Origin of the sequence: Pirellula sp. SH-Sr6A (assembly GCF_001610875.1) — a bacterium.
GTDB lineage: Bacteria > Planctomycetota > Planctomycetia > Pirellulales > Pirellulaceae > JBKCUI01.
In genome coordinates this window covers 1,374,762-1,603,072 of record NZ_CP011272.1, presented here as the reverse complement: position 1 = coordinate 1,603,072, position 228,311 = coordinate 1,374,762, and the positions used below count along the sequence as shown (strand labels likewise).

The window sequence follows — 228,311 nt, the reverse complement described above, 5'->3', positions numbered from 1 at the left end:
TTGGCTTTACCTCTTTGTTCTTGCCGCATTGGCGGCGCCATCGGTCGCCATGTCGGTGGCCACGATGGCAGCCTTTTGGATCGGGACTTTGCCTCTCCTTTCCTTGTCCGCCTGGGCTTGGCAGCGGTTGGGGGCTCGTTACCAGCATCTGAGTGGTCCCATCGCGAGTTTGAGTATTCTTCTGATGGGGGGATACCTCGTCGCGACGAGGAGTTCGAATCGGATGGAGAGCTGGATGGATAACCAGATCACGGCATCCGGTTTGCAATCTCCCTTGCCAGCGAGCCAAGCGTCCAGTTCTTTGCAGGGACCATCGACGGAGACGTCGATGGAGGTTCTCCGTCGTATGACGAAGCAATTGAATGACGGTTTGCCTTGCTGCGACCCTAGCCAGGCGCCACGCGTTGACAAGGAATAAGCATTGATGGTGAACGTGGGAAAGAACACCTTAAGACCCAAGAAGCGCGCTGCATCGGTTCCGTGCGCTCATTGTGGGTTGCCATCGCCACCGACGGCAGATGGGGAGAGGGCGTTTTGTTGCAATGGTTGCCGGGGTGCTTTTGCGCTCATTCATGAGATGGGGTTGGAGGATTATTATGCTCTGCGCCCCAACGCGGCTGGAGAGTACGTACGCGAGTCGGAGCAGCAGATTGCGGCTTTGTCGGATTTGCACGTTGCGGGGGTCGAGGTTCAGCATTTGCCCGGCGGAATGGATTGTGTGCGATTGAACGTCGAGGGGCTTCATTGCGCCGCGTGTTCCTGGTTGATCGAGCGGATGCAGCCCAGCATTCCGGGGCTTCATTCGGCCCGGGTGCGCATGAGCGACCATTCCGTTGAGCTCATATACGATCCCGTTCAAACATCGGTGGCCCGCGTGGCCAGTCGATTAGCTCGGCTTGGGTATCCACTGAGTCCTTGGCAAGATGACCCTGAGTTCGATGCAGAAGTCATTCAAAGGCAACGCGACCATTGGATAGGGATCGCGTTGGCAGCCTTTCTCGCAGCGAATGCGATGTGGATTGGGATTTCTCTTTATGCTGGCGAGGCGACCGGTATCTCGAAGGAGAACGAGGCGTTTCTCCGATGGGTGGGTGCGATACTCGGGTTGTTGGCCGCGGTGTTTCCCGGTCGCATTTTCTTTCAGACTGCGTGGCAAGCCGTCCTCAATCGAACACCTCACGTCGACATCCCAGTAGCAATATCGTTAGCCATCGGGACGATGGGATCGTTGTTCGGTGCATGGAGTGGTTATGGCCACATGTACTTTGATTCGTTGGCATCGCTGGTATTGCTATTGAGGGTTGGGCGGTATCTGCAGTTTCGAGCACAATCGCAGGCGCGGCACTCCATCAGTCGGTTGTTGCGATGGAATACCAACATCGCAAAGAAGATCGAGGAGGGAGGACAGGTCGTGTCGGTCCCTTCCAATCGATTGCAAGCGGGGGATCGGGTGCAGATCGATGCAGGGGAGGTCATCCCTGCGGATGGCATCGTCCTGTTAGGAGAGAGCCAACTCGATACGTCGCTCCTCACGGGCGAGACCATTCCCGTGCCAATCGGTACAGGCGAGCGCTTGGTGGGTGGAACGATGAATCTGACTTCGCCCTTGGAAGTTTTGGTCGAAGCCGCGGGTGGGAAGAGTCGGGTTGGCAAGCTTATGGCGATGGTGCGCGATGCCACCACCTATGAAACTCCTTGGATTCAAGCGGCAGACCGGGTTGGAAAGTGGTTTGTTATCGTCGTCTTAGCGCTCGCCGTCTTCACATGGTGTGGTTGGGCGTGGTGGGTGAACGGGACGGTCGCCACGCAGCACACCATGGCGCTTCTCACGATCGCGTGTCCCTGTGCATTGGCATTGGCTGCTCCGTTGGTGATCACGATCGCATTGGGGCGCGCGGCCAAGAGACAAGTCTGGATTCGGGATGGCATCTGTTTGGAGAAGCTCGCGCGACCTGGGATGTTGTGGCTCGACAAGACAGGGACGTTGACGCTCGGGCGAGTGCATGTCCATGCTTGGATAGGAGACGATCGCTGGATTCCCATGATCGCGGCTGCGGAAGGAAAAGTGAATCATCCAATGGCGGCTGCGATCCTTCGATACGCCGACGCGTTCGAGGAGACGAATGAGCCGCGTCAAGTGACCGAGTCCGAGCAAGCGCAGGGGTTTGGGACGAAATGCCGTGTGAACGGAGTCTTCGTCGCGGTGGGGAATGTTCGCTGGATGAACCAGCTCGGCTTCCTAGTCCCGCCCCGCCTTGCGGAGACAGTCCAGCAAATTGCCAATCGAGGCCAATCGTCTGTCTATGCCGCGGTGGATCGAGATGTTGTCGGAGTGTTCGCCATGGGAGATGCGTTGCGGCCCGATGCGGTGTCGTCGCTCCGAGGAATCCAGAGCTTGGGCTGGAAGCTAGGGATCTTGTCCGGAGATCATCGCAACGTCGTCGAATCGATTGCAGAGAATTTGCGAGAGAATGGGATACACATCCAAGAGGTATTAGGCGAGCAATCCCCCGAGGAAAAGCTCGCGACCATTGAAACGAGCAAGCGATCCGGTGAAGGAGTGGTGGTGATGGTCGGCGACGGTGTGAATGATGCTGCGGCACTGGCCGCCGCGGATGTCGGGATCGCGGTGCGGGGGAATAGCGAGCAGTCGCTCGCCATCGCGCCGATTTACATCGCGAGTCAGAAGCTCACATCGGTGGTCGATTTACTATTCGCCTCCCAGCAAGTCGTGCGAGGTATTCGCGGCTGCTTCATCGCGTCGCTACTTTACAATACGGTTACGATCTCGCTGGCGATGTCCGGCTGGATTCATCCTCTCATTGCTGCATTGTTCATGCCATTGAGTGGCATCACTGTGTTGGCCATGGCCTTTCAAAGCCGCGCCTTTCGAAACAAGATTACTACACGAACCGCGATGGAGTCCCCATGAGCGTTTTGTATATCGCCCTTCCCGCCGCCATTTTGCTTGGAGCCGCCGGACTGATCGGATGTTTGTATTGCATCCGGAGTGGTCAGTACGACGACCTCGAGTCCCCTTCCCTCCGCATTCTGCAGGACGACAACGAATCATGAAACGACTGCGATCCCTCTCCCTCGCTGCTTGTCTCGTTGGATTCTCTGCCCCGATCGCTCGGTCTGGCGACGAATTCGAACATGCACCGATTTCGTACTACGACACCGAATCCCAGGACCCGGTCGCTCGTCTTTGGAAAGAGATGGAGAGTGGGCAGCGGAAACTGGAACCGGACGAGAAAGGGGAGTACTTGCAATCATTGCTCGACGCCTTAAAGGTTCCCATCGAATCGCAGTGTTTGGTTTTTTCGAAGACCAGTCTCCAGATCAATCACATATCACCGCGCACACCCCGAGCGATCTATTTCAATGATTCTGTTTATGTAGGATATGTTCTCGGAAGCTCGATCATCGAATTGGCCGCGATCGATCCGCAGTTGGGGTGTGTTTTCTATACGTTTGAGGCACCCGCATCGGGCGATGAGCCGGAGAAAGACGGACGACAGGAAGAGGTCAGCGACGACGAGGCCTATCCAACCATTATCCGAGATCGCGGTCAGTGCTTGTCCTGCCATGCCACCACCCGAACTGAGCGTGTCCCTGGCGTGTTGGTACGGTCGATTTATCCAGACAAAGCGGGGCGTCCTCGCTCGGGAGCATCCAGTTTTGTTACCGATCATCGAAGCCCATTTATCCAGCGGTGGGGGGGATGGTATGTGACGGGTAAGCATGGCGAAATGCGTCATTTGGGCAACCTCTTTGCGCTCGATCGACAGAACCCGGAACTCGTCCATCCCGATGCAGGTGCCAACTGGTCAACTCTCGCCAAGACGATCGACACCGAGCCCTATCTCAAGCCAACCAGCGATATTGTTGCATTGATGGTAATGGAGCATCAGACCCGTGTTCACAATTTGATCACGCGGGCCAATTACGAAACCCGGATGGCGCTCCATTTGGACGCCGCTATGAACCAAGCGTTGAACCGACCTGCGGAACATCGAAGTGATTCGACACTCCGACGCATTGCCTCGGCTGGAGATGAGTTGGTAAAGGGGTTGCTTTTTGCCGAAGAGTTCCCGTTGGAGACAGCCGTGGGGGAGGGGAGTGCATTCCGCGAACGGTTTACCCAACGAGGGCCAATCGATTCGCACGGGCGTTCCCTCTACCAGTTGGATTGCCAGTCTCGACTCTTCAAACATCGGTGCAGCTATTTGATATTGAGCGAGCAGTTCGATGCTTTACCGGAACCGGTGATGGCGCATGTTCGGGGGAAGCTAAGCGACATTCTGCGAGGGAAATGTGAGCCACCCGAGGGAATGATTTGGGACGAAGCCAGTCGTATGGAAACGTTAGCCGTTATCGAATCCGTCAAGCCGGGATGGTTGGGGAGCGATTAGCGGTTCGCCGTAATCGGTCTCCGGCCGGTGTTCACCGCGCTCCGCGCGGCGCCCAAATCGTTCATTCTGGGTTGGATGGGAATCAGAGATTGATGGAAAGCTTATGACGTTAGAAAAGGGAAATCTCAATGAACTGGATTCCGCATTGCTCGATGCGGTATTGAACACTGCGGTCGATGCGATCGTGACCATCGACGCGCGGGGTAAAATTCTGCATGCGAATCGATCGGTCGAAAAGTTATTCGGCTATAAGCCCCAGGATTTGATCAATCAGAATGTATCGGTTTTGATGCCCGAGCCGGATCGGTCTCGCCATGATGGATATGTTCAGTCGTACAACGAAACCGGCAAACGAAAGATTATCGGAATCGGTCGACAAGTGCTTGGGCAGCGAGCCGATGGAAGTCTGATCCCTATCGATTTGGCGATCAGCGAAGTACATGTGGGGGATCGAATTCTTTACACCGGTATCATGCGAGATATGACCGAGCGGCAGCAAAACGAGGCGGATCTGCGCGATGCTCAGTTGCGGTTGATTCAAAGCGAGCGATTGGCGGCGATTGGGCAGATGGTCACGGGGTTGGCCCATGAAAGCCGCAATGCGTTGCAGCGATCGAGAGCTTGTTTGGACATGCTCGATCTCGATTTGGAAACCGCGCCCGAGCAACAGGACTTGGTCCGACGCACCCGGTCGGCGTTGGTGGAATTGCAAACGCTTTACGAGGAAGTCCGGAGTTATGCTGCCCCCATTCAATTGGGAAAAACCAGGCAAACCGTTTCCGAACTCTGCTTGGACGTTTGGAACAATTTGAGCGAGGTCTGGACCCCAATAAAGATCAAGCTCGTGCTTAACTGCGAGGCCTGTCCGGCGATTTACTGCGATGCCAGTCGGATCTCGCAAGTGATTCGAAACATCTACGAGAATTCATTAGCGGTCGTCCCGAGCAATAGTGTTCTCTATACGACTTGCAGACCGATTTGCCATGGCTCGCAGCAATACCTGCAAGTTGCCTTTACCGACGACGGTCCTGGTTTGGATGACGAACAGAAACGACGCATCTTCGAGCCATTCTACACAACAAAAACCAAGGGCACGGGGCTTGGGATGGCCATCTGCAACCGGCTCGTGGAGGCGCATGCAGGGAAAATCTATGTAGGGAATAACGAGCATCGCCATCCCGATGCGCATGGTGCAGTCATCGTTATGGAGTTACCGATGTAGTGGACGGTGGTGATAGTTCGACCGATTCGAGTGCCCGCATCAGTGCATAATGTTCTTGAACGTCGACGGGGGCAATCCGAGGCAGGTTTATCTCTAAAAGAACGGTTTCCAGTGTCTCGATCAGTCGGCGGTACTTCACGCTTTGGAGCTCGTTCTCTTCTCCGATTGCGTCTGCTTTCTGTCTCTCTTCCATACGCTTTTGATAGGTCGCATACTCGGGCAGCTTTTCGATCTCCGACATCCAAGCTCTTTGATCGCGATCCTTCCAAGCGTCGGATTGTTCCCAGGTGTCGGGATCTTCCAGTTCGGGGGATTCCTTTGCGATGGCCTCAAGAAGTTCGCGCCGTCCCGAATTGAATCTTCCTCGGCGGCTGGGACCAAGGTTGCGACTGTTGCGGCGGTAGTTGTCCAACCGATTTGCCAGGTCTTCAATTCGCTCCTCGAGATCGATTTCCAGCGATCGACACAGTTCCTCGATCACGCGTTGATGCGAGCGGGGCGATTGCGACACCCAATGGGCGAAGGTGCCTTCGAAATGCTGAAGGTCAATCGGGTCCATCACTGAGTTGGCTGCGATGTCGTGATCCTCTTCGGATTCCTTTGTGTCCTTGGTGTCCCCATCTCGCGAGACAGGCGGTCCTCCTCTTCGATAGCGATCACGTGCTAGCGTGTAATCCGGGATATGACTCCATGCTCGCAAAAACAAATCGCTACCCCGAAGTGGAATATCGATGGTGTCCCCTTGGCAGACCGCGTACACGAAGGCTTCCTCGAATGAGATCCGACCATCCTCATTGAGATCTGCATTGACGATTTTCGTTCCATTTCGCATCTCCCCGAAGATCGCACCCCAGAAGTAGCTGCTGAACTCCTCGTCTCGTTCGATGTCGGGACGGCAACCTGCCGCTTGCAAGTCGTACTGTTGCGCAAAGAACCCGATACGAAGGTGGTCGCTTGGTTTCTTTCGATCTTCGATGTCGTCGAAGATGATGTTCGCGAATCCTCCTGCGTAGCACTGCGCCATCATCGAAATGACGGGGACATCCTTCGGGTAATCGTCAAGCCACTCCATCAGTTGCGAAACGGGCAGGCTGCTCCCCCAGCATGCGATGCGGGTGTTCTGGGGATTGCTTCGAGGGCCAGCGGAACCATGGGCTGTGACATAGAGGAAGACGCGATCGCCTGATTTGGCTCGCTCCCCGATGCCGCGAATCGCCCGCTCCAGACGCCGGACATGCGTCGATCCTAGTACGTCCGGAACGTCGTGGTTTCGATATTCGATCGTTTGCGAGTTGGCTCCTGGGCCGCGGCGATGAAGCCGACGGAGTAGATCGAGGACAGGGGTGTCGGACGGTGGGGTAGGCGAGATGATTTGCAAGTCGGCGTCGGGGTTTTCTCCGTCGGCGAAGAAGATCGATACCTCCCGATCCGGAGAAGCCTTGGACGCCAGGATTTTGTTGAGGAACAGAACATTGGCCTCCATGGAGGCTTGATTCTGCTCTTTGTTGGGACCCCCTCCGATGACGAGGAAATAGTCTTTGGCGTGCAGAGGGAGAGAGAACGCGAGCAAAATCCCTAGGGAAGCGACGGAGAGCCAGGAGAACCGTGTGCAATTGGGAATGGATGTTTTTTCTCGACACATGGCCCTGGTTTTCCTCGCATGGCTGGGGAATACCGTTGCAACCACCTGCAACGACTGAATCCGACGCAATGCATGATAACCCCTCGCCGACCCTTGGGTTTCGGAGAAGACGTTTCTAGTCACCTATCGGGTGGAGCAAGGAGCAAGGAGCAAGGAGCAAGGAGCAGGGAGCAGGGAGCAGGGAGCGAGTGGCGAGTGGCGAGTGGCGAGTGGCTGTAGTGTCGAACGGCTCGTCCTCGATCGTTCTTGCGCGAAGTACGACTATACTATCGACCAGACCACCTCTCCCGCACGCAGTCTTGGAAAGTCTCGCACGCTGTCTTGGAGAGATACTTAACTTGCGCGATACGTAAGGCGATGCAGATCTGTTGAGGAAAACAGATCGACAATGTCGAACGTTCTTCTCTTTTTGTCCTGAAAGGACTCGAGCCATTAGCCGGGGGTTGAGCGAATGCGATACCCCCGGTTGGATTCCCGATGGATTGAGCATCCCGACCGGATGCGAGCCGCACGAATGAGCATCTTCGCGTTGTTTTCTGGATCAAGCCATTGCATTTCTTTAATCCCTTTTGGATTGAAAAAGAGGTGGGGGGGACCGGGGGTATCGCTTGCGCTCAACCCCCGGCTACAAGCTTTGATCCTTTCAGGATCGACGGAGGGATCTGTTGAGGACAACAGATCGACAATGTCGAACGGCTCGTCCTCGACCGTTCTTGCACCGAGTACCACCCTACTATCGCCCAGACCACCTCTCCCTCATGCAGTCTTGGAGAGTCCCGCACGCAGTCGTGGAGAGATACTTATCTTGCGTGATTCGTAAGGCGATGCAGATCTGTCGAGGACAACAGATCGACAATGTCGAACGGCTCGTCCTCGACCGTTCCTGCACCGAGTACCACCCTACTATCGCCCAGACCACCTCTCCCTCATGCAGTCTTGGAGAGTCCCGCACGCAGTCGTGGAGAGATACTTATCTTGCGTGATTCGTAAGGCGATGCAGATTTGTTGAGGACAACAGATCGACAATGTCGAACGGCTCGTCCTCGACCGTTCCTGCACCGAGTACCACCCTACTATCGCCCAGACCACCTCTCCCTCATGCAGTCTTGGAGAGTCCCGCACGCAGTCGTGGAGAGATACTTATCTTGCGTGATTCGTAAGGCGATGCAGATTTGTTGAGGACAACAGATCGACAATGTCGAACGGCTCGTCCTCGACCGTTCCTGCACCGAGTACCACCCTACTATCGCCCAGACCACCTCTCCCTCATGCAGTCTTGGAGAGTCCCGCACGCAGTCGTGGAGAGATACTTATCTTGCGTGATGCGTTAGGCGATGCAGATCTGTTGAGGACAACAGATCGACAATGTCGAACGGCTCGTCCTCGACCGTTCTTGCACCGAGTACCACCTTACTATCGACTAAGCCACCTCTCCCTCATGCAGTCTTGGAGAGTCCCGCACGCAGTCGTGGAGAGATACTTATCTTGCGCGATGCGTAAGGCGATGCAGATCTGTTGAGGACAACAGATCGACAATGTCGAATGACTCGTCCTCGACCGTTCTTGCACCGAGTACCACCTTACTATCGACTAAGCCACCTCTCCCTCATGCAGTCTTGGAGAGTCCCGCACGCAGTCGTGGAGAGATACTTATCTTGCGCGATGCGTAAGGCGATGCAGATCTGTTGAGGACAACAGATCGACAGTGTCGAACGGCTCGTCCTCGACCGTTCCCTCGCAACGAAAATAAGCAGCGTTGTTTGGAGTAGTCTCTCCGGTAGTAACCGTTGTGACTAATGGTGTTTCGCTGGGGGAAGCACAGGGGTGATTAATGGTAAGGGGCGGTCGAAGGCGTAGTAGCGTGCATCGGTTTTGTTTATGGCTTTCAGCCAAAAGCGCCGTGTGGGAGCTTGGATCCTAGGGCGTTGCCCTAGGCTATGGTGTTCATGCCCTTCAGGCAAAATACCCTCGCCGGTCGGAGACCGGCTACTACTCGCTACTCGCTACTCGCTAGTCGCTACTCGCTACTTTTCCCCAAGGCTTTCAAGGATGGCTTCGACGTAGCGGTAGGACTTGGCGACCGAAGAAATGCTAACCCGCTCGCCTACGGCGTGATTCCCCTTGATCGTTGGCCCGAGCGAGATGGCGTGGAGGCCCGGAATCTTTTCTACTAACAGTCCGCATTCCAACCCCGCATGCACCGCGTGCACTTTCGGCGTTTCACCGAATAGTCGTTCGTAGGAGGAGACCGCGGCTTCGAGGAGTGGGGAGTCGAGATGGGGTTTCCAGCCGGGGTAACCGTCCGCGATCAAGGTTGTTGCATTGGCTAAACCTGCGATGGCGACGATGGTATCGGACACATCGGAGAGCGCTTCTGGAGTCGTCCCTCGGACACTGCAAACGATCCGCCCAGGCTTGTTCGGTCCCAGTTCGATGATCGCCATGTTGCAGGACGATTCGACCAATACGGGCAGCTCCGGGGTCATCTCGCAAATGCCTGTCGGAATGCTCTGAGCCATTCGCACGAAAAGAGCAGACTGGGCTGTCGATAGCATTGCGTGTACGGGTGGGACATCGCTCGATTCCATATGAAGGTGAATCGGGTTGTCACGCTGCGAGTACAAGCGATTGAAGCTCTCGACCTGCATTTCCGCGGCATTCTTTGCAGCAGCAAACGCGCTTTGGGGTATTACGAAACCGGCCTGGCTCTTGTCCGGAATCGCATTGCGTCGGCTGCCACCGTTCCAGTCGGTCAATTGAATGGGAGATAGGGACTGAATTGCGTGCAGAATGCGAGCGACCAAGCGATTGGCGTTCGCGCGCCCTTGATTGATCTCGATTCCGGAGTGCCCTCCTTTGAGTTCATCGATCTTCAGCTGGACGAGACAGCAATCTCCCTGTGGAGAAACCGGTTCCCAGTTGCCTTCCCATTGGACTTCCACATCGCGACCTCCGGCCGATCCGATCGTGATTTCGTCGTCCTCTTCGGTATCGATATTGAGAAGGAGTTTGCCAGTGATTCCTAGATGGGATGGGTTCATACCGATCGCGCCAGTCATCCCCGCTTCCTCGTCGACCGTGAAAAGCAGTTCCAGCGGGACAGGGAGATCCTTTTTCTCGGCCAATGCCATCATCATGGCGACGCCGATTCCGTTGTCCGCGCCGAGGGTGGTGTAGGGGGCGTTGATCCAATCGCCGGTTGGGTTGGGAATAAGTCGTTTCTCCCGCTTCGGGTCGACTTCCCCGCGTTCCATAGGGATCTTTCCGTTCGAAGCGTCCGCACCCAACGGGTTTCCTTCCTCGGTCACCGAAACGATATCGACATGGCACTGCAGAATCACCGGGGAGGCTGTGGTTTTGCGAGCCGCGGGGACGTGGACGCACAAGTTATTTGCGCCGTCGCGTTTGGCGGTCCGCCCCAGTTTGGAAGCCCATTTCTCGATGTGATCGATCGCCGCACCTTCGTTTTTGGAAGGACGGGGGATTGCTACGAGATCGAAGAAATGCTCCCACACCGCGCTGGGCTCAGGGATTGGAAACGAAGGCTTCATAGTCAACTCGGGTCAGGTAGGGGGCTTGAACAAGTCGCTGCGCCGATGCAAGGTTTTTTGGCGGGACTGATCGTCGCGCCAGGCGGCAATCTTTCCATGATCGCCGCTGAGAAGGACTTCGGGAACAGGGTGTCCGCGGAATTCCGGCGGTCTGGTGTATTGCGGAAACTCCAGGAGCCGATTGCCTCGCGAGAAGGAGTCATCCCAGGAGCTTTGTTCGTCGCCGAGCACACCGGGAATCATTCGCACCGTGGAATCGACCACGATCATCGCAGCGACTTCGCCGCCATTGAGGACGTAGTCTCCGACGCTCAGTTCCAAAGGTTGGAGGATATCGATCACCCGTTGATCGAATCCCTCGTAGCGACCGCACAGGAGCAGGATGCGGCCGGTCTGCGCCATGCTCTCCACGCGCGGTTGACGGAGCGGTTCTCCTTGGGGAGTGAGCAAAACAACGAGGCCGGGTCGATCCGCCATCTGCTGGACCTCTTCCACGCAATGGACCACCGGTTCGACGCGGATCAGCATGCCCGGACCTCCACCGTAAGGTCGATCGTCGATCTTATGGTGTTTGGGGTCGGTTGACCAATGACGCAAATCGTGGACAACGATTTCGATCAACCCTTTCGCGATGGCTTTGGCGAGCAAGCTCTGCGTGAGGTACCCCGAGAAGATCTGGGGGAAGAGAGTAATGATGTCGATCCGGAGCATCGTGGTTCCGACCTACAAAAAGCAAAGGCACGAGCGAATTGTGCGTGCGTCGGGGAAGCTCCTGACTGCGGACAGGAATAAGTCCGCAGACGGGCAGGCAGCGAGGTGTTCGTAGGAATACAGCTAACACCCAGCAACTTATGGTCGGTGACCGACGTCAGCACCCGTACCGGTCGGAGACCGGTCGTTACCTAGACACCGGTCGGGGACGGTGAACGCATTACCCGGGTTTGCATGGACAGGCGAGATGCGAAGGAGAACTAGCTCTGTGCTGCAGCAACGGGCTTGCGGCCAAGGCGTGTCAGGGCTTCGGATTGCTTTTCCAAATGCGTTCCCTTGGATCCGTACTTGGAGATCAAAACGACTGCGTTTTCGCTAGGCTGAGCACCTACGCTCAACCAATAGTCGATTCGCTCACCCTTGAGGATTGCGCGAGCATCTACTTCCTTGCACATCGGATCATAGTGGCCCAGCTCTTCCAAGACGCGGCCGTCGCGAGGACTTCGTTGATCAATTGCGCACAAACGATAGAAGGGGCGGTTCTTGCGACCCAATCGCTTCATTCGAATTCGTACCGACACTGTTTTACTTCTCCGTCAACAACTGAAAAATGGGAGGCGAGATAATAAACGGTCTTTGAAATCCTGACGAGTCGTAATTTCGAAAAAAGTTGGGAGCGGGGAGGAAATGCAATACTCAGTCCCCGCACGGTTTCGCTTTCCTCGGGTGGGGACTCCAGAATCCCCGCGATTTCTGCTCTTATCCTCTTCTGCTCTTATCCACTTCCGTGGAGTGCTCAGTGAATAGACAGGCACAAACGCGAACCGAACAGAACGCTTTGGGCATGCTTTCACCGCTCCAGTCTCCGTAGTGGTACATTGGGTGTCGCTGTGCCGAGCGTAAGGCTCCTTTGGACGCCTCAAGACCGGAATTCGGACATTTGCTCATGCTTTGGGCCGACGCCTTGTTTTTAGGCACAGGAGGAAATGTCCAAATAAGACTGAGATTTTTTGCTGGCTCAAACCCCGGAAAATGCTGGCGTTCGTGTAAACGGCAGTTTGCGGGCCATTGAATGGTCCTCTTTTTGCTATCAGCGGATTTTGGCACGTGTTGCGCATTCTCTCCGCACCGAAGCCGTCAAAACGCACGATGAGAGACAACGTTTAGTTCCAGGCGGAGTATTAAATGGTAAGAGCGTTCTTTGGATTGGTCCTCGGACTTGGAGTCCTGTGGACTGGAACCTGCCTTGGGCAGGAAGGTGCTGCGGCGGTTGCCGAGACAGCGGAGGTAGCGGCGACGCCGGCGCCGGAAGTCACTGAGGTGGTGGCGACGGCCGCATTGAACCAAGGGGACCAAGCGTGGCTGCTCACCAGCTGTGCGCTGGTTCTTTTGATGAGTCCGGGCTTGGCCTTCTTCTACGGCGGATTGGTCGGCCGGAAGAATGTGTTGAGCATTCTCATGCAATGTTTCATGTGCATGTGCCTCATTACGATCCTTTGGACGGTTTGCGGTTACAGCATCGCGTTTTCGGGCGAGGAAGTCGGCGAGGGTTTCTGCGGCAATCCTCTGACTCACTTTATGTTGGCGGGTGTTTCCGAGAGCGCTCCATTGCAACCTGCTAAGGAAGCGACGCTGGGGATCAGTCAGCAAACGTTTATGGTTTTCCAAATGATGTTCGCCATCATCACCCCTGGTTTGATCATCGGAGCCTTTGCAGAGCGGATGAAGTTCGTCGCGTTCTTGGTATTCACTGCATTGTGGTCCTTGATCGTTTATTCCCCAATTGCTCACTGGGTATGGTACGGACCAGCGCATCCGATTTTTGGTTTGGGTGCCTTTGACGATACAGCGACTCCGATCGGAGCTCTCGACTTCGCGGGTGGAACGGTTGTGCACATCAACGCCGGGGTAGCAGCCTTGGTCGCGTGCCTCGTCATCGGACCTCGGCGCGGTTATCCCGCACAAATCACACCGCCTCACAACCTTCCTTTTGCGGTTCTCGGGGCAGGTCTTTTGTGGTTCGGATGGTTTGGTTTCAACGGCGGTTCCGCGTTGGGAGCGAGCGATCAAGCCGTGCGGGCTTTTGTAACCACTCAAATTGCAGCCGCGGCAGCTGGATTTACTTGGTCGGTGATTGAATTGATCCGAAATGGTCGCGCGACCGCTCTCGGTATGATCACCGGTTGCGTTGCGGGGTTGGTTGCCATCACTCCGGCGGCAGGTTTCGTTACTCCTGGTTCCGCATTGATCATCGGAGCAGGTGGAACCATCATCAGCTACATCTTCGTGGCCTACGTCAAACCAGCGATGAAGTACGACGACTCCCTCGACGTTTTTGGAGTTCACGGGATGGCAGGGGTATGGGGCGCGATTGCGACCGGTATCTTCGCCATGAAAGGTTATGGAGTCGACAAAGCGGGTGGTTTGATTCACGGGAATTCCGCGCAAGTCACCGAGCAGGTGATCGCTGTCGCGGTGACCATTGTTTACTCTGGCGTTGTCTCCTTTATTCTCCTCAAGCTCATCGACTTCACCATTGGGCTTCGATGCACCGAAGATTCGGAAAAGATGGGATTGGATTTGAGCGATCACGCCGAGACCGCTTACACCGTTTCGTAAGCAGTTTGGGTCGATCAGTGATCGACACGGAGCTTAGTCATATCGATGAAGGGCAGCTTAAGAGAGCTGCCCTTCTTTTATTGGTACACACGACTCCCCTGGCCTACCCTCTGAACTCCGGTACATTAAGAGTTCGCGACGAAGCGGGATTGAGCTTCGTCAAAGCCATATTCTTTTCCCTCGCACATCGGGACTTGTTGTTATGTCGACTCCATTGGAGCTGGTAATTCATGGTGCCTCGGGCCGCAACGGGAAGCGATTGATCGCGTTGGGGAGCAGCGACGCAGAGCTGAAATTGGTGGGAGCCATTGTCCGTTCCAGCTCGCTTCACTTGAACGTCGACGCAGGGACCCAGGCTGGGGTGGAGCCGATTGGGTTGCCACTTTCGAGTCAATGGCCGGAGCGGGCCGATGCGGCGATCGACTTTTCCTCTCCGGAAGGATGTGCAGCAGCCATTGAGGCTTGCGTTCAACGAAAGATTCCCCTCGTTGTCGCATCGACCGGATTGACCCCCGCCCAAGTTCTCGAGGTGGAGGAGGGGGCACGGCACATCCCTATTTGTTATGCCCCCAACATGAGTGTCGCGGTGAATCTCACAATGAAGTTGGTGGAATACGCGGCCAAGGCGTTGCGGGACGTGAGCGGTGGAGCGGATGTCGAAATCATCGAGCGTCACCATCGGTTCAAGGAAGACAGTCCCAGTGGAACGGCATTGAAATTCGGTCAGTTGATCGGGCAAGCCATGGGGATTACCCAGCATGTCCACGGGAGGCATGGATTGTGTGGCAAGAGACCGCACAATGAGATTGGGTATCATGCCGTTCGTGTCGGCGACGATGCGGGGCAGCACACCATTGTGTTCGGCATGATGGGGGAAACCATTGAGCTTCGCGTGGCGGCGTCCAACCGAGATTGCTATGCGACGGGCGCGATCGCAGCGGCCAAGTGGTTGGTTGGAAAACCAAACGGGCTCTACAGCATGTTCGATGTATTGGGGCTATAGCAATCCGTCATGGCGCGATGCGATCAAGGGTACTTGTGCAAAGTATGCGGCGAAGAGGTCGAGCATATCACCGATAGCGAACTTTACTTGCGCTATGTGTTAGGAGAGGTCGATCCCGAGCTTTTGCATTTAGAGCCGGACTGCCATCTTCGGTGCATCCCGGCGCTCGCCCAGTTTATCGCGGACTCGAGATTTGAGCCGGTGCGCTGCGATCATGCGATCTTTGCCAAAGAGAATTTGGATGTCGCGTATGTAGAGGGGCGAACTCAAGCCGTCACGGTGGCGTATCAGCGGCTTTGGGAGATTCGCAGTGAGAGGCGAAAACCTCTCACGGTGGTGGAGTATCCGTTGCCTGGGGCAGCGGATCGCTGGAAATAGGGGGCTAGTCCTTAGAGGTACATGCCTTGGAAGGCAAAGTATCCGAGCGCTGCGATTGTCATCGGGATACCGTAGGGGAGCAGAAACATTCGCGACTTCCGTTCGGCGGCACGCTGATAGAGAGCTTCTGCGTCTTTGACTTCGACGAATTCGCCGAGCAGCATCTTGAATTGGTTGTAGTGTTTTCGCCAGCGGCCCGAGTACGCGATCATAGCGAGGGCCATGATTCCACCGACGATAGCGGTTGCGGCGAAGATATTCCAAGTGTGTTCCGCGTGGACCCATGCGCCGATACCGGCGAGGAGTTTGACGTCGCCTGCTCCCATACCACCCACCATATAGAGGCCGTAGAGGAGAGAGAGGCCAAAGAAGGTCGCGAGCAGGCTCCATCCCAATCCTGGCCATCCACCGGCAGCGTAGCTGTAAATCCAGCCGGTCGCGATCATGGGAAAGGTGATCCAGTTAGGAACTTTAAGCTTCCAACCGTCGATAACTGCGGCGACGACCAACACGATGGAAACGAACCAAATGTGCCAGTTCGAAATCACGCCATCCATCCAAGTATTTCCGTTCATCACGCACTCCCGACAATATCAACTTTCGAGGCCTTGAATTCGTAGACTTACCGCGGTGCGAAGAGCCACGCGGCGGCGACAGCCATCAAGGTGCCGGCAAAACAGATCATTTCCCACAAACTGCTAATCGCTTCAACAGGTAAAAACGTGTGGTCCATGGCTGCCTCCTTTTGGTCTGTCATTGCACCAAACCGGTGAGTTGCACGGAGAAGGTCCATGCAACTCCCGGAGTTGGTGTGCAACAAGAATAGGATTGCTCCTATGCAACCGGCGAATCATCGCGAGCGACGGTCGCCGGTCGGGTAACTAGGTACCCAACTGGTTTGCAACGTTGGTGAACGTCGAGCTTGCGTTCTTACCGATGCTGGTAACAGCGGTCAAGCAAACGACGATGATCAACGACAGCATCACTGCGTATTCCACAGCGGTTGGTCCGTCTTCGCTCTTCAGGAATCGCTTCAACTTCATGGCGAAATTCTTCATGGTACTACCCTCCGACAGGTAAACTCGGCGAACCGAGAACTAACAAATGGGCCCTCGAGAAGAAGTCTGATTTCATCGCCACGATCTCAGCTTTCCCAGGGCAACCGTGCCGCCGAAGCGACAAGCGTCTCAACTCGAAAACGCCACTCGAAACTTAGGACAGGAACAGGGGCAGTCAAATTTTGCGGCCTGGAATATTTAGGAAATCCTGGAAGAATCGAGGGATTGAGAAAACTTGGCGGCATCGCGCGCCTCTGTGTAGCGAATGCGAGGGTTGCGCCATGAATCCGCCACTGGAACCCTATCCCGTTTCCAGCGAGTTCCGCTACAATCCCGGTTTACGTCGGTTGAACCCCACCACCCGTTGCAGAACAACTATGACTACCGTCAACGAACGATTTCGCGAAGCGGAAAAGCTAAAGGACTCGGGACAAGTCGATGCGGCCAAGGAAGTCCTCATCTCGATTGTCGGAGAGTCTCCGGATCACGTTCTGTCTCATTTGACGCTGGCTCGCATCTACACCCAGACGGGTGATCATCTTGCGGCGGTTAAGCACGCCGAAGAGGCTTGCAGGCTCGAGCCGAACGAGGCATTTAACTTCACGATTTTGAGCGTGACCTATCAAAAGGCTTGGGCGGGAACGCAGGATACGCGATTCATTCGGGCGGCTGAGGATGCGATGGCGCGATCGCAGTCGCTTGGATAGCGAGCGTGCTGGCCGTCCCTCCCTTTTCCCTCCTCTATTTCCACATCCCACCGAACGGAATTCGAAATGACACTCCCTCCATGGTCCCTCGGCGTTTTCACCAGCATCGATGCAGGTTTGGGCGTCCGGCTTGAAGTCGCTCGAGAGCTTGGGATTCCTTCGATCCAGCTCCACACTCCCCACGCCGAAGGCCGAACACCCGCAGCCGCAGAGGCCTTTCTCAAAAAGCTGGAAGAGGCCGGTATCGAATTGACGTGCGTCTTCGGCGGATTTGAAGGAGAGAGTTATGCGGATATTCCCACGGTGGAGAAGACCATCGGCTTGGTTCCGCCCGAGACGAGGGTTTCTCGGCTGGTGGAGATGAAGGAGATTTCGGACTTCACGCGGTTGCTCGGTTGTTCCGTGATCGGTCTCCACGTCGGCGTAGTCCCGCACGATCGCAATTGCCGCGAATATGCCGATGTGATCGAGGTGACACGGCAGCTGTGCGACCATGCCGCGTACAACGAACAAAATGTTCACTTGGAGACCGGCCAAGAGACCGCGGAGGCATTGCTGCATTACATCGACGATGTCTCGCGAAACAATTTGTTCATCAACTTCGACCCCGCGAATATGATCCTTTATGGAACGGGCGAACCGATTCCGGCTCTGAAGCATGTAGGCAAGTATGTTCGGAGCGTTCACTGCAAGGATGGGACTTGGAGCGATCAACCCGGAGTGACGTGGGGACGCGAAGTGCCGCTTGGCGAAGGTGACGTGAATATTCGCGAGTACTTGCTGGCTCTCAAAGAAATCGGTTACACAGGGCCGCTCACGATCGAGCGCGAAATTCCGCAAGAGCCCGAGCGTCAGAAAGCAGAGGTCCTGCACGCGACGAGTCTCCTCGCGCAGCTGAGGAAAGAGATTCTCGGCAGTTAAGCACAGTTCAGAAACCCAACGCAAAGGCGTTGCGACGGATGTTCCGTTCGCCATAAGCCGTAGGGCGCGGCACCCGGTTGCTACTCCTCATCCATTCAACAGAGAAGGCTACATCCATGTCGACTACCAACTTATTTCAGCTGAAGAACCAAGTCGCAGTGGTCCTTGGAGGGACGGGTAGTTTGGGTGGAGCGATGGCGTCTGCACTAGGGAACGCAGGGGCTCGGGTCGCCATTCTCGGTCGAAGCGCCGAGCGTGGGATGCACCGAGCGGAGCAGATTCGAGCCGAGGGGGGGGAAGCGGTTTTTCACTCTGCCGATGCACTCCAACGCGAATCCCTTACCAAGGCTCGCGACATCATCGAACGAACGCTGGGGCCGGTTGATATTTTGGTCAACGCGGCAGGAGGAAATCAGGCCAAAGCGACGTTGCAACCTGGCGATGATTTTTGTCAGCTCCCGCTCGATGCTTGGAATAGCGTTTTCGATTTGAACCTCATCGGCGGCACGATTCTGCCTTGCCAAGTGTTCGGCGAGACCATGGTGGTGCGAGGAGCGGGGAGCATTATCAATATCGCTTCCATGTCCGGGATCGTGCCCCTCTCCCGCGTCGTCGCATACTCCGCCGCCAAGGCGGCCGTGATCAACTTCACTCAATTCATGGCGAGGGAATGGGCGCCGCGAGGGATTCGGGTGAATTGCATCAGTCCAGGATTTTTCCCAGCGGAGCAGAACCAAGGGTTGTTGTACAACCAAGACGGAAGCCTTTCTCCGCGCGGCCAGCAGATCATCGACCATACGCCGGCCGGTCGATTCGGGTACGCCCATGAGTTGTCAGGTGCCGTCATCTTCCTGGCTTCGTCGAGCGCTTCCTCCTTTGTCACAGGCCACAACTTGGTTGTTGACGGTGGATTTTCTTCGACAACAATCTAGCCCCCAGTTGGCAACGACTTTCAACGTAAGATTTCGCCTCATTCCCCTTGCTGGAGTTCTCCATGGCTCAACTATCCATTCGCAAAGACGCTTGCGATCTCGACTTCCTCTCCCTCGGCGCACTCGTTCATCGATTGGATCCAGGCATCATCCCTTTTCGCAAGGCGAAGTCGTTTGAAGTGCACGTGTCGGGTGGAGAGTACAACGTCTCCGCAAACTTGGCGGATTGCTTTGGATTGAAGACCGGTGTCGCTACCGCCATGGTGAACTACGGCATCGGCGAGTTGGTTCAGGCCAAAGTGCAGGAGATGGGCGTGAAGCCCTTTTACAAGCAATTCGAGCACGATGGAGTCCGCGGCCCGAACATCGCCACGGTCTATAGCGACCGCGGCCTCGGAGTGCGTCCCCCCGTCGTCTTCTACAATCGTTCGAATGAGGCGGGAGCGTTGCTCAAGCCTGGGGATTTCGATTGGAAGAAGATTTTCGCGAGCGGTGTTCGATGGTTCCATTCCGGCGGTATTTTCGCGGCCCTATCTGCGACTACATCCGAGTTGATCATTGAAGGGATGAAGGCGGCCAAGGAAGCTGGTGCTGTTACCTCGTTTGACTTGAACTACCGAGCCAAGCTTTGGGGCCCCATCGGTGGAGCCTCCAAAGCGCAAGAACAGATCAGCAAGATCGTGAAAAACGTCGACATGCTCGTCGGCAACGAAGAGGATCTCCAAAAGGGACTCGGCATCGAAGGGCAAGACGTCGAGTCGAAGTCGTCGTTGGATCCCGAATCCTTCTTCACCATGATCGAACGCGCTGTCGAGAAGTTCCCGAATGTGAAGATGGTCGCGACGACGCTTCGCGAAGTTCACTCGACCAACCGACACGAGTGGGCCGCTGTTCTTTGGTACGACGGGAAGCGTTATGTCTCCCCGACGTGCTCGCTCGATGTCGTCGATCGCATCGGTGGTGGGGATGGCTTTGCTGCCGGTCTCATCTATGGCATGTTGGCTGGAAAAGAGCCCGAACAAGCCTTGCGACTCGGCTGGGCTCACGGCGCGCTGCTCACCACCTTCCCAGGGGACACGACCATGGCGCGATTGCCTGAAGTCGAAGCCCTCGCGAAGGGTGGCTCGGCTCGCGTTCAGCGCTAGTGGTCGTGGGCTAGTCTTGTTTGGCTAGTCGTTCAAGACAGGACTTCCGCATGCGGGACCATGGAAACGCCCGATGACATGTGTCGAACGCGGGTGTGTTCGGCAGTCGAGTCGGTGTGGAAGTCCCGTTGAAGGGAAAGATTGGTGCGATGGCGATCGACTTGCCGGAAGCCCCGTGGGGCAAGATACACAACATGGACTGCGTCGCCGGATTGCAGTCCATGACAGAAGCTTCGGTGCACCTCGCGTTTGCAGATCCGCCGTTCAATATCGGTTACGACTACGACGTTTACGATGACCAGTTGGAGTCGAACGAGTATCTCAAGTGGTGCGGATCCTGGATGCGGGAGTTGCATCGCGTCCTCCGCCCCGATGGCACATTCTGGCTAGCGATAGGCGATGAATTTGCGGCGGAGCTGAAGGTGGAGGCTTGCAAAGCCGGTTTCCATCTTCGAAGTTGGGTGATTTGGTACTACACCTTTGGCGTGCATTGCAAAAACAAATTCACTCGATCCCATGCCCATCTCTTCTACTTTGTGAAGGACAGACGGGCGTTCTGTTACCACCCAGAGGCGATTGCAGTTCCCTCGGCCCGGCAGCTGATTTACAACGACAAACGCGCCAATCCCAAAGGGCGATCTCCGGACGATACGTGGATACTCCGTCCCCAGGACTGCCGCGATGCGTTTCAGCCAAACGAAGACATATGGTACTTCCCACGCGTGAATGGGACGTTTAAAGAGCGCGCGGGATTTCACGGCTGTCAGATGCCCGAGCAATTGCTGGGCCGCATCATCCGGGCTTGTTCCAACCCAGACGATGTCGTCGTTGATCCCTTTTCGGGGAGCGCGACAACGCTGGTCGTCGCAAAGAAACTGGGGCGTCAATTCGTAGGATTCGAGCTCTCTAGCGAGTATTCCTCGCAAGGGGCGGCGCGACTGAAACGAACGCAGGTAGGGGATCGACTCGAGGGAGTCGAGGATCCGCGGTCGAGCGTCAAATCGGTAGACGAGGTCGAGCGGGCACGAGCCGGCAGGAAGTCCCAAGGAAAAGCCACCAAACGGATCGAAGAAGGTTTTTTGCCAGGATTTTTTGATTCCATTCCGAAAGTGAAGCAGTCCGAGATTCTAGCCACCGCGTTCTACCGCGCCTCGAAGGGCTATGGGTTGGAACGCGTCCTTTTGGATCCCTATTTGAATCAATCGTTTCAATCGCAATGCGATCAGTTGGGAGTTCCGGGGTTAGCCGCGGAGCGAAATCGAAGTCTGTTTCGTCTTCGCTACGAAGGAGTGCTGACTGCCACTGTTGACGCGTCGATGGATTCTTCATCGACACGAGTGATCTCCGAATCGCGAGCTCCACTGTCTTGGTCCTTTGCGGATCCATTCCTTCCTGCATCCGAGATTGCATGGCGACGACTTTCGGATCGCTATCCCGACTCGACCTTGGAAGAATTGTTTTGCGACCCAGCCATTGCAGAGCTTTTCGATCGCGACGCGACGAGTTTGGCTCCTGGTTTCTCCCCTCTCGATTATCGACTCGGGGCACTGCTTCTGAGGTACGAGTGGAACCTCGAGCAGCAGCGCTTGGACGAAGCCCCAATCGACGCGGCCGAAGAAGCGTCGATTGATCCAATCCAATTCGAGTCCGTTCCCTTTCTCGACCTGCGAGCCGAAGATTTGCCCTCCGTTGCCGGTGTCTACCGTTGGGGCAATACCCAGGGCGAAGTATGGTACATCGGTGCAACGGAGTGTTTGTCTCGACGGTTTCAATTGCACCTTGCTCGTGATTCCCAAGAACTCCTCGCACGGTGGCTTGGTCCGCTATCGGCGGTCAAGGTGGAGTGGAGTGCGCAGGGCTACGATCGAACCCGACCACTCCGGTTCATGGTGAGTGCTACCAATGGGCATGGGACGATGTTCAATATCGCATCTCCCCTTTCCTAGCCGAGCCCCGACCTGTGTTGCCGTCCCCTCGGTACAGACCGCAGCCTTTCGAATACACGGTTCGCGACCAGTTTTCCCTAACCCTGCTCGACATACCTGTTTTGCTACCACCGTGCCGTTCGGCTAGACTGGGAAAATAGTCATCGCATTCCATCTTGCCCTCCCCTCTCCCTTCCCCCATCGAACCTATGAAAACCATCGCTTGTCTCTTGTCGCTTGTATGCGCGTTACCTTTGGTTGGTACCGCGCGATCCCAAACAACGGCCCCGCGGGTGCGAGAGGCGGACGTCATTGTCTACGGAGGGACGTCCGGAGCGATTACGGCAGCGATTCAAGCCAAAAAGCTGGGGCATACCGTTCTGGTCGTTTCCCCCGATAAGCATCTGGGAGGATTGACTGCAGGCGGGCTTGGATGGACCGACACGGGAAACAAAGCGGTCATCGGCGGCTTGTCGCGGGAATTCTATCACCGCGTTTGGAAACACTATCAAAAGCCTGACGCTTGGAATCATCAGCCTCGCGAGTCGTACGGCAACCAAGGGCAAGGAAATCCGGCGATCGATGGCCAACAGCGGACGATGTGGATCTTCGAGCCGCATATCGCCGAGTCCGTGTTCGAAGACTGGGTGAAGGAGGAAGGGATTGAGATTGTCCGCGAGGCATACCTCGATCGATCGTCTAATGGCGTTGTAAAAAAGGATCGAACGATCGAGTCCATCCGTACGTTGGATGGAACCGTCTATCGTGGCAAAGTCTTCCTAGATGCCACGTATGAAGGGGATTTGATCGATGCCGCCGGGGCATCCTTCCATGTGGGGCGCGAGGCCAATGCGCACTATGGGGAGAAGTGGAATGGTGTCCAAGTCGGAGTGCTGCATCATCGCCACCACTTCGGCATTTTCAAAGAAGGGATCAGCCCTTATGTGGTTCCAGGGAATCCACAAAGTGGATTGCTCCCTAAGATCAGTTCCGATCCACCCGGAGAGTACGGTGCCGCCGATCATCGCGTGCAAGCTTATTGTTTCCGGATGTGCCTTACCAATCACGCACCCAATCGCGTTTCCTTTCCCAAACCGGAAGGCTACGATCCCAAGAATTACGAGTTGATGCGGCGCGTGCTGCTGGCTGGCTGGCGCGAAGGGTTTGCGAAGTTCGATCCTGTCCCCAATTTCAAGACCGATACAAACAATCACGGACCCTTTAGCACCGATAACATCGGGATGAACTACGACTACCCGACCGCCAGTTACGAACGTCGCAAGGAGATCATCGACGAGCATCGACGCTATCAACAAGGACTTATGTACTTCCTGGCAAACGATCCAAACATCCCTGAGGATGTGCGAAAGGTTTTCGCCGAGTGGGGATTGGCGAAGGATGAGTTTGTCGACAACGGCAATTGGCCCCACCAACTCTACATTCGCGAAGCCCGCCGGCTCGTCGGTGAAATGGTCATGACCGAGAACGAGATTCTTAAAAACAATCCAGTGAAGGACTCGGTCGGAATGGGCTCCTACACCATCGATTCCCATAATGTGCAGCGATATGTCACGCCCGAGGGATTTGTGCAGAACGAAGGGGACATCGGAGTTTCCACCCGTGGGCCCTATCCGATCTCCATGCGTTCGCTTATGCCGAAGAAGAGCGAAATCGCCAATCTCTTAGTACCGGTCTGCATGTCGAGTTCTCACATCGCCTTTGGGTCGATTCGAATGGAACCAGTCTTCATGATCCTGGGGGAATCCGCCTCCACCATTGCTTCGTTGGCGATTCGCAACAAAACGGATGTCCAATCGGTCTCTTACAAGGACCTTCAGCCACTGCTGCTCAAGAACGGCCAAGTACTCGAGTACGAGGAGAAATTACCCGAAGACGTCGCAGTCGCTTCCTTGAAAGGGATTGTGGTCGACAATAAAGATGCGACGTTGACAGGTCACTGGGCATCGAGTCGCAGCACGAAGCCTTGGGTGGGCGTTGACTATCTCCATGATGCCGACGCCAAGGTTCCGGAGAGCACGGCCGAATTCGCGACGAAGTTGCCACTCAAGGGGAGGTACCTTGTTCGCATGGCTTATTCCGCGGGCGGCAATAGAACCCATCGGGTAACCGTCGAGATCCATCATGCGGCGGGCGTCGCCAAGGTGGATGTGGATCAGACCAAGGCCCCGAGTGAGAAGCCTTGGGTCGACCTCGGCGAATACACTTTCAATGGTAGAAGTGTCGGAAAGGTGACGATCACCAATGCCGGAACGTCAGGCCATGTCGTCCTCGACGCCTTCCAATGGCTCCCCATCGAGTAGCGCAAGCCACGCTGCGTATTTCCTCGGCGCAGGAACGGTCGAAGACGAGCCGTTCGACATTGTCGATCTGTTGTCCTCAACAGATCTGGAGCGCCTTACGCATCACGCAAGGTAAGTTTCTCTCCAAGACAGCGTGAGGGACTTTCCCAGACTGCGTGAGGGAGAGGTGGTTTAGCCGATAGTATGCTAGTACTTCGTGCAGGAACGGTCGAGGACGAGCCGTTCGACACTGTCGATCTGTTGTCCTCAACAGATCTGCATCGCCTTACGCATCGCGCAAGATCAGTATGTCTCCCAGAAAGCGTACGGGGCTTTCCCTGACTGGGTGAGGGAGAGGCGGCTTGGTCGATAGTATGCTAGTACTTCGTGCAGGAACGGTCGAAGACGAGCCGTTCGACACTGTCGATCCGTTGTCCTCAACAGATCTGCATCGCCTAACGCATCGCGCAAGATAAGTATCTCTCCCAGACCGCGTGCGGGACTTTCCACGACAGCGTGAATGAGAGGTGGCTTGGTCGATAGTATGGTGGTACTCGGCGCAGGAACGGTCGAGGACGAGCCGTTCGACACTGTCGATCTGTTGTCCTCAACAGATCTGCATCGCCTAACGCATCGCGCAAGATATGTATCTCTCCAAGACCGCCTGAGGGAGAGGCGGATTAGCCGATAGTATGGTGGTACTTCGCGCTGGAACGGTCGAGGACGAACCGTTCGACATTGTCGATCTGTTGTCCTCAACAGATCTGGAGCGCCTAACGCATCGCGCAAGATAAGTATCTCTCCCAGACCGCGTGCGGGACTTTCCACGACAGCGTGAATGAGAGGTGGCTTGGTCGATAGTATGGTGGTACTCGGCGCAGGAACGGTCGAGGACGAGCCGTTCGACACTGTCGATCTGTTGTCCTCAACAGATCTGCATCGCCTAACGCATCACGCAAGATAAGTATCTCTCCCAGACCGCGTGCGGGACTTTCCACGACAGCGTGAGGGAGAGGTGGCTTGGTCGATAGTATGGTGGTACTCGGCGCAGGAACGGTCGAGGACGAGCCGTTCGACACTGTCGATCTGTTGTCCTCAACAGATCTGCATCGCCTAACGCATCACGCAAGATAAGTATCTCTCCCAGACCGCGTGCGGGACTTTCCACGACAGCGTGAGGGAGAGGTGGCTTGGTCGATAGTATGGTGGTACTTCGTGCAGGAACGGTCGAGGACGAGCCGTTCGACACTGTCGATCTGTTGTCCTCAACAGATCCTATGTCGATCCTGAAAGGATCTAAGCTTGTAGCCAGGGGTTGAGCGCAAGCGATACCCCCGGTCCCCCCCACCCCTTTTTCTATCCAGAAGGGATTAAAGAAATGCCATGGCTTGATCCAGAAAACAACCCGAAGATGCTCATTCGTACGGCTCGCATCCCGTCGGGATGCTCAATCCATGGGGAATCCACCCGGGGGTATTGCATGCGCTCAACCCCCGGCTAATGGCTCGAGTCCTTTCAGGACAAAAAGAGAAGAAAGTTCGACACTGTCGATTTGTTGTCCTCAACAGATCTGCATCGCCTTACGCATCGCGCAAGATCAGTATGTCTCCCAGAAAGCGTACGGGGCTTTCCCTGACTGGGTGAGGGAGAGGCGGCTTGGTCGATAGTATGCTAGTACTTCGTGCAGGAACGGTCGAGGACGAGCCGTTCGACACTGTCGATCTGTTGTCCTCAACAGATCTGCATCGCCTAACGCATCACGCAAGATATGTATCTCTCCAAGACCGCGTGAGGGACTTTCCACGACAGCGTGAGGGAGAGGTGGTTTAGCCGATAGTATGCTAGTACTTCGTGCAGGAACGGTCGAGGACGAGCCGTTCGACAGGGTCGATCTGTTGTCCTCAACAGATCTGCATCGCCTAACGCATCGCGCAAGGTATGTATCTCTCCACGACAGCGTGAGGGAGAGGTGGTTTAGCCGATAGTATGCTAGTACTTCGTGAAGGAACGGTCGAGGACGAACCGTTCGACACTGTCGATCTGTTGTCCTCAACAGATCTGCATCGCCTAACGCATCACGCAAGATAAGTATCTCTCCCAGACCGCGTGAGGGACTTTCCCAGACTGCGTGCGGGAGAGGTGGTTTAGCCGATAGTAGGGTGGTACTCGGTTCTGGAACGGTCGAGGACGAGCCGTTCGACACTGTCGATCTGTTGTCCTCAACAGATCTGCATCGCCTAACGCATCGCGCAAGTTAAGTATCTTTCCCAGACAGCGTGAGGGACTTTCCACGACAGCGTGAGGGAGAGGTGGACTAGCCTAAGTATGGTGGTACTTCGCGCAAGAACGGTCGAGGACGAGCCGTTCGACACCGCTTCCTTGCTCCAAGAACTTCTCCGTGCGTCTGCGAAGATTCCTCTAGCATTGCCGGGACCGAATTCGTATTGTCGAACGATCACCGACGCAGCGCACGCGTACGTCTCGACCTTCCCTTCCGTCGATGGGAGGAGGTGTCGCGGGACTCCGACGTTTTGCGAAGGACGCCGTTTTGCGGAAAGCAAGGAGGAATCATCGAGATGAAACATCAAGGATCGCAGTCAGCAAAATGGAGTGGGGTTTCCGCCTTGTTCGGAGCGTGTTTACTCCTGAGCTTCGGGTGCTCGTCGCCGAACGTGTGCGCACCAAACGGAACCACGGGGCCTTATAACGGCTACCCCTATTACCCAGCTTACCCATACGCTCAGCAGCCCGGTGCACAGCCGATCTATCCGAGTCCTGCAGTCGGTACTCCGATTCCAGGAACCGGAACAATACCTGCAGGAACTCTCCCGGCCGGTACGTATCCCCCTGGCACCCCGTATCCTGCGGGGACGGCCTATTCACCTGGGATGGTACCTCCCGGCTATGTTGGACCTCCCACCAATTCGGCACCGCCACCCCTCATCGGCCGCTAAAGTAATCGCGGCCGCTCCATCGAGAGCCCGGATGACACGGGGCAACCCGCAAGACATTTTCCGGGCCTAGGGTAGTTCGGGAGAGGCGATTGGGAGTTTCAGTTCGAACACACTCCCCTCGTTCCATTTGCTTCGGACAGAGATCTCCGCATCGATCGATTGGCACACGTGCTTGACAATCGCAAGCCCAAGACCGGTCCCGCCTAGATCTTGCGATCGCGCTTTCTCGACTCGATAAAATCGCTCGAAGACTCGATCGATGTCGCCTGGCGGAATCCCAATGCCTGTGTCGTGAAAAAACACCGAACAAGTAGATGCGCCTGGGAGCACTCGGATATGCACCTTGCCTTCCGGTTTGTTGTAACGGATGGCGTTGCTGAGCAAATTGTTGACAACTGTCTGAAGCGATTCCAGGTCGGATCGAACCGTGATGACAGGGTCGCAATCTAGCAGCAGAGAAACTCCCCGCTTCTCCGCGATCGGACGATGGTCTTCCAAGGCGGCTTCGAGTAGATCGAAGATCTTGAGTGAGTAAAGCTTGGGCTTGTCTGGCTGCGACTGCAAACGGGTCAGCTGCAGCAAGTCTCGGATCAAGACATCGAGTCGCGTCGCTTGCTCGCTGATGCGCTCGATGAAGCGTGCCCTCGCCTCAGGATCCTCGCTCGCCCCCATCTGCAGCGTCTCCGCATAGGCCTTGATGGCAGACAACGGGGTCTTGAGTTCATGCGAAACGTTCGCAGTGAAATCGCGGCGCAGGTTTTCAAGTTGCTTCAGACGCGTTTCATCGGTGACGGTCAGGAGGACCGGATGGAGGTTCGTCTCTTTGGTTTGCGAATGCAATTGCCCGATGCGGAGAGGTTGGGTTCGAATTCGAAGCCAGCGTTTTTCCGAGGTGAGTTCGTATTCGATTTCCTTGGCCTGACCTGTCTCATGGGTCGATTGAACGCAATCGATGATGGCAGGTATACGCAGGACGTCCAAGATCTTTTTTCCCATCTCGGCCCGATCGATGCCCAGCAGTCGGGTGCCAGCCGGATTGGCGAAGTTCAATCGCAATTCCTCATCGAACGAGAGAATGCCAATCGGCATGTTGGACATCGCTCGGGATGAATTCTCGTACGAAGCACGCACGCTATCAATCTGCTGTTTCATCGAGTCCGAGATCGCATAGACACCATAGACGATTCGGTCGGGAACCCAGTTGGAAATCGGTTTCTCCAAATTCGATTTCCCTTCTCGCAGTGCCTTGGCGGTGGATTGCAACCAATTCACTTCGCTTTCACGGGCCTTGCGAAATACGAGGAGGACACCCCCGAGGAGAAGTCCTCCGATCGTCCCGAGGGCGATGCTGAGCGAGCCATCGCCTATCGATTTGCTTGTCTCTAAGTTCTCGAATCGCCGAATGAGGATGATATTGCGGGCTTGGTCGTCGGAATCGATCCAGCTGTGACGCAATCGCATCCGAGTGAAGCCGTTTGGTTCCTGCGACCAGGTCGGTGTAAGCGGTGGTTCGGCGAGATCGACCGATTCCCATCGGAGTTCTCCCAATTCCAAATCCTGGAGCAGCAGGGGCAATCGCTCGATCCCCAATTCTTGGGAAAGACGTTCGATCGTGCGAAGGTCGTGAATCGCATGCTGGGTTTGTTCGCTCCGCCAGTGTTCCAATCGCTTTTGGCGGATAGGAAGCTGGGCAAGGAATCCAATCGATGCGCCCCCCAAGGCGGTGATGGCGAGCAACACGAGGTCGCGGCGTACAAACGGGACCGAAATTTCTCAACCTACTTTCTTGCGGATCTTGCTAGGGAAAAAGGGATCAATCGCTGGACATAGAAGCTCGCTGGAGCCGGTCCATCAGAGCGGTACCCAGCCCAATCTCTGGCACTTGTTGGCACTCGATCTGATCGGCACCCAATCGGTCTGCATGGCGAAAAAAGTCGAACAGTACCCGGGCGTATTCGTCGAGGGTGCGCACCAAACAACATGCCATGTAACCAGTCGCGGGAGGTGGCGGTTCTATCCCAATGTAGCATGTCTTTTTCGGCGGAGTGGATCCAGGATGGAGAACGATGCGAACGCGTGCAATAGGTTGGTAGTGCCGGTGACGCAGGCCGGGAGAGTTCGGAGCATGCGGTGACGAGCCCTCGTGGTTCCCGATAGTGGACTCGCTCACGATCTCGCTGCCACGGTAGGGCTCGATGTCCGAACAGACTTTCATCAATTCTTCATACGAAACCTTGCCAGGGCGCAGGACGCGCGGGTGAAGCCCGGTCGTGTCGACGACGGTGCTTTCCAAACCGATATCGGTAGGCGGGCCGCAAACGATACCCTCCACACGTCCATCGAGGTCGTCTCGAACCGCTTCCCAGGTCGTCGCGCTGGGGGTGCCGCTTCGGTTCGCGCTCGGTGCCGCCACGGGTACACCCGCATGTTCAAGAAGCTCGAGGGCCCATGGATGTTCCGGCATGCGGACCGCGACCGAGTCCAGCCCTGCGGTGACCACATCCGGAACCGCATCGGTCTTAGGAAAGACAAGCGTCAAGGGTCCGGGCCAAAACCGGTCCATCAGTTTTTGAGCTACGGGCGATACCGCTCGGACCAGAGTTGCCAAATCCTCGGACTTCGAGATGTGAACGATCAACGGATTATCGGATGGACGACCCTTGGCGGAAAAAATCCGTTGCACCGCTTCTTGCGAGAGCGCATTGGCCCCAAGCCCGTAAACGGTCTCGGTTGGAAACGCGACCAGCGCTCCCTTCGCAAGCAATTCGCCTGCGAGGGGGAGGGAATCTCGGTCAAAATAGTGCGTTTTCATTCGGAGGATCTCTATGGCGAAGGGTGAGCCCAAAATCTAAACTCAAGAGCATGGATCGCAAACCATCGGATTCCCCAAGAAGCGAAGAAAACTTTGGTTTCACCGAAGTCACTTCTGCCATCACGGCCCGTTCTACCGGGTGGCTCAAATCGTTTTTTCCCAATCTTCGGGATGCCGCCATCCGTTGGTCGGAGGACGATGCTGGCTCGCTCGCGGCGTCGGTCGCCTACTATTTGGCCCTTTCCCTTTTTCCCATGATGCTGCTTTTGATTAGCGGCATCGGTCTTTTTTTGGAGTTCTCGAACACCGGTCGAGACGCCGAATCCAAGGTGATGTTGGCGGTAGAGCAGCAATCCTCCCCGGTGGTGAAGCAACAGATCGAGGAGGTCTTACGGCAGCTACGCAATCAGTCCATCGTGAGCGGACCGTTTGGGATCGCGGCTGCCATCCTTGCCGCCATTGGAGTTTTCGCCCAGATCGATCGCGGCTTCGATCGGATCTTTCGGATTCCTCCTCAAAAATCTGCGACGGTCCGAAGAACGATTTACCGACTTGTTCGCCATCGTTGTTTCGCATTTCTCATGCTGGTTTCGCTGGGCGGAACGATCTTGGTTCTGTTCGCATCGAGCATGGTCATGGCCCAATTCCGATCCTTGACCGGGAGCACGCTTCCTAGTTTGCAACACGTCTTTCGTTTCTTCGACACGGCCGTCACGGTTGGACTTAATGGTGTTCTGTTTGGATTTGTCTACCGTTGGCTACCCAAGAAAAAAGTCCATTGGCTCGATGCATTGCGAGGTGGCTTGCTCGCGGCTTGCATTTGGGAGTTGGGGCGGACTCTGCTCGGCATGTTCCTCATCGGTATGCGTTACACCTCCGCCTATGGGGTGATCGGGTCGTTTATTGCCATTTTATTGTGGTGCTATTACGGAATTTCCATTCTTTTCTTCGGTGCGGAGTATGTCCAAGTCCTCGAGATGCGGCGTCGAGCACGATCCGAGTCGACGGGAACCGCAGAGGACGCCGCAGCATCGACTCCGCGCGAAGGGAGCGGGGCGTCAGGAAAGGGACAGAGCGAATTGGCGGTTAATGCCGAGGCTGCGATCGACTATCATACGGAAGTGGGGAGGTCTCTCCCCTCGAAAACATCTTCCGACGTTCGCCAACAACCTCGTCGCAGTTTCCACTCGTAGCAATGCTCCGTCTATGTCCGGTCAATTGGTTTCCATCGGCACCGATATCATCGAATGCGTGCGCATCGCGCAGATGATCGAAAAGCACGGCGAGATTTTCTTGCAACGCGTCTTCACACCGCGCGAAATTCAATACTGTTCCAGCCGAAAAGCGGCCACCCAGCATTACGCAGGGCGCTGGGCCGCAAAGGAAGCTGTGCTGAAGGTGCTTGGCACCGGCTGGGCAAAAGGGATTCAATGGACGGATATTGAGGTCATCAACGAAGTCTCCGGTGCCCCCACGTTGACGATGCACGGCAAAGCAGCGGAGATTGCGCGCGAGCGGGGTATTCGCGAAGTGATGCTTTCGATCTCTCACTGCCGCGGCTACGCAACGGCATTTGCTAGTGGAATCACCTGATCGAGCCTCATTGAGCATGCCTGACTTGAACCCTCCAAAAAAATCCAAACGGAGCCCGATCCAGATGCTCAAGTCCGTTTTGAAGGTGCTGGCTACTTCCTACGCATTGCTTTTGCTCTTGCTCATCCTTTTCGAGCCAACTTTGCTTTTCCCCGCACCGCAAAGCGATATGGGGGAATGGGACAGCGCACGCTTTGGTGCAACGGAGTGTTATGTTCCTAGCCAGGATGGAGCACGGGTGCATGTCTGGATGTTGGCCCATCCGGCTCCTCGAGGGACTATTCTGTTTGCACATGGCAATGCGCAGCATCTCGGTACCCTGGGGGATACTTTGAATGATTTGCGCCAAAAGTGGGATGCGAACGTGATCGCATTCGACTATCGCGGGTATGGGAAGACGGGTGGCACTCCGAGTGAAAAAGCGATTCGCGAAGACACGGTCGCGGTCGCTCGCTGGTTAAAGCAACAAAAGCCATGGAACGAAGTGCCGGTGATTTGCTTGGGGAGATCGTTGGGTGGGTATGCGGCAGTTATCGCAGCTTCGGAGATCGACGCGGATGGGCTTATTTTGGATCGCACGTTTTCATCGGCTGTCGACGTGGCTGCCGAGAAATATTCCGTGTTCCCCGTCCGATGGTTGATGCGGAATCGGTTTCCAACGAGCCTTCACATTGAGGAGTACCGAGGACCACTCTTGCAGTTGCATGGGGAGAACGACGAAGTCATCCCGTTTCATTCCGGTATGCGGCTACATAGCAAGGCACCGTCGACGGACAAGAATTTCATCCAGCTCGCCCAATTGGGCCACCAACAGGACTGGCCAGAATCCTTTTGGGTTCAAGGATCCAATTGGATCGGAGCGATACGAGCGCGAGCGGAAAGCGAGTGAGCATGGAAAAAGGAGTCTCGGTCCCCTCTCAATCCCGTGGGAGTTTGCCCGGATCTACCAATGGGAGGTGGATCGAAGGGATCGTGGGTGGGATGTCTCTCAAATCGCTGGAGGCATTCTGCCGCCGCTTCGCAACGGGGCTGCGGTCCGGTATCGATATCCTCAAGTTGCTGGAGATGGAATCACGGTTTGGCTCGGCGCGCCACCGAGACGTCGCGCAGCATATGCGGGACGGGATCCTGCGGGGCGAGTCCTTGTCGGGAGCGATGTTGCAACAAGGGGAGTATTTTCCAAAACTGCTCATTCGGATCGTTCGCGCGGGAGAACACTCGGGCCGCGTTGAACATGTCTTTTTGGAAATGGCGAATCACTACGGCGAGCTCAAAAAAGCCCGTTCGCAGTTTCTGAGCCAAGTGACGTTTCCAGTCATCTCGCTCGCGATCGCGTTTTTCGTGATCACCCTGATGATTTATGTGAACGGATTCATGCAAGCCGGGTCTATGAACGACAAGCCGTTTGATCTGACCGGGATTGGGTTGAGAGGTGCCACCGGTGTGATATGGTTCTGGCTGTTTTCCGGTGCCGTCATCGGCACGATCCTGCTCGCATCGTTCGGCATTTGGAAGAATTGGTTTCAATGCCATCGCACCTTGGTTCCCATGGTGAGAAACATACCGGTGATTGGACCCGTCGTCACCAATACGGCACTGGCCCGCTTGTCGATGACTTTGTCCATGATGCTCGGCGCAGGGGTGGACGCCAAACGGACACTACGAGAATCGCTCTTAGCGACGGGCAATCAATATTACACGCAAGGAATTTCTCGGTCTGAGAAAGAAATTGAACTAGGCAAGTCGTTCGCCGAATCCCTCGCCGCGCCAGGACTTCTTCCCGATGAGTTCATTCAAGTCGTCGAGGTCGGGGAGGTCAGCGGCAGCGACAGCGAATCCCTGGAACGCCTCTCTGCAACCTATCGAGAGAAGGCGAGCGCATCGCTTCAACAACTGGCCATCTTCTCAGGGCTCGCGGTCTGGTTTGCGATCGCTGCTATTTTGATCATTGCGATCTTCACGATCTTCTTTCAGATCATGGAAGTTTACACCAACGCCGGAAAGATTTAGTTCACGATGTACGACGTGGTCACCCTTGGCGAAACCATGATTCGTTTCACCCCTCCAGGTTTCTGTCGACTTGGACAAGCCACGATGATGGAGGTCCACGTCGGTGGGAGCGAATCGAACACGGCGATTGGTCTGGCACGTTTAGGGCGAAAGGTGGCATGGCTCTCTCGATTGACCAACAATCCACTCGGTCAACACATCGAGTCGCAGATACGCCTTCATGGCGTTGATACCTCGCGCGTGGTGTGGACCGAGGAGGACCGTGTAGGTCTGTATTTTCTCGAGCCAGGTTCTCCACCTCGCAGCAGTCAAGTGATCTATGACCGAGCGAACTCCGCCTTCTCGCATTTTGACGCCTGCCGATTGCCCATCGAACTGTTTCAGCCTGGTGTGGCGAAGTGGCTGCATGTGACCGGCATTTCGCTAGGGGTGAGCGAGCACGCGTGCAGCTTGACCGAGCGCGCCGTGGAGTTGGCCCGCGAAGCGGGGTGGAAGATCAGTTTCGATGTGAATTATCGCGCCTTGCTTTGGCCACCCGATCGGGCAAAGCGTCAGTTGGACTCTCTTTTTCGATCTGCCGATCTTGTTTTTACGGCAGCTCGCGACTTGAAGAAGCTTTGGGGCATTCAGGTCAGCGAAAGCGAGCCAAGCAGTTTTCAAGATTTGCTGGCGTTGCGATCCGGTCGCACCTCGGTAGTCACCCTGGGCAACTTTGGTGCAGCGGCGTGTTCTGGGCAATCGGACCTTGTCCTCCAATCGATTCAGCCAGTGCAACCGATCGGTCGATTGGGAGGTGGGGACGCGTTTTCAGCCGGTTTTCTTCACAGTTGGCTCGATCGTGAAGATGTAGCGACAGCGCTGCGATGGGCGACGACTGTCGCGACCTTCAAGTACAGCATTCCGGGTGACATCCCGTGGATCGATCGGACGGAGATCGAGCGGGCGCTCGAATCGAACGAAGGGGCTAGGGATATCGTCCGCTAGGTCCGCGATGGATTGGAGGGACAGTAGGGGGAACGCAGCCCCTACCAACTGCCGTTTTGGTATGCGGCGACGGCGAGCTGGTCGCAGCGTTCGTTTTCCGGGTGCCCGCTATGTCCTTTGATGTGGTGGAAGCTGATTTTGTGGATGTTTTTCAGACGGTCCAGTTCCTGCCATAGATCGGCATTCTTGACCTCGACCCATTTGGAACCATCTTTGCGGCGCCATCCGTTCTTTTTCCAGTTAGCCATCCATTCCTTGAGTCCTTTGAGCACGTATTGGCTATCGGCATAGAGGCCGACATGGCAAGGACGGCTGAGCACTTTCAGGCCTTCGATTACGGCCCGAAGCTCCATGCGATTGTTCGTGGTTTCTCGTTCTGCACCCGACCCTTCCCGTTCCTTTTTAGATTGGACGTCTCGCAGAACAAAGGCCCAACCGCCGGGACCCGGGTTTCCGCTGCAGGCGCCGTCGGTATAGAGCTGCACCCGTCTTAACGATTCGGGCTGGGCGTTTTTGGATTCATCGTCAGTGGTCATGAAACGTGGGTTGGTTGCGTCGGGTGAGCGTGCAGGGGAGGAGCATGGTGTCGGTTCGGATTGTACCGTTCGGGGGAAGAATGAAAAAAGGCCGGTCACACAAGGTGACCGGCCTTTCTTATTGGATTCTTTCTCGTTTTCTCGCTCGCTGGTAAACAGATCCAGCGAGTCTCGTAGCGAGTGGATGATCGTTAGCGATTAGCAACCGCAAGCGGGAGCTGCACTGCATCCGCACTCAGCTGCTGCACAGCTGTTGCATCCGCCGTTGCATCGCAAGCCGCGGAGAAGGTTTCGGAGACGGCCGTTGAACAAGCCGCTACCGATTCCTGCGTTTCCGCATGGGTCGCAAGCTGGTGCACAAACCGTTACAGGAACTTCTTCGCAAACAACCTTGGCAACGCATCGGGTGTAGGTGCATGGAACACAGGTCTTGACGCACTTAGCAACCTTGATGGTTTCTTGGTAGCAAACTGGCTTGCAGACGGTGTAAGGAACAGTCTTGGTTCGGCATTCCTTCACGATCTTGCAGGTCGTGTAGGTGTATGGGCAGCTCTTTTGCTCGCAAACCATGTTGCAAACCGTGTAGCAAACGTCCTTGGTTCGTTGCTCGCAAACCATCTTGCAGGTCTTGTAGCAAACGGTCTTTTGTCGGCACTCAGGAACCATCTTGCAGGTGGTGTAGGTGCAAACCTTCGACTTTTGCTCGCATACCATCTTGCAGGTGGTGTAGGTGCAAGTCTTTTGACGGCACTCAGGAACCATCTTGCAGGTGGTGTAGGTGCAAGTCTTTTGACGGCACTCAGGAACCAACTTGCAAACGTTGTACTTGACCGTCTTTTGGCGGCATTCAGGAACGCACTTGGTAACCGTGTAAGGAACAACCTTGGTTGCGCATTCGGTTTCGTAGCGAACGCAGTTGATTTCCTTGGTTTCGCAGGTGGGAACCCAAACCTTCTTGCAAACCTTCTTCGGTGGGCACTGAACGCATTCTACTCGGCAAGCGCCTGGGCAGTAAACGTTTCGGCAGGTTGCAGGATCGAATGTCCAAGTACCTGGTTCGCGAACGGTTCGTCGCACAACAGGACCGGCTACTTCTTCCTCAACTGTGTTCCAGCTTCCACCGCGAACTTGTACCGTTTTGGTGTAGTTCACAGGTTTGGTAACGGTGTAGTTGACGGTTCGCTCACGTGTCTCGGTTACAGGAACCATGACCGTGTAGTTGATGACTTGCTCGCGAGCTTCCATCACCTTGTTCATGACCGTGTAGTTGATCACCTTTTCGTGTGTTTCACGAACAGGCACCATCACCGTGTAGTTCACGACCTTGCTGTGTGTTTCGTACACAGGTCGTTTGACGGTGTAGTTGATCACCTTCTCGTGTGTTTCACGAACAGGAACCATAACTGTGTAGTTCACGACCTTGCTGTGTGTTTCGTACACAGGGCGAGAAACGTTGTACGTTACTTGCTTGGTACGGGTTTCATAGACAGGTCGGCGAACCGTGTAGTTCCGAACACCTTGGTGGGTTTCTCGCACGGGCACATTGACCGTGTAGGAAACTTCTCGTTGGTGTGTTTCTCGCTCGTATCGTACTCGGTTTACGACTTTATCTTCGTAAACGACTTGATTGACCATCTTCGTACCGTTAACCGTTTCCGGTTCGTATACGACTTTACGGACTTTCTTCATGACGGTGTAGGTCGATGGACCCGTCGAGTCCACCACATTACAACCGCAATTTTCGTAGCTTACAGCACCGCCAAAGGCAGCGTGCGAAGCTCCAGCAAAAGCAGACATCATCGCTGCAACTGCTGGCAATGCCCAAAACTTCTTCATTCCCATTCTCCTTGAATGTTGCAATTCCACGCAGGACACATGTATCAGTCGGTGCGAACCAGGGGTCGCTTCTCCAACGTCGCGTAAGGGATGCTTGTTTCCGCTGCACTTGAATCCATTGAACTCGTCAGACCGCCAACAAGGTGCTCGGGCTGATCCCGTCCATGGACGCCCTCGTGACTAGGCGACAACACGATTAGTTGCGGCTCTTCGTGTTGACCTTCTCACTCGGGGCGACTCGTCCCCTCGGAAACGAGGGCGTACTTGACGAGACCGGAGCAATCAGCCTCACCAAGTTCAATGACTCTGTGCGTCAGGAAACAACTCCCCAACAGGCGACATAAATCGACTGGCCAAGAAGGATGGAATAGAAAAAATGCTCAGGCTCGGTAATTTAGACCGACGAGACAAAATAGAGATAGGGAGCAGTCTGTCTTTAACGATTGCAACGAGCTTTCAAACTCGGCTAAAGCGAAAAACGAGCGGCGAGAAGCGAGCGGCGAGTAGCAGGGGCCCAATGTCGAACGGCTCGTCCTCGACCGTTCTTGCACCGAGTACCACCGCTGCTATCGACCAGACCACCTCCCCCTTACGCCGTCTGGGAGAGTTCCGCGGAGGGAGAGATTCTGAACTGGCGCGATGAATTAGGCAGCGCAGATCTGTTGAGGACAACAGATCGACTGTCGAACGTTTCCCTAATTTTGTCCTGAAAGGACTCGAGCCATTAGCCGGGGGTTGAGCGTATGCGACACCCCCGGTGGATTTCCCAAGAATTGAGCATCCCGACGGGATGCAAGCCGCACGCCTGAACATATTCGCGTTGTTCGCCGAGATGCGTTCTATTGCAAGCAGCAAAGCCGATCTCGATCGAGCCGTGGCATTGCTTTAATCCCTTCGGGATAGAAGAAGGGGTGGGGGGGACCGGGGGTATCGCTTGCGCTCAACCCCCGGCTACAAGCTTCGAGCCTTTCAGGATCGACAATGTCGAAGCCGGAAAACCGGGCCTAGCTCAGTCGGTCCAACAATACATCCAACGCAGCGCTTAGCTTTTCGTCGGTGTCGTAATTGCCAGCCGCAATGGCTTCGCGAAGACTCGCTACCTTGTCGGCGCGAAAGACCTCGCCCGCAGCACTGGATCCTTCGACCCCGAGCGCTTCAGGTGAGAGCTCAAGCTGATCGACAGGCATCGATAAACCGGCCTTCGCTTCGCTGTGTGCCGCTTGGATTGCATTCGCTCGCGATGCGCCACGAGCCGCGTCGATGCCAGATAACGAAAAATTGCCTGAAATCTGCATAGTTGTCTTCTCCCCCGAGGCAAATAGAAACGCAGGGTGATCACGATCGATCATGTTCGCTTGGTTTGTTAGAGGACGGACTGCAACCTTGCCAGACAGCGAGGAATACCTCGCACTCGATCCCTATCATCTCGCAGTCCGTGCCGCAGAAGACCATCCATAACGGTCAAGGCGACTTTGCGAAGACATTGCTCTCGAGTAAAAGCCTGAGTCTTATCGTCCTCCACCCACCTCGCTGTGAGCGTTTCTATCTCCCTTCCTTGTATTACGACTGTCGAAACAAATCCTGCGATGCCAATTGTGACTGTTTTGTCACACCTGACATCCCGACAACGTCCATTCTAGGCAAGACTCGTGCCAATTGGAAATGATTCCTTGCATGCTCACCTAAGTACCTCCTTCTTATAGCGATTCGATGCACCCGAGAGCAAGGTTGACTGGGGCGAGATCCCTTCAGGCTTTCCTAGATTGCCCATAATCCCATCCGCGTCCTGTTCTATCCCTAGCATACTCCCATTCTATGAGGGCCATCGCTGACCCACGTGGACATTGGACTGCCATCCCTTACAAATCGCTTCAATCCTGACTCTCTTTCTCCAATCGCGAAAACTCTTCTCAAGTTTCGGGAGAATTTGAGAAATCGGAATTGACCTCGGAGACAACGTGCTCGTATCTTACGACCATCGCAGCCAACGCGATGCGAAAGAACAACTGACTAGTCGATACGTGCCCCAAAGGGCCAGTCGAACCTCCAACGCATGATGCGAAAAGAGGTCGATCTGCTCGATCGGTCCTTGCGAGTCATTACCACGGATGTGTAACGACTCGCTCCAAACCATTGCTCCCGGAAAAGTAGCTTCAAGTCCTCTGCCCCCCTAGGACTCGTTCACTTCCGGGAGCTTTTTTTATGCCTCCGCTTGAGCTATGCTAGCTCTCCTCCTCTCGCCCTCCCCCCGTCAAGGATGCTCTCGGGCTAATTCCGCGCTGGATCGCAATATTCCCTCCAGAATCCTCGCTCCGCGAACCAACCGATGCACCTTTTCCTTCCCCGCTCCCTCCGTCTGCTCTTCCACCCCCGCTTTTTGTTGATTGGGATTCTCGCATGTTGCCATGGGCAAGGGGGAGCCCAAGAACCCGCGGCTAGCGACCCGGCCGCCCAGCAACCCGGCCACTCCGTCCACGCACACTCCTTCAATGAAGGGCCCAGGCAGGCTGCCTATCTGATGACTGGCATGGGGAACTGCCGCTTTCCTATCTCCACCAAAAATCCGATGGCGCAACGTTTCGTCGACCAAGGCGTCTCGCAATTGCACGGGTTCTGGTACTTCGAAGCCGAACGGTCCTTTCGCCAAGCGTCCGCGATAGATCCCGATCACCCGATGCCCTACTGGGGTATGGCCCGCGCCAATATCGAAAACGAGGAACGCTCCCGCGGCTTCATCGAACTGGCCATGAAACGGCTGGACAAGGCTTCGTCGCGTGAACGCCGACTGATCGAAGCTTGGAACGCTCGCGTGAAATCCTCCGACTCGGAAAAAAACGAGAAACGCAAACAAGAGAAAACGGATCGACTCAAAGCCTACGCCGACGCCCTGGAAGGCTTGGTCGAGGACTTTCCCAACGACATCGAACTCAAAGCGATGCTCGTCCTCCAACTCTGGCAGAACAACGGCGCAGGAATCCCCATCCAGAGCCACGCTGCCATCGACGCGATGCTCAGCGATATCTTCCGAACCAACCCACGCCATCCCGCGCACCACTTTCGCATCCACCTGTGGGACTATCGAAAAGAAGAGCTAGCACTCACGGCTGCCGCGGCCTGCGGTCCCAGCGCTCCGGGTATCGCCCATATGTGGCACATGCCAGGCCATACCTACTCGCGGTTGAAGCGTTTCAGCGATGCGGCTTGGCAGCAGGAAGCCTCGGCTCGCGTCGATCATCACCACATGATGCGCGATATGGTCCTACCGGACCAAATCCATAACTATGCTCACAACAACGAATGGCTCATTCGAAGCCTCAATCTGATCGGACGGGTCGAGCCCGCTGTCTCCCTGGCCAAGAACATGATCGAGCTCCCCCGCCACCCCCGCTACAACATGCTCGGCGAAAAAGGGAGCGCTCGATTCGGTCGTGAACGCTTAATCCAAACCTTGACCCAATACCAACAGTGGCAAACCCTTCACGAACTATGCCAGTCTCGCTACTTGCAGGAAACCGATGCTCCCCACTTGGAGAGCGAGAGACTCGGTTTGCTAGCAATCGCCGCGTGCCATTTGGATAGGCAAGAGTCTTACCAAACTTCGGTGGACGCACTCCAATCGATCCAAAACGACCTGACCCAACAACTCCGCACGCTCCCCGAGCCGGTGTCGACAACCATTGATGAAGAGAAGGGAAAGTCGAAGAACCCGAGAAAACCACCTCAGCTGGATGAGCCAGCGCCACCCTCGCGCGATCCGTTCGGGGATGACAATGATCCCCTCGTTGCAAAGCCCATGTCGAAAACCTGGCAAGCGCCGAGCGGAAGCAAGTTGTCCAAAGAAGAGGAAGATGTGTCACGCCGTCGACACGATCTGCGATATCGCAAACAACGAGCCGACTTCTGGCTGAAGGCCGTGCAGGCGCACCGGAATGCCCAGCTTGGAAACTACAAGCAGGCACTTCGAATCTCTCACGAAGTTCGATCGATCGTCACCAACCTGCAACGCGTCGAGTGGCTTGCCAAGGCTTGTGAAACCAAGAACGCTTGGGATCGGATCTCCAAACAAGTGAAAGAGAACCCAAACGAATTCCTTTCGACGGCGCTGGCGATCGAGATTGGGGCAACGATCCCCGAGAAGAAGGACGAGGTGAAAAAACTGCTCGAACAGTTTATTCCCATCGCTCAGTCAGCAGATACCAACCTCCCCCAATGGGCTCGGGTCCAAAGCATTGCAGAGACGATGGGAATGGCGGAGGCGTGGGCAAAACCCGCTCCCATCCCGACAGACATTGGGGAACGCCCCGAGCTCGCCTCGCTTGGACCACTCCGATGGACTCCTCCCAGTGCACCCACTTGGTACGCGACCTCGCATGACGGGGCTGCTATCTCGTCGAAGCAAGTCGCGGGACGTCCCTATATCATGATTCTCTACCTGGGATTCGGCTGCCTCCACTGCGCGGAACAACTCGCTGCATTTTCTCCGCAGGTCGAAGCGTTCGAGAAAATGGGAATCGACGTCATCGGGATAAGCACCGAAACGGTCACCGAACTCAATGCTGGCATTCGGCAATACGACAAAGAAATGAAAATCAGACTACACGCCGATCCTGATCGGGAAGTCTTCCGCTCCTACCGAGCTTTCGATGATTTCGAAGGAACTCCCCTGCACGGTACCTACCTGATCGATGCTCATGGGCGAGTGCAGTGGCATGATATCGGCGCCGATCCCTTCATGAACGTCGAATTCCTCCTCCAAGAATCCAAACGCCTCCTCTCGCTGGGGAAGTAGTAGCGAGGGACCAGAAGCGAGGGACCAGAAGCGAGGGACCAGAGACCAGGGGCGAGGGGAGGTGGGACGGCAGGCTGTGCGTCAACCCTACTCAAATTGGTTAGGTTCGGCTATCATTCGCACGGCTAATTTGGTCCCTTCATCTTCTGGTTCAGTCTTTATGCAATCCCCCGAAAACCCACCGACCCCTACGAAGCATCTGTACATCGAGACGGTCGGCTGCCAGATGAACGTCTTGGACAGCGAGATGGTTGTGGCAGCACTGAGAAAAAAGGGATACGCGTTGACCCAGGATCCGGCCGTCGCCGACGCCATCTTGTTCAATACTTGCTCGGTCCGAGAACACGCGGAAGAAAAGGCCTACAACAATCTGCACCACCTGAAGCACTTGAAGCTGCAGAACCCGAACAAGATCATCGGCGTCATGGGGTGCATGGCCCAGAAGGATCAAAACAGCATTTTCCAGCGGGTCCCCTTTGTCGATTTGGTCGTCGGCCCTGGGCAGCTGCACAAGATCCCGGAGATGATCGAAAAGGCGGAGTTGGGCGAAAAGCAGCAGCTGGCCGTGAGCCTGGGACGACGGGAAGGAAACACCGAAGACATCAAACGGTCTCACGAGACGTTTGACCCACTCCGCGATCCCGAGATGCGCCCCACTCCTTTCCAAGCTTACTTGCGAATTCAAATCGGCTGCGACAAGTTTTGCACCTATTGCATTGTTCCAATGACCCGCGGACCTGAGCAAGGCCGTGCACCGGATCAGATTGTCGAAGAAGCCCGGATCCTCGCGGAACAGGGGGCGAAGGAAATCACGCTCCTCGGGCAAACGGTGAACTCCTACCGTTATGTGGAGGGGGAAAAGGTGACTCGGATTGCGGATCTCCTTGAACGCATCCATCCAATCCCTGGGATCGAGCGGATCAAGTTCGTGACGAACTACCCAAAGGATATGACGCGAGAGCTATTGGAAACCGTTCGGGATCTACCGAAATGTTCCCCGTATCTCCACGTTCCGGCTCAAAGCGGGAGCGACGCAGTCTTGAAGCGAATGAAACGGGGGTACACCATTGCGGACTACTACGAGATGATGGATCGCATCAACGAGATCATCCCCAATCCGTCTGTCTCCAGCGACTTCATCGTCGGCTTCTGTGGCGAGACCGAGGAAGAGTTCCAAATGACCGTCGATTTGGTTAAGCGATGTCGGTTCAAGAACAGTTTCATTTTCCAGTACAGTGTTCGGCCCGGTACCAAGGGGGCAGAACTGTACGAAGACGATGTGCCCGAGGATGTGAAGCACCGCCGCAATTTGGAGTTGCTAGAAGTGCAAAACAAAATCTCGCTCGAGGACAACATGCGGTTCCTTGGGCAAACCGTCGAAGTCCTCGTCGAAGGACCGAGCAAATGGTCTGTTCGCAAAGGGCAGACCGGGGAGTTTCGACAGATGACCGGGCGAACCCATTGCGATCGAATCATCGTGTGGGATGGAAACATGCGACAGACCGGATCGCTACTCCCTGTTCGTGTGACAGACGTCTATGCCTTCACTATGATGGGAGAAGTCGAAACACACGACTACGTCGCCGAACCGGAAGTATTCCAACTGCGATAGGGTATTCCAACTGCGAGAGGTAGGTACCGCTGGTTAGGTCAGTTGGTCAAGGGTTTCTAGTGCCCCGTCGCTGGCGAGCGGCCGATGGATCTATAAATCCATGGGACCTATTGGTCGAACAGGTCCCATGGTTCATGAACGTCCCATTCTGGCTAGTTGGCTGAGACTTTGATGTTATCGATGTAGAATTCCGCATCGGTCGAGTTCCCGAAGATTCCAGGGCTCCCCTGCGAGTTGGGCATGTCATCGGTTCCTTCGATGGTCCAAGCCTCGGGTTCGGCATCCCCCTTCTTCCAGACTTTTCCGCGTAGGATGGCTTTGCCGTCCTTATTTTCCGCGCGGAACTTCATGGTGTACCAAGTATTGGCGCTCCACTCAAAAGGAACTCCGACAGAGAACCGAGTGTCATGGGAGAGCCAAGTCCGAATCTTCAGCTGCTGCGAGCCCTCTAAAGCAAGGGTATATCGCTGAGCATTCAGCCCAAAATCAGGCAACTTGGTCGTCGGTACCTTGTTCTTGGTATCCAACGCATAGAACTCTCCCTCGATGGTGTAGTCGCTCATCTTCGGAAGGCCGATGAAGCCCTGGCTACGTGTTCCCTTAGGGATGGTGCTGATCTTGACCAAGCCATTTCCGCCGCTGGGGAGCTCGGCAGGTTGATGCCGATAGGCTGCTCCGATCCAGTGGTTGGGAATCTTCTTGTCCTCAAAATCGTAGTTCCAGGGAAGAGCTCCGATAACCCGTGCTCGGGCCGTGCTCTTCAATTCCCCAGAACTTGCAACGATTGAAAGGGTAGTTCCACCGGAAACTTCGTCTGGTGCTACGTAGACTTGCCCGTCCGCCACCGTGCCGGCACCGTCCACACTGATTTGCGCGTCGTCGAGCAGCTTGAGATACTGACCGGCTGCGTTGTAGGCGCGAACTTGCAGTTTGGCCTTCTGGCCGGGGACGAGGAGCATCTCGACTGGGCAAACTTGGATGTGTGCCACGGTTGTATCGGTGAGAGGCTCTTCCCTTTTGGGTTCGGGGATAGGATCGATCGCTGGAGCCGCGTCTTTGTTTCCAAAACAATAGAGAGCTCGGCTCGTAGGCAGATACATCTTGCCATTGGACACAGCAAAGGACGTGAAGACCTCGCTCTGGTCGTTCAATCGGAATCGCTGGATATCGACTCCCTTTTCGTTCGGCGTCAGGACTTGGATGATCCCCGAATTCTCGGCGATGAACATCTTTCCTTCCGAAACGATCGGAGAGCCAAACATGACTCGACCGAGTTTGGCCTTCGCTTCGATTTCTCCTGATTTGGCATTCACGCCAATGAGGGCTGCGCCGTCCTCAATGAAGTAGACTCGCTCTCCGATCTTGACCGGGCAACTGCGCGAAACCGTTTTCGCTGGGATCTTCCAAAGGAGTTTGTCTTCGGTGATTTCGCCAGTGGTGTTGCCGTCCAACGCGAAAACAGCACCGAGAACCGTACGATCCGATTCGTTCTGTTCGCCATGACCACAATAAACAATGCCGTTGTCGACCAACGGAGAGACGCTGAATCCCCGAGGTGAAACCTGATACTTCCAAATCACTTTGCCAGTCCGGGGTTGGACGGCATAGAGGGCTCCGTCCGCTGCACCGAAAACCATCGCAGCTTGGCCGTTGAGAACCGTGAAAACAGGAGTGCTGTAAGTCGTGTCCTCAGGACGAGGACGGGTGTTCATCATCCAAATCGGAGCCCCTGTCCTCTTGTCCATGGCGATCAAGCGATGGGCGGGAACAGCGTTTTCACCCCATGATGTCAAAACACCGCTGATGATGACCGTGTCTTCATATACCACAGGGAAATTCGTTCGGCCGCCGTAGGTGGAGAGCATGCCGTACTCTTCCAAGAGGGACTTCTCCCAAATCACTTTGCCCGTGGCACCGTCCAAACACTGGAAGATACAACCGAGGCCCAAAACATAGACTCGGTCCGAATCGGGATCGGCATAGACGCTTGACCAGCCGATTCGCTCCGCGGGCGCATCGGATAAAAAGATATTGTGGATGCTTTCCCAAATCAGCTCTCCGGTCTCCGCGTTCACGCAAACGGTCTTCTCGGCCTCTTGCGGAGTCTCTGGCTTGTGCCGACATACCAAGTACAAGCGTCCGTTCATCACGACCGGCGAGGAACGAGAGGCGAACTCCTCTTTACGCCAGAGGACGGTCTCGCCGTCCGCTTTGAAGGTGGTTGGCAGCCCCTTTTCGGTCGTTTGGCCATTTTGCTGAGGTCCGCGCCATTGGTACCAATCCGACGGCTTTGCCTTGTCCGCCGGTTCATTTGCGATCAACACTCCACCCATGAGAGGGGCAACGGCCAATGTGGAGAGCAACGTCCTTCGAAAGATCGATTTGCAAGTCATGATTTCGAACGAGGGTTCGTGGAGGGGGATGGTGAGATGTGGTCCGGAAATTATAGCAAAGTTCAAAGCGACACGGGGGACCCGTTTTGCGTGGAACTTGAACGGTGAAGGGAACTATGCAGCCCCTTCTCTCGGCAGATCCTGCTTCACCGCGAAATGTCACCAGGTCAAATGACGAACTCTCACATTGAGATACCCACCCCAAGCGATGGAATGCGAATCGCGGTGATGTGCGGCCCCTCCGGCGATCGGTCGCTGCATTTCAGGGGTGCTGTCTCTCTCTCTCATCGAAAGTGGACTATTGCATCGAAAGCGGAACCGACTCGACGGCCTTTTGGTCGGGATGTCCGAATAGGAAACCCAACTCCCTCCGATTCGCAACTGGCATTTCCCCCGGCGTGGCAATTTAGGTAATAACACGATCCACGTGCGAAACTCGTACGACGCACGCAACCCAACCCACTTGTTCACTCGCGCGGAAACACATGGCTCGAATCTTCTGCATCGCTAACCAGAAAGGTGGCGTCGGCAAAACGACGACAGCCATCAACCTGGCTTGGGCGATGGCTACCGCAGGCCAGAAGACTCTCATTGTCGACCTCGATCCCCAGTGCAATGCGACGAGCGGTCTGGGATTCTCACCCGCGCCGCGCCACCCCTTGCTCGTAGACGCTCCGCTCCGAGAAGGGATCTTGAAGACGAACCTAGATAACTTGGAGCTCATGCCAGGCTGCCGATCCTTTCAAGACGTTGATCGCCTCGCAAAAGGTGGTATGTCGCAGGGGGCCTTGCTTCGACAACATCTCGATGCCGGGCTCGGAATCTATGACTCCGTCTTCATTGATTGTCCCCCTTCGCTCGGTGAGCTCACGCAAGCGGCCTTGGCATCCAGTACCGAAGTACTCATGCCTATCCAGTGCGAGTACTACGCCATGGAAGGCCTCACGCAAATGATTCATGTCATCCGCGATGTCATGACCGCGAACTCGGGCAAGCTCACGTTTGGTGGAATCCTGCTCACCATGGTCGACCCCCGATTCGAACTCACACACGAAGTAGATTCCGAAGTTCGGGATTTCTTCGGAGACATAGTTTTTGATACAACGATCCCACGTGACATCGCAATCAGCGAAGCCCCAAGCCACGGGCTGAGTGTGCTAGCATATGCCCCGCGCTCGCATGGAACGCGAGCTTACATCGAACTTTGCATGGAGGTACTAGAACGTGACTAAAGACCGACGACTTGGACGTGGACTCGCTGCCCTTCTCGGAACCCCCGTCGAAGAAGGAGCAGGTGAAATGTCACCCGCTACGATTCCCATGACTGGCTCATCTTCCATGGAGACCGCACGCCCAATTCCTTCCGAGTCGTTGACCACACCCGATAAAGCCTCCCCACGCGCCGATATCATCAAACAATTTGCTTCGGAAGCTCGTGGCCAATCTCCGCGTGGAACTAGTTCACCGATCAGTATTCCGATGTCACCTGTCGCTGCCTCTTCCTCTGCAAAGCCAGCATCGGTGCATCCGGTAGTTAATCATCCTGATGGAGTTCAGCCGCATCAAGGCACGATTGATGTTGCGACCCATTTGATCGATCCCAATCCTTTCCAGCCCCGGCGTCACTTCAATGCTGCCGAGATCGAATCTCTGGCCGAGTCGCTCAAGCAGCATCAACAGTTGCAACCGGTTTTGGTCCGCAAAATTGGAGAGCGCTTTCAGCTCATCTCGGGGGAACGCCGTCTCCGTGCGACCATTCACGCTGGACTTCCTTCCATCCGCGCCGAAGTGCGCGAGGCGGACGACCGGTTGGTCGCAGAACTGGCGATCATCGAAAACCTCCAGCGCAAGGATCTGAACGCGATCGAAAAAGCGATGTCGTTCAAGCGATACATCTCGGAACATAAATGTACCCAAGAAGAGTTGGCGAGCCGCTTGAAAATCGACCGCAGCACGATCGCAAACATGATGCGATTGCTGGAACTTCCTGAAGCGATCACCGATGCCATCCAGCGTGAAGAAATCACCGCAGGGCATGCCAAAGCATTATTGAGTTTAGGAAGCACCAAAGAACAGCACGTTTATCTTCGGCGCATCCTCGATCATGGATGGAGCGTTCGAGAAACGGAACGGCAAGTGGCCGAAGCGGTTGCGAACGCCGAAGCGGCCGAAGAAGGCATTCTGGGGATGGCTCCGCGACGAAGGGCCTCGAAGACGAGCCAACTGCAAGCGCTCGAGAGCGAGCTGAAGATGACGCTTGGGACAAAGGTCGAGATTTCGCAATCCGGTCGTGGAAAGGGGCGCATCACGATCCACTTCACCAGCATCGAAGAATTCGAACGCCTCCGATCCATGCTTGCCACCGATACCAAACGAAAGGCAGCGTAACTGGACCGTCTTGCGTGTTTGTCCACTCTCCCATTTTTTGTCGAACGGTCGCACCTGATCGTTCCATCCCCGTCGAGATCCCCCCTGTCGGTTTGCGCCCTTTGAAGGTCCATTCGAAAAAACCTGTTGGAGCCGTTGGATGAATGCGTTGCCGTGGTCTTGGATGTTCTGGGGATTGGTGGTCTTGATCGCGGTGCGCATGCTCTTGACTCTTACGTTCTCCCTGCGCGATCGTCTTCGGCAGTTGCTTGTCGATCACTACGAGAATGCGAAAGAAGAGCTTCAAAAGAAAGAGAATATCGCGAGGCTCCAAGCAAAAGTTCGCCAGATTCGCGCGCAGCGCGACGATGACTCCGCCGACGCAACTTCCACCCCGGGCATTACCAAAAACGCTCCCGCAAGCGACCAACCTGCCCGCCGCGCCGCCTAACAATCGTCATCTCCAAGTGTCATCTCCAGGCGTGGAATGCCTCACAAATCCACGCCGCCCCCCTCGACCCGACGATCCCCCCGTCGAAGGTCGTCCTCCAACGGTTTTCTATGTCGAACGGTCGTCCTCGACCGTTCAGAATCGCCTAGCGGTTTCCAAAAGTCAGAAATTTCGACGGCCTTCTGGTTCGCGTTCTTTAGGAAGAGTGACCTACGGTGCGAATGCAGTCGAGTACGACGGCTCCCCCCGTCGAACGGCTCGTCCTCGACCGTTCTAGCGCGAAGTACCACCCTACTATCGACCAAGCCACCTCTCCCTCAGGCAGTCTGGGAGAGATTCCTATCTTGCGCGGTGCGTAAGGCGATGCAGATCTGTTGAGGACAACAGGTCGACATTGTCGAACGGCTCGTCCTCGACCGTTCTAGCGCGAAGTACCACCCTACTATCGGCTGAGCCACCTCTCCCTCAGGCTGTCTTGGAAAGTCCCGCACGCAGTCTGGGAGAGATTCCTATCTTGCGCGGTGCGTAAGGCGATGCAGATCTGTTGAGGACAACAGGTCGACATTGTCGAACGGCTCGTCCTCGACCGTTCTAGCGCGAAGTACCACCCTACTATCGGCTGAGCCACCTCTCCCTCAGGCTGTCTTGGAAAGTCCCGCACGCAGTCTGGGAGAGATTCCTATCTTGCGCGGTGCGTAAGGCGATGCAGATCTGTTGAGGACAACAGATCGACGGTGTCGAACGGCTCGTCCTCGACCGTTCTAGCGCGAAGTACCACCCTACTATCGGCTGAGCCACCTCTCCCTCAGGCTGTCTTGGAAAGTCCCGCACGCAGTCTGGGAGAGATTCCTATCTTGCGCGGTGCGTAAGGCGATGCAGATCTGTTGAGGACAACAGATCGACGGTGTCGAACGGCTCGTCCTCGACCGTTCTAGCGCGAAGTACCACCCTACTATCGGCTGAGCCACCTCTCCCTCAGGCTGTCTTGGAAAGTCCCGCACGCAGTCTGGGAGAGATTCCTATCTTGCGCGGTGCGTAAGGCGATGCAGATCTGTTGAGGACAACAGATCGACGGTGTCGAACGGCTCGTCCTCGACCGTTCTAGCGCGAAGTACCACCCTACTATCGGCTGAGCCACCTCTCCCTCAGGCTGTCTTGGAAAGTCCCGCACGCAGTCTGGGAAAGATTCCTATCTTGCGCGGTGCGTTAGGCGATGCAGATCTGTTGAGGACAACAGATCGACGGTGTCGAACGGCTCGTCCTCGACCGTTCTAGCGCGAAGTACCACCCTACTATCGACCAAGCCACCTCTCCCTCAGGCTGTCTTGGAAAGTCCCGCACGCTGTCTGGGAGAGATTCCTATCTTGCGCGGTGCGTTAGGCGATGCAGATCTGTTGAGGACAACAGATCGACATTGTCGAACGGTCGTCCTCGACCGTTCAGGATCGCCTAGTCCTCAAACAAGCGAACGCTTGTTCGTCTTAGCTTGATTTTCGCTGCGCAGCGGTCACCGAGCCAGCAGTGCTGGTCGCTTTTTTTCAATTGCTTGCTCTCCATTGTTTTATTTTATCTGGGTTAGGCGTTGCGGTTACGGTTCGCTTTGGACTTACGATGCCCCAAGCTCTTCTTGCTAGCTCGTTTCCGTGCTAGCGATTCGATGCTACAGATTGAGCACAGCACACAATCGGAAGAATGCTGATGTGTAGTCCGTCCAGTTCAGGAGCCGATGAATCGTTTTCCTGGCATGTCGTAGAATTTGGCATGGCACATGAATGAACACGGACAGAAACGTTTTAAATTCCATTGTTAGGAGCCGTTTCTTTTCTGCTTGATGTTCTTGCTCTTGACCAGTCACCACGGGGGTCAGTAGTGCAGACCAGGATTTTAGGTTCCACGCAATACTCGTTATCACCATATACGCCCAGTTGCTTTCCAAATTGTCCACCGGAGCGCACAGCGATCGAACTCCACCGGAGAGTTGTGCTATCAAATTTTCTTGGTCGCATCGGTCATTGCAGCCAAAAACAATGTCCTCGCTCGATACCGAGGGCATGTCGTTGCTGATGTAAAAGAAGTAGCGGATCTCGTCGATGAGCCGAACATCGCCCTGCTCTTTGGAGACGTTCTTCCGAACAACCACCATTCGATACGTTTTCTCGCAGGCGTTGGGTTGGTATTCGAACTCGGCCACTTCCTCATGTAGTAACTCCAGATGGACGTAATTGCGTTCCCGAATGATTTGGCGTTTGACATTGGTGGGTTTGGTACGAGTTTCATTGGTCTTGTTTTTTGGCAAGGCGCGGGTGAGTTTCTTCCATGCCGACGCATCCAAGTTGTCTGCGATTTCCTTCAGATTCGCTCGCGCCTCATAACCGAACTGGAAGCGTACTCCCAGGGCGTCCCATCCGTCGAGATACTCCGTCTGCGAGAACTTGCAGTCCCCTCGCATTCGAATGCGCCGGAAGCCTCCAGCGATACAAGTGCAGATCGCCTTATCTAAGTAGGCTGCCGCGTTGTGAGCGCTGTGAACCGAACCGCTGCGATTCACAATCGCAAGTACTTCTTTGGTGTTGGCTAAGCTGACCAGCAAAGGGTGGTATCCCCAACTCCCCTTGTACGAGATATCCATTCCTTCTTTGCACTCGGCTGTAGTTGCCACGATAACGCCATCGACATCGATAAGGGCTTGGTCAAAGAACGCATCATCCTGTTGTCTCCATACGTTGATCCTGGCTTCGTTAATAGCTTGCATCAGGGAGTCGATGTCGGATTGATGGAATCGACGGCAGAAATCGCCTGCCGTGGTTGGATCAGGAATCGAATCGGCACCGATCGCATCGAGGAATGTCGAATCGTTTCGAAGACGCTCCAAATGCTCCAGCCTCGTTCCGTTGCATAGAACATTCATAACCATCGCGAGGACGTGGTCGGATTCATGATAAGGAGCATGTGACTTTAAGAGTTGGACACGATGATTGATGGCATCGGTCAATCCGACATGCCCGGCGAGCTTGAGCATGGCGGAGACACCAGCGTAGCTGATGGCATGGGTGCGATCAGCAAGTTCGTATTTGACAGAGTTGGTAGCGAGAACGGGATTCGGATTCGAGATACCACGAGAGAAGCGATTCTCCCTTGCTACTGCGAGCCTTTTCAGGATTTGCTTCTTGCGTGCACCGATACGTTTTGCGAAACTTGACTTCACCTGAAACCCTCCGTGTGTGTGGCTTAATCGATTTGTTGTTACTTCGTTAAACCGCAAAAACACCGGGAGGTTTCAGGTTTTTTTACGAAAATCTCAAACGAACTCAACCAAGCTTCGCTTGATCGAGGCCTAGTGGTTTCCAAAAGTCAGGACTCTCAAAGGCCTTCTGGTTTGCGCGCTTTAGGACGGTGACCTACAGTGCTAAAGCAGACGGGGACGACTTCTTGACTGATCGGCAATCTCATTACACATTCTGAATATGGATATACGCATGCACGTGCGGTGCCCCTCGGAAGTGGATGCAAGTGTTCTTGCCGACGATCCGCCACATGTCCCACACACCATCCGACTTCAGGTCGTCGTTTGCATAAAATTGCAGGCTCAACGACTCCAGGCCCCCGACTTCGGCGAGTAGCTCTCGGGCTTCTTTAGCATCCTCTTCTCGATACACACCCAAAATCGAGGTAAGGGCTTCATTGACCAGCCCGACCTGATCAGCACTCAACGAACCAACGCGAAGCCCAGCATATTGATCCTTCTTTTCCACACGCACCGACGATTCGCTCGGAATGCTAGCTTTGAGTAATGCTTGCTGACGTTGCTCGGACGAGAGTGCTGCAAAGACTTTGTTGACCTTCTGGGTCTGGAAGAAAAAGAGGTTGTCTTCCGGAGCGGTTTCTTCCCCGTGGCCATAAACGATCGGACCACCGAATACGACTTTCTTTTGCGTGTTTCCATCGGCTCGCAGGGTCAAATGCCGACCGGTGAGCATCCACTCAAAGGACTCAGTCCCCGGCTTACCGAACCAAGCGACGCTGTAGGCATCGATCCCTCCGTCGTCGTCTTCGGTCTGTTTGCTAATCAATTCAAAACCGCTTTCGGACGTCAGCTGCTTAACAATCTCGTGCACCATGTTCCGTTGCGACTTGGTGTAGAAGTCCGATCCGATCAACGCCTTGACGACGTGCCAATTCGCGTTCACCTTCTGACGCAGCGCATCGCCGAACTCTTTGCAAACGACTTCTCGTTGGGGGCCTGTCAAGGTTTCGTAGAGCTCGCCGATAACCGTTTCCGCCTTGCTGCCACCCGGTTCGAACCCCCACAAGCTGCTTGGGGATAGTGCGCAACCGACGCCAAGCCCCCCGGTCGCGATCATAAAGTTGCGACGGTCTACCGAGGTGGGATGGGATTTCTTTCTCATGCTGTGTTCGATGGGAGAAGTCATCATTATGTCCTTTAATGGTGGGGAAAGAACTCTGGCGGATTGGGCTCTATTGTATAACTTGTTGCGGTCTGGAAGACGCCGATAGCCAGATTTAGGCAACTTCCAGGATCCTTTTTCGGTTCAGACTCCTCCCAAAGCGATTTCCATGAAAGCGTTGCAACTAGACCAAGTTCAAAGTTGGAAAATGATCGATATCCCACCTCCACGCAATCCGGGAGCGGGAGAGGCAATTGTCAGGGTGCATCGCGTGGGTGTTTGCGGTACCGATATCGCTTGCTATCTGGGCAAGTTTCCGTTCTTTGCATTCCCTCGCATTCCAGGCCACGAGCTCGGAGTGGAAGTGGTCGCAGTTGGGGCGGGCGTCGAACATTTGCAGGTAGGGGATCGATGCTGCGTCGAGCCGTACCTCAACTGTGGCGAGTGCTATGCCTGCCAACGCGGTTACACGAACTGCTGCGAGTTCAATCAAACCTTTGGTGTCATGTGCGATGGTGGATTGACCGAGCAAGTCGTCTTGCCCGCGCGAAAATTGCACCCTGCGAATAATCTGAGCTACGAGCAAGCCGCCTTGGTGGAAACCTTGGCCATCGGCTGCCATGCAGTCGATCGCGGAAATCCTAAACAAGGAGAGACTGTACTGATCCTTGGTGCCGGGCCGATCGGTTTGTCCGCTCTGGAGTTTGCAAAGCTCACTGGCGCCCGCGTTCTGATGGCCGATTTGAGCGAATCCCGGCTCGAGTTTGTTAATGCGAAGATGGGTGGATGCCACACCGTCCGATTTTACGGCGACGATCGTGATCTCACGACTATTTCGGATTTGACGAACCATCGATGGGTGGATGTCGTGATCGATGCGACAGGCAATAACCACAGCATGTCGCGCGCATTGGAATTCACCGCGTGCGCAGGCCGGGTTGTTTTCGTCGGTATCACGCAACAGAACTTGAGTTTCCCCCATGCTCCGGTTCTCCATCGACGCGAGCTTTCGATCCTCGCTAGCCGAAACGCCCCGTCCCGCGACTTCGGCCGTATCATCGGATTGATCGAAAATGGAACGATCAACACCGATCCTTGGATCACCCACCATGCGATGATCGATGAAGTTCCCGAGCGATTCGAACATTGGCTCGCCCCCGCGACCGGCGTCATCAAGGCGATGATCCACCTCACCTAACCTCAGGCCGCAGGCCCATAAAACTCCAACACTCCACGCCGCTCCCCCCTGTCGAACGGTCGTCCTCGACCGTTCAGGATCGCCTATCGGTATCTAAAAGTCAGAGCCCGTGAACGCATTGTGGTTTGCATGCTTTTAGGCAAGTTGGTCTACGGCGCCAAAGCAGTCGAGGACGAAGTCTTGACCCTATGTCGAACGGTCGTCCTCGACCGTTCAGGATCGCCTATCGGTATCTAAAAGTCAGAGCCCCGTGAACGCATTGTGGTTTGCATGCTTTTACGCACGTTGGTCTACGGTGCTAAAGCAGTCGAGGACGACGGCTTGACGTGTGTCGAACGGTCGTCCTCGACCGTTCAGGATCGCCTAGCGGTATCTAAAAGTCAGAAATCTCGACGGTCTTGAGGTTTGCTTGCTTTAGCGAGAGTGGCCGACGGTGCCGAAGCAGTCGAGGACGACGGCTTGACAGTGTGTCGCTACTCGCTACTCGCTACTCGCTACTCCCCCCACCCCTCGCCACCCTTCTACCATTCCTTGCGATTTCACTTTTCACATCCTTCTTTCGTTCGATCCAGGGAATGTACAAGCCCATTGTCCAATTGGTTTGGTTCAAGCGAGATCTTCGGCTGTCCGACCATGACCCTCTTGCGAGCGCCTCGCAAAAAGGGATAGTCATTCCGCTGTTCCTGTTTGAGCCTGAGTTTTGGTCTCAACCAGAGAACTCTCCTGAACACTTCCACTTCGTACGGCAATCGATCTTCGAACTCCGCGAATCCCTGCAAAAGATCGGTGCAGATCTCTTTGTTCGTACCGGCGAAGCGATACCCGTTCTGAATTCGCTGTTGGAGCAAGTGGAGATTGCCAAAATCTGGAGCCATGAAGAAACGGCCAGCATGTGGACATACCGTCGCGACCAATCGGTGGCGAAATGGGCTCGCAATCACAATATCTCTTGGGTGGAAGTTCCTTCCAATGGCGTGGTTCGAAAGTTAAAAAGCCGCGATGGCTGGGGCCGCTTATGGCAAACGCGTATGAATGCGGACCTGATCAGCATGCCAACCCGTTTGATTGTCCCTCGTCCCCTCGATCCAGGCCCAATCCCCAAAGCGAAGGAGCTATTCCCGCTTCATGCGACGGACGCGTCGGAAGCAAAACAACATTTACAACAGGGAGGAGAATCCGCTGGGCAATCCTATTTGAGTAGCTTCCTCACCCAGCGCGGGGCCGAATATCGCAGCAGGATGTCGAGTCCGCTTTCTGCTCCCAACGCTTGCAGTCGGCTCAGTCCCTACATCGCTTGGGGGTGCCTGTCGATAAGGTCGGTGCATCGAAGTGTTCAATCAAAGAGAATCGAGCTGACGGAAGCCAAATGGGTCTCCAAGGACCCTGCTGCTGCATCATGGACGCAATCCCTCAGTTCCTTCACCTCACGATTATCCTGGCACTGCCACTTCATCCAAAAACTAGAAGATGAACCGGAGATCGAGTTTCGAAATATCTGCTCGGTTTATGACGGTCTTCGAGAGAACGAGTTCCAGCAGGATCGCTTGGAAGCGTGGATGGCGGGCCGCACCGGCTACCCTATGATCGATGCCTGCATGCGGTATTTGCATCGGGAACGTTGGATCAACTTTCGGATGCGAGCCATGCTGATGTCCTTTGCGGCCTACCATTTGTGGCTTCATTGGCGATCTCCCGCTTTGCATCTGGCAAGACTCTTTCTCGACTTCGAGCCGGGGATCCACTATCCCCAATGTCAGATGCAATCCGGAGTTACGGGGATCAATACGTTTCGAATTTACTCACCCACGAAGCAAGCGATGGATCAAGATCCCGAGGGACGTTTCATTCGTGAAAATATCCCGGAACTTGCGCGCGTGCCCAAGCTCTTCATTCATGAGCCTTGGAAAATGGCGTTGGATGACCAAGTCCGATATGGATGTCGTATTGGAGTCGACTATCCTGCCCCCATCGTCGAGCACGCATCCGCCGTCCGATTCGCGAAGAACCGCATCTACGAGGTCCGACAATCGGAAGCCGCTAGGGAAATGGCCCGCCAAGTCTACGAGAAACATGGGAGTAGGAAGCATCGCGATCCTATCCCGGGTCGGCCTCCGAGCACGAAGACTTCTCGGTCGGCTCTGGACAAAACTAATAGGACAGCGAATGCAAATCGATCGAACCAACAGCTGTTCCTCCCAGGCTTGTTCGACGACACCGAACCTGCGCCCCCATAACGTCAAACGGTCGTCCTCGACCGTTTTTGCACCGAGTAGTACCTTTCTGACAACCAGACCACCTCCACCTCACAACATGTCAGGAGAGCTTTCTATTCGGCGCGATGTGTTAGGTGATCCTGATCTGTTGAGGACAACAGATCGACAATATTGTCAAACGGTCGTCCTCGACCGTTTTTGCACCGAGTAGTACCTTTCTGACAACCAGACCACCTCCACCTCACAGCATGTCAGGAGAGCTTCCTATTCGGCGCGATGTGTTAGGTGATCCTGATCTGTTGAGGACAACAGATCGACAATATTGTCAAACGGTCGTCCTCGACCGTTTCTGCACCGAGCACTACCTTTCTGAAAACCAGACCACCTTCACCTCACAACATGTCAGGAGAGCTTCCTATTCGGCGCGATGTGTTAGGTGATCCTGATCTGTTGAGGACAACAGATCGACAATGTTGTCAAACGGTCGTCCTAGACCGTTTTTGCACCGAGTAGTACCTTTCTGACAACCAGACCACCTCCACCTCACAGCATGTCAGGAGAGCTTCCTATTCGGCGCGATGTGTTAGGCGATCCTGATCTGTTGAGGACAACAGATCGACAATATTGTCAAACGGTCGTCCTCGACCGTTTTTGCACCGAGTAGTACCTTTCTGACAACCAGACCACCTCCACCTCACAGCATGTCAGGAGAGCTTCCTATTCGGCGCGATGTGTTAGGTGATCCTGATCTGTTGAGGACAACAGATCGACAATATTGTCAAACGGTCGTCCTCGACCGTTTCTGCACCGAGCACTACCTTTCTGAAAACCAGACCACCTCCACCTCACAGCATGTCAGGAGAGCTTCCTATTCGGCGCGATGTGTTAGGCGATCCTGATCTGTTGAGGACAACAGATCGACAATATTGTCAAACGGTCGTCCTCGACCGTTTCTGCACCGAGCACTACCTTTCTGAAAACCAGACCACCTTCACCTCACAACATGTCAGGAGAGCTTCCTATCCGGCGCGACGTGTTGGGCGATCCTGATCTGTTGAGGGCAGCAGATCGACAATGTTGTCAAACGGTCGTCCTCAAATGTTTCTGCGTTCAATCCACACCCACCCTTGACTACGGCAATCTACCCATTTCCATGAGCAAACAGCCAAAGCGACATAAGCCAAGCAAGTCCCACTTGCCGACCAAGATTTGCGAACGTTGCCAACGCCCGTTCGCTTGGCGCAAGAAATGGGAGCGGGATTGGGAACAAGTCAAATACTGCTCCGACGCATGCCGAACGTCGACCCGTCCCCATCCCATCGCCTCTCCCTGACGTGCTTCTTCTGTAGCAGCCTAACCTTTCACCTCTTCCATTGCCTTCTTCGCAATGGCGACGCATTCGCGAATATCCGCGATCGGATCCTTCGGATTCTCTTCATACTCAAGCGACAGTGCTCCATCGGCAGGGAAATTCGCACGGACCATCGCGTCGAACACTTCGCTGCACTGAAGATGTCCCTTGCCCAGGATTACTCCCTTTGCCTTTTCCTGCATCTCGGCAAAGTCCTTGAGGTGGATTCCGTACAACCGGCCTTGCAAAGTGCGAATCACGTCGGTTGGGCGTTCTCCCGAGCGGATGTAGTGGCCAAGGTCGGCGCAAGCCCCGATGCGAGGATCCCATTTCTCGACGGCTCGCAAAACGTCGACCGCCTTGTTGTAACGGTGCGATGGTCCGTGGTTGTGAATAGCGATCCGAATATCAAACTCCTTCACCAGTTCATCCAAGCTTGGAAACGCTTCGGGCGATGGGTCCGCCGAGAGGGTTCGAATTCCTGCTTTCTTGGCAAATTCAAAGACTTTGCGATTGGCTGCTGCGTCTCCACCAAAACCGTTGACGCCATGCGCGGAAATCGTCAGTCCCAACGACTTGACCTTTCCAACCAATGCGTCGATCTGCTCTTGGGTCGCATTCAAAGGAAACATGCCGCTATAGAACTCGACCTGTGCGAACCCCAAATCCTTGGCGTGCTGAAGCGCGACATCGACGGGAAACGAACGGAGCGAGTAGAGTTGGAGCCCTAACTGAAAAGGGACTTTGGAGGCTGCTGAACCCAAGGCGTTCCGGGGGTGTAACAACTGGTCTATAAGCAAGCTAGAGCCAAGACCCGCGCCGAGAGCCAAAGCGCCGCTCCCCCGCAACCAGCTTCGGCGGGACATTTGGGATTCGCAGGAAGGATTCAATGTGCGGAAATTCATGGTGATTTCATTAGGATGGGAGGAATGTGGGTACCGTACCAATCCCCATGATACTACACTTTTCAGGCTAATGGTTTGGGGCCATCGCCCCGCGTGCGAAGCAACCTCTCCCCGCTTTCCACCTACTAATGCCATTTCATCAAACTTATTCATGTCCAACCCCGCGACTTGATTGCTGGACACACCAGCCAACTCAGGTCCAGATCGCCATGGCCAGCAAAGACTTAGACATCGCACAACTCGCCGACTACCTCCACTTGACGTTAACGCAAGTAACCAAGATGGCGGTCCGGGGCAAAATTCCGTCCCGAAAGGTGAATGGGGAGTGGCGTTTTTCAGAATCCGAAATCCACCATTGGCTCGAAGACCAGATTGGTGTCGGGGACGCCGAAGAGTTGGAGCGAATGGAAAAAGTACTGCAGCGGAACATCGACGTCACCTCCGATGATCGCGCGATGCTCGCGGATTACATGTCTCCGCTCGCCATTGAAGTTCCCTTGCCGGTCCGGACCAAAAACTCGGTGATCCGAGAGATGTGCTCCCTCGCCGAACGCTCCGGACTCCTTTGGGATGCCGCTGCCATGGTGGAGGCCGTAGCCGCCCGGGAGGAACTCCACCCCACGGCCCTCGAGAACGGAGTTGCACTTCTTCACCCCCGCAGACCGCAGTCGTCGATTCTGGCAGAGCCGATCGTCGCGCTGGGTATCTCTCCACAGCCAATCCCCTTTGGCAACACGTCCGGGCATCTCACCGATGTGTTTTTTCTGATTTGCTCCACCGATGATCGCGTCCATCTCCGCATCTTGGCCAGGCTCGCCCGCCTCGTTACGGACGATGTCTTTTTGACAATGCTCCGTTCCGCCACCAGCCCCCAGGAAGCTCTCGATACTATTCGATCCGCCGAATTGGAACTTGAGGCCTCCGGAACTCGATCCGCAGACCGTTAATCGCTGCCAAAGGATCTTGTGGGATGGCCGTATCGAACGCATCGCAAATCGATCGCCCTGTCAATTGGGCTGCACCAACCGTCATTTGGGCTGCACCAACCGGCTCCTACTGGGATTGGATCCGAAACCATATCCAGCTCCCAAATGTTCGCGATCTTGACGCGATGGCGATTGGGAATCCGCCACAGGATGTCTTGGAACAAACGACTGCACCGATCTGGATACAAGGAATCGAGGGGCGCTACGAGGCGGATTGGCAAACTTGGCTAGCGACCTTCCGAATGCCCGCCCCTCAGGCCGCTCCTGCGAAGAAGGGAAGTCGCTCGGCAAAAGCGAACAGAACGTCGAAGAAAGACCTGGCGATCAGCCCGGATAGCCCCCCTGTTCGCCGCCCCAATATCGAGCTGGCGGTCGTTCTCGGCGAAGCGTGGACAGGGCATCGCCGCACGTTCCCCCTTCCCGACAGTTTCGTTCCCTTTTACTGGTACGAACTCTACGACCGACTCTTGCCATGGCTGTCCCGATTGACTCTTTCAACCCAACCGGGCGCTGATGCGAGGGGCTCCAGTCACCCGACAGGCGTCACGCATACGGATGTTTCACGTCTAGCTCCCCGGGTAATCGACTGGATCGCTCGCTCCCAGCAGGCCGACCAGATCGCAACGTCCCTCATCGATCGAGTAGGAGGCACCCCAACCCCTCCATTTGTTCTGGTCGTCGCCGAATCCTCTGCTACCACGCAGATGTGGCACTCGCTTCTCGAACAATGGGGAATGCCCTTCCTAATTGCCCGACCGACGGAGCTCCGCATCCAAACGACCCCAGACGTTGTCGTGCTCGATCTCGATATTCCCCCTCGAGCCTCATTCTTGGCGTCGAACCCCTCCGGTTTGCCGGTCACACCGGAGCCAAAACCGGTGGCACTCGAGGTGGTAACTCGTCTTCGTCGCCGTTTTCCCGAAGCGATGCTGGCCGTTTTTGACCCGTTCCCCCGCTGGCAAGACTGGCATCAACTGCAAAGGCACGGTGCCGATGCGATTTTTCCCAAGCCGTTTTCGACGTTCGGAGTGCGCTGGTGTATCCGCCGTTGGATCGAACAAGGAATCGCGGGTACAATAGTGCCAGGCGGCGTGTGATCCGGTGTTCGGGCCTGCTGCCTCCAGTTCGCATCTTCCCCTTCGGATCGTCCTCTCCAACCCATCCCGAGATAGACGGCTCGGTTCGATTCGCCCCAACGAATCCCCACCCCCCTACCCTCCGACACTCCGACCCTTCCAATTTATGTCAGCATTTCGCATCCTTCGCGTCCTCTCGGCATTGCTCCCCATTTTGGGGGGGCTTTCGTTTGCCACAACCTCTGCCATGGCTTGGGACGACCCCTCCGATGCAGCCGCTCAGCAGGCCAAAATCGATTTCTTTGAGACGAAAATACGACCCGTCCTGGTCGAGCATTGCTACGAATGCCACTCTGCCGCGTCCGGCGACCCGGGGGGCGAATTCCGCCTCGACTCGGCCGAGCTCCTGAAAAAAGGAGGGACAAGCGGTGCGTCATTGCAGCTCGATGCACCGGAGAAGAGCCTTCTACTGAAAGCCCTTTCCTACGACGACAATGCGCTGCAGATGCCCCCCACGGGGAAGCTTCCTGAAAACGTCCTCGCAGATTTTCGAACATGGGTGGAACAGGGAGCGGTGGATCCTCGCAAGGAGTCCGACGCAGCCCCGGCCGCACCCTCCAAAGTGGAGCTGGCCGCCCAGCATTGGGCCTTTCAAAACCTCAACCCCGCCGTGCACAAGAATCAGTCTATCGACGCCATCCTCGCTCGCTCCCAATCGGAAAAGAAGATTCAGCCCAACGGAACCGCAACCAAACGGGAATTGATTCGGAGGCTCTACAACGACTTGTGGGGGTTAGCACCTACCTACGAAGAGTTGGCGGTCTGGGAATCCCAGCCGATCGAAAACTACGAGTCTTGGGTCGACCAACTGCTCGACTCTCCACACTTCGGCGAGCGAATGGCTCGGCGATGGATGGACGTCGCGCGATACGCCGACAACAAGGGGTATGTGTTTCAAGAAGATCGAGAATACGCCCACGCCTGGCGGTATCGCGAATGGCTGATCCGGGCCTTCAACGAAGACCTTCCCTATGACCAGTTCACCCAATATCAACTAGCTGCCGATCGATTGGATCCGGGCCCCCACAATCGGAACTTGGACGCCATGGGGTTCCTCACCCTCGGCCGCCGCTTCCTCAATAATGAGAATGATATTGCAGACGATCGAATCGATTTGGTCACCCGCGGATTCCTTGGGCTGTCCGTCGCATGCGCCCGATGCCATGACCACAAGTTCGATCCGATCTCTATGGCCGATTACTACTCGCTTCACTCCATGTTCGTCAGCAGCAAAGAACCAAAAGATGCACCTGGGCCTCTGCGGATGGTCGATGCCGACAAGATCCGACCCGCGGTGATCTTCAAACGGGGACAACCCGGTGCACGAGGAGATCAAGTTCCCCGGAAGTTCATCGAGTTTATGTCGTCTGTCACCAGGCCGATGGAAACGGGAAGCGGGCGTTTGGACATGGCCCAAGCCATAACGGATCCCAAGAATCCTCTTACTCCCCGTGTGATCACCAATCGCATTTGGGGCTGGATGATGGGAACACCGTTGGTCGACACCCCCAGCGATTTCGGTCTTCGATCCGAAGCTCCCGTGCAATTGGAACTGCTCAACTTCCTTTCGGCCGAATTCATGGCGGATGGCCAAAGCATCAAACGACTGATCAAACGGATGGTTCTCTCAGAAGCGTACCGACGCTCCAGTGCCCACGATCCGGAGAAGCATTTGCAAGACCCGGAGAACCGATATTGGTGGCGGGGAGTTCGGAAACGACTCGACTTCGAAACCCTTCGCGATTCCGTTTTGGTCGGAACCCAACAATTGGACGATCGAGTGGGTGGCAAGAGTGTCAAAATGATCAATCGTCCCTTTTCCAGACGACGAACGGTCTACGCTTATATCGATCGACAAAACCTGGAGGGACTGTTCCGGGCCTTTGACTTTGCGTCACCAGATTCCCACGCTCCTCTTCGATTCGCGACCACCGTGCCCCAGCAAGCGCTCTTCATGATGAACAGCGGCATGATCGACCACTACAGCAGACTGTTCGCAGAAAAGCTTTATCTCTCCGAGGAAGGAAGGGACACTGCGTGGGCCATCGAGCAAATGTTCAAGTCCATTCTCAAGCGTTCCCCCTCCGATCGCGAATTCGAGCAGTTCACCGAATATTTGAGAGTCATCGGCGAGCCTCCCAAACCCACGGACGAAGGCGCGGAGGCTAAGGCACCGGAGAGCCAGAAGTCCGACGTAAACTCCAGCGGAAATACGACACCAAAGGTCGGAATCGACGAGTACGCGCAGCTCATTCAAATCCTCTTGTGTACGAATGAATTCTGCTTCGTCGATTAAGTTTCCATACAACTGCGGATCAAATCCTCACAAACACTTTTTTGGTGTAGAGCCAATAAAGAATCAACCAAAATACCGTCAGGGTACAGCCTCCCAAGAGCAGCTCCTGGATCATAGGAACCTGTTCTTGGCCGGCGCCGAGGATGGATTGAATGGATTCGGAAAAAGTGCGTATCCAACCGCCGAAGTGGCGCAGCAGCGCGTCGTGCGTCGGCTTCTCCAGCGTCCACGACAACACGTACGCGACGATCGAGTTAGCCCCGATCACGATCAAGGGGAATGCCCACCGCTGGAATCCCCGCTGATCCGCAATCCAGTGCAGAACGCCTAGCCAAAGCAAACAGATTCCACCGCTCCAGAGTGTCCAAGCCGGGGTCCAAATACGTTTTACGATAGGACAGACCGAGGTCCAGTCGAGCAGCCATGCTGCCACCATCAATCCTGCGCCCGTGCAGGCGAAGACGAGATTCTTGCGTGCAAAAGGATTGGGTGATTGCAAGAGGCGACCCGCGAGCAATCCGAGAACCATGGTTCCCAGAGTCGGGATAAAACTGAGCGTCGCATATCCACCTCCGGAGTACTCGAATGGCTTCTCACGGGGGAACAGATTCATCCACCATCGATCGAACGCCCATGCCGCATTTGCATTCTTGTTGAAGTGGACGGCAAACCCTTCGCGATAGTACTCATTCCAACTATCCGGCACACCCACCTGGCTGTAGGGGAAATCAGGGGACGGGGCCGGATAGAGAACGAAGATTCCCCAAGTGCCGATCAGAATGGCGGCGAGGGCGAGCAAGACCCAACGCGTCGACAATAGCGAGATCAAGAAAAGGCACCAATATCCCAGCCCGATTTGAGTGAGCGTATCGTCGAACGTGAAGTTCGTACTCGGCTTGCCAAGGCTCCGAAGAAAGATGCCGAGAAACACAAGGATAACGCTGCGAAGCACGGCATGCCGAAACAGTTGCCAACGAGAATCTCCTCTCGCGATGCGCGAAGCCAGTGAATACGCCATCGCCGTTCCAACCAGGAACGAGAAGCTCGGCTGGATGAGATCATGAAGAGAGCAGCCCGCCCAAGCGACGTGCGAAGTATGAAAGCGAATCCATTCCGCGATCCGGCCAATGGCGTTGTCCTCGTTAAAGACTTGTCGCAGCTTGGGAAGTTGAAGCACTTCCGCCAGCATCAAGAACATCACCATTCCACGGTAGATGTCGATCGAAGCCACCCTGCCTGCCGATGCCATAATCATTCCTTGTACAAACAGCTCAACCCATCTCGTGCTGAATTCACTTACCCCATTTGGCAAGCACCGATTGTAGTAGCCTTTCTCAGAAAGGGGTTCCGAGGTAATAGCCCTTCTCGAAAAGGTTCTTCTGTCTTCGCAATTCCCGTTTCTCCATCGCTCGTTCCGGTAAAATCCAACCCATCACTTGATGGGCGCGGAACCGGCATCGAATCGAACCAGTTCTTTTCCCAGTTCGTTTGCCTTGAGAAGACAGAGAAAGAGAGATTCGCATGAGTTATCAAGCCTGGGTGGCGGCCTCCGCCGGCGCCCCTTTCCAAAAGCAATCGTTGCATCGAGCACCCTTGGGACCGGAGGAGGTCGAAGTTGCCGTAGAGCATTGCGGTGTTTGCCATTCAGACCTTTCGATGTGGCAAAACGAATGGGGCATGTCGACTTATCCAGCGGTCTTGGGGCATGAAGTCATTGGGCGGGTGACGGCGATAGGGCCGCATGCCAAAGGGCTTGCCATTGGCCAGAGGGTTGGAATCGGTTGGAACAGTGGCAGTTGTATGCATTGCCGTCCGTGCATGTCGGGTGAGCACCATCTGTGCGATGGAGCCCAGCCCACGATTGCGGGTCATTTCGGTGGTTTCGCCAATTCGGTGCGAGCCCATTGGGCGTGGGCGATCTCCTTGCCAGAGGGGCTGAATGTCGCCGATGCGGGCCCCCTGCTTTGTGGGGGAATTACCGTCTTCAATCCCATAGCGACCTTTGCGACCCCGAAGAGTCGCGTTGGCGTGATCGGTATTGGAGGGCTAGGGCATATGGCGTTGAAGTTTGCGGCTGCATATGGATGCGAGGTAACCGCCTTCACTTCGAGCGAGAGGAAGTTCGAGGAGGCGCGGTCATTCGGTGCCCATCACGTCGTCGCGACGCGCGATAACGAATCGATCCAACGACTGGAGAAGTCGATGGATTTGCTCCTAGTTACGGTCAATGTTCCACTGGATTGGGATCCGTTGATCGCATCGTTGGCACCCAACGGGCGGATGCATGTAGTGGGAGCGGTCCTGGAACCGATTCCGGTCGCCGTATTTCCATTGATCATGCGGCAAGCCAGTGTAGGAGCGTCCCCGACGGGCTCGCCTGTTGATATGGCCGACATGCTTTCGTTCGCGGCGAGGCACAAGATTGCGCCGAAGACAGAGCATTTTCCGATGAGCGAGATCAACCAAGCTTTCGAGCACGTCTCCGCAGGCAGAGCACGCTATCGCGTCGTGCTCGATGCAGACCTTTAGATCCCTTCTCGTCATTGGAAGTTGCGAATTCGCTGGAACTCCGGCGGGAATGGTGGAATTACAGGGGCTAATACTGCAAGGTTCCGCCCCTAAACTCCCCACATTCTCTTTATCCGAAACGTCGTGAATTCGGGAACTTGAACAAGCCATCAATTAGGGTTGCAAGCGGCGGATCGTGTGGGTACATTTCGGGGGTTGTTGAGGGACTTCCTGCCATTGGAGGGTGCTGCAGAGCAGCGCGAACCTGAGGATGGTTTGGTGGTCTTTAAGCAGTGAAATTCCCCTGTAGCTCAGTCGGCAGAGCAGCGGACTGTTAATCCGCGTGTCGGTGGTTCGAGCCCACCCGGGGGAGCTCGACAGATTGAAGGATTAGTTACCCTTTGAAATGTCGTTGGCGGGGAGACCCGCCACCAACATAGCCAGCCCACCGGTTTTGTTTCACTCAAATCCGGGCTGGCTTTGTTCCAAGCAGGACCGGCCCCACGGTGTTTCTACTTAAAGCGGGCCGGTCCTGTTTTTTTCCGCCCCTGCCGACGATGTCTCAGAATTTGTCGGTGCCCGAGGATAAGCCATGTCGAGAATGAAGGCCCTCTTCCAAAAGGCTTGGACAGCTGTCACAAACCCTGGACAAGATGAGCGGGTCGCTCATCTCGTGATGCTCATTGGACGCGAGCTTCAGACAAAGAAGCAGGCTTTCAAATTGGAGGAAATCACCAACTCCTTTGATTGCCTACCGAAAGAGATCGCGCTGGCAGCGAAGCAATACTACGAGAAGCTTCTTACCAACTATTGGTCGGACGGAGTGCCTAAGGTTGAAAAGCAACAGATTTTGGCATTCATAGCGAAAAGATTGAAGCTCGATGCGGATATTGTTGATCGACTGAATATCGAAGTCGCAATGGTTTACTTCGGCGCTCAGCTTGGTGAATTCCTGGAAGATGGAATCATCACAGACGAGGAGCTCGCGATCCTTGAGGCGACAAGCCGAGCAGTGAATCGTTCCGTTCCACAATTGGTTTCGGAGCAATTGGCATCATCGAGTGTTGGGATTCTTAGAGGGCTGTTCGCCAATGCAATTGAAGACGGGTATCTAGAACCACAGGTATGGAACAACCTCGTTGCTTCGGCTCAGCGACTTGGCATTTCCGTTGAACAACTTCAAAAAGCCGTCCAGCCAATTGTTACGGGGTTCGCGGAACATGTGCTCGCGGATGCGAAAAGCGATAACGCTCTCGATAGTGACGAAGAGTCCTATCTAAAATGGATTCTAGAAACATTCGAATTCGAGCCGTCTTACTCTCAGTACTTCGCCAAAGAGATTGAATCTCTACGCGAGCGTACTCGTATCGCTGCTGGTGAAGTCGAACCCATTCCAATACCGCCAGGCGTCCATTTGCGATCCGGTGAAATCCTTTACTTTTGCGAAGAGGCAGTTGCAGGTATTGAACGCCATCGGCAGAGTGGTTCAACGATCAATCACCACGCCGGTCGACTACTCTTAACCGAGGGGCGATTGATTTTCGACTCGGCCACAAAGTCGATGAGTTTCCCTTACAAGTCAATCGTGTCGTGGAAGGCGGGCGAAGATTTTTTGTTGGCTCAGGTGACGAACAAGCCTCAAGTGATGTTCGTAATCCCGGAAGGCAACGAGCACTTCCTTAATGAAAAGTTTCGCGTGATCATTCAGATGTATAGCAGGGTTCTTCGGAAGCGGGTCGAAGGCCAGATCGATCGCCACATCCCACACGACATTAGACAAAGAGTTTGGCAACGCTATGGCGGCAAGTGCGTTGAATGTGGAGCTACCGAGTACTTGGAATTCGATCACATAATTCCGGTTTCAAAAGGTGGTAGCAACAGCGAACAAAACGTTCAGCTTCTATGCAGGAAGTGCAACCTCGCAAAATCGAACCACATCTAAAACTGCGTGATTTGCCTCTCTTTTTCGTGTCGTTTTGTGCGATTCGGTCCGTAGTATTTTCTTTTCCAACTAGTTGACAGTTCTTTTTTTCTTGCTTACGTTGGGCTGCAGTGAAACAAAACCACTCGCGTTGTTGCTCAACACTTCGGCCTAACTACCCGAACTCTGCTCAAGGCTTGTGGACCCTACAATCCTTTCTTTGCGTGCCGTCGCGTTCCTGCATGGAATTAACCGCCGCTGGAGCTACGTCCTATGTTGCTATGGGCTTTCGTGCAACTAGTTTACCTAACGGGGTGGGACACCCCTCGTATGGACCTTTCGTATCACGCCGCCAAAGTTGAGGAGCATAACGGATTCGTTTTGCGCGGCCATCATTTTGCAGGTGTCCGTTATGTCAACACTACCCGATCGTTCACTGCGGACCGAACCAACTCTTCGGCTATTTCACCCAAGCTCCGAAGCCCCAATTCGGCCTCCGTCACACCATCCTCCCAATCCTCCCCGAAGGCGGAAGAAACGCCGGTCGCTGCGGTTCGTTTACGAACGCTACGTCAAACCGGCGATGCTTACCGAAGGAGTTACCCCCAAGCACATGGCCGATGTCGAGCGACACTTGGCAAGCTGGGAAGCGTTCTGGGTAAGCTACAAAGCTTCCACGCCAATCGAGCAGCGGATCACTTATCCGCTGCTACCTGGCATCAAGCGCGAGCACCTCGAAATCTGGCGTCGACATCTCGTGTCGACCGGGTTGGCAAACCGAACGGTGAACAAGTACCTCGGCTCGATTCGCACATTGCTAGTGAACGCGGAAAAACACACGGTTCTGCGGTCTCGTCCGAAGTTGGAGCGACTTCCCGAGCGGAAGAAATTCAACGATCGGAAGCTCTACTTCCGCGATCAACAATTCGATGCACTGATGTTGTCCGCTGCTTCGCTCCGCTGGCCATCGCCCAAGGCGATCGGGATGCCAACCGGGGCTTGGTGGCAATGTGCTCTCGTCCTCTACCGATCCTACGGATTCCGGGTGCAGGAATTGCTCGCCTACGAGCGAGGCAAGCAACCGCTCACATGGGAGAACATCTGTCTGGACTCAGAGACTCCGAACCCCATGAGCGAAGAGACCAACGAGTTCGGATGGTTGTTTTACACACCACCCAAGACCAAGCGATTCAAAGCGGAGCCGATCTACCTGCCCTTAACGCGGTACACGCGAGCGGCAATCGATCGACTGGCAGCCGTGCCGCACGGGCCGACCGATCAACTCTTCCGGATGCCTCGAGCGCAGCAAAGCTTTTTCCGAGCCTGGTACGAGTTACTCGACCTGGCAAAGGTCAAGCCAAAGATTCCGGGCGTGCAGTTTTGCCCGTACCACTTTCGAAAAACGTGTGCGACGCATCTCAGTCGCCACAAGAACGGTCTAGCAACAGCAGTCTGTCGCTGGGGCTCCTCGCGAGATCACGACGGCGAGGGCTCGCGAGAGGCTCAGGTTGCGATGGACCATTACATCTGCGACGACATGCTGCTACGCGAGCTACACACGGCCCCATGGCCTAGCTCGTTCGAGCAGATTCTTAATCCAACGACCTGAGGATTCTCCACAGGTCAATGGAGGGCCATCGGGTGAGTTTCGGGCGTGACGCCCGGTGGCCCTTTTTTCCCCGCTTCAATCCAGGAGGGCTAGAGGTATGTCCATACAGAACAAACTTAGCAGCGATCCCTACTACGGCCTCGGCAAGAAACGAGGGATGCGTTGTACCTGCGGTGGGTTGATTACCTCGACTCACTGCCTCAAGTGTTCACTCGAAATCATGGCCAAGGCGGACAAGCTTGCCAAGGCGATCAACTCATCGAAGGAGAAGGTGCAGTCCCATGTCAAAGTCTAATTTTCCAAAGCAACTTCGAGCGGCCCTCGCCTGTATCGAGGCCCTCAAAATCAGCAGTAGCGATATCGCATCGGTAATCGTCGAACAAGAGACCCTCGGTGGAACAACCATCCAACTGAGGCCAAGTGCTTTTCTAGCACTCGTCCTTTCGCAATCGCTCGATCCTGAACGTCTGAAACGTAAGGAGAACGGAGACTGCGTGAGAGTGTCGTGTTTGTTTCGGGGGATCCAATGGGTCGCCTGGTTTGCGATCGCATCCCAGGCTTGGCATTCCCTCGAAACTCGCGATGGCGAGCTCCTGCAGAAGAAGGCCTCCAGGCTGGCAGGGCAAAGGAAATCTCCACGTCTCCTAGGAGCAAGAGAGGAGGTGGTCATCGAAGCCTAGGGGGCGAACCTTGGATCTGTAGCTCAGCTGGTAGAGCGCCGGGTTGTACCTGGAGGTCGCGGGTTCGAGTCCCGCCTGGTCCATAGAGTCTGACGTTTAAGCCTTTCATAGACTCTTTCAAAACGGAGAAGGCTGCTTGGCAACTCAGCGATTAGTTGCTGCCGCGATAGGGTTGCAGGCGACTGTGCGCAGGTCGCTGGGCTTCGCGTTCGATACGCGGGGGCGGTACTGGTAAGGAATAAAACCAGAGTTCACAAGGAGATTCGGCATGGAATTGGACCCGCCGAGCAAATCGGTCGACGCCCGCCAGGCGTCGCACGATTCTGCGATGGAGTTCTACCAAGAAAACCGCGACCGATTGATGGGACCATTGCCTCATCAATCGGATTCGTGCAACAGCGACATTTGGATGGGATTCTCGCTGGGATTCTTCAGCGGATACACGTCGGGTGTATTCGCTAGTCGTATTTATCCAATCGTCGCGGTACTGATCGCGTCGACACTCGCCTTTGCCATCGGCAGGGGGTGTCGCTAAATGAGTACCCTCCCGAACTTTGGATTTGCACCGAGGGATTGGTCTGATGCGATGCGAAGTCCTGCTCCCATGGTCTGCACCCGATCGCTCCATCCGAAATACGCAGTCCGACCCGCTGCACTGAGTGCCGATGGGGCACTGCATTGTTATGAATTCCGGTTCGATCGAACGACCTGGATCACCACCATTCTCCACATCGCGCACCTGGCTGGTTCAAGGGATGAAGCCTTGACCTTCGAGCTTGCGAAGTGGTGCGAAATCAAGATACGAACGACAGCACGCTACCACGGATGGATCTAGCACGATGGAACACATGGGAAGGAACTTCGTCGACCCGGCACACGTCCTGGTCGACTGTTTTTGGAAAGTACTGCTCGACGAATTTGGCGATCAAGCCAGATCCGTCCTGCCACCCTCCGTGCGAGAGCGGCTCAACGATGGTGCACATTTAGAGCGCTGCATCGAAACCATCATGAGTCTGCGAATCAAATCGGTCCTTGCCCAACGAGCCTTGGGATTGGAAGGGTACTTTGCAGGATGACGGACTCCATCAAGCAAGCGGAATTTGATTTCAACAAAGCGGATCGCTTGGGTTGGATCAATGAAGCGGAGCTACCCACCGGCCAAGCAGTGGACGGAGCCACGGTAGCACCGCAAACGATGAAACACATGCTCCGAGCGATCGAAAATCACTTGGGGAAGAACGAGTGGGCTTGGCCCTCTCAACAGACACTCGCTGGCGAGCTCGGATGCACAGAACGAACCATCCGGCGCGCAACCGAAGCACTTGAAGCGATGAGCCTCCTCATCACTCAACGACGAAAGAACCCGCACGGAACGGTATCACTCCACTACCGGATCGTGTGGACAGAACTCGCCATGCTTGAGCCCTCGCGAAGAGCACGATGGCGAGACCTTATGCAGAGCCAACGCGCGTCGCGTTCGATCCCTCGATCGACCGACAGCGACCAAACCCCTCGGCAGGTTGCGAGCGCGTTGGCCAACACGGATGAAACCCCTCGGACATCCCATGTTGGCCCTGCGTTGATTCATGCTGATCGGTCCCTCGATCGATCGGACATGCATCTACCTCAACCGGTCATGCGGTCCGACCGACCGGACATAGAGGAAGACCAACCGGACATTGTGACGAAGCAACCGGACACTATGTCCGGTAAACCATTATTAAACCACCAACCTAGAAACACTCCTCCTCCTCTCTCTTCAAGTCTGGAGAGAACTTGGGGGGAGGTGGAGGAGGAGATTCGTAAGCTCGGTGTCGCCAAGGCTCGCGAGTGCATCGCGGATGCTCGCATCGCAGGAGTGGAGCTCCACGAGATCGAAGCAATCCTAGCCCGGTATCGCGAGACGATTCGTTCCTATCGAGATCACTGGCAATGCCCACCCTACGTGTTGCTTCGCCGGATCCAGTCCCAACGGCCAGGAATGGATATCGCAATCGGATGGATCGGAGGTTTGGTACCCGCCTCAGAGCGGAATCGAATGCAGGTCGATCGAGCACGCGAGCAATCGCGTGAGTCCCGCACCAAGCTGTTCGAAACGATTCATAAGCCGGATAGACCGGCGAGTGCAGACGATCCCGAGTGGATCGAAGCAATGAAGAAGCTCGGAATTTCTAAATCGAAGTGAGACCCAAATGTTAGAGAAAACGTTGAACTGGCTGCGCGACTACTTTACCGACCAAGCAAAGGTTACTCCTACCGTGCTTGAAACCTTCAGGCCTGGCAAGCGGAAGCGGTTCATGTGGAATCCTGCGGCAAAAGAGCTCGCGACCGTCGAGATGGATCGCCCTGACAATACACACGTTTTGCATGGTGTCGATTCGTTGATCGACTATGTCAACAATTTGAAATCGGAGGCACGGACGAATATCTGGGTGGGGGTAGAACGGGTTACCGTGGAGGTGGTCGAGAATGATCCAAAAGACGTTCTGACAATGCCGTTCCGATTTCATCCTACCTTCGAAACTCTTCGCGACCTGGTGCTGCAAGCTTCGCTGCCCCAGCACGAGGCCATCAAGCTCCTGCGACAGCGATTTGCGGAGTTCGACCCTGGTTCGACGGCTCTCACCGCGATTCGCAATCTGAAGATTTCGACGCAGGACGATTTCACAACCGAGCAGGGACATACTGCCGCTCGTCTAGGGAAGTCTCTGGTGCAGGAAGCTGTTGGGGCTGCCAATCTTCCAGAGTCGATCGAGGTTCGCACACCCGTGTTTCTCAAGACCGGGACAGTGGACATTAGGTCGATTCGAGTTTGGTTGTCGATCGACTTTGCGAATCGAGGATATGTGAAGTTCGAGCCGGATGAGGCCCAAATGGAAGATGCCATCATCCGAGAAAAGATGGAGCTGATCGGAATCATCGTTGACGGAACGAAGGAACGACCAGTAGCCGTTTACGACGGCGAGTATGGCGTCGCGAACTAGTTCCATTCCCATCACGCCCGTTCTTTCACTCTCTTAAAGTCACAATCAAAATGAATGCTCAAACACAACTCCTGACTCTTGAAAACTTGGGTGCCTTCGATGATGGGCTCCTCGCCGCTGCTTTCGCTGCCAACCTCAAACTGATCATCTCCGACCTGAACGACCGTCCACACGACGATCGAACCCGGAAGCTCACACTCGTGATGTCGTTTGTCCCTTGTGCCCATCAGAACGACTTGGACCGAGTAAAGGTCGAATACAAAGTCACACACAACATCGCAGGCCACGAGGGCCGTGAGTGCACCCTCACTCCGAAGATCATGGACAAGCGAATGCACTTGGTTTTCGCTTCCTCCGGTACCGACGCCAGGCAGCCAGAGCTCGGGCTTGAAGACGAGTAAAGGAGCAGCCATGCAGCGGCCAAAGGCATGCGTCGAATGCGGTTCGGATTTCGCAATCGTCGATCGATACGAAGATTTCAGTACTTGTAAGTTCTGCGCGGAGAAGCTTCGCATTTCGAACGCGGGTGAGTGCGATGAATGTCATCGAATCATTGAGCCAGGCGAGAAGTACCACATGGAGTGGGTGAAGTACTGCGGAAAATGTGCCCGCCGTGAAAAGCTACCGCTTAACCGCGAGTCGCGGAGCGTACCGAAGAGTGAATATCAGTTCTAGAAGGAGTCGGAAATGAAGATATCAGTTACAGGCCCTCGGGGCTGCGGAAAGACGTCCACAGCCTTGTTCATAGCCGAGAAGTTAAGAAAAATTGGCTGTGTCGTTAGAATGGTTGGGGAGTCAGCGGAAAGGACCGTATGGCTTAACCGCGAGCATGCAGAAGGGTTCAAGTGGCCGTACAAACCATTTCCGAATCCTCCCGAGGGCATCGTTTCCGATGCCACCGGATCGCAGGCTACCGAATTGGATTGTGCGTTAACGCCGATTGCAGACGAAATCCCGAAAGGCTTTGAAGTTCATATCGCAATCGGTGTTCATTTCCGAATGGTGGAGTTGATTGGGCCTGAAGGGGAAACAATCGAGTTTGCGAGCAACCATGTTTCGATTGGGCAAGAGATTCGAGACGCGATCGAGCACGCCAGAAATGGGGCCTACTAGATGACTCGCGAACGAATTCGGCGATTGGCCCACGTGCTTTGGGCTGCCAACACGGCGCCTATTTCGAAGATGCACTTCTATCCGATCAAGTCGCTAATCTGCCAGCGATTTGGAGTGAAAGACGGAACCGATTTGCAACGCATCGTGCAGACTTGTTGGTCATGTGGAGGATCCGGCAGGCATTTCGAGTATGACGACTGCTACCGATGCGATGGTTCAGGCATCTACTCGTCCACCTACGTTGTGCTTCAGCGCTGGAGGGTTGCTGACAAATTGTTTCATCAGCCGATCGAACGAGTTCTCTACAACGATCTAGGTGGACGCGAACCAAACATTCATGATCGGATCAAGCATTCACCCTGCTCGTGGTCCCCAGCAGCGAATTTAGCGATCGGACGGTTGTTCGATCGCTGGTTCTATTGGGAATGTGCCCAATGGCTTCAAGATGACGAATTTGGCCTTCGGATAAGGCAATGCGAAGCGGCCTGCAAATGGGTGGTTGGCCCAGACTGGTCAGTCATGTATCACGCTCTGCCTGCGGCGAGGAGTTTGATCGATTCATGAGTGCATTCACAACTTGGACATCGAAACATCCGCCTGAGGTGGTTTACATGGTGCAATGGGACCACATCGAGGCGGAACGCGATGGAAAGAAAGACGTAAGGCGATTTCATGTTTGGTGCGACGCGGAGTCGTTGAAAGGTGAGATCGAGCACTTAGAGCGACGGAAGATGGAGTATTCGGTTACCGAGTACTCCAAGAACACTAGCCCGATCCCCGCCTACGATTCGGAGCAAGTACATGCAAAGAGTTAGGTCAATACGATCGCTTCCAGATGGTTTTCGTGAGTTCACACCTCCTCCGGGCCCAGAACCGATTTGGTCCGTACTCGCGGAATGTGTTGACGTCGCGAGACGCGTGGGAGCGCCGGACGTAACGGTAGAGGAAGTGTTCGACGGCCGTCGGACAAAAGTTTCAATTCGAGTTGCACAGATAGAAAAGCGGGCTTGCACCATCGCATCGGAGGAATGATGAGCGAATTAACGAAAGTCGAGTTGCCGGAAGAGTGGGTTCGTCTTTTGACGCACACGCTTGGGGCAGGAGCACGCGTTCGGAAATCAAAGCACGGCTATAGGAATCACTTCTGCGCGGTGATCGGAACTCCGACGTGCGATGTATGGGAGGAAATGGTGTCTTACGGATTGGCAGAACGAGGCGGGGAGATCAACAACAGCACGAATCGCTACTACCGGGCAACCGAGGCGGGCTGCAAGGCAATTGGATTGAGCAAGGCCGCTATCAAACGAGCTTTCGAAGATTGAGCAACAGCGGTCTTGAACAACGCATCAATTAACAACGTGCACCGAAGTGGGCCGCAATGGGGGAGCGTATTTATGCAAAATGAAAAGTCGAGCAAGCCGGTACAGTCTGTTCCGCGCCGAAATGAACGGTCGCGAATTGCGGAATCGGTTCATATGGCAGCGTACGAGGTCTATTCTCACGTCTTTCAACCTCAGCAAGCACTGGTAGAGGGTGAATGCCGTGGCGGGTTTGGTGTCGGTGAGTTGATCGCGTACTTATACGCACGTGGTTTTCCTAAACCCGAATGGAAGATGCGAGTCCACGAAGCGTTGAATGGACACACGAATCTTTAGATTGCAGTCAGTGCGGACTGAGTACGGGCAACGAAGAGGAGAGAGACTGGCAATGGAAAACACAAAAATTGAATGGGCCACGCACACATTCAATCCGTGGATGGGATGCGTCAAAGTAAGCCCCGCGTGCAAGTACTGCTATGCGGAACGCGACATGGATCGGAGATTAGGAATTGCGAGGTGGGGGGAGCATGGAACACGCGTTGTTACCGGCGAGGAGTACTGGCGTAAGCCGATGAAATGGGAGCGAGAGGCAAGAGAGAAGGGAGTTCGCTACCGGGTCTTTTGTGCATCCCTCGCGGATGTGTTTGAAGATTGGACAGGCCAGGTGCACCACTCCTCCGGAGTCCCAATGTGGCGAATGAATGTTCCGGATGGAAATGATGAGTGCTGGGGATACAAAGAAGTACTTGACGATCCGAACACGGGAACACCGCTGCATTTGGACGATATCCGGCGGCGTTTGTTTCAGGTGATCGACGCGACCCCAAGCATCGATTGGTTGTTGCTCACCAAGAGACCGGAGAACATTCCTCGGTTCTGGCCTTCATTGTGGGTTTCACACCCAATGCCAAACTATATGGGCCACGCGGATAGAATGAGATCCAGGTACCGGACAAACGTGTGGCTTGGTACATCGGTTGAGAATCAGGAGTTCGGGGAGAAGCGACTTCCTGAGTTGATGAAGTGCCGCAAATTCGCGCCTGTATTGTTTCTCTCCTGCGAACCCTTGTTGGGGCCGGTCGACCTTCGATCAATCGCTAACGCATGTCGCAACTGCGACGATATCGGAGGGTGCGATTGCGACTATCCGCCGTTGGGGATCGATTGGGTTATAGCGGGCGGCGAGAGCGGCTTAGAGGCTCGGCCAAGTCATCCGGCGTGGTTTCAAGGGTTGAGCGAACAATGCAAGAAGCACAACGTTCCGTTTTTGTTCAAACAATGGGGCGAGTGGCTACCTGCGAGCCAGGGCGGGAACAATGGAGCCGTTCACGAATGGCCCGATGGCGAGATTTCGATCAACGTGGGAAAGCACTACGCGGGCCGGAAACTAGACGGGGAAGTGCATGATGAATTCCCCCATTCATCGATCGGAGTTGAACATGTCTGACTTGATCACACAACCGATGCGAATTCAACGAAAGCGAGTCAAGGGATGGAGACTACCGGCGAACACGGTTTGCGTAACTCGTCCAGGTCCGTGGGGAAATCCATTCGGATCCGCATCAGAGTTTAACGAAGCGGTCGAGTGCTGTTCTGAACTACGCCATGTTCCGGAGTGGATGGATTTTGAGAAAGGGCAACGCATACTTTGGATCATTGAGCATATGGATGAGCTCAAAGGTAAAAACCTCGCTTGCTACTGTCCCCCGGAAAAGCGATGCCATGCAGATATGCTTCTAATTTGGTCAAACCTGTAGCGACTTGACGCGGGAGCTAATTCGCAGGTAAGCTCCGTCCCAGACTCCTGATCGAAAGATTAGGGAATTGGGGCCGGTCCGAGTTCGCGCTCTGGGTTAAACCAGTACTCGGCCCGGTTTTTTTGTTAGCTCGCCTCCAATCGCTTTGCTGCTTCTTCGCAGTAGGCTTCGTTGATTTCAATTCCAACGGCCGTCATGCCTAACCGTTTGCACGCAAGCAACGACGTTCCGGATCCAGCGAATGGATCCAAGACCGTGCGGGCATCTTTCGCAAACCCGAGGCACCACTCCATCAATGCAAGTGGCTTCTGGGTCGGGTGAACCTTTCCATCCTGTAGGGCTTTCGAGCGCGAGTACGTGAAAATTCGAGCCGCCTTTCGTTGATTGGTCCAGGCGAACTCACAATCTGCGAGCGAGAACTTGCGCTGGCCCTTGTCCCATACCAACCATCGCATGGAGGGCGTGAGGTAATCGGAAAAGTAGTTTCCGCCCCAAATGATCTGTTGCTTGGTGCGCTCGAGCATCAACGCAAAGACCGATGCCGGTGGGCGGGATTCGTCCCAGTTGGTGTCTCCATAGTCACGCCACGTCCCCTTTCCTTTCTTCGCTTGTTGACGTCCGCCACATCGGTCCGCTTTGATCCCATACGGCGGATCCGTGAGAAGCAAATCGAACGTGTCGAGGTACGGGAGGATGTGGCGATTGTCCGCGTGGTAGAGCGTGATACCCTCCTTGCTGTAGTAGGGCTTGAGCGGGAGGGGCGGGCGAGCTGCGGGACGCCAGGCAGTGTTCGCGCAGGGGGAAACCTTGCTTGCGGTTCGGGGCATGGTCAGAACTTTCGTTAGGAGTCAAGCTGTGCATCAATGGGGGCGTGTGTATCTCTGATGCGAGATTTCCACAGCAAGACCACTTCGACCTACTTTCATCGAGCACGCGCGCGAGTCTTATTCCGTTCCTTTGGCTTGGACCTAGCAGGCTTCGTTTGGGACGTTTGTTGAGGCCCGTACCATCGTTCTTTGTTTTTCATCCAAGCACCGATCACGATCAACACGCTGCTTGCAAGCTTAATCAACTCGATAGCCCAGTCTTGCCAATGTCTATTTCCGTCGTTCATACTGAGACTCCCAGGAGGCCGTCTCCCCATGTCCGAACATAGCAGCGTTGAGACATGGGGGGCGGCTTTCGTGTTTCTAAATATCCGATCACCCGAACGTAACACACGGTTGTGTGATTCTCAAAATGGGTGAATCTGCCTACCATTAAGAACGCGAGGCCCGTTCGATTTTTTACAATGGGACACGAATTCCCAAGTTTTTTTGGTGCCAATTAGCGATTGGCAATTTTAGAAGCTCAAACCAACTCGTAACTGCGATCGCAACGAGGGGTTTGGCATTTGGTGCAGGTGCAGTACCTCAACACGACCCGATTGAAGCGGTCCCCGTCCTTGGAAACGCCTTCGTAGGCGAATACGTGCTTTCGGTAGTACTTTGTCCGGAGAGAACTACAGCAGCGAGGGCAACGCGATCCCCTCACCGCACATTCTTCATACTTCCGATTGGGGATTCCCCGACGGCTCTTGATCGTTGGGCGTGCGGTCTTTCGCGCTTTCTTGCGTGGCATTCGTTGCTCCATTGCGATAGCGATACCCACGCCGATCGGGCAATCCTAGCCTCGAGCGCGCATAGGAGTTCAGGGACCGATTCTGCTCTTTGGCAGAATCGTGCATCTCGGCGAGCTCGCCGGGAGTGACCCGAACGAACAGAACGGAACATGCCGAGCCAACTTTGTTGAGACGCGCGCGTGTGCGATTCATTTGGCCTCCAAGGAGTCGATGATGGCACGGAGCAGATTTCGATTCATCGCGACATACTCCCCGGTAATCAGACCCCGGTTGAGCTCGATCCTATCGATCGTTGTCAGAACTGGCTTTTCGAGATGCTCGCCGGAGTAGTCGGGAAGCGAGCGATCTAGGGAGGTGAGAATCGAGCGGATGACGGATTGCCTCCGCCGCGTTGGTTGGCCTGTCGCTTTTCCTGCCCTGATTGGTTTGGCTGGCATCGCCTCTCTCCTATGCGATGAGTTTTGTTGGCCTTCGCTTTGGCTTCTTCACGCGTTTCGGTTCCAACTTGATGATCGAACCAAGTCGTGCACCGCGAATGCTCGCGAGTACTGCACTCCAATAAAGCCCGTCCCACCAGTGGTTGTCTGGTTTGGCTGGAGGCAATACCCACTTCTCAATACTTCGATCCCCGTCGGATCGGGTTTGCGGTTTTTCCGCTCGCCAGTGTTCCGCGATCAATCGATGTTCGGTGGCCAAACGTGGACGATAGAGAGAGAGCGACCCAGGGTCACCCGTCGCGACGTTTAGCCGTGCATTCACGAATGATTTAAACGCATTACTATCCGCGAGGCAATGGCGACCACCGTCGGTGCTGTGTTTCACGATCCAATTGTCACCTCGAAGCTCACCCGGTTTGATGGCCCACTCGTTGAGGTTCCTCGCCCCGACGTCGAAGGCCTTACCCTGGCATGGGAGCAGCAATTGCCTTTTAGGATGGCCAGCACAGATAGCCCTCACCGTTTTGGTCGACGGTCCCCAGGCCTGGTCGATTCCGATCAACTCGATTGACGCGGTGCGAGGGTCGGACTGTTGGGACGGTACCGAGTAACGGCATTCCGCCAAGTAGTTGATCAAATCATTCAGGCCAGCCGTCAAACGCCCTTCTAGCCCACGGCGAGGATACTTTCGAGTGAGCGTGGATTGTGCGTTTCGAAGGGAAAAATGTTTCGCGACTTGTTCCGGCCAGGTGCCATACTCCAGTACCCATCCGGAGTAAGTATCTTTCTCCCATCCCACGACGATGTAATACAGAAGTTGGCCCTGAACATCGATAAAGGCGGTGATGAGATTCGCTTCGATCGGGAGCTCGCTGCGGGCATAGTTCGAAATCTTCGATTCGATCGATTCGATCGAAATCATTTCGACATCGATTGTTTGATCCTGCGGACTGTTCTGAAACTCTGCGTCGAACGTCGCTGGGGATCGGAGCTTCTGATTGAACGCGGATTGGAGGGCGGATATCTCGCCAGGCTTGTACCGTCCGTCCCAAGAGACTTTGGAACCACGATCCATCTCGTCGCGATTCTGCAGATACCATTCGGTCGCTGCGGCAAACGAACCTTCGGTCCGGAGGCCTTCGGCCCGGAGAACAGCGTACTGTTCCCATAGGTCCATACGGTCTGGCCACTTGTATACCAGCTGGTAGCGTTTTCCTTGCCAATCGGGAAACTTCTCGCGGTCGAGCAATTGATCCGCGACATCATCCTTGGCGATCACGGTTACCGTTGCGAACCCTGCGATCGCGACATCGGGCCCCGCCAAACCGAGTACTGCACCGGTGATGATGGAAAGCCTTCGGTTGACCTGACTCGTCGAGACGGCCGAACGGTCCGTCTGGGGATCGTCCAGCACGAATAGGTCGGGCCGAATTTGCTCTCCGGCAGGCGTCGTGTGGTTCATTCCCCGGACTCTCCCGAGGATCCCGCAGCATTCGATTACCGCACCCGAGCATGGGGTGAGGTTTGCGCGATCGACTCCATTTTCCTCGCGATCGACCTCCGTTTCAGCCACAGGGGGTTCTTTGGTGCTCTTTCGCTTCGCGGCTGAGGGCCGTTTTGGGCCTTTTCCCGCGTCCTCGTCTACTTTGGCCCGAACGGTCGGGAAAACGATCCGAGGCCCCTTCCACTCGATGTGTGTGCGTTTGCCGAGGTGAAGTTGGCCAATCGCCTTGTTCCCGCGTCCCTGTAGGGCTCGGATCGGAAACACCGCTTCTGGGAAGAGTTCGAGCAGCCGGTCGTTAGATTCCAGTTCGGCTTTGAGGGCCACCAAGAGCTTGATTGCCGCGTCGCGATCGGCGCCGATGAGTGCGACGTACTTTCGACGGCCGGTGAGAATCGCCCAGAGGCATGCGACCTGAACAATGGTCGTTTTCCCGGATCCACGCGGCATGGCCAACGTGTAGAGCTGGCCGTCGACGATACAGGCCTGGATCCGGGCGAGAACCTCGATGTGATCCGGAGACCAGTCGATTTTGAATTTGGCAGGAAAGCAAACTTCGCAGAACGCTCGAAACGACTTGATGCACCGTTCCCGGAGCTTCGCATCCTTTACCTTCGGGATGGGGCCAATATCGCGACCCTCGCGGGACTGATCCGCCTGGCGTTGTCGTTCCCGCTCCTTCCGGCGTCGGTACCGATCGCCAGGCGAGTCATCATCAGAGGCGACCATGCTGTTGCGGGATCAGTTCTCGGAGCAAACGCGTTCGTGGATTTCTCCCACCATCGAACGAATATCGCGAAGGTTTTGACAAACCTCCTGATTGGTTTCCTGAACGGAAGTCAAAGTCTGATCGGTTCGCTTCAAGTGGTTGATGGCGGAATCCTTCAGGGGCAGAATCAACTCATCGAAGGTTTTGCGGCAGCCATTCGAAATGGCGCCTCCCGCTACGTGGGCGAGTTTCCAAGCTCCCACGCCGATGGCGATGAGGACAACGACTGCTAAGCCGTTGTTGAGATAGTTCATTGCAGAATCCATGGCGTGGACCTTGGGAGGCGTGGACATCGGGCATTCAAGACGAAACGAATCACTTCCAACGCAGGAAGCGAGACCGTTTCACCGTCGATTGTTTGGGCGGGCAGCCACCGGGGGGACATTGGGAGTACTGCACGCGTGGCGACTTTACCGGCCTCGTCTCGAGAACTCTCTCGAGTGAGGTTGAAACCGACGTTGATGGGCCAGGAACCGGGCAGCCCTCCGGTGGGCACACCTTTGGCGATTGATACGTTTTCGTGCCCGTTCCGACAGCGGACCATTTCGGTACCGACGGAACCAAGTTAGCCTCCGGATCGATCGTCTTATTCGCCGACGGCCGTTCGAGATGATCGACGCGTGCCTCGAGATCGTCGAGGCGTCCATCGGTTTCAACGCTTTGTTGCTCCAGTGCATCAATGCGCTCGTCGAATGCAGACTGGGGGCTTTTACTGCCGCTCCCATCTGGTGATGGGGAGGGTTCCGGCGACGAGGGCGGTTTCTCGAGGCGAGCTTCAGTGACAAGTGACATGTCGATCGAGCCATCCTCGCTAAGCGGGGAGAAAGTCATATGTCGCACATCGAAGCTGACTTGTTTTGCTGAAGCCGGGAGACTTGGGGGTGGCTCCGGAGCTCGCGGATAATCTGCGGTGGTCTGGCAGCCGAGAAACATTCCCAGTGCCAAGCATGCGAAGACAAGAAGTACCGAGCTACATCCCATTCGTTTGGTTTTCATCCAATCACACTTTCTTTCGAGAAATCGACGTTACGAGGTCGTGGGGTTGAGAGATCGCTCATACCTACGATTGCGGTGTAGGGGTGAGCGCACATTTGATCGATGGCAGCAGGTGATATCTCCGTGTAGGAGTCCTGGTGCGAATTGAGTCGCCAGAGATAGTTCCTGCCACGCGAGTCTTTTCGCTTGGAGTAACCGAGCACTGCGTATGCGTGGCCACCGTCGAAGCGAGTGAAACGCACGCGCTCGAGTTGTCCATTGGGCGCGTAGAACGAGTCGTTCCAAGAGGTACCGAACAACAGAGTTCCGACTCGCGATGCGAGGTAGTTGAAGCAATCGTCGTAGGACTCACACCAGGTGTGAGACTGAATCCGGTATGGCTCCGCAGCCTTTCGCATCTCCGCCGTTATTAAGGACCTGGCGTTACGCGGATACGGGGTGACGTAAGGGCAAAGCCGGAGGGGGCAGTAGCCTACCTCGCGAGCTGCTCGGAGATGTCCCGCGATTGTGGATCCATCGTCTCGACCAATGAGATCATCGAAGCGTTGAGCTTCGAGGTATTGGAACAACGGCGAAAATTGTCGCTCGGCCGAGTACTTGCTTTCACCCATTGCGTAGATGAACAGGCGTTCCCCGCAATTCGTGCTACCGAATCCGCCACACGATCCCATGTTGCCCTGCAGATCGTGTCGTACCAGTTGACGCGGGTCGATTTCCTCGGGCGGAGTGTAATCACGGACGGTGAACGGCAGGTTGATCGCCGTCGATCGGATTTCCTCACGTCTCTCGCGCTGGATCGCATAGCCGGTGAATACGGTCATGATTATTTGATCCTCGGGAAGGCTTTGGAAACGCGCTCGAGTACAGCACGAGCCTGGTCGTACTTCTCTTCCGGGATTTCACCTTGAAAAGGCATTGCCTTTTCAAACGCATTGTCGAAGCCACTCTTGGCCTCCTCTCGAACCGCTTTGGTTTTTTCGGCGAGGAAACGGAGCAGCTGCTCTTCCGTTTTGATCGCGGTTCCAATCTCTACGGCCGCATCGGCGAACACCCGGCGATAGCCCTCGCTCGTTCGACGCATCATCTCCACGGTTTCGTCCTCAATCGTCTTGGCGATCGGTACGTTGTCGGGAGTGGGGAGAGGTCCTGGGGCGGACGATTCGGGTAGCGAGCGCAAAAAAAGGATTGCGATCGCAATCGGGACAATGATCGCGATGGGAGAGACCGGCTGTGATGCTTTAGTCATCGATCGATTCTCCCATGACTCGCCATTCCTCCGCATCGATCACGGTGGATGGTTCGGGTTGCTTCCACCGTGACCATACTTGGTAAAGCAACCATGCGAGCTGAAGCATTAACAAGATCGTCTCGACATCCATCCCAGCGACTCTTGGATCCTTCTTCACGGCGACGATGAGAGGATGCTGGGTTTCGGTTCCAAACTCTCCTTCGAATTCAGCAGCGGATGGAACTCTGGCAGACTCGCAATGGCGATTCCACTTCTCGCGTGCAATATGTCGCAGGCGGATTTTTTGCAGTCGTCGTAGGGTGGCCATCGTGGTGATCCGCTCGGAACGAAGATGAAATTGTTCGGGCTGAGTTGCTTAACTCAGTGCTGGAGGATCCGGCTTTTTCGAATCCAAGAGTGACCGGAGCAGTTCAAGAATCGGAAGAGATCCGTCTTTCGAGGACCGAATGGTCTCGATCCCTGCGTAGGCCAACATCGTTTGCCAGATCGCTTGGACCTGGTCAGGCGTCATCCCTGTTTTGGATTGGAAGACCACGACGAGAACCCCGACAATGAGAGCCCAAGCGCGACGAGATTTGAGAATGGAAGCGATGGCATCATTCATTGGTTAGAACCTTAAAGGTGATGGATCCAGACTTAGTAACATTTGCGACCTGGCGTAGACGCTTTAGCACCAGGTCGATAGCCGCGATCTTTTCCGCCCCAACAGCCTTGAGGGCTTTGTGCTGTGCGAAGTAGGCCTCGACGTTTTGCAATGCTCGCTCAGCATTGGGATGATCGGCGAGCAATAACGCGATCAGATGGGCCGCGTTAGGAGCACTGGAGCATGCGGAGGTTTGATCCTCCGCGATGTTCAGCTTTCCAACGAAGGATTCTGAGATGGCCTTCTTGCGAAGTCCCTTTGCTCGAACTGTGCCCGATACGGTGAGCTCGACTTCGGCTTCGCCAGGTGGTAGCTGTTCGCGATCAAAGCGGTTCTTCGCCAGGTAGTTGATTGCTGCCCAGAAAGCCGATTTCGCATCCATCCTGTGTGCCCTATCGAGTTTGAAGAACGCGGGCGGAGCGAATCCATTCGCTGCATCATGCTTTTCCGCCCGCGTGACGGGTCCCATCCTAGCAGCGGACCATATCGGCGCATCATCGCGGTGCGCACTGCGGAGTTACTTTCTAACGACGGAGTCTTCAGCCCGAGGGGACACCACATGCGATTCGTGAGATGGTCTAGGCATGACTCCTCCGTTGTTGGCCACGTTCGTCCAACGTGGTGTATTCGCGAGGTTGGATGCCTTCGGCTCAACCTTGCGAATTTATTCTTAGAGATCCATCCACTTCGCACATGGCGACATCATGCAAACCGTTACCCTCGGCCAACTCCGTTCAATTGAAAAGACCATCGACCCAAAGCTCGATCACGGGATCGCCATTCGGAATACGGTCAAGGCCCATGAGGGTTACGGGGACGAAGTCGCGTTACCTGTGCACGACAAGATTGCCGAAGCATGTCTCAATCAATTGACACCGTCGAACCCCGACCCGATTCTCTCCGAACAACTACCTGGACCGATGCTGCAGGATCAAAGTGGGATTTCCGAATCACCATTTCCAAAGCTCGACGTCTAAAAGGGGATGGAATCGACGTTCTAAACCCCGAAACGGTTAAAAAGCTGTTCTCATCACCACTCTCGCTGATCGAATTCGTCGCCGAGATGATGCGAGATGAGTGGCAGCATAAAGGGATGTGCTACGAGCAATTCTCCGATCTGCTGACGCAGGAAGAGCATTCGTTTACATCCATGCAGTCCTCGATCGAGTACTCCTTTGCCGATTTTTTCCGCCGTCTCGGCCACAAGCATTACGCCGTCGTGGCCGAGCGGGCAATGGAATCGGCGAATCGGATCATGGAACAGGCCGCAGCGATCGCCGATCAGCGGACGCAGAAACTGGCCAGCAGAATGGAACGCGAAGCGATCGAGCGAATGAACGCCGAATTCGACGCGCTCGAGGCAAAGCCCGGAAGCTTGCTAGACAGTGCTGGAAGATGATTTTCGAATGGTCTGGGATTCTTCAAGTGGATCCCGGCCCTTACAGTGCTCGCGAGTTGCGAACGATGTACCTCGCGTATCAAAGAGAATCGTGGGATCGGATCGCGATGTTGCAGGTCATTCATTGCACGGAATCCGTGCATCCGTTTGATTTGAATCCGTATCGGAAACGTCGCAGTGAATACGGGTCCATTGCGATCGAACACGAATACGAGCGTCTGAAGAGACGTGGAAAGGTCGCCTGACCGATGGCAAAGATAGCGTCCGAGTTCAATATCCACGCGAGCGCGAAAGATCTCTTCTTCGATCGCGCTCGAGTTATCAACGCGATAACGGCAGAGAATCATAAACGGTTGTCGAAGGCCGGGGCGTTCATTCGGCAGAGAGCACGCACGGCCATTCTTCGCCGCCGAAAGCGAGTTTCGAAGCCGGGAGAACCTCCGAGCGTTCGTTCGCGAGATTCGTTCGCAAACCTTCGCAACATCCTGTTCTTTCTCAGCAAGGATTGGGAATCCGTTGTCATCGGTCCTCGTGTGGTACCGAGTGCCAGGCTAAAGCGGTCCAACCGCAGGACCGTCCCCGAGCTGCTCGAAAAGGGCGGTACTTCGATGGTCACCAAAACGAGGCTCACAGGAGAGAGAACCAGTTCGATATCGGGTGTGTGGCTGTACGGTGATCGAAAAGGGGAACGTTGGAAGGACGCTGAAAAGGTCCATTACATGGCTCGTTATGAACCTCGTCCATTCATGGGGCCCGCGTTGGACGCAGAAATCAAAGCGGGCACCATTGGAAATCTCTGGGTCACCAGATAGGAATCGAATTCGATGGCAGCCAAAGACATAGAAGCGGGTAGAGCTCACGTCCTCTTGAGTATTCGAGACCGCATGCAGCAGGGCCTCAAAGTAGCTGAGAAACGACTACGACAGTTCGGTACCATGATGGCAACGAGTGGCGGTGTCATTGGCGCCGGGATGGGGGCTGCGCTCGCATGGCCCATCAAGCTCGCTGCCAACATGGAGCAAACGAAGACATCCTTTGCGGTGTTCCTCGGCGATGCAAACCTCGCTGAGAAGAAGCTCAAAGAGATCGAGCAGTTGGGGGCTGAAACCCCATTCACATTCGACCAACTCAAAGACGGTGCACAAACGTTGCTCAATTTTGGGGTGAGCGCCGACGCCCTGTTACCAACGCTTAGGAATCTCGGAGATGTATCGGGAGGAGATGCCGAGCGTTTTTCCCGCCTCGCTCTCGCATTTGGCCAAGTCATGGGTAAAGGTCGTCTGATGGGCCAGGAAGTCAATCAGATGATTGAAGCCGGTTTCAATCCACTTCAGGAGATTTCGCGGATCACTGGCAAATCTATGGCCAAGCTTTCCGAGGAAATGGAAGCAGGTCAAATCTCCTCTCGAATGCTCGCCACGGCTTTTGCTTCCGCTTCCGGGCCCGGTGGTCGGTTCAATGGGATGATGCAGAAGCAGTCCGCGACACTCACCGGGTTGTTCTCCACGTTGATGGATAATGCCGCGATCGTTGCTCGGGCACTTGGCAATGCAATGCTCCCAACGCTGAAGACATTCACCCAGATTGGAATCACGCTTTCGAAGGTCATCACCAACTTCGTGGAGAAGAATGGGGAGTTGTTCCAAACGATTGGTACCGTGGCTCTCGTGGTCGTCTCGGTTGCGGGGGCATTCATGGGGCTCGGTGCTGTCATCATGGGAGCATCGTTCGCTGTCGGGCTGATTGGCTCCGCAATCGGGTCACTGGTTGCCGTGGCCGCATTTGTTCTGAGCCCGATGGGAATTCTCATCGGCATCCTCGTGGGGCTGGCTGTCGCCGCCTATTCGTTTCGGTCCGAGTTGGCCATCCTATTGGCTCCGCTGATCGCATTTATCCAGCCTGCGATTGACGCACTAATGGTTCTATGGGGGATCTTTACAAGTACTTTCAACGGAATCGTGGCCGCGATGCGATCCGGCGATATTGAAGGTGCTGCCGCGATCGCTTGGGCTGGGTTTCAAGCTCTCGCTTGGACTGCTCTCGATTCGTTGCTCGGTGGGGTATGGGAAGCGACTGGCTCCATCGGTAAAGCAATTCTCGCAGGGCGATGGGACCTGATGGCAGCCATCGCCATGGGCAACGTTCGTTTGACGGTCTTGAAGGCGTGGAATGGAATCAAGTTCTTTTGGGACATGGCAGCTACCGGTATGGGGACGGTTTGGGATGGCATCGTGTGGGGGATGCGCACTGCCTTTCGCACGATGGTGTTTGGCATCGCACAATCCATCGTTTGGATTGGCCAACGGTTCTATGATTTGCTCGGCTACCTCGAACCCATCTTTGAGTACATCGGTAAGAAAGACCTCTTCAATACAGTTCGAGAAAGCTTCAACGGTCAAGGGATCGGAAATGTCCTCTCGGAAATGCAGGCCCAAGCCCAACGAGAAGATGACAAGGCCTACAACGCCAGCATGAGACGACGTGACGCCGCGAACCTTAGCAATATGGGCCAACGAGCCGCTGCGGAGAAGAAGCTGCAAGACGAGTTGAATCAATACCAACAAGAGGCCAACCAAGCGGCAGCCGAGCAAGGTTTGAATACTCTCGGAGATAAGGCCCGGCAGGCCCAGGAAGCTCTTAACAACGCACTCAATGCCGCCAATGCGGAACGAGAGAGAAAAGAAGCGAGCGCAGAGCAAATGGCGGGAGGCCCGCAGGCACTCCTTGCAGGAGCAACGGGTGCGGTAAAGGGTGGTGCACCGAATTCCGGAACGTTCTCAGCACTCGGTTCGATGCTATCCGGATTAGGCAGGAATACCGCGATGGAATCCACGGCGAAGAACACCGGGGAACTCGTGAAGATCGCGAAAGAAAAGAAGCGTGAGGAACGCGAAGGGATGAAGGATTAGATCGATGGCGTTTCGAATCAAAATGCTTTGCGGTGCCACGGGTAGCGCGACGGACCGTGGTGCGGATGATGAAATGAATCTCTCGTGGGAGGTTTGGGCGAATACTCCAGCCGAAAGGAACGACGAGCAGTACTTCCCGAATTGCTTGAACCATTTGCGAAGCAATGTACCGGGCTTTTATGTACAGACTCCGAGTTCCAGTAGCGACGTTCAGACCCTTTATCGAGGCAAGATCTCATGGCGAGAAGATGACGACACAAAGCGATTCATCTTCGATGTGAATTACCGGACTGCCGAGATCAGCGAATCGATTTATCGGTGGTCGTTTGATACCCAGGGGGGGACAGTGAAGGTTTTCACCTCTCGGGCAACCCAGCGTTATCCTGCAGGAGCTCCGGACCATCAGGGCTCCATTGACGTCAACGACGAGAACGAAGCACAAGGCGTGGAGATCATTCTTCCCGCACTCAAACTCAGCGTTCGGAAGAGGTGGAACAAGAACAGCACGCTGTTCGGCCCAACGTCCTTTATCGACTATATGAAGGCCATGGCAGCCTACACCGGCAGAACCAATTCGGTTCCCTGGCAAACTTTCGGTGCTGGTGAACTGCTCTTCTTGGGGGCGAGTGGTGAGTACGTTCCCTACAAAGACAACGAGGTGGAGTACCATTTCGCGGCATCGCAGAACATCGCGTCCTATGCGATCGGAGCCATATCGGGCATTGCCAAAAAGGGGCATGACTACGTCTGGGTGAAGTACGAGCACAACGTAGTGAGCGGCAGCCGCGTGAGACGCCCGAAGTGGGCATATGTCGAACGTGTCTACGACGAGTTCGCACCGACCTTACTGGGGCTTTGAAATGCAATCTCGGCTTAAGAAGGGTTCGAGGATCAACGATGTCTCCGCCAGGGCGTTCAATCGCCTTCTGGCGATCCAGGGTGAACAAGCGGGTGCACGGGCGATCAGCGGTCGAACTTCCCACCGTTTTGTATCGGTCGTTGCCAAGAACAACTGCACCTACACCTTGCAGCCAGGTAGTCCCGTGATTCTGGGGACTTATACGGGCGAGGGAACGGGATGGGGGAATAGTCGCAACGGATGGTTGAATGTGCATCCATGTTACCTACCCATCAATATCACCGAAGCAAACGAACTAGCGAGCTCACTCTTCAACGTTGGAGTTGTGGTGGGAGATGCAATCGAGGCCAACGCATTTGGCGACGTTGCGGTATCCGGAACGGTCGAGATTAAGTGTGACTCAGGAGCCGGGTTTGTTCTCCCTCGAGTTAAAACGGCCAGCTACCAAGACTCTGCGGCCGTGAGCTCCGGGTTTGGGTTCGCGCGGAAGATTGCGGATCTCGGAAACGGATTCGCTTTGTGCGATCTCAACTGTGTCAGCAACTTCCTAACCTACACGCTGACGCAGAACCGCCAGGTGCCACCCGCCGCGACAAACGCACAACTGTCGCTCGGGCCCAATGCGTTCGTTGTCGATTCATACGGATGCGCCGCACTGCAGCTGATCGGAGACCAAGGAATCGCAATGTGGTTGGGTAATCGATTCGTCATCACGGTTCCATGGTGCATCGAGTAACGCGGAAAGGAAAAGGATGACTGAAACATTAGAACCAATCGGGGGACCGATCGGGGAAACTCCACCAGGTAGCTATGCTCCGTTGGAAGTTCCCCATCAATGTTTGTGGTGCGACGCGGAGCTCGTCGGTACCGGCGGATGCGTTCCATGCGGTGGCCATGCTGGAAAGTGCCGAGTACCCCGATGGGGGCAAGTTTCGATTGCGATCACCAACTCCTTGCGATCGCAGTGGACCGTGTCCGGGACCATGGGGAATACCAAGACATGTTGCGGAGCTGCACAATTCAGTCTCCCAGCTTTGGCTGGGTATGGACCCTATTACCAATGGGGCTACTGGAAGCATTACCGCAACCGTCGTTTGGAGACTTGGAACGTTTCCCAGCAGGATCGAATTACAGGAGGTGCTTACACTCCCGTCGATAAATGGACCTACACGACATTCATCACCATTTCGAAGGCGTTGGCCTGGTTCTATCATTTCACGCTAAATCAGTACCGCGTTACCGTGCACCCAATCATCGTAGGTGGCATTTGCAAGGTGCGTATTGCATTCACCATCTACGGCACCCACTTCGTCGAGACTCGAATTCTCAACAAGACAAACGATGGTCGCCCCAATACAGGGTGCCACTTCGAGACAGTGAACGGATTGACGGGATGGGAATCGGCCAGTTTCAATGTTCCCACGCCATGTGACCCAACCGAATACGGCACTGCCTGTTTTGGGATAGGCCCGTGGTTTAGTGGAGTGAATGCAAATGCCGGTATGATGCCGTGGATTTCCGAGGACACGCTCACACCCGGCTTTGGTACCACTTACGCATTCGCGAAGTCCTTCTGTAAAGACTTCGATTTTCTCCCCAGCGATGTTCTTCCGATCTCAGCATTCACTGACTCATGCGGGACAAAGTGTTCCATTCCGAGCTATGGGTCCGATGCTGCTCCTACGATTACATCCCCTGTCAGTTGGTCTTCTTCAGACACGACCGTTACCAGCACATGCCCTGCTTTCCTCACAGACACATTAGGAGCATCGCCCTATAGCGACTGCACACCGATTACTCCTACACCGCCCGGTGGATCCGGCTTCAATCGAGCGTATCGACATTGCCAAACTAGCTACCGATTTGTAGAAGAAACCATGGACGGTAGCTCTCCGGATCCAGTCATTGCACCATTGGACCTCGGCACATGGACGATCCAGTTTTCTCGGTTGTAAACCCGGTGCTGCGGTTGTTGCGTGGGGAAATCACTCCGAGTGAATTCGCCAGTTTGTACCCATCGCAATTGGACTCCGCGCCCACTCAACCATCGATCGCGGTTCCGGCTCCGCTCCTGCAGGATCACGTTTTTGACGTTGGGTGGGTGCCACTTCATCGAGTCGCGTTTCGACTGCAGACATGGGCCGATATCGAAGCGTGGTATCGGATGTGGGAATCGATATCGATTCCGTGCGGCGCCTGCCGACGGCATTGGGCCGGATTTAAGGAACTGGATCCACCGAGGTTTCATTCTCGAATCGAGTTCTTTTGGTGGTCGCATCGTGCACACAATTCTGTATCAAAACGAATCGGCCGCAGCGTGTGGAGCTGCGGCCGATTTTGGAGAAGGTATCGGTGCAAGTGAGGATGAACGAGCCGCACTTACGCGACTGCCAATTCCCCCAGCGTCTCGGCCAACCTGGTCTGCACGAGCGACATGTCGAGGTCGGGCCAGTAGACGGCTTTCAATGCACCGAGGATCGCCACCAGCAACGTCGGGAGCGATTGCTGCACGGACGCGTTGGATAGTAGATCGCTCATGAGTCCGTTCTCGACTGCGTCGCGTTGGGCCTTTTCGGCTTGGTATCCAGCGAGCTCCTGTTCCATTTGCGTTCGCGTCTCGCTTGGACCTTCAGGAAGTCCCGCGATCGCGGCCGTCAGCTGCGTGATGCGTTGAACGAGCTGCGCGTTGTAGGCCTCGCGTTGGGCCCGCGTCGCGGCGTCCTCGAAACTGAGCGTGTACAACGCAGGAGCGCCTTCCTCCTGTTCGGTATCGAACAGGCCCACTTTAAGGGTGATCGACTTGGCAGACTCGTAGGGGATGCGAGCGTCCCATTGCATCTCGCGCACGTAGAGTGGGATTCCACCGGCCGCTACTTCGGGTTCGCTCCACTCCGTGAACTCGTCGAGCGCGTCGCTAAACACGTCTTGCCACAATGCGGTGAGCGTTGGGAGGCCTCCGGCGAGCAGAATCGACTCGGCCCAAATCGTCTCCGGATTGGCGATCGTAGCTTGCAAGTTGGCAATCGCAGCGTTGTCCTGGTCGTTCTTCTGCGGCTTGGCTTGCAGCTTGGCCAAGTTCGCCTCGAAGAAGGCCTTCAGGGGGAATCGATACGTTGCGGCTGGCCCCTTCACGCTTCCCATGTAGGGCGTCACTTCGCACTCGATGCCGGGGAGATCGACCCCCTGGCGGTAAAGATCCTCACCGTTTTGAGCGTCGTAGCCGATAGGCTCCCACTTGATCGTGGGGCGCTTGGTCACGCGAAGGTGCGAAATGTAAGGCAATGCGGAACGAACTTCTGACATGGTTTCCTCGGTAGGTATAGCGTTTACTCGTTGGGTTCAGCTTCAGGCTCGGGCTCAGGCTCGGACTCGGGTTCAGGCGGGATCGTCATTCGGAGTGAATAAGTCTCCGGATCAATCGTGTATTCATAAGGAGGCATCCATTCTTCAGGCTCCATCGGTTCGCCCGAAATGGCTTCGATGAGGTCCACTAGTGCCTTCGCACTTGCAAAAAACCGAGCAGATTGACCGGGCGATGCCGCGTCCATTTGAGAGAGAATCTCGTTAACATCCTGTCGCGTCCGAAGCTGTTGGCGCGATTGGTACCAGAACCGTTGGAACTGCTCCCGTCTGAACTTGGCGAGGTTAGCGAGTGTCGAATTGCTGGAATCGAGCAACTCTTTCGCGATCAGCAAAGACTCGGGATTCGTAGGAATCGTCGGTGATGCAAACATTACGCTACCCATGCGGAGTTAGAAGGAAGAATGAAAGAACCGCTGGAGGGCTCGTCGCCTGCACCGATGCCTTTGCCCCAGTACGCGGAGCCTAGCTTGATTCGGTAGTCACCATTGAGAGCATCGACGAACTCATCGGCATCGGTCCCGGCTGCGGTGTAGTTGCTAGTGAATGGGACGTTTAGCAGTGAGTTGTAGTCAGCAGTTCCGTTGTTGCGAAATCGATTATTGAGGAGCCATACTTCGTCGTTGTTGGTTCCTAGCTCAACGCCATAAGTCGCGTTGCCAGTTATCATGTTCCCAGATAAAGTAATTGGAATACTTCCAGCTATACTTGCGTTTGGATCAACGTAATAACCTCTTCCGTTGTTGCTCAAAATGGAATTCGTTAGACCTTCTCCATACCAACTTGGACTGCCTGCGTTTATGTGAATCGCTGTACCCGGATTGTTCACGATAGTTAGGTTTTTATAGTTATTTGCCGGTTGCCATGAATTGGCGGTCAGTCCATGCCTTCCGCCGGATGAAGCAGACGCGTTTCCTTCTAGTCGGCAATTTATAATGTTGGCGTACCCTGAATCCTGAATGTCTATGATTCTGTCGTAGATTGAACCAGAGCATTTAAGTTTGTTATTTACAAAGTGCATACCAAGACGGGTTATGGAGAAGCATCTTGCAGACGCGTGGCTAGCCGTGTTTTCTAAATCACAAAACATAACTACTGGGGCACCGATGATGCTTCCGTTAGACGATACTATTGCTTTGATGAAAGCTACTTCCAGCCAGGTTACCCCGAACAACCCCACTCCGGAGCTAGACGTGAATAACGGGTAGTTAGTTGACGGGTAGATTGGTACTGGCGAAATCCAACCGCTGGGTTGAATCGGCATTCCCCACGAATCTGATCCAATAATGTATATTCGGTTAGATCTTGTAGGGGGGGTTGTAAATGAAGCGTTGGTCAACGTTGCTGTGTACGCATAAGTTCCTGGCCCAATTCTGCACTCAAGCGAATCACCTAAAGAGAAATTAAAGCCGGTGATTACACTCGACCACGTAGCACCACTCACCAATTGAGCACGATCAGCCCACGATGTCCCATCGCCTGCCCCTGCCGATGTCGTTGAAAACCATCGAGTCACCACTGCCATGCTATGTCCTCGTCACCGTGAGAGTGAGTACCGCGACATTTACGGTCGATGCTGATTCGACTTCGAGCTTGATGTAGTCCCCAGCGTTCAATGCGGTGGTCCATCCGGTCAGCGTCGACGATTGAGCCTTGACCTGGGAGGCGAGCGTGGGCTTTGCGGCCGCGACGATCGAATCCCCGTTCGTCGGTGGGAAGTTCGCGTACGAGTCCTTCCAGACGTCTATTACGATCGATCCGGATGCGTTCGCGACGAGCTCCCAGCCGGTGATTGTGCAGTTGTAAGGCACGCGGAAGAGGAGCGACTTTTCACCGACTGCGATCACAGAGCCTCCCCCATCGATCAGGAATGTTATGGCTCCATTGGTGATGCGCGCATCGTTCGAAGCGACAGCATCGGTAATCCCGTATCCCGCGAGCGTTGTTGGTTTGCTGAGGATCGACGACCAGGGCGGGCTCGTGGTGATCCTTCGAATCACGCCAGCATCGTTGATGAACTTGGCGATCTCGTTTGTGAGAGTGTTCTTAACGAGACGCCCTAAGCCAGTAGCAATATCAAGCGTGCTCGGATCGCCCGCAAGGGTTTGGAACGCCGAGGTGATGACGGCCGCTTCGAGATTCGCGAATGCGGAGTCCCCGCTGTTGCGTGCTTGGAGCGAGCCTGCGTTGTTCTTAAGGCGAACATTGGTACCGAGTTGGATTTGCCCGATTGGGAAATCAACTAGGCCTGACTGTCCAAAGATCGTTTGGACGGCAGTTGTCACGCCCGTGATGGTAGGAGTCACCATGAACGAGGTGTTTACTTCGCAAAGCGACGAGCCAATCACGCTTCCGATGGTGCTGCGGATTGCAAAGGACGGCGACCCAGATACCAAACCGTTGGTCCCGCCAGTCTTGAAGCTAAGAATGTTTCGGTAGTGCCCTGATACCGGAGTCGCCGGGGCGGACAGCGTTCCTCCGAGGTACGCGACATCGAATCCCGTTTGCGAAACCGCACTCGCGAATGCCCCATAGTCATAGACTCGCACGCCGGTTCGATCGCCTGTGTTTACGGGAAGGATCGAGACTGAGCGAGCTGATTGGCCCGCCATTCCAATCCCAAGGAGACCTCGATTGATTTCCACGTTGCCCGTGTTGCCGCGAATCGCGAGGTCATCGGTTAAGCCCGAGTAGTCGTTTTGACCCGTGGTCATGTTCACGGATGCCGAGATGATGACATCCCCGTGAATCGCATTACTGGAATAGGTCCTGCCAGAGATTGCCCCAGCAATGTATCCCCCAATTTGGGTCAGCAATCCGATGCGTGCATTCGCGGGGGTTGCAAAGCTACCGCCGAGATCGGCGATCGCTTGGAGCTCTCCGAATCGCATTTTTCTGTAGAAGGAATTCGAGGAGTCTCGTACTTCTAATGACGATGCGCCAGAGTTCCAACGGAGCAAATGGGCTCCCGCTCCGCCGATCTGCAATGTACCCGTGATCGACGCGTTGCCTGTCGCCGTAAGATCAGATATTTCGAGACCAGCCCGCGCTGAATCCGCGTTGTTGTTCAACCGGAAAACCCCACTCACTGCACGGATCCTCGGACCCGTCACCCCACCGACAACGATTGACGCGTCAAAGACCTGCGAGGCCTGGAACGTATTACCCGCCGAAAATACATTGCTCCCGTTTTTTAACGCGACATTACCAGACAAACGAGCATCATCGACGAACCCGGTTAGCTTCGATGCTGCGATCGCACTTATCCACGCAGGATCCGAGTAAGAGAAGTCGCTGCGGACAACCTGGGGCGAGAGCCGAGCGTTAGCGAGCGTACCGGTGATGAGATCGGATGCGCTGCCCGAGGTAGCGATGGGTGCGAGGTTCGCCGTCGGAGTGTATGCAGCGAGAGCGGCCGTGATCGCTGATTGCGTTTCGGACTGGGACAGGACCTCGAGAAAATCGCGACCGGACGCTGCAGAGAGCGACGAAACCGTACTACCGTTACCGTACAGGAGACCGGTCAAGTCCGTGGCAGTTTGCGCACCAATTTCACTTGTGCCCGATGCACCTTCGTCTCCCTTGTCGCCCTTGGGGCCACGCACGACCACCGCGTTGTACGTTGGAGTAGATTGAACAGCGAACTTGAACGAACTCACGGTCAGATATCCTTCACAACGGTAACCGGTCCGTAGAACGCTGGAACGACTTCTTGCCCATGCAGGAATTCGCAATCCCATTCATACGAGCCGAGTGAGTCGCTCAGAGATCCCGCCTTCAACAATGTTGTTTCACTCGCCGGCTTGGAAAGAACTAAGACACCGCCCGGTTCAAAATTGGCGGCGATCGCAGTTCGAGTCTTACCATTCGACATATGCGCCCGAGCGGTAAAACCGGTCGCATCAAAAGGTGTCTCACCGTCCTCTTCCGTGAGGATGATTCTCAATACAAAGTCCGAGCCCTGCCGCATAATCAGGGCCAGGTAGTGGCCAATATATCCGGCGGGCTCGGAGGACTTGCACATTAATCGACCTGCAAAAAGGGTGGAAGCATCAACTGGTAGTCGCTGTCGTTTAAGCCGGCGCAGTCACCGCTACCGAATAGGCCGCGATATCGCGAGCTGTTCCGGAAGGCTCCTCGTGTTCAATCTCGCGAAGTTCGACATCGTAGGTAACACCTTCTTCATCCTCCTCCGAGATGTCCATTTTCACAGCGACTACGAATCCCCGGACTCCGACTGCGTTAGCGCCTGGGGTGAATGTGCCGGTCGGTTGAACGATCTTCTGATTCAGGAAGCATACGTCCATTGGCGTTTCGTCTTCGTAAGAAGCTTCCAGCAGCGCAAGAACCGCATCGGTAGTGAATTTTGGTCCCTTAATGTGGTACTTGAAGGTGAAGGTGTTGGTTTTGTAACCTGTCACCGTCTTTACGTTCGGGGAGCCACGGTATTTTCGGTCGGAGGTGCCGCGAGAGCGACCTCGTTGCACTCCACTAATCCTCGACATCTCGGCCCATACAGGTGTCGAGTAGGTGCCCGTATTGACGTATGCCGCGCGTCTGCGTCCTGCACTCATGGTTTAATCCTTTGGTATTACCCTTCCAACCGAAATCGGACTCGGAACGAAGAGGTGAAAATGTTGTGTTCAGTCAGGTGATTTGGCAGATACAAAGGTCCGTCGAGGATCTCAATGGCAACGCAATCAGCCAGTGCATTTCCTCGCAGTTCGCCTCCCTCTTGGAACAACGCCTTGACCGTCGCGACCTCAATCACGCACGCGTCAAGAAAAGCGTTGTTCTCAAGAGGGTCGGGCTTTTCTTTTGTCGCTTCCGGAAGGCTCCTCTGGTATGCAACATCTATGAAGTAGTCTCGTTGGTCGACGTTCCGGAACTGCTTATCTGATTCACTCGCGATAGCTACCAAGTACTTTCCATCCTTCACCTCTCTTTTGCTTTTGTACTCGACGTACCTTGCTTCAGCTGACTTGTTCATCGCGATGAGCTTGGCAACGAGTGCATCCCGCAGCGTGAGAAGCGGATGGGACATCAGGAAAGCTCCTCGGTGTAAACGCGTCGCCAAGTATGGCTATCATCCGACCAGCGCCAGCAATTCTCACGCGGATCGCGAACGACTACGTGAATGAGCTTGTCGCAAAGTCGCTCAATTCGGTGTCCTACCGTCGGAACGATCGGTGCACCGTTTCCATCAACTAAACACTCAGGGGCAATCAGCCAATCCCATCGCAATGAATCGAAACCAATCCCATCGACGATGTCTTGTCGCTGCGGCTTTGGTTTTGTCCGGACTGCAAGCTCGATCGGGATGAATTGTTCGTCGTTGTAGTGGTAGCGAACAGCGACGCCGTTGAGTCTCTGCAAGGTGCGAAAGGTTGCGGGTATCAATCGCCCCAAAACGGTCATCGCGAATCAATCCTCGATCGAGCTTGCTCCAGGGAATTAAGCAACAGCCGTTTCGGCGTTACCAATTGACTCCACACAGACGATTGGAATTCCTTCCCAGTCGGTAGGAATGGGGGCGTGCTTGGTGATCAACTTGCTGTTTCCTCCCACGTTCACCGTCGCACGCGAGGCCTGGAGTTGGCCCCTGGATCGACGGTTCATTACGAAGTGCGTGGGTGGGGCACTCGATGGGAACAAATCGAACAGGCTTTGGAGAAGCACATCGGTTACCGAACCTGTACCAGAAGCCGGAATGTTAGCGAGGCGGGCGATTGACTTTGCCGCACCGACCTGGAGGCCAATCCAGCCTGCGATTGGAACGGTGTAGCCAACGAATGCCTTACCAGTCCCATCGGTTTGCAGAGACTCGAAGTATGGGTCAATCTTGATTTCGCCATCGTTCCCCATGATCACGCAGACATTCGCTTCGTCGGGAGTGCAGCGGATCGCGTACACGCTACTCCGAGCTGCAGCCCCTGCCGCATTCACTACCATAGGGTTGGCGAGTGCATTTAGAGCCTGCAGGAAACCATTGAACGCCGTACCATTAGCCGTACCGCCGTTAATGATTTGGTTTTCAGCGACGAAGAGGCCTTGGCGTAGGTTACGCTTCGATTGCCGTTCAAGATGGTAGTCGCGACCCTTGCCGGAATCGGCGAGCATTTTGTCCATCGTGACCCGAGCGTCCAAGTAGTGCAGGGCGAGATCGACTTTGGTATCGGTCGAACTGGTAACATCCAAGCCCGTGTTCGCCGCGCGGAAACCTACGACAGGGGCAGTTGCTTCTTTGAGGTAACTGTGGACGGTTCCGTTTGATGCAGTGATCGCATGAAGAGCTGCAAGGAGGGGAGCATCGTTGAAGATGTCCGTTGCACCCATATCACGGACCGATACATCGTTGATCTTGACAACATCCGCGAGGGTAATGAGGGTATCAGCCATGATTGCGTTGGATTCCTAGACGAAAATGAGAATGGGCGACAGGCAACGAAGTCGTTGACCGCTTATTTGGTTGGACTTGCAGGACGAATGAGGGAACCGAATGACTTGCCAGGGGCGCCGTTTGGAGCCGGTTTGCCGGTATCGACCGCTGTTGGCTCTCCCAACGAGATCTTGGCCGCTTCCAGTTTTGCTCTGAACTCATCACGCTCTTTGGCGACCGCGGCGAGTTGAGTGTTTAACCCAGCGATCGCTTCGGCGTGTTCCTTGTTGACTCGCTCGAGCTCCGTTTTGTGCTGTGCTGTCACCTTGGTGGAGTACTCGATAGACGCGTCGGCGAGTGACACGTTTCGTTGGAAGAAATCGACACCAAGTTCGAGGCCGAAACGCGACGTATATGCCTGTAGTTCGGCTCGTGCATCAACATTGGATGGGTTTGGATTGGATTCGGACATCTTTTCGCCTTGGCTGCCAGAAAGTTGATTGCGTGATGAATTGGAAGAGCCCACGGTAGAAGATCGAGCCCCCGTCTGCATTCGCGGATTGTCACTTCGTCGATACTTGTTCGACTGAGCATTGCAGTGGGTTACAAAACGCCCGAAGTAGTCATCGAACTTGCTCACACCGTCCGATAAGCCGAGCGCAACTGCATCGGCTCCAATCCAAACACGGCCGTCGGCAAGCTGCTTTGCCTTTTCTGCATCAAACCCGCGTCCTGACTGAATGGCTTCGAGGAAGAATCCGTTGATCTTTTCGATTTGGCTTTTTGCTTCAAGCAAATGGGCCTCTGTGATGGGTGCGCCAGGTACAAATGCACCTTTGAATTGGCCAGTACTGAGTACGTGAACTTTGATCCCTTCCTTTGACGCCTTTTCCGATAGATCAAATGCAACGTTCAACGTACCGATGGATCCGACCTTGCAAAGCGCATTCGTTTCGATCCTTTCACACTGGCTGCCGACCCAATAGCCGGCGGAAGCCAGCAGGTCGCAACCATAAGCCCAAACAGGCTTCTTTTCGCGAGCGAATAGAATTGATTCACCGAGTTCTGGTGTTCCCTGGACTGTCCCGCCTGGCGTGCAGAGCTTCACCATGATTCCCTGGACGGTCGGATCGTTTGCCAGAGAGATGATTGAACGTCGCGTGATGACAGTCGAAACGTTGTCACTCATGCTCGCCTGATGTTTCATCATCGGCCCTTCGATGGACACGATGGCGATTCCATCCACAACGTTGGGCTCGTAATTCTCAATCCTCTCCAATGCTTCTTTGCGATGCCCTTCGAGGTCAGCAAAGTGCACCGTAAAATTGGTACGTTGCATCTGCTCATACAAAGCATTGAAGTGTGGCTCGTACATCGCCCACGCGCCCACCCAGCATGCAAAGTGGGGAATAGCTTCACGTGGTACGGCAAGTTGCACATCCATGTTATTTGGAATCCTGATTGGCCGTGGTTACAGCTGCTGGGAATGGACCGGGATCGAAGTTCAGGCGGAGGGCGTGACCAAGAACCTCTTCACCCTTCTTGTTCGCGTAGGCGATCACTTCGCATAAGTCGTCGATGTTGTCGAAGATGTCACCCGTGCCACGACTCTTGGTGATGTTGATTGGGGAATCGAGACCACTAGCAATCGCTTTCAGGTCCCCTACGATTTCTTCGGACGGCTTCCACCATGGCATCCCGAGTGGGACCCATTCATAAATGACGTCTTCAACGCTCATACGGGATGGCAACACGAGCTCACCATTCAGCACCGCACCTTGGAGCTGAAAATCGGTCCATCGGGTTCGCATCTCGACTTGGTCATCGCGATTTGCGAGGGTCGATCGCTCGTAGTGAAGCCATCCCGTACGAGATCCGCTGTAGTTCGTGTGGGACTCGTCGAAGAATGAATACGGGATGTCCAGGGCTTTCAACGCGATCATGATCACGAGTCGCGTGAAGTTCTGAAACTCATTCGATGGATTCTTGCTCTCAATCACTTCGACTTTTTCACCGTCGTCGAGATCGAGCACGGTTGGACCGTGGGTCAAATCGATGGTCCGAGGCTGTGCCTCGTTGTTGCTGTCGTCGTCATCTTCGTCATCCGTCGATCCATTTGCTCCCGGCATCGCACCATCAAGGGAAGTTGCATCTTTGTCTCGCATCAACGCGAGCGCGAAGAGTTGCTGGAGCTTCGACTTCACCAACGCGTAATCAATCTTCTCGTAGACATCGCGATAGTTATTGAGACTCGAAACTATTGGGGAAATCCCACGATACTGGTCGCTCGCACATCGTTCAAAGAATCCGTAGTGAATGAAGTTTTTGGCCGGTACATTTCGACGCCATTGATACCCGACGCCTCCCCGGCTTCGTCCCCAGATAGAGTATTGCTTGGGTTCGCCGGCATAATCGGCCTCGATGCCATCAACCCATTCGTGTGGACCGAGCAGCTTCTCGGGTTGTCGAATCAAATCCGACTCGATGGTCTGCATCCGACGGTCGTTCAGGAGGATGAATCCGACGTCTCCGTCGAGCACTCGCCTGGCTTCCGCCATACGGAACATTCGTTCCCGATTCATGCGTCCACCGCGATCGCATTTCTTCGCCTGCGACTGGTTCTTGATGAGCTGCTCGACATCTCGATTCAATCCGCGATCTTTACACCGGGCGTGGAATGTAAAACGCGAGACGTAATCGAGATGTCGACGGACAGCCCAAGCCGCAATGGAGAAGTTGCGAGCGATGTCGTTTGCATTCGCCTGCAGCCTCGTTCGCTTTCCGCCCTTTACGATGGCGTCTTCGCGAACGACTGTTGCCGGCGGCGCTTTTCTTCGGCCCTTCGGTTCGAGAGCGTCGTATCCGGAGGAAGATCCTGGTGCGGTCGCGCTCGAGTATTCCGTTGCTCCAACAGAGAACTGAAACGTGGGATCGAATGTCATGTCAGCCCCCTAGATTCACTCGGTAGGCGACTGGCTTCCGCGTTTTTTTTCCAAGCTCCCCCTCGATCCTGGCTCGCTCGTTTTTCAGCGCGGCGTGGTCGAAGGAAACTGTCACACCGTCGACCTGGAGGGAGGTCGAACCTGACGCGAGAATCGCGTCGATGTCGTCGAGTCGCTGCTGGAGTTGTTGCTTGGTAGCCATGGGCGGAAGACTAGCGATTTACCTAGTCAACCACCCATCCGGAGTACCGAATTCGTCGCTACAAACTCGCCGCGAGCCTGCGAGCAAGCAAGTGTGTCATAATAGGCGGTTGTTCCCGTAGGGGTCGCCGGCGTGGCCGGCCGAAATGGGACCCACGCCGGCATGCGGACAGGCCTGGTCCCATGGTCCGCTGGCTGCTGCGGGATAGTATTCGCTCGATCGATACCCGAGCACTCCGCGAGGTTGCGATTTCATTGAAATCCGATACGATTCACCAACTCAACTCGACTCAACAAGTAGAGCTCCCAAGGCGGACTGTTAATCCGCGTGTCGGTGGTTCGAGCCCACCCGGGGGAGCCTTTCAAATCCTCGGAATTTCCGAGGGTTCGATTTAACAGAGAAGCCGAGGATTAAATCCCTCGGCTTTTTTCGTGTGCGTCAGGCATGACGCGGAGCGTCATTGACTGACGCTCGCAACTGGCAAGCGAAAGTGAACCAGGAAGTAACTTGTCGGGTGCAAGTCCCGATGGAGGCCTTGATGACAGGAACTCCTAGTCGACTGCAAGGGTGTCAGGGGCAACTCTGAATCTGAAGGAAGCAGCAGGCAAACTCTCGGTTCGAGGTACACGAACCGTATACGAGGCGACGACCCGGTGGGCGAGAAGGCACGAAGATTCAAAGCCCAATGTCATTCGGACCGAGTCGGCGTATATGCGGCGAATATACGAGAGGAAAGTTACGCGTCTTACCCTGAGAGATCTACGGGGATGCTGCAAAGCTAGTTGCCTCGCAAGAGGTTACGATGTCACCGTAGAAGTCAGCAGAGGCCATAGTAGTCGGAGGCTTTAGCTGACGAAGGGCCGAACAAGTTTAACCGTTTGGTGCAAAGTATTCGTGATGTGAGGTAGACGCAGAGATGACGGCTGAGAAGCCTGAGCGGCGAACAAGAGTATGCGGCGGAACCGCTGAGGGTAATTCGTACGCGCGTCAAACACTTCCGGCATGCAATGAGAACACTGAACATTCAGTCACCGTCACGATGGAGGAGGTGCTAAGCCGCAGCAATATGTTGCAGGCGTTGAGCCGTGTTGTCGGTAATAAAGGAGCCGCAGGCGTTGATGGGGTGACCGTCGATGAACTGCCAGGCTACTGCCGAGAGCATTGGGAACGCCACCGGGAAGAACTGTTCAGCGGAACGTATCGTCCGAGCCCTGTGCGAAAGGTAGAAATACCTAAACCCGGTGGCAAAGGGATGCGCATGCTGGGCATACCGACAGTGCTAGATCGCTTGATCCAGCAAGCTTTACTGCAAGTGCTCACGAGGCTCTACGATCCAATGTTTTCGGATTCTAGCTTTGGGTTTCGCCCAGGCCGGAGTACGCATCAGGCGTTGGATCGTGCCAAGGAACACATTGCTTCAGGGCATCGCTGGGTTGTCGACATGGACTTGGAAAAGTTCTTCGATCGCGTCAATCACGACATCCTGATGAGTCGCCTTGCACGTCAGATCCAAGACAAACGCATCCTGAAACTGATCCGCTTGTATCTGCAAGCTGGCATCATGGAAGGCGGCATCGTGAGTCCACGCAGCGAGGGAACGCCGCAAGGCGGTCCCTTATCACCGCTTCTGTCCAACGTCCTGCTCGATGAGCTGGACAAGGAGCTGGAACGCCGAGGCCACAAATTCGTTCGCTACGCTGATGACTGTAACATTTACGTTCGCAGTCACCGCGCCGGTGAGCGAGTGCTTAATGGTGTCGAACGCTTCCTGAGCGAGAAACTGCGACTGACAGTGAATCGAGCCAAGAGTGCCGTGGACCGCCCCTGGAACCGCAAGTTCCTGGGCTATACGTTCACGCACCATCACCAACCGAAGTTTAAGGTGTCTCCTGAATCGGTCAAACGCTTCAAGGGTCGCCTACGCGAGGAACTCCGCAAGGCACGAGGTCGCAATGTGCGTACGGTGCTTGCTCAGTTGCAGCCGGTCCTGATCGGTTGGGTGTCGTACTACCGGAAGAGTGAAGTGAAGAAAACGTTCGAGGAACTTGATAGCTGGTTACGCAGGAAGTTACGCGCCATCTACTGGCGCCAATGGAAGCGTCCGCCCAAACGAGCCCGCGAACTGACTCGCCTTGGCATTGACCGCGTGCGAGCGTGGGTCTGTGCTGGCAATGGTCATGGCCCCTGGTGGAATGCTGGCGCTAGCCACATGAATCAGGCCCTGCCTACTCGCCACCTCACGCAACTTGGGCTGATAAGCCTCGTCCAGAAAGGCACTGAGCTGAATCGTCGTTAGACCTGAACCGCCGTATACGGAACCGTACGTACGGTGGTGTGGGAGGACGGCGGGAGTAATCCCGCCTCCTACCCGATTGTTTTCTGGGGGTTTTCGGGTTTCTCGTCCCGCTGGCCGCCAAACAGAGAGCGCTCTCATTTCGCCCGAAAATCGCATTTCCGCGACCGGACCGCGCAAATTCGTCTGCAACTCTCAGATTCTCTGTTTGACAGAGTAGTTCTGTTTAACAGTCGAAGGAGGTGCCCACGACTTGTTTTCCGATCTAGATCTGAACCGCGAGAACTCTCTCGCAAATGGAGACGCCCGCAGGAACGAGTTGCGGAGGTGAATTTATCCCCAATTTTCCCCCCGACGAAAGATGTCCACCACGTTTTCAGGAAGACCAATTGCGGCTTCTTCGTTTCTCCAAATTCGATTGGAGTTAAAGTCTGTCCCGGTGGACGAAATGCTTTGCCCCCACTTTGACCGGACAACCAGAAGGTTCATACGCTGATAATGGTCGAGAAACTGTGCGGTAGAATCGAATTTGTGCTTTCGAAGGAAGTCGATATCCTTGTTGCGGACTCGTTGGACGATGGCGTTCAATGCGACGGCAGCGTCATAAAATTCGTGGACGGTGCTTTCGATCTTCACGTAAATCACATTCGGAACATCTGGCATCAATTGATGCATCGCAGCCATGATGTTACCAGTGAACTTAAATGACTCCTTCTGAGAGTAGTTGATCTCGTGAATTTGATCTTCTTCGTTGTAAGAGGTCGGCTCTGGAATCTCTCTGATTCGCTTGACTTCTATGCCTACATGCCCTGTCTGCTCGAACTCCGCAAGGAAGTCAATTTTCTTGCCTGTAGGAGTTGAGACTTGGTACTGAAGGGATGCAAAAAAATTTGCTGTCAGTGCCGCAAACTCAAGTTCAGAAAGAACGTCTTTGCAATCTTCGATGCCCCTCTGATTCCGCAGATCCTTTCCAATAACGCTGTGGTATCGCCGGATGAAACTATAGAAGTTGCCGCCACGAGGAAAGCGATCGATAATCCCGCCCGCAATACGGCGATGGACTTCGGGTACAAGCGAGTGAAGTAAAGCTATCGGCTCATGGATTGCATCTTCGTCCATTCGATTGGAGTATCCGTTCGCAACTAGTCAGTTTTAAATAAAATCTTGTGATCCTATTCCGGGCTACCAGAATCCAGGCACCTACGGATAAGCATCGATGATCAATGTGAGTTGCTCGATTGCATTGTTGGCACGTTGTGCCAAGACGTTTATGTTGACGTTGGTGACGCCGTCGAGCGTTCGATTGCCACTTGTGGTAAATGGATAACGAAAATCAAATGACCCACTATCGACATTTTCGAAGTCTTTGATGACCTCTCGTAGTCCCTTGAAGTCGATATAAGAGGGATTGCCCTTGAATCGCTCCTCCGCTTGAGGTGCGATTGCATCCCACCGATCAAGTAGATTATGTCCCTTTTCAATGACTCTCGAAGTACCCGTAGTTTGAGTGGCCTTCTTAAGTAATAGCTCAATCGTATGGCGGAAAAGAAAGGCGATCGGGTAAATCAAGATATCAATATCCGATTCACTAGTTCTCGCAAAATCCACGAGCTTGTTTGCGCTCAATTGAAAGCCCGACGCATTGGTTCCCCATGAATTTGGGTCATAACCCACGCAGGCATTCATATCGAAGTCGGTGTCACTTGGGCCGAAGGTCTTGTTGTATTTGGTTTTCATCGATCAATGCCTTTCGCTTTTTGCATTTTCTCTATCCATTGTGTTCTAAGTAGAAAGGCAGTTAGTGGCTCAAGGGTTCATTTTTCCTTCGACTCCAACCGTATATGCTGGAGCTTTTCACTCGCATCTGTATCTCCTGGGAATCACATGGTGATCATTCCGATCCATCGCCGCGTCGATCACTTGTATGGCCGCCGCCAGGAGCTAGGAGGTCACCGCAGAAGGCCTGAGTCTTTGCAAGCTTGAAGGAATGGGAACTTGAGAAAGTTTATTTCGGCCCACGGATTCGAATTGGCGTTTTGTTCAATCTTCTCGACGATCTTCTGAGGTGTCGTTCCGCCATTAGCGCATTCTTCAATCGCCTGCACAAGCCAGTACTTGCCGTCATTCTTAGCGCAAAGCTTAGCCTTATAGCGTTCTTCGATACCGTAAACATCCATCCATGACTCCAGTTCTTCATCTCGGCCGGCAGCATCGACGGTCAACGCAATCTCCGACGGGCTCAATTTGTTAACATCCGACGACGCAATCGTCATGCTAATCGTGATGGTGGGAGCCACGTTCGCAAAGCTGTAAAACGCCTTGCGGCGAGTGCCGCCTGCGGCTTTTCGGATTGGGTCGATATGACGAAGCGGGTCCTTTTGTAGTTTGTAGCTTGAGTTGCACTCGTGGCACATTAATGCCAGGTTCTTGAAATTCACGGAGTTGAATGGATACGTTCCCTTGGGTAAAAAGTGATCGTACGCTTCCTTCTTCGTATTATTTAGTCCCTTGATGTCGTTGTAGCCACAATAGGGGCACTTGCCTTCGTCGTTTTCCGTGACAAAGGCATCATAGTGATGCTCGATCGCAGCGGTTCGACTAGAGACCGCTTTCAGGTGAATCACGTCTGAAAATAGGCATTTGCAAAATGCCTTCAGCACCGTTTCTAAATCCGCATTGATTGCTCTGACATCCGCATACGTTCCTGGCGACTTACTGGGATCGTTTCCGCAGAGCGTTTCGATATCGTTGTTGTGATCGTACCACTGGCTCATTTGAGCTCGTTGAGCCTGGGTCAATTGACTCTGAAAGATTGCGTCGATCGTCTTGATTGGTCCGTCAAGGTGATCTTTGGTTATGCTGTCGTCGTTTGCGATTTCTTCGATGACAGCTTTCAAATCTGGATGAAGAAGACTGAGCGAATAAACGCCTCCGTTACGGCACCACACAGACTTGACCAGGTGATGGAGCCATGTTTGGAATTTCTCGATGTCGTGCGTTACATAGCGATAGTTAAAGAGCATAAGACTATTTGCCCTCTTTCTTCTTTAAGGCTTGGTTCACGAAGAGGACTTTCTCTACCGAGTCACCGAGTGCTCTATCTGCCTCTTTGATGAGTAATTCGGGATCTTCCCCAGCGTCTAGCCGGTGCCGTAAGGCATTCAGGATCGACATTGCATAATCACCGATCGTTTCGATTTGGCCGAACACCTTAATCGTGATTGCATTCGCAGATGCACCGAACGTTTCAAAGTCAGGCGGTTGCCAGCTCACCTTTTGGGTCTTCGGATCTTTGGTGAAAACACGCACGTTTTCTTTTCGGCAGTCTGAGACAATAAACGGTGAGTGCGATGTCAGCAGAACTTCCCGCATCACGTTCTTCGTGGCTGCGTCGGCTTCGAGGGCGGCTCGCAGAGTAGAGACATACGACGCTCGCCAGTCGGGATTGAGGTGGGTTTCTGGCTCGTCGAGCAGAAAGAGTGCAGACTCGTGGCGGTAGAGCAGACATAGGCCAATCGTGTGCAGGAACTGGTGTTCGCCGTCGGAAAGGGCTTTGACATAGAGAGGCTCACGAACGCCGTCTTTGATCAGCTCACCTTCTTTAAAGCGAGTGATTCGGTCATGAGACGCCGGCGTCGAGATCGTCTCGTTCACATAAAGACTGCGAGATTGGTACAACTCAAGCTTCGTCTTTTCGTCAACCGAATAGTGATTGAGCGTTAGCAGGGTCTGAAAAGCCTGGAACAAGTTCAGAGCAGACTTGGCTGTGTCAACTTCGCGTGATTCACCGGACGCTTCCCCAAAGTAGTACCGAAATGCCTTCTTGGTCTCATCGTCGATCCAGTAATCCAGATATAGGTCGTAGCTTTCATCGTCCGAATACGCAGAGTAGTCCTCGTAATGGGCGGTCGAGCATTTGATGAGCTTGTCGATGAGACCTGGCTGCAGGGCGTTGTTCTCGTCGTAATAGCCAGAAAGTTTCGAGGTTAATTCGATTGTGGTCTTCGAGGAGTCCTTCAGATCATCTTTCGTCAGCGTCTTGAGATGTTCTTCCGCTCGTTGAAGACGGTGATGTCGACGGATGATGAGTCGGAACCGCTGAATTCCCTTGAGTCCAATCTTCTCTTCAAATACGCGAATTACGGGATCGCTGGGAAACAGAAAGTGGCAGATCAGAATCGCTTGGCTGAACTGTTCGTCAAGGAAAACTAATCGTCCCTCAGGAGTAGAGTAGTCAGAACCTTGTAATAGTTTGGAGCGATATTCGTCAAAGTGAATAAACCGCATCTTTAGGAATGGAAGGCTCAAAACCTCGTTCCTTCCCGACGAGAACCCTACCACATGCGATGGTAGTAGCCACTTCACTCTTTTTCGAGGTACCTCCCCGTTCTTGTCATTAAGGAAGCCAAAGTTCACGCAACGCATGATGGGCGGTTGACCAACCCGTTTCGTCATAAGAACGTGAAATTTTTGCTTTCCCGACAAATCGAATTGTCTCGCCTGCTCCGATGAGAGACCATCGAGCGATCCAAGCCTTATCCCGATGAAGTATTCCAGTTCAAACGCATCCGGTGTACTGACTTTGGCGGTGAAGCCTTTCGGATTCGATTCCTCGTCGTATTCAAATCCCACTGGGCGATTTTCGAGATGAATGCACTCAATGTGGTAAAAAATGGAAGCTAGTGCTTCGAGGACATTCGACTTGCCGCTGCCATTGCGACCGGCGAAGCAGTAGGGATGGAATTCGAAGCTGCGGTCGAAGTCCCATTCGCGCAGGAAGTTAATCTCGAAACCTGGAGGAAGGCTGCGGAAGGGGACATCGAGTTTGAGGCGAATGAGTTTCATGTCCGGGGCCTGAATACAATCTCTCGCCGCTCCTCGTCGAACTCCTGCACCAGGAGTCCTGACGCAAGATACTTGAAAATTCTATCTTTGACCGTTTCGTAATCAGCCTCTTCCATGTCGTAGATCGTTTTCTGCCAAACGTCGTCGAATGAGAATGGAGGGACAAGAAGTTGGCTTAGCGTTCGATACTTGAAATAGTCTTCACTCCATGGGATCGAATCTCCCGGCCCCCATGAAAGTTGCTCCTCCATCGTTTTAAGCTTTGCTTCTATTTCAGGTGGTGCGATAAAAAAACCGGGTCGATTGTAAACTCCATCGTTATGGTGATGCCCCGGCAATTCAGGGGCAATTTCAGTCGCTGGCAATGCCTCGAGTGTGAGTCGACTCAGATCCAGTTCGCCACGAAAGGCGCGCTGTTGAGTTGCGGCGAATAAGCTTTCGCATTGAGCCAATGATGCGCGTTGATCAGCGAGAATAATGCGCCGACGACGGATCAAATCGCAGAACTTCTTCTCATCCTCGATTGGCGGGCGAGGAACGAGTAGCCGTCTAACTTGCTCGAAATTTAATCCCGGCTTCGTTTGTCCAGTCTGATGCTTCTGGATTTGGCGTTGACCTTCTTCTGTGGAAATCGCCCATGAGAGAAACTCCGGCTGAAAGCCCTTTGCTCGCAAGATCGCCACGTGTTGGCTGATGTATCCGCCCGAATGTTGGGCAGTAACCGGAGCCACTCGACCGATGAGTGAACCAGTCATCGTCAACAGTACGTCGCCATCGCGTGTACGAGTGCGTTCCGCTTCCGCATTTTTGGGTGCGTTTACGCAAACCATCTGCGAGCTATCGATCTCATTCATCCGCACATCCAAGGAACGAATGAATCGGGCACCCTCATTGGAATAATACTTGGCCCAGCCACGGCCACCAGTCGTAATGAACTCGAGGTGGTCCGCAAGCTTCACTCGTGGGCATTGCGGGGAATTCTCGGTTCCGAACATCTCCACGAAGACGGATTGCAGGAGCTTCTCGGTGAGTTGCAGTGATTCCTGGCGCTGGCGGCGGAGGGCATCGGCCTTGTCCAACACCGCCGCAATCCGCCGTTGCTCGTCCAACGGCGGAATGGGAATGGCTATACGTTCCAGTTTCTTTGAATTGAGTGTTTTCCCTTTTGCCGCAGCGTCTACTTCCTCATCAAGGCGTATGCTCTTCAAGCACCAAAACAGATAGTCTCGATTGAGCCTACTGGAATCACGAATCGGTAGCGCGGCAATTGCTTCATTGGTAAATACGTCAATGTCAGTGATCGACACTTTGCCGATGGAGAGCTTGAAGCTCAGTAGCACGGTGCCTGTGGGAATCAAGCGACTTCGTGACTCTGTGGCCCCGAGAGGCGTAATCGATTCCTTCGTCTTGCGAAGAAGTCGGCCCTGGTTCAAATCGGCAATTGAAACCCATGGAAGCGAGCCGTTCCAGTATGCTGCGTTGTTCCGACGCGGGGTTCGACCTATGACAATCTCACATAGATCGCCAAGCGGTTCTTCAGACCAATTGTCTCGGGAAGGAGGGACAAGGTTGCTCATCCGAGAATCTCCTGCAATTCCACGATTCCCGCCCGAATCTTGTCTTCTAGGGTCGCCAGCGTCTGGAGGATGGATTTGGGATCCTCGTGTTCTGTCTCGTCGTGCTCAACCTTGCCGTAGCGATTGAACGACAGGTCATACAACTTTTCGCGAATCTCCTCCACCGGAACAAAGAAGCAATTCGACTTCCGATCTCCCGGTTCATTCGGGTTGCGAGCATTCCACTGGGCGACAACATCAGGAAGTTCACTCCCAACAACGCGTTGGCGACGATCATCGAGCGTCATCCCGTCGTTCGTTAGGTTGTAGAACCAAGTATTTTGCGTCTTGCCGCCGCGAGTGAACACCAGAATCGCTGTGGCAACACCGGCATAGGGCTTGAAGACGCCACTGGGAAGCGAAATGACCGCCTTAAGTTCCGCCTCCTCTACAAGCTTTTTTCTCGCCTCGACGAACGCGTTGGCTGCGCCAAATAGTACGCCTTGCGGCACGATAATGCCTGCTGTACCTCCTGTTCTAAGCAATGTGAAGATACGTTCGGTAAAAAGCAACTCTGTTTTGGTGGTCTTGAGCGTTAGACTCTCATTGATGTCACCTTTGTCGATGCTGCCAGTGAATGGCGGATTGGCCATCACGATGTCGTACTTAGCTTCTTCCGTAAAGCTCTTGCTGAGCGTGTCCTGGTAGTCGACATGCGGATTGTCGATGCCATGCATCATTAGATTCATCAGGGCCAGTCGAACCATAGTGCTGTCGAAATCGAAGCCAAAGAGACCTTGTTCCAGGATGTCCTTATTGTTCTGGTCAAGCTGGCCGCTGACACTCGTACGAATGAAGCCATCTTCGTCGGGTTGGAACTGCTGCTTCTTGGACTTCTTCTGCGCGAGTTGGGTAACAATGTATTGATAGGCATCCAGCAAAAAGCCCGCTGTGCCGCAGGCGGGATCGCAGATGCGGTGACCGAGCTGGGGATTCGCCAACTCGCTAATTAGTTTGATGATGTGCCGAGGCGTGCGAAACTGGCCGTTCTTACCAGCGCTACTGATCTCGTTTAGCAGCATCTCATAGACATCACCCTGAATGTCCTGAAAAAGATGCCCTTCTTCCTTCGCATCGCGTTCGATTTCAACGAAGATCTCTTCGATGATCTGCACCGCCCCTTGCAATAGGTTGGCACTGGGAATGATGAATACCGCGTTTGCCATGTGCTTCGCGAAATTACTTCCGTCGCCGTTCAGCTCTTTAATGAACGGGAAGACCTTTTGCTGCACGTGCGGCAACATCTCGTCGGCTTTCATTTGCCGGAAGTGGCTCCAACGGAGAGTGCCCTTATCGATGGCAAGTCGCTTACGTTCGCTTTTTGCTTCGGCTTCTCGAGTTTTCTTCTGGGAAGCAGTTTCTCCTACTCTGGGCTTTTCCATCTCCTCAATGCGGGAACGATCATTCGGCAGGAAGTACTCCCCTGAGAATCGCGAGGTGTAGCTGTCTCCGGTGAACTCTGCATCTTGCTCGCGCTTAAGATCGAGGTCATCGATCTGCCTCATGAAAAGCAGATAGGTGATCTGTTCAATCGCAGAGAGCGGATTTGAAATGCCTCCGGACCAGAAGCGGTCCCACAACTTGGCGATCAGTGCACGGAGTTTAGCGTTTAGTTGGAGCATAAGTTAGGCGACCAGACTTTCGGTAAGGGCCAGAATTTCGTTGATTTCATTTGGGGGGAAGATGCCGCGGATTCCGCTGGGATGAATGACGGTAAACGGGGCTTGGATCAGGTCTCGCTTCTCGATGCCACCGCGTTCAATCAGGAAATCACGCAGCAGCCTCAAGAACTGAAGCTGATGGCTATTGAGTGCGGGATGTTGGGTGATGAACTGATCGATCGACTTGGAAACAGTATCTGGGAAACTCTCGAGGATTTCGATTCCGAGGATGTGACGGATGAAGCGAATGAATGAAGCTCGCTGATGTTGGTAGACTCTTCGGAGCAGTTGAAGCGTGATGTGCGGGTGTTCGTCGTGAAGCTGTGTCGCCAACTCTTCGGCCTCTTCTTCGGTGACAGTCAGTCCATCCCGAATCTTTTGCAGAATGCTATTACTAGCGGTCAGTTCGTTGACCTTTTCTTCGACTAGCTTGCGATATTGGGCAATGCTAAGCGACTCGTGTTCCGGACCGAATTCGATGTATTCCTTGGCTGTTAACACATCGGCAAAGTTGAAGTTTGCGGGGCCGTCGCTTGGGCCGCGTCCATCGCGATAGTGCATCAGTGGACCTAGCCGCTTTACAAGATCATCAAATCCTTGATCGGTGATTGTGGCCCAGTAGTGATTTGTTTGAGCCTTTTGAATTAGCCCTGCTTCCTGCGCAACAACATTGACGGAAAGCGGCAATTCACTGATCTGAGTGGTAAGACTCTCGGTCAGGGAGGCGTATTTCTCCTTTTCGCCCTTGAGATGCGCGAGAGATGCTTCGAGCACGTCTTTCTCGAATCGCATCGCTTTGAAATCGACCTGCGACAAAGCGCGGAATAGCGGCTGAATCACATGGCGAAGGAACGCGATGCCATCCGCCGTCAATGGCTGCCAGAAAGCATCAGCGCCGCATTTCGCGAGATTGGCCTTCGATTCCATGATGGCGACCGAATTGCCGGGGAGAACTGCAATTTGGCCGCGAAGGGCAGCGATCTCTTTGTCCGCTACGGACGAATTGCCAAGAGCCTGAGCGGCTTCAATCTTGTCGATGCGAGCGCCAACCAGTCGAACCGGTAGCGGAACCTGCGGCTTGGGTTCTTTACCCTTCGGAGAGAGTTGGAAGTAATCAAAATTGTCCCAGCAATCAATAATCTGGAAGACATCCTTCTCAGGACACCAAGCCTTGATCTTATTGGACTCCAGAAGTCTCGTACCACGACCAATCATCTGCCAGAACTTTGTGTACGAGAACACCGGCTTCGCGAAGACGAGGTTGACGATTTCACGAACGTCGATGCCGGTATCGAGCATGTCGACGCTGATCGCCACACGGGGCATATCGCTCCGAGTGAACTGGTCCAGCAATCCGCCCTTGCCGTAGACGCGAGGATCGTCGGAAACCAAGACCTTGGCGAGTTCGCCTTTGTATTCCGGATAGAGTGAATCGAAGATGCGCTCGATGCGTCGCGCGTGGGCGACCGACATACAAAAGAAAATCGTCTTTCCAGGAAGAACTCCGTTGGTGTCCTTGATGGATTCCTCCATGAACTCCTTTACGATGAGGGCGTTAGTAGCGTGGTTCGTGACCTTCTTTTCGAGGTCGGTGCCTTCGTAAACGATTTCCTCGATGTCCTTACCCTCGAGGATGAGACGCTTTTGGTCCTCGAGGCTGATTGTGCGTTTGCTGATGCCCTCGTCCTGGAATTTGGTTTTGATCTTCAGGACTCGGAAGTCGCATAGGTATGGGGGGACGTGATTGATGGCTTCATCGTAGGAGAAGGCGAAGCTGGGAAGTCCGTCCTCGCAGTGGAATACGGCAAAGGTGTTGTGATCTATGACGTCGCGTGGCGTGGCAGTCAGCCCCAGCGTGATTGAATGAAAATAATCGAGGACTTCACCGTAGGTGTTGTAAATAGACCGATGGCTTTCATCGACGATCACAAGATCGAAGAAATGCGGCGACAGAGAGTTCTCTTCATCCCGCACAATGTTAAGCATCGTTGGGTAAGTGGCAACATAGATTCGGCGATCCGTGGTGATTGACTTTTCACCGGGCTCCGGCCAGCGGGGTTCGTCAGGTATATGTTCCTTGAACGCATCGAGGGCCTGACCGCGAAGGGCAATGCGGTCCACCAAAAAGAGAACTCGCTGAACGTACCCCGCACGCATCAGAGCATCGACCAGAGCAATACAGGTACGGGTTTTTCCTGTTCCCGTTGCCATTACCAGCAGGAATTGACGGCGGCTCTTAGCAATGCCTTCCATCACTGTTCGGATGGCTTGGATCTGGTAGTCGCGTCCAGCAATGTCCGTGTTTATCAGCTCATCAACGAGTGGCTTTTTGTTCTTCCGAATATATAAAAGTCTCTCCAGATCCTGCCGCGTTGGAAATCCATGGACCCGCTGTGGTGGCCCTTCTCCGATATTCCAAAAGTAGATCTCGTGACCATTGGTGTAGAAGCAGAAGGGTAGTTCTCCGCCAATACGCGCCTGAATATTAATGCAATACTGTTTTGCCTGTTCACGCCCGAGTTCAGCATCCTTCGATGTTCGCTTCGCTTCGACTACCGCCAAAGGTTTGCCGTTTTTTCCGAGAAGGACGTAGTCGCTGAACTCTCGATTGCCAAAGGAAGCAGCTTCCTCCTTCACTTGCATCTCTGAGGCTTTTTCGATGGTGAATTCTTCCACAACCTGCGTGCGATCAAGAACGTCCCAACCGGCTTCCTTTAGCCGGTGGTCGATGATCTGTTGTCGCGTTGCGGATTCGTTTGACATGCTGCTTCAGCTCCCGGACTTCGATGACTGGTCGATCTTCTTCAAGAATCGCATCAAGTCCTCGCGTTTGAAGAGCCTGTATCCGTTTGCTGGATTCCGGTGCACAGGGATATCTCCCTGCTCAGCCCATTTTCGGAGCGTGTTTTGTGCGACACCAAGTATCTGGGCCGCCTCTGCAGTTTTCACGTATTCGCTCAGATTTTTCATGCGATTGGGTCCAAGAGCCATCGGGCTAGTCTTCATAGTCTAGCAAAGTCTTCAACTTGGCAATACGATGCTTGCACCTATTATGGATATTGTAATCGCCCGAATCTCCGTAAGTAGTTACGATGCTAAACGCAACCACAATCGAAATTCGGAACATTCAGTTTCCTCGCTGGCCAAGAGCTGAACTACGACGAATTTCTTGAACAGCGGAGGAAGCTGATCGCGTAGCGAATAAAGAGCTGGATTACGACGCTTTACCAAGGAGGAAGATTTATGAGTGAGCATATATTTGGTGGAGAATGGACTGTTGAAAAGCTTGAGCGTGTCCGCAAGTATCTCACCGCGTACACGACGATTATGCGTACCAACGTGCGAGCCAGATACTTCACCACCTACTTCGTCGACGCTTTTGCTGGAACCGGCGATCGACTGGACTCAAACATCGCGGGCATCAGCGAAACTCCTTTGCTTGATGTCGAATCCGATCCTGATTTCGTAGAACTACAAAAGGGAAGTTCGCGAATTGCTCTGGAAGTCGAGCCGGGATTCGATCGTTATCTGTTCATCGAGCATAGCAAGAAACGCATCGCTGAGCTGGAAAAGTTAAAGGCTCTTTATCCCGGCCGTGCGAGCAACGTACTCATCGAACACGGGGACGCCAACACGGTTCTAACGAACTGGTGCCGACAAACAAACTGGCAGAGTCATCGCGCGGTTGTGTTCCTGGATCCATACGGTATGCAGGTCAATTGGTCAACGATCGAGGCGATTGCGGCAACCAAGGCAATCGACCTGTGGATTCTTTTTCCAATCGGCCAGGCAGTAAACCGTTTACTTGTCAACCGAAAGCCACCACCAGAAAACTGGGCCAATGCCCTTACGAGAACTTTCGGTGAAGATGCGTGGCGACACAGGTTCTACAAGAAGTCCGTTCAGCCATCTCTATTCGGAGATGAGGAACTCGAAACAAAGACCGCTGACTTTGCGGATATTGAAGCCTACTTTCTAGAGCGACTGAGCTCGGTTTTTGAGAGCGTAGCCAAGAACCCCTTGTTGCTGTTCAATTCTCGTGGCACACCCATCTACCTGCTTTGTTTTGCCGTGGGCAATGAAAAAGGCGCACCGACTGCCGTTCGGATGGCACAAGACATTCTTCGCCCTTAGGCGATTGCTGCGACCGTCAAGCGAGTGTCTCGTGGCAAGTTTAAGCTTGCCTCTAATTCACGACGAACTGCTAGCTGTGGGAATGGCTGACGTATCACTGTCGGGTATTCATCATAGGTTCTGCCATCCAGCTCACGCCCATGTCGAGACTTTCTTACGCCTCCCCACTGCTTGAAAAAGAACGGAATGTTCTGTTTCTCGCATTGCGCTCGGATCGAAGTGACCCACTCGACTCGCATTGGCCTAGCTCCGTTCCCGCTCTCGCCACCCACAATTACCCACTGCATGCCTTTGAGATTGAGCGGGCCCAAGTCTTCAAGTAGCGGCTCAATGGAAAGGAAATTCATCTCTGCTTTTGCATCACGCAATTGCTGAATTCTTGGTACGCCCGACTTCTTGTTTTCGACGCTTGTGCCCCACCAAATGTGTTCCAGTTTGGCTGCGAAGCTCAGCTTGGTTTTCAACAAATCTCGCAAGCGTTCAGCTCGTTTGGTCAACACTTGGTAGATATGCCAGTTGGCCGTTGCCATCACTTGAGCAACTTGGACTATATAGTCGTCTGGGACATCTTCATGAAACAGATCGCTCATCGAATTCACGAAGACCATCTGTGGCTTCGTCCAATGAAAAGGCTCTGGCAATTTGTGTGGTACGAGGCGAAGGTCGAACCCGAACTCAAACGGATTGCCGGGGACTCCGCGAAAGCGTTCTGCAAAAGTTTCCGCATAACAGTGCTTGCAGCCAGCGCTTATCTTCGTGCAACCGCGCACTGGATTCCACGTAGTGTCTGTCCACTCGATTTTGGAGTTCACGCTCATCATTTATCTCCTTGCAACATAGCTACGGGGAATCGCACTTCAGGGAATACATTTTTTTCAATGCGGTGACAAGTTTGGTCCTTCGGCCGACCACCAAGTCAAAGCTAGCAAAGCGAAGCTTGTAAATCCACCGAGCTGGTCATCAGTACTTGGTAGCCCTGCTTTTTCTCCAGGATCGCCGTTGTAAGCTCCAATCAGTCATTTTGGCGATGTTTCTCGCTGAGCGTTCAATTGGAACCGCAAAAGTGGTCACAGAACCTCCAAAAAACAAGATCTCTTCCTGAATGTCTGGTGCAAGCAAGTTCAAATCCATGATCTGGGTAAGCCGAGCACGACTGACATGGCCAACTCGTGCGAGCTCGGCTTGGTCGGTAACTTGCCCGCTCTTGATCAAGTGATCGAGGCGGACGGCGAGGGCCATCATTTTGGTGATGCGAGGCAATCGGCCTGGCGTGGGTTGCTCTGGCTGCGTTCCGGCTTCCGCAATCGTCTTGGCGGTTCGCTTGCCGGACTTGAACTCCAATTTGTGCGTGGCGGTTAGCATGTGCCTGCTCCCACTTTACTTTGCTGTTCTTGACTGAATGTTCTGATCCCGATCGGGTGGTAGGAGATGGACAGCTCTTTGCTATGACCGTCGTACTGAATCGAATCGACGATCTGGCGGATGGCTTTGGCTTTCTCGGCAGGAGACAACGCTGCCCAGACTTCTTGGAACCGACCGAGCGACTCGCGGACGTCCGACTCATCGATCATCAGGCTGGATACGGAGGTCATCTCGTCAACGACCTCGGATACCCGTTGTTCCTTCTCGCGAATCTGGTCTTGGATATCGGCAACCGCCGACTCGTTGGCACCGTCCGCGATCGCTTGGTTCAGTCGCTCATAGTGGCCAAGGATTGCCCGTTCCAACGCGTTCTTTTCTTTCTTGAGTCGTTCTACGGTCGTCTGAGTTTGGACGCGACTCTGGGCCAACGTATCGCGAACAACGCCAGGGTCTTGACCAACGCTTCGTATTTGGTCAATCACGAAATTTTCGATCTCAGCAGCTGGAAGCGATGGTGATGGGCAACTTGCCCAGCCTTGCTTTTGCGCTTTGTGACAAATGTAGTAGCGATAAAGAGTCGAGCCTTTCTTTGTGTACGAATGGCTCATCCCACAATTGCAGGCAGCGCAGCGAAGTAGTCCCTGCAGCAAAGCATTGTGCTTGCATCGCATGAGGTCTTTCTTCATGCGGCTGTTCAGCTTTAGGATCTCCTGGACTCGGTCGAATAAATCTCGCTTGATGATGGCATCTTGGAGGCCAGGATGGAGCTGGCCCTCGTACTCGATCATACCGATGTAAGTCGCGTTGGTCAGGATGGCTGTGACCTTGTTCTTGTTGAACTCACCGCCACCGATCGTCCTACCCTTCTTGGTGGTCCACTCTTTGATTCGCCAACCACGTTGGTTCAACACCCGTGCAACCTGCAGAGTCGATTTCATTTCTAAGTACAATTTGAAGATCTCTTGAACTTGTAGCGATTCGAGAGGATCAACGACCAGCTTCGTGTTGACAACGTTGTAGCCAAGGATCGGCTTGCCTCCAATCCAACGCCCCTTGCGCCGAGCTGCCCGCATCTTGTCGCGTGTTCGCTCGCTGATCATATCGCGTTCGAATTGAGCAAATGACAAAAGAACATTGAGCGTCAATCGGCCCATTGAAGAGGCGGTATTGAATGACTGTGTTACACTCACAAACGTGACTTGATGACGGTCGAAGACCTCGATGATTTTCGCGAAATCAAGCAGACTTCGACTGAGACGGTCGACCTTATAGACGACAACGCAGTCGATCTTGCCGGCAGCGATGTCAGCCAGTAACCGTCGAAGACCCGGGCGATCCATATTTGCACCGGTGAATCCACCGTCGTCGTACTTGGTCTCGAGGCATTCCCAGCCTTCATGCTTCTGGCTCTTGACGTAGAGCTCGCCAGCTTCTCGCTGCGCATCCAGGGAATTGAACTCTTGCTCCAATCCCTCTTCGGTCGATTTGCGAGTGTAGATGGCACAGCGACAGGTCTTCCTCGCTTCGGGTTTTGCAGAATGTTTGTTCGACATTAGGCTTTGCCCCCATCAACGCGAAAGAAGTTGAAGCCGTTCCAGTGTTTACCAGTCACGGCCTTGGCAACGGCGGTAAGAGACTTGTACTTCTGCCCTTGCCATTCGAAGCCATCGCCTCGGACGACCACAACAATGTTCTGCCCTTTGTAAATCCGCTGGAGGGACTGGCCTACCGACAGACTACGAGTCGGCTTGGAATCAACATTCACGACAACCGTATTCGGCTGCTGGACAAACTCACGCGGCTTCCGTTCGCGTGGTGGCATCATGCGTATGTCCGCGTCGTTTGCAATCTCCATGGCCCGACGCCTCGCTCGTTCGGAGAGATCTCCTTCGATATTCGCCTGCATACGCCAAGCGATCCGTTTGATGAGCCAAACCTTATTTCGCGCATTGGTTGGCTCTTTGAAGACTTCGCAATATTTCTTGCGAAGCTCACCCACGCTCATGAGCTTCATGAGTGCGACTTCCCGATCGATGTTCATTCTTACCTCGACTTGGTAAATGGTTGAGAACTAAGACGGTAGTTAACCCGTGTGGACACACTGAGCGGTAGTTCTCAAGAATCTTCAAGCCCATCGTCGGGAGATTGTCGGGTTTCTTTGTCCTCTTCCGTTGCGTTGGATACCTTCTTCAACAGAGTGCGGATCAAGCCTGCAGCAAGCACCTTCGCAAGCTCAAGGCGTCTAGTCTCGACGCTCAATGTCGATAGTTCGGTCAGTTTGCTCATCAAGGTTCCGATTCGGCTACATAGACTCCGTTTAACACAAGCCCCTACTCCTTGAACTACTCAGCACGAGAAGGAACTGGCAACGATGAGCGCCAAAATTCTTGAAAACGGCGATTTTTCGATTTTCCAAAGAGCTGTGACCAGAGGAGTCAAAGCGGTGTCGAAGATTAGCGTTTTTGTTCCCGTCACCATTCACTTGGAGAGTTCCGAAATGGCTCAAGCCTCAACAACTGACAATGCACCTAAACTCGATCGCGCTAAGGTGCGAAAGTTCCGCGAGATCGCAAGGTACCGGCTAGAAGATTGCGTTCGCGAGTCCAACTTGCAGGAAGATTGGAGAAGAATCGAACGCGGCGAATTTAGCGAGGTTGGCCGAGATGTGGTCTATGACATCGCCGATTTCCTAGGTTGCGATGTCGATGACTTGCTCACGGAGAAATGCCCCGCGTTTAGACTGCCTGAAACGTTCTCTCTCTGCGATTCAGAGAATTGGGTCTACTCTTCCGAGTCGAGTTCTGGATTGCGTGTAAAGGTGGAACCCAAAGGTGGACAGAGTCTCTTGAGGATAAATTGCGAGGATGCGACTCCGGAAGAAATGGAAAGTTTTTGGAAGATGCTGACCAGTCGTGTCACATCGTAATGCAATGCTAGCAATTGCAGATTGAGCAAAGGGTCGATCGCTAGGAAGGCATCAGGAGCATGGCCAAGGATGAAGCGAATGGACGCAAGCTACAGGAGCGCACGGTGGTGGAACCGCCGTCGACCCTTCCTCAATCGGCATCTTGCCAGTTAGTCGGAGTCACTGGAATCCTATTTTTCCCATGGAAGTACGCATGATCTACTAATTTTTTTCGAGCATCACATGACCACAGCCAAGTACCAACGATTTACCAACTTGCGAGTGCTGAAATCCGTCCAAAACGATCGGTTATTGAAGTTTCTCTCGCCCCACAAAGAATATATCGCCTCACGAGGCCTAGAGCTTCCACTAGGAAGCAAGCTAACCGATTCACAGTTCGAGCTCTTGGGCCAGATACTTAGAGCTCCCGACGGTCAGACACCCGCCGAATTGATGCGTGCGGTACACATGGTCAATGAGTTGGCTCGCGAATCAATGATGGAAACCCTGCTCCATCAGATCGACGAGTTAGCCGAAGCCTTTCATCGTGACGAAAGAATCATGCCTGCCGATGTAGCGGTTGAAGCAATCCTTCGGCATCGTGACCATGTCGAGACGATTCATCGCCTGCAGTCGTTAGCGACTCGGCGAACGTACTCGTACTTTCAAGCAAACAGTGATTTTGTACCAAGCTTGCAAGAGCCACTGGAACGATGCCGCGTTGCTTTTGAGAGTGCCGTTGGATCGTACTTTGAATCAAAAAAGTGCGGCCGTGGTACCCATGCGGCGATGCTGCTGAGCGGCGATTCCCTCGATCTCACGGTTAGCCATGGTAGGCCTTGGCAATTACAAGATGTCTTAGTCGATGGAGTACGCGACATCTTGAGTTTTCAGCCATTGCATGAAGATTTGCTGCAGTTCAATCGACTAACCGGTGAGTTGAAAATCAATGCTGTAACTGCGATTCAGAAGGAGATGTATCGTTCCTCATTTGGCAGATTCTTCTTCGGTGACGAAAATTTGTTCCCGCCAGGTGACATCTGGACGACCGAACCACTGCGACAGAATAGCGAGGCTGCGTTGTCCGTGGTCAACGTACCTGAACTACTTTCAGCAACACTGACGTCAGTGACCCTCTTCATCGCGGGCGCGAAGCCGGAACTGGTCACAATGAAGCGAGATAACTTGATTGATATCCTCGATGAACGGATCGCGTACTACGAGGGTCTGGATATCGATGTTCGAATCGTAGAAGCCAGGATTGAATTGCGGTTCATCGATGGAAGAAGAACTCGATCGGTAACGATTAAGCCGCCGAATATCGCCGTCTACACCCGCGATGGTGATGCGGACATTATCGAGTTGTTTCTGAACGATCGAGGATTTACCAATGGCAAAATCATTGTGCCATTCAAGCTGGGTGGAGCGTCTTTGGCTCACAGCAGCCGCGGTGCCTGAGCAGCGAACGTCTCTCGCACACTGGCGGATCCTCTTAGATACTGATTTCGAACAAGCCAGACGCTGGCTCGTTCCCACTCAGGAGGTTGCCAGCGCGGTTCCATGGCAGGGAGATAGGAGCCGATGGCTCAAAGTTGCAGAAGATGAGCCTTATCGATATTTGATCTACGATGAGGACTCGCATCGTAGCCGATCCATTGACCGTGCTGAAGTTACAGTCTTTGGAATCGATTGGGTGCGAGTGGCCGATTCACTCTGCTGTCAAAGTGGTTTTCATCGCTCGGCAACCTCTGCGTGCACGAGGTCAGTTTGGCATTGGGGGACTGCGCATCCACAAATGGGATTCGCGTTCCCTCTGTTCTTAGCGTCAGGGCCATTGTTGGACACTCTAACTACCATAGGCGACCAAACGAATCAGCCGTTTGTAGTGTTGCGTCTACGAACCAAACCGATCGACTCTCTTTGTGGTCGTCTGTTGCATGAACGGCGCGGTTTGTTGCTATCTCTTGCCGAGGTAACTCAGCCTACGGAATCGAACGCGATTGCGTTTACCCAACCGGTTCTGGAGAGCATCACGTCCTTTCTACAGCAGTTTCTGCCGAAGCAATCAGCCAAAATCACCGCGCCAGGATTCCCAACTCCACCAAATTGTTCCTGGTCAGCAATCAAAATTCGGTTTCTGGATATTGATACTGTTTCCATTACAGCCAATGGTGTGGTTGGTCGCTACCACTTTACCGAGATGGGGTTCTCCCGGGCTGGCAACAAACGCTCGAATGTTCAATGGGAATTGTTGCGAGCGTTTGCGAAAAGCTATGGCACGTTGACTTGGACATCACCTGGTGCCAGCCGTCAAAACCAGAAACGTAAAGAACGGCTTAGCGAAACGCTTTGTGAGTTCTTCGGCATTTCCGACGATCCGATTCGTTGGATGCCCGATCGCTGCGGTTGGCAGACTCTTTTTGCTCTCGATCCAGAACCCTGACCTGGCTTGTCGCAGCGACATGTCGCTGAGTCGTTCGCAGATTTCTTGGATTTTCCTATCTTCGAAAGCCTCGCGATTTCGCTGTCCAATTCATTACCTGCCAAGCAACTTTCGAGATTCTTCGGCTTAGCAGCGACATGTCGTCAGTCATGAGCGACAGGCCAACGACGCTTCGACAAGTCTCCCTTGCCGCAGCAGATCAGCACCGCTTCCAAGCCCTTCGGGACGGTCTGTCGCTAGGACGCTGTGCTGGTGTGCCGGCCAAGGAATGGCACGCATGTCCCAGTCATTTGATGTTATCAACGACAAGTTCACCCGCGGCATCATTCGCCGCAAAGCAATGCAGATCGTGAAGAGGGCTGGCTTTTCAGAGCAGGATCTAGAATCGATCGAGCACGCTCTTCTGACAAAGGTCATAGAGGCAATGCCCTCATTTGACCCGCAGATCGCTCACCGAAACGTTTTTGTTACCACCGTCGTTGAACGACAAACCAGCACACTGATCAGGGACGGTGCGTCTCTGTTCAAAGGCCAGAGTCAAATCCAGTCATTGAATGTGCCTGTACCCATTCCCGGTGAGAGTCCCATCGATTTGCAGTACACGCTCGATGAGTCGATCTGTGACGCCAGGTTGCAAATCGACCGCAAGCCGGTCAACGAATTGAAAGACTTGGCTTCCGATCTTGCCATCGCGATTTCTCGACTGCCTGAACAATGGCAACAGATGCTTGAATTGCGAAAAACACACTCCCTACCTCGGGTGGCGGAACTCATGGGCGTCCCAAGGTCGACCCTTCGATGCTGGATCCGGCAGATCGCCGATCAATTCGAGGCAGAAGGACTCCGCGAGTACATCGCCTGAAAAGTTTTGAAAGTCTTTCGCCAGTTTGCCACTTTGCTGAGTAGTTCAAGAGGTAGAGGGCAAATCAACCCACCATTCCCAAGTGACTGCAATGAAGAGATCCATGTCAGCATCCACAACCAATGTCGAGACCCGTGTCAACGTTTCCCGTGCAGTCGGACGGTACCTGCGTGCTGTTGAGCATTTCGAAGCAGCATCCAGGGAGTTCAACGAAGCGTGTTCGGGACTGAGAGACCAACTGGTTGAGCCAAGCCGCTTCGTTACCAAGATCGACTTCAAGCATTACTTGGTCACTTCCGACCAGGAACGCAACTTCGAGGTCGAGGAACTCGAGCTGCTCTAGCTGCCTGGTTGATTCGCGTCCTCATCCCTGCCTCTTGAAAGTGACACCGTGAACAAGCCATTACGACCAACCGATCCCGGAGAACGACGCTGCCTCAAGTGCAATCAAGAGTTTCGATCAAGCGGCGCTGGAAACCGCATCTGCCGAGACTGTGCGCGAATCAACGCATCACTGAAAGTTAGCGAAGCGCAGCTGGCTCTTGAGCGTGGCGTGAAGCGACTGAATGGAATCATCATTGAAGAGCCATGCATATACGAAGTGACTAACACCGATTCCCAATTCAATTAGCCCGATTCTGTAACGGAAAAACCATGTCTCAAGTTATTGCGCCATCCGCTGCGAACGACAAGACGCTACTGACCTATTCAGCGCTGAATACGTTTCGCAATTGTCCAAGAAAGTATAAGAACCGCTATCTCGATAAATTGCGACCGCGTGAGCGTGCAGAGGCGTTGTCGTTCGGGAGCGTTATCCATACGGCGATCGAGCTTTGGTATCGGTCGCAAAATGCGGAATCGCGGCTACGCGATGTGCTCACGTACATTGATGATGCTTTTGAAGATCGCCTCGCTGATTCGAACCAGATGGTTCAGTGGCATCTAGCAACGGCGATGATCCGTGGCTACGCCGAACGCTATGCAATCGAAGAGTTCGAGATTGTCGAAGTGGAAAAGGAGTTCGTCGGCGAGATCCGCAACCCTGATACGGGTCGGCAAAGTCAAACATTCCGTATCGCTGGCAAGGTTGATGGCATCGTTCATTGCCACGATGGTTTGTACCTGATTGAGCATAAAACGGCATCCACGGTTGATTCGAGCTATCTCGATAAACTGTGGACCGACACTCAAATCGCCTTGTACTGCCATTACCTACGAGAGTTGGGCTATCCGATCGTGGGCGTCATCTACAACGTGTTGCTCAAGAGTCGGCTCAAGCAAGGGAAAGGCGAAACGCAGGAAGAGTACGAGGCTCGCAAAGCCGAATTGGCAGCCAAGAACAAGAGCGGCAAGTCAACCGCCAAGCGGCAGATGCCTGAGACCGACGATGAGTTCCAAGTCCGGCTAACGGAATGGTATTCCCGTCCCGAGGCCTTCCATCGCGAGTTCATTTATCTCTCCGAAGACCGTCTCGCCATGTTGCAAGACGAGGTCTGGGAGATCACGCAGCAATACCTCGATGCCCGCCGACGTGGCAAATGGCTGCTGAATACCTCGAACTGTTTCTCGTACCAACGACCCTGCGAGTACTTAGCGTATTGCCAGTCGGGATTCAATCCAAACGTCGCTGACAACCTGTACGAGATCGCTCTCCCTAACGAAGAGCTATCTCGTGTTGATTCTGAAGCACCCCCGTTCTGATTTGAAAGGAATTCTCATTTATGACACTGACTCTACCAACAGCCAAGACCAGGCCGACCACCGACTTGGCAAAGCAGTCGATCTTGCTCTATGGCGTTCCAAAACTAGGCAAGTGTCTCGCTGGCAATACAGTCCTATATGACCCAACTTCTGGGCAGCCAGTTACCTTGGCAGACCTTGTGACCAGCAAGGAAGGCACAGTCTTATCGATGGGGATGGCCGGCATCATCAAGTCAGCTGATCCAACCGACTACATCGACAACGGCGAAGCCATGTTGTTTCGGATCACGACGCAGTCAGGCCGCACTATCGATGCGACTGCTGAGCATCCCTTCTTAACCCGCGAAGGATGGGCACCGCTAAGCGTATTGAAAGAGAATGACAAAATCGGTGTCGTCGCTGAGTATTCGTCACTGTTCGGTACAGTCCGGACAGAACCCGAATTTCTCAAAGTCCTGGCTTACCTCTTAGCTGATGGGAGCCTCGGCGGTACGAGTCCAGTATTTACGAAGGTTGACGAAGAAGTTCGCGAAGATTTCAAGCAGGCCGTTGAATCGATTGGCGATGAATTCCTTGAGTTCGTCAATGATCAAGGCATCCCACAGGTGCGAGTGAAGGGTGGGCGTATTGGTCGCAATAATGTCTTGCGATTCATTCGAGAACATGGCATCGACGGCTTGCGATCTGGCGATAAATTCATTCCCGATTTTGTATTCGGTCTTCAACGAGAGCGAATGGCACTCTTTTTGAATCGCTTGTTTAGCTGTGATGGTTCGGTCGAAAAGAAAAAGGTCTCATACAGTTCGAAGTCAATTCGAATGGTGAGACAGGTTCAGCATCTGCTACTGCGATTTGGAATCGTCAGTCTCATGCGAGATCGATTTATCGATGGTGAGCTGTACGGCGCAGAGCTGTACATCGCCGCCAAAGAAGACATCTTGCGATTTCTGGACGACATCGGTGTATTTGGCGAGAAGCAAATCGCGGCTGAGCAACTTCGCCAAGGCTTATACTCCATTCGCGCCGCTTCAACACAGTTAGATCGTCAGGGGAACATACTTTTTGATCGCATCAAGAGTATTGTTCCATTGGGCACCGGTCGAATCTACGATCTCACAATTCCGGACACTCATAACTTCGTAGCCAACGACTTCGTCGTTCATAACTCGAGTTTTGCTTCCCAATTCCCGGAGGCGATGTTCTTCGAATGCGAGCCAGGTCTTAATCACTTGGAAGTGTTCAAGGTGCCAACCTATTCGTGGGAAACATTCCTGGAAGCTTGCAAACTCATCGCCAAGGGTGATCACAACTTCAAGACGTTGGTGATCGACACGGTCGACAACGCCTTCAAGATGTGCTCGGACTATGTCTGTGCCAAACATGGCATCGAGTACGAAGGGGACATGGGCCACGGCAAAGGCTGGGCTCTGGTCAAGAACGAATGGCATCGAGTACTGACGCGTTTGGCTAGTTTGCCATACGGCTTGATTCTCATTTCGCATGCCGTCGACAAGACAATTGAAACGCGAACCGGGGAATACACCAAAACGACCCCAAGCTTGCCTGATCGGGCTCGCAACGTTGTGTTGGGCCTAGTCGACATCATCCTCTACGGTGACTCGGTCTCGCGTAAGGACGCTGCAGGCAATCTTGTTGTCGATCGCGTGCTCCGAACCAAGCCGCATCCCACTTACGAAGCCGGCGATCGCACGGGTCGCTTGCCAGAAATGCTGCCACTGAGCTATGCCGCTTTCAATTCGGCATTCAGCGGCAACACATCAAATTCAACCGCACAGAGCCCTGCGCCCGGCAAAGGCTCTGCTGCGTCTTCTTCCAATCCGGGCAGCACCCCAGCAGGAAAGGCTGTTAAGTAATGAGCGATTACGAAGAATACGAACCCAACAATCCCTCGGTCGATTTGTCGTCGTTCGATGAAGAGTTCGAAACTGCGGAGGCACCGGAGTACGACGAAGTCCCCGATGGCAAGTATCAAGCTCGCATCGAGTCGGTGAAGCTTGAGTCAAGTCAGAAGGGCGATCCGATGATTAAGTTCGATTTGGAAGTGATGTCTGGCTCCCAGGCCGGCCGCCACATCTTCAAGAACTCGGTCATCACCCAAGCGTCGATTCCCTATGTAAAGGGAGACCTAAAAACGCTGGGGATCGAACTTTCCAAATTCAGCGAATTGTCTGGGCGACTCGAAGAACTGCTCGATGTGACCTTGGAAGTCACGAAGCGGACTCGTGGTGACTACACCAACGTCTACTTCAATCGACGCATTCGTCTTGCTGCGGCATCAAGCGGTGAAGTCCCATCATCAGGGGATATACCGTTCTGATCACAAGCGGCTTGAGTTCGCACGGGTGCGGCTGGGACGGGCAAAGCGAATGAGTCGTTGCTAATCGGCCATTCGCTCCGTTCCAGCTTTTTCTATTTCAGCAAAAGGAAGCAGGGATGGTTACCGAGCTCACACTCCCTTACCCACCGTCGATAAATCATTACTTCAGCTACTACCAAGGACGTCCCGTGCTTTCAAAGGATGCGAGGACCTATCGTCATCAGGTTCGACGAATGGCGATCGCCGCTGGTATCAAACCTTTGATGGGACCGCTAGCGATTCGTATCGACATAACCCCGCCGGATGATCGTCGGCGCGACGCAGATAACGTACAAAAATCTGTACTCGATGCGTTACAACATGCCGGCGCTTTCTGGGATGACTCGCAAGTTGTCTGGTTACTCTCGATCAAGCACGAAGCGCAGAAGAGCGGCACAATCAGGGTTCAACTCAGCGATGAGACGTCGCAATCGCTTTCTCCCAGCATGGAGATCGCCTAGCCATGTCGCAACTCACCCGTTTCAGTCGCCCAATCGTCCGGCATTTCCCAAGTCTAAACCTTGTTGTTCGTTTCGATGATTCTGGGATTGCCATTCGTGCATACCGCTGTCGCAAATGGAAAAGCGTTAGCTGGGCTCAGCTTGCATCACTATCAGATGAGAACGAGCCTGTGGTTCGGTTTTGTGAAACGGACCATGGGTTGCGAGTCTTGAAATCGATGGGAGTAAGGGTACCAGCCAGCGACCAAGCAAATAAGGGTGGCGCAGCTTGACTCATCCAGCGATCACCTTATTGACAACATTGTATGATCCGTCCGATCTCATCCTCTTTCGTCCCGTGGAGACTTGGAATGAAAGTGGACGAAAACGTAGCCGCGTCGATTATCGCAATGTTTGCTATCGGCCCGCCAAGGCGACGACTCTTGAACAAACACTGGCTCGATTGGAAGCAAGTTCCGAGTCGGAGCGCACGAACTTGTTTTTCGGAGTCTGCCCCCGAGTAGGAAACAAAGGGCGATTCGACCTCGCTTGGCAGATTCGCGTTATTCGATGCCTGTGGGCCGATATTGATGGATGCACCGTTGCACAGTCCCTTGAACGATGCGCATCGCAGTCGATGCCTACACCTACGGCGATCGTTAGCAGTGGGAACGGTGTGCATCTTTACTGGCTGCTGGATCGCCCATTCCTAATCGACGACGCGGGCGATCCGCCTCCCATTGAAACGGAATGGGCTCTCGGCAGCGATGGGCGAAAGAAGCCGAGACGATACATGCTGGATGGTAATGATCGTGTTTTTGTGGATCAACGCCATCATTTGACCAAAACAAGCCCGAAAGCACTTCAGGCCCAAGACCTTTTAACTGGCATCGCGTCTGCCATCAGCGCCGATCATACAACGGACCTCACTCGGTTGCTCCGGCTTCCTGGCACATTGAATCGCAAAGATCAACGTAATGGTCGCGCACCGGGCAAAGCAGAATTAATCGAATGTGATGGAACCAGGCGGTATTCCCTCGAGGCATTTCAGAAGTTTGCAAAGACGAGCGAATCTACCAAGCGCCGGCGGCAGATCGAGGCGATGCCCTTGCCATCTGTTCGCAAACTATCGGCTGGAAAATCGGACAAGCTCTCGGAGTTGATTGCGGCTTGTGCGATCGCTCCCGATGGTGCACGTTCCGAGGCTGACTTCGCAGTCTGCTGCTATGCGATTCGAAACGGGATCGAGAAGGATGAGGTTTGGCATCGACTGCAATCGGTGGGTAAGTTCGCAGAGCAAGGTCGCCGCTACTTCGACTTAACCTGGGAAAGTGGCGAGTACGATGTGCGGGCTACGTTGTGCGATCGCTTGCAAAAGCGTTTGCCAAAGGAAAGTCCTACAGTAGCTGCGCCAACGGATGGCCAGCAGGCAGATGAGTCCGAAGAACGACGAACCATTACGATCGACTCGCGATCAACGCCTGTTGCCACGACCATGGACCAGATCACCGACCGACTACTTGCCACCGGCTCCTGTTTCAATCGGGTGGAACAAATGGTCGTGGTGAGGGAGCAATCGATCTCGCCGGTTCTCTCCTCGGCGGAATTGACAGGTCTACTCAACCAGCATGTCGAGTTCTATTTCGTGAATGACGATGGGGGTGAGTACAAGCCGCTCCCATCCTCGTATGCGAACACCTGGCTCAACAATGTGGGGCAAAGAGAACGCCTTCCAGCCATCCGGCTGTTTAGCCACAATCCGATCTACACAGAGGATTGGCGATTGGTCAGTCCTGGTTTCGATCCCCAGACTGGTTTCTTTTATGCTGGTCCTAACATCGAGCCCGTTGAGGGGACCAAGCATCTCGACGCATTGCTGCGAGACTTCTGTTGGCGGAAGCCGGCCGATCGCACTAATTACATAGGTATCCTGCTAACGGGGCTGCTAGTCTCACGCTTCATCGGTTCTAAGCCTGCTGTACTGTTCAACGGGAATCAACCCGAGCTAGGCAAATCGGTTCTTGCACAGATTCTGGCAATCCTCCGGGATGGCCATCATGTGGAGACTGCATCCTATAACGCGAACGACGAAGAGTTCGAGAAGCGACTGGGAACGATTGTCAGACGTGGTGTAACGACTATCATCATCGACAACGCGAAGGCACGCGGCCGCAATCCAAAGATCGACTCCGCCTGCCTCGAGCGATCCATCACCGATCCGATTCTGTCCTTTCGTCTGCTAGGATTCTCGCAAGAGATTCGCGCTGAGAACTCGCATCTATTCTGCATCACCGCCAACTCGCCTGATGTGAGTCGCGACCTTATCACTCGCTGCGTTGTTATCAACCTGGAATACGAGGGCGACCCATCTAGGCGTTCATTCTCGATGGATGATCCCGAGGCATACGTTCAAACGCATCGGCTGCAACTGCTCGGTGAGCTGGTAAACATGGTCGAACGCTGGAAAGCCAGTGGCATGCCTCTAGCCAAGATCCAAACTCGATTCAACAAGAAGGGCTGGGGCAACATCATCGGTGGAATTCTTGAAGCCAATGGTGAACCGGACTTCATGACCAATGCCGAAGATGCCGCCAGTGAAATGGATGAGACGCGCCGCGAGTTCGAAGAGCTCGTTACGGCGCTTGCGCATCATCCACAGGGGATCTGGTCTTCGTCTGAGTTAACCGACCTCGCAAACAAGCACTTTGTGCTGCAATCCGAACTCGGTGACGGGACTCCTCGCTCTCAGACCACACGCATGGGCAAGCTGGCAGGGCGATTCGTTGGCGAGCGTTTCAAGCTTGATGACGGCACCTTCGCGGTATTCAAGCGCTCGTTCAACGGCCAATACAACCAGTACCAGGTCTTCGTTGAGTCGGCCCACAATGACCGCTTAGGACTTCCGGACGTTGAAAATCAAACGTCCGGGAACGTCCGGGAAATGGAGCTGTTTTCATGATCAGTATCACAATCGCTGATAGCAGTTCGGCGTTCGATCACTTTCGCTGCTCCCACATGCGAGGCTCAGTGTCCACTTCCGGACGTTTAGGACATTTCCCGGACATAAAGATTTCGAAACGTCCTAACGTTTTACCCAGCATTTTCATTGGCGGTTTAGGACGTTCCGGACGTTCCGGACGTTTGTCAGGAGTTAGTTATTGGACGGGTAAACGTATGTGTATTTTCCCGTATGTAGATCGTATAGGGAAACACGTCCTAAACGTCCGGACGTCCGGGAATGCCTCAAACCACATTTCTCAGTCACCCCAAAATCGAAAGGTACCCGCGATATGAATCACGCATTTGAGTCTCGGTCCACCTTCTACAACGGCGTCCAGTTCCGTTCCCGTTTGGAAGCGCAATGGGCGTGCTTCTTCGATCAAGCGAAATGGAAGTGGGACTATGAGCCGTTTGACCTCGTTGGTTGGACGCCAAGCTTCCGTGTGGAGTTTCCATGCGGGCACTCCGAGTGCCCTGACACCCATGTGCTTTTGATCGACGTGCAACCCTTTGACGAAGTTGCAGCGTTTGCTGGCCGGCGCTGCATGGACTTCTCCTTTGGCGCTAGTAACAAGCCAAACGGCGATGAGGAAACGATTCCTGCCGACGCATCAGCCGCATTCGGAATCAATCCCGATGTGACCTATTGGGAAATGGGGCATGGCGCCGGTGGTGGTGCCGAGAACGTTCGCAACTGGACGCCAACGAATGCAAACGAACTCTGGAAGGCAGCAGGCAATATCATCCGAGACTACTCATGAGTAACCAAGCGCAATCGCAACGAATCGCACACGTTAGCGCACGTCGCAACCGAAGCACCGCATTCGTATGGAACGCCAAACCAACCGGAGAACGCGTCAGTGGGCCAACAGTGGCCCCCACGTTGCGTCTGCCAAAGTGGCACTCAGCAGCTTCGGTGCAACGAATAGTAATGGGTCCTACCCCGCCCTAAAACGCGTTCTAGGGCCGCGGGAACAGGAGCCTTACTAGACAGAGTTTGTTTTTTGGGTCCGGGCGACTTCCGCCCCATTTTTACAAGGAGATTTTCATGGATTTCGGCACATCTATGCGCCGGAAATTGAAGCGATTCAATGCAGCAGCCAGACGCTCGATTGCAAAACGCGAAGCGGGCGAGGTGGATTCGAAGCCATCAGAGCCCCAGCCAACAACCTGGGATGAAGCGTTGAAACGTGCGCTTCGAAAAGTACGAAGCAAGGCGTCGAGAAACGTGAACGTCAACGCGTTGAAAGCGAAGCCCGAGCCCATCAACGCCAAGTAATTCCACCAAAGATTAGAGATCTATTTCCAACACGAGTCCATCACGGAAGGATACCAGTATGTCAACCATCAATGCATTGCAGATTGAAATGTGGACCCTCGATCGCGTTCGTCCCTACGAAAACAACCCCCGCAACAACGATAAAGCCGTTGACGCCGTCGCTGCTTCGATTAAGGAGTATGGCTTCTCACAGCCAATCGTTGTCGATAGTGATAGTGTCATCATCGTCGGGCATACAAGATTGAAAGCCGCGCAGAAGCTCGGACTCGAGCGAGTGCCCGTTGTTGTAGCGGCGCACCTGTCGCCTGAGCAAGTCCGAGCCTACCGCATCGCAGATAACAAGACCGCTGAGATCGCGGAATGGAATTACGATCTGTTGCCGATCGAATTGTCGGCATTGCAGGAAGCAAACTACGACCTCGGGCTGCTTGGGTTTAACGCGGAGGAACTTGCGAAGCTGATGGATACCGGAGTCAACGAAGGCTTGACCGACCCGGACGAAATCCCGGAACCTCCAGATGCTGCGATCACTAAGCCAGGGGATCTTTGGATCCTCGGAAATCATCGTTTGCTCTGTGGGGATTCTTCGAGTCCTGCGGATCTAGATCGCTTATTGGCCGGCAATGCGATTCATCTTTGCAACACTGACCCTCCGTACAATGTCAAAGTGGAACCACGATCGAACAACGCGATCGCGGCCGGCCTATCCTCGTTCACCAACGACGCTGCGTCGGGGAAACTTAAGCAAGGGCAAGGGAACGCTGCTTCCTTTGGTGTCGATCATGAGACGGGGAAACCAAAGCACGCTGCAACGCATAAGAAGCTCCGGCCTAAGGATCGCCCCCTCGCGAACGACTTTGTTAGCGACAACGAGTTCGATCGATTGCTCGATGCGTGGTTTGGGAATATCGCACGCGTTCTGTTGCCTGGCCGGTGCTTCTACATCTGGGGAGGCTACGCCAACTGTGGCAACTACCCTCCGTTCCTTGCTAAGCATGGTTTGTATTTCTCCCAATCGATCATTTGGGACAAGCAGCATCCTGTTTTGACACGCAAAGACTTCATGGGCGCGCATGAATGGGCGTTCTACGGATGGAAGGAAGGGGCGGGGCATAAGTACTACGGGCCCAACAATGCAACCGATCTGTGGCAAGTAAAGAAGGTCAATCCGCAATCAATGATCCACCTCACCGAAAAGCCTGTGGAGCTTGCGATACGAGCCATGCAGTATTCGTCGCTCCCTGGCGAGAATGTGCTTGATCTCTTCGGTGGTAGCGGCTCGACCTTGATCGGCGCCGAGCAATGCGGTCGCAATGCCTTTTTGATGGAACTCGATTGCCTCTACGCCGACGTCATCGTTGATCGCTACCAGCGATTCACTGGCAAGCCGGCGATCTTGGAGCGGACCGGCGAGTCTCCGATTCCGATGCGTGCTGCGGACGCCAAGTAAGAGCTAAAGCTTGTGGCAGTGCCAATGCCCGTCTTCGAAGACGTAAAGGTAGTTCGCATCGCAGCCGCGTGCAAACGTCATGAGCGACATCCGGTCGCAGAGATGCTTTGGGGGTTGTGCCCGAGAGAAATACTCGGGTGCCCCATCGCTCGAGTTCAAACTTCGCAGTTCTCCTCCGGCGATCAACGCCGAGGCCTTCTCGATGGAGTTGTACCATTGGTTGAGAATCACCCCTGCATGTTCCGGATATCCATCGAAATGCAGGTAGGTAGCGTGGTAGCTCCCATCGCTATCGGAATGGGCAATCGTTGCTCGCGTCGACATGGTGTGGTCCCTACAGGATTCGGAGTTCTGGGAATCGATGATCTCAATACAGTCATCGGGAAGGGTCAGCATCAGGGAGCGGCCGTTGTCCCAATCCACCTCAACCTGCATCCAGTCTCGATGCTCATGAACCTCGGTGACGGTTCCAAGCATCCCGACCGGGATTGGATCGGGATCATCAGGCATCGAGACCAACCGTATGCGGTCGCCACTCTTCAATCGAATTCGCATGATTGCATCGCCTTCGGCTTATTTGGTGGAGACTGTAAAGCGTCCGCGCTCGGCTTTTACAAACCGGCTCGAATCGCCTTTGGCCAAGTCGCGAAGGATCACGCTGTAGAGGGTCGCGTGGGGAGTTTTTCCACCCGGGCTCGACCAGTACCCCTTCGCTTCCATGGCAGCAATCATCTGTTGCGTGTTCATGGGTTCTGTGGATTCGGAGAGGACCTTCAATGCCGCTTCGATGCAGCTCATTCGTTTTTTCCCAGTCGCCGCTGTTTCGGCCGCCGCCGATTCGTTTGCAGCAGGTTTGGTTTTACGAGGCTTCTTAAGAACGGCCACCTTGGTCGCGGACTCCCCGAACGATTCGACAGTTGCCGGCTCATTCTCGACCACGGTGACATTTCCCTCGGTGGTCACCTTGGCTTGGCCGGCTCGCGTCGTCACCTCCCCATGAAGACGCTGTGCGCTTTTGATAAGAATCTTCTTGCCTGTGGCCAGATTCGTGGCATCCCATCCGCCACGCGGTTTCTCAGCATCAATTCGGATTTCACAACGGTTGCCGGAAACATTCGCGTAATACTTGCCGCCGATCTTTACGTCTGCCTTCTTCATCTTGATCACCTCTTGTTCATGTTCGTGGTTGGCTGCCGTCTTCAGGCCGATCGAACCACCGATCGGCGACGCGGATCGCTTCCGCGTTTCGGCTTAGGAACCAAAGACCAAGTCGGAGAGTCCTTCGCAAAGAAAATCAACCACCACCTGAACCTCGGTGTTGACCGCAGCGACATCCAACCCGCGGTCGAAGTTGAACATCACCGCGCGATCGGAAAGGCGTTGGATCCAAAGCTTCGAAATCTTGCTCCTTCCCAATTCGTACGATTCGCATTCCGCGTGTTCCGAGAAGACCAGGGCATCGAATCGGTATTCGTTGTTGATCTTCCCTTGGACCCAAGAACCTCCTGCTCCAGGGGTTCGGTGGCTGATCTTGGTAATCGTCAGGTCGAGGTCGTGTTGAGTCATCTATGCATCTCTTCGTTTGGGTTATCAATTCGTTGGGGCGTATACACACATGAGCCATGCACTTTGATAAACAGCAAGGCAATTCAAAAAGTAGTTCGATGCTTTTTTGAAGAATGTTTCCGAGCCCCACAGTCGCAACCGTTTGGCCACAGTCGCATCGCATTGCATCTGGGGGAAATGACGCCAATCGAGAAAAGAACGCCCTCACGTCGCAAACGTGGGGCGATGTCGCGAAGCGGGCAATCATCATCGCTGTGGCGGCTTTCGAACCGCGTAAAGTTCGTAACCATCGACGCCCGAGACGGCGTAATCCCGTCCGTTGTATCCTCTTGCAATCAGCCGATTCCCTCGTCGCTCGACATACGCGACGGTCGTATTGAGCGAAGAGTCGTCAATCGATTCGATTTCGTACGAGACGTTCGCCTCTGGATAGGCCCGATCTCCGTCTTCGAGGTCGGTTACCAAATGAAGTTGTCCGATATACATTTGCGTTCAGCTATCCTTGTAGTTTTCCCAAGCCCTCTTGCTGCCGTAGCAGATTTGCCCCCCTTCGACGATGTAGACCGTTTGGTCGTCAGCGACATCTTGGTCATCGTCCTCATCCGATTCGTTCATGTCGCGCCCGCTCGTTACACCGCAGATACGGTTCTCAAAGGGCCAATTTTGCTGGGTCATCAATCGCACTTCCGCGTCGCCTCCGAACTCTTCGCGGTAGTCGTTCAGGATTTCGATCAAGGTGTCGAGCTTCATGTTGATTTCTCCTTCGTTATGTTCTTGGGTTTAGAGGATCTTGCCGAGGCGGCTGTTCTTCATGGCGTCCAACGCTTGGACCGCGTGGAAGTGTTCGGTGAGAAGCGGGCCGGCGCTGGGGGTTTGTTGTGCGTCGGCGACTTCGAGGGTTTCAGCCAAGGTCATCAGTCCCTCGATCGCCTTGTAGTAGGCTTCGCGGATCTCTTGGGCTTGGTGGGCGTCCATCGCCTTGAAGATTTGGCGAAGGGTCGCGTCGGTCGCTGCGTGTGGGTTGCTTGCGTTGGTCATGTTTGTGTCTCCGTTGGGAACTCGGTTTCGAATCGCTTACGCGATGACACCATGGAGCCATGCGGTTTAGATAACCTCAAGCCGAACATGCGAGGATTAATGGCAAATCTCACAGGTTTCTCTGATCTGCGACATGTCGCACAAAACGCGATATGCGACGACGCCGAAGACGATTGCCCACTATCTTTGAACTACTCAAGCCGACGCCATACTGGCGAAATGGTGGGCCAGAAAACGTCAAAACGCCGGGATTGTTTTCCCGGCGTTTCGTCTGGATTAGTCCTAGGCCGCGCGGTCGTACTTGCGGGCAAGCTCGATCAGCTTGGTCTTGATCGCCTTCCAATCCGGTTTGGTTTCCCCTGTGATCTCCCCGTAAACCTTGTCGCGAAGAGCGCCCTTGTACCAACCCTTGGTCCAACCGAGGCGGTAGAACAATCGGTTGATCTCCGTTTCCCCAAGGCCGGCGCCTGGTCTATCCCAGCAGCTTTTGGTTCCTTCCTTCTTGATGTAGTCCCAATCGCTGCAGCGTTTGGTGTTCAGGGCCAGCTCTACCAATCCCAAAACCATCATCAGGTATCCGACCACCTTGGTCTTGTTGAGAGTTCCTGCGAAAGCCCGAAATTCGATACGGTTTCTACCGGCAGCGAGGTGGGTAAGGTTCAGCAGGTGGTAGCGATCCGCTTCACATCGATTCTTCGCAGCGTCTTTGTCGCCGTATTGCTTGATCTGCTTGGTGTAGATCGTTTGTTCGCGGCGGCGAGTCCCAGTACTCGCGAAAATCGCTTTCTCGTGGTTGCCAACCAGGGAGATCAGTCGTGCGAGTGCCGCTGCGTCGCCACGCCAATCTATCGAAAGATGGAGACCACAGCTCGAATTGACTCGTCCCCCACGAGCGTTGATTTGGTCGATCGCTTCCTCGATTTCCTTGAGGCCATCGTAACCTTTCAGCTTGGGGCTTACGAACTCGCATCCTTTGCGGCATGGGCTCTCAGGGCGGATGCTACCATCGCGTTCCGCTTTCCATCCGTTTGGCAACCAAGGGACTTGGTATCCGTTGTGGTAGGGGCCGATTGGTGTGGTGTCACTGTTCGGAAGCGTCGTCTCAAATTCCAGACCAAAGAAAATTTCGTTTGCGTTCATGGTGATGTTCCTCTGGGGTGCAAGGTTTGTGTTTCGTCGCGTTCTTCGCGTCGCGACAACACACATGAAGCCTTGCGGGAGAGGAATCATCCAGCGAATTGCATCATGTTTTTCCAGCAATTTCGCATGTTCTTCGAGAAGCCACCGGTGCCCCAACATTACGCCACCGTCGCGTTCAAACATGCTTCGCATAACCAGGCGAAGTGGATGGGGAAACGCGACACGGCGCAAACAGTGGCCCCACGTTTTGAACTACCAAGTCACGGAGGAATGCGATGAGTGAAGACAAACAGCCGGTCGATCCGACGAGACTCTCGATCGAACAAGCCGCGAAACTTCTGTCCGCTGCCTACCGAGAACGGATCGATGCCGAGAAGATCCGAAGCGATCTCCATGAAGGTGCGCCCGCGAACGCCGATGGCACGATCAACCTCGTGAACTATAGCGCTTGGCAAGCAAAGGAGATGGGCCGTGGCGAGTGATCCTCGAAAACTAAAGCCAAGTGAGCTATGCCGGCTGCTCAACTCAACGCCGCTAGGCGAGGTGATCAGCGAGCGGCAGTTGTATCGTCATCGGCAACGCGCCGGCGCCCGTATCGGTGACAACAAGACGGTCGACCTCCTTCGCTACTGCGCCTGGATGCACGTCGTACGCCATACTCCCAAACAAAACTCAGGGGTCGATTCGTACGAAGCGATGAAGGAGCGAGCTCGAGCACGCAACGCAGCGCTCGCGCTAGCCGGCCGAGATATCGGTGAACTTCCGGTGGTAGACAATCCCGATCGGAAAGATCGCGCATCGCGAGACTTCCGATACTTTTGCGAGACCTACTTTCCGCTCACGTTTCATCTCGCATGGTCTCCGGACCATATCAAGGTCATCAACAAAATTGAGCAAGCTGTTGTCCATGGGGGATTGTTTGCCTTGGCGATGGCACGTGGCAGTGGAAAATCGTCGATCGCAGAAGTCGCTTGCATCTGGGCAGTGCTCTACGGACATCGGAACTTCGTCTGTCTGATCGGTAGCGACGAAGGCCACGCCTGCGACATGCTCGATTCGATCAAAACCGAACTCGACAGCAACGAGCTGCTTTTAGCCGACTTCCCCGAGGTTTGTTTTCCCATCCAAGCCCTCGATGGAATCTCAAATCGCGCGAATGGTCAGCTCTATAAAGGCAAACGCACGCAGATCGGATGGACCGCCAAAGAGGTTGTGCTGCCAACCATCGAAGGTAGCAGTGCCAGCGGAGCGATTATCAAGGTCGCTGGCCTAACCGGTCGTATCCGTGGAATGAAGTTCAAGCGCCCCGATGGTCGAACGGTCCGTCCAAGCCTCGTGGTGCTCGATGACCCGCAAACCGATGAGAGTGCGCGTTCGCTTTCGCAATGTGCAAATCGCGAAAGCATTCTTGCCGGTGCAGTGCTCGGTTTGGCTGGCCCGGGGAAGAAGATCTCAGGCATCATGCCCTGCACGGTGATTCGCCCTGGTGATATGGCCGACAATATCCTCGATCGCAATCGACATCCCGAATGGAATGGCGAACGAACCAAGATGGTTTACTCCTTCCCAAAGAACGAAACACTTTGGGAACGCTATGCCGAGATCCGCGCGGAAGGGATGCGAGGTGGTGATGGTGGTGAAGCAGCCACCGAATTCTATCGTCAGAACCAAGCGGCTATGGATGACGGCGCTGTTGTCGCTTGGCAGGAGCGATTTAACTACGATGAACTTTCGGCAATCCAGCATGCTATGAACCTCAAGCTTCAGGATGAAGCTGCGTTCTTCGCTGAATACCAGAACCAACCGCTGCCAGCCGAGACGGTTAGCGATGGGATGCTCAAACCCGCAGAGGTTGCAAGCAAGATCAACCGCTTGGATCGCGGCTTGGTTTCCATCGGAGCAAACCACCTCACCGCATTCATCGACGTCCAGCAGAAATTGCTCTTCTATGTAGTCGCTGCCTGGGAGGATGATTTCACAGGCTATATCATTGACTACGGTTGCTATCCCGATCAGCAGCGTCCGTACTTCACATTACGGGAAGCTCGGCAAACGTTGAGTTCCGAGGCAATGGGAACTGGGCTCGAGGGATCGATCTACGCCGGCCTTGAATCGCTGACATCCAATCTACTCGATCGCGAGTGGCAACGAGACGATGGGGCTGCAATGCGAATCGGTCGCTGCTTGATCGACGCCAACTGGGGCCAATCGACTGATGTGGTCTATCAGTTCTGCCGGCAATCCAAACATGCCGCCGTGATCATGCCGAGCCACGGGAGATTCGTAGGTGCTTCAAGTCAACCGTTCAGCGAGTATCGACGTCGGCCCGGAGACCGGGTCGGTCTCAACTGGCGCGTGCCCAACGTAAATGGCAAGCGCGCCATCCGACACGTGCTCTATGACACCAACTGGTGGAAATCATTCATCAACGCTCGAATGCGAGTCTCCATGGGCGATCGCGGCTGCTTATCGCTTTTTGGTAGCAACGCCGAAACCCACCGTATGCTCTCCGAGCATCTCACGTCCGAATATTTCATCAAAACGGAAGGGCGTGGCCGATCAGTTGACGAATGGAAGCAGCGACCCGAGCAGCCCGACAACCACTGGTTCGACTGTTTGGTAGGCACTGCCGTTGCGGCATCCATGCAAGGCGTTGTGCTCTTTGGTACCGATCGAGATGTTCCCGAGAAGCGAAATCGACTGAGTTTCAAGGAAATGCAGGGGCGACGACGGGTTTGATGTGGTTTCTCGCTTTGGAAGCGAAACCCATTCAAATTGACTTGTACGGAAATATGCCGTACAGTAGTAGTGAATCAAGGAGCAAGTGATGGCAACTGTGAACGGTACCTCAAAGTCGGCTCGAATCGAGACTCGAGTGTCTCAAGAGCAGAAAGATCTAATCGAGCGGGCTGCCGCATTCAGTGGTCGGACTGTTTCTGAATTTGTACTCGCTCATGTTGAAGTCGCTGCAAAGAAAGTGATCGATGAGCATGAGAAGGTGCACTTGGACCAAGCGCAAAGCAAAATTCTGGTCGAGGCACTTCTTGCACCCAAGAAGCCAAACAAGAAGTTGAAGCTTGCCATGGAGAGCTATCGCAAGCAGGTCGAAAGTCGATGAGCGACTTCGTTTGTGAACCGCTTGGCAATCAACACGATCGATCGCAATTTGATTGTGGCGTGCCAGTTCTCAACGAATACCTAGCCAAGTATGCGAAACAAGATGTGAAACGAAAGGCGTCGGCGGTCTTTGTCTTGGTCAAGAGCATGGAGCCGAAGCGAGTGATCGGTTATTACACTCTGTGTGCGACATCGGTAGCCCTTGCTGAGTTACCCGATGAGGTTACAAGAAAACTTCCCCGCTATCCCGAGATTCCCGCGATACTCATAGGACGACTGGCTCGAGACATCAATCAGCCTGGCGTCGGCACGCTACTATTGTCCGATGCAATCACACGATGCGTCCGAGTGGCAAGTGAGATCGCGGCAAGCCTTATCGTTGTCGATTCCAAAGGGGAAACCGCAACGCATTTCTATGAGAAGTTCGGTTTTATCTCGCTACCGAAATTACCTGATCGGATGTTTCTTCCAATGCTGACGGCAGAGACACTCTAATCTAGCGGCATTCACCGCGCTAAGTCCCACAGTCATGGCTCTCGTTCACGTCATGTAGGCTGTGAATCAAACTATTTCCCAAATTCTGTCCGTCGCTTTCGCCAGTTTGCATGTTTCGTGAGTAGTTCAAGGGGTAGAGAGACACAGCTACCTTTGACAATGGACGGAACTTCTAATGCCAGACGATCTGAGGGACTCCATTCGCGAGAGTGCGAAGGCACCCGCGAAGGCATCGGGCGATGCCGGAAGCGTCGAGCAGCATAAGCTCACCGAGCAGATCGCGGCAGACAAGTATCTAGCGTCCAAGGCAGCCGCCTCTCAACCAAAGCGTGGTCTTCGATTCAACAAGCTCGTGCCACCGGGTGCGGACTAATCGTTCGCACCTGATCGAGCTTGTTTCTATTGGCAGGGGTGTCGGGTTTCACAGTAGGGATTGATTCACGGATGTTGAAGTTGTTATCAAGGATGTTGAGCAAGAACGGTGATCGAGTTGATCGATCGCTCGTCCGTGGACGCTCGACCCGACACCCCTGGTCGATGATGAGACTGCTGGGACGCTATGACGCTGCGACCACCACGGTCGACAACGTTCGCCACTGGGCAGCCGCTGACGGACTATCGGCCAGTGCGGCCAATAGCCCTGAAGTGCGTCGCACGCTACGCAACCGTTCGCGATACGAGATCGCTAACAATTCTTATGCTCGCGGTATCTCGCTGACTCTGGCCAACGACTGTGTTGGTACCGGACCTCGATTGCAGATGCTGACTGCGGATGCGTTTGCCAACCGTTTTGTTGAACAGGAGTTCTTTGCTTGGGCTGATGCAGTTGGCCTCGCAGAGAAACTACGCACGATGCGGCTTGCTCGCGTTTCAGACGGTGAATCGTTTGGTTTGCTAACCAGTAACCCGAGAATTGATTCGCCGGTTCAACTTGATCTAAAGCTGGTCGAGGCCGAACAGGTTAGTTCGCCTCTCTTGGCCTTTGACAGCTATCGCTATCTCGATGGCATCCGCTTTGATGAGCATGGCAATCCGATTTCATACGATGTGCTCCGAGAACATCCAGGTGATGACGCATTCTCATTGACAGAGAACTATGACACGATCGACGCCAGTTCGGTCCTTCACTATTTTCGCAGTGATCGGCCAGGGCAGATTCGTGGTATTCCTGACATTACGCCAGCGCTGCCACTCTTCGCACAACTTCGTCGATTCACTCTAGCAGTGCTTGCTGCCGCAGAAACAGCAGCTGACTTTGCCGGGATTCTCTACACCGACGCGCCCGCAGGTGGCGAAGCCGACGCCGCGGAACCGTTCGAGCCGATCGAACTGGAGAAGCGAGCGCTCCTAACGATGCCTGGCGGTTGGAAGATGGCTCAGATGCACGCTGAGCAACCGGCGACCACGTACGCCGAGTTCAAGCGTGAGATTCTCAACGAAATCGCACGTTGTTTGAACATGCCGTTCAATGTCGCCGCTGGAAATTCGTCGGGCTACAACTACGCATCTGGGCGACTCGACCATCAAACCTACTTCAAGTCGATCCGTGTCGAGCAGTCTCAAATGGCTCGCACCATTCTGGATCGCATTCTGTACGCATGGCTGCGCGAAGCGGTTCTCATCGAAGGCTATCTGCCTAACTCGCTTCGCACTCTCGACTCGTCGTTCGAGCATCAATGGTTTTGGGACGGACATGAGCATGTCGACCCAGCCAAAGAAGCCAATGCCCAGAAAATCCGCCTCGCCAATCATACGACCACTCTGCGCCCTGTGCAAAAACTAGATTGCATCGAGCAAGGTGATTTTCCGAACGAAATAGGTAAGGGATCGAGAGCAGTTGGAATCACGTTTGAGATAGCACATTGATCATTTTTGGACACAGATGGCTGCGGTGCAGATGGATGTTCGCGTCGTGCGCAGCAGTAAGCACAAACCTGAAGTGAACGTATCAAAGGAAGTGGAACGATGACTTGAGCTACGCCGCTCTGCGGCTATAGCTCTTGAGCAGTCCACCGAGCCGTTCTTTGCAACGAATCTCAGAAATCGGAATCGATACGGCTTCGGATTGTGTCGTTCCAGACTTCGATCGTTTCTTCGTTCTCGTACCGTCAATCACAAGCTCGTTCTCCAGTCCCTGATGCGGCCGTTCTTCGTGATAGTAGTCTTTGAATTCTTGGCACAGGAGGTCCATGTGTTTGTGGCCAAAAACGACGAAATGGTCGAGACATTCTTGCTTGATCGTTTGAACGAATCGTTCGGCAAAGGCGACCATGTTCGGGGATCGGATCGGAGTTCGTTGGATTTTGATTTTTCCCTTTTCAAATACGTCCATGAACAGCTTGGAGTACTTTGCGTCGTTGTCGAGCATCAGGATCTTGCATTTCGGACCTCCCGCCTTTGTCGACTCGATAAACGTTGTCGCTTGCTGAACCATCCATTGCTCATCTGGCTTGTAGGTCGACGGCGAAATGTAGACGCGACGTGTTTCAACGTTGATAAAGATCAAAACAAAGATGTCTCGAAGGCCAGCCTTCGAAACGATCTTCTTCGAGAAGAAGTCGCATTGCCAAAGCGTTTTCGCATGGCGATTGACGAACTCGTCCCAAGTGCCCGGTCCTCGCTTAGGGCCTGACTCGAAGCCATTGCGTTTGAGAATGTTTTTGACCGTGTTGCGCGTTACCGATTCGATCCCAAGTTTCTTTAGTTCGCCGAGGATCCTGGTGTAGCCCCAGGAATTGTCTTTGGCCAGTTTAAGGATCAGTTTCTCGATATCCTTTGCAGTCCGGGGACGGCCGCTTTTGCCTTTTCGGCGCGCCTTGGATTTTGCTGCGGCTTCGCGAATCCAGCGATGGATGGTCCCGGGGTGAACAATCGTGGCCAACTCATTGAGTGCCGAACCAAGATTTTTGGCAAAACGAATCAGGCGGTTCTTCTCGCGTTCAGTTAGACTGATCCGACCAGGAAGCCGACTGCGAAGGATTTGGTTCTCCGCCTTGAGGTAGTTGACCTGGCGGGCAAGTTCCCTGTCCGTTGACCCGGCAATGACGAGCAAGAGGGATGTGTAAACGTTGCGGAAGCTTGCCATGATGAAAAGCCGTGAATTCCCGAGAAATACATAGGCGGAGCGCACTTTTTGCACCCCGGATGTGGGTCTAGGATAGTTCGACGGCTGCATGTAACAACTGCTTCATGGCGGTGCAGCCGGTTCGCAGTGATTGCTAAGTAGTATGTCGCATGCGTTCGAGACCGATGCGGGGCACCGATGTAACCCGAAAGCGGTTAACGACTGTTCAAACAAGAACTTATGTGCAGGTCGCGGAAAGCTAAAATGACTAAAAACGCGCGCAGCGAAAGTCCTGACTGTTAAGCAGATTTTCCGTAACGCGGCACACCTTTTACGACCGAGCGATTCGGTCTCGAACTCCGTAAGCCCTCGTTTTTCAAGCAGTTGCGAAATCGACTTCTCCGAGAAGGTTCCTTATCAGGGTCGGTCCGGGGAGGTTCCGCACCCCAACCGCCTCTTGAAGCTATCGACCAGAATTGTCCAAGTTGCATTCGCGATCGGAATCAGTGGGTTGCCTGGAAGCTCACCGATCCAGACGATGTGCCGGAGCCGCCAGACGAAGCGGTTACCCAACCAGGCGATCTTTGGATCCTCGGAAACCATCGGCTACTCTGTGGTGACTCGTCGTCGCCGGCGGACTTAGATCGGCTCTTGGCCGGCGCTGCGATCCACTTGTGCAACACAGATCCGCCCTACAACGTAAAGGTCGAACCGCGATCGAATAACGCGATCGCTGCGGGTTTGTCTTCGTTCTCGAACGATGGGGCATCGGGCCGGCTGAAGCAAGGACAAGGCAACGCCGCTTCGTTTGGTGTCGATCACGAAACGGGCAAACCAAAACATGCAGCGACTCACAAGAAGCTTCGTCCAAAGGATCGACCGCTTGCAAATGACTTCGTCAGCGACGAGGCGTTCGACAAGCTGCTTGATGATTGGTTTGGAAACATTGCCCGAGTCTTACTGCCAGGTCGCTGCTTCTACATCTGGGGTGGCTACGCCAACTGCGGCAACTATCCACCGGTACTGAAGAAGCATGGGCTGTACTTCTCGCAATCAATCATCTGGGACAAGCAGCATCCAGTTTTGACGCGAAAAGATTTCATGGGCGCGCATGAATGGGCGTTCTATGGCTGGAAAGAAGGTGCCGGCCATAAGTTCTATGGACCGAAGAACATCACGGACCTTTGGCATGTCAAGAAGATCCCTCCGCAACAGCTTGAACATTTAACGGGCAAGCCGGCTGAACTCGCTGTCCGCGCGATGCAGTATTCGTCGGTTCAAGGCGAGAACGTCCTCGACCTGTTCGGTGGCAGTGGCTCAACGCTGATCGGCGCTGAGCAGTGCGGTCGCAACGCGTTCTTGATGGAACTCGACACGCTGTATTGTGATGTCATCGTTGATCGCTTCCAGCGTTTCACAGGTATCCCTGCGGTCTTGGAACGAACGGGCGAATCTCCGATCCCCATGAAGGCGCGAGAGGAGAACATGCGATGACGCAACGGTCACCGGCCAGAGGTTCAATCACGCCGTTCGGCTATCGACGGATCACGTGCAAGGATCGGAAGCAAAGGTTTGAGCATGTAATCGTCTGGGAGACGCACCATGGGCCTATCCCTGAAGGCATGGAGCTACACCATCGCAACGGTGACAAGCTCGATAACCGACTTGAGAACCTCATGCTGGTGACTCGCTTGGAGCACAAGCGGATTCACAGCGGTTGCATCCGAGTTGGCAGCCGCTGGTTGAAACGCTGTCGGCGCTGCCAATGGTATCGGCCCGTCGACACGGAGTTCTACGAATACAAGGGACGCAACGGTGTGATGGGGGTGTGCAAGCGCTGTCTATCGGACCTCGCCGTCATCGCGAAACGCAATCGGAAACTTCGTGCAAAACAAAACTCATCGAATCAGTAAAGCCCATCAAAGCCTATGACAATGCCAAGCGTCGTCCTCGAAAACGTAAACATACTCGGTGCCGCAGTTCCTCGCGAACTCGTGGAGAGCCGCGCGCGTCGGCATGACAACCGTGCGATTACCGTCGGTGAATCGTTCGGGCGTTCCGTCGTTAGCGAGCGATCGAATATCGCCACCTGCGACCAGCGTTCGTGCCGACTCGATCGATGTGTAATGTTCTTTGAGGACTCTGCCGGCGTGGTCTTGGTAGCCATCGAAGTGAAGGTAGATCGCTGCGTAGCGACCGTCTTCTTGCTTGCAGGCAATCGTTGCTCTTGTGGACATAGGTTGGCTTCCTTACTTCGATGGTTCGTGGTGGTTGGGTTCGACGATGGCGACACAATCGTCGGGCATCGTCAGCATGAGGGAGCGGCCGTTGTCCCAATCGACATCGACCTGCATCCAATCGTGATGCTCGTGAACATCAATGACGGTCCCGAGCGATCCAACGGGGATCGGGTCTGGATCTTGCGGCATCGACACCAAGCGGATGCGATCGCCTTTATTCAGTCGTGTGTGCATGGTCATTGGTTCCTTGTTTCATTTGGTGGTTGGGTTGAGTTTGTCGAGCAGTTCGCCGGCTTGAGCCAGGCGTGCGTTGACCTGTGCCATCGTGTGAACTTTCCGCCATCGCAGATTTGGGTCATCTGGTTGTTGCATAGCATCGAGCGATTGACGCAGTCGATCGAGGTAGTCGCGTGCTACGAGGTGCAGGTTCTCGTAGGGAGCTGCCGGCTCAAGGGCTGGTTTGGCCATAGTTGGTTCCTGGTTGTTGGAGAAACGAAAGACGATCCTCAACAGTCAGCCAGCGAATCGCAAAAACATCAAGCCAACATGCGAGCATGTTTTGTGAATTTCTTCCAAACATGTGGCTGCGCCGGCGAACCGCAGTTCCGCGACGTGTCGCGTTGTGTTGCTGGTTGGGCTTATGTTCGCATCAACGAGAAAACGCCCACACGGTGTAAACGTGGGGCGATTGGTGGGAAGCGTTCCGTGCTTCGGGCGTGTCTACAAGTCGTGCGGTACCAAGATGGCAGCGCCGTGGCCGGAGACGGCAATCGAATCTCCGCTAGCGGTTCGGGCGAACAGCGTGGGACCTTGGCGGATCACGTCCACCACGCTGCCGACGTCGAGCTTGCGATTGTTAATCGTTCGCAGGTCGTAGGTGATGCCTGGCTCTGGCACTGCGATCTCGCCTTCGGCCAAGTCATCCACCGTTCGCAAATCGTAAAAGTGTTTCACCGGCTGGGTCTCCTAGTCTCGAACGGTGAAGCGTCCGCGTTCGGTCTTCACGAACTTGCTATCGTCGCCCTTGGCCAAGTCACGAAGGATCGCGCTGTACAAGGTCGCGTGGGGAGTCTTGCCACCGGGGCTGCTCCAATAGCCCTTGGCTTCCATCGCGGTGATCAACTCTTGAGCGTTCATCGGTTCGCTCGATTCGCTGAGAACCTTCAAGGCCGCAGCGACGCAGCTCAATCGCTTCTCGCCGGCGTCGGCGGTCTCGGTGGATGCAGCCTTTGCCTTGCGTGGCTTCTTGAGAACCGCAACCGCTGTGGACGTTTCGCCTCCGATCGTTTCGACGGTGGCTGGTTCGTTCTCAACCACCGTTACGTTACCTTCGGTGGTGACCTTCGCGCGTCCGCGTTTCGCACCCACTTCGCCCTGCAGGCGTTGGGCGCTCTTGATCAAGATCTTTTTGCCGGTCGCGAGGTTGGTTGCGTCCCAACCGCCCCGAGGCTTCTCGGCATCGATCCGAATCTCGCAGCGATTGCCCGAAACGTTCGCATAGTACTTGCCACCGATCTTTACTTCTGCCTTCTTCATCTTCGTATCTCCAAATCTGTGTTCGTGGTTGGCTGCCATCGTCAGGCCGATCGAACCACCGATCGACTACGCGCGTCCGTGCTGCGTTTCGGCTTATTGACCAAAGACCAAGTCCGACAATCCCTCGCAGAGAAAGTCGACTATCACCTGCACCTCTGTATTGACCGCTGGCACATCCAACCCGCGATCGAAGTTGAACATCACTTTGCGGTCTGCCAGGCGTTGAACCCAAAGCTTCGAAATCTTGCTCTGGTTCAATTCGTACGATTCGTGTTCTGCGTGTTCGGCGAAGACCAAAGCATCGAATCGGTATTCGTCGTTGATCTTGCCTTGCACCCAAGACCCGCCAGCACCGCGGTTGCGATTGCTGATCTTGGTGATCGTCAGGTCGAGGTCGTGTTGGGTCATCTGCTGGTCTCCGTTTTTTGGTTGGTGAATCGTTTTCGCGTTAACACACATGAGCCATGCGGTTTGAACCGCATCAAGCCGGATTCAAAAGGAATTCGAATTCTTTTCTTCGGTGCATACCTGCGTTCGGAAATGTTGGGCGAGTTTCGCTGCGGTGGCCTGCACATCAGCCAGTTCGTCGAAGAACTGTTTCATGGTCGATGGGTCGGAAGCGGCGAGGATCGGCATCTCTTCGACCACTGCGTACAGGTCGCTGATTGTTTCCAGCGCTCGCCGGTGCGCTCCGAGGAACTGGGCCGAGGTCAGGCGTGGTCGGTTGGTCATGGTTGGCATCGTGTCTCTCCGGTGTTGGGTTGGTTTGAAACCGCGTTTGGTATGCACACACATGAGCCATGCGGTTTGAACAGCATCAAGCCAATTCCAGCAGCTTTTCCGAGTCTTTTTCCATGTTTCTCCCCATCGCCCAATTTTGCCCACGTTCGTTTGTGTCGCGTTCGTATTCTTGTTCCATCATTGGGCGCAGGCAGAAGAAAGAACGCGACACGTTTGATGTGTCGCGTTGTGTTAGCCAGTCAACGCGGCACATGCATTCGCCGCGGTTCTGATTTGACGCTGGGTCTACTAGTCGGCGATGCCGAGATACTCGCGCAAGCCCTCGAGCGCTCGTGCCACCTCTCGCAGGGTGAAGCTTTGGTGCTCGTAGAAACTGAAGTTCTCATAATGTGGATTTGGGAACTGGTCAATCCGTTCCTTGATAGAGGCCAGTTGGTTTTGAACCTCGGCCCAGTTGTCGTTGTACGATTCGTACTGTTGTGGTGTGTGACCAGCCATTGTGTTACTCCTATGGTTTGTAGATGTGAACTCGCAAGTGCGTTGACACACATGAGCCATGCGGCTCAACCGACAGCAAGCCGAAGAAGAAAAGATTCTGAAGGTTTTCCAGAATCTTCTCCTTGGCGCATCGATGTGTCGCGGTCAACTATCGCGACACGTTTCCCAAGCCCGCTTGCTGCCGTAGCAGATCTGCCCGCCTTCGACGATGTAGACCGTGTAGTCGTCGGCAACGTCTTGGGCGTCGTCGTCTTCATCCTCATCGTCGGACGCGTCGTTTATGTCGCGTCCGCTGGTAACGCCGCAGATCCGGTTCTCGAAGGGCCAGTTCTGCTGGGTCATCAGTCGCACTTCGGCGTCGCCTCCGAACTCTTCGCGGTAGTCGCTGAGGATTTCGATCAGGGTGTCGAGGTTCATGTTTGGTTCTCCGTTTGGGTGAATGAAAATTGGTTATGCGATAACACACATGAGCCATGCGGTTCGATTAACCTCAAGCCGTCCTTGCAATGTTTTCAGCAGGTTTTCTCAGCATTCCTTGGAAGCCAGATATTCTTCGATTACTTCGGGCAGCATGCTGCCGGCAAGGACGTCTATGGCCTCTTCGAACATGCGGAGTTCTGCTTCCAGGGCACGGGCCGAATCTCCACTCGCGACCACGAATGCGCCGGCCAAGTTGTCGGTCATTCGTTTCAACCTTGTGACCACTTCGCGATAGTCCTCACAGAGGTCCATCGCGGTGGCGCGAGGCATTTGTTTGAAGGCGGTTCTGATAGCAACGGTTCTGGCATTGGTTCGGGACATCGGTTTGTTTTCCTATTGCGTGGTGAAAGCAGTTGGTCGCTGGGCGATGACACACATGAGCCATGCGGTTTAACCGGTAGCAAGCCGATTTCAGCAGTTTTTTCCCGTGTTCTTCCATGTTTCAGGGGAGGCCTTACGGGCCCCGACGTTGGCCCGTGTTGCGATGTTTTGATTGTTGGGTACTTAGTCGAAGAAGGGATACACCACGCGGCAGTGGGCGTGTGTCGCGACCAAGCGGAAGAACGCCGCGCTTCCATTCGCGGCGTCCGTGGCATTCCGCTGGTCTGTGGCTTAGAGGATCTTTCCAAGGCGACTGTTCTTCATCGCGTCCAGGGCTTGGACCGCGTTGAAGTGTTCGGTGAGAAGCGGGCCGGCGCAGGGTGTTTGTTGTGCGTCGGCGATCTCAAGGGTTTCTGCCAAGGTCATCAAACCCTCGATCGCCTTGTAGTAGGCTTCGCGGATCTCTTGGGCTTGGTGGGCATCCATCGCCTTGAAGATCTGGCGAAGGGTTGCGTCGGTCGCTGCGTGTTGGGTGTTTGCGTTGGTCATGTTTGTGTCTCCGTTTTGGAAAAAGGTTTGAATCGTTTACGCGATGACACACATGAGCCATGCGGTTGGCGAAAGCTCAAGCCAAGCCTGCGAGAATCTCGGCAGAAATCTGAATGTTTCTGCCTTTGCGAACAATTCGCACACGATGCCGCCGTTCGCATTGCTGCAGACCGTTGGCCACTATTAGTTACATACACGAAACAGGCCCACATTGACGAACCGTTGGCCCAATATTGCCAACGATTCGTCGACCGAACCTCCGTGTTCGGTCTTTGCCTCTGCAGCGGCCTAGTCTTTCCTCAAGAAGAACTCGAGCATTCTTTGTTGCTCGAGAAGTTTTGCAAGTTCCGCTTTGGCCTCGCGTGCAGCGCGGAGGTCGCCCTCGGCGAAATCGACCCAGGACATGCTGCATGGTTGGTCGGCCAGCAATGCCTCGGTGTCTTTGACCGCACCTTGAGCGCGACGAAGCATGCATTGAGCCGCCTCGTCCATGCGGCGCATAGCATCGGGGATCATCCATTTGAGCCGTCGCAGTTGGTCCTGGATCGCTTGTTCGGCGCTCGTTTGATTCGTGTCGTTCATCTGTGTTTCTCCGTTTGGGAAAGGGAATGGAATCGTTTACGTGATGCCACAAATGAGCCATGCGGTTTGATTAACCTCAAGCCGTTTACGGCATGTTTTCAGAATGTTTTTCGCAGCTTTCTCGCCGGCCGCGTGTCGCACAACGTTCGCGTGTGTTGCGTCCGTTTGGATCTTGGGTACTTGGTCGCATGCGGTGTGAAGAACGCGACGGTGCGCAAGTGTTGCGACCAAGCGGAAGAACGCCGCGATTCCGTTCGCGGCGTTCTATGTGGTTGCGATTTAGGCCGCGTGGTCGTATTTGCGGGCGAGCTCGAGGAGTTTGGTTTTGATCGTTTTCCATTCCGGTTTGGTTTCGCCGGCGATCTCTCCGTAGACCTTGTCGCGAAGGGCACCCTTGTACCAACCCTTGGTCCATCCGAGTCGGTAGAACAATCGGTTGAGTTCGGTTTCGCCAAGGCCGGCACCAGGGCGATCCCAGCAACTCTTAGTTCCTTCCTTCTTGATGTAATCCCATTCGCTGCATCGTTTGGTATTGAGGGCGAGTTCAACCAAACCCAAAACCATCATCAGGTATCCGACCACCTTGGTCTTGTTGAGCGTTCCGCCGAAGGCTCGGAATTCGATTCGGTTTTTGCCGCGGGTCAGGTGGGTCAAGTTCAGCAGGTGGTAGCGATCCGATTCGCATCGGCTCTTGGCGTTGTCTTTGTTGCCGTATTGTTTGATTCGCTTGGCGTACATCATCTGTTCGCGTTTGCGGGTTCCGGTCGAAGCGTAGATCGCTCGTTCGTGGTTGCCGACCAAGGAAATCAATCGAGCCAAGGCGGCTGCGTCTCCGTGCCAGCTAATAGTTACGTGAAGTCCGCAGCTGGAATTCACTCGGCCCCCGCGAGCGTTGATTTGGTCGATCGCGTTCTCGATCTGCTGTACGCCTTCAACCCCTTTGAGTATTGGGCTTACAAACTCGCAACCTTTGCGGCTGGCGTTCTCGGGTCGGATGCTCCCGTCGCGTTCTGCTTTCCATCCGGTTGGCAGCCAGGGTACTTGGTATCCGTTGTGGTAGGGGCCGATCGGTGTGTTGTCGGTGCTAGGAAGCGTACATTCGAATTCAATTCCCCAAGAAAGTTCGTTTGCGTTCATCGTTCTGTTCCTTTGTGGTTCGAGGTGTGTTTTGCGTCGCGTTTTCTGCGTCGCGATGACACACATGAGCCATGCGTTTCGAGGAACCTCAAGCGAAGTCTTGCATGTTTTCCTAGTAATTTCCATGTTTTTTGAGAGGCCACCGGTGCCCCAGCATTACGCCACCATCGCGTCCAAACATGCTCCGCATAACCAGGCGAACATGCGGCCAAAACGCGACCGTGCGCAAACGGTGGCCCCACGTTTCGAGATCCCAAGTCACGGAGGAATGCGATGAGTGAAGGAACGGGCCAGGTCGATCCGACGAGGATTCCGGTGGAACAAGCGGCGAAGCTACTTGCGGCCGCATACCGAGAGCGGATCGATCCAGAGAAGATCCGCCTTGACATACAAAGCGGTGCGCCGGTGAACGCCGATGGCACGATCAACCTCGTGCACTACAGCGCGTGGCAAGCAAAGGAGATGGGACGTGGCGAGTGATCCGAGGAAGCTAAAACCAAGCGAGCTATGCCGACTGCTGAACTCGACGCCGCTAGGCGAGGTGATCAGCGAGCGTCAACTGTATCGCCATCGTCAACGCGCCGGCGCACGCATCGGCGACAATAAGACCGTCGATTTGCTTCGCTATTGCGCATGGATGCATGTCGTACGACATACACCTCGTACGACAAACGGTGTCGATCCCTACGATGCGATGAAGGAGCGAGCTCGCGCACGCAATGCAGCGCTCGCACTTGCAGGTCGAGACATTGGTGAACTACCAGAGGTCGATAACCCAGATCGCAAAGATCGGGCGTCGCGAGACTTCCGATACTTTTGTGAAACATACTTTCCGCTAACGTTCCATCTCGCCTGGTCGCCGGACCACATCAAGGTCATCGAGAAGATCGAGCAAGCGGTTGTGCATGGCGGTTTGTTTGCACTCGCGATGGCGCGTGGTAGCGGCAAGAGTTCGATTGCTGAAGTCGCTTGCATATGGGCGGTGCTTTACGGGCATCGTAACTTCGTATGTTTGATCGGCAGCGATGAAGGTCATGCGTGTGACATGCTCGACTCAATCAAAACCGAACTCGACAGCAACGAGCTGCTCTTAGCCGACTTCCCCGAGGTCTGCTTCCCGATCCAAGCCCTCGATGGGATTTCCAATCGAGCCAATGGTCAACTTTACAAAGGCAAGCGCACGCAGATCGGATGGACCGCCAAAGAAGTCGTCTTACCAACAATCGAGGGTAGCAGCGCTAGCGGAGCGATCATCAAGGTCGCCGGCCTTACGGGTCGCATCCGCGGTATGAAGTTCAAGCGTCCAGATGGCAGAACAGTACGTCCGAGTCTTGTGGTACTCGATGACCCGCAAACGGATGAGAGCGCTCGTTCGCTCTCGCAATGCGCGAATCGCGAAAGCATCCTCGCCGGCGCAGTCCTTGGCTTGGCCGGGCCGGGCAAGAAAATATCGGGCATCATGCCCTGCACCGTGATTCGCCCGGGTGATATGGCCGACAATATCCTCGATCGCAATCGGCATCCCGAATGGAATGGCGAGCGGACAAAGATGGTCTATGCGTTCCCCAAGAACGATACGCTATGGGAACGTTACGCCGAGATCCGCGCCGAAGGGATGCGTGGCGGTGATGGTGGTGAAGCGGCCACCGAGTTCTATCGTCAGAATCAAGCCGCGATGGACGAGGGTGCCGTTATCGCTTGGCAGGAGCGATTCAACTACGACGAACTCTCTGCAATCCAACACGCGATGAATCTCAAGCTACAAGACGAAGCTGCGTTCTTCGCCGAATATCAAAACCAACCTCTGCCAGCGGAAACGGTGGTTGACGGAATGCTCAAACCAGAAGAAGTCGCGAGAAAGATCAACCGCATGGATCGTGGTTTGGTATCGATCGGTGCAAACCATCTCACGGCCTTCATTGACGTCCAGCAAAAGCTCCTGTTCTATGTGGTCACCGCTTGGGAGGACGATTACACGGGTTATGTAATCGACTATGGTTGCTACCCCGACCAGCAGCGTCCCTACTTTACGCTGCGCGAGGCTCGCCAGACACTGAGCTCCGAAGCGACTGGAAGCGGACTCGAAGGATCGATCTACGCCGGCCTCGAATCGCTAACTTCAAAACTACTCGATCGGGAATGGCAGCGAGATGACGGTGCAGCGATGCGCATCGGTCGCTGTTTGATCGATGCTAACTGGGGCCAGTCGACGGATGTGGTCTACCAGTTCTGCCGGCAGTCAAAACACGCCGCTGTGATCATCCCCAGCCACGGTCGCTTCGTGGGCGCATCGAGTTTGCCGTTTAGCGAATATCGTCGCCGGCCAGGTGATCGCGTAGGGCTCAACTGGCGTATCCCCAACGTCGCCGGTAAGCGGGCCATCCGCCACGTGGTCTACGATACGAACTGGTGGAAGTCGTTTATCAACGCTCGCCTGCAAGTCGCGATGGGCGATCGCGGTTGCCTTTCGCTCTTTGGCACCAACGCCGAGACCCATCGCATGCTCGCCGAGCATCTAACCTCGGAGTACTTCGTCAAGACAGAGGCCCGCGGCCGGAGCGTCGACGAATGGAAGCAGCGACCGGAGCAGCCCGACAACCACTGGTTTGACTGTTTGGTTGGTTCTGCGGTTGCGGCGTCAATGCAAGGCGTGATTCTTCCAGGCATCGAAGGCACGGCCGAGATCCGTAAGGAGCGGATGAGCTTTTCTGAGATGCAGAAGCGCCGGCGGAACCAGTAGCCCGAAAGACTTGATCAAAAAAATATTCTCGCTTTTCCGTCAATCTACATGGGTACCGGGTATTCCTACAGATAGAAGACCACTTCTTCATTCTCAGGTAGGCCGCATGTATGTCTGACAACTTGCAAGAAACGATTCGCGATAGTGCGAAAGCACCTGCTAAGGCATCGGGAGATGCCGGTAGCGTCGAGCAGCACAAGCTCACGGAGCAGATCGCTGCTGACAAGTATCTGGCGTCCAAAACAGCCGCCTCTCAACCGAAGCGTGGTCTTCGTTTCAACAAGCTCGTGCCACCGGGTGCGGACTAATTGGTTCGCAACTGATCGAGCTTGTTTCTATAGGCAGGGGTGTCGGGTTTAACAGTAGGGATTGAGTCACGGATGTTTAAGTTGTTGTCAGGGATTCTGAGCAAGAACGGCGATCGCAAAGATCGATCGCTCGTCCGTGGACGCTCGACCCGACACCCCTGGTCGTTGGTGAGATTGCTGGGGCGCTACGACGCTGCGACCACCACGGTCGACAACGTTCGCCACTGGGCGGCCGCAGACGGACTATCGGCCAGTGCGGCCAATAGCCCCGAAGTGCGCCGCACGCTACGCAACCGTTCGCGATACGAGATTGCCAACAACTCTTATGCTCGTGGCATCTCGCTGACTCTGGCCAACGACTGTGTTGGCACGGGCCCTCGATTGCAAATGCTGACTATGGATGCATTTGCAAACCGATTTGTTGAGCAAGAGTTCTTTGCGTGGGCTGATGCAATTTGCTTGGCAGAGAAGCTACGCACGATGCGGCTCGCCCGCGTATCGGACGGTGAATCATTTGGTTTGCTAACCAGTAACCCAAGAATCGATTCGCCGGTTCAACTCGATCTCAAGCTGGTCGAAGCCGAACAGGTCACGTCACCTATCTTGGCTCTCGACAGTAATCGTTACCTCGATGGCATTCGCTTCGATGAGCATGGCAACCCAATCTCATACGATGTTCTTCGAGAACATCCGGGCGACGACGCATTCTCGTTGACCGAGAGTTACGACACCATCGATGCCAATTCAATCCTCCATTTCTTCCGCAGCGATCGTCCAGGGCAGATCCGTGGTATCCCCGATATCACGCCGGCGCTGCCACTGTTTGCACAACTGCGACGATTCACTTTGGCAGTATTAGCGGCTGCCGAAACAGCGGCTGACTTCGCTGGGATTCTCTACACCGATGCGCCGGCCGGTGGCGAAGCGGACGCTGCTGAACCGTTCGAGCCGATCGAGCTGGAGAAGCGAGCCCTGCTGACCATGCCAGGCGGTTGGAAGATGGCTCAGATGCATGCTGAGCAACCAGCCACGACTTACGCAGAGTTCAAACGCGAGATTCTCAACGAAATCGCACGTTGTTTGAACATGCCGTTCAATGTCGCTGCTGGTAATTCGTCGGGTTACAACTATGCCTCCGGGAGACTCGACCACCAAACCTACTTCAAGTCGATCCGTGTCGAGCAGTCCCAGATGGCTCGCACCATTCTGGATCGCATTCTGTACGCATGGCTGCGCGAAGCGATTCTCATCGAAGGCTATCTGCCTAACTCGCTTCGCACCCTCGACTCGTCGTTCGAGCATCAATGGTTCTGGGACGGACATGAGCATGTCGACCCAGCCAAAGAAGCCAATGCCCAGAAAATCCGCCTCGCCAATCATACGACAACTCTGGCCCATGAATACGCGAGGCAGGGGCGTGATTGGGAGGCGGAACTTAAACAACGCGCGAAAGAGATCTCGCTCATGCGTGAGCTCGGACTCTCGACCGATTCAACTTCACTTTCTCCAGGAGATGTAACGGATGACGAAGACATTGCAGTCGAACAAGCAGAGTGAGGTGGATGCCGAGTCGGTACCAAGCTCGCTACGAATCGTTTGTGACGATTCCAGTTCGATCAATTTACAAGCCGCTGAGGCTGCCGAAGAAGGCAAGCCGGCGCTGCGAAAGTTCTCAATGGTCGCTTACACCGGTGGCGCGATGCGTCTTGGTGGCTGGCCATATCCCGTAGTCGTTGACTTAGCGGGCATGCGAGTTACTCGCAAGTCTCGCCCCATTCTCAAGGACCACGATCGCGCCAGTATCGTTGGTCACACCGACGACATCATGGTCGGCGATTCTCGGCTTGAAGTCGCTGGCGTGATCTCAGGTGTGGGCAATACCGCGCAAGAAGTCATCGCTACCAGCGAGAACGGTTTCCCTTGGCAAGCATCGCTCGGCGCGAACGCCGACAAAGTTGTCTTCATTCCTGAAGGCAAGACTGCAACCGCCAACAGTCGCGAGTTCAAAGGCCCTGTTTACATCGCTCGCAAGTCAACGCTGGGTGAAGTCTCGTTCGTAGCCCTTGGTGCCGACGATGACACCGAGGCTCGGATTGCAGCTGGCCAGTCTGGCGATGACGAGGACCTCGATAGCGAACAGCCGGATGACGACACCACCGAGTCCGATGATTCGGAGCTCGACCCGGTGAACGCCAGCTTGGATATGGGCAGCAAGCCCAAGCGTCCTGTCACGAGCGGAGTCGTTTCCAAGATGCGTATCGAAGCCGCTGCTGAATCCAAGCGTATCGCCGGCATTCGCAAAGTGTGTGCTGGCAAGCACACGGAGATCGAAGCTCGCGCGATCGAGGAAGGCTGGAGTGTTACCAAAACGGAGTTGGCAGTGCTGCGAATCGAACGACCCAAGGCCCCTGACCAACAGGCAAGCCAACCGATGTACCGACGCGAAGTCCTCGAGGCAGCTTGCTGCTTATCGGTAGGACTCGACGAAACAAAGTTGCTCAAGGCCTACGGAGAGCGAACGCTCAACGCTGCCGATCCGCTTCGCCACATTGGCTTGCGTGAACTCGTTGCCGAGTGCGCACGGCTCGAAGGGTTCGATGTTCCGCGCGTCTTCGGCGATGGAACCGCAACGATTCGCGCCGGTTTTTCGACGATGTCGCTTCCTGGCATCCTCGAGAATGTCATGAACAAGACGCTTCTGTCTGCCTATGAATCGACGCCGATCGCAGCGTTTGACCTGTGCAGCATCGGGACTGTGAGTGACTTCAAGGAAATCTCGCGCTATCGTTTGCTTGGCACTGGCGGCTTCGAAAAGGTTGCGCCCGATGGCGAGCTGAAGCATGGAAAGCTCTCCGACCAAAAGTATAGCAACAAGGCTGACACCTACGGTCAGATCCTTGCGCTGACTCGCCACGACATCATCAACGATGACCTCAACGCGTTCATGGACATCCCTCGTCAAATGGGACGCAGCGGTGCTGAGTCGATCGATGAGCTGTTCTTCACGCTACTGCTCAAGAACACGGCGTTCTTCTCCTCGGCCAATGGAAACTTGCTGCAAGGTCCCGATACAAAGTTCGGTCCCGAGTCGCTCACCGTTGCCAAGACGACCTTCCGCAAGCAGAAGGTTGGGCCTGGTAACAAGGCCAAGGATCAAAAGCCGATCAACATTCGGCCCGAGTTTTTGGTCGTTCCCGTCGAGATCGAAACCGATGCGGAACTGCTGATGGGTTCGGCCCAGCTCATGATGGATGCCCAGGGAACGCCGACCAAGATTCCGGTCGACAACCCACACCGCAACAAGTACCGCGTCATTTCAACGCCGCATTTGTCGGACAGCTACTACCAGGGAGCCAGCGGCTCGGCTTGGTATCTGTTCGCTAATCCAAATGTACTGCCCGCCTTTGAGATCGTGTTCCTTAACGGTCGACGTACGCCGGTCATCGAACGCGTTGAGATGCCGGCCAACACGCTCGGCATGGGCTTTCGTTCTTACATCGACTTCGGTGTGAACTCGCAAGACCCACGCGCCGCTGTGAAGGTCACCGGCGAGTAAGCCTCGTCTCCTGACCGCTCTGAAACCAACCATTCTTTGTCCTCAAGGATTCCATAATCCATGCAAGCTCAATTTGTTCATGACGGTAAGGCCGTCGATTTCACTCCCACCGTTGATGTCGCGGTTGGATCAATCGTGATCCAAGGCGACTTGGTGGGAATCACTAAACGCGACATCAAGGCCGGCTCGCTTGGCTCGATCGCTGTGGAAGGCGTCTTTGACATTCCCAAAGACCCAGCCCTGGCTGTCGAGTTCGAAGCAGGCACCAAGGTCTACGTCGATGAAGACGGAGCCGTGGTCGCTGACGATGTTGGCACCACCTATCTCGGCAAAGTCGTCAATGACGCTGCCGCCACTGATTCCTTCGTTCGCGTTCGCCTGAGCCAGTGATGAGACGCCGTGAGCAACAACGCACAAATCATAAATGCAGGAGCCATCTTCGTCGCGGATGGTAACACCTTGCCGATCGTCCCCGAGTCCGACGTGGCCGCTGGCTCAGTGGTTGTCGTCGACCGGCTCGTGGGCATCGCCAAGTTTGGGATTAGTGCGGGCTCACGTGGCAGCATCACGATGCGGGGCGTCTTCGATGTAGTCAAAGATCCAACCACCAACATTCCCGCTGGCACGATCCTTTACTGGTCGGAGATCAGTTGGCATGTGGTCAAGAACGCTTACGCCCATCCGATGATGGGCAAAGCCATCGAGTCCGCTCCACCAGGAACCCGCTGTGTCCGTTTACGACTGAGTCAATAAGCCATGGGATCAATCGCAAAAGTAACTGTCGATCGCGCACGGTCTGTTCAGCCACTGCGTCTGGCAAACGGCCAAGTCAGCCAGTGGATCTCGGTGGGCGAGTTCCGCAGTTGCTTTTGTATTGCCAAGCAATCGACGCCATCGCAGTGGACCATCGAGGGCTGGCTTCCCAATGGAGAGGTCGCAGAACTCGCCAAGTATGAAAGCGAGTTATTCGATCCAACCAATCCGCGCTACGTCACGATGAAGGCGATGTGTGGGCTGCCCATTCGCTTCGTGGCTTCGACGCCGCAGTCGAATCCGCAACTGTGGGTGGTATTTAAGAGTTAGCGACGACTACCGCTGGCCCGCACCAGGGGCACGAGTTGAGCCTCGGCTCTCCAAACGATCCCTGCGTTTGCGGTCCAGCGTTAGTCGTCACCGTCAATAGTTTTATCAACGAGCTCAATATGATTCATAAACAATTGATTTCAGCCTGTGCACTGATGCTGCTCGTGTTGGCTGGCTGCGATTCGGGCGTCGTCAACGTTCGTGCATTGCCAGCGCCTGAACTGGAGCAACCACCAGCCAATCTGCCGGTGCAACTGCATCAGCGCAATTGGACAGGCTCGCTTGGCCAAGGGAGCTGTGTTCATGCCTCGCTTGTCAACCACCTCCGTTGGCTCAATAGATTCGAGCTTGGCGAACGCTGGCGAGCGACCTATGCCGACGGCGAATGGGACTCGCGATTGCGTGATCGGCTGGATGCTGCCGGCATCGACTACAGCTACACGCTCAAGGCTGATCCTCGTTTCCTCGATTGGGCAAGTGCAACCAGGCGTGGAGCAATCCTCTGGTGGAAGCCAGCGCATTGCTGCACGTTCGTTGGCTGGATCGAGCGTGATGGGAAGCAATACGCAGCGATCCTCGACAACAACTATCCGGGGCGCTTCGAACTCACGCCTCGTGAACAGTTCATCCGCTTATGGGCAGGCTACGGAGGCTTTGCCTTAACCGTTCTCAACGATCCCAGCAGTTCACTGCCTTACCAAAGTTATGAGGTTCTGTAATCACCATGATCAACGATACGATTCGAATTCGCTTAAGTCTGGGGCTGATCGTGGTGGCAATCGTCCACGCGATTCTCCTCGGTGTTGTATTCACGGCTTTGCATAACAAGCCAGCGCAGCCTCAGCCCGAGCAGAGCTGGACGGTGCCCAACTCTCGACCGACCGCGCCGAGCGTTGGCGCGATCGAGAAGTTGCAAGAACCGCAGTCGGTGAACTTGCAGGCCCAGGGTGAGATCAAGCAACAGATCCGCAACTGTCCGCCGAATTGCCTACCACAACGCGTCTATCCCGCGCCATTGGTAGTTCAGCCCACAATCGTGCAACCGACCGTTGTGACGCCAACGGTGACGCCCACATTTGCCCAACCGGTACCTGCGACGCCGAACTTTGTGGATGTTTCGAAGCCAACTCAAGAGCCGCTAGTTGTAACTCCCGTTTCGAATCCTGCGGCTCCTCCACCGAAGAAGAGTTACCAGATCGCGTTGTTCGTGAACACTGATGCGACAAGTCAGCGACTCCAGGAATGGTTCACGCAGAACAAGCAGCTAGCGGCGCTCAAGGAAAGCTGCGAATTCCAGGTCTATACGGCAAACAATGCAATCTACAAGACTCGCTATGCCGACATTGTGCCCGCGGAACAGTTCCCTGTGGTGCTCTTCCAAGACGCAACTGGCGGGCACATCCACGCCGCTGGTCGTTCGATGATTCCGAGCACGCCGGACGAGCTCTACTCGGATTTGCGTCATGGTTACACGCTCTACAAGCAAGCCAAAGAAGCGCAGAAGACTGGAGCAGTGAAAACCAAAGGTTACTCCTGGGACGATGCGATCACACCGACGCTGTATCTGTCGGCCGAGGATTGTCCCGATGGCTATTGCCCAACGCCACCCTCCGAAGACCGTCGGCCACTGGATCGAGTACGCGATCTGTTCGATGGAGCGAAAGACACTCGTAACGCTCTGCTTTGGCTCTCGGCCGGCGAGATCGCCACGGTCGCGCTGATTGGAATCGCAGCCGTGTTGCTCGTGTTCATTCTGATCAAGCGCGGCATTAGCTGAGCCTTGCTTTAACCCAATCCATTCTCCTAGATGAGGTTCAACCAAAAAATGTTATTAGCCATTGCCGTCATTGTGGTCGTCGTCCTGCTGGCAGTTGCTCTGATTCCTGTGAAGAAACGGGAACCCGAGCAACTCAAGCAAGCGTCGCCCGTTGCTTTCTTAACTCCAGAACCAGCCCAGCCCGTTCGTCAAACAACGCTTCGTCAGCAACAGCTTGACGAAGAGGCCAATGCGGTTGCTTCCGAGTACCAGCGCCGCGCCGATGCGGTTTGGCTCGATGAAGTTCGAACGAAGGCTTCGAAGCTGCTGGGCAACACGAAGGCAAAAGCCGAGTCATGACAGACATGCTTCAAAAGGGCCAGGAGTGGCTTGCCTCCAAACTCACCCAGCACGCGTCTCGCCAGGTCGTATATCGCCGAGGAGAGCTTGGAGCCACGCTCCAAGCCACGATCGGCAAGTCGATGTACGACCAGGACGACGGCGAGGGAATTGTCACTCGCAGCCAAGTTCGCGATTTCCTGATCGACACGCAATCTCTGCTCCAGTCGATCATCGGAACGTTGCCTCGCCGCGGTGACACCATCGTCGAGATCGATGGCAACCACACCTTCATATTTGAAGTGATGGCCCTTGGTGGCGACCCACCTTGGCGCTACAGCGACCCATTCCGTTTGAAACTCCGCATTCACACCAAACAGATCGAATCCCATCCCTCATGACGACCGTTCTACAAGTTGCCGACAGCGTTACCGCCCAGCTCAATGCCGCCGAGTTCGACTTCGAATTCGTGGCCGAGCGTTTGTACGTTCCCAACTTCGACCTCGAAGACATGAAGGAACTGCGTGTCAGCGTTGTGCCTCGCGATGTTGAACTATTGCCTCATGATCGCGCCCACAACCGGTATCACTGCCGCGTGGACGTTGCTGTGCAGAAGAAGTTTTCCAAGGGAACCAATGAGGAGATCGACCCGCTGGTTGATTTGGTGGAAAAGATCGCCGACGAGTTTCGCTTGAAGCGGCTCGTGTCATTTCAAGCGGCTCGATGCATCAAGGCCGAACATGCCGTGCTGTACTCCAGTGAACACTGGGAGCAACTGCGTCAGTTTACAAGTTTGTTGACCTTAACCTTTGAACTGGCGCGATGATCAGGCTCACCGTTCGAACTCAATTCGATAAGCGAAAGCTCAAGAAGAAGGCGGAAACTGCCACCTTCACTTCGCTTCGGCACGCCGGGGGCGCGATTGGCAAGACCGCTCGGTTCAGTATTCGACGTCGAAAAACATCATCCAAGCCTGGCAGCCCGCCACATACGCAGACGGGCATGCTCAAGCGGGTGATTCGCTACGACGTTACCAACAACAAGACCGAAGTCATCATCGGGCCTGTGAATGAGATCGCGGGCCGCCTTTGGAATCTGCATGAATTCGGTGGCGTGGCAACCAAACGGCGCAAGCTGAAGCCACATCGCTTTCGAGTTGGCGAGCATGGTCCGATCCGAGTCAAGCAGCAAGGAAACAAGACGAAGTTTGCGAGGATCGAACTGCGAACCGCTGCACAAGCCAATCGAGCCACTCGCTTGGTCGCTGAAGAGAACGAGCGTCGCAGTGACAACAAACCTCGTCATTACCCCAAGCGCCCCTTCATGAAGCCGGCACTGGATGCCAACCGGAGTCGGCTCCCCATGTTTTGGGCCAACTCAGTCAAGTAAACGTTCGCCATAAGGAATCATTCACGATGCCAGAAGTAAGACTTGGTCTCGAAGCCGTCCTGACCATCGACGGAGCGGAGATCACCAATGTCAAGGATTTGACGGTCAGCCTTGAAAAGGCCGAAGCGGATGCCAGTACACGTGCCAACAACGGATGGCGTGCTACGGTCGGAACGCTGAAGGATGCCTCCATCGAGTTCACGGTGCTGAACAAGGATGGCGATAGCGCTTTCGGCTTGCTTCAAGGCTTGTGGAGCAGCGGTGATCCATGTGATGTCGGCATCAGCGACGCTGGTGGCACGCTAACGCTGACCTGCGAAGTGATGACCTTCAATGTCAACCAGAACTTGGAAGAGGTCATCTCCGCTGATGTGACTCTCAAACCAACGCAGTCGAGTTCCGGTGGTGGCATGAATGTGGGACCTGGCTTAGCTGGTCCTTGATAGCTGTCGTTGTAGTTGGTTTAGAGATTCATAACACTCAGGGAGGCATCATGCAGAAGTTCGTTGACCGCGCCGGTCGCATTTGGATTGTGGATATCGATAACACGACGCTGCGCCGCGTGAAGACTCTCACAGGCGTGCATCTGCTGGAAGCGATCGACGGTGATTTGATCACGCGACTCTCGACCGATCCGTTGCTCCTCGGCGATGTGCTGTTTGCGATTTGCAAGCCGCAAGCTGATCAGCAGCAGATCACGGACGAAGCCTTCGGTGAGGGCCTCGCGGGAAACTCGATCGACGATGCAACCGGTGCACTCCTCGAAGCGTTGATCAATTACTTCCCGGAGTCCCGACGCCGTCTTCTGCGGAAGGCGGCCGAGAAACAGAAGTTGATCGAGAGTCGGGGGATCAATGCGATCGAGAAGCGACTGGACGATCCGAACTTGGTCGACAAGCTCGTCGAAGATCTCGAACGCAAGCTCGCTGTGCCGACATTGAGCGACTCATCGTCAGACTCGCCGGCATCGTCGGAGTCGATCCAGGCCCCTTAACGCTTCGCCAACTTGTGCTGATGGCTGAGGCCAGACGCCAGCACGACTGGAATGTCGCCAGCACGATCATGGCACTGATGGCCGAGATGAACCGTGATCGCAAGAGGCGTCGCAAGCCATTCAAGCCCGATGACTTCAATCCCTACGCAGAACAGAAACCGATCGTTGCTCGCGGAACTGTTGAGCAAGCTGCAGCGATGCTCGGTGCGAGTTTTCAACCCAAGTTAGCCGAGTTGCCATGTCTCAAGTCAAAGCCGGAGGAGCCTACGTCGAGCTGACCGCGAGGAGTGCGCAGTTCCTCAAGGGGCTCGAGGCTGCGCAGAAGCGGCTGAAATCATTCGGCGCGTCCACGCGAATGATCGGCACCAAGCTGATGGGACTTGGTGTCGCCGCTGCAGCTCCCGTGGCAGGGAGTGTCGCCGTCTATGCAAACTTCGATGATGCCATTCGCGCCGCAGGTGCGGTGGCCGGCGCGACCGGAGCGGCTTTCGATTCATTGCGTGAGAAAGCCAAGCTTCTCGGTGCAACCACAAGTTTTTCTGCCAGCGAAGTCGCCTCGCTGATGACCGAGCTTGGACGAGCCGGATTCTCACCGAAGCAGATCGAAGAGATGACCGGCGCGGTGATGAATCTTGCTCGCGCCACCGGTACCGATGCCACGCTCAGCTCCGGCATTATGGCAGCCACCATTCGCCAGTTTTCAATGGCAGCCACCGATGCGGTGCGAGTTGCTGACGGATTGACGGCCGCGGCCAACAAGTCGTTCAACTCCGTGGAATCGCTGGGCGAAGCATTATCGTATGCAGGTCCTGTGGCGGCCGATGCCAACATGAGTCTCGAAGAGACGCTCGCCATTCTCGGCACGCTTGGCAATCTTGGGATTCAAGGTAGCGAGGCAGGAACTGCACTGCGTCGCTTACTCACGCTCAGCGCCTCGGAGTCAGATAAGTTTCAAAAGGTCTTCGGTGTTGCTACGAAAGACGCACAAGGCAACGCTCGCAAGCTCGTCGACGTGCTTGGGGAAGTTGCTGCTGCGACCGCCAACATGGGTTCTGGGGATCGCGCCGCTGCGTTTAACGAAGTCTTTGGTCTGCTTGGTATCACGAGCGCATCGGCCATCGGCAAGTCGGTCACCGACACCAGGCAGTTGCTCGGTGAGATCCAAAAGGCCCGTGGTATCTCTGCTAAGACTGCTGCCGATATGGATTCGGGAATTGGCGGTGCCTTCCGAATTCTCAAGAGCTCGATCGAGGGCGTGGCGATTGCGATCGGCGAGTCTCTCGATCTTTCTGTGACCAAGATGATGAATGCGATCTCACGTGCATTGTCTGGACTCACCGAATGGATCGGCAAGAACCAGGAAGTGGTCAAGAAGGTCGCCCTCATCGTTGCTGGCGTGGTTGGTGTAGGCGCAGCGTTCATCGGCATCGGTAGCGCCGCTGGTGTCGCTGCATTCGCAGTCGGTGGTCTGGCTTCGATGTTCTCACTGGTGGGAACCGCTATCGGCGTCCTTGTGACCATTATCGGCGCTCTGTTCACGCCTCTCGGTCTGGTGGTCGCGGCCGTTGCGGCACTGGGTGCCTACTTCATCTACTCCACCGGCATCGCTGGCCAAGCGATCGAGTACTTGAAAGGCGTCTTCGAAACACTGAAAGCCGACACGATCAAGGCCTTTGGTGCGATCGCCAATGCACTGGCAGCCGGAGACATTACCGCTGCGGCCAACGTTCTGTGGACATATCTCAAGCTCCAGTGGATCAAAGGCACAACCTATCTCAAAGGCGTTTGGGCCGACTTCACCAATTACCTGTCGGATGTTTGGGGCGAAACGGCTTATGCGATCGGCGATGTACTGATCAGTGCGCTATCAGGCCTCGCCAGCGTTTGGAATGCAACACTCGGTTTCATGGCCGATGGCTGGACGATCCTTACCACCTCAGTTCAGAAGGGCTGGAACTCCACGATCGGCTTCCTCAAGAAAGGATTCATCCGGCTTCGTGAACTCGTTGACATCGCTGGCGACGTTTCTGTTCAGATCGGTGGCGTTCTAATCAATGCATTGGCAGGCGTTGAAACTGCCTGGGTCGAAACCATCGACTATCTCGCTGATACATGGTCGGTATTCGTCGCGCAAGTCAAGTCGATGTGGAACACGACCGTCGGCTTTCTGCGAAAGGCTTGGATCAAACTGAAGTCACTGTTCGATGACGATGTGAATGTCGAAGTCGAAATGGCCAAGATCGACAAGGAGATCCGCACGGCCGACGAAGCGGAAGAGGCCAAGAAGCAGCAAGCCATCGCCGATCGCATGAAGCGGCGCGACGCTCGTAAACAACAGATCGAAGCTAATCGCGTACAGATGCAGGAAGGCATCAAGCAGCAACTTGAAGAACGTCGCAAGGCACGCGCTGGTCGCGACATTGATGCCGAGATGGCGGTTATTGATCAAGAGACCGACGCCAAGAACCAGGTGCTCGATGCTTCGCGCGATGATCAGTTCAAACAGAACGAAGCGGCCGGACAGTCGCGGCAACAGACCATCGACGACACCACCGCAGGGGTTCAAAAGACCCTTGATCAAATGCGAGAAGAGGCACGCGTCGCTCGTGAAGCTGGTCGCCAATCGCCCGAAGATCGCGCTAAGGAACGTGACCAGCAGGTAGCCGCCGCTCAAGCGGAGTTCGATGATGCCGTGGAAGCAGCCAATGCCGCAAAACCGCAAGAGCCCGAAGCACCCAAAGAACCAGACGCTGGCACTCCGATCCCTCCCATGCCCGCGCCGCCGATGCCCGGCGATGTAAAGGCCCCCAAGGTCGAAGTCGATGGTATCAAAGATCCCAAACTGAAACCGCCCAGGAAGAAGGACCTCAAGCTTGGGCTCGATCGCTCGGCCAAGGATTCGCTAGATCAGTTTTCCAGTGGCCCAGAAGCAGTCGCCGAGAAGACCGAAGCGGCCGGCAACTTCGATAGTCGCGGTCTGGGACTTGGTAGCGGCGCATCGCTGATTCCAACCGTGCAGGTCGCTGACAAACCCGACGTTGATGAAAATGTCGATGCTGGCGATCTCGATGTCGATCCGCAGTTAAACGCCGAGCCCGAAAACATGGAGGTGCCCGAAGTCCTTGATCCGACAAAAGAGACGCCAATGTTGCAGTCTCAAGACATGTCGGACGAAGAACTCAACGAGCTGGCCGATGCGCTGTTTCCTGAGGAAACCGAGCCGTCGCTCAACCTCGAATCACTCATGGCATCCTTTGCTGCAGTGCGAGTTCGACTCGAGGAGTTCGATGCGGCTCTATCACAAAGCGTCGCGCGGCTGCAGATGCCCCCAGTTACTGGCGAAGGCCTGTCGGATGATGTCAAGCGAGCCATCATTCAAACGGCTGAGAACACCGCTCAGCTAGCCGAACGCGCCCGCACGGGAGGCTTCGTGTTCAGCTAATGGGATTCTCACACGGTGGATATGATTTCGAACTCGCTGCGCTTTCGAAGAAGGCAACGCGTGGCAAGACGACCTCGGATACGTTCGTCTATGTGGCGACCAATGGCGGTTCGGTTGATCCGGCAACCGCTGCGAGTGCGGCGCTGGCACACTACCGATCTACCCAGCGAGACCTGATCCCGTATCTACAGATTGATGGCGAGTACATCAACGACAAGCACGCACTTGTCACCGCATCGATCAACAAGACCAAGCTCGATCCGGTGTCGTTCAATACCACCGGCGCTTCAACGCATCTCAATCAATCGCTTTTCACTCGTGGAATCTACGCGGCCCCTGGCAAGATCGCTCCGAACTATCGCGGAGCAATTGGTGTGAGCGACTCGGGGGTTGCCGGCGTCGACGTGACCGTCCCGGCGTTCGAGTTCTCTGTCCGCAAGAAGTTTGAATTCGTATCGACAGCTTATCTGCTCGCCATGGTCGCGATGACCGGCCGGGTCAATTCAAGTCCCTGGTCGATCTTTGCGCCAGGCGAGGCCTTGTTCCTGGGTGGTGAGGGCGGCGAGGACGAACAGAACTGGGTTGATGTGACTTATCACTTCGCGGCGCGTCCCAACGAAATCAACCTTACGGTTGGCAACATCTCGGGCGTGGCGAAGCGAGGTTGGGATTACCTCTGGGTCAAGCATGGCGAAGAGGTGGTTGGTGATCGCGTCTTGCAAGTACCCGAAGCGGCCTATGTCGAGCAGGTTTACCCCGAAGCGAACTTTAACGCGTTGGGGATCGAGTAATGGCAAGGCGAGTTCGGCCAGGCGAGAAACTCAATATCACGGCAGCGGAATACAACCGTCTGCTGGCGGCCGCCGATGCCGTTGCGCGTGACCGACTCGCCGCTGGCGCAGGAAACCGCACCCACGTTCGCGACGCTGCCACCGTTCGCGTTCACTATCAAAGTGCGACCACTGTGCCCATCGGTGGAATCGTCGGTTTTAACGCCCCACTTGGCGATCCTGACGTCGACAATACAGCACTCACTCGCTTCGTGCGCGATGCCACGATCCAGTCGGTTCGACCCATCGCCGACGAGCATATGGGTCGATTCGGTGTAGCCATCGAGCCGATCGCCGAGGACAAAGTCGGTCGCGTGGTATTCGCAGGCGTGGTTGCTGCTCGTGTGAATGTTCAAGAGACCTGGCATCAATATGCCGACGTCGCCGACTCAGGAGGAACGACGCTCCTGTCGAAGCCCAACGGCTCGGCCCAGATCCTATGGCGACGTGATGCGAATCAGACTGGCGTCCAGTGGGCTGTCGTTCGCGTCGGTAAGCCAGCCGATCCTGCGTTCCTGGTGAAGGTTCCCAGCGGTGGTATCCCTGGTCGCTCTGGTCTTGCGACTGGTTCCGCCAACTGCGATCTCTTTCAGCTCGACGATTCCGGCACCATTGAGCCGGTCTTGAAACCGAATGGACAAGGCGTTCGCATTATCGCTCGCAACCCGAGCGCTCAGCGGATTCGAGGTCCGGTTTCCAACTACGAAGGTGATCAGTATCTCAGCGTCACCTACGATGGTAATCGCTCCTGGATCATCGACCCGCCCAAGCAGACGTTGCTTTGCAAGCCCGTCTCGAGGCTCAAGGCTAAGAGCTGGGGCATGGCTCGTGAACTGCGATATGCCAACGGTGTCTGGGCACCGATTGGTGTCAAGGTCGCGGTCTACAACGTCTGTGACTATGCCCTTCTGACAAGCCAACAGATCGTCTGCCATTTTCACGAGGACACCAGCGCTTACCTAACCATCGGCTGCCGCTGCTGCGAGGGAAGCAGTAGTTCCAGTTCCAGCAGCAGCTCGTCTAGCTCTTCGAGTTCATCCTCATCGTCATCGTCAAGCAGCTCCAGCAGCAGCTCCGGCAGTAGTTCGTCAAGCCCATCCTCGTCGAGCAGTTCGAGCGTCTCATCGAGTTCCTCCAGTTCCATCAGCTCATCGAGTAGCCTGTCGTCGATGAGCTCATCGTCGAGCGAACATTCAAGTTCGTCGCAATCCTACTCGGTACCATCGGTCTCAAGTTCTGGATCGAGTTCGTCTAGTCTCTCGAGTTCATCCGGCTCGAGCTCGTCGCATTCAAGCTCAAGCCAATCATCAAGTTCTGGATCATCTGCATCAAGCGGTTCTTCTAGCGATTCGAGCCAATCGATTTCGCTGAGTGAGCCGTCCTATTCAAGCAGCCACTCTTCGAGCGTATCAAGCTCTGGTTCGAGTCATTCGAGCCAATCCAGCGGCTCCAGTGGATCGAGCTCGAGTGAATCGGAGTCGAGTCAGTCCGAATCAAGTGAATCAGAATCCAGCCAGTCTGAATCGAGCGAATCGGATTCGTCGCGAGAAAGCGAATCGTACTCCAGCGACGCCAGTTACAGCCGATCGTCTAGCGACAGCTACTCGGGATCATCCAGCGTTAGCGATTCCAGCAAGAGCGATTCGAGTGGAAGCGACACCAGTCAATCCGATAGTTCGGAAAGCGAATCGATCAGCTCGGAAAGCGAGAGCCAGTCGGAAAGCCAATCGGATTCCCAAAATCCGAGCAGCGATAGCAGATCTGTACCAAGTTACTCATGGCCCAGCTATTCAGAACCAAGCTACTCGGAGCCCAGTTATTCAAGCGGCAGCGGATCTGTGTCGGCGAGTGACTCCAGCGACAGCGATAGTAATTCGCAAAGTGAGTCGGAGAGCCAATCTCAAAGCGAATCGGATAGTGAATCGCGGTCAGCAAGCGAGCCATCAAGCAGCGATGGGTCAGAAAGCCGATCCAGCAGCGAACGGCCAAGTTACAGCGAAAGTGAAAGCTATAGCGTTCCCTGGTCGACCAGCCATTCCACCAGCGGATCTGGCAGCTATTCGCAGAGCGGCTCTGGAAGCGGTTCAACGAGCGGCTCAGGCAGTGACTCATCGCCATCAACAAGCGATTCGCATGATCCATCGACAAGCGACTCGCACGATCCATCAACAAGCGAGTCGGATCGTCCGAGCGTCAGCCACTCCGATAGCGAACCGCCAAGCGAACCTCCGACTTCCGAAAGCAGCACGAGCGAACCATGCAACACGACGTGGATCTGGTCCTGTGGATGGCAGCTCCTTGAAAGTGATTGTCCCGAAGTTGGCGATCCACCGAGCGGATCGGGTGGGTACGACGGTGAAGTTGTGGAGGTGGCAGCATGATGCATTGTCCCAATCTGACCAACGACAACCGCTGCCAAGTCGCCAGCCATCTAGCCGACTGCTCCGTCCAGGCTTCGTCCAGCGGATGCCGAGCCTGCAGCGAGTGTTCGAATCCGCAAGCTGTCAACCTCGTGACGATCGGTATGGCCATCGTCAACAAGCGTCGACGCAATCAAAACGTCGACGAACTAAAAGCACTGCTGAAGAGCTACCTGCCCAATCAGGAAGAGCCCACGACGTTGCGGATCGCGGCTTACAAGCCGGGTCCAGGCAGCGAGCTTCGCAAGATGCTCGCATGGTTCGCAAGACCAAGCGACACCTGCAAGTGTGAGACCCGCGCCGAGACCATGAACGACTGGGGCGTGGAAGGATGCCGTACGAATCTCGACACCATTATCGAATGGCTTTTGGAAGAAGCCCAACTCAGAGGATTACCCCATGGAAAGTTTACTAGAACCATCGCCAAGTCACTTGTGCTCACTGCCATCCGCCGGTTCGAGCGTAAGTTCCCAGACGGTGCACCCGAGCCCAACGAAGATGATTTCGATGCCGACGAAGAAGATCGTTGAACGCTGCTTCCTGATGAATCTCGATCGACGCGATGATCGTCTGCGCGAATGGATGCAGCAACTACCGCAGCCATGGCCATTCCCAGACGTCGAGCGATTCGCAGCCATCGATGGTCGCAAGCTTTCGACGCCCGAGCAGTGGCGAGCCGGCAATGGTGCCTGGGGCTGCTACCGTTCGCACTTGTTGATCCTTGAAAAATGTCTGCTTGAAGGCATCGATTCGTATGTTGTCTTCGAAGATGACGCAGGGTTCGTTCCCGACTTCGTGGAACATCTCGAGGCATACGTTCGTGAGTTGCCTGAAGACTGGGGACTAGCTTACCTCGGAGGTCAGCACCTGTACGCTGCCAAGCATCCGCCGAAGAAGATCAGCGACCACATTTACCGACCTTACAACGTCAATCGCACCCATGCGTTCATGGTGCGAGGTCGCGCAACGATGAAGGCACTCTATCGTCACCTGAACTGGAATGACTGGCATCTGAAGCATCACATCGATCATCACTTGGGTCGTTTGACTCAGCGGCGATACGAAGCCCTGGTCCAAGGCAAGAATGTCGAGAAAGAGTCGATTCCGGTTTACACCCCCGATCGCTGGCTCGTCGGCCAACTGCCGACCAAGTCCAATATCTGCGGTCGCAAGTGGACCCAGACCAGGTTCTTCAACGATGCCAAGAATGCCGACCACAGCGACGCGCCGTTCTTCGCAGTCCTCGGGCCCCATCGCAGTGGCACCAGCTGTGTCGCGATGGTCATGCATCATTTGGGCGTTCACATGGGCAACGAACTCGGTGGCTACGAGGCAACTGGAGGTGGCGAGGCGATCGGCCTTGCCCAGCTCTGTGAAAAGGCGATGCGATTCCCTGCGATCGATCCCAAGATCCCTGACGGTCAGCTCGCCAAGCAACTGAAAGCTTGGATCGTCGCCAGGAAGGCAGAAGCCATTCGTGACCGCACTGTTGCCGGTGGCAAGTATCCGCATCTCTGCCGATTCGCAAGCCACCTCTACGAAGCCCTCGGTAACTCGCTGCGAATCATCGCAGTCGATCGCCCAATCGAAGCCTCGATTCGGTCCCTTCAAGATCGAAGTAGCCGACATCCAGGTCAATGGTTCGCAGCCGGCGATGACGCCTGCGACAAGCTACAGCGTTCGCTACTGGAACATCGCGAGACGTTCATCCAACAGCATCCAGAAGTCCTCGTCCATCGGATCAACTTCGCCAAGCTAACGGAAGATCCTGAAACGGTGATCAATGAACTGATCGCATTCCTCGGAATCGAGCCCACTGCCGAAGAGATCGATTCGGCAATCGCTCATGTGAATCCTCAGCTACGAAAGTTCGGGTGAATTCATGAATACCACGAGCCTGTTCATTCATCATCGCACCGATGCAGTGACCAATGACCATTTTGAGAGACTGAAGCGTTTCTCGCGTGGATCAGTGGTTGCGATATCGTCATCAGAGCCGCTTCCAGGTGGCTTCTCAATCGATGATTGCAGCTCATCGCTTTGGCGCGATGTCGTTAACACATTCCCACATCTTCGGGCCAAAGCGACAGATCTCCTGCTAATCGACTGGTTTCGAAATCGGAGACAAGACTCGGATCGTTACGCGATCTTCGAATGGGACACGCTGGTGAATGTCGAGGTCGATGGCTGGTTCAGCGATGTTGCTCGCTATCCACTCGCAGCACCTTCAATCCGCTTGTTTCATCGGGAGCCCGATTGGTTCAGGCGACACTGGAAATCGTTACCGCAAACCATCGCCCCCTTTGCCACTGGGATCGTTCCGTTTTCTTGCGTTTTGGTCTCTCACGAAGCCTTAGAACGGACATCAACAGCATACAACGAGTACTTGCCCAGTCTGCCCGATGCGACTGGTGAGCTGCGGTTTCCGACGATTGCTGCAATCTGTGGACTTAGTCCAGTGGCGATTCCCAATTCGCATACGGTGACCTGGAAGCCATTCATGCCACTGGGCTTGGCTGAGACGATTTACCATCCAGTAAAACGGAAGTTTCAAGAGCCCACGCCATGGATGCAGCCAGCCGAAATCACCGCGTTTGAATCGTTGCTTAAGCCTGACTATCACGTTCTCGAGTATGGAAGCGGACGCTCTACCTTCTGGCTCTCTGACAGAGTAGCAAAGGTCACCTCGATCGAACACGACGCAGCTTGGCTTCGCGCCAGCAGTCCCTATCCAAGCAATGTTGAGTTGCGGTATGCGCCGCCGGCATGGCCATCAGAAGCACTTGAGCCTGCGCAGCCAGGGCAATTCGATGAGTATGTGAAGTCGGCCGATGATCTGTCTCCCGACCTTGTTCTGGTCGACGGAAGGTCACGCGTGGATGTCTGCAACCGCTGGGCTACCAAGACACCAACGCTGCTCCATGACGCTCATCGACCTCGATACCGCGAGCTTAGTAAGCGAATCCTAGCTGGCAGCCTGGCCATCGTTGAGGCTTCCTTCGACACGCCAAGAAGTAAAGGAGTGCGTCAATGACACCAGTGGAAGATGTTCTCGCTAAGTTTCGACATCGCTACATCATCATCGGCTCCGGCGCACTTCGCTTGCACGGGATCGATTGGGAGGAAGGCGATCTCGACATCTGGCTCGATCCCAACCTTAGCGATGACGAGTGGCAAGCCGCGGTCGATGTGGCGGCTGGATCGCTTCGAAAACCGTGGAAGCGAGGCGAGCCTGACGGAGCCGGAGGCTTACGCGCATCGACTCGTATCGCCTGTTCGCCACCGCTAGATGTGATGCGAGAAGTCATGGGCTGTACCGCAGACGACTTTGAGAAGGCCTTTGACAATTCGCTGATCTCCTTTTACGGGAACGTCGCTCCACTGAGCTCGATCTTGCATATCAAACGCAGCGCGAAGCGTCTCAAAGACTATCGCCATGCCATCAAACTTGCTCGAAAACTCCTTAACGCGTGGTGAAACATGGAAGCAACTGTACCCATTCAAGACATTACCTTTTGCATAAAGACCATTCATCGGCCTTGGGCCTGCCATCGACTCGTCCAGTCGCTTCGAAAGGAGTTCGGCGAACCCAAGATCGTTGTCGTTGACGATGGTCTTCCCGAACATTGGTTCTCGCGAAAGTATCCCGAGACCGCCAAACACTGCAAAGTGATTGATCTCCAGCAGCACGATGTGGGTGTCGGCATTGGACGCAATACAGCAATCGACGCGGCAGAAACCGAGTTCATCTTTCTGCTCGACGATGACCAAATCGTAACGCCAGATCTGCATCTTGACCGAGTCTACCAGCGGTTCATGGAGTACGGCCTCGACATTTTGGCTGTGCGTCAGGGCGCTGGTGGCCGTCCAATGCTGTTCAGCCCGTTGATGAATGGCAGCCGGATCTGGATGCATCGAGGCGAACACAAACGTATCGGTGAGACCAGTTGGTGCGACATGGTCAGCAACGCTTTCCTGGCGCGACGCGACACGATCGGCCGCGTTCGCTGGGATGACGAGATCAAAACGTACGAGCACTGGGAGTTCTTCTACCGAGCGTCCCATATTGAACATCTGCAAATCGCCGTGGCTCTCGACTGCTCAGTAGTCCACGACCACGTGGCAGCCAAGCCTTACGGCGCTCTGCGAGCCCGACCCAAGTTCCGCCGATTGGGGCTCCGTAAGCACGGCTTTGATTCACTGCGTTATCCAGGAGGAGGTATCGTCCATGCGTGATCGTGTCACATTCTGCATCAAGACCATCCATCGCCCTCATTGTTGCGCGACTCTGGTGCGTAGCATTTACGAGCATTGTGGCGATGATCGTCCGCTGATCTACGTCCTCGACGACGGCAAGCCTGATCTGCGATTTTCGCAAGTCTGTCCCGACGAAGCCACGTTGGTCGATAGACTCATTGAGACTGAATATGACATCGGGTTGTCGGCTGGTCGCAATCGTCTCGTTGAAGCCGCGCAAACAAGGATGGTGATCTTCTCTGACGATGATCACGTGGTTGGCCCACAGACTCGACTGAATGATCTGGTTCGCAAGTTCGAGTCGAGTCGCCTCGATCTATTAGCAACGCTCAGCAAGCAACCGCATCGTGCCCATCCTGATGGCGCGCCACGTTTACTGAAGTCAGCCGGTGGCGTTCTTCACATTCCGCGCGGTGAGTATCGACGCATCGGCGACATCGCCGAGTGCGCATTCGTTTGTAACTGCTTTGTTGCCCATCGCGACATCCTGCAGGCAATTCGATGGGATGAAGAACTGAAGGTCGACGAGCACTGGGACTTTTTCTGGCGAGCCAAGGTTGCCGGCGTCAAGGTCGGTGTGGCGACGGACCACATCTTTCCGCACATCCACGTCGATCCGCCCGCCTACAAGCGACATCGCCCCGTCTTCCTGAAACAAGCCTTGCGTAAGCACAACCTACGCAAAGTTCTCTGGCGCTGATTTCTGTTTCTTTCGTTTCCCCAGCTTCTTTAAGGAGTGTTTATGACAACCACGAACCATGGACCATTTGGTCCCAACGGCGAGCGACCACCGGGTTGGCCTCCACCGCCGTTTGATCCGCCAGGTGAACCGCTACCGTACGTTCCACCGCCAGATCCACCGGGATCTAGCTCGGAGCCCCGGCCCGATTGGTGGCCCGAGGACTGGGTATGGCCTCCGGTGCCCGAGCCGCCGATTGAAGTGTTGGTACCGCCTCCACTGCCCAACATCATCTGGCCGCGGCTGCCTCCACATCATCCGTATCATTTGCCGCCTGGCTACCACTGGCCCGACAACTTGCCACCAGGGCATCCAGGCCACGATGTGAAACCACCGAAGCCACCAGGCGGAAGTGGCGAAGGAGGCAGCGAAGGCTCGGGCGATGAAATTGGTTCAAGTGATTCGGAAGGATGTTGATGATCGAGTTAACCAACCTCGAGTTCCATGCAGCACATGCGTGCAATCTTTATTGTGCGCAGTGCTCGCATTATTCAAACTTCCACGCGGGCGGAATCGTCAGTCTCGATGAGGCACGCGCAAACTTCGACCCGTGGAAAGGCCGACTCGCGCCCAAGCGTATAGCCATTCTCGGTGGCGAACCAACTCTCAACCCAGAGTTGATCTCCATCATCGAGCTTGCAAGACAGTCGTTCCCAGACGCCGAAGGACTGTTCGTCACGAACGGATTCTTCCTGGATCGTCATCCCGACCTACCCCGCGTTCTGATCGACAACCGCTTCCGTATGGACGTCTCCCAACATGGACGTGCGCCGGAGTACATGAAGCGATTTCGCGTCGTCTGCCAGAAGATCCGCGAGTGGCGAGCCAGCTATCCTGATCTGCAAATCAACATTCGCAAATCCCATCGTGGCTGGCGTCAGCAGTACCGCATGGTGGATGGCAAGCCGATGCCGTTCAGCAGCGACCCGAGAGCCGCCTGGAAAATCTGCCTCCAGCGCACCTGCACCCAGCTCTATAAGCAATGCTTGTGGAAATGCCCCGCGCTCGCATACCATGCAATCATGTCCCGCAAGCTGAACCTCGCTGACGAATCCGCGTGGCAACTCTTCCGCGCCTACCAAGCCTGTCCGCCAACGGCAGCAGATCAAGAAGTCCGTGACTTCCTCGCGACCAAGCAAATTCAGCAATGTCGCCTTTGCCCTGCAAAGAAGATCGCGTTCCAACACGGTGATCCGATAGCTCGATATTGAAGCACCGCCGCCATTGTCCAACATCGGCTCCCACCAGATCATCCCTATCACTTGCCACCAGGTTATCACTACCCTGACGATCTGCCCGAGGGCAATCCAGGTCACAATTACCTAGGCATGCCACCGTATCCGGTAATCGCCCCGTGCGGATGAACTCTTGGATGATTAAGTCCGAGAGCACGAAGCATTGAAGTCAGTAGGAAGACCTTGTGTACTGCGGCGCGTGACGATGTACGATAGTACGGCTTGAGATCAAGGGAGGTGGTGATGACGGACTGCGGATGTGAACTAGAAGGCGAAAACGATGCCCAGAGGAAGACGCTTCGTGTAGTGCTGGCGATCAATTCGGCGATGTTCTGCATCGAACTCACAGTGGGTTTGCTAGCAAGTTCCACAGGATTGATTGCTGATTCATTGGACATGCTTGCGGACGCCAGCGTCTACGCAATCAGTCTCTACGCTGTTGGTCGCGCCGAGATCATCCGCGTACGCGCAGCAACTGTTAGCGGCACGCTGCAGATCGTTCTTGGTGTTGGTGTCTTACTAGAAGCAGTACGCCGATTTCTTGGCGACAGTGAGCCGCTCGGAACCGCGATGATATCCACAGGCTTCCTTGCCTTTGCCGCCAATGCGATTTGCTTAAAATTGATCAGCCGACATAAAGGCGGCGACATCAATTTTCGGGCATCTTATATCTTCTCAGCAAACGACGTCATCGCGAACATCGGCGTCATCGTTTCGGGCATCTTGGTTCTATTACTTGGGTCCCAGCTTCCCGATTTGATGATTGCCGTATTGATCGCCGGAATTGTTGTGTGTGGTGGCGTGAATATTCTGAGGGATGTCGACCGCCGCAAAGAATAAGGGCTGTAATCGCTTTTCGTTCAGTCCACGCGAGAGATGCTATTCGCGATAAGCTAACAACCGCAACGCGTTGAACACGACCACTAGCGTGCTACCTTCATGCAAGGCAACGGCGGGGCCGATGTTGAGTCCAAGTATCGTGGCGGGGACAAGGAAGACGACCATGCCAAGGCTGATCCAAAGGTTCTGACGAATGATTCGTCGTGTGGCTCGGCTCAGTCCGATGGCAAGTGGCAAGTGATCGAGGTTGTCTGCCATCAGGGCGACATCGGCGGTCTCAAGAGCAACGTCACTACCTGCGGCTCCCATCGCAATACCGACGGATGCAGATGCCATGGCAGGGGCGTCGTTAACGCCGTCACCGACCATCGCCACACCGCCTTCACTTTGCAGACGCTTAATCTCGTTGACTTTATCGGCGGGCATTAAGTCGCCTCGGGCTTCATCAAGTCCGACTTCTTTCGCCACTGCATCAGCGACCTTCTGATTGTCGCCCGAAATCATAATCATTCGCTTAATGCCGAGTTCGCGAAGCCGTGCGATCGTTCGCTTCGATGCTTCTCGCGGCGTGTCCATCAATCCGACCACGCCAAGATAACGATCGCCGCGGCGAACAATCATCGTCGTGCGTCCGTTTTCTTCCAACGATTCGACTATCTCGCGAACACTGTCAGGTACCTTCGGACCATCTACTTCATTAAACAAATCATCCTTTCCGATGTGAACGACTTCACCACCGACGGTAGCTTGGATACCTCGTCCTGTGATACTTTTCAAATCAGTGGCGACTGGTATCTCTGCCAAACTACGAGGTTCTCGATCTCTTAGTCTTCTCTTGCCATCGCGAACGACTGCTTTGGCAAGCGGATGTTTACTTAGGTCTTCGACTGCCACTACGATTCGCAAAAGCTCCGACTCATCGATACCTTCGGCAGTGCGAATGTCCGTAACTTTGGGCTCACCCTCGGTCAGTGTGCCGGTTTTGTCAAAGGCGATTGCGTCGAGGCTACCGAGGCTTTCCAGTGGTCCACCACCTTTGATAAGGATGCCACCGCGAGCGGCTCGGGCAACTCCGCTGAGTACCGCACTGGGCGTGGCGATTGCCAGCGCACAGGGACTGGAAGCAACGAGGACCGCCATGGCTCGGTAAAACGATTGGCTGAATTTCTCTTCGAGGACCAGGGGCGCAAACAACAACAGCACCACACCTGCGATGACCGTTGGAACGAAGTATCGCTCAAACTGCTTCGTGAACTTCTGTGTTGGTGATACCCGCGTTTCCGCTTCGCTCACCATCGTTAAGACTCGCGCTAAAGTATTTTCCGACGTGAGCTTCGTCACTTGAACTTCGAGCGATCCGGATTGGTTGATCGTGCCAGCGAACGCACGATGTTCCGGGGGAAGTGAATCTGAATCGGACGCTGCAGCATCAATATCATCAACGGGCCGCTTGTCGACTGGCACACTTTCACCGGTGATTGGAGCTTGGTTGATGCTCGATTCGCCAGCAATCACAAACCCGTCCGCTGGAACTCTCTCGTCCGGCTTGATGATGACAATATCACCGACAATCAAATCATCGACTGCGATCTCTTGTTCGGTACCATTGCGTCTAACTCGCGCCGTTTTGGGAGCGAGTTCGGACAACGCCTCAATTGCCCGCTTGGCTCTTCCCATCGCGTAGCCTTCCAAAGCGTGACCGATGCTAAAGAGAAACAGTAGTAGCGCGCCTTCCGCCCATGCCCCCAGTGCGCCTGCGCCCGCTGCAGCGACGATCATCAGAAAATCAATTTCAAACTTGCCCGCAAGTATCTTCGCGAATGCCTCTGCGACCGTGTAGTAGCCACCAAAAGCGTAAGCGGAAATGTAAAGCCCAAGCGGGATCCATTCATTGAGATTGGTGAATGTTTCAATTAACCAGCCAATTAGCAGAAGTATGCCACAAAGAATCGCAAAGATAAGCTCAGTCTTTTCTCCAAACACGCCACCATGTGCATGGTCATGTCCCATTTCGTCTTGCGACCTGTGGTCTGTCGTATTGGCACCGCTAGAGTGTGAGTGTTGCTTCAACTCTTCCGTGCCTTTGGTCCAGCTACGGAGCAATTGATCTATCGTCGCTTCGTCGGTTTGCCGTCGGTCGAACTCAAGTCGGATTGTGCCATCCGGGGAGACAACCGCTTCAAGTACGCCTCCGACTCGCCCCAGGTTGGCTTCGATCGCACTTGCGCGACGGGCGTGCATTGCCTGCCCGGTCCGTAGAAGGTGCACATAGGTTGCATCCAACGACGCGCCGCTCTTTAATGCCGCATCACGCACCTCCGAAGCGGAAACAACCGCTGGATCGAAGTGAATGCAGACGGTGCCAGGTTGGCCGGTCGGAGAGACGGAGAGATGAGCTGATTCAATGCCGCTCTTGGTTTTCAGCAATGAGATCATGCGTTCGATGCAGGCATCCGCCGAATCGATCTCACTGCCAAAAAGCAAACGAATTTCAAGCTTTAGTTTCTCCATGGTTCCTCCGATTCTTTCAATGAGGCGGCGGGTGTGCTAGTCGCGATGAAGCAGTGCAAGGAACGCACCAAGTTGACAATGGCCCGCCGCTCGCTGTTTATCACGTTTAATGCGCATGATCGTGCCCGGCGTGGTCGTGATGAATCTCACCGCGGTAGGCCTTCCCGCCGATCACGACGCTGAGCTTGGCTGCGGCATGATCGTGTTCCAACTCTTTGACCAACTCTGCGTTTTGCAACGTGAAGCGTGACGACTTGCCTGCCGGGTCATCGGCATCTGGAGTAGCTACAAGTTTGAACTGCTCAGCTTTTCCCTCGTGGACAAGATTGATGGCTATGTCAGTTGCGTCGATTGGAGTCGCTTTCGTAGCGACAGCGTCAAGAATGTAGATGGTGACGGTCGTCTCGTCGTGCACTAGTTCAGCGTGATACTCTTCGTTGCCCAATTCGATCAGCGTCCCGTGGTGTGGGCCTTCGGTTGGATGGGCGTGTGAGTCGACCGTGGCCGGTGGAGCTGAGTCCATCATCAGAGGTGTATCGGCTTCGCTGGTTTGTATTGAGTCGTTGTTGCAACCCGCTGCAAGCACTACTGCTGCCAGTGTGCAGAAATAGAGATACTTCATGGTTCAATGATCCTTATTGAGATTGTTTGGAATTTGAGATAGCTTGCGTGGTCTAGTGCTTATGCTCTGCGACTTCGAAGCCGCTCTTTTTGAGCCATGCCATCAGCTGTTCAGCAGCGGCATGGTCGGCAACGTGAACATCGCGCCAGACGGGGCTGCGATAGCGGATATCGCTATGATTTCCATGCTTTTCAGCGGCAACTTCAACGCCTAGCCGTGTGAGCGTATCAACAAATTGCTTTTCTTGTTCGCTGCCATTGCCGTGTACGGACTTCCATTTGATCAAGCGGAACTCTACCGACTCCTTGCCTTCGGCGTATGACGCATCGACGTGACCGTGAGAAACATCGAAGCCACTTCCCTTGAGCCAACCCAGCCATTGTTCAGCGAGCGCATGAGTCTTAACTTCCATGGACTTCCAATTAGGACATCGGTAGGAAAGATCGATATGTCCGGCGTGCTTACCCTGCTTAACTTCACATCCAAGCTTTGTCACCATATCGAGGTGCTGCTGGGCTTTGGCAGCGTCTTCAAAGTGCATGGTTTTCCACTCGGGAAGCACGAAAGCCAACGTCTCGCCACCATGCGCATGGTCGGCATGATCGCCGTGATTGTGGCCAGCATGAGCATCGGTTTGTTGCGACCAGACGGGCGTTGAACTTAGACAGCCCAGCGAAACAATACCTGCAACGCAAACTGAAAATAATCGTTTCATCTCTTTACACTCCGTTTAAGGAATCACGACAACGTACGAGCCCTGAACACCAAGGCTCTTTTCAAAAGGGGAACACTAAGCTGCTCGAGCAACGACCTCGTCATTGAGTTCGATTTGCGTGTGTGCAGCCTTCACGGCTCGCTCGGCGGACCGAATGCCGAATAGCCAGAACAAAGCGGGGTGGACGAAGAAATCGAGCATTGTCGAACTGACAACGCCTCCGAGAATCACTGTTGCCACGGGGTAAAGTATCTCTTTCCCCGGTTCGCCGGCCGCGAGCACCAGCGGTATAAGCGCGATACCGGCGGTCAGTGCAGTCATCAGCACCGGTGCAAGTCGTTCAAGGCCCGCACGGACAATCATCTCCTTGGTAAAGCTTTCGCCTTCGAACTCCACGAGATGGATGTAGTGCTGGAGCAGAAGCACGCCGTTTCGCGACGCAATACCAGCCAGCGAAATGAAGCCAACCATCGATGCGATCGTCACTGTTTGACCGGTAAGCACCAAAGCAGCCACCGAGCCGATGAAGGCCATCGGCAATGCAGCCATGACTTGCAGTGCCAAGTTCACGGTGCGAAACAGCGTGTATAGGACGAAGAACACACCGACGAGAGAGATCGCAAACAGGATTCCAATGACACGGCTCGCGGATTGTTGGCTTTGAAATTGACCTTCATAGGTTGGGTAATAACCAGCGGGTAAGGTCTCGATGATCGGCGCGATCGCCTTCTTAATGTCTTGCACTACATCGACGACGCCACGGTCTGCAACGTTGCATTGAATGACGACACGCCGACGCACATTCTCGCGATTCACCGTGTTGGGGCCGCCAGACTCGTAAATACGAGCGACATTACCAAGCGGTACTGTGCCACCCTCAGGCAACTGAATTGGCAGTCGCTTGAGTGCGTTGATATCCTCGCGATAGTTATCTTGCATGCGAACGGTGAGATCGAAAGTGCGCATGCCGTCGAGAATCTCTGAGGCAACTTTGCCATTCATCGCAGTTTGGACGTACTCATTTACGTCGTTGACTTGCAAACCAAGTTGTTTGAGTTGCCCTCGATCCATCTCGACTCGCAATTGAGGAATGATGACTTGAGGTTCAATCATCAAGTCGGTCACGCCAGGCACAATTGCCATCTCAGCTTTGATTTGCTCCGCCTTTTGCCGCAGCAGATCGAGATCATCGCCATAGAGCTTCACGCCAACCTGGGCCTTAACGCCCGAGAGCATGTGAGAGATCAAGTGAGCAATTGGCTGCTCCGTGGCGGTGACGATGCCTGGGATTTGATCCATCGAGCTACGGATGTTCTGCAGTTGCTGCTCACGAGATTGTGACGAATTCGGGTCGAGCTCAATCAAGTACTCGCTCATATTGACCCCTTCGGCATGTTCGTCCAATTCCGCGCGACCAGTGCGTCTCACGAATCGTTGAACGTCGGGTATCTCCATCAAAGCCGACTCAACCGTGCGATTAATCCCTGCCGATGCAGCCAGCGAGGTACCGGGTGGCAACACAACGTTTAGCTGAACAGTGCCTTCATTGAACGGAGGCAAGAAGTCTCGCTCCAGCCGCGATAAGAATAGACCGGCCAAGACGACGATCGCAACAGTTACGCCTAAATTGAGCCACGGGAACGCAAGACTGAAACGGATGACACGTTCTCCAATCCACTTCACACCTCGCAGTACAAAACCATCCTTCTCGTGGCCCTTGCTGCTGATGCTCCCCAGTAGCCAATAGGACAGTACCGGAGTCACCGTCAGCGACACCAACAAGGATGCCAGGATCGATACGATGTATGCCACGCCCAGCGGAGCAAACAGTTTGCCTTCCATGCCACCAAGTGCAAACAAAGGCAGGAACACGAGAATAACGATCATCGTGCTGAAGACGATCGATCGACGAACCTCTGCACTCGCTCGGTAGACGACTAACAGTGGATGAAGTGGGTTCGCGGCCGAACGATTCTCTTTCAACCGTCGAAAAATGTTCTCGACATCAACAATCGCATCGTCGACCAACTCGCCCATCGCCACAGCAATGCCGCCGAGCGTCATCGTATTGATGGAGAGCCCAAACACAGCAAAAATCAATGCCGTCATCACCAGCGATAGTGGTATTGCAGTCAGCGTGATAAAGGTCGTGCGTACATTCATCAAGAACAAGAACAGGATGATGACCACGAGGATCACACCATCTCGAAGTGCTTCTTCGACATTTTTAATCGCACGATCAATGAATGACTTTTGCGAGTACGTCGCTTCAATCCGGACTCCCGGTGAGAGCGATGGTTTTAGCTCCTCAAGAGCGTCTATGATGGAATCGGTAACGGCTCTCGTATCCGCGCCGGGCTGCTTGTTAACAGTTAGAACGACAGCAGGACCACCGGAGAACGCCGATTCGCCTTCAGCTTTTCGTACGAAAGCCGAACTGTCACCGCGTTTGACTTGCGCGCCCTCATGAATCTCAGCGACTTGCGACAGTAGCACCGGCCGGCCATCGCGGATCGTGATAGGTATATCCTGCAGGTCGCCGACAGATTGAATTCGTCCAAGGCTGCGAACCAGAAATTCACTGGGGCCTTGTTGGTCAAGATATCCTCCGGTCCCGTTTTCGTTGCTCTTGCTAACCGCAGTTTCGACTTGTTCGAGCGTGACACCGTAACGCGTCATGGCATCGGGATTAACACGAACTTGAAACTGCTTGCGCTCGCCGCCCATGGTAAAAACCTGCGAAACTCCTGGAATCGTAAGCAGGCGTTGGCGGACGACCCAATCTGCTTCCGTTCGCAATTCCATGGGGGTGACATCCGGATTGTCTGTCCACATTCCCAGCATCAGGATCTGTCCCATGATGGACGAGATCGGTGCGAGTTGTGGCTGTATGCCCGCGGGCAAGCGATCTTGTACCAACTGCATTCGTTCAGCCACGATCTGCCGGTCTGTATAAACGTCTGTGCCATAGGCGAATTCGACGTAGATGACGGAAATGCCTACGCCAGAGGAGCTTCGGACTGCTTCCACGCCGTTGGCACCGTTGATCGTGGTTTCGATGGGAAACGTGATCAACGTTTCGACTTCTTCCGGGGCCATTCCTGGCGCTTCGGTCATGATCACGACACGAGGACGATTTAGATCAGGGAATACATCGATAGGCATCTGGAAAATCTGCCAGGTGCCGATTCCGATCAATCCAAGTGCGATGGCAATGACTAGCAAGCGCTGATGGAGCGCGAACTTGATTAATGCATTTAACATTCGAGAGTGCTCCGTGCTTAGTGGTTATGGCCTGCGTGCGGGTCTGCGCCTGCACCGGACTTGTTTTTGATGGCCATCTGCATCTGATGCGCAGAACGCAGTGCAACCACGTCGCCTGGAAAGATTGCTCCGTCACTCTCGATCACAACATATTTCTGGTCTCGATACTTCACATGTACGGCGACACGATCAAAGTGATCCCCATTCTGTTGAAACACAAACCAATCCGCTCCGTCTTTCACAGCCGCATCCACTGGAAGAACAATCTGCTTTTCCCAAGCCTCAACGGGGACGCGAACTTCAAGCCGCTGACCTACGCGATACTTCCAAGTGACAAATCTTTGTCCCTCGTTTGTGGTTTCATCGCGAAGAATTCTGTTTGGCAAATTGACGAAGAAAGACAGCGTTCGCGACTGCGCATCAACGGCGTTCGCAACGAATGCTAACTTAAGGTCGGCTAAGGTTTCTTGGCCCGACACTCCTGGAATGATCGCCTCGATTGGCCAGCCCTTAGCCGCAACTTCGGCGATCGCTGGGGCATCCTGTTCAAACGCCTTGCCCTCGATGTAGAGAGACGAATAGTCGGAAAGCGTGCAGAGCATTTCGCCGGCTTGTACACCTTGCCCCTTTGAAGCGCTCAATCGTTCCAAGATCAACGGCTCTGGCTCGTGAACTGCCGGTGGTTGATTCTGAGGCTGAAAGGAGGCTGCTCGAAATCGGCGATCGCTCAATCGCAGATTATTTTCATCATGTGAATGATTGTCGATTTCCGGAGCGACAATGGTGAGATCGCGCAGCAAGCGTTGTTCGCGAACAATCGTGTCGATTTGCTCGTCGCTCAGCCCATGCAGTTTCAGTGCAGCTCGTTGGGCGGCAATTGAGCTTTGCAGTTTTTGAAGAGCGTACTGCCGTTCCAGCAAGATCTTACTGGCGACTGCACCGGAGCGAGTCACTTCTTCAAGCCGCGTGATCTCGCGTTCTTCCACAGCAACGTCAGCCAAGTTCTTAATCAACTGCGTCTGCGTGTCGACGAGATCTTCATACGTCAGACGAACTTCGAAAAGCATATCCCCTGGTACGACTGCCTCGCCGCTCACGGCGTGTACATGTTGCACAATGCCGATCATGGGCGACGACACTTTTATGTCGGTTCGGCCCGGCTTCGCGACAACGATCGCTGGAACGGTGACGGTACGATAGAAGTTTGAAAGCTCAATTGGCCGAAGATACTCGGCCGTCAAGCCAAGGTTCTTAAGCGATTGGGGAGTCAGCTCGAGCGTGCTGCTCTCGTCATGCCCTGCGTGGTCGTGTCCATCTTCTTCATGAGCATGGTCGTGCTCTTCGTCTGAATGGGCATCCCCTTCGCCTGCCTCACTCATGGATTCTTTGCGAGCAGCAACCGTTCCGTCGATCCAGCCGTTTAAGGCTGGCCACCACTTAGGATAGAAGAACACGGCGACGGCAACTAATGACAATCCAACACCCCATCTAATCCATGGGTTGTGGAGCATCGTGTGAAGTGAGAGCTTTTTCATAGTGAACTCGACAATTGAAAATCCATTTCGAAGGTGATAGCGCGCGGCCACTCGATCTAAATGTGCGTGGAGAGGAGCATGCACATTGATCTGAGGCGAGCAGTTGTTTCAGTCCAGCAATGCAAGAATCGAGACTACGGGTAACGCAGAGTTACGCGCAGCAAACATCGGATTGCTCTTGCGAAGCAGGAATTCAACTACGGTTGTGGGCTGAAGAAACGACCTGTAACAACATGAGTTGTTGCTCGGACGTGCGAATGCCCGATCAAATTAGCCACACTTGGTGTACGGCGCGATTAAGAGGTGCCTTTGGCGGACCATCCAGCCAACTGCCAACGAAGTCAGCAGCGCGGGATGCAACTTGCCAAAAGTCAACGGACGCATTGATCCAAACTGGATTGGCGATGGACTGGAGGTCTGAAAAACTAGTCGGAGCTTCGGCGATTCCAAATACGCACTGGCCGTCATCACAATGATTTGAGTGGCCGTGTCCTTCCAACGGGCAAGTATCAACGCCATTCTCGGCAATCGACGCTTTGGCTATCTCGTGACCGTTCGATGCGTGTTCATCATCGTGTCCATGTGAATCGCACGCATGTCCATCGTGGTCGCAGCCATGCCCCGTTAAGATGGCGGCTTGTTCTTGCATGCAGCTGCCATGAGACAAACAGCAACCGAGCACCGCGTGAGCGGTGAAGGCAACCAGTGTCAAAAGGCGAATGGCAAAGAACATTACGAGCCAACTTTTACGAATTACGGGATTGAAGTTCATGGCACGCGGACCTTTTAATGATACCGCAACGACGGTTAGGTAACTAGTTCATTCTGAGCTGCGATCGAATCAGAGACGCTTATTCCTGGTCAAGGGTTAGTCCCCGAAGCGAGTCGTCTCCGCTGTTGTTAATGACAGCATTGAGCGCCCCGGTCAGCATATAACCATCGATTTGTGCCTGCGCCGTGGCCAGTTGGGCACGAGCTGCGATGTAGGCAAGGTTCGTGTCAAAGTACGTTCGTCGCGTAACAAGTAGCTGGATGAAATCCTGTTCACCGGCTCGGTACGCGCCCTCGGCTAGATCCAATGTTTCTTGGGCAGCGGGCAAAAGTTCGCTTAAGTACATGTCGACGGCCTCGGCTGCTCGAGCGTAGTCCCCAGAAGCAATCGCGAGCCGCGCACGAATCGCGTTGTCGATGCGCTGTGCTTCTTGCACCGCTCGACAGTACTCAGCGCGAGCCGCAGCGATGTTGCCTTGGTTCTTGTTGAAAACTGGAATTGGCGCACCAACCTGCACATTCATCATGCCCGAGTCGGTGCTGTTATCGACGCCTGCACCGAACTGCACGTTTAGGTTTGGTAAGGGCTGAGATTCTTGACGTCGGATCGCTGCGCTGGCTTGACGGATTCGAGCTTGAGCGGCAGCGTACTCGGGACTGGTAGCAACAAGTCCATCTTCAACTGCTTTCCAGTCTTGGCTCGCTGGAAGCTTCGGCAGTTCTCCCGCGACTGCCTGTAGTTGCATGTTCGGCATGCCAGCTAGAGCAACGATCTCCCGCAGCCGGGCCGACAGCGAAGCTGAAAGCTGCCTTCGATCAAGTTCCAGCTGCTTGACTTGAACTTGAGTCTGCAAAAGGTCGATCTTGGAGCCTTCGCCTGCTTGCATACGTTTCTCAGCCGCATTCACCCCTTGCTTCAGCAATTCAAAAAACTGATCGATCGATGCCAGTTGTTCTTGAATTCGAAGGCTGTCGTAATAGGCGGTCTTGATGTCTGTCGCAACTCGAAGCTTCTGGGCTTCTAGTTCTTGTACTTGGGCTCGTACGGCTTCATTAAGTACAGCACGATTCAGTGCACGCTTATCGCCGGTAATGATCTGCTGTTGAACGAATAGTAGGTGCTGATCTGTCCCAGCGTCAGCCAACTGTTGGCCTTGGTAGCCCAGCATCGGATTGGCGTACAGACCGACTTGTGTGCGATAACCTGCTGCGATCTGAGTCGTCGCGGCCAGTTCCTTAATGGCTGGATTGTTTGCGAACGCAAGCGACAAGAGTTCTTCGAGCGTTGCGCCGTCTGCAATGGCTTCAGTCGAAGCCACTGGGTCGACCATGACAACGTCAACGGACGCGGGTTCGACTACACCGGCAGCTTGAGACGACTGATGAGCATACGCGGCTTGCGAAACCGGTTGAGTTCGCAATGCGTGGTCTTGTTCCAACGGTGTATTGATGCCCGTCTTGCTTTTTTGGCTAACGGCGTCGCTTTGCAAACTTGGGGATGCATAGACCGTTGCTTGCTCGCTTGAACGGATGTGTCGCTCCAGTCCACTGCAGCCAACCGACATGCAAGCGGCTGAGCAGATTATCCATCGTGCAACATTCATTTTCATGGAGATCCCTCCGAGGTCAACGCATTGAGTAGCTAAGGCTTTCTCGAGTGAAAGTCTCGAGTGCCAAAAGCCATCCGAACAAAAAAGAATTGTCGCTGGTTAGCGCCAAGCTCGGATCAAATGCGCAGCACGTTTGGCAAAGAGGTCGACCGAGTCGACGTGTCGAGGTGAAGATACTGAAAACGCATCATCGAATGCAGCCGATACTCAAACCCCGACCAAGCTGGAGTGACCGTCGCAATATTGGCTAGTCGATTAACTGAACCAGAAAGCAATAATGCGTTTTCAAAACCACCGATGCAGCACGGACAATCGCGGTGCGAATGGTGATTGTCGTCCGGATGCTGGCCCTGAGAATCGGAGTCATTCGATTCGGAGCAAGGAGCTCCGCACGAATGATCGTCGTGATCATGTTCGCAATCAGAGTTGTGACCGGCGATCTCAATCACATCATGCAGCAGGCAGTGCGTACAAGCCAGCGACGAGGGAGGGATCAAAGCGGAAATGATCGCAGCCACAAACACGGCGCATTGAGCGAATCGTGTTAGCGGAGTGCGAAGCATTGGGCAATCCAGGGCAGAAGCTGTGGAAACGAAAACCGATCTTAGATTTCCTCTTTGGTATCGAATCAACGATTGGGGCAGCTTTAACGAAAAGTCCGAATCCCCCGAATGAAGCAGTGATTCATTGGTGGTCGGTCACTCGCCAATATCTGATCTAGCTCGATCGTGGGGCATCAAAAAGCTCAAAAACCGTGCGATTCGTTGGCTGACATTGCCTCGAGGGCGTCCAAGAGCTATCCTTAATGCCATGAGATCCCCTCTAGTAGCACTACTCCTAATCGTCAACTTGTTGACCTGTCCGCTGAATTGCTTGGGTTGCCAACCGCTCCCAGCTTCAAGCGTTCAAAGCGCATGCGCGACAAGCGAATGTTGCTCTGACTGCGTGGAAACAGAGATTCCTGCTGCCCCCGAGCCACATGATAGCGATTGCGAGTGCAAGAATTGCATTTGCGAGGGGGCGATTGTGGCTAGTCCGGTTGAGCTGCCGCAATCTTCCGATGGGATCTGCTGGTTTCATCAGGTTGAAATCGCTTTAAGAAGTCCCGTCAGTTCGTTTTTCGCTGGCGGGCACTCGAGAATCGTCGTAAAGCACGCATTCACGGGTAGCGATGCGCGTATAGCGCTTCAATCTTGGCAGATCTGAGCCAGCCAACGCCTTTGCGTTTCTTCTAAGCGTTGTTCGGTAGGACAACGATTCAGATTCACTTGTTGAGATTCGGTGCTGCGCAAATTCTTCGCAGCTTGATGATCCAGCCTAAGTAAGACCTCTTTCATGCTGCTTCCCTGGGAATACGGCGTTCGCAATCTGGCCAGGCGACCGGTGCGCACGGCATTAACGATGATGGCACTGGCCACTGTCGTGATGTTGGTGTTCGTCGTGGTCGGGTTCATTCGCGGACTTGAACAGTCGTTGACCGCAAGCGGCGACGAGAACGTCGTATTGGTTTACTCGGTGAACTCAGAGGAGAACATTGAGAATTCATCAATCCCCGCTCGGACACCATCCTTATTGACTGCCAGTGTAGATGGAACGGTCAAGCGATTTGGGCTCAATCATGCGTCTCCGGAGTTGTACGCAGGCACACGAGTCAAGAGCGAGAACAATGAAGGCGGATTGGGATTGGTGCGGGGTGTAACTCTCGCCGCGCCACTGGTCCGACGATCAGTTCAGTTGATCGATGGTGCTTGGCCAAGTGACGGCGAGGTGATGGTAGGGCGATTGGCGGCCGCAAAGCTAGGGAGCAGCGAAGATGAAATCGCGATCGGAAAGAGCATTGAGTTCGAGGGACGTTCGTGGAACATCAGTGGAAGATTCGCTGCCGGGGGGGCTGCTTATGAGTCTGAGATTTGGTGCAGGTTGTCCGATTTTCAAACTGCATCAAAGCGGCAAGACATTAGTTTAGTGGCGTTGCTCTTATCGCCGGGCAGTTCACCTGCTGAAGTTGAATTGTTTTGTAAGGAACGCACAGACCTCGAGCTTCGGGCGATAGCGGAAACGGAGTATTACGCAACGCTACAACAACATTATAAGCCCGTTCGATTGTTGGCTTGGCTGGTCGTAGTGCTGGTGTCCAGTGCGGGGATTTTCGCTGGGCTGAACATGATGTACGGAGCGGTTGCAGGCCGCGTCCGGGAAATAGCGACGTTGCAGGCGATCGGTTACCGCCGTTGCGCTATCTTGATCAGTTTGATCCAAGAAGGTGTGCTTCTATCTGCAGCCGGATCGCTCGTTTCTGGAGTGATCGCGCTGACCGTGCTGAATGGAATGGCAGTTCGGTTCACGATGGGTGCGTTTACGTTACGCATCGACGGCGTAGCGATCTTAATTGGTTGCAGCGTCGGACTGTTATTGGGTGTCGTTGGTGCGTTACCACCGGCACTGAAAGCGCTGCGAGCAGAAGTCGCAGCGAGCCTTAAAGCTGTTTAGTTTTGAAAACCCTTGATTCGTTTTGGAGCGTTTAGATGAAAGTTTTTTCAAGTATCGCGTTGGCCGTTTTAACTCTCGCCTCTGTCGGCTGTCAGTCGAAAGACAGTAGCTCATCGACTGCGAATACCAGCCAATCCACTTCGTCTTTTCTTGTTGAAAGCGAGCCCACGGGAGCCATGCCCGTAGGTGAAGCTCGAGCAAAGAGCGAAGACGGACAAGAAGTTACCCTTGTTGGTTTGATCGGTGGATCAAGCAAGCCGTTTGTTGAAGGACTGGCAGCGTTCACGATTGTCGATCCGAAAGTGCCATACTGCGCGGACGATGAAGGTTGCCCAACTCCTTGGGACTATTGCTGTCAGACGGAAGCCGTTAAGGAAAATATCGCCACGATCAAACTCGTTGACGAGACAGGCAAACCAGTTGCGTCAAGTGCTCGCGACCTACTCAAGGTCAAAGAACTATCGACGGTGGTTGTCAAAGGTAAAGCCAAACGCGATGAACAAGGCAACCTTACCATTGCCGCTAACCAAGTGTTTGTTCGGCCAGGTAAATGATCATGGCAAAAGAACAACTAGATATTAGTAGCCTGGCGCTAGATCGTACGCCGACAATCAGCGCAACCAAAGCGCCATCACTTCAACACAAGAAGCGATGGTTGTCGCGGTATGCATTACCTGTCGGCGTTTTGTTGGGCTTTGCGATGCTACTTTTCGCTGCAGCGGGCTCTCGCTTCATGCCAGCCCGCTCAGTGACGGTCGTTCCGGTGATTGTAAAGCGAGCTGAGCTTCAGCAAGCAGGTACAACGCTATTCCAAGCGCCAGGCTGGATCGAGCCTCGTCCAACCGCCATTAGCGTAGCCGCGATGACTCACGGAGTTATCGAGGAGCTAATGGTCGTAGGCGGGCAAACAGTGCAGAAAGGGGAGCCGATCGCACGATTGGTTTCCATCGATGCGGAATTGGTACTTGAGCAAGCGAAGAATGCTCTAGCAATCCGCGAGGGTGAACTTAATCGCGCGAAGGCGGAGCTTTCCGCAGCGCGCATTCGCTTCGACAATCCCGTGCACTTGAGAATTCAACTGGCCGATGCAATGAGCAATTTGACGAAATCAAAAACAGAGTTAGCCAAACTGCCCTTCCTTATCAAGTCTGCCGAATCGAGCGTTAAATACACGCTCGGAAGTATGGCAGGAAAGCAATCAGCCAAGGGGGCGATCTCAGATAACACGATCGCGAAAGCCGAAAACGAGCATGCGATGGCAACAGCAAACTTGCAAGAGTTGAAACAACGCGAACCTAATCTGGAACGCGAGGTCAGTGCGCTCGAGGAAGTCGTTCACGCTCTTGAACGGCAATTGGAGTTGCTGGTAGAGGAAACTCGGCAACTGCAAGAAGCAGAAGCGAAGGTTCAATCGGCGGAGGCTTATCGAAATGAAGCTAAGCTGCAAGTACGCCAAGCGGAACTTGCCCTCGAGCGGAGCACAGTACGCGCTCCGATGCAGGGTCGCATTCTAAGAGTGGTCGCATCTCCTGGATCGCGAGTCATGGGCCTCGAAACTACGGCTGGACAAAGCTCAAGTACGGTCGTCGAAATGTATGATCCACAAAAACTTCAGGTGCGAGTTGATGTGCGACTTGAGGACGTTCCGATGGTCATACCGGGCCAACAAGTCAACATTGAGACCGCCTCTTCTGCCGATGTAATCCACGGTCAAGTGCTGCAGATCACCAGCTCGGCGAACATTCAGAAAAATACATTGGAGGTCAAGGTTGAGTTGCTTAACCCACCACTATCCGTGAGCCCCGAGATGCTCGTCACAGCCGCTTTTCTGGCTCCGAAAAGCGACGTATCGTCCGATTCAATGGGAGAGGCCGAGCGCATATTCGTTCCAGAGTCTTTCGTGCAGGCCAGCGATTCACAATCGTTTCTATGGATAGTTGATGAGAATTCAACGGCGAGAAAACGCACGGTGGAATTAGGTGGTAAAGCGGCCGATGACCTCATCGCAATCAAATCAGGTCTCCGAGTTACAGATAAGTTGATCGCTTCAGGAAGAGATGGATTGCGAGATGGTGCGAGGGTGCATGTAACAAGCGACGATCCAATTATAGGAATGAAATAGATGGCACTCGTAGAACTTCGTGGTGTAAGCAAGAGCTTTAGTAAGGGCGAAGAGACCATCACGCCACTTGACAACATCAGCATGGACATTGAGGAAGGCGAGTTCATCTCCTTAATGGGTCCCAGTGGTACCGGCAAAAGCACGCTGCTTAACTTGGTGAGCGGAATTGACCGGCCCGATGCGGGAACAATCACTGTCGATGGGACAGATGTGACCAAGTTGTCTCGCACGCAGCTTGCTGATTGGAGAGCTGCCAACTTTGGGTACATATTTCAGACACACAATCTCATTCCTGTGTTGACCGCTTATGAGAATGTTGAACTACCAACGCTGCTGTTGAAGTTATCCTCCGCGAAACGAAGGCAACGAGTTGAACTGGCTCTAGAGGCGGTCGGCTTGAGCGATCGAGCAAACCACTATCCCCGCCAGCTTTCCGGTGGACAAGAACAACGCGTGGGAATTGCTCGTGCAATCGTGGCTCATCCGAAAGTTGTTGTGGCGGATGAACCGACTGGGAGTCTGGACTCAGAAACCAGCGACCAAGTTCAGATACTACTACAGAGACTTAATCGTGAACTCAATATCACGATGTTGATGGTCACGCACGATAGCAACGTCGCGGCCATTGCAACCAAGCAATTAATCCTTGATCGGGGCAAGTTCCTGGCTCGCGCTGAAGGAGCAGCTCGATGATAGGTTATGTCTTGAAAACATTGTGGCGACACCGCACTCGAACTCTGCTGACCGTATCCGGTGCAGCAGTGGCGATGTTCGTTTTTTGTTTTGTGGGCTCTGTTCAAGAGGGGCTGCATCGGCTGACGACGGGTTCGGATGCGGATCGCAGCTTGATTGTGTTTCAGGAAAATCGCTTTTGCCCAACCACCAGCCGCTTGCCAGAGGATTATGCAACGAAGATCCGTGAGATTAATGGGGTGCGCGATGTCATGCCTATCCAAGTGTGGACGAATAACTGTCGAGCAAGCTTGGACATCGTGGTGTTCAACGGTGCCGACCCCATCCAGATCCAAAAGTCGCGACCACTCACGCTTGTAAGCGGTAGCTGGCAACAGTTTCAATCACAACGCGATGCAGCCATTGTCGGGCGCAATGTTGCGAATCGTCGAGGCTTAAAAGTCGGCGACCAGTTTTCGATCGGTGACATTTCGGTGCGGATAGCAGGGCTTTTTTCGTCGACGGTGCCTTCCGAAGAAAACCTTATTTATACGAGTCTCGCTTTTCTGCAGTATGCCCGCGGCCTCAACGCAGCCGGACTGGTTACTCAGCACGAGGTCCAATTGACCGACGATGCCGATCCCGATCGCGTGGCAAGTGAAATCGACTCCAAGTTGCGAGCCGGTGCCGTGGCAACCAAAACGCGTCGTAAAGGAGCGTTTCAAGCGAGCACACTTTCGGATCTTGTCGACCTCATCGGGTTTGCCCACTGGCTCGGCTACGCGTGTGTCGGTCTGGTGTTATCGCTTGTGGCTACTACAACGGTCATGAGTGTCCAGGATCGCATCAAGGAATACGCAGTGTTGCAGACCATCGGCGTGCGTCCTCTAACCACCATGCGTCTGGTTCTCACCGAAAGCACACTCTTATGCTTGGTGGGAGGCGTAACCGGAACGTTGCTTGCGATGCTCGCGCTGAGTCTCGGTGGTTTTGCGATCGGAGCTGAGGGAGCGACTATTGCCTTCCGACCGTCCGTAGCACAGGCGTTTTCCGGATCAGCAATTTCCCTTTGTGTTGGCGTGATCTCTGGTTTACCTCCAGCAATCCAAGCTTCAACAATTTCAATCGTGCACGCTCTTCGTCAGTCATAGTCGCGAATAAAAGAAGCGTAGAGGAACCGACTGAATGGAAAGATTCCAGCGATGATACGCCAAAGGCAGCTCGCAAAAGGCGAACTGCCTACTAACGATTGTTCAAGGTGAACACGGGCGATAAAAACTTTACTTCCCAGGCTTTGGTGCCGGCGTTTCATGATCGAGAGGCTCATGTCCACCTGCCGCATGGTGTGCGGCATCTTCGTGACCGAGCTCCTTTAGCAGCTTGTCGTGCTCCTTCTTCATTTCATCTAGCGATACTTGGATCTTGCTGCACATCTCTGCGCACATTTTTCCATCTGGTGATGATTTGCAGCATTCTTCATGAAGCGACTTCTGGACTGCGTTCGCTTGGCCGAGTTGCGTTTCGATCTTCTTGACTTGCGCGACAACCTTCGGGTTAGTTGCGTGTTCGTCACGAACAATTACCAAATCACGCTGAATGGCCTGCAATTGCTGACCAAGCATCTGGGATTCTGCTTGCGTCACCTGCGTTTGAATCATCGGCGATTGAGTCGCATACCGCTGGATTCCAGTTGAATAGTCTCTGGCATGTTGGATGTTGCGAGACGTTCGCTGGTTGGCCCAAAAGCCAGCCCCATTGTTTCTCGACACCTTGTCATTGATCCGTGATTGGGCTTGTGTCACTTGCGGAAAGGCAAGTGCGAGACCCGCTACCAGTGCGATCGAAGCTGCAAATTTTCCAAAACTTTCGATACTCATCATAGTTCCTTTCAAGAACATGAATTGCGACATCGTGAATACAAAGATGTCGACTTCTGTGAGGTCGTGAACCGCCATCCGGTCCACACATGCAAGTTTGATGCTTCGCTCGCGACTCACCTTCAGAAATAAAACTGATTCGGAGCATGAATGTCGAAGTAATGTTGAATGCGTGTCGGGATCTCGGATTGACGAAGGCCGGTTTGCTAGCGAGTGCGGGGGTCACCCACGTATTGTCCAACTTTACTCGGCTCGAAGCTTGACGAAACGCAGTAGTAAGCTCTTCTCCAGCCAACAAACGCACAAAACGTTGTTACTCCACAAACTTCGAATCCCATCCGTTTTACAGCCTGAATCGCTCGTGCATTGTTGGCGTCAGTCGTTAAAGCAATTCGCAGGACTCCGTCCGCCCTAAGAATCTCTGCTGCCTGACTAATGAGCACTTGATATAACCGCTTTCCACGATGCTCAGGTTTTACGAATGCGGCGAAAAGATAAGCGGTCTCAGGATCCAGAAATAACGGAAGACCTGTCCATACATGTCCGCTGGAGTTATGCGCGGCTGGAATATCGCCCGTGCCAACCCAGGCATATGCAACAATTGCTTCGCTGGCCATTAATGCATAGCAACGAAATCTTTTACGATCGAGATATTGAAAAGCTTCGCACTGGAGGAGCGGGTTGCACTGTGAAAGAATATCGAAGCTCTCGACCGATAGTTCAATTAGTCCTCGATCAAGCGAAGCTTGGTTGAGTTCGTTTGAGATTTTCGTAAAAAAACCTGAAACCTCCCGGTGTTTTTGCGGTTTAACGAAGTAACAACAAATCGATTAAGCCACACACACGGAGGGTTTCAGGTGAAGTCAAGTTTCGCAAAACGTATCGGTGCACGCAAGAAGCAAATCCTGAAAAGGCTCGCAGTAGCAAGGGAGAATCGCTTCTCTCGTGGTATCTCGAATCCGAATCCCGTTCTCGCTACCAACTCTGTCAAATACGAACTTGCTGATCGCACCCATGCCATCAGCTACGCTGGTGTCTCCGCCATGCTCAAGCTCGCCGGGCATGTCGGATTGACCGATGCCATCAATCATCGTGTCCAACTCTTAAAGTCACATGCTCCTTATCATGAATCCGACCACGTCCTCGCGATGGTTATGAATGTTCTATGCAACGGAACGAGGCTGGAGCATTTGGAGCGTCTTCGAAACGATTCGACATTCCTCGATGCGATCGGTGCCGATTCGATTCCTGATCCAACCACGGCAGGCGATTTCTGCCGTCGATTCCATCAATCCGACATCGACTCCCTGATGCAAGCTATTAACGAAGCCAGGATCAACGTATGGAGACAACAGGATGATGCGTTCTTTGACCAAGCCCTTATCGATGTCGATGGCGTTATCGTGGCAACTACAGCCGAGTGCAAAGAAGGAATGGATATCTCGTACAAGGGGAGTTGGGGATACCACCCTTTGCTGGTCAGCTTAGCCAACACCAAAGAAGTACTTGCGATTGTGAATCGCAGCGGTTCGGTTCACAGCGCTCACAACGCGGCAGCCTACTTAGATAAGGCGATCTGCACTTGTATCGCTGGAGGCTTCCGGCGCATTCGAATGCGAGGGGACTGCAAGTTCTCGCAGACGGAGTATCTCGACGGATGGGACGCCCTGGGAGTACGCTTCCAGTTCGGTTATGAGGCGCGAGCGAATCTGAAGGAAATCGCAGACAACTTGGATGCGTCGGCATGGAAGAAACTCACCCGCGCCTTGCCAAAAAACAAGACCAATGAAACTCGTACCAAACCCACCAATGTCAAACGCCAAATCATTCGGGAACGCAATTACGTCCATCTGGAGTTACTACATGAGGAAGTGGCCGAGTTCGAATACCAACCCAACGCCTGCGAGAAAACGTATCGAATGGTGGTTGTTCGGAAGAACGTCTCCAAAGAGCAGGGCGATGTTCGGCTCATCGACGAGATCCGCTACTTCTTTTACATCAGCAACGACATGCCCTCGGTATCGAGCGAGGACATTGTTTTTGGCTGCAATGACCGATGCGACCAAGAAAATTTGATAGCACAACTCTCCGGTGGAGTTCGATCGCTGTGCGCTCCGGTGGACAATTTGGAAAGCAACTGGGCGTATATGGTGATAACGAGTATTGCGTGGAACCTAAAATCCTGGTCTGCACTACTGACCCCCGTGGTGACTGGTCAAGAGCAAGAACATCAAGCAGAAAAGAAACGGCTCCTAACAATGGAATTTAAAACGTTTCTGTCCGTGTTCATTCATGTGCCATGCCAAATTCTACGACATGCCAGGAAAACGATTCATCGGCTCCTGAACTGGACGGACTACACATCAGCATTCTTCCGATTGTGTGCTGTGCTCAATCTGTAGCATCGAATCGCTAGCACGGAAACGAGCTAGCAAGAAGAGCTTGGGGCATCGTAAGTCCAAAGCGAACCGTAACCGCAACGCCTAACCCAGATAAAATAAAACAATGGAGAGCAAGCAATTGAAAAAAAGCGACCAGCACTGCTGGCTCGGTGACCGCTGCGCAGCGAAAATCAAGCTAAGACGAACAAGCGTTCGCTTGTTTGAGGATTAGTTCAATCCCGTCGGGTAACTTTTGTCCGGATGCAGCTAAGTGTTCGACGTTGGAACACATGAGCAGGCTGAAGTCGGCAATACCTACGCGTCGAAGTAGTGAATACACAAGCCTATCGATTTTTCGCGGAGCGAGCGTGAATGCTGCATCCGTTATCACCAATGTCTCATAACGCATGGCAACGCGCTCAATTCCTTCTTCGTTTGTGGATATAACGATTCCTCCCCGATCGTCGAGACAAATTTTTGTTCAATGCTTCCTAATTAACATTTCAGGCCAATGCGAAGCTAGCCTCGCATTGAGTGTTGGTCGTTAAAGACAACCAACACTCTTTGACAACCTGCCGGTTTAACAAACGGGTTAGTATTGTTGACAATCTACTTGGCACCTGAGACGACCTTTTTCAGTCCCTTCTCGGATGGGCACATTGGGCACGTACCACTCTCGACACCCTGTGTGAGCGTGCTGGCGGCTGAGCTGGATTCTTTGCCTCCGCAACAAGTGGCCTCACAGGCATTGGAATCGCTTGTGCAGCATTCGCATGTGCACTGTACGCAGCTGCAAATCCCGGTTTCACAGCAGCAGCCGCCGTCGGTACAGCAACTGGAGCAAACGCATGATTGTGACACATCAGTGGTCGGGTTGCTTGCGACACTCGCCGCAATTGCAAGACTAACCGCAAAAAAAACCAACATCAAAAACATAGCTACTGACTTCATTTTTCAACCTCGTATTTCACTATTGGACCTCGCGTTGCATGAAACCACTTCCGCAACCTTGAGTTTGGATGCATTTGGCAGACACTTTCTTCAGCGAACTTTGGATTATTTTCGAACGCGGTGCACCCGTCCTGCTCGATTGGCGCTCATCCAGATTCGGCACTGCTCCAGTCGTTTGCAGAATGCTCGCCAAATCTTGCTTGAGTGCTCAGATGAAGCTCAATTGAATTGCCTTCACAGCTTTTTTGATTTTTTTGGCATTTTCTCGATACTTGCTTTATCTGCAAGAAATACCGCATTCCGGCATGAGTGCTGCGGGGGCTTCATCACGAAGGCTCGAACTTTTCGAGGTCATCTAAGCCAATTCAATGTGAGGTTTGCTATGTCCCACTTTTCACTTGTTGCCGCGTTCGCCCTATCCGCGATTGTTCCGCTCGCGGCATTTGCTGACCAACATGAGGATTCGAAAATGAAGAAATGCGCCGAAGTCTGTGCCGCTTGCCAAGTCGAGTGCGATAGCTGTTTCGATCATTGCCTGAAAATGCTTTCGGAAGGGAAAAAGGAGCATCAGGCAACCGCTAGAATGTGCGCTGACTGCGCCGAGTGCTGCAAAACATGCGCGACACTGTGTGCCCGCAACAGTCCCTTAGCTAAGCCTATGCTCGAATGTTGCGCCAAGTGTTGTGAAGAGTGTGCGGCTGCGTGTGAAAAATTTCCCGATGATGAACATATGGCCGCATGTGCTAAATCCTGCCGAGAGTGCGCGAAGGAATGTCGCGACATGCTCAAGCAAGTTCAGAAATGATTGCATAGCAACAACCGGGAAGTAAAAGGAAGAGTCTGTTGTTTCGGGCCGCGCTTCAGGCGCGGCTCGAAACCGAACTCATCGCCACGACCTTAATCGCAATGCGTTTGTCACGACAAAGAAGCTAGAGAGACTCATCGCCAGACCTGCCGCTATCGGTGACAGACTCAGACCTGTCATGGGTTTAAGCAGGCCGGTTGCAATGGGAATAAGCAAAACGTTGTAGCCAAACGCCCAGCCCAGATTCTGCTTGATGTTCAACATCACGGCCTTCGACAAGCTTATCGCACGCGGAATATTTTGAATGTCGCCAGACATGGCGATCACGTCGGCGCTCTCGATCGCAAGGTCTGTTCCTGTGCCCATCGCGATGCCGACATCGGCGATCGTTAGTGCAGGAGCATCGTTCAAGCCGTCGCCCACGAAAGCCACACGCCGTCCGTCTCGCTTGAGCGTGTATACCACGTCAGCCTTGTCATTCGGACGTACTTCCGCATAGACCATCGTTGCTGGTATTCCGCAGCGATCTGCAATGGATAACGCGGTTCGCTCATTGTCCCCTGAGATGAGCGCCACTTCGTAGCCCGATTGTTTTAGATGCTCCACTGCGCTTTGCGTCGATGGTTTGATCGGATCTGACACGATCATGATCGCGGCGAGCGAACCATCGACGGCCGCGAAAAAGTATCCGCTCCCCTCGGACATTGCATCAGCTACTTGTGCATCAAACGACGATGTTTCGATGCGGCGTTCTCGCATCATCTTTTCCGAGCCGATGATTATCGCGTGACCGTTGGATAATTCGGCTTCAACTCCCGCGCCTGCAATGGCGTTAAAGCTGGTTACGGTAAGAGGCGACTTGGGCCCTTTGGCAGCGGCATCCACAATAGCCGTGGCCAAAGGGTGCTCCGATCGCTGTTCTACGAGAGCCAGTTGGGCCAGCAAGTCGTCACTCGAGAACGGTGGCAATACGTGGAATAGCGAGAGGTGCGGTTTTCCAACCGTCAGCGTTCCGGTTTTATCAAAAGCGATCAATGCAACTTGGCTCAAAGACTCGATCGCATCCGTCGAGCGAAACAGAATCCCTTGTTGCGCCGCCTTGCCCGTACCCACCATCACACTCGTAGGAACCGCGAGTCCCATTGCACATGGGCAAGCAATAATGAGTACAGCGACCGCATGGATGAGTGCTTGATCGATTGAGCCGCCAGGCATTACGAAAAGCCATGCGAGGGCAGTAAGCAATGCGATCAACAACACCACGGGTACAAAGTACGCGACGACTCGATCAGCAATGCCTTGAATGCGCGGCTTGGAAGCCTGCGCAGATTCAACGAACGCCACGATCTTCGCTAAAGTCGTGTCGGCTCCGATGGCAGTGGCTCGAAACTGAATACTTCCGCTGCCGTTGATCGTACCTGCCACCACTTCGTCCCCCGCTTCCTTGGCCACTGGTACGCTCTCACCAGTCACCATGCTCTCATCGATATAGGTAGAGCCACTAACGACCACACCGTCCACTGCGATGGCAGATCCAGGGCGGACTTCAACAACATCATTAAGGACAACAGCCTCCGCAGGAATGGTTACCGCTTCACCGTTGCGTATAACTGTGGCCATTTTCGGTACCAGTTTTAGCAGTACCTTCATTGCGTCAGACGCTTGATGCCTGGACTTCGTTTCAAGGAATTTGCCTAACAAGATCAGTGTGATCACCACTGCTGACGCTTCAAAGTAGACATGACGCGATTGCGGAGGAATCCACTGGGGAAAAACCGTGACAACAGTGCTGTAGAGGAAAGCGGCCATCGTCCCCAGAAGAATCAGCGAATTCATATCGGGAGATGTTGAAAAGAGGCTCTTTGCGCCTAGTCGAAGGAAGCGTCCGCCAAACCAGAATTGAACAGGAATGGCCAAGCCGAACATGACCCAATTCCACTGCTCCATCGACAACCAGGACATCATCAAACTCATGACTCCGTCGGACAACATGGGAGCCATCGCAAGCACAACGATCGGTAGTGCAAAGATCGCTGCTCCGACGAACAAATGCCACAATCGCTGAGCTTCTAAATCGTTGTCCTCAATCGAACCCGCGTTTCGCACCGTGGAGAGCTCAACTGGCTCATAACCCAGCTTTGTAATCGCAAGTTGGATCGTTTCGAGTTCGCCAGCTTGTGGGAAATGGTCGAACTCGACCGCCGCACGCTCCGTCGCGAGGTTGACTGAAGCGCTGGTCACTGATGGGATCTTGCGCAGTCCATTTTCGACGCGTCTGACACACGCAGCGCAGGTCATGCCCTTGACGCCAATCTCGACCGTCTGCTCAGCATTCATCATTATCCATCTCCTCGTCTGAGAGGCCCACCATTTGGCTAGCGCTTGCTAATTAGAGGCTACTGCTTCATAGCCGGCTTCTTCGACGGAAGCCATTATTGATTTGTCGACGAATTGCCCCTCGACAACTGCTTTTCCTGCTTTCAAATCAACCTGGGCAGCGGTTACGCCATCGGTGGCTCGGATGGCTGACTCAACCGCTGATTTACAGTGGCCGCAGGTCATGCCAGTGATCTGGAAGGCCTGTTTACGTGGTTCTTGGTTCATTTTTGCGTCTCTTATTGGCGTAGAGGTGAAGTGGCCGTATCGCTAGGTTGGATGCCGGCACGGTACCGATTCTTCAGGTAGAATGGTCCTGTTCGCGGGGGAATCTGCCGGCACTTCGACTCGCGGAGCCAAAATCGGAAAAAAAATCGGAAATTCCGTGAAGGAACGCGGCTTGAGGTCCATCCAAAGCACGTAAGCCTCGAAATTTGAAGCAAAAGCACGAGTCATGTCATCACTTACCCTCCATATCGTTTTGCTGTTCGCGGTTGCGTACAGTCAAATCTTTGGCGGAGTTTCGTGTTGCTGCCTCTCGCGAACGATCATTGCAAGTCTGGCGACTGCGCAAGTGGCTACGCCAGCCAGCGCTGATCACGCGATGCCAAACGCGTCCCTAGCGCCAAAGTGCCCCAAATGTGCTGCTGCCCAAGCATCCGGTGCGAGAAGTGTGAATTCCGAGGGACTTCGAACTTTCAGCGTTGCGGGGAGCAACGAATGCCAATGCGCGAAAGCTATTTCTAGCGCTACTGCTCAGCACGAACCTCGATCTGCGTCCATTGCTGTGCAGTATATCGCGACTAGCCTCGCGACTTGGGACGTCATCCCTCGTGCGCAACGGATTGTGTTTCAAAGACATGAAGTTCCAATTCCCTTCGAGGGTTGTTCCTGGCAGTCGATCGCCTGTGTTTGGAAGAAATGAGAAGACCGACAATCCGATAGCTTCGGGATTGTTGACTGGCTGTGTGCTTAACTTCAGGCACACACCACTGGCTTTTTAGTTTCTTATACAAAATAGGTGAATCATGTTGACAAAACTCGCTCTTTTGAGCGTTCTCGCTCTTTCCGCAGTTTCCTACTCGGTAAATGGAAGTCAGCAAAGCACGAATGCAGCGTCTGAGGCCTCCGTTAGCGAAGCTTCCTGCTGCATGAAAAATGCTTACTGCTGTGCTGTAGATCAACCTTGCTGCCTTCGCTAGATCGACGACAAGTACGGTCTGAGATTGAGTCCTGCTCGAAGCTTCCGAAGGCTTCGGGCAGTTTTCTCTTTTCGGCGGGAAGGAGTGAAGAATGATACCAACAGAGTCATCCAATGAGATGAATGGAAAAGCGGAGGATCGTGCATCACCGCTGACTAAAGAAGAATTGACGCTGTGGATTAGTCGTGCCAGCAACGGACATCGAGAGTCACAAAAGCACATTTACGAGCTATTGGCAGCCAGGTGCTATCGAGTCATTCGAAAGATTGTTGGCGATAGTCATGCTGACGACGTGATGCAGGACTTCGTTATCCACTTGTTTTCGAGGCTTAGTCAGTTTCGTTTCGAATCGACGCTCGAAACATGGGCGCACCGCATGGCTGTGAATCAAAGCTTGCAGTACCTGCGAAAAATGAAACGGGAAGAACAGCGCATTCAAAAAGTCGCGGAGGCTGGAGAGGTGTCTTTAGATTTTAATCAAAAGATTCAAGCAGACGAAGACATCGAGGTTCTTGAGTTGGCTATGCAGCAAATCACGGGTGAGCAGCGAGCGATTTTGCACATGAAAGAAGTCGAAGGGCTTGGATACTCAGCGATCGCAAGCGTTCTGGGCATACCCGAAGGTACCGTTGGTTCACGACTAAACAAGGCTAGAAACGAATTGAGGACTTCTCTGATCCACTTGGGCTGGGAGGCATAAGAATGAATTGCGATATGGTTGCAGAGCACTTGTCGGCGTACATCGACCAAGAGCTCGACACCGCGGCTTGTCTCCAACTGGAGGAGCATGTTGAGCAATGCGATGCATGCCGTGGGCTGATGTCTGAATACCGCTCGATGGGCGTATTGATGCGACGTTCGGAGCGAATAGTCGATACGGAAGCAGTATGGGAACAAGTTTCTCGCAAACTTGAATCTCCTGTTGTGACACTTGCTTCGACAGAATTCCAATGGAGGGATTGGGCCAAGCGTTATGGCACTTCTATTTTGGCCGCGGCTGCTGGTGTTCTTATCCTGGTTTCGGCACTGCGCTATGCTGCGCCCGATAATCACGACACCGCTAATGCGTTGCACGATCATGCTGCCATGGCTGTAGATTTTGCCGAGGTATTCCGCTCAGCCAGAACGGAACCTCAGATCGCCTTGTCCAAACTGAGCGAGAAGTACGACGGCCGTGAACTAGGTACCGAAGAAGCTACGAAATATCTTGGTTATCAGCCGGCATTATTCAAGAGTGTTCCCGAGGGGTTCACACGTGTGTCAACACACGTTTTGAACATGCCATGCTGCAAATGCTCGGCAACCATTTGTGAGCGAAGCGACGGCACATCACTGATTGTTTTTGAACACAGAGATGAGCAACCTGTCTGGTTTGGCGACTCCCCGTCAATTGAGACGCAGTGCGCGGGCATGCCTTGCAAGATTATTGAGTCAGCTGGGCAACTAGCCGTTAGCTGGAGAAATCAAGATCGGCAAATGACGATCCTCGGCGCAGATGATCTGACTGAAGTGAATCACTGGGTAGCATCTCTGAAGTTGTAAGTTCCACTTCGATGAATTCGCTATCCCTTTCCAACTCCCTTGTTCCATAGAGGACCAAACCATGATCAAGAACAGTATTCTCGCTCTCCTTTTCGTTTTCACTGCGGCAGCATCAAGTTATGCGCAAACAGCAAAAGACGAAACGTCTGAGCAACGTCGCGAGCGTCTGCGGATAGCTGTGCAAGCGATATGTCCAGTGTCGGGCGAGTCCCTCACTGACCATGCCAAGCCGGTCAAGATGACGAATCCAGAAACCAAAGAGGTGCTTTATGTCTGTTGTGAAGCATGCCTAGAGGCGAAGCCGGATGCCAAGCACATTGAAAAGATCCGAACCAACTTCGCCAAAGCCCAAGGACACTGCTTGGTGATGACGGACAATGAAATCTCTGCCGATTCGAAGCACGGTATTGTCGATGGGCACTTTGTATACGTCTGTTGCCCGCCATGTGTAAAGAAGATGAAGGCCGAACCAGCCAAGTTCTTGTCCAAGCTTGATGACCTTTACGAAGCGTCGCTCAAGAAGTAACCGTCCGATTCTACTGTTTCAACTGAAGGTGTTTAGAAATGAAAAGATGGAACTTGTGTTGTTTGTTTATTCTGCCCCTAGCGGTGACCACTCTGGTCTTCCTTAGTGGCTGTAATCCGTCGCAATCGGACGAGACCGCAGATCAGACTGCACCACGCGTTGAGGGTGAAAAGGCTGGCGTTGCAAGCGATGAGAGATCTGCAACGAACTCAATTGCCGGCGACGCTGACAGTGAACATGGTCATATCCCGGGTGCTCACGGCGGCATCATGATTTCGCTGGGGAGAGACAGTTATCACGTGGAAGCGGTCATCGATTCAGCAGGTGCTGTTCGGCTTTACACGCTTGGCAAGGATGAGAGTCGAGTTATCGACGTGGAAAGCCAGACGTTGAAAGGGTTTGTCAAAGCCGAAGGGGACGCGGATTCCAAACCAATCTCGTTTGAGGCATCTCCACAGGACGGCGACAGCCCTGGGAAGACTTCGCTTTTCATGGGGCAACTGCCACAGGAGCTGGTGGGGCGCAAGCTGGATGTAACCATTCCAAACATTCGAATCGATGGCGAGCGATTTCGTCTGGGTTTTGTCTCTGGGCAGGAGAGCCATGATGAATCGTCCGACATGCCGGCTAAGGTCGCTAACGAAGCAGAACGAGAGTTGTATTTGACACCGGGCGGTCGGTACACCGTTGCGGACATCGAAGCCAATGGCAATATGACGGCTTCGCAAAAGTTCAAAGGGATGAAGTCGGAACATGACATGAAGCCAGAAGTCGGCGACATGCTGTGTCCTATCTCGGGAACAAAAGCGAATTCCAAATTTACGTGGATTATCGATGGTAAGCCTTACGAGTTCTGCTGCCCTCCGTGCGTCGACGAATTTTTGGCTTCCGCAAAAGAGTCAACGGACCCGCTGCCTGATCCAGATAGTTTCATCAAGAAGTAGGTTATGAATCTTCCATCACAAGCTCGATTCATCGCAGTGTTAATGCTTGCCCTGGCTACGTCGGCGGCTAGCGGCCACGAGGGACATCAACCGCTTCCCACCAAGGGTGTTCAAGTTGATACACAGAATGGTCAACTGACATTGTCAGCGCAAGCGCGGAATGCCATTGGACTTCAAGCGGAAGAACTTCTGGTAGGCACCGTTGCTTCCACGTTGACGGTCTATGCGGAGGCCGTTACACCGTGGCAAGCAAAGGCGTTCGGCTCGGCGCAGATCTCTGGTCGCATCGCCAAACTACTATCGCGTCCTGGGGACTTTGTGAAAAAGGACCAGATCATTGCCGAGTTGAGTAGCCGCGAATTGGAACTGCTCAAACTGGATTATCAGCAAGCAGTTAATGACGTAAGCCTTAATCAGCGTCTGCTTGACATGACAAGACCAACTGCGTTGGCCGGCGCTGTGCCGATGCAACGATTGCTGGAAATCGAAAACGCAGTTGAGCAGAGTCAGAACCGAGTGGAAGTCGCCCGAATTCGCGCCCGTACTCTTGGCGTTTCTTCCGATGTCTTCCAAAACAGCGCATCTGGTTCGTTGAACTATCCCATTCGGTCGCCTATCGCTGGCCAGATCCTTCACTCGGACCTGGCAGAGGGCAAGTACGTGGAGGCGTTGGAACACCTATTTGAAGTTGTTAATACCGATGAAGTTTGGGTTCGGCTTCAACTCTTGGAAAAGGATATTTTCAAGGCCAAAGTAGGCAACCGAGTGAAGGTCGAGTTCCCTGCGTCGTCGATCTCGGTAGAAGGCATTATCGATCGCATGGATGCTGGTTTAGATTCCCAAACTCAAGTCAGTTCAGCGTGGATGACACTCGCAAACCAAACGATCATTCCTGGACTTGTTGGTCGGGGCACGATTTATACGTCAGAGCAAGATGAGAAACTCACCGTTCCGCAGCGGGCAGTATACAGCGACGGGCTGCAGAATTATGTATTTGTTGAAGAGGCATCGACTCGGACATCCGCAGAGTACCGGAAGAAAACCATCCAGTTAGGTAAGCGTACTCTGGAAGCGCATAAGCAAAGCGAGCCGATGGTCGAAGTGCTCCAAGGCGACATTTATCCTGGTGACCGAGTGGTAGTAAAGGGAGGTCACGAGTTGTCGAGCTTGTTCTTTCTTGGCGTCCTAAAGCTCTATAGCAGTGACCAGCAACGTTTAGGGATACGGTCCGAGCCAGCGAGTCACCGCGAAGTTGCTTCGACTACGCAGCTAACAGCGTCCGTGACGTTGCCCCCCGAGAACCGAAGCGTACTTTCCTCTCAACTAGACGGAACGGTCTATTCGCACAAACTAAATCCGGGACGATACGTCGAGGCCGGTGAAATATTATTGGAGATTGCTTCGCCTGAATTTCACAAGCTCCAGCTCGACCTGATCAGCACGTCGCTTGACGCCGATCTCTCGCTTCGTCGCGCTGATCGGCTTGACGGCGTCAAAGGCGATGCGGTTTCACTACGCATCGTATTGGAAACGCGCTCGGAAGCGGACCAGTTAAAGGCGCGGGCCGAAAGCCTAAGGCGGCAGCTTTCTACGTTGGGATTACTTGAAAGCGAAATAGAATCAATCGTTAAAGAACGGCGAATCCTCAACTATCTTCCACTTCGCTCCAACATAGCAGGGCGCATTACCTCGTCCGTAGTCACATTAGGCGAAACCGTTTCCGCGAGCCAGCCTCTTGTCGAAATTCACAATCTCGAGTCCGTATGGATTGAGGCGCATGTACGATCGCCCGAGACCCATTCTCTAAATGGAGAAGTGAATGGCATCGCCACGATACTTGCCGATCCTGACATTAGCTTTCCAGTCGTCGTTTCACGAATCAGTCCAACCGTAAACGAGTCGACCCGCACACAGAGGATATGGCTTACTCCAAAGTCTAACTCCAGTGTCCCGCAACTTCGCTCAGGCGCATTGATCACGGTCGTCTTGCCGATCGGAAGTCCGACATCGACTCTTGCGATCCCCTCATCCGCCATCCTTCGCGAGGGGATGCACTATTTCAGCTTTGTTCAAAAGGACGATGGATACGTCGATCGACGCCGACTAAAAATTGGTCGCTCTGACGGTGCGTACACGGAAATTGTTGACGGTATCGAAGCGGGTGAGTTGGTCGTAACCGTTGGTGGTCGTGAGTTACAGACGGCCTTTGCATCATTGAGGTAGCATCCTTGCTCGACAGCATCATTCGTTTCTCATTGCACAACCGGGCGATCGTTGCGATTGCCTCACTGCTCGTAATGCTAGTCGGAGCATCTTTGCTTCGGACTATGCCCGTCGATGTGTTTCCCGACCTTAATCGTCCCACGGTGACGATTATGACCGAAGCACCGGGCCTGGCTCCGGAAGAAGTCGAAGTGCTCGTGACGCGACCGATCGAATTACTCTTAAACGGAGCGACCGGCGTCAAACGCGTTCGCTCATCGTCGGCCATTGGTCTATCGATCATTTGGGTTGAGTTTGACTGGGGAACCGACATCTTCATTGATCGACAGATCGTGAATGAGAAGTTGCAGCTAGCTCAATCAAAACTACCGGCGGGTACCAACCCGACGCTCGCGCCTATTTCATCCATCATGGGTGAAATCATGTTGCTCGCGCTTCGTAGCGATATTGAACCGAGCTCGAAGTTTGAGGCGGACGCGAAAGCGATGGAGCTGCGCACGCTGGGCGAGTTCACGGTGCGCAATCGACTCCTTGCCGTTGAAGGCGTATCGCAGGTTTCCGTGATGGGCGGAATTCTTAAGCAATATCAAGTCCTCACCTCCCCTTCGAGGTTGGCGGCTCGCAATGTAACCCTTGCACAGCTAACGGACGCCACCGCAAAAGCCAATGTGCTTGCGGGTGGTGGTGTGATGGATCGCGGCGAAAAAGAATCGCTACTTCGTATCCAAGGCCAGTCGCTAACTCTCGAGGAGGTCGCCGCAACTCCTATACTTTGGCGTGAGCAAGTACCCATACGAATCGGCGATGTGGCCGATGTCAAACTGGGCGGACCGATTAAGCGCGGCGACGCTTCTGCGGTCGTGAAGATTGAGCCAGATGTAAATTTCGCCGTCGATCGAGCTGCGGAATATGCGCAGATGAACGATGGCGAGCACCAAGCAGCTAGCGATAGAGATCTCGTTGGACAACCACATGCTAGGCCGTACCGCGAGTTGAGAGGCGGTATGGCGGTAATGCTTACCGTGCAAAAGCAGCCTGACGCGGACACGATTAAGCTTGACCGAAGAATAAACGATGTGCTGGCTTCGGTTCAGCGTGAGTTGCCAGCGGACGTAAAGCTTGAATCCGAAATCTTTCGCCAGAGCCACTTCATTGAAGCGGCGGTTGACAACGTCAGTGAAGCAGTACGTGACGGCGCTATCTGGGTCATCGTGATTCTGTTTCTTTTGATGGGCAACTTTCGTACAAGCATCAGCTCATTGTCATCCATGCCGCTGTCAATATTGCTAACTGTCATCGTCTTTTACCTGTTTGGTATCTCGATAAACACGATGACACTTGGCGGGATCGCGGTTGCCATTGGTGACTTGGTCGATGATTCGATCGTTGACGTTGAAAACATTTATCGTCGACTTCGCGAAAACAAGCAGTTGCCAACTGAAGCTCAGAAGCCTGCCTTGGATGTTATCTTCTCAGCATCGAGCGAGATTCGCAACTCGATCGTCTACGCAACTCTCATCGTCGTGTTGGTTGTGTTGCCGCTGTTCATGATGTCCGGAATCGAGGGGCGGTTGTTCGCACCGCTGGGTATTGCCTACATCGTCGCCTTACTATGTTCGTTGGTGGTCGCCTTAACCTTTACACCTGTACTGGCCAGTGTATTGCTGCCTCGCGCGCCGTTCTTAGCCGACAGACGCGAACCTTTAATCATGCGATGGTTGAAGTACTGGGACGAACGATTGCTGCGATGGACGCTTAGTCGTCCAAGGACAGTCCTCGCTGGAGTAAGCGTATTAGTGCTGCTCAGTTGCATGACCCTTCCTTGGATGGGCGGTGAGTTCTTGCCGCCATTCAATGAAGGAACAGCGACAATCAATCTACGACTTGAACCAGGAACTTCCCTAGGCGAGAGCCAGAGAATTGCTGGCCGCGTTGAAGATATCCTGCTTGAAGTGCCAGAGGTTCTCTCGGTTGCCCGCCGGACCGGACGTGCCGAGTTGGATGAGCATGCAGAAGGTGTGAACAACACGGAATTCGAAGTGCGATTCGCTCAACATAAGACCGAGAAAGTGGGATGGCACAATGCTGTCCTGCGAGCGATTCCGATCGCGCATCTTTGGAGCTTTGAATACCAGGGGCGAGCGCAGGAGTCGGTGATTGCGGACCTGCGCGATCGGATTTCAAGCATTCCGGGTGCGGCCGTCAACATCGGCCAGCCGATCTCCCATCGTTTAGATCACATGATGTCCGGCATTCGCGCTCAGATCGCGGTGAAGGTATTTGGTCCTGATCTGCGTGAGCTTCGCACCGCGGCATACGATATTCAGGCTCGGATGCAAGAGATTGACGGGGTCGTCGACCTGCAGATTGAGCCACAGATTGAGATTTCGCAACTGCAGATGCGAGTCAAGCGTGACGAGGCTTCACGATACGGTCTTACACCGGGTGACGTGGCGGAAGTATTGGAGACGGCTTTCAAAGGCAGAATTGTTTCACAGGTTATCGAAGAGGATAAGTACTTCGGCTTAGTGGTCTGGTATGACGAGGAGGCGCGCAAAGATCCAAACGTCATAGAAGAAACCATTCTTGAGACGCCTTCCGGAGCTAAGGTCGCACTTTCGCAAGTAGCCGAAATCTTGGATACGACCGGCCCCAATGTACTCAATCGTGAAAACGTTCAACGCCGAGTTGCCGTTTTCTGCAATGTCCAGGGGCGCGACTTGGCAAGTGTCGTACGCGATATCAAACTAGCACTCCAGCCGGTTGAACAATCTCTTCATGAGCTGCCAGGTGAGTACTATCTCGACTACAGTGGACAATTCGAAGCACAGCAGCAGGCCACGTACAGATTATGGGGATTTGCACTGCTGAGTATCGTCGGCGTCTACCTGCTGCTGATGAAAGCACTTGGCTCGCAGCGTTCTGCACTCCAGGTGATTGTGAACGTGCCATTAGCAGCGCTAGGCGCGATTGTTGCGCTCCTGATTGTGAATAGACCTGAAGCTTCTGAGTTCGTGGGCCAAGCTTGGTATCTCTGGCCAGGTATCTGGATTCAGGCGACCCATTTATCTTTGGCGCACTGGGTTGGATTCATCACGCTCATAGGCATTGTTAGTCGCAACGGCATCATGATGATCTCGCATTATCAACACTTGATGGAAGTTGATGGAATGCCATTTGGAAAGGAAATGATCATTCGCGGCAGCCTTGAACGCCTCGCGCCCGTAATGATGACAGCCATGACCAGCTTTGTAGGACTGCTTCCTTTGTTGTTCGGGTACGGCGAACCTGGCAAGGAGATCCTTTACCCGCTTTCCATTGTGTTGTTTGGCGGCATGATTGCATCAACCGTTCTAGACCAAATCGTCACTCCTGCACTTTTTTACCTTTTTGGCTCTGGACTACCCGTGTCAGACCAAGTGAGTTCACCGAATGTTTAAGACTGCTTTGACAGCTCTTCTGATGTTGCTTCCCGCGTTCGTCTCTGGTTCCGAACCATTCACCATCATCTCGGGGAGCGGCGAGAGATCACCGAAACAACCCCAAGCGTGTGTTGACTCGAGGGGTGTCGCCCATGTCACATTCGGCGTTGGAGCTGACGTTTATTACTGCAGAACCGGAGTTGATGAAAAGCCCTCACCGCTCGTCGCCTTTCAGGTACCTAACATGTCTCTTGGAATGCGAAGAGGTCCTCGGATTGCTCATGCCGGCGACGCTATTGTCATCACTGCGATTGGAGGTCCGCAGGGCAAAGGTGCTGATGGAGACGTTTTGGCGTACCGCTCACTGGACGGCGGAAAGAGCTGGCTTGGCCCAGTGAAGGTCAACGACATTGAGGCCTCGGCGCGGGAGGGCCTGCACGCAATGACAGCCAGTGACGATGGAACATTGTGGTGCGTTTGGCTTGACCTTCGTGCGAAGCGGACTCAGCTCTTCGCATCTAAATCGATCGATCAAGGGGCCAGTTGGAGCAAGAATCAGTTGGTCTACCAATCTCCCGATGGAAGTATTTGTGAGTGCTGCCATCCATCGGTAGCGACCGAAGGCGATTCCGTGCATGTCTTGTTTCGAAACTCATTGAAGGGGAATCGTGATATGTATCTGGTTTCTTCAAACAATAAAGGCGAGACATTCGGCCTCGGAGAACGACTTGGAATCCAACATTGGAGCTTAAATGCTTGCCCAATGGACGGCGGCATGTTGGCGATCGCACCGAATGGCGAAGTTGTTACCGCTTGGCGTCGTGGCAACACTGTCTTCACGTCCATTGGAAAAGCCAAGTCGGATACCATGTTGGAAAACGGTGAACAACCTTGGATCGCAAGCAACCCGAGTGGGACTTATGTCGTTTGGCTCACCAAACGCGATGGCCAAGTTCGGCTGGCGAAGCTTGGAACTCCCAACTCGACAACTATTGCTGAAAACGCTCGAGATCCAATCGTCGCAGTTGGTGACGGCAATGAATCGCCAGTTTTCGTGTTTTGGGAGCAGCGAGCCGGCGACCGAGTATCTATCGAGTGCCAGTTAGTTCATTAGCATCGTTTCACTCGATCCATGCCAGTTGGCTCCCCGGTGACGAGAGTGTAGGAGCCGAAACATGCACGCGAATCGGGCTGCTTGCGAACGAGCTTTGCTTCCCAACTGTGGAAAGAAACGCAATGCAGTTCGTCGCATTGATCGGGTCGGCTCGTCAACGGGCTGGTGTAGACAGGCGGTGAATGATGGAATGGCGAATGGCGAACAAGCCGCTTTTTCCTATTGTTGCGAAAGTGAGTCGTCGTTATCATACCCGGAGAGGATGTTAACCCATAGTTAGAACCTCTTCGTGAAGAAACAGACCAAACGGGTCTCGAACTTCGTAAGTCCTTGCGTTGCAAGGCTTTACGAATTTCGAGCGCAGAGAGTATTGTTACGAAGAGGGTTGCGCTCGGGGAGCCTTTCAAATCCTCGGAATTTCCGAGTATGCGATTTAAGAGAGAAGCCAGGAGCTGATGGCTCCTGGCTTCTCGTGTTTTCTCTGAGGATTTTGCCCGTCCAGCGAGTGTTAGTCACCGCGAAGAGAAGTCTGCAGGCTAGCCAAAAATCGCATGGTCGAGACCGGATCGCGCAAATTCGTCTGCAACTCTCAAATTCTCTATTTTACAGAGTACTTTGGTTTAACAACCCGGACGAGTCTCTGAGAATTCTTTCCGGTAATCGCCCAAGGCCTCTGGACGATAGTGCGATCGCAAAGCATAAGGACAATGAACAACCCAAAGGATGACGTAAAATGGACCCGTCCACTGCGACCAAATTGCAGATCGAAGCCTATCAGAGAATGTCTGGAGAGGAGCGGCTTCAGATTGCACTCAATTTACATGAGCTATCGTGTGGAGTGTGTCGCGAGTCGATTCGTGCAAGCTCGGCGAACCTAACGTCCGAAGAAGTCGAAGCGCAGCTTCGCCAGCGAATACGCGTTGGCTACCAACTCCAACGTCAAACATTACCGACGGCATGACCGAACAAGAACTACTGATCGACTGTTTACGGAGGTTAAATGCGGCTCAAATTCCGTATATGATCGTCGGATCGATGGCGAGCAATTTCTGGGGAGTGCCTCGTTCTACTCACGACATCGATTTCGTCGTTGAATTTCAATTGTCAGATGTCCCGAAGTTCATGAAAGCTTTCGAAGAACAGTTCTTCATTCAAGAGCATAGCGTCAGAGCAGCTCTTCGACCTCCTTATCAATTCAACGCGCTCGATAATCGATCGGCCCTGAAGGTAGATTTTTTTTCGGTTGCTCAAGATGAGTACGATCGAATTCGGTTTGAAAGGCGGCTTTCCATTCAGTTGTTTGGCGAAAAAGCGTTTATTGCTCGCCCTGAGGATGTTATCCTCTACAAACTACGTTGGTATTGCATTTCACCGTCGGATCGCCAGCTTAGCGATTCGGCTGGTATTCTCGCAGTCTCAAAATCGACGATTGACTTTCCGTACCTCGAACAATGGGCAGAACGAATCGGTGTGGCCAGCGTTCTAGATAAATTGCTTGGCGATGCACAGGATGCGATTGCGTAGGAACTTGGGCAGCTAAAGTTTGAATTAGGTATTTGACCGGTGCACAACTACGCAGCGACTCGATAGGACTTGAGGTGACCACCCAGTTCTTCAACGCAAGTGAGTTTATTCTTTACCAAGTCTAAGGTTGCGGGGCGCCCTGTGCAAAAACTAGATTGCATCGAGCAAGGTGATTTTCCGAACGAAAAATCTGAGGGATCGAGAGTAGTTGGATTCAGATTTGAGATCGCAGGTTGAACATTTCTTGATGCAGATGGCTGCGGTGCAGATGGATGTTCGCTTTGCGCGCAGCAGTAAGCTCAAACCTGAAGTGAACGTATCAAAGAAAGTGGAAAGATGATTTGAGTTACGCTGCTTTGCGGCTGTAGCTCTTGAGCAGTCCACCGAGACGTTCTTTGCAACGAATCCCAGAAATCGGAATTGAAACGGTTTCGGATTGCTTCGTTCCGGACTTCGTTCTTTTCTTCGTTCTGGTACCGTCAATCACAAGCTCGTTCTCCAGTCCCTGATGCGGCCGTTCTGCGTGATAGTAGTCTTTGAATTCTTGGCACAGTAGGTCCATGTGTTTGTGGCCAAAAACGACGAAATGGTCGAGACATTCTTGCTTGATCGTTTGAACGAATCGTTCGGCAAAGGCGACCATGTTCGGGGATCGGATCGGAGTTCGTTGGGTTTTGATTTTTCCCCTTTCAAATGCATCCATGAACAACTTGGAGTACTTTCCGTCGTTGTCGAGCATCAGGATCTTGCATTTCGGACCTCCCGCCTTTGTCGACTCGATAAACGTTGTCGCTTGCTGAACCATCCATTGCTCATCTGGCTTGTATGTCGACGGCGAAATGTAGACGCGACGTGTTTCAACGTTGATAAAGATCAAAACAAAGATGTCTCGAAGGCCAGCTTTCGAAACGATCTTCTTCGAGAAGAAGTCGCATTGCCAAAGAGTTTTCGCATGGCGAGTGACGAACTCGTCCCAAGTGCCCGGTCCACGCTTAGGGCCTGACTCGAAGCCATTGCGTTTGAGAATGTTTTTGACCGTGTTGCGTGTTACCGTTTCGATCCCCAGTTTTTTGAGTTCACCAAGGATCCTGGTGTAGCCCCAGGAATTGTCTTTGGCCAGTTTAAGGATCAGCTTCTCGATATCCTTTGCAGTCCGGGGACGGCCGCTTTTGTCTTTTCGGCGCGTCTTGGATTTTGCTGCTGCTTCGCGAATCCAGCGACGGATGGTCCCGGGGTGAACAATCGTGGCCAACTCATTGAGTGCCGAACCAAGATTTTTGGCAAAACGAATCAGGCGGTTCTTCTCGCGTTCAGTTAGACTAATTCGATCGGGAAGCCGACTGCGGAGGATTTGGTTCTCCGCCTTGAGGTAGTTGACCTGGCGGGCGAGTTCCCTGTCCGTTGACCCGGCAATGACGAGCAAGAGGGATGTGTAAACGTTGCGAAAGCTTACCATGATGAAAAGCCGTGAATTCCCCAGAAGTACATAGGCGGAGCGCACTTTTTGCACCCCGGATGTGGGCATAGGATAGTTCGACGGCTGCATGTAACAACTGCTTCATGGCGGTGCAGCCGGTTGAGTACTGCGAACGCCGGATCGCAGTGATTGTTAAGTGGTATGTCGCATGCGATCGAGACCGATGCGGGGCATCGTTGCAACCCAAAAGCCGTTAACGGCAGTTTTTGTAAGCACTTAAGTGCAAGTCGCGGAAAGTTGAAATGACAAAAAACGCGCGCAGCGAAAGTCCTGACTGTTAAGCAGATTTTCCGTAACGCGGCACACCTTTTACGACCGAGCGATCCGGTCTCGAACTCAAAAAGCTCTTTGTTTTGCCGCATTTTCCAAATCGACTTCTCCGAGAAGGTTCCTTATCAGGGTCGGTCCGGGGAGCGAACAACCTCGGTTCACTCGCCGTGGCCGGCGTCTTCGACATTGCCAAAGACCCTGATGAGGTGATCAGCGTAGGGACCAAGGTCTACTGGAAGTCCGACGATCAGATCATCGTGACGCTGGCAACGGGAAACAAGCTGGTCGGAAAGACCATCGCGGCAGCCCCAGAAGGTGCTACGACCGCACGCGCGCGTGCAAACTTTCCTTTGTCATTCGACCACAAATCGAAGTAGGAATGCTTCTCGCCTTTGCTGTTCCAAACCGGAACCCGAACAACTTCCCGATTACCTCGCTTTGCAAGGGTCGGTTCAAATTGCTTGAACGCATCAACCGGCATTCGCTTCTCGATGCAAACCGCTTCGATTAAATCGCGTTTAGGTGCATTGTCGCGATCGACACTAACGCCAAGCTCGCTTGCTAGCTGCTTAATTGCTTCCTTGTTCTCGATGCCGTTGAACCATGCGAACGTTGATATTCCGTCGCCTGATCCTTTCGATAGACAACCCCGGCAATAAACCTTGCCGTTATCGTCGAACTCGCGATCGGTATGAAATCGATCCTCACCGCCGCATTTAGGACAAGGCTGTCCGCCCGCGTCGTCGCGTGTTAACGGCAACGCAAGAATCGAACGCCATCGACCATGCGCGGCTTGCTTGATTGCATCAACAATCATTCGCCAACCCTCACTTCCATATTTGGGTTAACGTCTGTCAACTCTGGCGAAATCCCCTGTCCTTTCAGGATGTCGGCTAAAGCCCATCGCAAGCAAATCGCATCCAAAACGAAGTTTTGGTTCAGCTCGATTTCTTCTGCTTGAAGATCGATTAACGCATCAATCAACGGCGTTAACGGGGACTCTTCCCGTTCCGAGAAAACCAAATCAACCAGCTTTGCCTTACGGCATCTGTTTGTCATAATGAGAGTACCAATCTGTGAGAGTTTGGATTTCAAAGAGACCCTCAGCGCTAATAACGCTGGGGGTTCTTTGTTAGAAGTAGTTCTTCACGCTTGCCGTTTTGCGTGATCGCTTTGGCGTCGCCGGCTGAAGTGGTGCCGGTCGGGTGCTAAGCAGAAACTTCCCGAGGTCGCTTGCAAGAATGCGCCAACGTGGGCGCTGCGATCCCTTCCCGATATTGCTGGCGGGTACAACCTGCCGCTTGATTAAATCCAGTACGGCAATTTCCGTTGTATTCAGGAACTCCGCCGCCTGTGCGACCGTTAACGCTCGGTCGAATGTCGTATCCAAATTCATCGTCTTTCCCCCGTCTCCGTGAAGCGAAATGATGGTTAAAGACTATGGAAAACAAATGTTTGCTCAACGCGTACGCAGCTATACGCAACGGCTGCGTATAGTTTGCGTACCCCCACAAAACCAATAAAAAACGCAGCGAAAAATTTTGGGAAATCTCGCTGCGTAGAGTCTGCGTATAGCAGGTTTTCGCGTATGGTCGGCTTGCTATTTTTTACTTTTCAACCACTTCGGCGGTCTCTCCCGGTCGATGTCTTGAACCAGCTTTGTGAAATAGGAAACGGGATCTTGCGTTGTTCCGTGTGCAGTAGCAAACGCTGTCCAATCCGATTCGGTTACTTGATCGGCAATCGCTTTACCTTTTTCGGTTTGTGACAGCTTGCGCCGCATAACTCTATTCACAATCGCGGCAACCTTCGCGTCGATGTCATTCCTAACTTGTGTGATATTATCATTGAAGTTATCGCAGCTTCCCCCGGCTTCATTCTCCCGCGATGTCGAACAAAACTCTAGCTTGTCCGCCAACGCAACTACTTCGACAATCGCATCGAAAGTCGTACTTGAACCGTCTTTGTAAAAACCTTGTGACAGCTCAACCGATAGCTTCCGGCAACATGCCAAATCGGCTCCGTACTGTTGCAATCCAATCTTCACCACCGCGTTGAGTTCAACAACAATATCCTCCTTGAATTGTCGCCATGCCTTAACGTCTGGATGATCTTTCGCGGCAAGAGGATTACCGGCTTGGTTCATCGCCTGCCAAATCGCATACTCCGAACCGGTTTGGTAGTACTCGATTTCCTTGATGCTTCCGGCAAGCTTCCTCAACCCTTCAACAAACCATGATTGCGAACTCACTTTGCACCGCCTTTCGGCTTTGTGCCAAGCCACTTCCGAACCGCATCGGTAACGGCAATCAACCGTTCGTCCTTCATGTTTTGCCGGTAGTTGGAACTCATGTCATCCCTGCGAACGCAATGTCCCATAATCGCCTGGATTGCTGGCAAGTCGAAGTTATCGATATGGTTCTCTGCGACCGTTTGAAGCGTTCGCCGCAAGTCGTAAAACTTGCACTCAACGCCAGCTTTCGCGGCAACGACTTCGAACGCGTACATTATGTTTTGGCATGTTCGAAACGGCTTCCCGTTCTTGCGATAGATAACGCGTTCGCCATCGACCGGACCGGCTGCAATCGCTTTCTTGATCGCCGCTTGGGTTTCCTTCCAAAGTGGAATCTTTCGTTCGATTCCCGTTTTCGCTCGCGGCCACACTAGCCATCCGTCTTGGATCGCGGATCGCGGCAACAATGCGCATTCAATGTTCGAAAAACCAGCTTGCAAACCAAGCAAGATTGCAACCCGCATGTTCACGTCGGCTGCATCAAGTAGCTTCCAAACCTGAACGCGTGTTAGCGATCGGTCGCCAGCTTCTGCGCGGTGCTTTCGATAAACCTTCGCGGGTGGCTTGTTGAACCCAGGACAATAGGTCGGGGGACGCGATATAAACCCCATATCGAACGCGTAATTGAAAAGCGACCGAACCCCCATGAGATGCTGTCCACGGCTGTTAGGCGATCGATACCGCGTTTTGATCGCATGTAGCAACTTCTCGAAGTGGTCGGGGATAACCTTGTCCAACGGCAACGACTTTGGAATTGTCGCCATCACCATTTGGCAAAGTCGCTTCCAACCCTCGAAAGTCGGCTTTCCAATCTCTCCGGCGTTTAGTTCCGATTCCTTGCTCGCAATGTATTTGTTGCAAAGGTAGAGAATCGTGATTGCTTCCTCATCACCCGATGGAGGCTCCAATCCGGCAAGTAGATAATCCTTCTCGAACAACCAACGCTTTAACGCGTTCTTCCCGTCTGGATCTTCGGAGACTCTCCCGAAGTAGCGATGCTTCCCGAGAACGGTTTTGCACCAGTACCCCCGAGGATGCTTGAAAAGTGGGAAACGGTCCGCCTTTTTTGGTACACTTGTAGCCATGCCAACCCTTTCTGTTGTGCATCGGACCCCGGATCGGTGGAACGGTCGCGGGGTCATATTTTTCGTCGAGAAAAACGTCCTAAAATAGGACTAAATAGCTAGCATTAGTGTATCGGCAAGTGTACTAGCTGGCAAACATGCGGAAAAACGCAGGGAAAACCACTGTTTGGATTTCTACTTGGGATTCGAACAAGAACAAAACATCGGAAACCATCGGTGGAACGATGAGCAATTACGGGTTTACTTCAGCAGGCACCAGTTACGACGACGAGGACCGCTTAACCGGCTTCGCCCGTGCCAGCGGAACGTTTACCCAATCGTGGAGTCTCACCAGTGTGGGTGACTGGAACAGCATCACCACCAATGGCACAGCGCAGAACCGCACCCATGGTCCTACCCACGAACTGCTCACCGCAGGGGGACAGAACGTCACGACGGATGTGAAGGGGAACATTACCCTGCTCCCCACGACGCTCACAACCAGTGGCGTGGCCATGGCAATTGGCTATGACTTCGACAACAAGCTCAAGAGCGCCGATGTGGATAACAACGGCTCGAACGATGTCACGTTCCAGTATGATGCACTGGGCAGACGCGTAGCGCGACAAGGAACCTCCGGCTCCTTCGTCTATGTGCAGCATGACCAGCAGACGATCGCCGATTATGGCTACGGGGATGCTCCTAGCTCTCCAACGCATCGTTATGTGTACGCTAGCTACATCGACGAACCGGTTGTCCGCAAAGCAGCTGGTACCAGTGGAACGATTCACTACCTACACAGAAACCAGCAGTACTCCATCACCGCAGTAACCACTTCCAGTGGCTCCGTAGCGGAACGTTACGCCTACACGGCCTATGGCCAACCAACGATCCTTGATGGTTCAGGCGCGGTTCTCTCGAGTTCCGCGATCAATAATCGCTATACCTACACGGGACGTGAATGGGATGCGACGTTAGGGCTGTATCACTTCCGGGCTAGGTGGATGAGCTCGAAAAGTGGCAGGTTCCTCACCAGAGACCCTATCGGGTTCAGGGGAAAACAAAACCTTCTATATGGCTACGTTGCTGCACAAGTTCAAAGTGCAGTTGATCCCAGTGGACTCCATTCCGCGCTGCCAATTCCAAACCCAACGACACCGACGGTTCCAGTGTCTCCAAGGCCATTTCCACGCATTTACGTTCCTCCTGCGGCACCTAGCGCAGGTTCCACCTGTAGGTTAGTGGCCGGGAGGAGTTGCATTTATATCACAGTGTTCGTAGCGGGTGAACAGTGTGGAGAACTCGCAGCGCCTTACACAACGGTTCCTGTTTGTGTTAAGACCGTGGAATGGATCTGCGACAACGGTGAAGGTGACCCGGTTCCTCCTCGAGGATCCGATGCAGCCCCAGATCCACAACCAGACCCACAACCTGCTCCCGATCCAAAGCCAGATCCACAGCCGAAAAGGACCTGCGAGGATGTATTCGGTCCGTCCGTGCCGATATGCCCTGCGGGCGGTATCACTTCCAATAGGACCGAAGCATGTAGGATATGCAACGGGGGCGCGAATTGGTTTCCGGACAACGGCCGACCGAGCCAACGCGAGTATTTTTTCCCAGGCGCAAAACACTACAATTGCAGAATGAGTGGTTCGAAAAAGATCGGATGGGGACTTGTTTGCGGTCAATGTTGTGACGATTCTTCTGGAATGCCAGTCGTGAAGGAGATGTGTACTTGCCAATTTAAAGGAAACTAAACCACTTGATTGAACTACATAAAGACCCATTAGCTACTTGGCTACTCGATTCCGTAATTGAGTATGCAATCGATTTGGATGTTCTTGTAAGTTCTCCCGAGGAATTTGAACACCTTACAAACCTACCGGCTTATTCAGCCGAAATCGATCCAAGTGACGTTAGGAGAAAGATTGTTGATCTCAAGAGGTTGGGATTGATTGAAGTTACGCAAGAAGGTGTATCGGTCACCTCCATTGGGGCGAGCTTATGGGAAGATTTCCGCAGACCGAATTGGCAAAGTTTTTTTTGCTTCCGAGAAGAGGAAGTTGGTGATTTAAGCAATTGGGTAGTTTCATCATTGACTCAGTATCGAATTCGCGAAGTTGTTGGTTTTTATCTTCTTGTTGATCAAACCGTTTCAGTCTTGGGGGATTGTCCGCCGGTGATTAACCCTATTCGACCTTTCGTCGCAACATATTGGAAGTGCTTTGAAAATGGATGGGAGATAAGTGTTTCGTTTGTGAGAAAACCAAATTGGGGTTCCTGTTGGCTACCTCAGCATGTCATCGACTGGTCGATCCTAGATTGGCGACCCTTCAGCGCTGCAGAACATTCTGGAAAAAAGCGTTCACCAATAAGAACTAAACCAACGCATTAAACGGATCCGCCATTCGGCGCTGCAGAACATTCTGGAAAAACGCGTTCGAGAACTCGGCGCTATTAGTCGAGTTGATGGTGCGGCGCGAGTTTCTCTAAGGGCCACCTCGTGCAATCGATGTGCTTGGACTCACTTCGGTGTTAATAGGTGATCTGTTGGGGTGTTTCTGTGGTTTTGTGAGTTGGTTCGACCTCGATTTTCTATCTCGCGACGGTCAATCAGACATCCATCGAGCTTGTCGCTCGCTTGGTGACAATCGTTTCTTGGTATAAGACGCAGTTGCGCAAGGCTTAGCTTGTGTTGTTTTGGATTGATACAAGTGCTGGTTCGCTGGTTTTTGCTCTGCATAAATCACAGCTTAGAGCGCGATTTTGTGCTAACCTTGCAGCTCTTGCTGTGGCTCGCTTCTCTTTAAGGTCCACCGGAACTTTCGCTCCGTTCCCAAGGTACATCTCGTCGGGTGTCTGCCCTTGAAAAGCAAAATGGGGAACAACCGAGTTGTGCTGCTCCACGTAGAAATCAATGAGCTTGCGAAGCGAATTCGCGCTATCGAGTTCGTTTAAGTACAACCACTGATGCTTTAGCTGACGCCACCAAGCTTCGATCATGCTGTTCGATTCGACAATGTCGACCTGCGCAAGGATACGCTGGATGGTGCCATCAGAAACAAGCTCATTTACAGCGCCATTCACGTTTTCAACGCCCGAATCCATGACAGCAGAGGGTACTGTGTTTTCGGGGAGTCCCTTGGCTGCTTCCTTGAGGAGTTCCGCTGTCGTACCTGTTTCGAAGGTGTCCTTCAATCTCCATGCGAGAATGCGGCGCGAGAAGTTGTCGAGAATTGCGTGAAGGTACACGCGGCTGCCATCGAGCAATCGAACGATGGACGTGTCGACATGCCAATACTCATTTGGCTTCGTCGCTCGTAATCCGATTCGAGGTTTCGTTGGGTAGATGCGTTTGCGAGACCGGATCCAATTTCCATTTTGAATTGCTCGGTACTAAGTCGAGGTGCAAGCGTAGACCTTTCCTAAACGTGAGGCCAATCGTGCAATCGATCCGACGCTGAGATGACGATAGTCTTCAGACTGCACCATACATCGCATTTCGGAGCGTTCCGTCGCAGTCATTTGCCCCGGCAAAGATCTGGGACAAGACGAGACATCATTGAGTCCGCATTCTTGCGAGTTCTTCCAATCGTAGTAGCGCGAAGAAGAGAGTCCAATGCAGGAAAGCAATCTCGGCAATCGAACGAAGAGGCTTGCATGGTCGATGACGCGGAGGAGTTTTTCTTTATCGCTTCCTTGAGGCAATCGTTGATAGGTAAGCGAAAAGCCCGATAGCCGAAGCAAGACAACGCACAGTCGAAGTAAAGCTCGCAATCGTGCTGTGCGCCGCTCGAGAAGGTAGATCCTCTTTTCGAGGCTCTCGACATAATCATCTTTTGCAATCACCGTCACAACCGGTCGAGGTCGAGCCTTCGTCCAGCCATGGATGGTAGATCGCGGCACACCGATTCGTCGTGCGGTCTCCGTTCTTCCGGATTGGAAGACCAACTCCCGCAGACGGTGGTCATACGAGTTCTGTTGGCGTTTAGGTGCGATCAATGCAATGTCCCTTATGATCCCGAAATGGCATTCACCTGGATGCTATATTGAGCGAATGAACGAGCCACCAAAAAAAGATGAGGACGAACGCTTCATGCCGGGTGATGACTCAAGCGAAGTCGTCCAAACGCCTTTCGATCGATTGCTGTCGCGGACGCTGATGCAAAAGGAGTCCGCGCAGGAATTGGTGCGATCCCATCTTCCTCCCGAGTTTGTGGCGCATCTGAAGCCGGAGACGCTAGAGCAAGCCGACACCAGCTTCATCGACGCCAATCTCAAACGGAGGTTTGCCGATCGCTTGTTCAAGGTAGAGATGATCGACGAAACGGCGCGAGAACTGGGGATGGAAAGCCCTCACGTTCATTTGCTTGTGCTGGTAGATCACAAGAGTGCACCCGACAAGCACACCGTTATCCAGATGCTTGGCTACATGGTCCGCATTTGGGAGCACAGCGTGGAAAACAGCTTACCGGTGATTCCCATCATTCCCTGGGTAATCTACAACGGCGTGCGGCCTTGGACGGTGGCCAAGAGCCTCTCCGAGCTCATTCCGATCCCGGAGTCTTGGAAGCGTTATGTGCCGGGAATGGAGATTCCGATTCTCGACGTGAGTCGAATGAAGGATTCGGATATGGCCGGGGAGCCAATTTTGCATATCACGTTTACTCTGTTAAAATACGGAAGAGATGAGGAATTGGCGGCTGTGCTGAGGCAAGTCTTCCGAAGCGTCGCAGGTCAGTTCGAAGGCAACCGGGCATCGACGTTGCTCGACACGATAAGGAAGTATGTTATGTCCGTGAATCCGATCGTAGGCGAAAACGAAGTCCAAGGGATATTTGCAGAATTCTGGCCCGTAAAACCCGAGCCAGGCTCCGTCGCTGACCAATTGCTCACGAAAGGGCGTCAGGAGGGACGACAGGAGGGACGACAGGAGGGACGACAGGAGGGACGACAGGAGGGACGTCAGGAGGGACGTCAGGAGGGACGACAGGAAGGGCGTCAGGAGGGCGAGATTAGATTGATCCGTACTCTCGAGTCCATCCTAGGTGTGGAGTCTGAGGCAACGGACCTTGCTGGTAAGAGCCTTGAGGAACTTCAAGAGATCACAGAGTCCCTCCAGGATCGCATCCACCGGCGTGGCGGCTGACATATTGAGCGGAAGAAGTTCGTTACGGCCTTGTCCATTCCAGAAATCTCTGTTTAACTGTATGTGCGAGATTAAAAAACAGTGTCCGATTGTGAACCGAATTTGAAGAATGGGTTGGAACTCGTTCCGACCGATAGCAATATACCGAACGGGTCTCGAAACCACTTAAGTCCTTTCCATAAAACAACTTACGGCTCTTGCAAAAAGAGAGTATTGTTACGAAGAGGGTTGCGCTCGGGGAGCTCGACAAATTGAAGGATTAGTTACCCTTTGAGATGTCGTTGGCGGGGAAACCCGCCACCAACATGGCCAGCCCAACGGTATTGGTTGACTCTAAGCCGGGCTGGCTTTGTTCCAAGCAGGACCGGCCCCACGGTATTTCTACTTAAAGCGGGCCGGTCCTGTTTTTTTTCCGCCCCTGCCGACGATGTCTCAGAATTTGTCGGTGCCCGAGGATAACGCCATGTCGAGAATGAAGGCCCTTCGGCGCTGCAGAACATTCTGGAAAAAAGCGTTCGAGAACTCGGCGCTATTAGTCGAGTTGATGGTGCGGCGAGAGTTTCTCTGAGGCCCAACTCGTGCAATCGATGAGCTTGGACTCACTTCGGTTAAAACGGGTGATCTGTTGGTGGCTTTCTCCAGCGTTGTGTACTGCTTCTCACTCGATTTTCTGGATTGCGACGGTCTTTTAGACATCCATCGAGCTTGCTGCTCGCTTGGTGACACTCTTTTCTTGGTACAAGACGCAGGTGCGTAAGGCTTAGCTCGTGTTGTTTTGGAGTGATACAAGTGCTGGTTCGCTGGTTTTTGCTCTACATAAATCACAGCTCAGAGCGCGATTGTGCGCTAACCTCGCAGTTCTCGCTGTTGCTCGCTTCTCTTTAAGGTCCACCGGAACATTCGCTCCGGTCCCAAAGTGCATCTCGTCGGGTGTCTGCCCTTGGAAGGCAAAATGGGGCACGACCGAGTTGTGCTGCTCGACGTAAAAGGCAACAAACTTGCGAACCGAATTCGCACTTTCAAGTTCGTTCAAATACAACCACTGGTGCTTCAGCTGACGCCACCAGGCTTCGATCATACTGTTCGATTCCACAATATCGACCTGCGCAAGGATACGTCGGATGGTGCCATCAGAAACAAGCTCATTTACCGAGCCATTCACGTTTTCAACGCCCGAGTCCATAACAGCAGAGGGTACTGTGTTTTCGGGGAGTCCCTTCGCTGCTTCCTTGAGGAGTTCCGCTGTCGTACCTGTTTCAAAGGTGCTATTCAATCTCCATGCGAGAATGCGGCGCGAGAAGTTGTCGAGAATTGCGTGAAGGTACACGCGGCTGCCATCGAGCAATCGAACAATGGTTGTATCGACATGCCAATATTCGTTCGGCTTCGTAGCTCGTAAGCCGATTCGAGGTTTCGGTGGGTAGATGCGTTTGCGAGACCGGATCCAATTTCCATTTTGAATCGCTCGGTACCAAGTCGAGGTACAAGCGTAGACCTTTCCCAGTCGCGAGGCCAACCGAGCGATTGATCCGACGCTGAGATGAC

At 54.1% G+C, this 228,311-nt stretch carries 231 protein-coding genes, 2 tRNA genes, 2 other RNA genes and 1 pseudogene (2 of these 236 cut by a window edge); 133 read left to right on the top strand and 103 right to left on the bottom strand.

The window, feature by feature from the left end:
- The 5 genes from VN12_RS06440 to VN12_RS06420 all read left to right on the top strand — a co-directional run.
- Nucleotides 1-418, top strand: the end of a protein-coding gene (locus tag VN12_RS06440; RefSeq protein WP_146676053.1) for a sulfite exporter TauE/SafE family protein. The gene continues 608 nt to the left of window position 1, outside the view; only the last 418 of its 1,026 coding nucleotides appear in the window; the start codon falls outside the window, past its left edge; the stop codon is at nt 416-418.
- Nucleotides 419-424: 6 nt separating this feature from the next.
- Nucleotides 425-2,932: a heavy metal translocating P-type ATPase gene (locus VN12_RS06435; protein WP_146676052.1), complete on the top strand. Its 2,508-nt coding sequence runs from the start codon at nt 425-427 to the stop codon at nt 2,930-2,932.
- Nucleotides 2,929-3,075, top strand: a complete 147-nt coding sequence (gene ccoS, locus VN12_RS06430; RefSeq protein WP_146676051.1) for a cbb3-type cytochrome oxidase assembly protein CcoS — start codon at nt 2,929-2,931, stop codon at nt 3,073-3,075. The genes VN12_RS06435 and ccoS overlap by 4 nt, the downstream gene beginning before the upstream one ends.
- Entirely contained in the window at nt 3,072-4,415 is a 1,344-nt protein-coding gene (locus VN12_RS06425; RefSeq protein WP_146676050.1) for a hypothetical protein, read from the top strand. Before ccoS ends, VN12_RS06425 begins: the two co-directional genes overlap by 4 nt.
- Before the next feature lie 103 nt (nt 4,416-4,518).
- Nucleotides 4,519-5,637, top strand: coding sequence for a two-component system sensor histidine kinase NtrB (locus VN12_RS06420; RefSeq protein WP_146676049.1), 1,119 nt, complete (start codon nt 4,519-4,521; stop codon nt 5,635-5,637).
- Here VN12_RS06420 and VN12_RS06415 read toward each other — a convergent pair.
- The 4 genes from VN12_RS06415 to rpsP all read right to left on the bottom strand — a co-directional run bounded on the left by VN12_RS06415 (nt 5,618) and on the right by rpsP (nt 12,122).
- Nucleotides 5,618-7,279: a hypothetical protein gene (locus VN12_RS06415; RefSeq protein WP_146676048.1), complete on the bottom strand. Its 1,662-nt coding sequence runs from the start codon at nt 7,277-7,279 to the stop codon at nt 5,618-5,620. The genes VN12_RS06420 and VN12_RS06415 overlap by 20 nt on opposite strands.
- Before the next feature lie 2,024 nt (nt 7,280-9,303).
- A complete protein-coding gene (gene pepD, locus VN12_RS06410) occupies nt 9,304-10,830 on the bottom strand; it encodes a beta-Ala-His dipeptidase (protein WP_146676047.1) in 1,527 nt (508 codons plus the stop codon).
- Between the two features lie 12 nt (nt 10,831-10,842).
- Nucleotides 10,843-11,541, bottom strand: a complete 699-nt coding sequence (gene trmD / locus VN12_RS06405; protein WP_146676046.1) for a tRNA (guanosine(37)-N1)-methyltransferase TrmD — start codon at nt 11,539-11,541, stop codon at nt 10,843-10,845.
- Between the two features lie 260 nt (nt 11,542-11,801).
- Complete coding sequence (gene rpsP, locus VN12_RS06400) at nt 11,802-12,122, bottom strand: 30S ribosomal protein S16 (RefSeq protein ID WP_205855204.1); 321 nt, start codon at nt 12,120-12,122, stop codon at nt 11,802-11,804.
- 604 nt (nt 12,123-12,726) lie between these two features.
- Here rpsP and VN12_RS06395 point away from each other — a divergent pair.
- The 3 genes from VN12_RS06395 to VN12_RS06385 all read left to right on the top strand — a co-directional run bounded on the left by VN12_RS06395 (nt 12,727) and on the right by VN12_RS06385 (nt 15,541).
- Nucleotides 12,727-14,160: an ammonium transporter gene (locus tag VN12_RS06395; protein ID WP_240491338.1), complete on the top strand. Its 1,434-nt coding sequence runs from the start codon at nt 12,727-12,729 to the stop codon at nt 14,158-14,160.
- A gap of 202 nt (nt 14,161-14,362) precedes the next feature.
- The gene (gene dapB, locus VN12_RS06390; RefSeq protein WP_146676045.1) at nt 14,363-15,163 is read left to right on the top strand and encodes a 4-hydroxy-tetrahydrodipicolinate reductase; all 801 of its coding nucleotides are present in this window, start codon (nt 14,363-14,365) and stop codon (nt 15,161-15,163) included.
- Nucleotides 15,164-15,172: 9 nt separating this feature from the next.
- Complete coding sequence (locus tag VN12_RS06385) at nt 15,173-15,541, top strand: hypothetical protein (RefSeq protein WP_146676044.1); 369 nt, start codon at nt 15,173-15,175, stop codon at nt 15,539-15,541.
- Nucleotides 15,542-15,552: 11 nt separating this feature from the next.
- On the opposite strand, the gene VN12_RS06380 is transcribed toward VN12_RS06385, so the two are convergent.
- From VN12_RS06380 to VN12_RS06375, 3 genes are all read right to left on the bottom strand, one after another.
- Entirely contained in the window at nt 15,553-16,116 is a 564-nt protein-coding gene (locus VN12_RS06380) for a prepilin peptidase (protein ID WP_205855203.1), read from the bottom strand.
- Nucleotides 16,117-16,163: 47 nt separating this feature from the next.
- Complete coding sequence (locus tag VN12_RS26600; RefSeq protein ID WP_256388124.1) at nt 16,164-16,298, bottom strand: hypothetical protein; 135 nt, start codon at nt 16,296-16,298, stop codon at nt 16,164-16,166.
- Between the two features lie 124 nt (nt 16,299-16,422).
- The gene (locus VN12_RS06375) at nt 16,423-16,599 is read right to left on the bottom strand and encodes a Flp family type IVb pilin (protein ID WP_146676043.1); all 177 of its coding nucleotides are present in this window, start codon (nt 16,597-16,599) and stop codon (nt 16,423-16,425) included.
- 377 nt (nt 16,600-16,976) lie between these two features.
- On the opposite strand from VN12_RS06375, the gene VN12_RS06370 reads away from it, so the two are divergent.
- The 7 genes from VN12_RS06370 to VN12_RS06340 all read left to right on the top strand — a co-directional run bounded on the left by VN12_RS06370 (nt 16,977) and on the right by VN12_RS06340 (nt 27,483).
- Nucleotides 16,977-17,306, top strand: coding sequence for a tetratricopeptide repeat protein (locus tag VN12_RS06370; protein ID WP_146676042.1), 330 nt, complete (start codon nt 16,977-16,979; stop codon nt 17,304-17,306).
- Nucleotides 17,307-17,372: 66 nt separating this feature from the next.
- A complete protein-coding gene (locus VN12_RS06365; protein ID WP_146676041.1) occupies nt 17,373-18,227 on the top strand; it encodes a sugar phosphate isomerase/epimerase family protein in 855 nt (284 codons plus the stop codon).
- A 116-nt stretch (nt 18,228-18,343) separates the two neighbouring features.
- Nucleotides 18,344-19,159 carry an SDR family oxidoreductase gene (locus VN12_RS06360; protein ID WP_146676040.1) on the top strand — a complete coding sequence of 272 codons (816 nt, stop codon included), beginning with the start codon at nt 18,344-18,346 and terminating at the stop codon, nt 19,157-19,159.
- A gap of 62 nt (nt 19,160-19,221) precedes the next feature.
- Nucleotides 19,222-20,304: a sugar kinase gene (locus VN12_RS06355; protein ID WP_146676039.1), complete on the top strand. Its 1,083-nt coding sequence runs from the start codon at nt 19,222-19,224 to the stop codon at nt 20,302-20,304.
- An 80-nt stretch (nt 20,305-20,384) separates the two neighbouring features.
- Nucleotides 20,385-22,250, top strand: a complete 1,866-nt coding sequence (locus VN12_RS06350) for a DNA methyltransferase (protein WP_240491337.1) — start codon at nt 20,385-20,387, stop codon at nt 22,248-22,250.
- Nucleotides 22,251-22,438: 188 nt separating this feature from the next.
- Complete coding sequence (locus tag VN12_RS06345) at nt 22,439-24,550, top strand: FAD-dependent oxidoreductase (protein WP_146676038.1); 2,112 nt, start codon at nt 22,439-22,441, stop codon at nt 24,548-24,550.
- Between the two features lie 2,555 nt (nt 24,551-27,105).
- Nucleotides 27,106-27,483: a hypothetical protein gene (locus VN12_RS06340; protein WP_146676037.1), complete on the top strand. Its 378-nt coding sequence runs from the start codon at nt 27,106-27,108 to the stop codon at nt 27,481-27,483.
- 66 nt (nt 27,484-27,549) lie between these two features.
- On the opposite strand, the gene VN12_RS06335 is transcribed toward VN12_RS06340, so the two are convergent.
- Nucleotides 27,550-29,223 (bottom strand): sensor histidine kinase, encoded by a 1,674-nt coding sequence (locus VN12_RS06335; protein ID WP_146676036.1) that lies wholly within the window; start codon nt 29,221-29,223, stop codon nt 27,550-27,552.
- Between the two features lie 73 nt (nt 29,224-29,296).
- Nucleotides 29,297-30,295, bottom strand: coding sequence for an L-threonylcarbamoyladenylate synthase (locus VN12_RS06330; protein WP_146676035.1), 999 nt, complete (start codon nt 30,293-30,295; stop codon nt 29,297-29,299).
- 50 nt (nt 30,296-30,345) lie between these two features.
- Between VN12_RS06330 and VN12_RS06325 the strand changes: the two genes are divergently transcribed.
- From VN12_RS06325 to VN12_RS06305, 5 genes are all read left to right on the top strand, one after another.
- A complete protein-coding gene (locus tag VN12_RS06325; RefSeq protein WP_146676034.1) occupies nt 30,346-31,488 on the top strand; it encodes a YihY/virulence factor BrkB family protein in 1,143 nt (380 codons plus the stop codon).
- A 13-nt stretch (nt 31,489-31,501) separates the two neighbouring features.
- Nucleotides 31,502-31,888, top strand: coding sequence for a holo-ACP synthase (gene acpS / locus VN12_RS06320; protein ID WP_146676033.1), 387 nt, complete (start codon nt 31,502-31,504; stop codon nt 31,886-31,888).
- Between the two features lie 64 nt (nt 31,889-31,952).
- Nucleotides 31,953-32,777 carry an alpha/beta hydrolase gene (locus tag VN12_RS06315; RefSeq protein ID WP_168164251.1) on the top strand — a complete coding sequence of 275 codons (825 nt, stop codon included), beginning with the start codon at nt 31,953-31,955 and terminating at the stop codon, nt 32,775-32,777.
- A gap of 2 nt (nt 32,778-32,779) precedes the next feature.
- On the top strand, nt 32,780-33,898 hold the full coding sequence (locus tag VN12_RS06310; RefSeq protein ID WP_146676031.1) for a type II secretion system F family protein: 1,119 nt from the start codon (nt 32,780-32,782) through the stop codon (nt 33,896-33,898).
- A 6-nt stretch (nt 33,899-33,904) separates the two neighbouring features.
- Entirely contained in the window at nt 33,905-34,882 is a 978-nt protein-coding gene (locus VN12_RS06305) for a sugar kinase (protein WP_146676030.1), read from the top strand.
- A 41-nt stretch (nt 34,883-34,923) separates the two neighbouring features.
- On the opposite strand, the gene rnhA is transcribed toward VN12_RS06305, so the two are convergent.
- From rnhA to VN12_RS25715, 4 genes are all read right to left on the bottom strand, one after another.
- Entirely contained in the window at nt 34,924-35,418 is a 495-nt protein-coding gene (gene rnhA / locus VN12_RS06300; protein ID WP_146676029.1) for a ribonuclease HI, read from the bottom strand.
- Nucleotides 35,419-35,616: 198 nt separating this feature from the next.
- On the bottom strand, nt 35,617-37,254 hold the full coding sequence (locus VN12_RS06295) for a hypothetical protein (protein ID WP_146676028.1): 1,638 nt from the start codon (nt 37,252-37,254) through the stop codon (nt 35,617-35,619).
- A gap of 1,004 nt (nt 37,255-38,258) precedes the next feature.
- Entirely contained in the window at nt 38,259-38,603 is a 345-nt protein-coding gene (locus tag VN12_RS06290) for a flagellar biosynthesis anti-sigma factor FlgM (protein WP_146676027.1), read from the bottom strand.
- Nucleotides 38,604-39,505: 902 nt separating this feature from the next.
- Entirely contained in the window at nt 39,506-39,730 is a 225-nt protein-coding gene (locus VN12_RS25715) for a hypothetical protein (protein ID WP_205855202.1), read from the bottom strand.
- A gap of 90 nt (nt 39,731-39,820) precedes the next feature.
- Here VN12_RS25715 and VN12_RS06285 point away from each other — a divergent pair, with 90 nt between their 5' ends.
- Nucleotides 39,821-42,043 (top strand): peroxiredoxin family protein, encoded by a 2,223-nt coding sequence (locus VN12_RS06285; protein ID WP_168164248.1) that lies wholly within the window; start codon nt 39,821-39,823, stop codon nt 42,041-42,043.
- 160 nt (nt 42,044-42,203) lie between these two features.
- Nucleotides 42,204-43,655: a tRNA (N6-isopentenyl adenosine(37)-C2)-methylthiotransferase MiaB gene (gene miaB, locus VN12_RS06280; protein WP_146676025.1), complete on the top strand. Its 1,452-nt coding sequence runs from the start codon at nt 42,204-42,206 to the stop codon at nt 43,653-43,655.
- Nucleotides 43,656-43,807: 152 nt separating this feature from the next.
- Here the strand turns inward: miaB and VN12_RS06275 are convergent, their stop codons facing one another.
- Nucleotides 43,808-46,048 carry a PQQ-binding-like beta-propeller repeat protein gene (locus tag VN12_RS06275; RefSeq protein WP_146676024.1) on the bottom strand — a complete coding sequence of 747 codons (2,241 nt, stop codon included), beginning with the start codon at nt 46,046-46,048 and terminating at the stop codon, nt 43,808-43,810.
- A gap of 485 nt (nt 46,049-46,533) precedes the next feature.
- Between VN12_RS06275 and VN12_RS06270 the strand changes: the two genes are divergently transcribed.
- The 3 genes from VN12_RS06270 to VN12_RS06260 all read left to right on the top strand — a co-directional run bounded on the left by VN12_RS06270 (nt 46,534) and on the right by VN12_RS06260 (nt 48,866).
- Nucleotides 46,534-47,280: a ParA family protein gene (locus tag VN12_RS06270; protein ID WP_146676023.1), complete on the top strand. Its 747-nt coding sequence runs from the start codon at nt 46,534-46,536 to the stop codon at nt 47,278-47,280.
- Nucleotides 47,273-48,436, top strand: coding sequence for a ParB/RepB/Spo0J family partition protein (locus VN12_RS06265; protein ID WP_240491336.1), 1,164 nt, complete (start codon nt 47,273-47,275; stop codon nt 48,434-48,436). Before VN12_RS06270 ends, VN12_RS06265 begins: the two co-directional genes overlap by 8 nt.
- Before the next feature lie 139 nt (nt 48,437-48,575).
- Complete coding sequence (locus tag VN12_RS06260; protein WP_146676022.1) at nt 48,576-48,866, top strand: hypothetical protein; 291 nt, start codon at nt 48,576-48,578, stop codon at nt 48,864-48,866.
- A gap of 1,660 nt (nt 48,867-50,526) precedes the next feature.
- On the opposite strand, the gene VN12_RS06255 is transcribed toward VN12_RS06260, so the two are convergent.
- Nucleotides 50,527-52,071: an IS1380 family transposase gene (locus VN12_RS06255; protein ID WP_146674927.1), complete on the bottom strand. Its 1,545-nt coding sequence runs from the start codon at nt 52,069-52,071 to the stop codon at nt 50,527-50,529.
- A 244-nt stretch (nt 52,072-52,315) separates the two neighbouring features.
- On the bottom strand, nt 52,316-53,272 hold the full coding sequence (locus VN12_RS06250) for a DUF3500 domain-containing protein (protein ID WP_168164247.1): 957 nt from the start codon (nt 53,270-53,272) through the stop codon (nt 52,316-52,318).
- A 169-nt stretch (nt 53,273-53,441) separates the two neighbouring features.
- On the opposite strand from VN12_RS06250, the gene VN12_RS06245 reads away from it, so the two are divergent.
- From VN12_RS06245 to VN12_RS06235, 3 genes are all read left to right on the top strand, one after another.
- Nucleotides 53,442-54,470, top strand: a complete 1,029-nt coding sequence (locus tag VN12_RS06245) for a zinc-binding alcohol dehydrogenase family protein (RefSeq protein WP_146676020.1) — start codon at nt 53,442-53,444, stop codon at nt 54,468-54,470.
- Nucleotides 54,471-55,045: 575 nt separating this feature from the next.
- The gene (locus VN12_RS06240) at nt 55,046-56,704 is read left to right on the top strand and encodes a cryptochrome/deoxyribodipyrimidine photo-lyase family protein (RefSeq protein WP_146676019.1); all 1,659 of its coding nucleotides are present in this window, start codon (nt 55,046-55,048) and stop codon (nt 56,702-56,704) included.
- A gap of 1,132 nt (nt 56,705-57,836) precedes the next feature.
- The gene (locus VN12_RS06235) at nt 57,837-58,016 is read left to right on the top strand and encodes a DUF2256 domain-containing protein (RefSeq protein WP_146676018.1); all 180 of its coding nucleotides are present in this window, start codon (nt 57,837-57,839) and stop codon (nt 58,014-58,016) included.
- Nucleotides 58,017-58,036: 20 nt separating this feature from the next.
- Here the strand turns inward: VN12_RS06235 and VN12_RS06230 are convergent, their stop codons facing one another.
- Nucleotides 58,037-58,939, bottom strand: coding sequence for a sugar phosphate isomerase/epimerase family protein (locus VN12_RS06230; RefSeq protein WP_240491335.1), 903 nt, complete (start codon nt 58,937-58,939; stop codon nt 58,037-58,039).
- A 209-nt stretch (nt 58,940-59,148) separates the two neighbouring features.
- On the opposite strand from VN12_RS06230, the gene VN12_RS06225 reads away from it, so the two are divergent.
- The 3 genes from VN12_RS06225 to VN12_RS06215 all read left to right on the top strand — a co-directional run bounded on the left by VN12_RS06225 (nt 59,149) and on the right by VN12_RS06215 (nt 63,357).
- The gene (locus tag VN12_RS06225) at nt 59,149-59,886 is read left to right on the top strand and encodes a PTS sugar transporter subunit IIA (protein WP_146676017.1); all 738 of its coding nucleotides are present in this window, start codon (nt 59,149-59,151) and stop codon (nt 59,884-59,886) included.
- A 23-nt stretch (nt 59,887-59,909) separates the two neighbouring features.
- Nucleotides 59,910-61,022, top strand: a complete 1,113-nt coding sequence (locus tag VN12_RS06220; protein WP_146676016.1) for a response regulator — start codon at nt 59,910-59,912, stop codon at nt 61,020-61,022.
- A 145-nt stretch (nt 61,023-61,167) separates the two neighbouring features.
- A complete protein-coding gene (locus VN12_RS06215; RefSeq protein ID WP_146676015.1) occupies nt 61,168-63,357 on the top strand; it encodes a PSD1 and planctomycete cytochrome C domain-containing protein in 2,190 nt (729 codons plus the stop codon).
- Nucleotides 63,358-63,376: 19 nt separating this feature from the next.
- Here the strand turns inward: VN12_RS06215 and VN12_RS06210 are convergent, their stop codons facing one another.
- Nucleotides 63,377-64,612: an acyltransferase family protein gene (locus VN12_RS06210; RefSeq protein WP_205855201.1), complete on the bottom strand. Its 1,236-nt coding sequence runs from the start codon at nt 64,610-64,612 to the stop codon at nt 63,377-63,379.
- Between the two features lie 266 nt (nt 64,613-64,878).
- On the opposite strand from VN12_RS06210, the gene VN12_RS06205 reads away from it, so the two are divergent.
- The 21 genes from VN12_RS06205 (at nt 64,879) to VN12_RS06105 (ending at nt 77,248) form a co-directional block, all read left to right on the top strand.
- Nucleotides 64,879-65,886, top strand: coding sequence for an NAD(P)-dependent alcohol dehydrogenase (locus VN12_RS06205; RefSeq protein ID WP_146676014.1), 1,008 nt, complete (start codon nt 64,879-64,881; stop codon nt 65,884-65,886).
- A gap of 279 nt (nt 65,887-66,165) precedes the next feature.
- Nucleotides 66,166-66,238 (top strand) — tRNA-Asn (locus VN12_RS06200).
- 219 nt (nt 66,239-66,457) lie between these two features.
- Complete coding sequence (locus VN12_RS06195; RefSeq protein ID WP_146676013.1) at nt 66,458-67,807, top strand: HNH endonuclease; 1,350 nt, start codon at nt 66,458-66,460, stop codon at nt 67,805-67,807.
- Between the two features lie 391 nt (nt 67,808-68,198).
- Entirely contained in the window at nt 68,199-69,395 is a 1,197-nt protein-coding gene (locus VN12_RS06190) for a tyrosine-type recombinase/integrase (RefSeq protein WP_146676012.1), read from the top strand.
- Nucleotides 69,396-69,492: 97 nt separating this feature from the next.
- The gene (locus tag VN12_RS06185) at nt 69,493-69,690 is read left to right on the top strand and encodes a hypothetical protein (protein WP_146676011.1); all 198 of its coding nucleotides are present in this window, start codon (nt 69,493-69,495) and stop codon (nt 69,688-69,690) included.
- Complete coding sequence (locus VN12_RS06180; RefSeq protein WP_146676010.1) at nt 69,677-70,075, top strand: hypothetical protein; 399 nt, start codon at nt 69,677-69,679, stop codon at nt 70,073-70,075. The genes VN12_RS06185 and VN12_RS06180 overlap by 14 nt, the downstream gene beginning before the upstream one ends.
- A 12-nt stretch (nt 70,076-70,087) precedes the next feature.
- Nucleotides 70,088-70,158 (top strand) — tRNA-Thr (locus VN12_RS06175).
- 185 nt (nt 70,159-70,343) lie between these two features.
- On the top strand, nt 70,344-70,610 hold the full coding sequence (locus VN12_RS06170) for a hypothetical protein (RefSeq protein ID WP_146676009.1): 267 nt from the start codon (nt 70,344-70,346) through the stop codon (nt 70,608-70,610).
- Nucleotides 70,611-70,910: a hypothetical protein gene (locus VN12_RS06165; RefSeq protein WP_146676008.1), complete on the top strand. Its 300-nt coding sequence runs from the start codon at nt 70,611-70,613 to the stop codon at nt 70,908-70,910.
- A 13-nt stretch (nt 70,911-70,923) separates the two neighbouring features.
- Nucleotides 70,924-71,151 (top strand): hypothetical protein, encoded by a 228-nt coding sequence (locus VN12_RS06160; RefSeq protein ID WP_146676007.1) that lies wholly within the window; start codon nt 70,924-70,926, stop codon nt 71,149-71,151.
- Nucleotides 71,148-72,260, top strand: coding sequence for a helix-turn-helix domain-containing protein (locus VN12_RS06155; RefSeq protein WP_146676006.1), 1,113 nt, complete (start codon nt 71,148-71,150; stop codon nt 72,258-72,260). The genes VN12_RS06160 and VN12_RS06155 overlap by 4 nt, the downstream gene beginning before the upstream one ends.
- A gap of 7 nt (nt 72,261-72,267) precedes the next feature.
- Nucleotides 72,268-73,059: a hypothetical protein gene (locus VN12_RS06150; RefSeq protein WP_146676005.1), complete on the top strand. Its 792-nt coding sequence runs from the start codon at nt 72,268-72,270 to the stop codon at nt 73,057-73,059.
- A gap of 50 nt (nt 73,060-73,109) precedes the next feature.
- Nucleotides 73,110-73,460, top strand: coding sequence for a hypothetical protein (locus VN12_RS06145; protein WP_146676004.1), 351 nt, complete (start codon nt 73,110-73,112; stop codon nt 73,458-73,460).
- 10 nt (nt 73,461-73,470) lie between these two features.
- Nucleotides 73,471-73,734 (top strand): hypothetical protein, encoded by a 264-nt coding sequence (locus tag VN12_RS06140; RefSeq protein WP_146676003.1) that lies wholly within the window; start codon nt 73,471-73,473, stop codon nt 73,732-73,734.
- 12 nt (nt 73,735-73,746) lie between these two features.
- Complete coding sequence (locus VN12_RS06135) at nt 73,747-74,172, top strand: hypothetical protein (RefSeq protein ID WP_146676002.1); 426 nt, start codon at nt 73,747-73,749, stop codon at nt 74,170-74,172.
- Nucleotides 74,173-74,736: a hypothetical protein gene (locus VN12_RS06130; RefSeq protein WP_146676001.1), complete on the top strand. Its 564-nt coding sequence runs from the start codon at nt 74,173-74,175 to the stop codon at nt 74,734-74,736.
- On the top strand, nt 74,733-74,987 hold the full coding sequence (locus VN12_RS06125; RefSeq protein WP_146676000.1) for a hypothetical protein: 255 nt from the start codon (nt 74,733-74,735) through the stop codon (nt 74,985-74,987). The genes VN12_RS06130 and VN12_RS06125 overlap by 4 nt, the downstream gene beginning before the upstream one ends.
- Before the next feature lie 213 nt (nt 74,988-75,200).
- The gene (locus tag VN12_RS06120) at nt 75,201-75,494 is read left to right on the top strand and encodes a hypothetical protein (protein WP_146675999.1); all 294 of its coding nucleotides are present in this window, start codon (nt 75,201-75,203) and stop codon (nt 75,492-75,494) included.
- Between the two features lie 72 nt (nt 75,495-75,566).
- Nucleotides 75,567-75,827 carry a hypothetical protein gene (locus VN12_RS06115; RefSeq protein ID WP_146675998.1) on the top strand — a complete coding sequence of 87 codons (261 nt, stop codon included), beginning with the start codon at nt 75,567-75,569 and terminating at the stop codon, nt 75,825-75,827.
- 52 nt (nt 75,828-75,879) lie between these two features.
- A complete protein-coding gene (locus VN12_RS06110) occupies nt 75,880-76,938 on the top strand; it encodes a DUF5131 family protein (protein WP_168164246.1) in 1,059 nt (352 codons plus the stop codon).
- The gene (locus VN12_RS06105) at nt 76,931-77,248 is read left to right on the top strand and encodes a DUF4326 domain-containing protein (RefSeq protein WP_168164245.1); all 318 of its coding nucleotides are present in this window, start codon (nt 76,931-76,933) and stop codon (nt 77,246-77,248) included. The genes VN12_RS06110 and VN12_RS06105 overlap by 8 nt, the downstream gene beginning before the upstream one ends.
- A gap of 125 nt (nt 77,249-77,373) precedes the next feature.
- Here the strand turns inward: VN12_RS06105 and VN12_RS06100 are convergent, their stop codons facing one another.
- From VN12_RS06100 to VN12_RS06045, 11 genes are all read right to left on the bottom strand, one after another.
- Nucleotides 77,374-78,075 carry a DNA-methyltransferase gene (locus VN12_RS06100; protein WP_146675995.1) on the bottom strand — a complete coding sequence of 234 codons (702 nt, stop codon included), beginning with the start codon at nt 78,073-78,075 and terminating at the stop codon, nt 77,374-77,376.
- A gap of 716 nt (nt 78,076-78,791) precedes the next feature.
- A complete protein-coding gene (locus tag VN12_RS06090; protein ID WP_146675993.1) occupies nt 78,792-79,061 on the bottom strand; it encodes a hypothetical protein in 270 nt (89 codons plus the stop codon).
- Nucleotides 79,058-79,306 carry a hypothetical protein gene (locus VN12_RS06085; protein WP_146675992.1) on the bottom strand — a complete coding sequence of 83 codons (249 nt, stop codon included), beginning with the start codon at nt 79,304-79,306 and terminating at the stop codon, nt 79,058-79,060. Before VN12_RS06085 ends, VN12_RS06090 begins: the two co-directional genes overlap by 4 nt.
- Before the next feature lie 10 nt (nt 79,307-79,316).
- Nucleotides 79,317-81,536 carry a terminase gpA endonuclease subunit gene (locus VN12_RS06080; RefSeq protein WP_146675991.1) on the bottom strand — a complete coding sequence of 740 codons (2,220 nt, stop codon included), beginning with the start codon at nt 81,534-81,536 and terminating at the stop codon, nt 79,317-79,319.
- A 12-nt stretch (nt 81,537-81,548) separates the two neighbouring features.
- A complete protein-coding gene (locus VN12_RS06075) occupies nt 81,549-81,842 on the bottom strand; it encodes a hypothetical protein (RefSeq protein WP_146675990.1) in 294 nt (97 codons plus the stop codon).
- 49 nt (nt 81,843-81,891) lie between these two features.
- On the bottom strand, nt 81,892-82,572 hold the full coding sequence (locus VN12_RS06070) for a hypothetical protein (protein WP_146675989.1): 681 nt from the start codon (nt 82,570-82,572) through the stop codon (nt 81,892-81,894).
- On the bottom strand, nt 82,569-83,393 hold the full coding sequence (locus VN12_RS06065; RefSeq protein ID WP_146675988.1) for a hypothetical protein: 825 nt from the start codon (nt 83,391-83,393) through the stop codon (nt 82,569-82,571). Before VN12_RS06065 ends, VN12_RS06070 begins: the two co-directional genes overlap by 4 nt.
- Nucleotides 83,394-83,395: 2 nt before the next feature.
- Entirely contained in the window at nt 83,396-83,818 is a 423-nt protein-coding gene (locus tag VN12_RS06060; protein ID WP_146675987.1) for a hypothetical protein, read from the bottom strand.
- Nucleotides 83,811-84,128, bottom strand: coding sequence for a hypothetical protein (locus VN12_RS06055; RefSeq protein ID WP_146675986.1), 318 nt, complete (start codon nt 84,126-84,128; stop codon nt 83,811-83,813). The genes VN12_RS06060 and VN12_RS06055 overlap by 8 nt, the downstream gene beginning before the upstream one ends.
- A 48-nt stretch (nt 84,129-84,176) precedes the next feature.
- Complete coding sequence (locus VN12_RS06050) at nt 84,177-84,425, bottom strand: hypothetical protein (RefSeq protein ID WP_146675985.1); 249 nt, start codon at nt 84,423-84,425, stop codon at nt 84,177-84,179.
- Complete coding sequence (locus VN12_RS06045; RefSeq protein ID WP_146675984.1) at nt 84,418-84,846, bottom strand: hypothetical protein; 429 nt, start codon at nt 84,844-84,846, stop codon at nt 84,418-84,420. Before VN12_RS06045 ends, VN12_RS06050 begins: the two co-directional genes overlap by 8 nt.
- Before the next feature lie 322 nt (nt 84,847-85,168).
- Here VN12_RS06045 and VN12_RS06040 point away from each other — a divergent pair, with 322 nt between their 5' ends.
- From VN12_RS06040 to VN12_RS26780, 9 genes are all read left to right on the top strand, one after another.
- Complete coding sequence (locus tag VN12_RS06040; protein ID WP_146675983.1) at nt 85,169-85,441, top strand: hypothetical protein; 273 nt, start codon at nt 85,169-85,171, stop codon at nt 85,439-85,441.
- A gap of 86 nt (nt 85,442-85,527) precedes the next feature.
- Nucleotides 85,528-85,863, top strand: a complete 336-nt coding sequence (locus VN12_RS06035) for a hypothetical protein (RefSeq protein ID WP_146675982.1) — start codon at nt 85,528-85,530, stop codon at nt 85,861-85,863.
- A complete protein-coding gene (locus tag VN12_RS06030; protein WP_146675981.1) occupies nt 85,860-86,108 on the top strand; it encodes a hypothetical protein in 249 nt (82 codons plus the stop codon). Before VN12_RS06035 ends, VN12_RS06030 begins: the two co-directional genes overlap by 4 nt.
- Nucleotides 86,109-86,111: 3 nt before the next feature.
- On the top strand, nt 86,112-86,675 hold the full coding sequence (locus VN12_RS06025; RefSeq protein ID WP_146675980.1) for a hypothetical protein: 564 nt from the start codon (nt 86,112-86,114) through the stop codon (nt 86,673-86,675).
- 12 nt (nt 86,676-86,687) lie between these two features.
- Nucleotides 86,688-88,772 (top strand): tape measure protein, encoded by a 2,085-nt coding sequence (locus VN12_RS06020; RefSeq protein ID WP_146675979.1) that lies wholly within the window; start codon nt 86,688-86,690, stop codon nt 88,770-88,772.
- Nucleotides 88,773-88,776: 4 nt separating this feature from the next.
- On the top strand, nt 88,777-89,631 hold the full coding sequence (locus tag VN12_RS06015; RefSeq protein WP_146675978.1) for a hypothetical protein: 855 nt from the start codon (nt 88,777-88,779) through the stop codon (nt 89,629-89,631).
- 1 nt (nt 89,632) lies between these two features.
- Nucleotides 89,633-90,367: a hypothetical protein gene (locus tag VN12_RS06010; RefSeq protein ID WP_146675977.1), complete on the top strand. Its 735-nt coding sequence runs from the start codon at nt 89,633-89,635 to the stop codon at nt 90,365-90,367.
- Nucleotides 90,368-90,383: 16 nt separating this feature from the next.
- Entirely contained in the window at nt 90,384-91,586 is a 1,203-nt protein-coding gene (locus tag VN12_RS06005; protein WP_146675976.1) for a hypothetical protein, read from the top strand.
- Nucleotides 91,559-91,993, top strand: a complete 435-nt coding sequence (locus tag VN12_RS26780) for an ERV1/ALR-related protein (RefSeq protein WP_146675975.1) — start codon at nt 91,559-91,561, stop codon at nt 91,991-91,993. Before VN12_RS06005 ends, VN12_RS26780 begins: the two co-directional genes overlap by 28 nt.
- Before the next feature lie 17 nt (nt 91,994-92,010).
- Here the strand turns inward: VN12_RS26780 and VN12_RS05995 are convergent, their stop codons facing one another.
- From VN12_RS05995 to VN12_RS05940, 12 genes are all read right to left on the bottom strand, one after another.
- Nucleotides 92,011-92,934 carry a hypothetical protein gene (locus VN12_RS05995; RefSeq protein ID WP_146675974.1) on the bottom strand — a complete coding sequence of 308 codons (924 nt, stop codon included), beginning with the start codon at nt 92,932-92,934 and terminating at the stop codon, nt 92,011-92,013.
- Nucleotides 92,935-92,957: 23 nt separating this feature from the next.
- On the bottom strand, nt 92,958-93,365 hold the full coding sequence (locus tag VN12_RS05990; protein WP_146675973.1) for a hypothetical protein: 408 nt from the start codon (nt 93,363-93,365) through the stop codon (nt 92,958-92,960).
- The gene (locus tag VN12_RS05985; RefSeq protein WP_146675972.1) at nt 93,365-93,661 is read right to left on the bottom strand and encodes a hypothetical protein; all 297 of its coding nucleotides are present in this window, start codon (nt 93,659-93,661) and stop codon (nt 93,365-93,367) included. Before VN12_RS05985 ends, VN12_RS05990 begins: the two co-directional genes overlap by 1 nt.
- Before the next feature lie 856 nt (nt 93,662-94,517).
- Nucleotides 94,518-96,650, bottom strand: a complete 2,133-nt coding sequence (locus tag VN12_RS05980; RefSeq protein WP_146675971.1) for a hypothetical protein — start codon at nt 96,648-96,650, stop codon at nt 94,518-94,520.
- A 2-nt stretch (nt 96,651-96,652) separates the two neighbouring features.
- Nucleotides 96,653-97,015 carry a hypothetical protein gene (locus tag VN12_RS05975; RefSeq protein WP_146675970.1) on the bottom strand — a complete coding sequence of 121 codons (363 nt, stop codon included), beginning with the start codon at nt 97,013-97,015 and terminating at the stop codon, nt 96,653-96,655.
- Between the two features lie 49 nt (nt 97,016-97,064).
- Nucleotides 97,065-97,565, bottom strand: a complete 501-nt coding sequence (locus VN12_RS05970; protein WP_146675969.1) for a hypothetical protein — start codon at nt 97,563-97,565, stop codon at nt 97,065-97,067.
- Nucleotides 97,566-97,582: 17 nt separating this feature from the next.
- Entirely contained in the window at nt 97,583-98,035 is a 453-nt protein-coding gene (locus tag VN12_RS05965; protein WP_146675968.1) for a hypothetical protein, read from the bottom strand.
- Complete coding sequence (locus VN12_RS05960; protein WP_146675967.1) at nt 98,035-98,409, bottom strand: hypothetical protein; 375 nt, start codon at nt 98,407-98,409, stop codon at nt 98,035-98,037. Before VN12_RS05960 ends, VN12_RS05965 begins: the two co-directional genes overlap by 1 nt.
- A 36-nt stretch (nt 98,410-98,445) precedes the next feature.
- On the bottom strand, nt 98,446-99,390 hold the full coding sequence (locus VN12_RS05955) for a major capsid protein (RefSeq protein WP_146675966.1): 945 nt from the start codon (nt 99,388-99,390) through the stop codon (nt 98,446-98,448).
- 62 nt (nt 99,391-99,452) lie between these two features.
- A complete protein-coding gene (locus tag VN12_RS05950; RefSeq protein WP_146675965.1) occupies nt 99,453-100,814 on the bottom strand; it encodes a S49 family peptidase in 1,362 nt (453 codons plus the stop codon).
- Between the two features lies 1 nt (nt 100,815).
- Nucleotides 100,816-102,312, bottom strand: a complete 1,497-nt coding sequence (locus VN12_RS05945; RefSeq protein WP_146675964.1) for a phage portal protein — start codon at nt 102,310-102,312, stop codon at nt 100,816-100,818.
- Between the two features lies 1 nt (nt 102,313).
- A complete protein-coding gene (locus tag VN12_RS05940; RefSeq protein ID WP_146675963.1) occupies nt 102,314-102,514 on the bottom strand; it encodes a hypothetical protein in 201 nt (66 codons plus the stop codon).
- 1,039 nt (nt 102,515-103,553) lie between these two features.
- On the opposite strand from VN12_RS05940, the gene ltrA reads away from it, so the two are divergent.
- Entirely contained in the window at nt 103,554-104,810 is a 1,257-nt protein-coding gene (ltrA, locus tag VN12_RS05935; protein ID WP_205855087.1) for a group II intron reverse transcriptase/maturase, read from the top strand.
- A gap of 330 nt (nt 104,811-105,140) precedes the next feature.
- Here ltrA and VN12_RS05930 read toward each other — a convergent pair whose 3' ends face one another.
- The 8 genes from VN12_RS05930 to VN12_RS05895 form a co-directional block, all read right to left on the bottom strand.
- Complete coding sequence (locus tag VN12_RS05930) at nt 105,141-105,926, bottom strand: hypothetical protein (RefSeq protein WP_146675962.1); 786 nt, start codon at nt 105,924-105,926, stop codon at nt 105,141-105,143.
- An 81-nt stretch (nt 105,927-106,007) separates the two neighbouring features.
- Complete coding sequence (locus tag VN12_RS05925) at nt 106,008-106,544, bottom strand: hypothetical protein (RefSeq protein WP_146675961.1); 537 nt, start codon at nt 106,542-106,544, stop codon at nt 106,008-106,010.
- A gap of 212 nt (nt 106,545-106,756) precedes the next feature.
- Nucleotides 106,757-107,830 (bottom strand): HNH endonuclease, encoded by a 1,074-nt coding sequence (locus tag VN12_RS05920; protein ID WP_146675960.1) that lies wholly within the window; start codon nt 107,828-107,830, stop codon nt 106,757-106,759.
- Nucleotides 107,831-107,834: 4 nt separating this feature from the next.
- The gene (locus VN12_RS05915; protein ID WP_146675959.1) at nt 107,835-109,652 is read right to left on the bottom strand and encodes a restriction system-associated AAA family ATPase; all 1,818 of its coding nucleotides are present in this window, start codon (nt 109,650-109,652) and stop codon (nt 107,835-107,837) included.
- Nucleotides 109,649-111,229: a restriction endonuclease subunit S gene (locus VN12_RS05910; protein ID WP_146675958.1), complete on the bottom strand. Its 1,581-nt coding sequence runs from the start codon at nt 111,227-111,229 to the stop codon at nt 109,649-109,651. Before VN12_RS05910 ends, VN12_RS05915 begins: the two co-directional genes overlap by 4 nt.
- A complete protein-coding gene (locus VN12_RS05905) occupies nt 111,226-112,890 on the bottom strand; it encodes a type I restriction-modification system subunit M (protein ID WP_146675957.1) in 1,665 nt (554 codons plus the stop codon). The genes VN12_RS05910 and VN12_RS05905 overlap by 4 nt, the downstream gene beginning before the upstream one ends.
- 3 nt (nt 112,891-112,893) lie before the next feature.
- Entirely contained in the window at nt 112,894-115,692 is a 2,799-nt protein-coding gene (locus tag VN12_RS05900) for a DEAD/DEAH box helicase family protein (protein ID WP_146675956.1), read from the bottom strand.
- A gap of 6 nt (nt 115,693-115,698) precedes the next feature.
- Nucleotides 115,699-115,899, bottom strand: coding sequence for a MerR family transcriptional regulator (locus VN12_RS05895; protein ID WP_146679804.1), 201 nt, complete (start codon nt 115,897-115,899; stop codon nt 115,699-115,701).
- A 273-nt stretch (nt 115,900-116,172) separates the two neighbouring features.
- Here VN12_RS05895 and tcmP point away from each other — a divergent pair, with 273 nt between their 5' ends.
- Entirely contained in the window at nt 116,173-117,063 is an 891-nt protein-coding gene (tcmP, locus tag VN12_RS05890) for a three-Cys-motif partner protein TcmP (RefSeq protein WP_146675955.1), read from the top strand.
- On the opposite strand, the gene VN12_RS05885 is transcribed toward tcmP, so the two are convergent.
- From VN12_RS05885 to VN12_RS25710, 5 genes are all read right to left on the bottom strand, one after another.
- Complete coding sequence (locus VN12_RS05885; protein ID WP_240491333.1) at nt 117,060-117,884, bottom strand: DUF5131 family protein; 825 nt, start codon at nt 117,882-117,884, stop codon at nt 117,060-117,062. The two genes, tcmP and VN12_RS05885, sit on opposite strands and share 4 nt — an antisense overlap.
- A gap of 139 nt (nt 117,885-118,023) precedes the next feature.
- Nucleotides 118,024-118,425 (bottom strand): hypothetical protein, encoded by a 402-nt coding sequence (locus VN12_RS05880; protein ID WP_146675954.1) that lies wholly within the window; start codon nt 118,423-118,425, stop codon nt 118,024-118,026.
- Nucleotides 118,419-119,978: a recombinase family protein gene (locus tag VN12_RS05875; protein WP_146675953.1), complete on the bottom strand. Its 1,560-nt coding sequence runs from the start codon at nt 119,976-119,978 to the stop codon at nt 118,419-118,421. Before VN12_RS05875 ends, VN12_RS05880 begins: the two co-directional genes overlap by 7 nt.
- Nucleotides 119,978-120,466, bottom strand: coding sequence for a DUF2924 domain-containing protein (locus VN12_RS05870; protein WP_146675952.1), 489 nt, complete (start codon nt 120,464-120,466; stop codon nt 119,978-119,980). Before VN12_RS05870 ends, VN12_RS05875 begins: the two co-directional genes overlap by 1 nt.
- Nucleotides 120,467-120,540: 74 nt before the next feature.
- Entirely contained in the window at nt 120,541-120,711 is a 171-nt protein-coding gene (locus VN12_RS25710; protein WP_168164244.1) for a hypothetical protein, read from the bottom strand.
- Between the two features lie 85 nt (nt 120,712-120,796).
- On the opposite strand from VN12_RS25710, the gene VN12_RS05865 reads away from it, so the two are divergent.
- The 14 genes from VN12_RS05865 (at nt 120,797) to VN12_RS05800 (ending at nt 134,882) form a co-directional block, all read left to right on the top strand.
- Entirely contained in the window at nt 120,797-121,351 is a 555-nt protein-coding gene (locus VN12_RS05865) for a hypothetical protein (RefSeq protein WP_146675951.1), read from the top strand.
- Between the two features lie 222 nt (nt 121,352-121,573).
- Nucleotides 121,574-122,788, top strand: coding sequence for a hypothetical protein (locus tag VN12_RS05860; RefSeq protein WP_146675950.1), 1,215 nt, complete (start codon nt 121,574-121,576; stop codon nt 122,786-122,788).
- Entirely contained in the window at nt 122,721-123,773 is a 1,053-nt protein-coding gene (locus tag VN12_RS05855) for a hypothetical protein (RefSeq protein WP_146675949.1), read from the top strand. Before VN12_RS05860 ends, VN12_RS05855 begins: the two co-directional genes overlap by 68 nt.
- A gap of 277 nt (nt 123,774-124,050) precedes the next feature.
- Complete coding sequence (locus VN12_RS05850) at nt 124,051-124,635, top strand: helix-turn-helix domain-containing protein (protein ID WP_146675948.1); 585 nt, start codon at nt 124,051-124,053, stop codon at nt 124,633-124,635.
- A gap of 103 nt (nt 124,636-124,738) precedes the next feature.
- The gene (locus VN12_RS05845; RefSeq protein WP_146675947.1) at nt 124,739-124,978 is read left to right on the top strand and encodes a hypothetical protein; all 240 of its coding nucleotides are present in this window, start codon (nt 124,739-124,741) and stop codon (nt 124,976-124,978) included.
- Nucleotides 124,979-125,026: 48 nt separating this feature from the next.
- Nucleotides 125,027-125,266 carry a hypothetical protein gene (locus VN12_RS05840; protein ID WP_146675946.1) on the top strand — a complete coding sequence of 80 codons (240 nt, stop codon included), beginning with the start codon at nt 125,027-125,029 and terminating at the stop codon, nt 125,264-125,266.
- A 23-nt stretch (nt 125,267-125,289) separates the two neighbouring features.
- Complete coding sequence (locus tag VN12_RS05835) at nt 125,290-126,336, top strand: PD-(D/E)XK nuclease family protein (protein ID WP_146675945.1); 1,047 nt, start codon at nt 125,290-125,292, stop codon at nt 126,334-126,336.
- 20 nt (nt 126,337-126,356) lie between these two features.
- Nucleotides 126,357-128,210 carry an AAA family ATPase gene (locus VN12_RS05830; protein ID WP_146675944.1) on the top strand — a complete coding sequence of 618 codons (1,854 nt, stop codon included), beginning with the start codon at nt 126,357-126,359 and terminating at the stop codon, nt 128,208-128,210.
- Nucleotides 128,210-128,674, top strand: coding sequence for a DUF669 domain-containing protein (locus tag VN12_RS05825; protein ID WP_146675943.1), 465 nt, complete (start codon nt 128,210-128,212; stop codon nt 128,672-128,674). Before VN12_RS05830 ends, VN12_RS05825 begins: the two co-directional genes overlap by 1 nt.
- 116 nt (nt 128,675-128,790) lie before the next feature.
- Nucleotides 128,791-129,174 carry a RusA family crossover junction endodeoxyribonuclease gene (locus VN12_RS05820; protein WP_146675942.1) on the top strand — a complete coding sequence of 128 codons (384 nt, stop codon included), beginning with the start codon at nt 128,791-128,793 and terminating at the stop codon, nt 129,172-129,174.
- A gap of 292 nt (nt 129,175-129,466) precedes the next feature.
- A complete protein-coding gene (locus VN12_RS05815; protein WP_146675941.1) occupies nt 129,467-132,112 on the top strand; it encodes a hypothetical protein in 2,646 nt (881 codons plus the stop codon).
- Nucleotides 132,113-132,443: 331 nt separating this feature from the next.
- Nucleotides 132,444-132,914, top strand: a complete 471-nt coding sequence (locus VN12_RS05810) for a hypothetical protein (RefSeq protein ID WP_146675940.1) — start codon at nt 132,444-132,446, stop codon at nt 132,912-132,914.
- A 287-nt stretch (nt 132,915-133,201) separates the two neighbouring features.
- Nucleotides 133,202-133,432, top strand: a complete 231-nt coding sequence (locus tag VN12_RS05805; protein WP_146675939.1) for a hypothetical protein — start codon at nt 133,202-133,204, stop codon at nt 133,430-133,432.
- Between the two features lie 58 nt (nt 133,433-133,490).
- The gene (locus tag VN12_RS05800) at nt 133,491-134,882 is read left to right on the top strand and encodes a DNA modification methylase (protein ID WP_205855200.1); all 1,392 of its coding nucleotides are present in this window, start codon (nt 133,491-133,493) and stop codon (nt 134,880-134,882) included.
- A 3-nt stretch (nt 134,883-134,885) separates the two neighbouring features.
- Here the strand turns inward: VN12_RS05800 and VN12_RS05795 are convergent, their stop codons facing one another.
- The 8 genes from VN12_RS05795 to VN12_RS05760 form a co-directional block, all read right to left on the bottom strand.
- The gene (locus VN12_RS05795) at nt 134,886-135,437 is read right to left on the bottom strand and encodes a DUF4314 domain-containing protein (RefSeq protein WP_146675938.1); all 552 of its coding nucleotides are present in this window, start codon (nt 135,435-135,437) and stop codon (nt 134,886-134,888) included.
- 18 nt (nt 135,438-135,455) lie between these two features.
- Complete coding sequence (locus VN12_RS05790) at nt 135,456-136,040, bottom strand: winged helix-turn-helix domain-containing protein (RefSeq protein ID WP_146675937.1); 585 nt, start codon at nt 136,038-136,040, stop codon at nt 135,456-135,458.
- Nucleotides 136,041-136,066: 26 nt separating this feature from the next.
- An RNA gene (locus VN12_RS05785) (hammerhead ribozyme type II) lies at nt 136,067-136,134 on the bottom strand.
- A complete protein-coding gene (locus VN12_RS05780) occupies nt 136,134-136,448 on the bottom strand; it encodes a hypothetical protein (protein ID WP_146675936.1) in 315 nt (104 codons plus the stop codon). Before VN12_RS05780 ends, VN12_RS05785 begins: the two co-directional genes overlap by 1 nt.
- A gap of 246 nt (nt 136,449-136,694) precedes the next feature.
- A complete protein-coding gene (locus tag VN12_RS05775) occupies nt 136,695-136,934 on the bottom strand; it encodes a hypothetical protein (RefSeq protein WP_146675935.1) in 240 nt (79 codons plus the stop codon).
- Between the two features lie 6 nt (nt 136,935-136,940).
- A complete protein-coding gene (locus VN12_RS05770; protein ID WP_146675934.1) occupies nt 136,941-137,198 on the bottom strand; it encodes a hypothetical protein in 258 nt (85 codons plus the stop codon).
- 30 nt (nt 137,199-137,228) lie between these two features.
- Nucleotides 137,229-137,486, bottom strand: a complete 258-nt coding sequence (locus tag VN12_RS05765) for a hypothetical protein (protein ID WP_146675933.1) — start codon at nt 137,484-137,486, stop codon at nt 137,229-137,231.
- Between the two features lie 282 nt (nt 137,487-137,768).
- On the bottom strand, nt 137,769-138,626 hold the full coding sequence (locus VN12_RS05760; RefSeq protein ID WP_168164243.1) for an amidoligase family protein: 858 nt from the start codon (nt 138,624-138,626) through the stop codon (nt 137,769-137,771).
- Between the two features lie 105 nt (nt 138,627-138,731).
- Between VN12_RS05760 and VN12_RS25705 the strand changes: the two genes are divergently transcribed.
- The 7 genes from VN12_RS25705 (at nt 138,732) to VN12_RS05730 (ending at nt 144,104) form a co-directional block, all read left to right on the top strand.
- Nucleotides 138,732-138,905, top strand: coding sequence for a hypothetical protein (locus VN12_RS25705; RefSeq protein WP_168164242.1), 174 nt, complete (start codon nt 138,732-138,734; stop codon nt 138,903-138,905).
- Nucleotides 138,902-139,108, top strand: coding sequence for a hypothetical protein (locus tag VN12_RS05755; protein WP_146675931.1), 207 nt, complete (start codon nt 138,902-138,904; stop codon nt 139,106-139,108). Before VN12_RS25705 ends, VN12_RS05755 begins: the two co-directional genes overlap by 4 nt.
- Nucleotides 139,098-141,365, top strand: coding sequence for a terminase gpA endonuclease subunit (locus tag VN12_RS05750; RefSeq protein WP_146675930.1), 2,268 nt, complete (start codon nt 139,098-139,100; stop codon nt 141,363-141,365). Before VN12_RS05755 ends, VN12_RS05750 begins: the two co-directional genes overlap by 11 nt.
- Before the next feature lie 88 nt (nt 141,366-141,453).
- Nucleotides 141,454-141,744, top strand: a complete 291-nt coding sequence (locus VN12_RS05745) for a DUF1778 domain-containing protein (protein WP_146675929.1) — start codon at nt 141,454-141,456, stop codon at nt 141,742-141,744.
- Nucleotides 141,741-142,238 (top strand): GNAT family N-acetyltransferase, encoded by a 498-nt coding sequence (locus VN12_RS05740; protein WP_146675928.1) that lies wholly within the window; start codon nt 141,741-141,743, stop codon nt 142,236-142,238. The genes VN12_RS05745 and VN12_RS05740 overlap by 4 nt, the downstream gene beginning before the upstream one ends.
- A 175-nt stretch (nt 142,239-142,413) precedes the next feature.
- Nucleotides 142,414-142,611, top strand: a complete 198-nt coding sequence (locus VN12_RS05735) for a hypothetical protein (RefSeq protein ID WP_146675927.1) — start codon at nt 142,414-142,416, stop codon at nt 142,609-142,611.
- Nucleotides 142,612-142,682: 71 nt separating this feature from the next.
- Nucleotides 142,683-144,104, top strand: coding sequence for a phage portal protein (locus tag VN12_RS05730; RefSeq protein WP_146675926.1), 1,422 nt, complete (start codon nt 142,683-142,685; stop codon nt 144,102-144,104).
- A 109-nt stretch (nt 144,105-144,213) separates the two neighbouring features.
- On the opposite strand, the gene VN12_RS05725 is transcribed toward VN12_RS05730, so the two are convergent.
- Nucleotides 144,214-145,323: an integrase core domain-containing protein gene (locus tag VN12_RS05725; RefSeq protein ID WP_168164241.1), complete on the bottom strand. Its 1,110-nt coding sequence runs from the start codon at nt 145,321-145,323 to the stop codon at nt 144,214-144,216.
- Nucleotides 145,324-145,842: 519 nt separating this feature from the next.
- Between VN12_RS05725 and VN12_RS05720 the strand changes: the two genes are divergently transcribed.
- Both VN12_RS05720 and VN12_RS05715 read left to right on the top strand, forming a co-directional pair.
- A complete protein-coding gene (locus VN12_RS05720; protein WP_205855199.1) occupies nt 145,843-146,796 on the top strand; it encodes a DNA-methyltransferase in 954 nt (317 codons plus the stop codon).
- Nucleotides 146,793-147,215: an HNH endonuclease signature motif containing protein gene (locus VN12_RS05715; RefSeq protein WP_146675923.1), complete on the top strand. Its 423-nt coding sequence runs from the start codon at nt 146,793-146,795 to the stop codon at nt 147,213-147,215. Before VN12_RS05720 ends, VN12_RS05715 begins: the two co-directional genes overlap by 4 nt.
- A 6-nt stretch (nt 147,216-147,221) precedes the next feature.
- Here VN12_RS05715 and VN12_RS05710 read toward each other — a convergent pair whose 3' ends face one another.
- The 14 genes from VN12_RS05710 to VN12_RS05645 form a co-directional block, all read right to left on the bottom strand.
- Nucleotides 147,222-147,539 (bottom strand): hypothetical protein, encoded by a 318-nt coding sequence (locus tag VN12_RS05710; RefSeq protein WP_146675922.1) that lies wholly within the window; start codon nt 147,537-147,539, stop codon nt 147,222-147,224.
- Nucleotides 147,540-147,551: 12 nt separating this feature from the next.
- The gene (locus VN12_RS05705; protein ID WP_205855198.1) at nt 147,552-147,776 is read right to left on the bottom strand and encodes a DUF4314 domain-containing protein; all 225 of its coding nucleotides are present in this window, start codon (nt 147,774-147,776) and stop codon (nt 147,552-147,554) included.
- Between the two features lie 18 nt (nt 147,777-147,794).
- The gene (locus VN12_RS05700) at nt 147,795-148,010 is read right to left on the bottom strand and encodes a hypothetical protein (RefSeq protein ID WP_146675920.1); all 216 of its coding nucleotides are present in this window, start codon (nt 148,008-148,010) and stop codon (nt 147,795-147,797) included.
- Between the two features lie 252 nt (nt 148,011-148,262).
- Nucleotides 148,263-148,496 (bottom strand): hypothetical protein, encoded by a 234-nt coding sequence (locus VN12_RS05695; protein WP_146675919.1) that lies wholly within the window; start codon nt 148,494-148,496, stop codon nt 148,263-148,265.
- A 12-nt stretch (nt 148,497-148,508) separates the two neighbouring features.
- On the bottom strand, nt 148,509-149,078 hold the full coding sequence (locus VN12_RS05690) for a winged helix-turn-helix domain-containing protein (protein ID WP_168164240.1): 570 nt from the start codon (nt 149,076-149,078) through the stop codon (nt 148,509-148,511).
- 26 nt (nt 149,079-149,104) lie between these two features.
- Nucleotides 149,105-149,172, bottom strand: an RNA gene (locus VN12_RS05685) — hammerhead ribozyme type II.
- A complete protein-coding gene (locus tag VN12_RS05680) occupies nt 149,172-149,486 on the bottom strand; it encodes a hypothetical protein (protein ID WP_146675917.1) in 315 nt (104 codons plus the stop codon). The genes VN12_RS05685 and VN12_RS05680 overlap by 1 nt, the downstream gene beginning before the upstream one ends.
- 84 nt (nt 149,487-149,570) lie before the next feature.
- Complete coding sequence (locus tag VN12_RS05675; protein ID WP_168164239.1) at nt 149,571-149,810, bottom strand: hypothetical protein; 240 nt, start codon at nt 149,808-149,810, stop codon at nt 149,571-149,573.
- Between the two features lie 297 nt (nt 149,811-150,107).
- The gene (locus tag VN12_RS05670; protein WP_146675915.1) at nt 150,108-150,317 is read right to left on the bottom strand and encodes a hypothetical protein; all 210 of its coding nucleotides are present in this window, start codon (nt 150,315-150,317) and stop codon (nt 150,108-150,110) included.
- A gap of 144 nt (nt 150,318-150,461) precedes the next feature.
- The gene (locus VN12_RS05665) at nt 150,462-150,734 is read right to left on the bottom strand and encodes a hypothetical protein (RefSeq protein ID WP_146675914.1); all 273 of its coding nucleotides are present in this window, start codon (nt 150,732-150,734) and stop codon (nt 150,462-150,464) included.
- 108 nt (nt 150,735-150,842) lie between these two features.
- Nucleotides 150,843-151,118, bottom strand: a complete 276-nt coding sequence (locus VN12_RS05660; protein WP_146675913.1) for a hypothetical protein — start codon at nt 151,116-151,118, stop codon at nt 150,843-150,845.
- A 291-nt stretch (nt 151,119-151,409) separates the two neighbouring features.
- Nucleotides 151,410-151,667: a hypothetical protein gene (locus VN12_RS05655; RefSeq protein WP_146675912.1), complete on the bottom strand. Its 258-nt coding sequence runs from the start codon at nt 151,665-151,667 to the stop codon at nt 151,410-151,412.
- A gap of 288 nt (nt 151,668-151,955) precedes the next feature.
- Entirely contained in the window at nt 151,956-152,249 is a 294-nt protein-coding gene (locus tag VN12_RS05650) for a hypothetical protein (protein ID WP_146675911.1), read from the bottom strand.
- A 279-nt stretch (nt 152,250-152,528) separates the two neighbouring features.
- A complete protein-coding gene (locus VN12_RS05645) occupies nt 152,529-153,386 on the bottom strand; it encodes an amidoligase family protein (protein WP_168164238.1) in 858 nt (285 codons plus the stop codon).
- Between the two features lie 273 nt (nt 153,387-153,659).
- Between VN12_RS05645 and VN12_RS05640 the strand changes: the two genes are divergently transcribed.
- From VN12_RS05640 to VN12_RS05550, 19 genes are all read left to right on the top strand, one after another.
- On the top strand, nt 153,660-153,866 hold the full coding sequence (locus VN12_RS05640) for a hypothetical protein (RefSeq protein WP_146675909.1): 207 nt from the start codon (nt 153,660-153,662) through the stop codon (nt 153,864-153,866).
- Nucleotides 153,856-156,126 carry a terminase gpA endonuclease subunit gene (locus VN12_RS05635; protein WP_168164237.1) on the top strand — a complete coding sequence of 757 codons (2,271 nt, stop codon included), beginning with the start codon at nt 153,856-153,858 and terminating at the stop codon, nt 156,124-156,126. Before VN12_RS05640 ends, VN12_RS05635 begins: the two co-directional genes overlap by 11 nt.
- Before the next feature lie 110 nt (nt 156,127-156,236).
- Complete coding sequence (locus VN12_RS05630; RefSeq protein WP_146675907.1) at nt 156,237-156,434, top strand: hypothetical protein; 198 nt, start codon at nt 156,237-156,239, stop codon at nt 156,432-156,434.
- A gap of 72 nt (nt 156,435-156,506) precedes the next feature.
- Entirely contained in the window at nt 156,507-157,991 is a 1,485-nt protein-coding gene (locus VN12_RS05625; protein WP_146675906.1) for a phage portal protein, read from the top strand.
- Complete coding sequence (locus tag VN12_RS05620; protein WP_146675905.1) at nt 157,957-159,990, top strand: hypothetical protein; 2,034 nt, start codon at nt 157,957-157,959, stop codon at nt 159,988-159,990. Before VN12_RS05625 ends, VN12_RS05620 begins: the two co-directional genes overlap by 35 nt.
- A gap of 60 nt (nt 159,991-160,050) precedes the next feature.
- Nucleotides 160,051-160,380, top strand: coding sequence for a DUF2190 family protein (locus tag VN12_RS05615; protein ID WP_146675904.1), 330 nt, complete (start codon nt 160,051-160,053; stop codon nt 160,378-160,380).
- A 9-nt stretch (nt 160,381-160,389) separates the two neighbouring features.
- A complete protein-coding gene (locus VN12_RS05610) occupies nt 160,390-160,743 on the top strand; it encodes a DUF2190 family protein (protein ID WP_146675903.1) in 354 nt (117 codons plus the stop codon).
- Between the two features lie 3 nt (nt 160,744-160,746).
- Nucleotides 160,747-161,073 (top strand): hypothetical protein, encoded by a 327-nt coding sequence (locus tag VN12_RS05605; RefSeq protein ID WP_146675902.1) that lies wholly within the window; start codon nt 160,747-160,749, stop codon nt 161,071-161,073.
- 119 nt (nt 161,074-161,192) lie between these two features.
- Nucleotides 161,193-161,792: a hypothetical protein gene (locus VN12_RS05600; protein ID WP_146675901.1), complete on the top strand. Its 600-nt coding sequence runs from the start codon at nt 161,193-161,195 to the stop codon at nt 161,790-161,792.
- A gap of 5 nt (nt 161,793-161,797) precedes the next feature.
- Nucleotides 161,798-162,850 (top strand): hypothetical protein, encoded by a 1,053-nt coding sequence (locus VN12_RS05595; RefSeq protein WP_146675900.1) that lies wholly within the window; start codon nt 161,798-161,800, stop codon nt 162,848-162,850.
- A 48-nt stretch (nt 162,851-162,898) separates the two neighbouring features.
- Entirely contained in the window at nt 162,899-163,189 is a 291-nt protein-coding gene (locus tag VN12_RS05590) for a hypothetical protein (protein WP_146675899.1), read from the top strand.
- Nucleotides 163,186-163,569: a hypothetical protein gene (locus VN12_RS05585; RefSeq protein ID WP_146675898.1), complete on the top strand. Its 384-nt coding sequence runs from the start codon at nt 163,186-163,188 to the stop codon at nt 163,567-163,569. The genes VN12_RS05590 and VN12_RS05585 overlap by 4 nt, the downstream gene beginning before the upstream one ends.
- Nucleotides 163,566-163,994 carry a hypothetical protein gene (locus VN12_RS05580; RefSeq protein WP_146675897.1) on the top strand — a complete coding sequence of 143 codons (429 nt, stop codon included), beginning with the start codon at nt 163,566-163,568 and terminating at the stop codon, nt 163,992-163,994. The genes VN12_RS05585 and VN12_RS05580 overlap by 4 nt, the downstream gene beginning before the upstream one ends.
- On the top strand, nt 163,991-164,557 hold the full coding sequence (locus tag VN12_RS05575) for a hypothetical protein (protein WP_146675896.1): 567 nt from the start codon (nt 163,991-163,993) through the stop codon (nt 164,555-164,557). Before VN12_RS05580 ends, VN12_RS05575 begins: the two co-directional genes overlap by 4 nt.
- Nucleotides 164,558-164,583: 26 nt before the next feature.
- Nucleotides 164,584-165,000: a hypothetical protein gene (locus VN12_RS05570; protein ID WP_146675895.1), complete on the top strand. Its 417-nt coding sequence runs from the start codon at nt 164,584-164,586 to the stop codon at nt 164,998-165,000.
- A 50-nt stretch (nt 165,001-165,050) separates the two neighbouring features.
- Nucleotides 165,051-165,551 (top strand): hypothetical protein, encoded by a 501-nt coding sequence (locus tag VN12_RS05565; RefSeq protein WP_146675894.1) that lies wholly within the window; start codon nt 165,051-165,053, stop codon nt 165,549-165,551.
- A gap of 20 nt (nt 165,552-165,571) precedes the next feature.
- The gene (locus tag VN12_RS05560; protein ID WP_146675893.1) at nt 165,572-165,829 is read left to right on the top strand and encodes a hypothetical protein; all 258 of its coding nucleotides are present in this window, start codon (nt 165,572-165,574) and stop codon (nt 165,827-165,829) included.
- Nucleotides 165,790-168,993 carry a phage tail tape measure protein gene (locus VN12_RS05555; protein WP_146675892.1) on the top strand — a complete coding sequence of 1,068 codons (3,204 nt, stop codon included), beginning with the start codon at nt 165,790-165,792 and terminating at the stop codon, nt 168,991-168,993. Before VN12_RS05560 ends, VN12_RS05555 begins: the two co-directional genes overlap by 40 nt.
- Complete coding sequence (locus VN12_RS05550) at nt 168,993-169,784, top strand: hypothetical protein (RefSeq protein ID WP_146675891.1); 792 nt, start codon at nt 168,993-168,995, stop codon at nt 169,782-169,784. Before VN12_RS05555 ends, VN12_RS05550 begins: the two co-directional genes overlap by 1 nt.
- On the opposite strand, the gene VN12_RS05545 is transcribed toward VN12_RS05550, so the two are convergent.
- The 4 genes from VN12_RS05545 to VN12_RS05530 form a co-directional block, all read right to left on the bottom strand.
- Entirely contained in the window at nt 169,745-170,191 is a 447-nt protein-coding gene (locus tag VN12_RS05545; RefSeq protein ID WP_146675890.1) for a hypothetical protein, read from the bottom strand. The two genes, VN12_RS05550 and VN12_RS05545, sit on opposite strands and share 40 nt — an antisense overlap.
- A 69-nt stretch (nt 170,192-170,260) precedes the next feature.
- Nucleotides 170,261-170,758 carry a hypothetical protein gene (locus VN12_RS05540; protein WP_146675889.1) on the bottom strand — a complete coding sequence of 166 codons (498 nt, stop codon included), beginning with the start codon at nt 170,756-170,758 and terminating at the stop codon, nt 170,261-170,263.
- A gap of 20 nt (nt 170,759-170,778) precedes the next feature.
- The gene (locus tag VN12_RS05535) at nt 170,779-170,967 is read right to left on the bottom strand and encodes a hypothetical protein (protein WP_146675888.1); all 189 of its coding nucleotides are present in this window, start codon (nt 170,965-170,967) and stop codon (nt 170,779-170,781) included.
- Nucleotides 170,968-171,515: 548 nt separating this feature from the next.
- Complete coding sequence (locus VN12_RS05530) at nt 171,516-171,965, bottom strand: hypothetical protein (protein WP_146675887.1); 450 nt, start codon at nt 171,963-171,965, stop codon at nt 171,516-171,518.
- A 235-nt stretch (nt 171,966-172,200) separates the two neighbouring features.
- Between VN12_RS05530 and VN12_RS05525 the strand changes: the two genes are divergently transcribed.
- The 9 genes from VN12_RS05525 to VN12_RS05485 all read left to right on the top strand — a co-directional run bounded on the left by VN12_RS05525 (nt 172,201) and on the right by VN12_RS05485 (nt 179,314).
- Entirely contained in the window at nt 172,201-172,773 is a 573-nt protein-coding gene (locus VN12_RS05525) for a hypothetical protein (protein WP_146675886.1), read from the top strand.
- A complete protein-coding gene (locus VN12_RS05520; protein ID WP_240491332.1) occupies nt 172,751-174,121 on the top strand; it encodes a glycosyltransferase family 25 protein in 1,371 nt (456 codons plus the stop codon). Before VN12_RS05525 ends, VN12_RS05520 begins: the two co-directional genes overlap by 23 nt.
- 4 nt (nt 174,122-174,125) lie before the next feature.
- Nucleotides 174,126-175,277, top strand: a complete 1,152-nt coding sequence (locus VN12_RS05515) for a hypothetical protein (RefSeq protein WP_146675885.1) — start codon at nt 174,126-174,128, stop codon at nt 175,275-175,277.
- Nucleotides 175,274-175,720 (top strand): hypothetical protein, encoded by a 447-nt coding sequence (locus VN12_RS05510; RefSeq protein ID WP_146675884.1) that lies wholly within the window; start codon nt 175,274-175,276, stop codon nt 175,718-175,720. Before VN12_RS05515 ends, VN12_RS05510 begins: the two co-directional genes overlap by 4 nt.
- A 3-nt stretch (nt 175,721-175,723) precedes the next feature.
- Nucleotides 175,724-176,479, top strand: a complete 756-nt coding sequence (locus VN12_RS05505; protein WP_146675883.1) for a glycosyltransferase family 2 protein — start codon at nt 175,724-175,726, stop codon at nt 176,477-176,479.
- Nucleotides 176,472-177,200 (top strand): glycosyltransferase family 2 protein, encoded by a 729-nt coding sequence (locus VN12_RS05500; protein ID WP_146675882.1) that lies wholly within the window; start codon nt 176,472-176,474, stop codon nt 177,198-177,200. Before VN12_RS05505 ends, VN12_RS05500 begins: the two co-directional genes overlap by 8 nt.
- Before the next feature lie 42 nt (nt 177,201-177,242).
- A complete protein-coding gene (locus VN12_RS05495) occupies nt 177,243-177,656 on the top strand; it encodes a hypothetical protein (RefSeq protein WP_146675881.1) in 414 nt (137 codons plus the stop codon).
- A complete protein-coding gene (locus VN12_RS05490) occupies nt 177,656-178,450 on the top strand; it encodes a radical SAM protein (protein ID WP_240491331.1) in 795 nt (264 codons plus the stop codon). Before VN12_RS05495 ends, VN12_RS05490 begins: the two co-directional genes overlap by 1 nt.
- A 267-nt stretch (nt 178,451-178,717) precedes the next feature.
- Nucleotides 178,718-179,314 carry a cation transporter gene (locus tag VN12_RS05485; RefSeq protein ID WP_146675879.1) on the top strand — a complete coding sequence of 199 codons (597 nt, stop codon included), beginning with the start codon at nt 178,718-178,720 and terminating at the stop codon, nt 179,312-179,314.
- Between the two features lie 39 nt (nt 179,315-179,353).
- Here VN12_RS05485 and VN12_RS05480 read toward each other — a convergent pair whose 3' ends face one another.
- The 9 genes from VN12_RS05480 to VN12_RS25700 all read right to left on the bottom strand — a co-directional run bounded on the left by VN12_RS05480 (nt 179,354) and on the right by VN12_RS25700 (nt 191,679).
- Complete coding sequence (locus VN12_RS05480; protein ID WP_146675878.1) at nt 179,354-181,825, bottom strand: heavy metal translocating P-type ATPase; 2,472 nt, start codon at nt 181,823-181,825, stop codon at nt 179,354-179,356.
- A 106-nt stretch (nt 181,826-181,931) separates the two neighbouring features.
- Nucleotides 181,932-182,447, bottom strand: a complete 516-nt coding sequence (locus VN12_RS05475; RefSeq protein WP_146675877.1) for a hypothetical protein — start codon at nt 182,445-182,447, stop codon at nt 181,932-181,934.
- Between the two features lie 52 nt (nt 182,448-182,499).
- Nucleotides 182,500-183,162 (bottom strand): hypothetical protein, encoded by a 663-nt coding sequence (locus VN12_RS05470; RefSeq protein ID WP_146675876.1) that lies wholly within the window; start codon nt 183,160-183,162, stop codon nt 182,500-182,502.
- 75 nt (nt 183,163-183,237) lie between these two features.
- Nucleotides 183,238-186,426, bottom strand: coding sequence for an efflux RND transporter permease subunit (locus VN12_RS05465; protein WP_146675875.1), 3,189 nt, complete (start codon nt 186,424-186,426; stop codon nt 183,238-183,240).
- Between the two features lie 17 nt (nt 186,427-186,443).
- Nucleotides 186,444-187,961, bottom strand: a complete 1,518-nt coding sequence (locus VN12_RS05460) for an efflux RND transporter periplasmic adaptor subunit (protein WP_146675874.1) — start codon at nt 187,959-187,961, stop codon at nt 186,444-186,446.
- A gap of 265 nt (nt 187,962-188,226) precedes the next feature.
- Entirely contained in the window at nt 188,227-188,733 is a 507-nt protein-coding gene (locus VN12_RS05455; protein ID WP_146675873.1) for a hypothetical protein, read from the bottom strand.
- Between the two features lie 79 nt (nt 188,734-188,812).
- Nucleotides 188,813-190,342, bottom strand: coding sequence for a TolC family protein (locus VN12_RS05450; RefSeq protein ID WP_240491330.1), 1,530 nt, complete (start codon nt 190,340-190,342; stop codon nt 188,813-188,815).
- Nucleotides 190,343-190,458: 116 nt separating this feature from the next.
- A complete protein-coding gene (locus VN12_RS05445) occupies nt 190,459-190,905 on the bottom strand; it encodes a hypothetical protein (RefSeq protein WP_146675872.1) in 447 nt (148 codons plus the stop codon).
- 624 nt (nt 190,906-191,529) lie between these two features.
- Nucleotides 191,530-191,679 carry a hypothetical protein gene (locus tag VN12_RS25700; RefSeq protein ID WP_168164236.1) on the bottom strand — a complete coding sequence of 50 codons (150 nt, stop codon included), beginning with the start codon at nt 191,677-191,679 and terminating at the stop codon, nt 191,530-191,532.
- Here VN12_RS25700 and VN12_RS05440 point away from each other — a divergent pair.
- From VN12_RS05440 to VN12_RS05420, 5 genes are read left to right on the top strand one after another with little or no spacing between them, the layout of a single operon-like run.
- The gene (locus tag VN12_RS05440) at nt 191,678-192,832 is read left to right on the top strand and encodes an ABC transporter permease (protein ID WP_146675871.1); all 1,155 of its coding nucleotides are present in this window, start codon (nt 191,678-191,680) and stop codon (nt 192,830-192,832) included. The genes VN12_RS25700 and VN12_RS05440 overlap by 2 nt on opposite strands.
- Before the next feature lie 35 nt (nt 192,833-192,867).
- Nucleotides 192,868-193,386, top strand: coding sequence for a hypothetical protein (locus tag VN12_RS05435; RefSeq protein ID WP_146675870.1), 519 nt, complete (start codon nt 192,868-192,870; stop codon nt 193,384-193,386).
- 2 nt (nt 193,387-193,388) lie between these two features.
- Complete coding sequence (locus tag VN12_RS05430) at nt 193,389-194,954, top strand: efflux RND transporter periplasmic adaptor subunit (RefSeq protein ID WP_146675869.1); 1,566 nt, start codon at nt 193,389-193,391, stop codon at nt 194,952-194,954.
- The gene (locus tag VN12_RS05425; protein ID WP_146675868.1) at nt 194,955-195,647 is read left to right on the top strand and encodes an ABC transporter ATP-binding protein; all 693 of its coding nucleotides are present in this window, start codon (nt 194,955-194,957) and stop codon (nt 195,645-195,647) included.
- The gene (locus VN12_RS05420) at nt 195,644-196,777 is read left to right on the top strand and encodes an ABC transporter permease (protein WP_146675867.1); all 1,134 of its coding nucleotides are present in this window, start codon (nt 195,644-195,646) and stop codon (nt 196,775-196,777) included. Before VN12_RS05425 ends, VN12_RS05420 begins: the two co-directional genes overlap by 4 nt.
- Before the next feature lie 129 nt (nt 196,778-196,906).
- Here VN12_RS05420 and VN12_RS05415 read toward each other — a convergent pair whose 3' ends face one another.
- Both VN12_RS05415 and VN12_RS26775 read right to left on the bottom strand, forming a co-directional pair.
- Nucleotides 196,907-197,623 (bottom strand): hypothetical protein, encoded by a 717-nt coding sequence (locus VN12_RS05415; protein WP_240491329.1) that lies wholly within the window; start codon nt 197,621-197,623, stop codon nt 196,907-196,909.
- Between the two features lie 86 nt (nt 197,624-197,709).
- Nucleotides 197,710-198,201 (bottom strand): GNAT family N-acetyltransferase, encoded by a 492-nt coding sequence (locus tag VN12_RS26775; protein ID WP_409994272.1) that lies wholly within the window; start codon nt 198,199-198,201, stop codon nt 197,710-197,712.
- A 159-nt stretch (nt 198,202-198,360) separates the two neighbouring features.
- Between VN12_RS26775 and VN12_RS05405 the strand changes: the two genes are divergently transcribed.
- Nucleotides 198,361-199,905: an IS1380 family transposase gene (locus VN12_RS05405; RefSeq protein WP_146674927.1), complete on the top strand. Its 1,545-nt coding sequence runs from the start codon at nt 198,361-198,363 to the stop codon at nt 199,903-199,905.
- 1,813 nt (nt 199,906-201,718) lie between these two features.
- On the opposite strand, the gene VN12_RS05395 is transcribed toward VN12_RS05405, so the two are convergent.
- Complete coding sequence (locus tag VN12_RS05395) at nt 201,719-203,980, bottom strand: heavy metal translocating P-type ATPase (protein ID WP_146675864.1); 2,262 nt, start codon at nt 203,978-203,980, stop codon at nt 201,719-201,721.
- A 45-nt stretch (nt 203,981-204,025) separates the two neighbouring features.
- Entirely contained in the window at nt 204,026-204,244 is a 219-nt protein-coding gene (locus tag VN12_RS05390) for a heavy-metal-associated domain-containing protein (RefSeq protein WP_146675863.1), read from the bottom strand.
- 1,065 nt (nt 204,245-205,309) lie between these two features.
- Between VN12_RS05390 and VN12_RS05385 the strand changes: the two genes are divergently transcribed.
- From VN12_RS05385 to VN12_RS05345, 9 genes are all read left to right on the top strand, one after another.
- Nucleotides 205,310-205,918: an RNA polymerase sigma factor gene (locus VN12_RS05385; protein ID WP_146675862.1), complete on the top strand. Its 609-nt coding sequence runs from the start codon at nt 205,310-205,312 to the stop codon at nt 205,916-205,918.
- Nucleotides 205,919-205,920: 2 nt separating this feature from the next.
- Nucleotides 205,921-206,760, top strand: a complete 840-nt coding sequence (locus VN12_RS05380) for a zf-HC2 domain-containing protein (RefSeq protein ID WP_146675861.1) — start codon at nt 205,921-205,923, stop codon at nt 206,758-206,760.
- A 61-nt stretch (nt 206,761-206,821) separates the two neighbouring features.
- A complete protein-coding gene (locus VN12_RS05375) occupies nt 206,822-207,286 on the top strand; it encodes a hypothetical protein (RefSeq protein ID WP_146675860.1) in 465 nt (154 codons plus the stop codon).
- Nucleotides 207,287-207,324: 38 nt separating this feature from the next.
- On the top strand, nt 207,325-208,230 hold the full coding sequence (locus tag VN12_RS05370) for a hypothetical protein (protein WP_146675859.1): 906 nt from the start codon (nt 207,325-207,327) through the stop codon (nt 208,228-208,230).
- Between the two features lie 3 nt (nt 208,231-208,233).
- A complete protein-coding gene (locus VN12_RS05365) occupies nt 208,234-210,453 on the top strand; it encodes an efflux RND transporter periplasmic adaptor subunit (RefSeq protein ID WP_146675858.1) in 2,220 nt (739 codons plus the stop codon).
- Between the two features lie 5 nt (nt 210,454-210,458).
- Nucleotides 210,459-213,893 (top strand): efflux RND transporter permease subunit, encoded by a 3,435-nt coding sequence (locus VN12_RS05360; protein WP_146675857.1) that lies wholly within the window; start codon nt 210,459-210,461, stop codon nt 213,891-213,893.
- Nucleotides 213,886-214,989 carry a sialidase family protein gene (locus VN12_RS05355; RefSeq protein ID WP_146675856.1) on the top strand — a complete coding sequence of 368 codons (1,104 nt, stop codon included), beginning with the start codon at nt 213,886-213,888 and terminating at the stop codon, nt 214,987-214,989. The genes VN12_RS05360 and VN12_RS05355 overlap by 8 nt, the downstream gene beginning before the upstream one ends.
- A 733-nt stretch (nt 214,990-215,722) precedes the next feature.
- The gene (locus tag VN12_RS05350; protein ID WP_146675855.1) at nt 215,723-215,950 is read left to right on the top strand and encodes a hypothetical protein; all 228 of its coding nucleotides are present in this window, start codon (nt 215,723-215,725) and stop codon (nt 215,948-215,950) included.
- Entirely contained in the window at nt 215,947-216,513 is a 567-nt protein-coding gene (locus VN12_RS05345; protein ID WP_146675854.1) for a nucleotidyltransferase family protein, read from the top strand. The genes VN12_RS05350 and VN12_RS05345 overlap by 4 nt, the downstream gene beginning before the upstream one ends.
- Nucleotides 216,514-216,859: 346 nt before the next feature.
- Here the strand turns inward: VN12_RS05345 and VN12_RS05340 are convergent, their stop codons facing one another.
- A complete protein-coding gene (locus VN12_RS05340; RefSeq protein ID WP_168164233.1) occupies nt 216,860-217,969 on the bottom strand; it encodes an integrase core domain-containing protein in 1,110 nt (369 codons plus the stop codon).
- 458 nt (nt 217,970-218,427) lie between these two features.
- Here VN12_RS05340 and VN12_RS26770 point away from each other — a divergent pair.
- A pseudogene (locus VN12_RS26770) lies at nt 218,428-218,538 on the top strand (DUF2190 family protein); the annotation flags it as partial.
- On the opposite strand, the gene VN12_RS05330 reads toward VN12_RS26770, so the two are convergent.
- The 5 genes from VN12_RS05330 to VN12_RS05310 form a co-directional block, all read right to left on the bottom strand.
- Complete coding sequence (locus VN12_RS05330; protein WP_146675851.1) at nt 218,508-219,077, bottom strand: primase-helicase zinc-binding domain-containing protein; 570 nt, start codon at nt 219,075-219,077, stop codon at nt 218,508-218,510. The pseudogene VN12_RS26770 and the gene VN12_RS05330 overlap by 31 nt on opposite strands.
- Complete coding sequence (locus tag VN12_RS05325; protein ID WP_146675850.1) at nt 219,074-219,355, bottom strand: hypothetical protein; 282 nt, start codon at nt 219,353-219,355, stop codon at nt 219,074-219,076. The genes VN12_RS05330 and VN12_RS05325 overlap by 4 nt, the downstream gene beginning before the upstream one ends.
- Nucleotides 219,356-219,392: 37 nt before the next feature.
- Complete coding sequence (locus VN12_RS05320) at nt 219,393-219,656, bottom strand: helix-turn-helix domain-containing protein (RefSeq protein WP_146675849.1); 264 nt, start codon at nt 219,654-219,656, stop codon at nt 219,393-219,395.
- 204 nt (nt 219,657-219,860) lie between these two features.
- Nucleotides 219,861-220,511 carry a hypothetical protein gene (locus VN12_RS05315; protein WP_146675848.1) on the bottom strand — a complete coding sequence of 217 codons (651 nt, stop codon included), beginning with the start codon at nt 220,509-220,511 and terminating at the stop codon, nt 219,861-219,863.
- Nucleotides 220,508-221,638: a tyrosine-type recombinase/integrase gene (locus VN12_RS05310; RefSeq protein ID WP_146675847.1), complete on the bottom strand. Its 1,131-nt coding sequence runs from the start codon at nt 221,636-221,638 to the stop codon at nt 220,508-220,510. Before VN12_RS05310 ends, VN12_RS05315 begins: the two co-directional genes overlap by 4 nt.
- A 137-nt stretch (nt 221,639-221,775) precedes the next feature.
- Here VN12_RS05310 and VN12_RS05305 point away from each other — a divergent pair, with 137 nt between their 5' ends.
- Both VN12_RS05305 and VN12_RS05300 read left to right on the top strand, forming a co-directional pair.
- On the top strand, nt 221,776-223,374 hold the full coding sequence (locus VN12_RS05305) for an RHS repeat domain-containing protein (protein WP_146675846.1): 1,599 nt from the start codon (nt 221,776-221,778) through the stop codon (nt 223,372-223,374).
- A 5-nt stretch (nt 223,375-223,379) separates the two neighbouring features.
- A complete protein-coding gene (locus VN12_RS05300) occupies nt 223,380-224,012 on the top strand; it encodes a hypothetical protein (protein WP_146675845.1) in 633 nt (210 codons plus the stop codon).
- A gap of 290 nt (nt 224,013-224,302) precedes the next feature.
- Here the strand turns inward: VN12_RS05300 and VN12_RS05295 are convergent, their stop codons facing one another.
- Both VN12_RS05295 and VN12_RS05290 read right to left on the bottom strand, forming a co-directional pair.
- Nucleotides 224,303-224,947 carry a DDE-type integrase/transposase/recombinase gene (locus VN12_RS05295; protein ID WP_256388138.1) on the bottom strand — a complete coding sequence of 215 codons (645 nt, stop codon included), beginning with the start codon at nt 224,945-224,947 and terminating at the stop codon, nt 224,303-224,305.
- Nucleotides 224,948-225,013: 66 nt separating this feature from the next.
- Nucleotides 225,014-225,619, bottom strand: coding sequence for a hypothetical protein (locus VN12_RS05290; protein WP_168164231.1), 606 nt, complete (start codon nt 225,617-225,619; stop codon nt 225,014-225,016).
- A 55-nt stretch (nt 225,620-225,674) separates the two neighbouring features.
- Here VN12_RS05290 and VN12_RS05285 point away from each other — a divergent pair, with 55 nt between their 5' ends.
- Nucleotides 225,675-226,766, top strand: a complete 1,092-nt coding sequence (locus tag VN12_RS05285; protein ID WP_168164230.1) for an Rpn family recombination-promoting nuclease/putative transposase — start codon at nt 225,675-225,677, stop codon at nt 226,764-226,766.
- Between the two features lie 760 nt (nt 226,767-227,526).
- Here VN12_RS05285 and VN12_RS05280 read toward each other — a convergent pair.
- Nucleotides 227,527-228,311: the 3' portion of a DDE-type integrase/transposase/recombinase gene (locus VN12_RS05280; RefSeq protein ID WP_146675841.1), read on the bottom strand. 625 nt of this gene lie beyond the right edge of the window; only the last 785 of its 1,410 coding nucleotides appear in the window; its start codon lies off the right edge, out of view; its stop codon occupies nt 227,527-227,529.

Bases quoted from the DNA above. Each gene is read 5' to 3' on its own strand.
- VN12_RS06435 (WP_146676052.1), top strand. From the start codon at position 425: ATGGTGAACGTGGGAAAGAACACCTTAAGACCCAAGAAGCGCGCTGCA.
- ccoS (WP_146676051.1), top strand. From the start codon at position 2,929: ATGAGCGTTTTGTATATCGCCCTTCCCGCCGCCATTTTGCTTGGAGCC.
- VN12_RS06425 (WP_146676050.1), top strand. From the start codon at position 3,072: ATGAAACGACTGCGATCCCTCTCCCTCGCTGCTTGTCTCGTTGGATTC.
- VN12_RS06420 (WP_146676049.1), top strand. From the start codon at position 4,519: ATGACGTTAGAAAAGGGAAATCTCAATGAACTGGATTCCGCATTGCTC.
- VN12_RS06415 (WP_146676048.1), bottom strand. From the start codon at position 7,279: ATGTGTCGAGAAAAAACATCCATTCCCAATTGCACACGGTTCTCCTGG.
- pepD (WP_146676047.1), bottom strand. From the start codon at position 10,830: ATGAAGCCTTCGTTTCCAATCCCTGAGCCCAGCGCGGTGTGGGAGCAT.
- trmD (WP_146676046.1), bottom strand. From the start codon at position 11,541: ATGCTCCGGATCGACATCATTACTCTCTTCCCCCAGATCTTCTCGGGG.
- VN12_RS06395 (WP_240491338.1), top strand. From the start codon at position 12,727: ATGGTAAGAGCGTTCTTTGGATTGGTCCTCGGACTTGGAGTCCTGTGG.
- dapB (WP_146676045.1), top strand. From the start codon at position 14,363: ATGTCGACTCCATTGGAGCTGGTAATTCATGGTGCCTCGGGCCGCAAC.
- VN12_RS06385 (WP_146676044.1), top strand. From the start codon at position 15,173: ATGGCGCGATGCGATCAAGGGTACTTGTGCAAAGTATGCGGCGAAGAG.
- VN12_RS06380 (WP_205855203.1), bottom strand. From the start codon at position 16,116: ATGAACGGAAATACTTGGATGGATGGCGTGATTTCGAACTGGCACATT.
- VN12_RS26600 (WP_256388124.1), bottom strand. From the start codon at position 16,298: ATGACAGACCAAAAGGAGGCAGCCATGGACCACACGTTTTTACCTGTT.
- VN12_RS06375 (WP_146676043.1), bottom strand. From the start codon at position 16,599: ATGAAGAATTTCGCCATGAAGTTGAAGCGATTCCTGAAGAGCGAAGAC.
- VN12_RS06370 (WP_146676042.1), top strand. From the start codon at position 16,977: ATGACTACCGTCAACGAACGATTTCGCGAAGCGGAAAAGCTAAAGGAC.
- VN12_RS06365 (WP_146676041.1), top strand. From the start codon at position 17,373: ATGACACTCCCTCCATGGTCCCTCGGCGTTTTCACCAGCATCGATGCA.
- VN12_RS06360 (WP_146676040.1), top strand. From the start codon at position 18,344: ATGTCGACTACCAACTTATTTCAGCTGAAGAACCAAGTCGCAGTGGTC.
- VN12_RS06355 (WP_146676039.1), top strand. From the start codon at position 19,222: ATGGCTCAACTATCCATTCGCAAAGACGCTTGCGATCTCGACTTCCTC.
- VN12_RS06345 (WP_146676038.1), top strand. From the start codon at position 22,439: ATGAAAACCATCGCTTGTCTCTTGTCGCTTGTATGCGCGTTACCTTTG.
- VN12_RS06340 (WP_146676037.1), top strand. From the start codon at position 27,106: ATGAAACATCAAGGATCGCAGTCAGCAAAATGGAGTGGGGTTTCCGCC.
- VN12_RS06330 (WP_146676035.1), bottom strand. From the start codon at position 30,295: ATGAAAACGCACTATTTTGACCGAGATTCCCTCCCCCTCGCAGGCGAA.
- VN12_RS06325 (WP_146676034.1), top strand. From the start codon at position 30,346: ATGGATCGCAAACCATCGGATTCCCCAAGAAGCGAAGAAAACTTTGGT.
- acpS (WP_146676033.1), top strand. From the start codon at position 31,502: ATGTCCGGTCAATTGGTTTCCATCGGCACCGATATCATCGAATGCGTG.
- VN12_RS06315 (WP_168164251.1), top strand. From the start codon at position 31,953: ATGCTCAAGTCCGTTTTGAAGGTGCTGGCTACTTCCTACGCATTGCTT.
- VN12_RS06310 (WP_146676031.1), top strand. From the start codon at position 32,780: ATGGAAAAAGGAGTCTCGGTCCCCTCTCAATCCCGTGGGAGTTTGCCC.
- VN12_RS06305 (WP_146676030.1), top strand. From the start codon at position 33,905: ATGTACGACGTGGTCACCCTTGGCGAAACCATGATTCGTTTCACCCCT.
- rnhA (WP_146676029.1), bottom strand. From the start codon at position 35,418: ATGACCACTGACGATGAATCCAAAAACGCCCAGCCCGAATCGTTAAGA.
- VN12_RS06295 (WP_146676028.1), bottom strand. From the start codon at position 37,254: ATGAAGAAGTTTTGGGCATTGCCAGCAGTTGCAGCGATGATGTCTGCT.
- VN12_RS06290 (WP_146676027.1), bottom strand. From the start codon at position 38,603: ATGATCGATCGTGATCACCCTGCGTTTCTATTTGCCTCGGGGGAGAAG.
- VN12_RS06285 (WP_168164248.1), top strand. From the start codon at position 39,821: ATGGCGCAACGTTTCGTCGACCAAGGCGTCTCGCAATTGCACGGGTTC.
- miaB (WP_146676025.1), top strand. From the start codon at position 42,204: ATGCAATCCCCCGAAAACCCACCGACCCCTACGAAGCATCTGTACATC.
- VN12_RS06275 (WP_146676024.1), bottom strand. From the start codon at position 46,048: ATGACTTGCAAATCGATCTTTCGAAGGACGTTGCTCTCCACATTGGCC.
- VN12_RS06270 (WP_146676023.1), top strand. From the start codon at position 46,534: ATGGCTCGAATCTTCTGCATCGCTAACCAGAAAGGTGGCGTCGGCAAA.
- VN12_RS06260 (WP_146676022.1), top strand. From the start codon at position 48,576: ATGAATGCGTTGCCGTGGTCTTGGATGTTCTGGGGATTGGTGGTCTTG.
- VN12_RS06250 (WP_168164247.1), bottom strand. From the start codon at position 53,272: ATGAGAAAGAAATCCCATCCCACCTCGGTAGACCGTCGCAACTTTATG.
- VN12_RS06245 (WP_146676020.1), top strand. From the start codon at position 53,442: ATGAAAGCGTTGCAACTAGACCAAGTTCAAAGTTGGAAAATGATCGAT.
- VN12_RS06240 (WP_146676019.1), top strand. From the start codon at position 55,046: ATGTACAAGCCCATTGTCCAATTGGTTTGGTTCAAGCGAGATCTTCGG.
- VN12_RS06235 (WP_146676018.1), top strand. From the start codon at position 57,837: ATGAGCAAACAGCCAAAGCGACATAAGCCAAGCAAGTCCCACTTGCCG.
- VN12_RS06230 (WP_240491335.1), bottom strand. From the start codon at position 58,939: ATGAATTTCCGCACATTGAATCCTTCCTGCGAATCCCAAATGTCCCGC.
- VN12_RS06225 (WP_146676017.1), top strand. From the start codon at position 59,149: ATGGCCAGCAAAGACTTAGACATCGCACAACTCGCCGACTACCTCCAC.
- VN12_RS06220 (WP_146676016.1), top strand. From the start codon at position 59,910: ATGGCCGTATCGAACGCATCGCAAATCGATCGCCCTGTCAATTGGGCT.
- VN12_RS06215 (WP_146676015.1), top strand. From the start codon at position 61,168: ATGTCAGCATTTCGCATCCTTCGCGTCCTCTCGGCATTGCTCCCCATT.
- VN12_RS06210 (WP_205855201.1), bottom strand. From the start codon at position 64,612: ATGATTATGGCATCGGCAGGCAGGGTGGCTTCGATCGACATCTACCGT.
- VN12_RS06205 (WP_146676014.1), top strand. From the start codon at position 64,879: ATGAGTTATCAAGCCTGGGTGGCGGCCTCCGCCGGCGCCCCTTTCCAA.
- VN12_RS06195 (WP_146676013.1), top strand. From the start codon at position 66,458: ATGTCGAGAATGAAGGCCCTCTTCCAAAAGGCTTGGACAGCTGTCACA.
- VN12_RS06190 (WP_146676012.1), top strand. From the start codon at position 68,199: ATGTCAACACTACCCGATCGTTCACTGCGGACCGAACCAACTCTTCGG.
- VN12_RS06185 (WP_146676011.1), top strand. From the start codon at position 69,493: ATGTCCATACAGAACAAACTTAGCAGCGATCCCTACTACGGCCTCGGC.
- VN12_RS06180 (WP_146676010.1), top strand. From the start codon at position 69,677: ATGTCAAAGTCTAATTTTCCAAAGCAACTTCGAGCGGCCCTCGCCTGT.
- VN12_RS06170 (WP_146676009.1), top strand. From the start codon at position 70,344: ATGGAATTGGACCCGCCGAGCAAATCGGTCGACGCCCGCCAGGCGTCG.
- VN12_RS06165 (WP_146676008.1), top strand. From the start codon at position 70,611: ATGAGTACCCTCCCGAACTTTGGATTTGCACCGAGGGATTGGTCTGAT.
- VN12_RS06160 (WP_146676007.1), top strand. From the start codon at position 70,924: ATGGGAAGGAACTTCGTCGACCCGGCACACGTCCTGGTCGACTGTTTT.
- VN12_RS06155 (WP_146676006.1), top strand. From the start codon at position 71,148: ATGACGGACTCCATCAAGCAAGCGGAATTTGATTTCAACAAAGCGGAT.
- VN12_RS06150 (WP_146676005.1), top strand. From the start codon at position 72,268: ATGTTAGAGAAAACGTTGAACTGGCTGCGCGACTACTTTACCGACCAA.
- VN12_RS06145 (WP_146676004.1), top strand. From the start codon at position 73,110: ATGAATGCTCAAACACAACTCCTGACTCTTGAAAACTTGGGTGCCTTC.
- VN12_RS06140 (WP_146676003.1), top strand. From the start codon at position 73,471: ATGCAGCGGCCAAAGGCATGCGTCGAATGCGGTTCGGATTTCGCAATC.
- VN12_RS06135 (WP_146676002.1), top strand. From the start codon at position 73,747: ATGAAGATATCAGTTACAGGCCCTCGGGGCTGCGGAAAGACGTCCACA.
- VN12_RS06130 (WP_146676001.1), top strand. From the start codon at position 74,173: ATGACTCGCGAACGAATTCGGCGATTGGCCCACGTGCTTTGGGCTGCC.
- VN12_RS06125 (WP_146676000.1), top strand. From the start codon at position 74,733: ATGAGTGCATTCACAACTTGGACATCGAAACATCCGCCTGAGGTGGTT.
- VN12_RS06120 (WP_146675999.1), top strand. From the start codon at position 75,201: ATGATGAGCGAATTAACGAAAGTCGAGTTGCCGGAAGAGTGGGTTCGT.
- VN12_RS06115 (WP_146675998.1), top strand. From the start codon at position 75,567: ATGCAAAATGAAAAGTCGAGCAAGCCGGTACAGTCTGTTCCGCGCCGA.
- VN12_RS06110 (WP_168164246.1), top strand. From the start codon at position 75,880: ATGGAAAACACAAAAATTGAATGGGCCACGCACACATTCAATCCGTGG.
- VN12_RS06105 (WP_168164245.1), top strand. From the start codon at position 76,931: ATGTCTGACTTGATCACACAACCGATGCGAATTCAACGAAAGCGAGTC.
- VN12_RS06100 (WP_146675995.1), bottom strand. From the start codon at position 78,075: ATGCCCCGAACCGCAAGCAAGGTTTCCCCCTGCGCGAACACTGCCTGG.
- VN12_RS06090 (WP_146675993.1), bottom strand. From the start codon at position 79,061: ATGAATCGCACACGCGCGCGTCTCAACAAAGTTGGCTCGGCATGTTCC.
- VN12_RS06085 (WP_146675992.1), bottom strand. From the start codon at position 79,306: ATGCCAGCCAAACCAATCAGGGCAGGAAAAGCGACAGGCCAACCAACG.
- VN12_RS06080 (WP_146675991.1), bottom strand. From the start codon at position 81,536: ATGGTCGCCTCTGATGATGACTCGCCTGGCGATCGGTACCGACGCCGG.
- VN12_RS06075 (WP_146675990.1), bottom strand. From the start codon at position 81,842: ATGGATTCTGCAATGAACTATCTCAACAACGGCTTAGCAGTCGTTGTC.
- VN12_RS06070 (WP_146675989.1), bottom strand. From the start codon at position 82,572: ATGAAAACCAAACGAATGGGATGTAGCTCGGTACTTCTTGTCTTCGCA.
- VN12_RS06065 (WP_146675988.1), bottom strand. From the start codon at position 83,393: ATGACCGTATTCACCGGCTATGCGATCCAGCGCGAGAGACGTGAGGAA.
- VN12_RS06060 (WP_146675987.1), bottom strand. From the start codon at position 83,818: ATGACTAAAGCATCACAGCCGGTCTCTCCCATCGCGATCATTGTCCCG.
- VN12_RS06055 (WP_146675986.1), bottom strand. From the start codon at position 84,128: ATGGCCACCCTACGACGACTGCAAAAAATCCGCCTGCGACATATTGCA.
- VN12_RS06050 (WP_146675985.1), bottom strand. From the start codon at position 84,425: ATGAATGATGCCATCGCTTCCATTCTCAAATCTCGTCGCGCTTGGGCT.
- VN12_RS06045 (WP_146675984.1), bottom strand. From the start codon at position 84,846: ATGGATGCGAAATCGGCTTTCTGGGCAGCAATCAACTACCTGGCGAAG.
- VN12_RS06040 (WP_146675983.1), top strand. From the start codon at position 85,169: ATGCAAACCGTTACCCTCGGCCAACTCCGTTCAATTGAAAAGACCATC.
- VN12_RS06035 (WP_146675982.1), top strand. From the start codon at position 85,528: ATGATGCGAGATGAGTGGCAGCATAAAGGGATGTGCTACGAGCAATTC.
- VN12_RS06030 (WP_146675981.1), top strand. From the start codon at position 85,860: ATGATTTTCGAATGGTCTGGGATTCTTCAAGTGGATCCCGGCCCTTAC.
- VN12_RS06025 (WP_146675980.1), top strand. From the start codon at position 86,112: ATGGCAAAGATAGCGTCCGAGTTCAATATCCACGCGAGCGCGAAAGAT.
- VN12_RS06020 (WP_146675979.1), top strand. From the start codon at position 86,688: ATGGCAGCCAAAGACATAGAAGCGGGTAGAGCTCACGTCCTCTTGAGT.
- VN12_RS06015 (WP_146675978.1), top strand. From the start codon at position 88,777: ATGGCGTTTCGAATCAAAATGCTTTGCGGTGCCACGGGTAGCGCGACG.
- VN12_RS06010 (WP_146675977.1), top strand. From the start codon at position 89,633: ATGCAATCTCGGCTTAAGAAGGGTTCGAGGATCAACGATGTCTCCGCC.
- VN12_RS06005 (WP_146675976.1), top strand. From the start codon at position 90,384: ATGACTGAAACATTAGAACCAATCGGGGGACCGATCGGGGAAACTCCA.
- VN12_RS26780 (WP_146675975.1), top strand. From the start codon at position 91,559: ATGGACGATCCAGTTTTCTCGGTTGTAAACCCGGTGCTGCGGTTGTTG.
- VN12_RS05995 (WP_146675974.1), bottom strand. From the start codon at position 92,934: ATGTCAGAAGTTCGTTCCGCATTGCCTTACATTTCGCACCTTCGCGTG.
- VN12_RS05990 (WP_146675973.1), bottom strand. From the start codon at position 93,365: ATGTTTGCATCACCGACGATTCCTACGAATCCCGAGTCTTTGCTGATC.
- VN12_RS05985 (WP_146675972.1), bottom strand. From the start codon at position 93,661: ATGATAACTGGCAACGCGACTTATGGCGTTGAGCTAGGAACCAACAAC.
- VN12_RS05975 (WP_146675970.1), bottom strand. From the start codon at position 97,015: ATGTGCAAGTCCTCCGAGCCCGCCGGATATATTGGCCACTACCTGGCC.
- VN12_RS05970 (WP_146675969.1), bottom strand. From the start codon at position 97,565: ATGAGTGCAGGACGCAGACGCGCGGCATACGTCAATACGGGCACCTAC.
- VN12_RS05965 (WP_146675968.1), bottom strand. From the start codon at position 98,035: ATGTCCCATCCGCTTCTCACGCTGCGGGATGCACTCGTTGCCAAGCTC.
- VN12_RS05960 (WP_146675967.1), bottom strand. From the start codon at position 98,409: ATGACCGTTTTGGGGCGATTGATACCCGCAACCTTTCGCACCTTGCAG.
- VN12_RS05955 (WP_146675966.1), bottom strand. From the start codon at position 99,390: ATGGCTGATACCCTCATTACCCTCGCGGATGTTGTCAAGATCAACGAT.
- VN12_RS05950 (WP_146675965.1), bottom strand. From the start codon at position 100,814: ATGGATGTGCAACTTGCCGTACCACGTGAAGCTATTCCCCACTTTGCA.
- VN12_RS05945 (WP_146675964.1), bottom strand. From the start codon at position 102,312: ATGACATTCGATCCCACGTTTCAGTTCTCTGTTGGAGCAACGGAATAC.
- VN12_RS05940 (WP_146675963.1), bottom strand. From the start codon at position 102,514: ATGGCTACCAAGCAACAACTCCAGCAGCGACTCGACGACATCGACGCG.
- ltrA (WP_205855087.1), top strand. From the start codon at position 103,554: ATGGAGGAGGTGCTAAGCCGCAGCAATATGTTGCAGGCGTTGAGCCGT.
- VN12_RS05930 (WP_146675962.1), bottom strand. From the start codon at position 105,926: ATGGACGAAGATGCAATCCATGAGCCGATAGCTTTACTTCACTCGCTT.
- VN12_RS05925 (WP_146675961.1), bottom strand. From the start codon at position 106,544: ATGAAAACCAAATACAACAAGACCTTCGGCCCAAGTGACACCGACTTC.
- VN12_RS05920 (WP_146675960.1), bottom strand. From the start codon at position 107,830: ATGCTCTTTAACTATCGCTATGTAACGCACGACATCGAGAAATTCCAA.
- VN12_RS05915 (WP_146675959.1), bottom strand. From the start codon at position 109,652: ATGAAACTCATTCGCCTCAAACTCGATGTCCCCTTCCGCAGCCTTCCT.
- VN12_RS05910 (WP_146675958.1), bottom strand. From the start codon at position 111,229: ATGAGCAACCTTGTCCCTCCTTCCCGAGACAATTGGTCTGAAGAACCG.
- VN12_RS05905 (WP_146675957.1), bottom strand. From the start codon at position 112,890: ATGCTCCAACTAAACGCTAAACTCCGTGCACTGATCGCCAAGTTGTGG.
- VN12_RS05900 (WP_146675956.1), bottom strand. From the start codon at position 115,692: ATGTCAAACGAATCCGCAACGCGACAACAGATCATCGACCACCGGCTA.
- VN12_RS05895 (WP_146679804.1), bottom strand. From the start codon at position 115,899: ATGAAAAATCTGAGCGAATACGTGAAAACTGCAGAGGCGGCCCAGATA.
- tcmP (WP_146675955.1), top strand. From the start codon at position 116,173: ATGAGTGAGCATATATTTGGTGGAGAATGGACTGTTGAAAAGCTTGAG.
- VN12_RS05885 (WP_240491333.1), bottom strand. From the start codon at position 117,884: ATGATGAGCGTGAACTCCAAAATCGAGTGGACAGACACTACGTGGAAT.
- VN12_RS05880 (WP_146675954.1), bottom strand. From the start codon at position 118,425: ATGCTAACCGCCACGCACAAATTGGAGTTCAAGTCCGGCAAGCGAACC.
- VN12_RS05875 (WP_146675953.1), bottom strand. From the start codon at position 119,978: ATGTCGAACAAACATTCTGCAAAACCCGAAGCGAGGAAGACCTGTCGC.
- VN12_RS05870 (WP_146675952.1), bottom strand. From the start codon at position 120,466: ATGAACATCGATCGGGAAGTCGCACTCATGAAGCTCATGAGCGTGGGT.
- VN12_RS25710 (WP_168164244.1), bottom strand. From the start codon at position 120,711: ATGAGCAAACTGACCGAACTATCGACATTGAGCGTCGAGACTAGACGC.
- VN12_RS05865 (WP_146675951.1), top strand. From the start codon at position 120,797: ATGAGCGCCAAAATTCTTGAAAACGGCGATTTTTCGATTTTCCAAAGA.
- VN12_RS05860 (WP_146675950.1), top strand. From the start codon at position 121,574: ATGACCACAGCCAAGTACCAACGATTTACCAACTTGCGAGTGCTGAAA.
- VN12_RS05855 (WP_146675949.1), top strand. From the start codon at position 122,721: ATGGCAAAATCATTGTGCCATTCAAGCTGGGTGGAGCGTCTTTGGCTC.
- VN12_RS05850 (WP_146675948.1), top strand. From the start codon at position 124,051: ATGTCCCAGTCATTTGATGTTATCAACGACAAGTTCACCCGCGGCATC.
- VN12_RS05845 (WP_146675947.1), top strand. From the start codon at position 124,739: ATGTCAGCATCCACAACCAATGTCGAGACCCGTGTCAACGTTTCCCGT.
- VN12_RS05835 (WP_146675945.1), top strand. From the start codon at position 125,290: ATGTCTCAAGTTATTGCGCCATCCGCTGCGAACGACAAGACGCTACTG.
- VN12_RS05830 (WP_146675944.1), top strand. From the start codon at position 126,357: ATGACACTGACTCTACCAACAGCCAAGACCAGGCCGACCACCGACTTG.
- VN12_RS05825 (WP_146675943.1), top strand. From the start codon at position 128,210: ATGAGCGATTACGAAGAATACGAACCCAACAATCCCTCGGTCGATTTG.
- VN12_RS05820 (WP_146675942.1), top strand. From the start codon at position 128,791: ATGGTTACCGAGCTCACACTCCCTTACCCACCGTCGATAAATCATTAC.
- VN12_RS05810 (WP_146675940.1), top strand. From the start codon at position 132,444: ATGAATCACGCATTTGAGTCTCGGTCCACCTTCTACAACGGCGTCCAG.
- VN12_RS05805 (WP_146675939.1), top strand. From the start codon at position 133,202: ATGGATTTCGGCACATCTATGCGCCGGAAATTGAAGCGATTCAATGCA.
- VN12_RS05800 (WP_205855200.1), top strand. From the start codon at position 133,491: ATGTCAACCATCAATGCATTGCAGATTGAAATGTGGACCCTCGATCGC.
- VN12_RS05795 (WP_146675938.1), bottom strand. From the start codon at position 135,437: ATGCGAATTCGATTGAAGAGTGGCGACCGCATACGGTTGGTCTCGATG.
- VN12_RS05790 (WP_146675937.1), bottom strand. From the start codon at position 136,040: ATGAAGAAGGCAGACGTAAAGATCGGCGGCAAGTATTACGCGAATGTT.
- VN12_RS05780 (WP_146675936.1), bottom strand. From the start codon at position 136,448: ATGACTCAACACGACCTCGACCTGACGATTACCAAGATCAGCCACCGA.
- VN12_RS05775 (WP_146675935.1), bottom strand. From the start codon at position 136,934: ATGTATATCGGACAACTTCATTTGGTAACCGACCTCGAAGACGGAGAT.
- VN12_RS05770 (WP_146675934.1), bottom strand. From the start codon at position 137,198: ATGAAGCTCGACACCTTGATCGAAATCCTGAACGACTACCGCGAAGAG.
- VN12_RS05765 (WP_146675933.1), bottom strand. From the start codon at position 137,486: ATGACCAACGCAAGCAACCCACACGCAGCGACCGACGCGACCCTTCGC.
- VN12_RS05760 (WP_168164243.1), bottom strand. From the start codon at position 138,626: ATGAACGCAAACGAAATTTTCTTTGGTCTGGAATTTGAGACGACGCTT.
- VN12_RS25705 (WP_168164242.1), top strand. From the start codon at position 138,732: ATGTTTTTCCAGCAATTTCGCATGTTCTTCGAGAAGCCACCGGTGCCC.
- VN12_RS05755 (WP_146675931.1), top strand. From the start codon at position 138,902: ATGAGTGAAGACAAACAGCCGGTCGATCCGACGAGACTCTCGATCGAA.
- VN12_RS05745 (WP_146675929.1), top strand. From the start codon at position 141,454: ATGGCAACTGTGAACGGTACCTCAAAGTCGGCTCGAATCGAGACTCGA.
- VN12_RS05740 (WP_146675928.1), top strand. From the start codon at position 141,741: ATGAGCGACTTCGTTTGTGAACCGCTTGGCAATCAACACGATCGATCG.
- VN12_RS05735 (WP_146675927.1), top strand. From the start codon at position 142,414: ATGCCAGACGATCTGAGGGACTCCATTCGCGAGAGTGCGAAGGCACCC.
- VN12_RS05730 (WP_146675926.1), top strand. From the start codon at position 142,683: ATGTTGAAGTTGTTATCAAGGATGTTGAGCAAGAACGGTGATCGAGTT.
- VN12_RS05725 (WP_168164241.1), bottom strand. From the start codon at position 145,323: ATGGCAAGCTTCCGCAACGTTTACACATCCCTCTTGCTCGTCATTGCC.
- VN12_RS05715 (WP_146675923.1), top strand. From the start codon at position 146,793: ATGACGCAACGGTCACCGGCCAGAGGTTCAATCACGCCGTTCGGCTAT.
- VN12_RS05710 (WP_146675922.1), bottom strand. From the start codon at position 147,539: ATGTCCACAAGAGCAACGATTGCCTGCAAGCAAGAAGACGGTCGCTAC.
- VN12_RS05705 (WP_205855198.1), bottom strand. From the start codon at position 147,776: ATGCACACACGACTGAATAAAGGCGATCGCATCCGCTTGGTGTCGATG.
- VN12_RS05700 (WP_146675920.1), bottom strand. From the start codon at position 148,010: ATGGCCAAACCAGCCCTTGAGCCGGCAGCTCCCTACGAGAACCTGCAC.
- VN12_RS05690 (WP_168164240.1), bottom strand. From the start codon at position 149,078: ATGAAGAAGGCAGAAGTAAAGATCGGTGGCAAGTACTATGCGAACGTT.
- VN12_RS05680 (WP_146675917.1), bottom strand. From the start codon at position 149,486: ATGACCCAACACGACCTCGACCTGACGATCACCAAGATCAGCAATCGC.
- VN12_RS05675 (WP_168164239.1), bottom strand. From the start codon at position 149,810: ATGACCAACCGACCACGCCTGACCTCGGCCCAGTTCCTCGGAGCGCAC.
- VN12_RS05670 (WP_146675915.1), bottom strand. From the start codon at position 150,317: ATGGCTGGTCACACACCACAACAGTACGAATCGTACAACGACAACTGG.
- VN12_RS05665 (WP_146675914.1), bottom strand. From the start codon at position 150,734: ATGAACCTCGACACCCTGATCGAAATCCTCAGCGACTACCGCGAAGAG.
- VN12_RS05660 (WP_146675913.1), bottom strand. From the start codon at position 151,118: ATGTCCCGAACCAATGCCAGAACCGTTGCTATCAGAACCGCCTTCAAA.
- VN12_RS05655 (WP_146675912.1), bottom strand. From the start codon at position 151,667: ATGACCAACGCAAACACCCAACACGCAGCGACCGACGCAACCCTTCGC.
- VN12_RS05650 (WP_146675911.1), bottom strand. From the start codon at position 152,249: ATGAACGACACGAATCAAACGAGCGCCGAACAAGCGATCCAGGACCAA.
- VN12_RS05645 (WP_168164238.1), bottom strand. From the start codon at position 153,386: ATGAACGCAAACGAACTTTCTTGGGGAATTGAATTCGAATGTACGCTT.
- VN12_RS05640 (WP_146675909.1), top strand. From the start codon at position 153,660: ATGAGTGAAGGAACGGGCCAGGTCGATCCGACGAGGATTCCGGTGGAA.
- VN12_RS05630 (WP_146675907.1), top strand. From the start codon at position 156,237: ATGTCTGACAACTTGCAAGAAACGATTCGCGATAGTGCGAAAGCACCT.
- VN12_RS05625 (WP_146675906.1), top strand. From the start codon at position 156,507: ATGTTTAAGTTGTTGTCAGGGATTCTGAGCAAGAACGGCGATCGCAAA.
- VN12_RS05620 (WP_146675905.1), top strand. From the start codon at position 157,957: ATGACGAAGACATTGCAGTCGAACAAGCAGAGTGAGGTGGATGCCGAG.
- VN12_RS05615 (WP_146675904.1), top strand. From the start codon at position 160,051: ATGCAAGCTCAATTTGTTCATGACGGTAAGGCCGTCGATTTCACTCCC.
- VN12_RS05605 (WP_146675902.1), top strand. From the start codon at position 160,747: ATGGGATCAATCGCAAAAGTAACTGTCGATCGCGCACGGTCTGTTCAG.
- VN12_RS05600 (WP_146675901.1), top strand. From the start codon at position 161,193: ATGATTCATAAACAATTGATTTCAGCCTGTGCACTGATGCTGCTCGTG.
- VN12_RS05595 (WP_146675900.1), top strand. From the start codon at position 161,798: ATGATCAACGATACGATTCGAATTCGCTTAAGTCTGGGGCTGATCGTG.
- VN12_RS05590 (WP_146675899.1), top strand. From the start codon at position 162,899: ATGTTATTAGCCATTGCCGTCATTGTGGTCGTCGTCCTGCTGGCAGTT.
- VN12_RS05585 (WP_146675898.1), top strand. From the start codon at position 163,186: ATGACAGACATGCTTCAAAAGGGCCAGGAGTGGCTTGCCTCCAAACTC.
- VN12_RS05580 (WP_146675897.1), top strand. From the start codon at position 163,566: ATGACGACCGTTCTACAAGTTGCCGACAGCGTTACCGCCCAGCTCAAT.
- VN12_RS05575 (WP_146675896.1), top strand. From the start codon at position 163,991: ATGATCAGGCTCACCGTTCGAACTCAATTCGATAAGCGAAAGCTCAAG.
- VN12_RS05570 (WP_146675895.1), top strand. From the start codon at position 164,584: ATGCCAGAAGTAAGACTTGGTCTCGAAGCCGTCCTGACCATCGACGGA.
- VN12_RS05565 (WP_146675894.1), top strand. From the start codon at position 165,051: ATGCAGAAGTTCGTTGACCGCGCCGGTCGCATTTGGATTGTGGATATC.
- VN12_RS05560 (WP_146675893.1), top strand. From the start codon at position 165,572: ATGGCTGAGGCCAGACGCCAGCACGACTGGAATGTCGCCAGCACGATC.
- VN12_RS05555 (WP_146675892.1), top strand. From the start codon at position 165,790: ATGTCTCAAGTCAAAGCCGGAGGAGCCTACGTCGAGCTGACCGCGAGG.
- VN12_RS05550 (WP_146675891.1), top strand. From the start codon at position 168,993: ATGGGATTCTCACACGGTGGATATGATTTCGAACTCGCTGCGCTTTCG.
- VN12_RS05545 (WP_146675890.1), bottom strand. From the start codon at position 170,191: ATGCCAGGTCTCTTGAACATTCACACGAGCAGCAACCACGCCTGCGAA.
- VN12_RS05540 (WP_146675889.1), bottom strand. From the start codon at position 170,758: ATGGCAGACGATCTGTTGGCTTGTCAGAAGGGCATAGTCACAGACGTT.
- VN12_RS05535 (WP_146675888.1), bottom strand. From the start codon at position 170,967: ATGGAACTGGAGGAACTCGATGAGACGCTCGAACTGCTCGACGAGGAT.
- VN12_RS05530 (WP_146675887.1), bottom strand. From the start codon at position 171,965: ATGGATCATGCGAATCGCTTGTTGATGGCGATGAGTCACTGCCTGAGC.
- VN12_RS05525 (WP_146675886.1), top strand. From the start codon at position 172,201: ATGATGCATTGTCCCAATCTGACCAACGACAACCGCTGCCAAGTCGCC.
- VN12_RS05520 (WP_240491332.1), top strand. From the start codon at position 172,751: ATGCCGACGAAGAAGATCGTTGAACGCTGCTTCCTGATGAATCTCGAT.
- VN12_RS05515 (WP_146675885.1), top strand. From the start codon at position 174,126: ATGAATACCACGAGCCTGTTCATTCATCATCGCACCGATGCAGTGACC.
- VN12_RS05510 (WP_146675884.1), top strand. From the start codon at position 175,274: ATGACACCAGTGGAAGATGTTCTCGCTAAGTTTCGACATCGCTACATC.
- VN12_RS05505 (WP_146675883.1), top strand. From the start codon at position 175,724: ATGGAAGCAACTGTACCCATTCAAGACATTACCTTTTGCATAAAGACC.
- VN12_RS05500 (WP_146675882.1), top strand. From the start codon at position 176,472: ATGCGTGATCGTGTCACATTCTGCATCAAGACCATCCATCGCCCTCAT.
- VN12_RS05495 (WP_146675881.1), top strand. From the start codon at position 177,243: ATGACAACCACGAACCATGGACCATTTGGTCCCAACGGCGAGCGACCA.
- VN12_RS05490 (WP_240491331.1), top strand. From the start codon at position 177,656: ATGATCGAGTTAACCAACCTCGAGTTCCATGCAGCACATGCGTGCAAT.
- VN12_RS05485 (WP_146675879.1), top strand. From the start codon at position 178,718: ATGACGGACTGCGGATGTGAACTAGAAGGCGAAAACGATGCCCAGAGG.
- VN12_RS05480 (WP_146675878.1), bottom strand. From the start codon at position 181,825: ATGGAGAAACTAAAGCTTGAAATTCGTTTGCTTTTTGGCAGTGAGATC.
- VN12_RS05475 (WP_146675877.1), bottom strand. From the start codon at position 182,447: ATGAAGTATCTCTATTTCTGCACACTGGCAGCAGTAGTGCTTGCAGCG.
- VN12_RS05470 (WP_146675876.1), bottom strand. From the start codon at position 183,162: ATGAAACGATTATTTTCAGTTTGCGTTGCAGGTATTGTTTCGCTGGGC.
- VN12_RS05465 (WP_146675875.1), bottom strand. From the start codon at position 186,426: ATGTTAAATGCATTAATCAAGTTCGCGCTCCATCAGCGCTTGCTAGTC.
- VN12_RS05460 (WP_146675874.1), bottom strand. From the start codon at position 187,961: ATGAAAAAGCTCTCACTTCACACGATGCTCCACAACCCATGGATTAGA.
- VN12_RS05455 (WP_146675873.1), bottom strand. From the start codon at position 188,733: ATGAACTTCAATCCCGTAATTCGTAAAAGTTGGCTCGTAATGTTCTTT.
- VN12_RS05450 (WP_240491330.1), bottom strand. From the start codon at position 190,342: ATGAAAATGAATGTTGCACGATGGATAATCTGCTCAGCCGCTTGCATG.
- VN12_RS05445 (WP_146675872.1), bottom strand. From the start codon at position 190,905: ATGCTTCGCACTCCGCTAACACGATTCGCTCAATGCGCCGTGTTTGTG.
- VN12_RS05440 (WP_146675871.1), top strand. From the start codon at position 191,678: ATGCTGCTTCCCTGGGAATACGGCGTTCGCAATCTGGCCAGGCGACCG.
- VN12_RS25700 (WP_168164236.1), bottom strand. From the start codon at position 191,679: ATGAAAGAGGTCTTACTTAGGCTGGATCATCAAGCTGCGAAGAATTTG.
- VN12_RS05435 (WP_146675870.1), top strand. From the start codon at position 192,868: ATGAAAGTTTTTTCAAGTATCGCGTTGGCCGTTTTAACTCTCGCCTCT.
- VN12_RS05430 (WP_146675869.1), top strand. From the start codon at position 193,389: ATGGCAAAAGAACAACTAGATATTAGTAGCCTGGCGCTAGATCGTACG.
- VN12_RS05425 (WP_146675868.1), top strand. From the start codon at position 194,955: ATGGCACTCGTAGAACTTCGTGGTGTAAGCAAGAGCTTTAGTAAGGGC.
- VN12_RS05420 (WP_146675867.1), top strand. From the start codon at position 195,644: ATGATAGGTTATGTCTTGAAAACATTGTGGCGACACCGCACTCGAACT.
- VN12_RS05395 (WP_146675864.1), bottom strand. From the start codon at position 203,980: ATGATGAATGCTGAGCAGACGGTCGAGATTGGCGTCAAGGGCATGACC.
- VN12_RS05390 (WP_146675863.1), bottom strand. From the start codon at position 204,244: ATGAACCAAGAACCACGTAAACAGGCCTTCCAGATCACTGGCATGACC.
- VN12_RS05385 (WP_146675862.1), top strand. From the start codon at position 205,310: ATGATACCAACAGAGTCATCCAATGAGATGAATGGAAAAGCGGAGGAT.
- VN12_RS05380 (WP_146675861.1), top strand. From the start codon at position 205,921: ATGAATTGCGATATGGTTGCAGAGCACTTGTCGGCGTACATCGACCAA.
- VN12_RS05375 (WP_146675860.1), top strand. From the start codon at position 206,822: ATGATCAAGAACAGTATTCTCGCTCTCCTTTTCGTTTTCACTGCGGCA.
- VN12_RS05370 (WP_146675859.1), top strand. From the start codon at position 207,325: ATGAAAAGATGGAACTTGTGTTGTTTGTTTATTCTGCCCCTAGCGGTG.
- VN12_RS05365 (WP_146675858.1), top strand. From the start codon at position 208,234: ATGAATCTTCCATCACAAGCTCGATTCATCGCAGTGTTAATGCTTGCC.
- VN12_RS05355 (WP_146675856.1), top strand. From the start codon at position 213,886: ATGTTTAAGACTGCTTTGACAGCTCTTCTGATGTTGCTTCCCGCGTTC.
- VN12_RS05350 (WP_146675855.1), top strand. From the start codon at position 215,723: ATGGACCCGTCCACTGCGACCAAATTGCAGATCGAAGCCTATCAGAGA.
- VN12_RS05345 (WP_146675854.1), top strand. From the start codon at position 215,947: ATGACCGAACAAGAACTACTGATCGACTGTTTACGGAGGTTAAATGCG.
- VN12_RS05340 (WP_168164233.1), bottom strand. From the start codon at position 217,969: ATGGTAAGCTTTCGCAACGTTTACACATCCCTCTTGCTCGTCATTGCC.
- VN12_RS05330 (WP_146675851.1), bottom strand. From the start codon at position 219,077: ATGATTGTTGATGCAATCAAGCAAGCCGCGCATGGTCGATGGCGTTCG.
- VN12_RS05320 (WP_146675849.1), bottom strand. From the start codon at position 219,656: ATGAATTTGGATACGACATTCGACCGAGCGTTAACGGTCGCACAGGCG.
- VN12_RS05310 (WP_146675847.1), bottom strand. From the start codon at position 221,638: ATGGCTACAAGTGTACCAAAAAAGGCGGACCGTTTCCCACTTTTCAAG.
- VN12_RS05305 (WP_146675846.1), top strand. From the start codon at position 221,776: ATGCGGAAAAACGCAGGGAAAACCACTGTTTGGATTTCTACTTGGGAT.
- VN12_RS05285 (WP_168164230.1), top strand. From the start codon at position 225,675: ATGAACGAGCCACCAAAAAAAGATGAGGACGAACGCTTCATGCCGGGT.